Annotated in this window: 219 protein-coding genes, 1 tRNA gene, 2 pseudogenes and 2 riboswitches (1 of these 224 cut by a window edge); of the genes and pseudogenes, 150 read left to right on the plus strand and 72 right to left on the minus strand. The window is 68.3% G+C overall.

Annotation, left to right across the window (positions count from 1 at the left end; genetic code table 11):
- The 30 genes from B5Y19_RS14920 to B5Y19_RS15065 form a co-directional block, all read left to right on the plus strand.
- A partial coding sequence (locus tag B5Y19_RS14920; protein ID WP_244555596.1) for an EF-Tu C-terminal domain-related protein occupies positions 1-438 on the plus strand: 438 nt, incomplete at its 5' end.
- A 67-nt stretch (positions 439-505) separates the two neighbouring features.
- Positions 506-814 carry a 30S ribosomal protein S10 gene (rpsJ, locus tag B5Y19_RS14925; protein ID WP_043237115.1) on the plus strand — a complete coding sequence of 103 codons (309 nt, stop codon included), beginning with the start codon at positions 506-508 and terminating at the stop codon, positions 812-814.
- A 125-nt stretch (positions 815-939) separates the two neighbouring features.
- Positions 940-1668 (plus strand): 50S ribosomal protein L3, encoded by a 729-nt coding sequence (rplC, locus tag B5Y19_RS14930; RefSeq protein WP_055730178.1) that lies wholly within the window; start codon positions 940-942, stop codon positions 1666-1668.
- Complete coding sequence (gene rplD, locus B5Y19_RS14935; protein WP_055730179.1) at positions 1668-2288, plus strand: 50S ribosomal protein L4; 621 nt, start codon at positions 1668-1670, stop codon at positions 2286-2288. Before rplC ends, rplD begins: the two co-directional genes overlap by 1 nt.
- Positions 2285-2596, plus strand: a complete 312-nt coding sequence (locus tag B5Y19_RS14940) for a 50S ribosomal protein L23 (protein WP_055730180.1) — start codon at positions 2285-2287, stop codon at positions 2594-2596. The genes rplD and B5Y19_RS14940 overlap by 4 nt, the downstream gene beginning before the upstream one ends.
- Positions 2597-2612: 16 nt before the next feature.
- The gene (rplB, locus tag B5Y19_RS14945; protein ID WP_055730181.1) at positions 2613-3455 is read left to right on the plus strand and encodes a 50S ribosomal protein L2; all 843 of its coding nucleotides are present in this window, start codon (positions 2613-2615) and stop codon (positions 3453-3455) included.
- Positions 3456-3463: 8 nt separating this feature from the next.
- The gene (gene rpsS / locus B5Y19_RS14950) at positions 3464-3742 is read left to right on the plus strand and encodes a 30S ribosomal protein S19 (protein ID WP_055730182.1); all 279 of its coding nucleotides are present in this window, start codon (positions 3464-3466) and stop codon (positions 3740-3742) included.
- 3 nt (positions 3743-3745) lie between these two features.
- Positions 3746-4126 (plus strand): 50S ribosomal protein L22, encoded by a 381-nt coding sequence (gene rplV / locus B5Y19_RS14955; protein ID WP_055730183.1) that lies wholly within the window; start codon positions 3746-3748, stop codon positions 4124-4126.
- A 10-nt stretch (positions 4127-4136) separates the two neighbouring features.
- The gene (gene rpsC / locus B5Y19_RS14960; protein WP_055730184.1) at positions 4137-4862 is read left to right on the plus strand and encodes a 30S ribosomal protein S3; all 726 of its coding nucleotides are present in this window, start codon (positions 4137-4139) and stop codon (positions 4860-4862) included.
- Between the two features lie 18 nt (positions 4863-4880).
- Complete coding sequence (gene rplP, locus B5Y19_RS14965) at positions 4881-5294, plus strand: 50S ribosomal protein L16 (protein WP_047582034.1); 414 nt, start codon at positions 4881-4883, stop codon at positions 5292-5294.
- Between the two features lie 11 nt (positions 5295-5305).
- The gene (gene rpmC, locus B5Y19_RS14970) at positions 5306-5518 is read left to right on the plus strand and encodes a 50S ribosomal protein L29 (protein WP_055730185.1); all 213 of its coding nucleotides are present in this window, start codon (positions 5306-5308) and stop codon (positions 5516-5518) included.
- A gap of 10 nt (positions 5519-5528) precedes the next feature.
- Positions 5529-5771: a 30S ribosomal protein S17 gene (rpsQ, locus tag B5Y19_RS14975; RefSeq protein ID WP_055730186.1), complete on the plus strand. Its 243-nt coding sequence runs from the start codon at positions 5529-5531 to the stop codon at positions 5769-5771.
- A 305-nt stretch (positions 5772-6076) separates the two neighbouring features.
- Positions 6077-6445, plus strand: a complete 369-nt coding sequence (gene rplN / locus B5Y19_RS14980; protein WP_055730187.1) for a 50S ribosomal protein L14 — start codon at positions 6077-6079, stop codon at positions 6443-6445.
- Positions 6445-6762, plus strand: a complete 318-nt coding sequence (rplX, locus tag B5Y19_RS14985) for a 50S ribosomal protein L24 (protein WP_047582043.1) — start codon at positions 6445-6447, stop codon at positions 6760-6762. The genes rplN and rplX overlap by 1 nt, the downstream gene beginning before the upstream one ends.
- Complete coding sequence (rplE, locus tag B5Y19_RS14990) at positions 6755-7321, plus strand: 50S ribosomal protein L5 (RefSeq protein ID WP_055730188.1); 567 nt, start codon at positions 6755-6757, stop codon at positions 7319-7321. The genes rplX and rplE overlap by 8 nt, the downstream gene beginning before the upstream one ends.
- A gap of 36 nt (positions 7322-7357) precedes the next feature.
- Positions 7358-7663 carry a 30S ribosomal protein S14 gene (rpsN, locus tag B5Y19_RS14995; RefSeq protein WP_055730189.1) on the plus strand — a complete coding sequence of 102 codons (306 nt, stop codon included), beginning with the start codon at positions 7358-7360 and terminating at the stop codon, positions 7661-7663.
- Between the two features lie 14 nt (positions 7664-7677).
- Positions 7678-8076 carry a 30S ribosomal protein S8 gene (gene rpsH / locus B5Y19_RS15000; RefSeq protein ID WP_055730190.1) on the plus strand — a complete coding sequence of 133 codons (399 nt, stop codon included), beginning with the start codon at positions 7678-7680 and terminating at the stop codon, positions 8074-8076.
- Positions 8077-8111: 35 nt separating this feature from the next.
- A complete protein-coding gene (rplF, locus tag B5Y19_RS15005; RefSeq protein ID WP_055730191.1) occupies positions 8112-8645 on the plus strand; it encodes a 50S ribosomal protein L6 in 534 nt (177 codons plus the stop codon).
- Between the two features lie 11 nt (positions 8646-8656).
- Positions 8657-9019 carry a 50S ribosomal protein L18 gene (rplR, locus tag B5Y19_RS15010; RefSeq protein WP_055730192.1) on the plus strand — a complete coding sequence of 121 codons (363 nt, stop codon included), beginning with the start codon at positions 8657-8659 and terminating at the stop codon, positions 9017-9019.
- 145 nt (positions 9020-9164) lie between these two features.
- On the plus strand, positions 9165-9728 hold the full coding sequence (gene rpsE / locus B5Y19_RS15015) for a 30S ribosomal protein S5 (RefSeq protein WP_055730193.1): 564 nt from the start codon (positions 9165-9167) through the stop codon (positions 9726-9728).
- A gap of 10 nt (positions 9729-9738) precedes the next feature.
- Entirely contained in the window at positions 9739-9933 is a 195-nt protein-coding gene (rpmD, locus tag B5Y19_RS15020; RefSeq protein WP_055730207.1) for a 50S ribosomal protein L30, read from the plus strand.
- 13 nt (positions 9934-9946) lie between these two features.
- Positions 9947-10423, plus strand: coding sequence for a 50S ribosomal protein L15 (gene rplO, locus B5Y19_RS15025; RefSeq protein WP_055730194.1), 477 nt, complete (start codon positions 9947-9949; stop codon positions 10421-10423).
- Positions 10424-10578: 155 nt separating this feature from the next.
- A complete protein-coding gene (gene secY, locus B5Y19_RS15030; RefSeq protein ID WP_055730195.1) occupies positions 10579-11916 on the plus strand; it encodes a preprotein translocase subunit SecY in 1338 nt (445 codons plus the stop codon).
- 1 nt (position 11917) lies between these two features.
- Positions 11918-12511, plus strand: a complete 594-nt coding sequence (locus B5Y19_RS15035) for an adenylate kinase (RefSeq protein WP_055730196.1) — start codon at positions 11918-11920, stop codon at positions 12509-12511.
- A gap of 237 nt (positions 12512-12748) precedes the next feature.
- Positions 12749-13948 carry an ABC transporter substrate-binding protein gene (locus B5Y19_RS15040; RefSeq protein ID WP_055730197.1) on the plus strand — a complete coding sequence of 400 codons (1200 nt, stop codon included), beginning with the start codon at positions 12749-12751 and terminating at the stop codon, positions 13946-13948.
- 466 nt (positions 13949-14414) lie between these two features.
- The gene (rpsM, locus tag B5Y19_RS15045) at positions 14415-14783 is read left to right on the plus strand and encodes a 30S ribosomal protein S13 (protein ID WP_055730198.1); all 369 of its coding nucleotides are present in this window, start codon (positions 14415-14417) and stop codon (positions 14781-14783) included.
- A 118-nt stretch (positions 14784-14901) separates the two neighbouring features.
- Positions 14902-15291 carry a 30S ribosomal protein S11 gene (rpsK, locus tag B5Y19_RS15050; RefSeq protein WP_038365430.1) on the plus strand — a complete coding sequence of 130 codons (390 nt, stop codon included), beginning with the start codon at positions 14902-14904 and terminating at the stop codon, positions 15289-15291.
- A gap of 93 nt (positions 15292-15384) precedes the next feature.
- The gene (locus B5Y19_RS15055) at positions 15385-16401 is read left to right on the plus strand and encodes a DNA-directed RNA polymerase subunit alpha (protein ID WP_055730199.1); all 1017 of its coding nucleotides are present in this window, start codon (positions 15385-15387) and stop codon (positions 16399-16401) included.
- Between the two features lie 114 nt (positions 16402-16515).
- Positions 16516-16932: a 50S ribosomal protein L17 gene (rplQ, locus tag B5Y19_RS15060; protein WP_055730200.1), complete on the plus strand. Its 417-nt coding sequence runs from the start codon at positions 16516-16518 to the stop codon at positions 16930-16932.
- A 171-nt stretch (positions 16933-17103) separates the two neighbouring features.
- Positions 17104-18369 carry a Glu/Leu/Phe/Val family dehydrogenase gene (locus B5Y19_RS15065; protein WP_079591696.1) on the plus strand — a complete coding sequence of 422 codons (1266 nt, stop codon included), beginning with the start codon at positions 17104-17106 and terminating at the stop codon, positions 18367-18369.
- A 62-nt stretch (positions 18370-18431) separates the two neighbouring features.
- On the opposite strand, the gene B5Y19_RS15070 is transcribed toward B5Y19_RS15065, so the two are convergent.
- The gene (locus B5Y19_RS15070) at positions 18432-18851 is read right to left on the minus strand and encodes a BLUF domain-containing protein (RefSeq protein WP_055730201.1); all 420 of its coding nucleotides are present in this window, start codon (positions 18849-18851) and stop codon (positions 18432-18434) included.
- A gap of 144 nt (positions 18852-18995) precedes the next feature.
- Here B5Y19_RS15070 and B5Y19_RS15075 point away from each other — a divergent pair, with 144 nt between their 5' ends.
- From B5Y19_RS15075 to B5Y19_RS15085, 3 genes are all read left to right on the plus strand, one after another.
- The gene (locus B5Y19_RS15075) at positions 18996-20432 is read left to right on the plus strand and encodes a DegQ family serine endoprotease (protein WP_244555597.1); all 1437 of its coding nucleotides are present in this window, start codon (positions 18996-18998) and stop codon (positions 20430-20432) included.
- Positions 20429-21736 (plus strand): replication-associated recombination protein A, encoded by a 1308-nt coding sequence (locus tag B5Y19_RS15080; protein WP_055730203.1) that lies wholly within the window; start codon positions 20429-20431, stop codon positions 21734-21736. The genes B5Y19_RS15075 and B5Y19_RS15080 overlap by 4 nt, the downstream gene beginning before the upstream one ends.
- Before the next feature lie 197 nt (positions 21737-21933).
- Positions 21934-22113, plus strand: a complete 180-nt coding sequence (locus B5Y19_RS15085; protein WP_055730204.1) for a hypothetical protein — start codon at positions 21934-21936, stop codon at positions 22111-22113.
- Between the two features lie 14 nt (positions 22114-22127).
- Here B5Y19_RS15085 and B5Y19_RS15090 read toward each other — a convergent pair whose 3' ends face one another.
- Complete coding sequence (locus tag B5Y19_RS15090; RefSeq protein WP_055730205.1) at positions 22128-22475, minus strand: hypothetical protein; 348 nt, start codon at positions 22473-22475, stop codon at positions 22128-22130.
- 180 nt (positions 22476-22655) lie between these two features.
- On the opposite strand from B5Y19_RS15090, the gene crcB reads away from it, so the two are divergent.
- The 4 genes from crcB to B5Y19_RS15110 all read left to right on the plus strand — a co-directional run bounded on the left by crcB (position 22656) and on the right by B5Y19_RS15110 (position 25690).
- Positions 22656-23039, plus strand: coding sequence for a fluoride efflux transporter CrcB (gene crcB, locus B5Y19_RS15095; protein WP_055730206.1), 384 nt, complete (start codon positions 22656-22658; stop codon positions 23037-23039).
- On the plus strand, positions 23036-24313 hold the full coding sequence (locus B5Y19_RS15100; RefSeq protein WP_079591667.1) for an RluA family pseudouridine synthase: 1278 nt from the start codon (positions 23036-23038) through the stop codon (positions 24311-24313). Before crcB ends, B5Y19_RS15100 begins: the two co-directional genes overlap by 4 nt.
- A gap of 104 nt (positions 24314-24417) precedes the next feature.
- On the plus strand, positions 24418-24933 hold the full coding sequence (locus tag B5Y19_RS15105; protein ID WP_139384406.1) for a hypothetical protein: 516 nt from the start codon (positions 24418-24420) through the stop codon (positions 24931-24933).
- A 79-nt stretch (positions 24934-25012) separates the two neighbouring features.
- Positions 25013-25690 (plus strand): HAD-IA family hydrolase, encoded by a 678-nt coding sequence (locus tag B5Y19_RS15110; protein WP_055728478.1) that lies wholly within the window; start codon positions 25013-25015, stop codon positions 25688-25690.
- Between the two features lie 59 nt (positions 25691-25749).
- On the opposite strand, the gene B5Y19_RS15115 is transcribed toward B5Y19_RS15110, so the two are convergent.
- Positions 25750-26979, minus strand: a complete 1230-nt coding sequence (locus B5Y19_RS15115) for an MFS transporter (protein WP_055728477.1) — start codon at positions 26977-26979, stop codon at positions 25750-25752.
- A gap of 358 nt (positions 26980-27337) precedes the next feature.
- On the opposite strand from B5Y19_RS15115, the gene B5Y19_RS15120 reads away from it, so the two are divergent.
- The 6 genes and pseudogenes from B5Y19_RS15120 (at position 27338) to B5Y19_RS15140 (ending at position 32148) form a co-directional block, all read left to right on the plus strand.
- Complete coding sequence (locus B5Y19_RS15120) at positions 27338-27679, plus strand: hypothetical protein (protein WP_176168633.1); 342 nt, start codon at positions 27338-27340, stop codon at positions 27677-27679.
- A 220-nt stretch (positions 27680-27899) separates the two neighbouring features.
- Entirely contained in the window at positions 27900-29900 is a 2001-nt protein-coding gene (locus B5Y19_RS15125) for an acetyl-CoA carboxylase biotin carboxylase subunit (RefSeq protein ID WP_055728475.1), read from the plus strand.
- 132 nt (positions 29901-30032) lie between these two features.
- Positions 30033-30158: pseudogene (locus B5Y19_RS26730) on the plus strand (thioredoxin domain-containing protein); the annotation flags it as partial.
- Between the two features lie 80 nt (positions 30159-30238).
- Entirely contained in the window at positions 30239-30652 is a 414-nt protein-coding gene (locus B5Y19_RS15130) for a glutathione S-transferase C-terminal domain-containing protein (protein ID WP_244555599.1), read from the plus strand.
- A 47-nt stretch (positions 30653-30699) separates the two neighbouring features.
- The gene (locus B5Y19_RS15135) at positions 30700-31209 is read left to right on the plus strand and encodes a lysozyme inhibitor LprI family protein (RefSeq protein ID WP_139384408.1); all 510 of its coding nucleotides are present in this window, start codon (positions 30700-30702) and stop codon (positions 31207-31209) included.
- A 111-nt stretch (positions 31210-31320) separates the two neighbouring features.
- Positions 31321-32148 carry a YdcF family protein gene (locus tag B5Y19_RS15140; RefSeq protein WP_244555600.1) on the plus strand — a complete coding sequence of 276 codons (828 nt, stop codon included), beginning with the start codon at positions 31321-31323 and terminating at the stop codon, positions 32146-32148.
- On the opposite strand, the gene B5Y19_RS15145 is transcribed toward B5Y19_RS15140, so the two are convergent.
- Positions 32118-32438: a DUF3253 domain-containing protein gene (locus B5Y19_RS15145; protein WP_055728473.1), complete on the minus strand. Its 321-nt coding sequence runs from the start codon at positions 32436-32438 to the stop codon at positions 32118-32120. The genes B5Y19_RS15140 and B5Y19_RS15145 overlap by 31 nt on opposite strands.
- The gene (locus tag B5Y19_RS15150; protein ID WP_055728472.1) at positions 32435-33127 is read right to left on the minus strand and encodes a DUF599 domain-containing protein; all 693 of its coding nucleotides are present in this window, start codon (positions 33125-33127) and stop codon (positions 32435-32437) included. The genes B5Y19_RS15145 and B5Y19_RS15150 overlap by 4 nt, the downstream gene beginning before the upstream one ends.
- A gap of 131 nt (positions 33128-33258) precedes the next feature.
- On the opposite strand from B5Y19_RS15150, the gene B5Y19_RS15155 reads away from it, so the two are divergent.
- The 3 genes from B5Y19_RS15155 to B5Y19_RS15160 all read left to right on the plus strand — a co-directional run bounded on the left by B5Y19_RS15155 (position 33259) and on the right by B5Y19_RS15160 (position 36029).
- Complete coding sequence (locus B5Y19_RS15155) at positions 33259-33669, plus strand: rhodanese-like domain-containing protein (protein WP_055728471.1); 411 nt, start codon at positions 33259-33261, stop codon at positions 33667-33669.
- Between the two features lie 11 nt (positions 33670-33680).
- Positions 33681-33854, plus strand: a complete 174-nt coding sequence (locus tag B5Y19_RS26120) for a hypothetical protein (protein ID WP_156367056.1) — start codon at positions 33681-33683, stop codon at positions 33852-33854.
- A 381-nt stretch (positions 33855-34235) separates the two neighbouring features.
- Positions 34236-36029, plus strand: coding sequence for an ABC transporter ATP-binding protein (locus tag B5Y19_RS15160; protein WP_079591668.1), 1794 nt, complete (start codon positions 34236-34238; stop codon positions 36027-36029).
- Between the two features lie 123 nt (positions 36030-36152).
- Here the strand turns inward: B5Y19_RS15160 and B5Y19_RS15165 are convergent, their stop codons facing one another.
- Entirely contained in the window at positions 36153-36671 is a 519-nt protein-coding gene (locus B5Y19_RS15165; RefSeq protein WP_079591669.1) for a gamma-glutamylcyclotransferase family protein, read from the minus strand.
- 167 nt (positions 36672-36838) lie between these two features.
- Positions 36839-38011, minus strand: coding sequence for an isovaleryl-CoA dehydrogenase (locus B5Y19_RS15170; RefSeq protein WP_055728469.1), 1173 nt, complete (start codon positions 38009-38011; stop codon positions 36839-36841).
- 207 nt (positions 38012-38218) lie between these two features.
- Here B5Y19_RS15170 and B5Y19_RS15175 point away from each other — a divergent pair, with 207 nt between their 5' ends.
- Positions 38219-38485, plus strand: a complete 267-nt coding sequence (locus tag B5Y19_RS15175; RefSeq protein ID WP_055728468.1) for a metal-sensing transcriptional repressor — start codon at positions 38219-38221, stop codon at positions 38483-38485.
- A 19-nt stretch (positions 38486-38504) separates the two neighbouring features.
- Positions 38505-39497, plus strand: a complete 993-nt coding sequence (gene dmeF / locus B5Y19_RS15180; protein ID WP_079591670.1) for a CDF family Co(II)/Ni(II) efflux transporter DmeF — start codon at positions 38505-38507, stop codon at positions 39495-39497.
- 161 nt (positions 39498-39658) lie between these two features.
- Here the strand turns inward: dmeF and B5Y19_RS15185 are convergent, their stop codons facing one another.
- The 5 genes and pseudogenes from B5Y19_RS15185 to B5Y19_RS15205 form a co-directional block, all read right to left on the minus strand.
- Complete coding sequence (locus B5Y19_RS15185; protein WP_055728466.1) at positions 39659-40651, minus strand: CorA family divalent cation transporter; 993 nt, start codon at positions 40649-40651, stop codon at positions 39659-39661.
- 54 nt (positions 40652-40705) lie between these two features.
- Positions 40706-41671: a glycoside hydrolase family 25 protein gene (locus tag B5Y19_RS15190; RefSeq protein ID WP_079591671.1), complete on the minus strand. Its 966-nt coding sequence runs from the start codon at positions 41669-41671 to the stop codon at positions 40706-40708.
- A 362-nt stretch (positions 41672-42033) separates the two neighbouring features.
- Positions 42034-42807 (minus strand): annotated as a pseudogene (locus B5Y19_RS15195) (glycoside hydrolase family 25 protein); the annotation flags it as partial.
- Between the two features lie 218 nt (positions 42808-43025).
- Positions 43026-43110 (minus strand) — tRNA-Leu (locus B5Y19_RS15200).
- Between the two features lie 125 nt (positions 43111-43235).
- The gene (locus tag B5Y19_RS15205) at positions 43236-43505 is read right to left on the minus strand and encodes a FliM/FliN family flagellar motor switch protein (RefSeq protein ID WP_079591673.1); all 270 of its coding nucleotides are present in this window, start codon (positions 43503-43505) and stop codon (positions 43236-43238) included.
- Between the two features lie 136 nt (positions 43506-43641).
- Between B5Y19_RS15205 and lipB the strand changes: the two genes are divergently transcribed.
- From lipB to B5Y19_RS15225, 4 genes are all read left to right on the plus strand, one after another.
- Entirely contained in the window at positions 43642-44346 is a 705-nt protein-coding gene (lipB, locus tag B5Y19_RS15210) for a lipoyl(octanoyl) transferase LipB (RefSeq protein WP_055728465.1), read from the plus strand.
- Positions 44347-44413: 67 nt separating this feature from the next.
- Positions 44414-44614: a hypothetical protein gene (locus B5Y19_RS15215; protein ID WP_055728464.1), complete on the plus strand. Its 201-nt coding sequence runs from the start codon at positions 44414-44416 to the stop codon at positions 44612-44614.
- Positions 44615-44878: 264 nt separating this feature from the next.
- Positions 44879-46486 (plus strand): carboxyl transferase domain-containing protein, encoded by a 1608-nt coding sequence (locus B5Y19_RS15220; protein ID WP_055728483.1) that lies wholly within the window; start codon positions 44879-44881, stop codon positions 46484-46486.
- Entirely contained in the window at positions 46486-46986 is a 501-nt protein-coding gene (locus tag B5Y19_RS15225; RefSeq protein WP_244555601.1) for a hypothetical protein, read from the plus strand. The genes B5Y19_RS15220 and B5Y19_RS15225 overlap by 1 nt, the downstream gene beginning before the upstream one ends.
- A gap of 129 nt (positions 46987-47115) precedes the next feature.
- Here the strand turns inward: B5Y19_RS15225 and B5Y19_RS15230 are convergent, their stop codons facing one another.
- Complete coding sequence (locus B5Y19_RS15230; RefSeq protein WP_055728462.1) at positions 47116-48411, minus strand: MFS transporter; 1296 nt, start codon at positions 48409-48411, stop codon at positions 47116-47118.
- A gap of 116 nt (positions 48412-48527) precedes the next feature.
- Here B5Y19_RS15230 and B5Y19_RS15235 point away from each other — a divergent pair, with 116 nt between their 5' ends.
- Positions 48528-48977: a winged helix-turn-helix transcriptional regulator gene (locus tag B5Y19_RS15235; RefSeq protein WP_055728461.1), complete on the plus strand. Its 450-nt coding sequence runs from the start codon at positions 48528-48530 to the stop codon at positions 48975-48977.
- A gap of 10 nt (positions 48978-48987) precedes the next feature.
- Here B5Y19_RS15235 and B5Y19_RS15240 read toward each other — a convergent pair whose 3' ends face one another.
- Positions 48988-50073, minus strand: a complete 1086-nt coding sequence (locus B5Y19_RS15240) for a Kelch repeat-containing protein (RefSeq protein ID WP_079591675.1) — start codon at positions 50071-50073, stop codon at positions 48988-48990.
- Between the two features lie 153 nt (positions 50074-50226).
- On the opposite strand from B5Y19_RS15240, the gene B5Y19_RS15245 reads away from it, so the two are divergent.
- From B5Y19_RS15245 to B5Y19_RS15255, 3 genes are all read left to right on the plus strand, one after another.
- Positions 50227-50988 (plus strand): SDR family oxidoreductase, encoded by a 762-nt coding sequence (locus B5Y19_RS15245; protein ID WP_055728460.1) that lies wholly within the window; start codon positions 50227-50229, stop codon positions 50986-50988.
- A gap of 109 nt (positions 50989-51097) precedes the next feature.
- Positions 51098-51739 carry a cation efflux transmembrane domain-containing protein gene (locus tag B5Y19_RS15250; protein WP_055728459.1) on the plus strand — a complete coding sequence of 214 codons (642 nt, stop codon included), beginning with the start codon at positions 51098-51100 and terminating at the stop codon, positions 51737-51739.
- Between the two features lie 291 nt (positions 51740-52030).
- Positions 52031-54016, plus strand: a complete 1986-nt coding sequence (locus B5Y19_RS15255; RefSeq protein WP_079591697.1) for an acetyl-CoA carboxylase biotin carboxylase subunit — start codon at positions 52031-52033, stop codon at positions 54014-54016.
- 154 nt (positions 54017-54170) lie between these two features.
- On the opposite strand, the gene B5Y19_RS15260 is transcribed toward B5Y19_RS15255, so the two are convergent.
- Complete coding sequence (locus tag B5Y19_RS15260; RefSeq protein WP_055728457.1) at positions 54171-55016, minus strand: aminoglycoside phosphotransferase family protein; 846 nt, start codon at positions 55014-55016, stop codon at positions 54171-54173.
- The gene (locus B5Y19_RS15265; RefSeq protein WP_055728456.1) at positions 55013-55780 is read right to left on the minus strand and encodes an SDR family NAD(P)-dependent oxidoreductase; all 768 of its coding nucleotides are present in this window, start codon (positions 55778-55780) and stop codon (positions 55013-55015) included. Before B5Y19_RS15265 ends, B5Y19_RS15260 begins: the two co-directional genes overlap by 4 nt.
- A gap of 33 nt (positions 55781-55813) precedes the next feature.
- On the opposite strand from B5Y19_RS15265, the gene B5Y19_RS15270 reads away from it, so the two are divergent.
- Positions 55814-56170, plus strand: coding sequence for a VOC family protein (locus B5Y19_RS15270; protein ID WP_055728455.1), 357 nt, complete (start codon positions 55814-55816; stop codon positions 56168-56170).
- Between the two features lie 64 nt (positions 56171-56234).
- Complete coding sequence (locus tag B5Y19_RS15275) at positions 56235-56672, plus strand: DUF1489 family protein (protein WP_055728454.1); 438 nt, start codon at positions 56235-56237, stop codon at positions 56670-56672.
- Positions 56673-56784: 112 nt separating this feature from the next.
- On the opposite strand, the gene B5Y19_RS15280 is transcribed toward B5Y19_RS15275, so the two are convergent.
- Positions 56785-57873, minus strand: coding sequence for a linear amide C-N hydrolase (locus B5Y19_RS15280; protein ID WP_079591698.1), 1089 nt, complete (start codon positions 57871-57873; stop codon positions 56785-56787).
- A 145-nt stretch (positions 57874-58018) separates the two neighbouring features.
- Positions 58019-58867 carry a pantoate--beta-alanine ligase gene (gene panC / locus B5Y19_RS15285; RefSeq protein ID WP_280174385.1) on the minus strand — a complete coding sequence of 283 codons (849 nt, stop codon included), beginning with the start codon at positions 58865-58867 and terminating at the stop codon, positions 58019-58021.
- 93 nt (positions 58868-58960) lie between these two features.
- Between panC and B5Y19_RS15290 the strand changes: the two genes are divergently transcribed.
- Complete coding sequence (locus tag B5Y19_RS15290) at positions 58961-59701, plus strand: hypothetical protein (RefSeq protein WP_055728452.1); 741 nt, start codon at positions 58961-58963, stop codon at positions 59699-59701.
- A complete protein-coding gene (locus B5Y19_RS15295; protein ID WP_055728451.1) occupies positions 59698-60417 on the plus strand; it encodes a DnaJ domain-containing protein in 720 nt (239 codons plus the stop codon). Before B5Y19_RS15290 ends, B5Y19_RS15295 begins: the two co-directional genes overlap by 4 nt.
- Positions 60418-60472: 55 nt before the next feature.
- Here B5Y19_RS15295 and B5Y19_RS15300 read toward each other — a convergent pair whose 3' ends face one another.
- A complete protein-coding gene (locus B5Y19_RS15300; RefSeq protein ID WP_079591676.1) occupies positions 60473-62107 on the minus strand; it encodes an SPOR domain-containing protein in 1635 nt (544 codons plus the stop codon).
- A 295-nt stretch (positions 62108-62402) separates the two neighbouring features.
- Between B5Y19_RS15300 and B5Y19_RS15305 the strand changes: the two genes are divergently transcribed.
- The 4 genes from B5Y19_RS15305 to B5Y19_RS15320 all read left to right on the plus strand — a co-directional run bounded on the left by B5Y19_RS15305 (position 62403) and on the right by B5Y19_RS15320 (position 65947).
- Positions 62403-62750, plus strand: coding sequence for a phasin family protein (locus tag B5Y19_RS15305; protein WP_055728449.1), 348 nt, complete (start codon positions 62403-62405; stop codon positions 62748-62750).
- A 255-nt stretch (positions 62751-63005) separates the two neighbouring features.
- Positions 63006-63674, plus strand: coding sequence for a hypothetical protein (locus B5Y19_RS15310; RefSeq protein ID WP_139384409.1), 669 nt, complete (start codon positions 63006-63008; stop codon positions 63672-63674).
- 242 nt (positions 63675-63916) lie between these two features.
- Positions 63917-65446 (plus strand): D-arabinonate dehydratase, encoded by a 1530-nt coding sequence (locus B5Y19_RS15315; RefSeq protein WP_079591678.1) that lies wholly within the window; start codon positions 63917-63919, stop codon positions 65444-65446.
- A gap of 108 nt (positions 65447-65554) precedes the next feature.
- Positions 65555-65947: a hypothetical protein gene (locus B5Y19_RS15320; RefSeq protein ID WP_055728446.1), complete on the plus strand. Its 393-nt coding sequence runs from the start codon at positions 65555-65557 to the stop codon at positions 65945-65947.
- A gap of 145 nt (positions 65948-66092) precedes the next feature.
- On the opposite strand, the gene B5Y19_RS15325 is transcribed toward B5Y19_RS15320, so the two are convergent.
- Complete coding sequence (locus B5Y19_RS15325; protein WP_055728445.1) at positions 66093-67277, minus strand: aminotransferase; 1185 nt, start codon at positions 67275-67277, stop codon at positions 66093-66095.
- A 107-nt stretch (positions 67278-67384) separates the two neighbouring features.
- On the opposite strand from B5Y19_RS15325, the gene B5Y19_RS15330 reads away from it, so the two are divergent.
- A complete protein-coding gene (locus tag B5Y19_RS15330; protein ID WP_055728444.1) occupies positions 67385-68140 on the plus strand; it encodes an SIR2 family NAD-dependent protein deacylase in 756 nt (251 codons plus the stop codon).
- 6 nt (positions 68141-68146) lie between these two features.
- Here B5Y19_RS15330 and B5Y19_RS15335 read toward each other — a convergent pair whose 3' ends face one another.
- Positions 68147-68776, minus strand: a complete 630-nt coding sequence (locus B5Y19_RS15335; RefSeq protein ID WP_079591679.1) for a LysE family translocator — start codon at positions 68774-68776, stop codon at positions 68147-68149.
- Positions 68777-68974: 198 nt separating this feature from the next.
- On the opposite strand from B5Y19_RS15335, the gene B5Y19_RS15340 reads away from it, so the two are divergent.
- On the plus strand, positions 68975-69589 hold the full coding sequence (locus tag B5Y19_RS15340) for a cold-shock protein (protein ID WP_055728442.1): 615 nt from the start codon (positions 68975-68977) through the stop codon (positions 69587-69589).
- Positions 69590-69856: 267 nt separating this feature from the next.
- Entirely contained in the window at positions 69857-70843 is a 987-nt protein-coding gene (locus B5Y19_RS15345; protein ID WP_055728441.1) for an HD-GYP domain-containing protein, read from the plus strand.
- Positions 70844-70857: 14 nt separating this feature from the next.
- Here the strand turns inward: B5Y19_RS15345 and B5Y19_RS15350 are convergent, their stop codons facing one another.
- On the minus strand, positions 70858-71208 hold the full coding sequence (locus B5Y19_RS15350) for a HesB/IscA family protein (RefSeq protein ID WP_079591680.1): 351 nt from the start codon (positions 71206-71208) through the stop codon (positions 70858-70860).
- 87 nt (positions 71209-71295) lie between these two features.
- Between B5Y19_RS15350 and B5Y19_RS15355 the strand changes: the two genes are divergently transcribed.
- The 15 genes from B5Y19_RS15355 (at position 71296) to B5Y19_RS15425 (ending at position 87953) form a co-directional block, all read left to right on the plus strand.
- Positions 71296-72549, plus strand: a complete 1254-nt coding sequence (locus B5Y19_RS15355) for a deoxyguanosinetriphosphate triphosphohydrolase (protein ID WP_055728439.1) — start codon at positions 71296-71298, stop codon at positions 72547-72549.
- 188 nt (positions 72550-72737) lie between these two features.
- Positions 72738-74504, plus strand: coding sequence for an arginine--tRNA ligase (gene argS / locus B5Y19_RS15360; protein ID WP_055728480.1), 1767 nt, complete (start codon positions 72738-72740; stop codon positions 74502-74504).
- 98 nt (positions 74505-74602) lie between these two features.
- Positions 74603-76246, plus strand: a complete 1644-nt coding sequence (locus B5Y19_RS15365) for an SPOR domain-containing protein (protein WP_139384410.1) — start codon at positions 74603-74605, stop codon at positions 76244-76246.
- Between the two features lie 183 nt (positions 76247-76429).
- The gene (locus B5Y19_RS15370; protein ID WP_055726552.1) at positions 76430-77524 is read left to right on the plus strand and encodes a TRAP transporter substrate-binding protein; all 1095 of its coding nucleotides are present in this window, start codon (positions 76430-76432) and stop codon (positions 77522-77524) included.
- Positions 77525-77717: 193 nt separating this feature from the next.
- Positions 77718-78728 (plus strand): beta-N-acetylhexosaminidase, encoded by a 1011-nt coding sequence (nagZ, locus tag B5Y19_RS15375; protein WP_055726551.1) that lies wholly within the window; start codon positions 77718-77720, stop codon positions 78726-78728.
- 114 nt (positions 78729-78842) lie between these two features.
- On the plus strand, positions 78843-79673 hold the full coding sequence (locus B5Y19_RS15380; protein ID WP_079591699.1) for a segregation and condensation protein A: 831 nt from the start codon (positions 78843-78845) through the stop codon (positions 79671-79673).
- Positions 79670-80368 (plus strand): SMC-Scp complex subunit ScpB, encoded by a 699-nt coding sequence (gene scpB, locus B5Y19_RS15385; protein ID WP_055727698.1) that lies wholly within the window; start codon positions 79670-79672, stop codon positions 80366-80368. Before B5Y19_RS15380 ends, scpB begins: the two co-directional genes overlap by 4 nt.
- A 113-nt stretch (positions 80369-80481) precedes the next feature.
- Entirely contained in the window at positions 80482-81522 is a 1041-nt protein-coding gene (locus tag B5Y19_RS15390; RefSeq protein WP_079591682.1) for an ABC transporter ATP-binding protein, read from the plus strand.
- Between the two features lie 81 nt (positions 81523-81603).
- Positions 81604-81849: a twin-arginine translocase TatA/TatE family subunit gene (locus B5Y19_RS15395; protein ID WP_055727700.1), complete on the plus strand. Its 246-nt coding sequence runs from the start codon at positions 81604-81606 to the stop codon at positions 81847-81849.
- Between the two features lie 155 nt (positions 81850-82004).
- Positions 82005-82697: a Sec-independent protein translocase protein TatB gene (tatB, locus tag B5Y19_RS15400; protein WP_055727701.1), complete on the plus strand. Its 693-nt coding sequence runs from the start codon at positions 82005-82007 to the stop codon at positions 82695-82697.
- Positions 82694-83506 (plus strand): twin-arginine translocase subunit TatC, encoded by an 813-nt coding sequence (tatC, locus tag B5Y19_RS15405; protein WP_055727702.1) that lies wholly within the window; start codon positions 82694-82696, stop codon positions 83504-83506. The genes tatB and tatC overlap by 4 nt, the downstream gene beginning before the upstream one ends.
- 202 nt (positions 83507-83708) lie before the next feature.
- The gene (serS, locus tag B5Y19_RS15410; protein ID WP_055727703.1) at positions 83709-85010 is read left to right on the plus strand and encodes a serine--tRNA ligase; all 1302 of its coding nucleotides are present in this window, start codon (positions 83709-83711) and stop codon (positions 85008-85010) included.
- Between the two features lies 1 nt (position 85011).
- Positions 85012-85773, plus strand: a complete 762-nt coding sequence (surE, locus tag B5Y19_RS15415) for a 5'/3'-nucleotidase SurE (RefSeq protein ID WP_055727704.1) — start codon at positions 85012-85014, stop codon at positions 85771-85773.
- 19 nt (positions 85774-85792) lie between these two features.
- Complete coding sequence (locus tag B5Y19_RS15420; RefSeq protein ID WP_055727705.1) at positions 85793-86455, plus strand: protein-L-isoaspartate O-methyltransferase family protein; 663 nt, start codon at positions 85793-85795, stop codon at positions 86453-86455.
- 160 nt (positions 86456-86615) lie between these two features.
- Positions 86616-87953 (plus strand): peptidoglycan DD-metalloendopeptidase family protein, encoded by a 1338-nt coding sequence (locus B5Y19_RS15425; RefSeq protein WP_055727706.1) that lies wholly within the window; start codon positions 86616-86618, stop codon positions 87951-87953.
- 240 nt (positions 87954-88193) lie between these two features.
- Here the strand turns inward: B5Y19_RS15425 and B5Y19_RS15430 are convergent, their stop codons facing one another.
- Positions 88194-89078 (minus strand): ATP-binding protein, encoded by an 885-nt coding sequence (locus B5Y19_RS15430; RefSeq protein WP_055727707.1) that lies wholly within the window; start codon positions 89076-89078, stop codon positions 88194-88196.
- 248 nt (positions 89079-89326) lie between these two features.
- On the opposite strand from B5Y19_RS15430, the gene yajC reads away from it, so the two are divergent.
- The 5 genes from yajC to B5Y19_RS15455 all read left to right on the plus strand — a co-directional run bounded on the left by yajC (position 89327) and on the right by B5Y19_RS15455 (position 93850).
- Positions 89327-89680, plus strand: a complete 354-nt coding sequence (yajC, locus tag B5Y19_RS15435) for a preprotein translocase subunit YajC (protein ID WP_055727708.1) — start codon at positions 89327-89329, stop codon at positions 89678-89680.
- Positions 89681-89741: 61 nt separating this feature from the next.
- Positions 89742-91352: a protein translocase subunit SecD gene (gene secD / locus B5Y19_RS15440; RefSeq protein ID WP_055727709.1), complete on the plus strand. Its 1611-nt coding sequence runs from the start codon at positions 89742-89744 to the stop codon at positions 91350-91352.
- 33 nt (positions 91353-91385) lie between these two features.
- Positions 91386-92345: a protein translocase subunit SecF gene (gene secF, locus B5Y19_RS15445; RefSeq protein WP_055727821.1), complete on the plus strand. Its 960-nt coding sequence runs from the start codon at positions 91386-91388 to the stop codon at positions 92343-92345.
- A gap of 130 nt (positions 92346-92475) precedes the next feature.
- The gene (locus tag B5Y19_RS15450) at positions 92476-92853 is read left to right on the plus strand and encodes an Mth938-like domain-containing protein (RefSeq protein ID WP_055727710.1); all 378 of its coding nucleotides are present in this window, start codon (positions 92476-92478) and stop codon (positions 92851-92853) included.
- 109 nt (positions 92854-92962) lie between these two features.
- Complete coding sequence (locus B5Y19_RS15455) at positions 92963-93850, plus strand: phytoene/squalene synthase family protein (RefSeq protein WP_079591683.1); 888 nt, start codon at positions 92963-92965, stop codon at positions 93848-93850.
- An 18-nt stretch (positions 93851-93868) separates the two neighbouring features.
- Here the strand turns inward: B5Y19_RS15455 and B5Y19_RS15460 are convergent, their stop codons facing one another.
- The 3 genes from B5Y19_RS15460 to B5Y19_RS15470 all read right to left on the minus strand — a co-directional run bounded on the left by B5Y19_RS15460 (position 93869) and on the right by B5Y19_RS15470 (position 97162).
- Complete coding sequence (locus B5Y19_RS15460; protein ID WP_055727711.1) at positions 93869-95176, minus strand: MFS transporter; 1308 nt, start codon at positions 95174-95176, stop codon at positions 93869-93871.
- 124 nt (positions 95177-95300) lie between these two features.
- Positions 95301-96707 (minus strand): methylenetetrahydrofolate--tRNA-(uracil(54)-C(5))-methyltransferase (FADH(2)-oxidizing) TrmFO, encoded by a 1407-nt coding sequence (trmFO, locus tag B5Y19_RS15465; RefSeq protein WP_055727712.1) that lies wholly within the window; start codon positions 96705-96707, stop codon positions 95301-95303.
- A gap of 299 nt (positions 96708-97006) precedes the next feature.
- On the minus strand, positions 97007-97162 hold the full coding sequence (locus tag B5Y19_RS15470) for a DUF1127 domain-containing protein (RefSeq protein ID WP_079591684.1): 156 nt from the start codon (positions 97160-97162) through the stop codon (positions 97007-97009).
- A gap of 560 nt (positions 97163-97722) precedes the next feature.
- Between B5Y19_RS15470 and B5Y19_RS15475 the strand changes: the two genes are divergently transcribed.
- On the plus strand, positions 97723-98052 hold the full coding sequence (locus tag B5Y19_RS15475) for a hypothetical protein (protein WP_055727713.1): 330 nt from the start codon (positions 97723-97725) through the stop codon (positions 98050-98052).
- A gap of 44 nt (positions 98053-98096) precedes the next feature.
- Here the strand turns inward: B5Y19_RS15475 and B5Y19_RS15480 are convergent, their stop codons facing one another.
- Positions 98097-100472 carry a heavy metal translocating P-type ATPase gene (locus B5Y19_RS15480; RefSeq protein WP_079591685.1) on the minus strand — a complete coding sequence of 792 codons (2376 nt, stop codon included), beginning with the start codon at positions 100470-100472 and terminating at the stop codon, positions 98097-98099.
- A gap of 200 nt (positions 100473-100672) precedes the next feature.
- A complete protein-coding gene (locus B5Y19_RS15485; RefSeq protein WP_055727715.1) occupies positions 100673-102160 on the minus strand; it encodes a M81 family metallopeptidase in 1488 nt (495 codons plus the stop codon).
- A gap of 181 nt (positions 102161-102341) precedes the next feature.
- Here B5Y19_RS15485 and B5Y19_RS15490 point away from each other — a divergent pair, with 181 nt between their 5' ends.
- From B5Y19_RS15490 to B5Y19_RS15545, 12 genes are all read left to right on the plus strand, one after another.
- Entirely contained in the window at positions 102342-103802 is a 1461-nt protein-coding gene (locus B5Y19_RS15490) for a M81 family metallopeptidase (protein ID WP_055727716.1), read from the plus strand.
- Positions 103793-105094: an alanine racemase gene (locus B5Y19_RS15495; RefSeq protein ID WP_055727717.1), complete on the plus strand. Its 1302-nt coding sequence runs from the start codon at positions 103793-103795 to the stop codon at positions 105092-105094. Before B5Y19_RS15490 ends, B5Y19_RS15495 begins: the two co-directional genes overlap by 10 nt.
- A 109-nt stretch (positions 105095-105203) precedes the next feature.
- A complete protein-coding gene (locus B5Y19_RS15500) occupies positions 105204-106106 on the plus strand; it encodes a GNAT family N-acetyltransferase (protein ID WP_055727718.1) in 903 nt (300 codons plus the stop codon).
- 285 nt (positions 106107-106391) lie between these two features.
- Positions 106392-107984: an ABC transporter substrate-binding protein gene (locus tag B5Y19_RS15505; protein ID WP_055727719.1), complete on the plus strand. Its 1593-nt coding sequence runs from the start codon at positions 106392-106394 to the stop codon at positions 107982-107984.
- Positions 107985-108018: 34 nt separating this feature from the next.
- Positions 108019-108960, plus strand: coding sequence for an ABC transporter permease (locus B5Y19_RS15510; protein ID WP_055727720.1), 942 nt, complete (start codon positions 108019-108021; stop codon positions 108958-108960).
- Positions 108957-109835 (plus strand): ABC transporter permease, encoded by an 879-nt coding sequence (locus B5Y19_RS15515; protein ID WP_079591686.1) that lies wholly within the window; start codon positions 108957-108959, stop codon positions 109833-109835. Before B5Y19_RS15510 ends, B5Y19_RS15515 begins: the two co-directional genes overlap by 4 nt.
- Positions 109832-110644 carry an ABC transporter ATP-binding protein gene (locus tag B5Y19_RS15520; RefSeq protein WP_055727722.1) on the plus strand — a complete coding sequence of 271 codons (813 nt, stop codon included), beginning with the start codon at positions 109832-109834 and terminating at the stop codon, positions 110642-110644. The genes B5Y19_RS15515 and B5Y19_RS15520 overlap by 4 nt, the downstream gene beginning before the upstream one ends.
- A complete protein-coding gene (locus tag B5Y19_RS15525; protein WP_055727723.1) occupies positions 110641-111606 on the plus strand; it encodes an ABC transporter ATP-binding protein in 966 nt (321 codons plus the stop codon). The genes B5Y19_RS15520 and B5Y19_RS15525 overlap by 4 nt, the downstream gene beginning before the upstream one ends.
- Before the next feature lie 240 nt (positions 111607-111846).
- Positions 111847-113355 carry a M81 family metallopeptidase gene (locus B5Y19_RS15530; protein ID WP_055727724.1) on the plus strand — a complete coding sequence of 503 codons (1509 nt, stop codon included), beginning with the start codon at positions 111847-111849 and terminating at the stop codon, positions 113353-113355.
- Positions 113356-113419: 64 nt separating this feature from the next.
- The gene (locus B5Y19_RS15535; protein ID WP_244555603.1) at positions 113420-114931 is read left to right on the plus strand and encodes an ABC transporter substrate-binding protein; all 1512 of its coding nucleotides are present in this window, start codon (positions 113420-113422) and stop codon (positions 114929-114931) included.
- 79 nt (positions 114932-115010) lie between these two features.
- On the plus strand, positions 115011-115889 hold the full coding sequence (locus B5Y19_RS15540; protein ID WP_055727726.1) for an ABC transporter permease: 879 nt from the start codon (positions 115011-115013) through the stop codon (positions 115887-115889).
- A complete protein-coding gene (locus B5Y19_RS15545) occupies positions 115886-116833 on the plus strand; it encodes an ABC transporter permease (protein ID WP_055727727.1) in 948 nt (315 codons plus the stop codon). The genes B5Y19_RS15540 and B5Y19_RS15545 overlap by 4 nt, the downstream gene beginning before the upstream one ends.
- Before the next feature lie 8 nt (positions 116834-116841).
- Here the strand turns inward: B5Y19_RS15545 and B5Y19_RS15550 are convergent, their stop codons facing one another.
- Positions 116842-117633 (minus strand): IclR family transcriptional regulator, encoded by a 792-nt coding sequence (locus B5Y19_RS15550; protein ID WP_055727728.1) that lies wholly within the window; start codon positions 117631-117633, stop codon positions 116842-116844.
- A gap of 135 nt (positions 117634-117768) precedes the next feature.
- Between B5Y19_RS15550 and B5Y19_RS15555 the strand changes: the two genes are divergently transcribed.
- The 3 genes from B5Y19_RS15555 (at position 117769) to B5Y19_RS15565 (ending at position 121441) form a co-directional block, all read left to right on the plus strand.
- On the plus strand, positions 117769-119085 hold the full coding sequence (locus B5Y19_RS15555) for an aspartate aminotransferase family protein (RefSeq protein ID WP_244555604.1): 1317 nt from the start codon (positions 117769-117771) through the stop codon (positions 119083-119085).
- 368 nt (positions 119086-119453) lie between these two features.
- Positions 119454-120647, plus strand: a complete 1194-nt coding sequence (locus B5Y19_RS15560; protein WP_055727729.1) for a CaiB/BaiF CoA transferase family protein — start codon at positions 119454-119456, stop codon at positions 120645-120647.
- A complete protein-coding gene (locus tag B5Y19_RS15565; protein WP_055727730.1) occupies positions 120644-121441 on the plus strand; it encodes an enoyl-CoA hydratase/isomerase family protein in 798 nt (265 codons plus the stop codon). Before B5Y19_RS15560 ends, B5Y19_RS15565 begins: the two co-directional genes overlap by 4 nt.
- 212 nt (positions 121442-121653) lie before the next feature.
- On the opposite strand, the gene B5Y19_RS15570 is transcribed toward B5Y19_RS15565, so the two are convergent.
- Complete coding sequence (locus B5Y19_RS15570; RefSeq protein ID WP_055727731.1) at positions 121654-122979, minus strand: MFS transporter; 1326 nt, start codon at positions 122977-122979, stop codon at positions 121654-121656.
- Positions 122980-123162: 183 nt separating this feature from the next.
- Here B5Y19_RS15570 and cyoA point away from each other — a divergent pair, with 183 nt between their 5' ends.
- The 5 genes from cyoA to B5Y19_RS15595 are packed head-to-tail and all read left to right on the plus strand — an operon-like array spanning position 123163 to position 128051.
- Positions 123163-124245, plus strand: a complete 1083-nt coding sequence (cyoA, locus tag B5Y19_RS15575) for a ubiquinol oxidase subunit II (RefSeq protein WP_139384411.1) — start codon at positions 123163-123165, stop codon at positions 124243-124245.
- 31 nt (positions 124246-124276) lie between these two features.
- Positions 124277-126274 (plus strand): cytochrome o ubiquinol oxidase subunit I, encoded by a 1998-nt coding sequence (gene cyoB, locus B5Y19_RS15580; RefSeq protein WP_055727733.1) that lies wholly within the window; start codon positions 124277-124279, stop codon positions 126272-126274.
- A gap of 9 nt (positions 126275-126283) precedes the next feature.
- Positions 126284-126925 (plus strand): cytochrome o ubiquinol oxidase subunit III, encoded by a 642-nt coding sequence (cyoC, locus tag B5Y19_RS15585; protein WP_055727734.1) that lies wholly within the window; start codon positions 126284-126286, stop codon positions 126923-126925.
- On the plus strand, positions 126922-127293 hold the full coding sequence (gene cyoD / locus B5Y19_RS15590; protein WP_055727735.1) for a cytochrome o ubiquinol oxidase subunit IV: 372 nt from the start codon (positions 126922-126924) through the stop codon (positions 127291-127293). The genes cyoC and cyoD overlap by 4 nt, the downstream gene beginning before the upstream one ends.
- Before the next feature lie 11 nt (positions 127294-127304).
- Entirely contained in the window at positions 127305-128051 is a 747-nt protein-coding gene (locus tag B5Y19_RS15595) for an SURF1 family protein (protein ID WP_055727736.1), read from the plus strand.
- Between the two features lie 177 nt (positions 128052-128228).
- On the opposite strand, the gene B5Y19_RS15600 is transcribed toward B5Y19_RS15595, so the two are convergent.
- From B5Y19_RS15600 to B5Y19_RS15645, 10 genes are all read right to left on the minus strand, one after another.
- Positions 128229-129605, minus strand: a complete 1377-nt coding sequence (locus B5Y19_RS15600; RefSeq protein ID WP_055727737.1) for a M20/M25/M40 family metallo-hydrolase — start codon at positions 129603-129605, stop codon at positions 128229-128231.
- Positions 129606-129794: 189 nt separating this feature from the next.
- Complete coding sequence (locus B5Y19_RS15605; RefSeq protein WP_055727738.1) at positions 129795-130589, minus strand: ABC transporter ATP-binding protein; 795 nt, start codon at positions 130587-130589, stop codon at positions 129795-129797.
- Positions 130589-131599, minus strand: a complete 1011-nt coding sequence (locus B5Y19_RS15610; RefSeq protein ID WP_055727739.1) for a FecCD family ABC transporter permease — start codon at positions 131597-131599, stop codon at positions 130589-130591. The genes B5Y19_RS15605 and B5Y19_RS15610 overlap by 1 nt, the downstream gene beginning before the upstream one ends.
- Positions 131596-132453 (minus strand): ABC transporter substrate-binding protein, encoded by an 858-nt coding sequence (locus B5Y19_RS15615; protein WP_055727740.1) that lies wholly within the window; start codon positions 132451-132453, stop codon positions 131596-131598. Before B5Y19_RS15615 ends, B5Y19_RS15610 begins: the two co-directional genes overlap by 4 nt.
- The gene (locus B5Y19_RS15620) at positions 132450-134387 is read right to left on the minus strand and encodes a TonB-dependent receptor plug domain-containing protein (protein ID WP_244555606.1); all 1938 of its coding nucleotides are present in this window, start codon (positions 134385-134387) and stop codon (positions 132450-132452) included. Before B5Y19_RS15620 ends, B5Y19_RS15615 begins: the two co-directional genes overlap by 4 nt.
- Before the next feature lie 122 nt (positions 134388-134509).
- A riboswitch (cobalamin riboswitch) is annotated at positions 134510-134708 on the minus strand.
- Between the two features lie 66 nt (positions 134709-134774).
- The gene (locus B5Y19_RS15625) at positions 134775-135707 is read right to left on the minus strand and encodes a 3,5-dioxohexanoate:acetyl-CoA acetone transferase (RefSeq protein ID WP_055727741.1); all 933 of its coding nucleotides are present in this window, start codon (positions 135705-135707) and stop codon (positions 134775-134777) included.
- A gap of 35 nt (positions 135708-135742) precedes the next feature.
- A complete protein-coding gene (locus tag B5Y19_RS15630) occupies positions 135743-136684 on the minus strand; it encodes a 3-hydroxyacyl-CoA dehydrogenase (RefSeq protein ID WP_055727742.1) in 942 nt (313 codons plus the stop codon).
- 45 nt (positions 136685-136729) lie between these two features.
- Complete coding sequence (locus tag B5Y19_RS15635) at positions 136730-139255, minus strand: branched-chain amino acid ABC transporter ATP-binding protein/permease (protein ID WP_079591689.1); 2526 nt, start codon at positions 139253-139255, stop codon at positions 136730-136732.
- 7 nt (positions 139256-139262) lie between these two features.
- Positions 139263-140138, minus strand: a complete 876-nt coding sequence (locus B5Y19_RS15640; RefSeq protein ID WP_055727744.1) for a branched-chain amino acid ABC transporter permease — start codon at positions 140136-140138, stop codon at positions 139263-139265.
- Positions 140139-140320: 182 nt separating this feature from the next.
- A complete protein-coding gene (locus tag B5Y19_RS15645) occupies positions 140321-141577 on the minus strand; it encodes an ABC transporter substrate-binding protein (RefSeq protein WP_055727745.1) in 1257 nt (418 codons plus the stop codon).
- Positions 141578-141678: 101 nt separating this feature from the next.
- On the opposite strand from B5Y19_RS15645, the gene B5Y19_RS15650 reads away from it, so the two are divergent.
- Genes B5Y19_RS15650 through B5Y19_RS15660 form a run of 3 tightly spaced genes read left to right on the plus strand, consistent with a single transcriptional unit; the run spans position 141679 to position 144262 of the window.
- Positions 141679-142446 (plus strand): GntR family transcriptional regulator, encoded by a 768-nt coding sequence (locus B5Y19_RS15650; protein ID WP_079591690.1) that lies wholly within the window; start codon positions 141679-141681, stop codon positions 142444-142446.
- A gap of 24 nt (positions 142447-142470) precedes the next feature.
- Positions 142471-143247, plus strand: coding sequence for an SDR family oxidoreductase (locus B5Y19_RS15655; RefSeq protein WP_055727746.1), 777 nt, complete (start codon positions 142471-142473; stop codon positions 143245-143247).
- 55 nt (positions 143248-143302) lie between these two features.
- Entirely contained in the window at positions 143303-144262 is a 960-nt protein-coding gene (locus B5Y19_RS15660; RefSeq protein ID WP_055727747.1) for a carbohydrate kinase family protein, read from the plus strand.
- Positions 144263-144277: 15 nt separating this feature from the next.
- On the opposite strand, the gene B5Y19_RS15665 is transcribed toward B5Y19_RS15660, so the two are convergent.
- The 17 genes from B5Y19_RS15665 to B5Y19_RS15745 form a co-directional block, all read right to left on the minus strand.
- Positions 144278-145405 (minus strand): acetate/propionate family kinase, encoded by a 1128-nt coding sequence (locus B5Y19_RS15665; RefSeq protein WP_055727748.1) that lies wholly within the window; start codon positions 145403-145405, stop codon positions 144278-144280.
- Entirely contained in the window at positions 145402-146349 is a 948-nt protein-coding gene (locus B5Y19_RS15670; protein ID WP_055727749.1) for a bifunctional enoyl-CoA hydratase/phosphate acetyltransferase, read from the minus strand. The genes B5Y19_RS15665 and B5Y19_RS15670 overlap by 4 nt, the downstream gene beginning before the upstream one ends.
- 57 nt (positions 146350-146406) lie before the next feature.
- Entirely contained in the window at positions 146407-147528 is a 1122-nt protein-coding gene (locus B5Y19_RS15675) for an alpha/beta fold hydrolase (protein ID WP_079591701.1), read from the minus strand.
- Between the two features lie 83 nt (positions 147529-147611).
- Positions 147612-149504: a heavy metal translocating P-type ATPase gene (locus B5Y19_RS15680; RefSeq protein WP_055727750.1), complete on the minus strand. Its 1893-nt coding sequence runs from the start codon at positions 149502-149504 to the stop codon at positions 147612-147614.
- A gap of 36 nt (positions 149505-149540) precedes the next feature.
- Positions 149541-150674 (minus strand): ABC transporter permease, encoded by a 1134-nt coding sequence (locus B5Y19_RS15685; protein ID WP_055727751.1) that lies wholly within the window; start codon positions 150672-150674, stop codon positions 149541-149543.
- Position 150675: 1 nt separating this feature from the next.
- Positions 150676-153408: a ribosome-associated ATPase/putative transporter RbbA gene (gene rbbA / locus B5Y19_RS15690; RefSeq protein WP_055727752.1), complete on the minus strand. Its 2733-nt coding sequence runs from the start codon at positions 153406-153408 to the stop codon at positions 150676-150678.
- The gene (locus B5Y19_RS15695; protein ID WP_055727753.1) at positions 153405-154421 is read right to left on the minus strand and encodes an HlyD family secretion protein; all 1017 of its coding nucleotides are present in this window, start codon (positions 154419-154421) and stop codon (positions 153405-153407) included. The genes rbbA and B5Y19_RS15695 overlap by 4 nt, the downstream gene beginning before the upstream one ends.
- 159 nt (positions 154422-154580) lie before the next feature.
- The gene (locus B5Y19_RS26470) at positions 154581-155300 is read right to left on the minus strand and encodes an aspartate/glutamate racemase family protein (RefSeq protein WP_244555607.1); all 720 of its coding nucleotides are present in this window, start codon (positions 155298-155300) and stop codon (positions 154581-154583) included.
- Complete coding sequence (locus B5Y19_RS26475) at positions 155297-156439, minus strand: saccharopine dehydrogenase family protein (RefSeq protein ID WP_055727754.1); 1143 nt, start codon at positions 156437-156439, stop codon at positions 155297-155299. The genes B5Y19_RS26470 and B5Y19_RS26475 overlap by 4 nt, the downstream gene beginning before the upstream one ends.
- On the minus strand, positions 156432-157211 hold the full coding sequence (locus B5Y19_RS15710) for an amino acid ABC transporter ATP-binding protein (protein WP_055727755.1): 780 nt from the start codon (positions 157209-157211) through the stop codon (positions 156432-156434). The genes B5Y19_RS26475 and B5Y19_RS15710 overlap by 8 nt, the downstream gene beginning before the upstream one ends.
- A 13-nt stretch (positions 157212-157224) precedes the next feature.
- Positions 157225-157887, minus strand: coding sequence for an amino acid ABC transporter permease (locus tag B5Y19_RS15715; RefSeq protein ID WP_055727756.1), 663 nt, complete (start codon positions 157885-157887; stop codon positions 157225-157227).
- A 170-nt stretch (positions 157888-158057) separates the two neighbouring features.
- Positions 158058-158885, minus strand: a complete 828-nt coding sequence (locus tag B5Y19_RS15720; protein WP_055727757.1) for a transporter substrate-binding domain-containing protein — start codon at positions 158883-158885, stop codon at positions 158058-158060.
- Positions 158886-159008: 123 nt separating this feature from the next.
- A complete protein-coding gene (gene dapA, locus B5Y19_RS15725; protein WP_055727828.1) occupies positions 159009-159917 on the minus strand; it encodes a 4-hydroxy-tetrahydrodipicolinate synthase in 909 nt (302 codons plus the stop codon).
- 21 nt (positions 159918-159938) lie between these two features.
- Positions 159939-161342: an aldehyde dehydrogenase family protein gene (locus B5Y19_RS15730; RefSeq protein WP_244555608.1), complete on the minus strand. Its 1404-nt coding sequence runs from the start codon at positions 161340-161342 to the stop codon at positions 159939-159941.
- Between the two features lie 7 nt (positions 161343-161349).
- Positions 161350-162636 carry an FAD-dependent oxidoreductase gene (locus B5Y19_RS15735; protein WP_055727759.1) on the minus strand — a complete coding sequence of 429 codons (1287 nt, stop codon included), beginning with the start codon at positions 162634-162636 and terminating at the stop codon, positions 161350-161352.
- Positions 162629-162874, minus strand: a complete 246-nt coding sequence (locus B5Y19_RS15740) for a 2Fe-2S iron-sulfur cluster-binding protein (RefSeq protein ID WP_055727760.1) — start codon at positions 162872-162874, stop codon at positions 162629-162631. Before B5Y19_RS15740 ends, B5Y19_RS15735 begins: the two co-directional genes overlap by 8 nt.
- Complete coding sequence (locus B5Y19_RS15745) at positions 162871-164028, minus strand: NAD(P)/FAD-dependent oxidoreductase (RefSeq protein WP_055727761.1); 1158 nt, start codon at positions 164026-164028, stop codon at positions 162871-162873. The genes B5Y19_RS15740 and B5Y19_RS15745 overlap by 4 nt, the downstream gene beginning before the upstream one ends.
- A 159-nt stretch (positions 164029-164187) precedes the next feature.
- On the opposite strand from B5Y19_RS15745, the gene B5Y19_RS15750 reads away from it, so the two are divergent.
- The 6 genes from B5Y19_RS15750 to purU all read left to right on the plus strand — a co-directional run bounded on the left by B5Y19_RS15750 (position 164188) and on the right by purU (position 170266).
- Positions 164188-165102: a LysR family transcriptional regulator gene (locus B5Y19_RS15750; RefSeq protein ID WP_055727829.1), complete on the plus strand. Its 915-nt coding sequence runs from the start codon at positions 164188-164190 to the stop codon at positions 165100-165102.
- Positions 165103-165168: 66 nt separating this feature from the next.
- Positions 165169-165380, plus strand: a riboswitch (cobalamin riboswitch).
- A gap of 242 nt (positions 165381-165622) precedes the next feature.
- The gene (locus tag B5Y19_RS15755) at positions 165623-166630 is read left to right on the plus strand and encodes an ABC transporter substrate-binding protein (RefSeq protein WP_411914155.1); all 1008 of its coding nucleotides are present in this window, start codon (positions 165623-165625) and stop codon (positions 166628-166630) included.
- Complete coding sequence (locus B5Y19_RS15760; RefSeq protein WP_055727763.1) at positions 166627-167670, plus strand: FecCD family ABC transporter permease; 1044 nt, start codon at positions 166627-166629, stop codon at positions 167668-167670. Before B5Y19_RS15755 ends, B5Y19_RS15760 begins: the two co-directional genes overlap by 4 nt.
- The gene (locus tag B5Y19_RS15765) at positions 167667-168455 is read left to right on the plus strand and encodes an ABC transporter ATP-binding protein (protein ID WP_055727764.1); all 789 of its coding nucleotides are present in this window, start codon (positions 167667-167669) and stop codon (positions 168453-168455) included. The genes B5Y19_RS15760 and B5Y19_RS15765 overlap by 4 nt, the downstream gene beginning before the upstream one ends.
- Positions 168452-169108, plus strand: a complete 657-nt coding sequence (locus B5Y19_RS15770; protein WP_055727765.1) for a class I SAM-dependent methyltransferase — start codon at positions 168452-168454, stop codon at positions 169106-169108. The genes B5Y19_RS15765 and B5Y19_RS15770 overlap by 4 nt, the downstream gene beginning before the upstream one ends.
- Positions 169109-169393: 285 nt before the next feature.
- Positions 169394-170266 carry a formyltetrahydrofolate deformylase gene (gene purU / locus B5Y19_RS15775; protein WP_055727766.1) on the plus strand — a complete coding sequence of 291 codons (873 nt, stop codon included), beginning with the start codon at positions 169394-169396 and terminating at the stop codon, positions 170264-170266.
- A 52-nt stretch (positions 170267-170318) separates the two neighbouring features.
- On the opposite strand, the gene B5Y19_RS15780 is transcribed toward purU, so the two are convergent.
- Positions 170319-171374, minus strand: coding sequence for a sugar phosphate isomerase/epimerase family protein (locus B5Y19_RS15780; protein WP_055727767.1), 1056 nt, complete (start codon positions 171372-171374; stop codon positions 170319-170321).
- A 206-nt stretch (positions 171375-171580) separates the two neighbouring features.
- On the opposite strand from B5Y19_RS15780, the gene B5Y19_RS15785 reads away from it, so the two are divergent.
- The 5 genes from B5Y19_RS15785 (at position 171581) to B5Y19_RS15805 (ending at position 177514) form a co-directional block, all read left to right on the plus strand.
- Positions 171581-172777: an ROK family protein gene (locus B5Y19_RS15785; RefSeq protein ID WP_139384412.1), complete on the plus strand. Its 1197-nt coding sequence runs from the start codon at positions 171581-171583 to the stop codon at positions 172775-172777.
- Complete coding sequence (locus B5Y19_RS15790) at positions 172774-174291, plus strand: sugar ABC transporter ATP-binding protein (protein ID WP_055727769.1); 1518 nt, start codon at positions 172774-172776, stop codon at positions 174289-174291. The genes B5Y19_RS15785 and B5Y19_RS15790 overlap by 4 nt, the downstream gene beginning before the upstream one ends.
- Positions 174278-175294, plus strand: coding sequence for an ABC transporter permease (locus B5Y19_RS15795; protein WP_055727770.1), 1017 nt, complete (start codon positions 174278-174280; stop codon positions 175292-175294). The genes B5Y19_RS15790 and B5Y19_RS15795 overlap by 14 nt, the downstream gene beginning before the upstream one ends.
- A 27-nt stretch (positions 175295-175321) precedes the next feature.
- Positions 175322-176284, plus strand: a complete 963-nt coding sequence (locus B5Y19_RS15800) for a substrate-binding domain-containing protein (protein WP_055727771.1) — start codon at positions 175322-175324, stop codon at positions 176282-176284.
- A gap of 66 nt (positions 176285-176350) precedes the next feature.
- A complete protein-coding gene (locus B5Y19_RS15805; protein ID WP_055727830.1) occupies positions 176351-177514 on the plus strand; it encodes a Gfo/Idh/MocA family protein in 1164 nt (387 codons plus the stop codon).
- Between the two features lie 54 nt (positions 177515-177568).
- On the opposite strand, the gene chrA is transcribed toward B5Y19_RS15805, so the two are convergent.
- The 3 genes from chrA to B5Y19_RS15820 form a co-directional block, all read right to left on the minus strand.
- Positions 177569-178969, minus strand: coding sequence for a chromate efflux transporter (gene chrA, locus B5Y19_RS15810; RefSeq protein ID WP_055727772.1), 1401 nt, complete (start codon positions 178967-178969; stop codon positions 177569-177571).
- Between the two features lie 10 nt (positions 178970-178979).
- Positions 178980-179798 carry a chromate resistance protein ChrB domain-containing protein gene (locus B5Y19_RS15815; protein ID WP_055727773.1) on the minus strand — a complete coding sequence of 273 codons (819 nt, stop codon included), beginning with the start codon at positions 179796-179798 and terminating at the stop codon, positions 178980-178982.
- 148 nt (positions 179799-179946) lie between these two features.
- Entirely contained in the window at positions 179947-180837 is an 891-nt protein-coding gene (locus B5Y19_RS15820) for a MurR/RpiR family transcriptional regulator (protein ID WP_055727774.1), read from the minus strand.
- Positions 180838-181073: 236 nt separating this feature from the next.
- Here B5Y19_RS15820 and B5Y19_RS15825 point away from each other — a divergent pair, with 236 nt between their 5' ends.
- The 9 genes from B5Y19_RS15825 (at position 181074) to B5Y19_RS15865 (ending at position 191984) form a co-directional block, all read left to right on the plus strand.
- Positions 181074-182399: an aspartate aminotransferase family protein gene (locus B5Y19_RS15825; RefSeq protein ID WP_055727775.1), complete on the plus strand. Its 1326-nt coding sequence runs from the start codon at positions 181074-181076 to the stop codon at positions 182397-182399.
- Positions 182400-182407: 8 nt separating this feature from the next.
- Positions 182408-183877, plus strand: a complete 1470-nt coding sequence (locus tag B5Y19_RS15830) for a M81 family metallopeptidase (RefSeq protein ID WP_055727776.1) — start codon at positions 182408-182410, stop codon at positions 183875-183877.
- 32 nt (positions 183878-183909) lie between these two features.
- Positions 183910-185490, plus strand: coding sequence for an ABC transporter substrate-binding protein (locus B5Y19_RS15835; protein ID WP_055727777.1), 1581 nt, complete (start codon positions 183910-183912; stop codon positions 185488-185490).
- Between the two features lie 126 nt (positions 185491-185616).
- On the plus strand, positions 185617-186561 hold the full coding sequence (locus tag B5Y19_RS15840; protein ID WP_079591691.1) for an ABC transporter permease: 945 nt from the start codon (positions 185617-185619) through the stop codon (positions 186559-186561).
- The gene (locus B5Y19_RS15845) at positions 186558-187430 is read left to right on the plus strand and encodes an ABC transporter permease (protein WP_055727779.1); all 873 of its coding nucleotides are present in this window, start codon (positions 186558-186560) and stop codon (positions 187428-187430) included. Before B5Y19_RS15840 ends, B5Y19_RS15845 begins: the two co-directional genes overlap by 4 nt.
- Positions 187431-187435: 5 nt before the next feature.
- Entirely contained in the window at positions 187436-189103 is a 1668-nt protein-coding gene (locus B5Y19_RS15850) for an ABC transporter ATP-binding protein (RefSeq protein WP_055727831.1), read from the plus strand.
- A complete protein-coding gene (locus tag B5Y19_RS15855; RefSeq protein ID WP_055727780.1) occupies positions 189100-189963 on the plus strand; it encodes a carbon-nitrogen hydrolase family protein in 864 nt (287 codons plus the stop codon). Before B5Y19_RS15850 ends, B5Y19_RS15855 begins: the two co-directional genes overlap by 4 nt.
- A 17-nt stretch (positions 189964-189980) precedes the next feature.
- Positions 189981-190532, plus strand: coding sequence for a carboxymuconolactone decarboxylase family protein (locus B5Y19_RS15860; RefSeq protein ID WP_055727781.1), 552 nt, complete (start codon positions 189981-189983; stop codon positions 190530-190532).
- Between the two features lie 126 nt (positions 190533-190658).
- A complete protein-coding gene (locus tag B5Y19_RS15865) occupies positions 190659-191984 on the plus strand; it encodes a metal-dependent hydrolase family protein (protein WP_055727782.1) in 1326 nt (441 codons plus the stop codon).
- Here B5Y19_RS15865 and B5Y19_RS15870 read toward each other — a convergent pair.
- Complete coding sequence (locus B5Y19_RS15870) at positions 191981-192952, minus strand: DMT family transporter (protein ID WP_055727783.1); 972 nt, start codon at positions 192950-192952, stop codon at positions 191981-191983. The two genes, B5Y19_RS15865 and B5Y19_RS15870, sit on opposite strands and share 4 nt — an antisense overlap.
- A 241-nt stretch (positions 192953-193193) precedes the next feature.
- On the opposite strand from B5Y19_RS15870, the gene B5Y19_RS15875 reads away from it, so the two are divergent.
- From B5Y19_RS15875 to B5Y19_RS15930, 12 genes are all read left to right on the plus strand, one after another.
- On the plus strand, positions 193194-194117 hold the full coding sequence (locus B5Y19_RS15875) for a polyphosphate kinase 2 family protein (protein ID WP_055727784.1): 924 nt from the start codon (positions 193194-193196) through the stop codon (positions 194115-194117).
- On the plus strand, positions 194110-195072 hold the full coding sequence (locus B5Y19_RS15880; RefSeq protein WP_055727785.1) for a formylglycine-generating enzyme family protein: 963 nt from the start codon (positions 194110-194112) through the stop codon (positions 195070-195072). Before B5Y19_RS15875 ends, B5Y19_RS15880 begins: the two co-directional genes overlap by 8 nt.
- Complete coding sequence (locus tag B5Y19_RS15885; protein ID WP_055727786.1) at positions 195069-196070, plus strand: AAA family ATPase; 1002 nt, start codon at positions 195069-195071, stop codon at positions 196068-196070. The genes B5Y19_RS15880 and B5Y19_RS15885 overlap by 4 nt, the downstream gene beginning before the upstream one ends.
- Before the next feature lie 11 nt (positions 196071-196081).
- On the plus strand, positions 196082-197083 hold the full coding sequence (locus B5Y19_RS15890; protein WP_079591692.1) for a DUF58 domain-containing protein: 1002 nt from the start codon (positions 196082-196084) through the stop codon (positions 197081-197083).
- Complete coding sequence (locus tag B5Y19_RS15895) at positions 197080-197562, plus strand: DUF4381 domain-containing protein (RefSeq protein WP_055727787.1); 483 nt, start codon at positions 197080-197082, stop codon at positions 197560-197562. The genes B5Y19_RS15890 and B5Y19_RS15895 overlap by 4 nt, the downstream gene beginning before the upstream one ends.
- A gap of 2 nt (positions 197563-197564) precedes the next feature.
- Entirely contained in the window at positions 197565-198581 is a 1017-nt protein-coding gene (locus tag B5Y19_RS15900; protein WP_055727788.1) for a VWA domain-containing protein, read from the plus strand.
- Entirely contained in the window at positions 198578-199495 is a 918-nt protein-coding gene (locus tag B5Y19_RS15905; RefSeq protein ID WP_244555609.1) for a VWA domain-containing protein, read from the plus strand. Before B5Y19_RS15900 ends, B5Y19_RS15905 begins: the two co-directional genes overlap by 4 nt.
- Positions 199492-200133, plus strand: a complete 642-nt coding sequence (locus tag B5Y19_RS15910) for a tetratricopeptide repeat protein (RefSeq protein WP_055727790.1) — start codon at positions 199492-199494, stop codon at positions 200131-200133. Before B5Y19_RS15905 ends, B5Y19_RS15910 begins: the two co-directional genes overlap by 4 nt.
- Entirely contained in the window at positions 200130-201398 is a 1269-nt protein-coding gene (locus B5Y19_RS15915) for a BatD family protein (RefSeq protein WP_055727791.1), read from the plus strand. The genes B5Y19_RS15910 and B5Y19_RS15915 overlap by 4 nt, the downstream gene beginning before the upstream one ends.
- 135 nt (positions 201399-201533) lie before the next feature.
- Positions 201534-202538 (plus strand): HAD family hydrolase, encoded by a 1005-nt coding sequence (locus B5Y19_RS15920; protein WP_079591693.1) that lies wholly within the window; start codon positions 201534-201536, stop codon positions 202536-202538.
- Between the two features lie 382 nt (positions 202539-202920).
- Positions 202921-204570, plus strand: coding sequence for an arylsulfatase (locus B5Y19_RS15925; protein WP_079591694.1), 1650 nt, complete (start codon positions 202921-202923; stop codon positions 204568-204570).
- A 246-nt stretch (positions 204571-204816) separates the two neighbouring features.
- Complete coding sequence (locus B5Y19_RS15930) at positions 204817-206349, plus strand: MltF family protein (RefSeq protein WP_079591695.1); 1533 nt, start codon at positions 204817-204819, stop codon at positions 206347-206349.
- A 12-nt stretch (positions 206350-206361) separates the two neighbouring features.
- Here B5Y19_RS15930 and B5Y19_RS15935 read toward each other — a convergent pair whose 3' ends face one another.
- On the minus strand, positions 206362-206685 hold the full coding sequence (locus B5Y19_RS15935; protein ID WP_055727793.1) for a hypothetical protein: 324 nt from the start codon (positions 206683-206685) through the stop codon (positions 206362-206364).
- Between the two features lie 329 nt (positions 206686-207014).
- Between B5Y19_RS15935 and B5Y19_RS15945 the strand changes: the two genes are divergently transcribed.
- A complete protein-coding gene (locus B5Y19_RS15945; protein ID WP_055727834.1) occupies positions 207015-207758 on the plus strand; it encodes a GntR family transcriptional regulator in 744 nt (247 codons plus the stop codon).
- Here B5Y19_RS15945 and B5Y19_RS15950 read toward each other — a convergent pair.
- The 5 genes from B5Y19_RS15950 to B5Y19_RS15970 form a co-directional block, all read right to left on the minus strand.
- Entirely contained in the window at positions 207747-209267 is a 1521-nt protein-coding gene (locus tag B5Y19_RS15950) for a tripartite tricarboxylate transporter permease (RefSeq protein ID WP_055727795.1), read from the minus strand. The genes B5Y19_RS15945 and B5Y19_RS15950 overlap by 12 nt on opposite strands.
- 4 nt (positions 209268-209271) lie before the next feature.
- Positions 209272-209763 carry a tripartite tricarboxylate transporter TctB family protein gene (locus tag B5Y19_RS15955; RefSeq protein ID WP_055727796.1) on the minus strand — a complete coding sequence of 164 codons (492 nt, stop codon included), beginning with the start codon at positions 209761-209763 and terminating at the stop codon, positions 209272-209274.
- Between the two features lie 69 nt (positions 209764-209832).
- Positions 209833-210783: a Bug family tripartite tricarboxylate transporter substrate binding protein gene (locus B5Y19_RS15960; protein ID WP_055727797.1), complete on the minus strand. Its 951-nt coding sequence runs from the start codon at positions 210781-210783 to the stop codon at positions 209833-209835.
- A gap of 98 nt (positions 210784-210881) precedes the next feature.
- Entirely contained in the window at positions 210882-211817 is a 936-nt protein-coding gene (gene prpB / locus B5Y19_RS15965) for a methylisocitrate lyase (RefSeq protein WP_055727798.1), read from the minus strand.
- A gap of 6 nt (positions 211818-211823) precedes the next feature.
- Entirely contained in the window at positions 211824-213275 is a 1452-nt protein-coding gene (locus B5Y19_RS15970) for a bifunctional 2-methylcitrate dehydratase/aconitate hydratase (protein WP_055727799.1), read from the minus strand.
- A gap of 203 nt (positions 213276-213478) precedes the next feature.
- Between B5Y19_RS15970 and B5Y19_RS15975 the strand changes: the two genes are divergently transcribed.
- The 4 genes from B5Y19_RS15975 to B5Y19_RS15990 all read left to right on the plus strand — a co-directional run bounded on the left by B5Y19_RS15975 (position 213479) and on the right by B5Y19_RS15990 (position 217501).
- Positions 213479-214453: a Bug family tripartite tricarboxylate transporter substrate binding protein gene (locus B5Y19_RS15975; protein WP_055727800.1), complete on the plus strand. Its 975-nt coding sequence runs from the start codon at positions 213479-213481 to the stop codon at positions 214451-214453.
- A gap of 42 nt (positions 214454-214495) precedes the next feature.
- Positions 214496-214921: a tripartite tricarboxylate transporter TctB family protein gene (locus tag B5Y19_RS15980; protein ID WP_055727801.1), complete on the plus strand. Its 426-nt coding sequence runs from the start codon at positions 214496-214498 to the stop codon at positions 214919-214921.
- Positions 214922-216424, plus strand: coding sequence for a tripartite tricarboxylate transporter permease (locus B5Y19_RS15985; protein ID WP_055727802.1), 1503 nt, complete (start codon positions 214922-214924; stop codon positions 216422-216424).
- Between the two features lie 171 nt (positions 216425-216595).
- Positions 216596-217501 (plus strand): LysR family transcriptional regulator, encoded by a 906-nt coding sequence (locus B5Y19_RS15990; RefSeq protein ID WP_244555611.1) that lies wholly within the window; start codon positions 216596-216598, stop codon positions 217499-217501.
- A 43-nt stretch (positions 217502-217544) separates the two neighbouring features.
- Here the strand turns inward: B5Y19_RS15990 and B5Y19_RS15995 are convergent, their stop codons facing one another.
- The 3 genes from B5Y19_RS15995 to B5Y19_RS16005 form a co-directional block, all read right to left on the minus strand.
- The gene (locus tag B5Y19_RS15995; RefSeq protein ID WP_055727804.1) at positions 217545-217988 is read right to left on the minus strand and encodes a DoxX family protein; all 444 of its coding nucleotides are present in this window, start codon (positions 217986-217988) and stop codon (positions 217545-217547) included.
- Positions 217989-218119: 131 nt separating this feature from the next.
- The gene (locus tag B5Y19_RS16000; RefSeq protein WP_055727805.1) at positions 218120-218416 is read right to left on the minus strand and encodes a putative quinol monooxygenase; all 297 of its coding nucleotides are present in this window, start codon (positions 218414-218416) and stop codon (positions 218120-218122) included.
- A gap of 78 nt (positions 218417-218494) precedes the next feature.
- A complete protein-coding gene (locus B5Y19_RS16005) occupies positions 218495-219136 on the minus strand; it encodes a hydrolase (RefSeq protein ID WP_055727806.1) in 642 nt (213 codons plus the stop codon).
- A 230-nt stretch (positions 219137-219366) separates the two neighbouring features.
- Between B5Y19_RS16005 and B5Y19_RS16010 the strand changes: the two genes are divergently transcribed.
- Positions 219367-219762 (plus strand): OsmC family protein, encoded by a 396-nt coding sequence (locus B5Y19_RS16010; RefSeq protein WP_055727807.1) that lies wholly within the window; start codon positions 219367-219369, stop codon positions 219760-219762.
- A gap of 91 nt (positions 219763-219853) precedes the next feature.
- Here B5Y19_RS16010 and B5Y19_RS16015 read toward each other — a convergent pair whose 3' ends face one another.
- Complete coding sequence (locus tag B5Y19_RS16015) at positions 219854-221119, minus strand: ROK family protein (protein WP_055727808.1); 1266 nt, start codon at positions 221117-221119, stop codon at positions 219854-219856.
- A gap of 175 nt (positions 221120-221294) precedes the next feature.
- Here B5Y19_RS16015 and B5Y19_RS16020 point away from each other — a divergent pair, with 175 nt between their 5' ends.
- Positions 221295-222367 carry the 5' portion of a sugar ABC transporter substrate-binding protein gene (locus tag B5Y19_RS16020; RefSeq protein WP_055727809.1) on the plus strand. It continues 187 nt past the right edge of the window, so only the first 1073 of its 1260 coding nucleotides appear in the window; the start codon lies at positions 221295-221297; its stop codon lies beyond the right edge, outside the window.

Consider the following 222367-nt stretch of genomic DNA (forward strand, 5'->3'; position numbering starts at 1 on the left):
GACACCGTGAAGACGACGGTGACGGGCGTCGAGATGTTCCGCAAGCTGCTGGACCAGGGCCAGGCTGGCGACAACATCGGCGCGCTGCTGCGCGGCACGAAGCGCGAGGACGTCGAGCGCGGCCAGGTGCTGTGCAAGCCGGGCTCGGTGAAGCCGCACACGAAGTTCAAGGCCGAGGCCTACATCCTGACGAAGGAAGAGGGTGGCCGTCACACGCCGTTCTTCACCAACTACCGCCCGCAGTTCTACTTCCGCACGACGGATGTGACCGGCGTGGTGACCCTGCCCGAGGGCACGGAGATGGTGATGCCGGGCGACAACATCTCGATGGAGGTGACGCTGATCGCCCCGATCGCGATGGAAGAGAAGCTGCGCTTCGCCATCCGCGAAGGCGGCCGCACCGTCGGCGCCGGCGTCGTCGCCTCGATCATCGCGTAACGCGTTTTCGTGAGGGGCGAGGGCCCTTCGGGCCTTCGCCTTTTCACGTCACGGAGAGAACAAGACCATGAACGGTCAGAACATTCGGATCCGCCTCAAGGCGTTCGACCACCGCATCCTCGACGCTTCGACGCGCGAGATCGTGTCGACCGCGAAGCGGACGGGCGCCCAGGTCCGCGGACCGATTCCGCTGCCCACGCTCATCGAGAAGTTCACCGTCAACCGCTCGCCCCACATCGACAAGAAGTCGCGCGAGCAGTTCGAGATGCGGACCCACAAGCGGGTCCTCGATATTGTCGATCCGACTCCCCAGACGGTCGACGCCCTCATGAAGCTCGATCTCGCCGCCGGCGTCGACGTCGAAATCAAGCTCTAAGTCGAAGCTGGTCTGAACGGCGAATCGCTACCCAGTTCGTCTGACCATCTTCGGATCCGATTTGAACGGGTCCTCTGTTTCCGGCTTCCCCGGATGGACATGACCCCAAGAGAAGGTAGGCACCGATGCGTTCCGGTGTGATTGCACAGAAAGTCGGGATGACCCGCATCTTCACGGATGCCGGCGAGCACATCCCGGTCACCGTGCTGAAGCTCGACAACTGCCAGGTCGTCGCGCATCGCACGAAGGAGAAGAACGGCTATGTGGCCGTGCAGCTGGGCTCCGGCACGGCGAAGGTGAAGAACGTCTCGAAGGCGGAGCGCGGTCATTTCGCGGTCGCCAAGGTCGAGCCGAAGCGCAAGGTGGTGGAGTTCCGCGTCTCCGATGACGCGCTGATCCCCGTCGGCGCCGAGCTGACCGCGGACCACTTCGTCGTCGGCCAGTATGTCGACGTTTCCGGCACCACCACCGGCAAGGGCTTCGCCGGCGGCATGAAGCGCTGGAACTTCGGCGGCCTGCGCGCCACCCACGGTGTCTCGATCTCGCATCGCTCGATCGGTTCGACCGGCGGCCGTCAGGATCCGGGCAAGACCTTCAAGAACAAGAAGATGCCGGGCCATCTCGGCGCCGAGCGCGTCACCACGCAGAACCTGCGCGTCGTCCAGACGGATGTCGAGCGCGGCCTGATCCTCGTCGAGGGCGCCGTTCCGGGCGTCGCCGGCGGCTGGATCCATGTCCGTGACGCCGTCAAGCGCGCTCTGCCGAAGGATGCGCCGCTGCCGGGCAAGTTCAAGGTTTCCGGCGAGGCCAAGGCGGAAGAGGCTCCTGCGGCCCAGGCTGAGGAGAACGCGTGATGAAATTCGATATCACCACTCTCGAGGGCAAGTCGGCCGGTTCGGTCGAGCTGTCGGATGCGGTGTTCGGCCTCGAGCCGCGCGCTGACCTCCTCGCCCGCATGGTTCGCTATCAGCTCGCCAAGCGCCGCGCCGGGACGCACAAGTCCAAGGGCCGCTCGGAGATCGATCGCACCCGCAAGAAGATCTACAAGCAGAAGGGCACCGGCGGCGCTCGCCACGGTGCGGCTTCGGCTCCGCAGTTCCGCGGCGGCGGCAAGGCCTTCGGCCCGGTCCTGCGCGATCATGCCCATGATCTTCCCAAGAAGGTCCGCGCTCTGGCCCTGCGCCACGCGCTCTCGGCCAAGGCGAAGGACGCCGGCATCATCGTCATCGACGATGCCAAGCTCGCCGAGCCGAAGACCAAGGTGCTGCTCGGCCATTTCGGCAAGCTCGATCTGTCGAGCGCGCTGATCATCGGCGGCGCCGAGATCGACGCCAATTTCGGCCTGGCTGCTCGCTCGATCCCGAATGTCGACGTGCTGCCGGTCCAGGGCATCAACGTCTATGACATCCTGCGTCGCGACAAGCTCGTCCTGACGCGCGCGGCTGTCGATGCGCTGGAGGCGCGCTTCAAATGAGCCAGTCCGCCAAGAACCTGGACCCGCGCCACTACGATGTGATCGTGGCGCCGGTCATCACCGAGAAGGCGACGATGCTCTCGGAGCACAACAAGGTCGTCTTCAAGGTCGCCCGCACTGCGACTAAGCCGCAGATCAAGGCGGCGATCGAGAAGCTCTTCGACGTCAAGGTCAAGAGCGTCAACACGATCGTCACCGAAGGCAAGGTCAAGGTTTTCCGTGGCCGCCCCGGTCAGCGCTCGGACGTCAAGAAGGCCGTTGTGACCCTCGAAGAGGGCCACTCGATCGACGTGACCACGGGCCTCTGAGGGAAGGATCGCCATCATGGCTTTGAAACACTTCAAGCCGATCACGCCGAGCCTTCGCCAGCTCGTGATCGTCGACCGGAGCGAGCTCTACAAGGGCAAGCCGGTCAAGGCTCTGACCGAGGGCAAGAGCTCCTCGGGCGGCCGCAACAACATGGGCCGCATCACCGTCCGCTTCCGCGGCGGTGGCCACAAGCGCACGCTGCGTCTCGTCGACTTCAAGCGTCGCGGCAAGGCCGGCATCCCGGCGACCGTCGAGCGGATCGAGTACGATCCCAACCGCTCGGCCTTCATCGCCCTGATCACGTATCAGGACGGCGAGCAGTCCTACATCCTGGCGCCGCAGCGCCTGGCTGTCGGCGATACGGTCCTCGCGGGTGACTCGGTCGACGTGAAGCCCGGCAACGCGGCCCCGATGGGCTCGCTGCCGATCGGCACGATCGTCCACAATGTCGAGCTCAAGATCGGCAAGGGCGGCGCCCTGGCCCGTTCGGCCGGCAACTACGCCCAGATCGTCGGTCGCGACCAGGGCTACGTCATCGTTCGCCTGAACTCGGGCGAGCAGCGCCTGATCTCGGGCCAGTGCTACGCCACCGTCGGCGCCGTCTCGAACCCGGATCACATGAACCGGAACGACGGCAAGGCCGGTCGCTCCCGCTGGCTCGGCCGCCGTCCGCACAACCGCGGCGTCTCGATGAACCCGGTCGACCACCCGCATGGCGGTGGTGAAGGCCGGACCTCGGGCGGCCGTCACCCGGTTACGCCCTGGGGTCTGCCGACCAAGGGCAAGAAGACCCGCTCCAACAAGCGGACCGACACCTTCATCGTGTCGAGCCGTCACGCCCGCAAGAAGAAGAACTGAGGTCCGTCATGGCGCGTTCGCTTTGGAAAGGTCCGTTCGTCGACGGATACCTCCTGAAGAAGGCCGAGGTCGCCAGGACCTCGGGCCGCAATGAAGTCATCAAGATCTGGAGCCGCCGCTCCACGATCCTGCCGCAGTTCGTCGGTCTGACGTTCGGCGTCTACAACGGCCAGAAGCATGTGCCGGTGTCCGTGTCCGAGGAGATGGTGGGCCACAAGTTCGGCGAGTTCTCGCCGACGCGCACCTTCCACGGCCACGCTGCCGACAAGAAGGCGAAGAGGAAGTAAGCCATGGGTAAAGCATCCGCCCCCCGTGCGCTGCCTGAGAACGAAGCGGTTGCGGTCGCCCGCAACCTGCGCGTCTCGCCGCAGAAGCTGAACCTCGTCGCTCAGCTGATCCGCGGCAAGAAGGTCTCGACGGCGCTCGCCGATCTCGAGTTCTCGCGCAAGCGCATCGCGAACGACGTTCGCAAGTGCCTGCAGAGCGCGATCGCCAACGCCGAGAACAATCATGATCTCGACGTCGACGATCTCGTCGTCGCCCAGGCGTTCGTCGGCAAGGCGCTCGTCATGAAGCGCTTCCACGCCCGCGCCCGCGGCCGTGGCGCCCGTATCATGAAGCCGTTCTCGAACATCACGATCGTGGTGCGCGAGCAGGCTGCGCAGGCCTGAGGAGAGAACGATGGGTCAGAAAATCAATCCGATCGGCCTGCGCCTCGGCATCAACCGTACCTGGGACTCGCGTTGGTTCGCCAACAAGGGCGAGTACGGCAAGCTGCTGCATGAGGACATGGCCATCCGCGCCGCCCTGATGAAGCTGCTGAAGCAGGCCGCCGTCTCGAAGATCATCATCGAGCGTCCGCACAAGAAGTGCCGCGTCACCATCCACTCGGCTCGCCCGGGCGTGGTGATCGGCAAGAAGGGTGCCGACATCGAGAAGCTCCGCAAGGAGGTGATGAAGCTCACCAAGGCTGACGTCACGATCAACATCGTCGAGGTGCGCAAGCCCGAGATCGACGCGACGCTCGTCGCCGACTCGATCGCTCAGCAGCTCGAGCGCCGTGTCGCCTTCCGTCGCGCCATGAAGCGCGCCGTGCAGTCGGCCATGCGTCTCGGCGCCGAGGGCATCCGCATCAACTGCTCGGGCCGTCTCGGCGGCGCCGAGATCGCCCGCCTCGAATGGTACCGCGAGGGCCGCGTGCCGCTGCATACGCTGCGCGCCGATGTCGATTACGGTGTGGGCACCGCCTTCACGACCTACGGGACGTGCGGCATCAAGGTCTGGATCTTCAAGGGCGAGATCCTGGAACACGACCCGATGGCCCAGGACAAGCGCCTCTCCGACGAGGGCGGCCGCTCCGGCGGTCGTGATCGCGACCATCGCGATCGTCGCGAGCAGGCTGCGTAAGGCTGATCGAGAAGAGCCATGCTGCAACCAAAACGCACTAAGTTCCGCAAGCAGTTCAAGGGACGCATCTCCGGCGTCGCCAAGGGCGGCACGGACCTGAACTTCGGCCAGTTCGGCCTGAAGGCTCAGGAGCCCGAGCGTATCACGGCCCGGCAGATCGAGGCGGCCCGCCGCGCGATCACCCGCGCGATGAAGCGCGTCGGTCGCGTCTGGATCCGCGTGTTCCCGGACGTGCCGGTTTCCAAGAAGCCGACCGAAGTCCGCATGGGTAAGGGCAAGGGTTCGCCCGAGTTCTGGGCCGCCAAGGTCAAGCCCGGCCGGATCATGTTCGAGCTCGACGGCGTGTCGGAGGAGATCGCCCGCGAGGCGCTCCGTCTCGGCGCCGCCAAGCTGCCGATCAAGACCCGATTCATCCAGCGCATCGCCGAGTGAGGGAGGGCGACATGAAGATCACACAGCGTCTTTCCGATCTGAAGGCCATGAGCACGGACCAGCTCCAGGACGAGCTGCTCAAGCTGAAGAAGGAGCAGTTCAACCTGCGCTTCCAGCGGGCGACCGGCCAGCTCGAGAACACCGCGCGCGTCACCGAGGTGCGCAAGGACATCGCCCGCATCAGAACGCTGCAGCGGTCGAAGGCCGTTGCGGCCAGCGCGTGAGGAGAACACAATGCCGAAGCGCGTACTGCAGGGCGTCGTCGTCAGCGACAAGCAGAACAAAACTGTTGTCGTGAAGGTCGAGCGGCGTTATACGCACCCGCTCCTCAAGAAGACGGTTCGCCGTACCAAGAACTATCACGCCCATGACGAGGCGGGTGCGTTCAAGGTTGGCGATACGGTCTGGATCGAGGAGTCCAAGCCGATTTCCAAGCTGAAAAGCTGGGTTGTGCTCGACGACGCCCCCAAGGCGTGAGGCGAGACGGCTTCGCCCGGCCCCGAATCAGGGGCGGGCGGGGCACGGCCTCGGACCGAAAAGTGGACGCCACTCTTCGGATGATCCCGATGCCACCCAAAACGGATCGCCTGTCCTTGCGTCCAAAGGACGCAGGGCGAGCCGTAGGAAGCCGGACATGTTTCTCCGCAAAGGTGGGCTCCACTTTTGCGGATCATGTTTTGTTTTGAGGCCAGGGGGCGATCGACCCCCGTCAGTCGTAGTCCCTGCCAGCGCTGAGGCCGGCCGGGAAACCGCCTGATACACAGATTGGAAGGATCAAGGCCATGATCCAGGTGCAGACGAATCTCGACGTCGCCGACAATTCCGGCGCGCGTCGCGTGATGTGCATCAAGGTTCTCGGCGGGTCGAAGCGCAAGTACGCCGGTGTCGGCGACATCATCGTCGTTTCGATCAAGGAAGCCATTCCGCGCGGTCGCGTGAAGAAGGGCGACGTCATGAAGGCGGTCGTCGTTCGCACCGCCAAGGACGTCAAGCGCGCCGACGGTTCGGTGATCCGCTTCGACCGCAATGCGGCCGTGCTGATCAACAACCAGAAGGAGCCGGTCGGCACGCGTATCTTCGGACCGGTTCCGCGCGAGCTGCGCGCCAAGAACCACATGAAGATCATCTCGCTGGCGCCGGAGGTGCTGTGATGGCTGCGAAGATCAAGAAGGGCGACAAGGTCGTCGTGCTCGCCGGCCGCGACAAGGGCAAGGCGGGCGAGGTTCTCCAGGTTCTGCCGAAGGACGGCCGCGCCGTCGTGCGTGGCGTGAACCTGGTGAAGCGCCACACCAAGCAGTCCCCGCAGTCCGAGGGCGGCATCATCAGCAAGGAAGCGACGATCGACCTGTCGAACATCGCCATCGCCGATCCCAAGGACGGCAAGGCGACCCGCGTCGGTTTCAAGGTGCTCGATGACGGCCGCAAGGTTCGTTTCGCCAAGCGTTCGGGGGATCTGATCGATGGCTGAGGCTCAGCAGGCGGCTCTCTCGCCGCGCATGAAGAAGCATTACGAGGACGTCGTTCGTCCCGCGATGATCAAGGAATTCGGCTACAAGAACGTCATGGAAGTGCCGACGATCGAGAAGATCGTCATCAACATGGGCGTTGGCGAGGCGACTGCCGACCGCAAGAAGGTCGACAACGCCGCGGGGGATCTCGCCCTCATCGCTGGCCAGAAGCCGGTCATCACCAAGTCCCGCCTGGCCATCGCCGGCTTCAAGCTGCGCGAGAACATGCCGGTGGGCTGCAAGGTCACGCTGCGCAAGACGCGGATGTACGAGTTCGTCGACCGGCTCGTCACCATCGCGCTTCCGCGGGTGCGCGACTTCCGTGGTCTCAACCCGAAGTCGTTCGACGGGCGCGGCAATTTCGCGCTCGGGATCAAGGAGCACATCGTGTTCCCCGAGATCAACTACGACAAGGTCGACCAGGTCCTGGGCATGGACGTGATCGTCTGCACGACTGCGAAGTCGGACGACGAGGCACGCGCCCTGCTCAAGCACTTCAACTTCCCGTTCCGGCAGTGAACCTAAGCGTTCATACGCGGAAACCAGGAGAGATCGATGGCTAAGAAAAGCTCCGTCGAGAACAATGAGCGCCGCAGGAAGCTGGTGAAGAAATTCGCCGGCCGCCGTGCTCGCCTTCTCGCGATCGCCAATGACGACAACCAGCCGATGGACGAGCGTTTCCTCGCCCGCCTCAAGCTGGCCGAACTGCCGCGCAACTCGGCCAAGAACCGCATCCGCAACCGCTGCGAGGTGACGGGCCGTCCGCGTGCGTTCTATCGCAAGCTGAAGATGTCGCGTGTCGCGCTGCGTGAACTCGGCAACAAGGGGCTGGTTCCCGGCCTCGTGAAGTCGAGCTGGTAAGGAGGACAGGAACAATGGCAGTCATTGATCCGCTCGGCGATATGCTGACCCGCATCCGCAATGCGCAGATGCGTCGCAAGTCGCGTGTTTCCACCCCCGGCTCGAAGCTGCGCGCCCGCGTGCTCGACGTGCTGCAGTCCGAGGGCTACATCCGCGGCTACTCGCAGACCGAGTTCGGCAACGGCCGGACCGAGTTCGACATCGAGCTGAAGTATCACGAGGGCCAGCCGGTCATCCGGTCGATCTCGCGTGTTTCGAAGCCCGGCCGCCGCGTCTACTCGTCGGTCGAGACCATGCCGCGCGTGGCCGACGGCCTCGGCGTGACGATCGTCTCGACGCCGCGTGGCGTGATGGCCGATCATGTGGCCCGCGAGCAGAACGTGGGCGGCGAAGTGCTCTGCAAGGTCTTCTGACCTTTCAGGCGCCGCTCATATTCAGGAGAGATCCAATGTCTCGTATCGGAAAGAAGCCGGTTTCGGTTCCCGCGGGCGTCACCGCCACGGTTGCCGGCCAGCTCGTCAAGGTCAAGGGCTCGAAGGGCGAGCTCTCCTTCGAGGTGCCCGAGGACGTCTCGGTCGCCATGGAGGACGGCGCGATCGCGGTGCAGCCGCGTTCGCAGTCGAAGCGCGCCCGCGCGCTCTGGGGCACCTCGCGCGCCCGCATCAACAACCTCGTGATCGGCACCACCGCCGGCTTCGAGAAGCGCCTCGAGATCAACGGCGTCGGCTACAAGGCCGCCGTCGCTGGCAAGGTGCTGAAGCTGTCGCTCGGCTTTAGCCACGACATCGACTACGAAATCCCGGCCGGTGTCGCGATCACGACGCCGAAGCCGACGGAGATCGTCGTCGCCGGCATCGACAAGCAGGTCGTCGGCCAGACCGCCGCGGAGATCCGCGACTATCGTGGCCCCGAGCCTTACAAGGGCAAGGGCGTCAAGTACGCCGGCGAATTCATCTTCCGCAAGGAAGGCAAGAAGAAGTAAGGACGCCAGCCATGAGCAAGCAGAACGATGTGACTGCGCGCCGCAAGGCCCGCGTCCGCCGCGCGGTCAAGGCGGTTGCCAATGGTCGCCCGCGCCTGTCCGTGCACCGCACCGGCAAGCAGATCTACGCCCAGGTCATCGACGACGTGAAGGGGGTCACCCTCGCTTCCGCCTCGTCGCGCGACAAGGACGTTCGCGACCAGATCAAGTCCGGCGCGAATGTCGAGGCGGCCGGCCAGATCGGCAAGATCGTCGCCGAGCGCGCGGTCAAGGCCGGCGTGACGGAAGTGGTCTTCGACCGCGGCCCGTACATGTACCATGGCCGCGTCAAGGCGCTGGCCGATGCGGCCCGCGAGGGCGGCCTCAGCTTCTGAGGTTATCGGGTTTCGCCCGGCCGGCGTTCGCGCGCCAGCCGGGCGGTACTCGTTTACAAGCTTCCCCGCGCAATGAGGCACGGGGTTAGGCTCGAGCGAGCGGCGGGGCTTCGATCCTCGTCCGCGCAAGTAAGAGGACAGACACATGGCTAGAGAGCCGCGTGAGCGTCGGGATAGCGAAGAGCGCGATTCCGAATTCGTGGACAAGCTCGTCCACATCAACCGCGTCGCCAAGGTGGTGAAGGGTGGTCGTCGCTTCGGCTTCGCCGCACTCGTCGTCGTCGGCGACCAGAAGGGCCGCGTCGGCTTCGGCCACGGCAAGGCTCGTGAAGTTCCCGAGGCGATCCGCAAGGCGACGGAAGCTGCCAAGCGCGGCCTCGTCCGCATCCCGCTGCGCGAGGGCCGCACCCTCCATCACGACGTGCAGGGCCGCCACGGCGCCGGCAAGGTCGTTCTGCGCGCGGCTCCGGCCGGTACCGGCATCATCGCCGGCGGTCCGATGCGCGCCGTCTTCGAGGCGGTCGGCATGCAGGACGTCGTGTCGAAGTCGCTCGGCTCCTCGAACCCCTACAACCTCGTGCGCGCCACGTTCGACGCGCTGAAGAACGAGGACAGCCCGCGCTCGGTCGCGGCCCGTCGCTCGCTCAAGGTTTCGGCCCTGCAGACCCGTCGCCGCGATGCCGGCACGGATGCGGCCGCGGAAGCGTGAGGAGGGTTCGATGGCAAAGGCTGAGAAGACCCTCACCGTCGAGCAGATCGGCTCCCCGATCCGCCGCGACGCCACCCAGCGCCAGACCCTGATCGGTCTCGGCCTGAACAAGATCCGCCGCCGCTCGACCCTCCAGGACACCCCCGCGGTGCGTGGCATGGTCGAGAAGGTCAAGCACCTCGTGCGCGTCGTCGACGCGAAGTGAGGAGGGCGACACCATGAAACTCAACGAGATTCGTGACAACGAAGGCGCTCTCAAGCAGCGCATCCGCGTGGGCCGTGGCATCGGCTCGGGCAAGGGCAAGACCGGTGGCCGTGGCGTCAAGGGTCAGACCTCGCGCGCCGGCGTCGCCATCAAGGGCTTCGAAGGCGGCCAGATGCCGCTCTATCGCCGCCTGCCGAAGCGCGGCTTCAACAACCTGTTCGGCAAGGATCTGAACGAGGTGAACCTCGGTCGCATCCAGCAGGCCGTGGAAGCCGGCAAGCTCGACGCCAAGGGCGCCGTGACCGTCGAGGCGCTCGTCGCCGCCGGAGTCATCACCCGCCAGGCCAAGGACGGCGTGAAGATCCTCGGCGTCGGTGAGCTCAAGACCAAGCTCGCTTTCGAGGTTGCCGGTGCGTCCAAGTCGGCCGTCGCCGCGATCGAGAAGGCCGGCGGTTCGGTCAAGATTCTGGCTGCCGCTTCACAGGCGTGACCCTAGCGCCTACATGACCTTTGCGAACGGCGGCCGGGCCCTGCGCCTTGGCCGCCGTTCGACTGTTTGACGCAAGGCGCGAATCCGCAGACAGCACCATGTGTGCGTTTGGAAACGTGCTTCAACGACCAGTTTGAGACCCAAGGACCGGACGCATGGCATCGGCGGCTGAACAGCTTGCGGCAAACCTCAATTTCGGGGCCTTCGCCAAGGCGGACGAACTCAAGAAGCGTATCTGGTTCACGCTGGGCGCGCTCGTCATCTACCGGCTGGGCACCTACATCCCGCTGCCGGGCATGAACCCGGATGCGGTGGCCGACCTGTTCCGCCAGACCCAGTCCGGCATGCTCGGCATGTTCAACATGTTCTCGGGTGGTGCGGTTGGACGCCTCGCGATCTTCGCGCTGGCGATCATGCCCTACATCTCGGCCTCGATCATCGTGCAGCTGCTGTCGAGCGTGGTGCCGAGCTTCGAGGCCTTGAAGAAGGAAGGCGAGCAGGGCCGCAAGACCCTGAACCAGTACACCCGCTACCTGACCCTCGTGCTGGCCGTCTTCCAGGCCTATGCGATCGGCGTGGGCCTGCAGGGCTCGGGCAATCTCGTGCTCGAACCCGGGCCGTTCTTCCTGCTCTCGACCACGATCACGCTGACCGGCGGTACGATGTTCCTGCTCTGGCTGGGCGAGCAGATCACCAGCCGCGGCATCGGCAACGGCACCTCGATGATCATCTTCTCGGGCATCATCGCCGAGTTCCCGGCGCAGCTCGCCCAGACCTTCGAGCTCGGTCGTCAGGGTGCGATCTCGACCGGGCTGCTGCTCGGCGTGCTGGTGATGGCCGTCTGCGTCATCGCCTTCTGCGTGTTCATGGAGCGCGCCCAGCGCCGCCTGCTGATCAACTACCCGAAGCGCCAGGTCGGCAACCGCATGTATGAGGGCCAGACCTCGTTCCTGCCGCTGAAGCTCAACACCTCGGGCGTGATCCCGCCGATCTTCGCCTCCTCGCTGCTCCTGCTGCCGACGACGATCGCGAGCTTCTCCCAGGCTTCGGGCGGCACCGGCATCCTGTCGACGATCGCGACCTACCTGGCCCATGGCCGGCCGGCGTTCATGTTCCTCTACGCGGCGCTGATCATCTTCTTCTGCTTCTTCTACACCGCGATCGTGTTCAACCCGGTCGAGACGGCGGACAATCTCAAGAAGCATGGCGGCTTCATGCCAGGCATCCGCCCCGGCGAGCGCACCGCCGAGCATATCGACCGCATCCTCACCCGCATCACCGTGCTCGGCGCCGGCTATCTGACGATCGTCTGCCTTATCCCCGAGTTCATGATCACCTATGCTCAGATCCCGATCATCCTGCTGGGCGGCACCTCGCTGCTCATCGTGGTGACGACGACCATGGACACCGTGGCGCAGATCCACGGACACCTGCTGGCCCATCAATACGAAGGGCTGGTCAAGAAGGCCAAACTGCGAGGAGCGCGACGGTAAGATGCGACTGATCTTCTTGGGGCCGCCCGGGGCGGGGAAGGGCACTCAAGCCGCGCGCATCGTCGCGAAGCACGGCATTCCGCAGCTCTCGACCGGCGACATGCTGCGCGCAGCCGTCGCCGCCGGCACGCCGATCGGCCAGAAGGCCAAGGCCGTGATGGATGCGGGCGGGCTCGTCTCGGATGAGATCGTCATCGGCATCGTCGCCGACCGCATCGAGGAGCCGGACGCGAAGAAGGGCTTCATCCTGGACGGCTTCCCGCGGACGCTCGCGCAGGCCGAGGCCCTCGACCGGATGCTCGAGAGCAAGGGCCTGAAGCTCGACGCGGTGCTCGAGCTCAAGGTCGACCAGGACAAGCTCGTCGACCGCATCGTCCGCCGCGCCGAGGAGGCGAGGGCGGCCGGTCAGCCAGTCCGCAAGGATGACGACCCGGAGGTCTTCAAGACCCGGCTCGAGGCCTATAACCGCGATACGGCGGTGGTCGCGCCCTATTACGCCAAGCGCGGCCAGCTGACGGCGATCGACGGCATGCAGCCGATCGACGGCGTCTCGGACGCCATCGCCAGCGCGCTTTCGGTGGCCGCCCAGGGCTGACGCGCAAGCCGCGTAGCAGATTGTGAACCCGGGCAGGCCGCGTGGCCTGTCCGGGTTTTTCTATTCGGGCGGTGCGGTTTTGCGCGCCTGCCTTTGCCTTTTCTCGGGTCACCCGTGCGTTGACAGGCGCGGGTCCGCCGGATGTGCTGGGTCCAAGCCGCGAAAAGCGGTGTGGAGCACCCTTCGACCGGGAGGCGACGCGACCTTCCGGCCCGGTGCGGGACAGGGAGCAGGCGCATGACCAGATGGGGTGCAATGCTGTTCGCCAGCACGCTGGCGTTGATGCCGGCGGCGGCGCGGGCGCAGGATGCCGTCAAGATCGGCATCCTCAACGACCAGTCGGGCAACTATGCCGAATTCGGCGGCCTCGGCTCGGTCGAGGCGGCAAAGCTGGCGATCGAGGATTTCGGCGGCTCGGTGCTGGGCAAGCCGATCGAGATCGTGGCGGCCGACCACCAGAACAAGCCGGACATCGCCGCAGGCCTGGCGCGGCGCTGGTACGATGTCGACGGCGTCACCGCGATCGCCGACCTGACCAATTCGGCGGTCGCGCTGGCAGTCGCAGGCATCGCGAAGGAGAAGCAGAAGGTCGCGCTGTACAATGGCCCGGCGACGACGCGGCTCTTCAACGAGGACTGCACCGCGACCGGCTTCATGTGGACCTTCGACACGGCGACCTCGGCCAAGGGCACGGCGCTCTCGATCCTGCGCGAAGGCGGTGACAGCTGGTACATCATCGCCGCCGACTACGCTTTCGGCCATCAGCTCACCGCCGATATCGAGAGGATCGTCGCCGCCAATGGCGGCAAGACGCTCGGCACCGTGCGTGCGCCGCTCTCGACGCCGGACTTCTCCTCCTTCCTGCTGCAGGCGCAAGCCTCGAAGGCCAAGATCGTCGCCTTCGCCAATGCCGGCACGGACACGATCAACTCGATCAAGCAGGCGGGCGAATTCGGCCTGGTCGATGGCGGCCAGAAGCTCGCCGCCATGGTCGTCGTGCTGAGCGACGTCCACGGTCTCGGCCTCGACAAGGCCAAGGGCCTGATCACGACGACGGCCTATTACCATGACGCCGACAAGCCGAGCCGCGCCTTCGCAGACCGCTACATGGCGCGGACGAAGAAGATGCCCGGCATGATCCAGGCCAGCGTCTATTCCTCGGTGCTGCACTACCTCAAGGCGGTGAAGGCGGCCGGAACGGCGGCCGGCCCGGCGGTCGCGGCGAAGATGAAGGAGACGCCGGTCGACGACTTCTACGCGCCGGGCGCGAAGATCCGCGAGGACGGCCGGCTGATGAACGACATGCTGCTGGTCGAGGTGAAGGCACCGGCGGACTCGAAGGCGCCGTGGGACTACTTCAAGGTCGTCCGCAAGATTCCGGCGGCCGAGATCATCGCCCCGCTGTCGGAGAGCAAGTGCAGCCTGGTGAAGAAGTAGGGGGGGCTGCCGCCAGGCGACCCATCATTCTGGAGCCCGCGGGAACCCTCTCCCGCAGGGTGAGGGGTAGGCTGCCGGACGTATCAGCGGTAACCTGACCGCTGCGGCGGTGAGGGTGTGCCTTACTGGTTGAACGGCCTACGCCTCATCCCTATCCCTCTCCTGCAAGGAGAGGGGATTCCTCGTGCTCAGGCTTGAGACGCTGGAGCGAAAGACGCCGTCCTCCGCCACTTTGCCGGCCTTGGCATGCTTCTTGGTTGCAAGGGTTGACTCGCGACGGGCAACCCGTTAACGAGCCGGCATCCGGTTTCATGCGAGCGATGCCGTTGCCTTCGCGAGAAGGGACGACGTCGCGTTAGCGCGTGGGGCCGTTCAACGTCCTGCATGGGCCGGCCTCCACCGGACGCAGGGCATTTCCCACCGCCGGGGTGCCATCGGGCGCTTCGGCCGACATGGAGATGAGACCATGGCTCGTATCGCGGGCGTCAACATTCCCACCGGCAAGCGCGTCGTCATCGGCCTGCAGTACATCCACGGCATTGGCGCTGCCAAGGCCCAGGAGATCTGCGAGAAGGTCGGCATCGCCGCCGAGCGCCGCGTCAACCAGCTGACCGACGCTGAGGTCCTGCAGATCCGCGAGACGATCGATCGCGACTATCTCGTCGAGGGCGACCTGCGTCGCGAAGTCTCGATGAACATCAAGCGCCTGATGGACCTCGGCTGCTATCGCGGCCTGCGTCATCGCCGCTCGCTGCCGGTTCGCGGCCAGCGCACGCACACCAACGCCCGCACCCGCAAGGGCAAGGCGAAGCCGATCGCCGGCAAGAAGAAGTGAGTTTCGGCGGGCCGGTCATCCGGCCCGCTGTCTATGCGCCGGCTCGCCCCTGAAAGGCGGCCGGCATCCCCAGCGCCTGGAATGACGGGCGCGCCTGAAGGATGGAAGAAAGAGAATCATGGCCAAGGAAGCCACCCGCGTCCGCCGTCGCGAACGCAAGAACATCGTCTCCGGCGTCGCGCATGTGAACGCCTCGTTCAACAACACCATGATCACCATCACCGACGCGCAGGGCAACACGATCTCGTGGTCCTCGGCCGGCACGATGGGCTTCAAGGGCTCGCGCAAGTCGACCCCCTATGCCGCGCAGGTCGCCGCCGAGGATGCCGCCCGCAAGGCTGCCGAGCACGGCATGCGTACCCTCGAGGTCGAAGTGACGGGTCCGGGTTCGGGTCGCGAGTCGGCGCTGCGCGCGCTGCAGGCCGCGGGCTTCACCGTGACCTCGATCCGCGACGTCACGCCGATCCCGCACAATGGCTGCCGCCCGCGCAAGCGCCGTCGCGTCTGACGCCTGAGCCCAAGCCAAGAGGCGCCCGCAGGGGCGGGCGCCTGTCCGGGGCGGCGGTGGCCGCCAGATGAATTCAGCACCAGGAGTGCGGTCGTGATCAGCAAGAACTGGCAGGATCTTTCCAAGCCGAACAAGCTCGAAGTCAAGGTCGGCGACGACCCGAAGCGTCTGGCCACCGTGATCGCGCGTCCGCTCGAGCGCGGCTTCGGCATGACGCTCGGCAATGCGCTGCGCCGCGTGCTCCTGTCGTCGCTCCAGGGCGCGGCCGTCACCGCCGTCCAGATCGACGGCGTGCTGCACGAGTTCTCCTCGATCCCGGGCGTCCGCGAGGACGTGACCGACATCGTCCTCAACATCAAGGCCATCGCGGTCAAGATGCAGGGCGAGGGGCCGAAGCGCATGACGCTGCGCAAGTCGGGCCCGGGTGTCGTCACCGCCGGCGACATCAACACCATCGGCGACGTCTCGATCCTCAATCCCGAGCTCGTGCTCTGCACGCTCGACGACGGGGCCGAGATCCGCATGGAGTTCACGGTCAACACCGGCAAGGGCTATGTCCCGGCCGAGCAGAACCGCCCCGAGGACGCGCCGATCGGCCTGATCCCGGTCGACAGCCTGTACTCGCCGGTCAAGAAGGTCTCCTACCGCGTCGAGAACACCCGCGAGGGCCAGAACCTCGACAAGGACTCGCTGACGCTGGCGATCGAGACCAACGGCTCGGTCACCCCCGAGGACGCGCTGGCGCTCGCCGCCCGCATCCTGCAGGACCAGCTCGCGGTGTTCATCACCTTCGAGGAGCCGCGCAAGGAAGAGGCCGTCTCGACCGCGCCGCAGCTGCCCTTCAACCCGGCGCTGCTCAAGAAGGTCGACGAGCTCGAGCTTTCCGTCCGCTCGGCCAACTGCCTCAAGAACGACAACATCGTCTATATCGGCGACCTCATCCAGAAGTCGGAGGGCGAGATGCTGCGCACCCCGAACTTCGGCCGCAAGTCGCTGAACGAGATCAAGGAAGTGCTCGCCACCATGGGCCTGCACCTGGGCATGGACGTCCAGGGCTGGCCGCCGGAGAACATCGAAGAGCTCGCGAAGCGCTTCGAAGAGCACTACTGAGTTCCAACGGCGCGGGAGGCATCCCGCGCCAACCCCGCCCGGTTCATCCGAGCCGGAGCATAACGAACGGCCGTTCCGTGGCACGGCGGCCGTAAGCAACGAAGGAGCCAAACAATGCGTCACGGTTTCCGCGGTCGCCGCTTCAACCGCTCGGCCGAGCATCGCCAGGCGATGTTCGCCAACATGGCCCAGGCCCTGATCAAGCACGAGCAGATCACCACCACCCTGCCGAAGGCCAAGGACCTGCGTCCGGTCGTCGAGAAGCTGGTCACGCTCGGCAAGCGCGGCGACCTGCACGCCCGCCGTCAGGCGATCTCGCAGATCAAGGATGTCGAGCTCGTCGGCAAGCTCTTCGCGGTCCTCGGCCCGCGCTACAAGGAGCGCAATGGCGGCTATCTGCGCATCATGAAGGCGGGCTTCCGCTTCGGCGACAACGCCCCGATGGCGATCATCGAGTTCGTCGATCGCGACGTCGAGGCCAAGGGCAAGGATTCCGGCCCGGTCTTCACGGCGGAAGACGAAGCCGCCTGATCGGCGAACTTCATTGGATATTTGGAAAAGGCGGCCGCGAGGCCGCCTTTTTTGTTTCCGGCGGCGCTGCCCGTATTTCGCAGATGCGATACGCCCCTCGTCCGCTTGTGCATTGCGTCCGCGGAATTTAAGCGGGTGCCTGTATTTTAAGCTCTCAGGATGGAATGCATCATGTCGGACGATTCCCTTCTCGATCATGCGCTCGTGCGGCTCGACGTCGCCGCGAAGCATCTCACTGTCGATTCGGACGTTATCGAGAAGCTGAAATTCGCCCGCGAGACGACGAAAGTCCGCCTGATGATCCGCATGGATGACGGCTCGCGGAAATCCTTCCTCGCCTGGCGCTGCCGCTATGACGACACGCGGGGGCCGACCAAGGGCGGCATCCGCTTCCACCCGTCCTCGACCGCGGACGAGGTCGAGACGCTCGCCTTCTGGATGACCTTCAAATGCGCCGTGATGAACGTGCCCTATGGCGGCGGCAAGGGCGCGGTGCAGGTCGATCCGCGCCAGCTTTCGAAGGCCGAGCTCGAGCGGCTCTCCCGCGCCTATATCCAGGCCTTCGCGCGCACGATCGGTCCCGATCGCGACATCCCGGCGCCTGACGTCTACACCAATTCGATGATCATGGGCTGGATGGCCGACGAATACGCCCAGATCGTCGGCCAGGCCGTGCCGGCCGTGATCACCGGCAAGCCGATCGCGCTCGGCGGATCGCTCGGCCGCAACGACGCGACGGCGCGCGGCGGCTATTATCTGGTCCGTCACCTGCGCAACGACCTCGGCCTTGGCGAGAAGATGCGGGTGGCGATCCAGGGCTTCGGCAATGCCGGCCAGTTCATCGCCAAGCTGCTTGCGGCCGACGGGCACAGCATCGTCGCCGTCTCGGATTCGGCTGGCGCCGTCGCCTGCGCCGAGGGGCTGGACCTCGCCCGGCTCGTCGCGGCCAAGGAGGGCGGGAAGTCCATCACCGTCACGGCGGGCGAGGGCGGCCATCGCCTGATCGACGCGGAGGAACTCGTCGGCGTCGATTGCGAGCTCCTGGTGCCGGCGGCGCTGGAGAACATGATCCACGAAGGCAATGCCGGCAGCGTCAAGGCGCGGGTCGTGCTCGAGCTGGCGAACGGCCCGGTCACGCCCGAGGCGGATGCGCTGCTCGAGGCGCGCGGCGTCACGGTGCTGCCGGACATCCTGGCCAATGCCGGCGGCGTCACCGTCTCCTATTTCGAATGGGTGCAGAACCGCCAGGGCTTCTACTGGCTGCTGCCGGAGATCCATCAGCGCCTGCGCGAGATCATGGAGCGCGAAGGCCGCGCGATCTGGACGGTTGCCCAGGAGAAGGGCATCGCCATGCGCACCGCGGCCTATGTCCATGCACTGAGCCGCCTCGCCGAGGCGATCGAGGCGCACGGCACCCAGAACTTCTTCACGACCTGACCGGTCGGCGCCGAGACGGATGGAAAGGGCGGCCCGACGGCCGCCCTTTCCATTTGGACCGCTCAGGCAGGCTCCTGCGCGAGTTCGCGGGCGAGATCGACAAGGACATCCGCCGGCTGGTCCTGCAGATCCTGCTCCGGGGTGACGCCGTAAAGACCGAAGATGAAACTCGTCGTCTCGCTGCGCTCGGCGATGCCCATCGCCCAGCCGGAGAAGGAGCGGGCGGCGATAGGCTCCTCGGCCAGGACGCGCAGCGCCGCATGGCGCTGGTCCATCACGATCCGGCCATAGGTTGCCGTTACGTTGTCTGGCGGACCTTCGAGAACCTGCGCGAAGGCCGCATCCGTCGCCAACAGGAAACCGGTGATGCCGTTCTGCTCGTTGAGACGGCGGGCGCTCGCCAGGATGCGATCCAGCTCCGCGCGGCGATTGGCGTCGACGAGCCGGCTCTCGCTGGCGTACACAAGCCGAATCAGGCTCATCCTGCTCTTCCTGTCCGGCCGTCGAGGCCATATCTGGATCGGGAAATGCGCCTCGGGAACCGAAGCGCATCGGGAAGGTATAGCGGGTGTCGCGACCGGGCGGGAATATCCGCACGGCGCATTTGTTTCTGAACGAGGACAAGCATGATCCACCGCCCCGCAGCACATCGGAAGACCCTGGCCATGGCGGCCCTCGCCGGCGCCCTGATGGCCGGCGTGGCGCCGTGGCCGGCGCTCGGCCAGGCACGGCAGGTTCCCGAGACGCGCGAGCAGGTCACGCTTTCCTTCGCGCCGCTGGTGAAGCGGACGGCGGCAGCGGTCGTGAACGTCTATGGTGCGCGGGTCGAGAAGCGCCCGCAGAACCCCTTCCTGGACGATCCCTTCTTCCGGCGCTTCTTCGGCGATGGCGGCTTCGGCGTGCCGCGCGAGCGGGTGCAGCGCTCGCTCGGTTCCGGTGTGGTGGTCGATGCGGCAGCTGGCCTCGTGGTCACCAACAACCACGTGATCGAGAACATGAGCGAGGTGAAAGTCGCCTTCGCCGACAAGCGCGAGGTCGAGGCCACGATCCTGCTGCGCGATCCAAGGACCGATCTCGCCGTCCTCAAGCTCGCCGACGCGAAGAACCTGACCGCGATCGATCTCGCCGATACCGACGAGCTCCAGGTCGGCGACATCGTGCTCGCCATGGGCAACCCCTTCGGCGTCGGCCAGACGGTGACGCAGGGCATCGTTTCCGCTCTCGCCCGCACGCAGATCGGCGTCGGCGACGCCCAGTCCTTCATCCAGACCGACGCAGCCATCAATCCCGGCAATTCCGGCGGCGCGCTGATCGATATGAAGGGCCGCGTCGTCGGCATCAACACCGCGATCTATTCGCGCTCCGGCGGCAGCGTCGGCATCGGCTTCGCGATTCCCTCGGCGATGGTGCGCCTCGTCGTCGACAGCGCCAAGGCGGGGGCCAAGACGGTGCGCCGTCCCTGGTTCGGCGCGCGCCTGCAGAGCCTGACCGCCGATGTCGCAGACGGGCTCGGCCTCGACCGGCCGGCGGGCTCCGTCGTCGCCAGCGTCGTCGAGAAGGGCCCGGCGGAGCTGGCGGGGCTGCGCCGCTCCGATGTCATCCTGTCGGTCGACGGCGTCAATGTCGACGATCCCGAATCCTTCGGCTACCGCTTTGCCACCCGGCCGATCGGCGGCACGACGGCGCTCCTCGTCCTCCGCGGCGGCAAGCGGATCGAGCTGCCGGTCAGGCTCGTCGCAGCGCCCGAAACCCGCCCGCGCGACACGGTGAAGCTCACCAGCCGTTCTCCGCTGGCCGGCCTGACGGTGGCGAACATGTCCCCGGCGCTGGCCGAGGAGCTCTCGATCGATACCGGGAATGAGGGTGTTGTCGTCAGCGAAATCGAGGAGGGCAGCACCGCTGCCAATGTCGGCTTCCAGAAGGGCGACCTGATCATGGCGCTCAATGGCGAGCGGATGACCAATTCGCGCGAGGTCGAGGCGATCCTGAAGGACCGCCGGCGGGCCTGGGAGGTGACGATCTCCCGCAACGGCCAGACGATCACATCGGTCTTCCCCGGGTGAGCGATCTGTTTAGCGCTTCCGGGCTGGACAAGTCCGGCCCGCGGCCGCTTGCCGACAGGTTGCGGCCGACGACGCTGGCCGAGGTCGCCGGGCAGGAGCACCTGACCGGGCCGGACGGCGCGCTGACGCGGCTGGTCGCTTCCGGCACGCTGGGCAGCCTGATCTTCTGGGGACCGCCCGGCACCGGCAAGACGACGGTGGCGCGGCTGTTGGCGGGGCTGGTCGATCTCGGCTTCGAGCAGATCAGCGCGATCTTCTCCGGTGTCGCCGATTTGAAGAAGGTCTTCGAGGCGGCGCGCGGGCGCCGGCTCGGCGGGCGTGGCACGCTGCTCTTCGTCGACGAGATCCATCGCTTCAACCGGGCGCAGCTCGACGCCTTCCTCCCCGTCATGGAGGACGGCACGATCACGCTGATCGGTGCGACGACGGAGAACCCTTCCTTCGCCCTCAACGCGGCGCTGCTGTCGCGGGCGCGGGTGCTGACCTTCAGGTCGCTCGACGAGGGCTCGCTGCTGTTCCTGCTCGGCCGCGCCGAGGTGCTCGAAAGCCGGGAACTGCCGCTGACACCCGAGGCGCGGCTCGCGCTCGCACGCTTCGCCGATGGCGACGGGCGCGCGGTGCTGACGCTGGCCGAAGAGATCTGGCGCGCCGCCAAGCCCGGCGAGATCCTCGACGAGCACGGCCTCTCGGAGGTGATCCAGCGCCGGGCGCCGATCTACGACAAGGCGCAGGACGGCCACTACAACCTGATCTCGGCCCTGCACAAGACGATCCGCGGTTCCGATCCCGACGCGGCGCTCTACTATTTCGCGCGCATGCTCGATGCCGGCGAGGATCCGCGCTTCCTGGCGCGACGGCTGGTCCGGATGGCGGTGGAGGATATCGGGCTCGCCGATCCCCAGGCGCTTATCCATGCCCGGGCGGCAGCGGAGACCTATGAGCAGCTCGGCACGCCGGAGGGCGAGCTCGCACTGGCCAATTGCGTGATCTACCTGGCGACGGCGCCGAAATCGAACGCCGCCTATACCGCCTACAAGACGGCGGCGCGCGTGGCGAAGGAGCGCGGCTCGCTGATGCCGCCGAAGACCATCCTGAACGCGCCGACCCGGCTGATGCGCGAGGAGGGCTACGGCGCCGACTACGCCTATGACCACGACCAGCCCGATGCCTTCTCGGGACAGAACTACTGGCCGGACGCGCTCGGCCGGCAGCGCTTCTACGACCCGCCCGAACGCGGCTTCGAGCGCGAGATCAGGAAGCGGCTGGACTATTGGGAGAAGCTTCGGCGCGAGCGGGAAGGCTGAGCATGCGACGATCAGGTCGCTCAGCGATCTGTTCGGAAACCGTCTTTTGTCTCAGCGTCTTGTAGGTGTGTCTGATCAGATTGATTCAGTCTGATCAGCTGTTGCTCGGGGATGCGCCTTGCGTTTTCGTCCGCGGCGGCGGCACATGGCGGAGACCTCCGGCCGGCGGGCCGGACCCACTGCCGGACTCCTAGAGAATGCAACTGATCGCGCGCCTGCTTCTGATCGTTCCCTCCATCATCGCGGGATGGTTCGTATCGCCGAACGACGTCTCCTACTGGATCGTCGCCATGGTGATCGCGCTGGTCTTCATCGTGCTTACCATCGCCTTCGAGCTCTACGTCCATCCCCGGCTTCGGCAGCGTCGCAAGCCGTAGCGGCATTCCCGCCGTCAGCCTCGGCAATAGAACGGCAGGAAGGTGCTCGACATGCCACTATTCATGGCCATCAGCACCAGCCGGTTGGCGAGGTCGAGTTCTTCCTTGCTGCGGGCACAGACATCCGCCCGCGCCTGGCAGTTCGAGGCCAGGAAGGCGTCGTGGCTCGCCAGGAACTCGGTGCCGAGACCCTGCTTGCCCTGGCGGGTCAGCGCCTGCTCATAGGCCTTCCTATAGCGGTTGCATTTCTCTGTCGGCCAGTCCGGCGCGGGGCGTTGCTGGGCCAGGACGCTCGACCCGGCGAGGAGAATCACCGCCGCCGTCAGCAGGCCGGCGCTGCCGTTTCGCTTTCGACCCGTCATCCCGTCACGCTCCGTCGGCCCGTATAGCCCGGCTCCGGCCTGGCGATGGAGCGCCTAGCCGGTCAGCCTGCGGCGCAGGCCGGCCGGAACGGGCTCCTTCCGCCGCCGTCGGCGCAGTGATCCGGGCAATTGCGGCGGAATTCGTTTGTACGCTGCCGCAGCGCGCTCTATTCCACAGCGATGATCTCCACTGCACTCGTCTTTATCGGCGCGGGCATCGGCGGCGCACTGCGCCACGGCGTCAATCTCGCCTCGCTCCGCTGGCCCGGCCTGACCTTCCCCCTTGGCACCATGGCGATCAACATCGTCGGCTCCGGGGCGATGGGGCTGGTCGTCGGCTGGTTCGCATTCCGGGCCGGGGAGGGCGTGCCGCATGGCATGCGCCTCTTCCTCGCCACCGGCGTTCTCGGCGGATTCACCACATTTTCCGCCTTCTCGCTCGATGCCATGCTCCTGTGGGAGCGCGGCGAGACGATGCTGGCGGCTTCCTATGTCGTCGGATCGGTCGTGCTGTCGCTGGCGGCGCTGACCGGCGGAATGGCGCTGATGCGGGGGCTGTCATGAGGACGGGCGGCAAAGGGAACGGCGGCAAAGGCATGGGCGGCAAGGGCGCTGGCAGTCGGGGCCCGGGCGGCCGCGGAACGGGGGGCACCGGCGGCGCCAAGCGACCGGCTGCCGGCGCGCCTCGCGGCAAACGGCCGAGCCATGACGAGCGACGGCGGGCCGCGGCCCGTCCGGTTGCCGGGGAGGAGCGGGCGGTGCAGCGCCGCGCGCCGCGCCCGGAAGAGCCGGCACGGCCGACGCGGGCCCAGGTCAAGGCCGAGACCGCCGAGGTGCTCTCGACCGGCGTGCAGCAACTCGTGGTGACGCCCGACGAGAACGAGATGCGGATCGACCGCTTCCTCGAGGCGCGCTTCCCGCAGCTCTCCTTCAGCCATATCCAGCGCATCGTCCGGAAGGGCGAGCTGCGCGTCGACGGCAAGCGCGCCGACAGCAAGGACCGGCTCAGCGAAGGCCAGACCGTGCGCATCCCGCCGCTGAAGCTGGAGCAGCAGGCGGAGCGTCCGCGTTCGGCCAAGGCTGACGCAGACACGATCGGCTTCCTGCGCTCGATCACGCTCTACGAGGACGACGACGTCATGGTCCTCAACAAGCCGGCGGGCCTGGCCGTGCAGGGCGGCTCGGGCACCACGAAGCATGTCGACAAGATGCTGGAGGCGCTGACCGGCAAGGACGGGCAGAAGCCGCGCCTCGTCCACCGGCTCGACAAGGACACGGCCGGCTGCCTGGTGATCGCCAAGTCGCGCTTCGCGGCGGCGACCTTGGCCAAAACCTTCCGTTCGCGCGCGGCGCGCAAGGTCTACTGGGCGCTCGTCGCCGGCGTGCCGCGCGTGCGGCAGGGCCGGATCTCGACCTATCTCGCCCGCGAGGAGGCCTATGACGGCGACCAGCGCATGGCCGTGGCCCAGCATGGCGAGGACGGGGCGATGCACGCCGTGACCTACTACGCCGTGGTCGAGACCGCGGCGCAGAAGCTCGCCTGGCTGTCTCTCAAGCCGGTGACGGGGCGCACGCACCAGCTGCGCGCCCACACCACCCATATCGGCCACCCCATCGTCGGCGATCCGAAATATTTCAACATCCTGAACTGGGAGCTGCCCGGCGGCATCCAGAACAAGCTGCATCTGCTCGCCCGGCGGATCGTGCTGCCGCATCCGCGCGGGAAGGGCACGATCGACGTCAGCGCGCCGCTGCCGCCGCATATGCGCCAGAGCTGGAACCTGCTCGGCTTCGACGACGCGCCATACGACCCGATCGTCGAGGCGCCGGACGAGTGAGGCGGCGCTGGCCGGACTTTCCGGGATGACGAAACGTAAGAGAACAGTTGCGGAACAAATCGCATTCTGTTCTAATTATGTTCTCGTCATCGGAGGGGCTGACCATGCGTTCGGTGTTGATCGTTTCCGCCTTTCTTCTCGGCATGTCCGCATCTGCTCAGGCACAGGACGCCACGTCGGCCAAAGCCGTCGCGCCAGCGGGAGCCGGGCCTGCCGTCGTCGCGACCGCTGCGGAGGAGCCCATTCCACGGGCTGAACGGGCCAAGGCGCGGCAGGACTGCCTGTCGGAGAACCTCGCCTTGTCCGGCACGGATCTGCGCGCGGCCATGCGCGGCTGCATGCAGGCCAAGTTCCCAGGCGTGCGCCTCTATGCGCAGGACGGGCTGACGCGCGACGGCAAGCCTACCGCCGTGGCGGCGCGGGCCGCCTGCAAAAGCGAGGTCGACGGGCGCGACCTGCAGGGCTCGGAACGGATCGCGGCGCTGACCGCCTGCTTCAACGCCAAGCGGCCCGACCTGGCCCAGCGCGCCGAATGCCGCAAGGAGGCGCGAGCCAGGGGGCTGGACGGAGCGGATCTGCGCAAGGCGGTGGAGAGCTGCGCGCGCGAGGCCAGGGGCTGATCGGCCGATCGCCTGCGCGGGACGATGCCATGACGGCGGCGCAATGGATCGCGGCGGCGATCCGGGCTAAAGCGCCGTCATGGACCTCATCATCTTCGATCTCGACGGCACGCTGATCAATTCCGAGGCGATCATCCTCGGCGCGCAATACGAGGCTTTCCGCCGTTGCGGCCGCGAGCATCCGGGCCGCGAGGCCGGGCTCGGCATCGTCGGGCTGACGCTTGACATCGCGATGGCGCGGCTCGCCGGGCTCGACGAGCCCGACGACCTCTTGACCGAGACCTATCGCGAGGTCTTCGGGACGATGCGGCAGCGGGCGCTGTCCGACCCGTCGCTGGATGAGCCGCTGTTCCCGGGCGTCGCCGAGACGCTGGCCGCGCTGAAGCGCCATTCGGGGCTGAAGCTCGGCATCGCGACCGGCAAGTCGCGCAAGGGCGCCGAGTTCATCGTCGAGCGGCATGGCTGGCAGGATCTGTTCGACACGGTGCAGTCGGCCGACGACGCCCCGTCCAAGCCGCATCCCGGGATGATCATGCGGGCGATGGCAGAGACCGGCGCCTCGGCCGAGCGGACGGCGATGGTCGGCGACAGCTCCTTCGACATCGAGATGGCGGTAGCCGCCGGCGTGGTGCCCGTCGCCGTGTCCTGGGGCTTCCAGCCGGTGCCGAACCTCGTCGCACTGGGCGCTCGCCATGTGCTGGGCGAGTTCGCCGAGCTGCCGGGCGCGCTCGGGCTGGTCCAACCCGCCGCGGCGTGACGCCGGCCCTTTGGGGCGACGGCGCAGCCGTCTGACACAGCCATGATCCGGGCGGTGGCTCAGGCGGCTTCCGGCAGCTCGCGCAGGCGCGGGACCGTCGAAGCGGAAATCACCAGGAGCTGGACGAGGAAGCCGATGGCGGCGACGGCGAGGCAGGCCGGCGCGCCGAAGCGGGCCGCGACGAAGGCGCCGATCGCGGCACCGATCGGTCTCGCCCCGAAGGTCGCCGTCATGATCAGCGCCGAAACCCGCCCCAGCATTGCCTGTGGCGTTACCGCCTGGCGCAGCGTCATGGTGGTGATCGACCATAGGATCGGGCCGGCGCCGAACAGGAAGAAGCTGAGCCCGGCCAGCAGGACGGTGGGGAACCACAGGGTCAGGAGCATGACCAGGGCGGCGCAGAAGCCGCCGAGCGGCCCGATCACGATCATCGCGCCGAAGGGCAGGCGCCGGGACAAGGCCGGGGCGATCCAGGCGCCGGCGACCATGCCGGCCCCGTAGATGCCGAGCGTCAGCCCGACCTCGGTCGCGCTCAGGCCGAGATCCTGCACGGCATAGGCGACATAGATCGCCTGGAGGACGAACCAGGCGGTGTTGAAGAACACGGCGGTGACGAGGATCGGGCGCAGCAGTTCGTGGCGGGAGACGAAGCGCGCGCCCTCGCCGAGATCCTGCAGCAGGTTGCGGCCGGAGGGGCCGGCGATCGGCTCCTTCGGCAGGCCGGCGAGGAGCAGCACGGCCAGGATCGACAGCGCCGTCGCCAGGGCATAGGCAGTGGGTGCGCCGGTCCAGCCGACGAGCGCGCCGCCAAGCGCGGGGCCGCCGGCATAGGCGGCGCTGCGGGCGAGCTCGAGCCAGCGATTGGCCGCGCCGAGCTGCGCCCGCGGCACGATGCCGGGGATCAGCGCCGGGGCTGCGACGCTGTAGACGACGGTGCCGATCGCGCCGAGGAAGCCGAGGGCGGCGAGGAGCGGCAGGTTCAGCTGCCCGTAGGCGAGCAACAGCATGATCGCCACCAGCGACAACGCCCGCAGTATCTCGGCGCCGACCATCAGACCGCGCCGCGAGGCCCGGTCGACCGCAAGGCCGGCGGGAATCGACAGTAGCAGGAAGGGCAGCGTCTGCGCGGTCTGCAGCCAGCCGGTCTCCGCCGGGCCGGCCGCGAGCAGAAGCACGGCGGCCAGCGGCGCCGCGGCCAGGGCGATCTGCTCGGAGAACTGGGCCAGCAGGTTCGACCAGCCGATGCGCCGGAACGCAAAGGGGAGCGGGCTATGGGCGGGCGTCGACATGACGGTTCCTCGGAAGGGGCGCAGGTCGCGGATCAAGCGCCCGAGCGGGCCTGCGATCCACCCGTTTCCTGTGGCGGCTCCGTCGTCGACAGCGGCGGGTAATAACCTCGCAACCACGTCGACTCAGCCCCGTTTAACCTGAATATCCGTTCAGATTTGCGTGTTAACCACCTGATGCCTGGCCGGGGTGCATGGTGTTTTCACAACAGGGACGTATCGGCACAAAACAACGCCGAACAGGAGTTCAGACATGATGGATCATGAGCTTCGTGAATTCGTCGATCACGTAATGGATCGCCGTGTGATCAATGACGAAGACGTCAAGATGCTTCAGCGGAACATCTTGAACGATGTCGTCATGACGCGAGACACGATCGACATCCTCATCGCGCTCGATCGCGCCGTGCTGCAAAGCTGCCAGTCCTATGCCGATTATCTCGTGGCGCTGGTCGTCGACTTCGCCGTCTGGGAAAACCGGCCGACCGGCGTCATCGACCGCGACAAGGCGCATTGGCTGGTGACGACGCTCTCGGCTGGCGAGGGGCCGACCGCCACGGCGCGGCGCATCGCCTTCGAGATCGCCCGCGAGGCGGAGCATTGCGATGAGGCGCTGCTTGCTTTCGCCTTCGCCAAGGGGGCGGCGAAAGAGATTGCGCGGGGCGCTGCCGGTCGCATGCCACGGACCCTGCTCGCGAATTGACCTGCGCATCTGCGCACAATCGTCTGGCTTCCGGCTCACCGCGCGTCCGCTAAGGCGTGCGGTGAGCTAATTGCCTGTCAAAGCGCGAGATTATCCAGAGAGGCGGCTTGCGCTGCCTGGTCCGACGCAGCGGCCGACTTTCGCATCGGTGGACGGCAGTTGCGGCGTCCCATACACCCCGGCTATTGCAGTCTGGTCCGAAGCCGGGGGGATTCCGCGCATGTTCTCGAAGATCCTGATCGCGAACCGCGGCGAGATCGCCTGCCGTGTCATCAAGACCGCACGGCGCATGGGCATCAAGACGGTGGCCGTCTATTCGGATGCGGACCGTGACGCGCTGCATGTCGAGATGGCCGACCAGGCCGTGCATATCGGCGAGGCCCCGGCCGCCCAGTCCTATCTGCAAATCGACAAGATCATCGCCGCCTGCAAGCAGACCGGCGCCGAGGCCGTGCATCCGGGCTACGGCTTCCTGTCGGAGCGCGAGGCCTTCGCCCAGGCACTGAAGGATAACGGCATCGTCTTCATCGGTCCCAATCCGGGCGCGATCGCCGCGATGGGCGACAAGATCGAATCGAAGAAGGCGGCGGCGGCCGCCAAGGTTTCGACCGTGCCGGGCTTCCTCGGCATCATCGAAAGCCCCGAGCATGCGGTGACGATCGCCGACGAGATCGGCTATCCCGTGATGATCAAGGCCTCGGCCGGCGGCGGCGGCAAGGGCATGCGCATCGCCCATTCGGCCGGCGAGGTGGCGGAAGGCTTTGCCCGCGCGAAGTCGGAAGCCGCGTCCTCCTTCGGCGACGATCGCGTCTTCGTCGAGAAGTTCATCGTCGACCCCCGCCATATCGAGATCCAGGTGCTGGGCGACAAGCACGGCAACGTCATCTATCTCGGCGAGCGCGAATGCTCGATCCAGCGCCGCAACCAGAAGGTGCTGGAGGAGGCGCCGTCGCCGCTGCTCGACGAGGCGACGCGCCGCAAGATGGGCGAGCAGGCCGTCGCGCTGGCCAAGGCGGTGAACTACGACTCGGCCGGCACGGTCGAGTTCGTCGCCGGCCAGGACAAGTCCTTCTACTTCCTCGAGATGAACACCCGGCTCCAGGTCGAGCATCCGGTCACCGAGATGATCACCGGCATCGATCTCGTCGAGCAGATGATCCGGGTCGCCGCCGGCGAGAAGCTAGCGATCGCGCAGGCCGATGTGAAGCTCGACGGCTGGGCCGTCGAGAGCCGCGTCTATGCCGAGGACCCGACCCGCAATTTCCTGCCCTCGACGGGCCGGCTCGTGACCTATCGGCCTCCCAGCGAGGGCCCGGATGGCGAGGCGGTCGTCCGCAACGATACCGGCGTCTACGAGGGCGGCGAGATCTCGATCTATTACGACCCGATGATCGCGAAGCTCGTGACGCATGCGCCGACCCGCGAGGCGGCGATCAAGACGCAGGCGCGCGCGCTCGATGCCTTCGCCATCGACGGCATCCGCCACAACATCCCCTTCGTCGCGGCGGTGATGCAGCATCCGCGCTGGATCTCGGGCAACCTCTCCACCGGCTTCATCGCCGAGGAGTTCCCGGAGGGCTTCGCGCTGCCGGTGCCGCAGGGCGAAACCGCGCAGCGCATGGCCGCCATCGCCATCGCCTGCGACCACCGCATGAACCAGCGCAAGCGAAACGTCTCGGCGCAGATGGAAGGCTGGCGAAAGGTCTCCTTCGATCGGCTGCGCGTCGTCCGGCTCGGCGAGGAGCGCTTCGAGGGCGAGGTCTCGGAGCAGGGCGGGGCGGTGATCATCGCTTTTCCGGGCCGCAGCGTCAGCGTCGTCAGCGAGTGGGTGCCGGGCGAGCCGGTCTGGCACGGCACGCTCGACGGGGTGAAGGTCGCTGCGCAGGTCCGGCCGATCCTGAACGGCGTCGCGCTCGGACATGCCGGCGCCTACGCCGATGCCCATGTCTATACGCAGCGCGAGGCGGAGCTCGCGGCGCTGATGCCGGAGAAGGTCGCTGCCGATACCGGCAAGTTCCTGCTCTGCCCGATGCCGGGGCTGGTCAAATCGATCGCCGTCACGGTCGGCCAGGAGGTCAAGGCCGGCGAGCCGCTCGCCATGGTCGAGGCGATGAAGATGGAGAACGTGCTGCGCGCCGAGAAGGACGTCACCATCGCCAAGATCCTGGCGAAGGAGGGTGATTCCCTTGCGGTTGACGCCGTCATCATGGAATTCGCCTGAGCGGGTGACGCAGGCCATGGCTCTGCCGTCATGGTCGGGCTTGTCCCGACCATCCACGTCTTTCTCTCGCGTCATTCGTGTTCAAGACGTGGACGCTCGCCACAGGGGCGAGCGTGACGGTCTGGAGGTTTCATGCTGAAGATCTGGGGCCGGTTGAGCTCGATCAACGTCCAGAAGGTCGTCTGGGCGGCCGGCGAGGCCGGGCAGGTCTTCGAGCGCATCGATGTCGGCGGCCCGTTCGGCGGGCTCGACACGCCGGAATTCCGCGCGATGAACCCGAACGGGCAGATCCCGGTGCTGGAGGACGGCTCCTCCGCCTGTGGGAATCCAACAGCATCGTGCGCTACCTGGCGGCGCGCCACGGCGCCGCGACGCTTTGGGAAGAGGACCCCGCCCGGCGTGCGCTGGCCGAGCGCTGGATGGACTGGATGCTGTCGGAGCTGCAGCCGGCGATGGCGCCGGTGCTCTGGGGCGTGGTGCGCAAGGTGCCGGCCTATGCCGACCCGAAGGTAATCGGCGAGGGCGTGAAGCGGGCGGAGACGCTGATGGCGATCCTCGACGCACAGCTGGCGGATCGGCCCTTCCTCGCCGGCGAGCGTTTCGGCGTCGCCGACATCACGGTCGGTTGCGGCGCCCATCGCTGGCTCAACATGCCGGTGGAGCGGATCGAGCGGCCGGCGGTGCAGCGCTGGTACGCGGCGCTCTCCGCCAGGCCGGCGGCGCAGGCGGCTCTCCCGCTGCCGGTCACCTGAGAAAGCGCCGCGCTTGATCCGGGCGCTGCGGCTGGCATGATGCCGGAATGAACGCTCTTCGCGCGGTCCTGCTTCTGTCTTGTCTCAGCCCTGCCGCGCCGGCGGCGGCGCAGCAGGGCGCGTCGGCTCTGAGGGCGGATTTGGCAGCCCTGACGACTTGCCTACGCGAGAGCGGCAGGGCGCCGACCGCCTGCATCGGCACGGTGGCGGTGGCTTGCGTCCGCGCGGCCAGCAGCGATCCGCAGCGCGCGGAGGCGCCCTGCGCCAGGCGCGAGGAGGCAGTCTGGCGCGAGCGCCTGACGCTTGCGCTGCAGATCTCGGCGCGCCGGTTCGATGCCGGGCAGCGCAGCCGCCTCGCCGCACTGCAGCTCGCCTGGGAAGGTTATGTCGCGCAGAAATGCGCCTTCTATGCCGCGTCGCAGCGGGAGGCGGTGCAGGCCGGCCGGCAGGCGGGGTGCGAACTGCGCGAGGTCGCCGAACGCGCGATCGAGCTCGCCAGGGCGCTACCGCAAGGCGGGCAGCGGCGCCCCTCCTCGCCGCCGCAGATCATCCGCTGAGGTCTCCGATGCGGGAATGGTGACATCAGGCCGGCGCTGTCCGGCCGGGCGCCGCGGACCGCATCAAACTACTGGAGCTTGCCGCGGTGCTGCGGCTATACCGGCGGGCCGATGGCGGCCGCCGGCCTGCCGGCCTGCCGCGAGCCCCTGATGTTCTTCATCCTGTCCAAGATCGTCTGGTTCGTCTTCTCGCCGGTCAATTTCGTCATCCTCGTCGCAGGGCTCTCCGTGCTCCTGGCCTTTACGCGCTTCGCCAGGCCGGCCCGATGGATCGCTCTGTTCTCCCTCGCAGCGCTCGGGCTGATGGCCTTCAGCCCGCTGCCGCGCGCCGTGATCCGGCCGCTGGAGGATCGCTTCCCGCAGCAGGATGCGCGCAAGGGCCCGGTGACGGGTATCGTCGTCCTGGGAGGAGCGGTCGGCATCGCGCGCGGCGATATCGTCCTGAACTCCTCGGCGGTACGCATGACCAAGGCGGTGGAGCTGGCGCGGCTGCACCCGGAGGCGAAGATCGTCTTCACCGGCGGGGCCGCCAACCTGATCACCGAGGCGAAGGAAACCGAGGCGGACGGGGCGAAGCTGCTGTTCGAGGCGCTCGGCCTCGACCCCGCCCGGCTCATTCTGGAGGACCAGTCGCGCAATACGCGCGAGAACGCCGTCTTCAGCCGCCGCCTCGTCGATCCCAAGCCCGGCGAGCGCTGGCTTCTCGTGACCTCGGCCTGGCACATGCCGCGTTCGATCGGCGTGTTCCGCATGGCCGGCTTCGATGTGGAGGCCTTCCCGGTCGACTACTGGTCGAGCGGCGAAGTCGACGATTTCATCCGGCCCTACAGCAGGGCGCCGCGCGCGCTCGAGGTCGCCGATAACGGCTTCAAGGAATGGGTCGGCCTGCTGGCTTACAGGCTGGCGGGCTATACCGACGCGCTGTTCCCGGCGCCCTGATCATCGGGGGAGGCGTCGGACGGCAGCGAGAGCCGGTAGACGCCGCGGAAATCATCCGGGTCGACCGGGCGGCCCTTGCGGGTGATCACGAGCCTGCCTTCCTTCATCAGCTTCACCGCGGCGCGACGGACCGGCTGCATCAGCGGGCCCCAATCGTCGGGGTGGTCGCTGCCGAGGGCGCGGGCGACATCCATCGGCGAAACCGTGCGACCGGGCTCCCGCCGCGTCAGCAGGTCGAGGATCGCCTGCTCGATAGTCTCGGGCGCGTGGCCTTCGGATTCTTGGCTCATGGCTGGCTCGGATGGTTGAAGACGCGCGTCGCGTCCGAGGCGAACTGGCGCCGGTACATCGCGACCAGCACCGCGCCGGTGAAGGCGAGGAAGGTGATCGGGCCGAGGAACCAGCCGAGATAGGCGAGCGCGAAGAAGAAGGCGCGCTGGCCGCGGTTGAAATGCCGCCCGGCGGCAATGTTCATCTCGGTGGTCTCGTGCACCGCCCCGGCCATCGCCTTCTCGTCGTCGCCGTCGAAGGGGGGCAGGGCGCCGAGCAGGATGACGCAGTAGTTGAAGAGCCGGTAGCTCCAGGCGAATTTGAAGAAGGCGTAGCCGAAGATGCCGGCGAGCCCGATCACCTTCATCTCCCAGACCGCGCGCGACGTCGGCGGCACGAGGGGGAGGTCGGAGAAGATCGCGACGACGCGGTCGGTCGAGTTCAGCAGCGCGAGCGTACCGCCGATCGCGATCAGCGAGGTTGAGGCGAAGAAGGCGGTGCCGTTCTGCAGGCCGTTCATCACCTGGGTATCGACGATGCGGACCTCGCGGGTCGCAGCCTGGCGGATCCAGCGGGCCCGGCGCAGGTTCATCCGCATGTTGAGCGTCCGGGCGGCATAGGGGCCCATCTCGACCACATAGTGATAGCCGAGCCAGGACAGGGTGAAGAACGCCAGGGCGGTCAGATCGAGATTGCTGAAGCCGAACATGCCGCCGCTCTGCACTCCGCCGGCCCGAGAGGCAAGCAGCTTGTGCCGGCGCCGCGCGGACGGCAAGGTCGTGGCATTGACGCTTCCGCCGCGAGCCGCCACGGTGCGCCGGAATCGGGGAAGGACGAGCCATGCCGCAAACCATCAGCAAGGGCTACAAGGCGCTGGTCGCGGAGGCAGAGAGCCGGATCGAGACGCTGACGGTCGAGGCGGCGCAGGCGCTCCATGGCAGCGACGACGTCGTCTTCGTCGATCTGCGCGATCCGCGCGAGCTGGAGCGGGAAGGGCGCATGCCCGGCGCCTTCCATTGTCCGCGCGGCATGCTCGAATTCTGGATCGATCCGGAAAGCCCCTATGCCAAGCCGGTGTTCCAGGAGGACAAGCGCTTCGTCTTCTTCTGCGGCGGCGGCTGGCGCTCGGCGCTCGCTGCCCAGGCCGCACAGGAGATGGGGCTGAAGCCGGTCGCGCATGTGGCGGGCGGATTCGGTGCCTGGAAGAAGGCGGGGGCGCCGGTCGAGCCCCCCGCCGAGCGGAAGGGCTGAGACTCCCCACCTTGTCCCATATCGTCATCGTTCTACTGGTCGTGGCTTTCATTTTCCGCAAGCCGCTCGGCCGCATCCTGGCGCGGCAATTTCCCAACCGTGCCAAGCGCCAGCAGGTGCTGGGCACCATCATCGCGGCCTTCCTGCTGGTGATCGCCGCGAGGCTGGTCGCGTTGTTCTGGTGAAACACCCACGCCGGACCGTGGCGTAGATCCGGCATGGCGGCGCGCGATTCCGCCAACAATTCACAGGCCCGGCCCCGTCCTGATCCTGGCGAGGGCGGCCCGTGTGGCCAGCGCATGGCGGAACGGGTTGCGTCCTGCCCATAAATCAGGCATGTTTGGCGACCTGGCTCCAACTCAAGAAAGGGAGGGCTGAATGGAATTCAAATTCACCGTCGCCACTCCCATGCGACCACGCCGGCACTAGGTCGGTCTCGCACGAGGCCCGCCTGCCAGCGGTCTCCTGAGCCTTTTTCCAAACGCTTTCATTCATTGCCGGGGCCGGCGCGCGTCGTCGTCTCCGCCTGATTCGGAGTCGGTGCCTGCACGGTGCCGAATGACGCTATGTCTCTCGATATTCAAACCGGGCGGCGGGAGCCGTTCCGAGCCGTTCTCGGCTTCACTTTCCGTCACTGGACGCGCCAGCCCGGCCAGGTCGCCTGGGTCGCCGGCGTCACCATCGCCGCGACGCTCGCCGAGCTGTTCACGCCGGTCTATGCCGGCCGCCTCGTCGATGCGGTGGCGAGCGGCGTGGACAGCATGGATGCGGCACTGTGGGCGCTCGGGGCCATGATGGTGCTCGCTGCCATCATGGTGCTGGGGCGGCATTTCGCCTTCGTCGGCCTCACCGTCATGACGCTGCGGACGATGAGTGACGTCGCACTGGAGGCGTTCGCGCGCCTGCAGCGCTTCTCGACCGACTGGCACGCGAACAACTTCGCCGGCTCGACGGTGCGCAAGATCACGCGCGGCATGTGGGCGCTCGACCTGCTGACCGACACGATCCTGATCGCGCTGCTGCCTTCCCTCGTCATCCTGCTCGGCATGACGGCGGTTCTGGCCTGGCACTGGCCGGCGATGGGGCTCGTCGTGGCGCTGGGCGCGCTGGTCTATATCGGGCTGACGCTCGCGCTGTCGCTGCGCTTCGTCGCGCCGGCGGCACGGCTGGGCAATGCCTGGGATACCCGTCTCGGCGGCGCGCTGGCGGACTCCATCACCTGCAACCCGGTGGTGAAGGCCTATGGCGCCGAGACGCGCGAGGATCTGCGCCTCGCGACCGTGGTGTCGAAGTGGAGCCAGAGAACGGGCCGCGCCTGGTTGCGCGGCACCTGGTCGGGCACCGGCCAGAACCTCGTGCTGCTGGTGCTGCGCGCGGCGGTGATCGGCCTCGTGATCTGGCTGTGGGCGAACGGGCAAGCCTCGCCCGGCGACGTCGCCTTCGTGCTGACGGCCTATGCGGTGGTGCATGGCTATCTGCGCGATGTCGGCCAGCACGTCCACAACCTGCAGCGCTCGGTCAACGACATGGAGGAGCTCGTCTGGATGCACGATCTTCCCTATGGCGTGCCGGACCGGAAGGGCGCGGTGGCGATGGGCGTGACCGCGGGCGAGATCGCCTTCGAGAACGTGACCTTCCACTATGGAGGCCATCACGATCCGCTCTACCGCGATTTCTCGCTGACCATCCGTGGCGGCGAGAAGGTCGGCCTCGTCGGCCGCTCGGGCTCCGGCAAGACGACCTTCGTCAAGCTGGTGCAGCGGCTCTACGATGTCACTTCGGGCCGTATCGCGATCGACGGGCAGGACATCGCCGATGTCACGCAGGACAGCCTGCGCCGGCAGATCGCGATCGTGCAGCAGGAGCCGGTGCTGTTCCACCGGTCCCTGGCCGAGAACATCGCCTATGGCCGACCCGGCGCCTCGCAGGCGCAGATCGAGCAGGCGGCGCAACTCGCCAACGCGCATGACTTCATCATGCGCCTGCCCAAGGGCTACGCCACGCTCGTCGGCGAGCGCGGCATCAAGCTCTCGGGCGGCGAGCGCCAGCGTGTCGCGCTGGCCCGCGCCTTCCTGGCCGATGCGCCGATCCTGATCCTGGACGAGGCGACCTCGAGCCTCGATTCGGAATCGGAGGCGCTGATCCAGCAGGCGATCGAGCGCCTGATGGAAGGCCGCACGACGATCGTGATCGCGCATCGTCTCTCGACGATCAGGGCGATGGACCGCATCCTGGTCTTCGATCGCGGCCAGGTGGTCGAGGAGGGGCCGCACGAGGCCTTGCTGACCCGCGAGGACGGCGCCTATCGCGCGCTGTTCGAGAAGCAGGTCAGCGAGCTGGCCAAGGGGCTGGCGGCGTAAGCCGCCGCCAGCCGACCCGCCACGTCATGGTCGGGCTTGTCCCGACCATCCACGTCTTCGCGTTTCGAGTGGCGGGGTCAAGACGTGGATGCTCGCCACAAGGGCGAGCATGACGTCGCGGGTCTATTTCGGCGCCAGCGCCCTTGGCCGCACGCCCTTCACCGGGCCGGGCGGCAGCGGCTCGCTCACATCCTGATTCAGGCTCTTCAGATCGAGAGTCGGTTTGGTCAGAAATCGATTCAGGCCGCCGACGTAAGTCTCTGGCAGGCCGAAATGTTTCGCTCCCGCGATGACCGCTTCCATGTAGCCCGGCTTCGGCCTTCCCGGCTCGCCCGAGCGGCCGATATAGATCAGCGCGCGCTTGGCGCCGCCCGGCACGATCACCGGCTGGCTGATCTTCACATAGAGCCCGCTGGCGAGCTCCTCGAACTTGTCGAGGACGCGCATGTCGCTGAGCGAGCAGTCCCAGAGCACGCCATGGACCTCCTCGCGCGGGTCGCGGATCACCGAGGCGTAGCCGTCGCGGGTGACGATGAAGCGATGCCGCGGCAGGCGAGCCGGGCCGAGCGGGCGCGCCTTGGGGCAGCGCTCGGCCATGCCGGCCGGGTCCATGTTGAGGCCATAGGCGAAATAGAGGGGCATGGTTCCGGCCGCGCGCTTTCCGTCATGGTCGGGCTTGTCCCGACCATCCACGTCTTTGCCTTTCGAGGGCGATGGTCAAGACGTGGGTGCTCGCCACAGGGGCGAACATGACGTGGCCTCTCGTCATGAGATACCCGAGGCAGGCCTGGGCATGACGCCAGAAGGCGTCACTTCGTCTTGTTGAACAGCTCCCGCCCGATCAGCATCCGCCTGATCTCGCTGGTGCCGGCGCCGATCTCGTAGAGCTTGGCGTCGCGCAGCAATCGGCCCGTCGGATAATCGTTGATGTAGCCGTTGCCGCCGAGCAGCTGGATCGCGTCGAGCGCGACCTGCGTCGCCTTCTCGGCCGCGATCAGGATGGCGCCGGCGGCGTCCTCGCGGGTGGTCTCGCCGCGGTCGCAGGCCTTGGCGACGGCATAGACGTAGGCGCGGCAGGAATTCATCGCGACATACATGTCGGCGACCTTGCCCTGGACGAGTTGGAACTCGCCGATGCTCTGCCCGAACTGCTTGCGCTCGTGGACATAGGGCATGACTACGTCGAGCGCCGCCTGCATGATGCCTAGGGGGCCTGCCGCCAGCACCACGCGCTCGTAGTCGAGGCCGGACATCAGCACGTTGACGCCGCGCCCGACCTGGCCGAGCACGTTCTCCTCCGACACCTCGCAATCCTGGAAGACGAGCTCGCAGGTATCCGAGCCGCGCATGCCGAGCTTGTCGAGCTTCTGATGGGTCGAGAAGCCCTTCATGCCCTTCTCGATGAGGAAGGCGGTGATGCCGCGCGGGCCGGCCTCCGGATCTGTCTTGGCGTAGACGACCAGCGTCTCGGCGATCGGGCCGTTGGTGATCCACATCTTGTTGCCGTTGAGGACGTAGCGGTCGCCCTTCTTCTCGGCCCTGGTCTTCATCGAGACGACGTCGGAGCCCGAGCCCGGCTCGGACATGGCGAGCGCGCCGACATGCTCCCCGGAGATCAGCCCCGGCAGGTATTTGCGCTTCTGCGCCTCGCTGCCGTTGCGGCGGATCTGGTTGACGCAGAGATTGGAATGGGCGCCGTAGGACAGGCCGACCGAGGCCGAGGCGCGCGAGACCTCCTCGACCGCGATGCAGTGCTCGAGATAGCCGAGGCCGGTGCCGCCATACTCCTCCTCGACCGTGATGCCGTGCAGGCCGAGCGCGCCCATCTCCGGCCAGAGGTCGCGCGGGAACTGGTTGGTCTTGTCGACTTCCTCGGCGCGCGGGGCGATCTTCTCCTGCGCGAAGCCATGGACGGTGTCGCGGATCGCGTCGGCGGTCTCGCCGAGATCGAAATTGAACGGGCGCGGTGCGTTGGCGAGCATGGCTGAACCTCCCGGCTGATCGTTGGGAGCGCAGCTCCCTTTGTCGCCGTTATAGCCGCCTCCGGGGATCGGCGTCAGTGTGCAGCCGCGCCCGGCGCGGTTTGGTGTCGGTGCCGGGGCCGGACTTGCCGCCGATATCGCCGACATACCGGTCCGGCTGCGGAAGCGAGGTGTTGCCTATCCTATCCAGGAGGATAGGATAGGGCCATGAGTCACGCGATGGACCCCGACATCATCAACCGCCTGCGCCGCGCGCAGGGACATCTCGGCACCGTCGTCGGGATGGTCGAGGCGGGCAGGGCGGTTCCCGAGGTGGTGCAGCAGCTCCAGGCGGTCGAGAAGGCGCTGGAGAAGGTCAAGTCGCTGCTGATCTTCGACCACATCGAGCATCACCTGTTCGACCACGCCCAAGCCGCGACGCCCGAGGCGCGCAGGTCGATCGAGGAGCTCAAGGCCCTCACCAAATATCTCTGACCGTCGCGGAGCTCGTACGATGCCGCATTCGAGCCATTTCCCCGCCCAGCACGAGCATGTCTTCCTCGGCCGCGACCATGACCGCCACGAGCGGCGAACCTGGTTCGTCGTCGGCCTGACGGCGGTGACCATGGTCGTCGAGATCGTCGCCGGCACCGTCTTCGGCTCGATGGCGCTGGTCGCTGATGGCTGGCACATGTCGACCCATGCTGCGGCGCTCGGCATCGCGGCCTTCGCCTATCGCTTCGCAAGGCAGCATGCGCATGACCGCCGCTTCAGCTTCGGCACGGGCAAGCTTGGCGATCTCGCGGCCTTCGCCAGCGCCTTGCTGCTGATGTTCATCGCTCTGGCGGTCGCCTGGGAGTCGGCGCTGCGGCTCTACTCGCCGATCGCGATCGACTTCACCCAGGCGACCGTGGTCGCCGTGCTCGGCCTCCTGGTCAATCTGGCCAGCGCCTGGCTGCTGAGCGGCGGGCATGACCATCACCATGGCCACAGCCATGGCGGCAGCGGCGGCCATCACGGCCACCATCACCACGACCATGGCGGCCACCATCATCACGCGCATGGCGGGGGGCATGGCGCCGACACCAATCTGCGTGCGGCCTATATGCATGTCGTCGCGGATGCCTTCACGTCGATCCTCGCGATCGCGGCCCTGCTCGGCGGCCGCTTCTACGGCTGGGTCTGGCTCGACCCGGTCATCGGCATCGTCGGCGCCTGCGTCATCGCCCATTGGTCGATCGGGTTGCTGCGCGCTTCGGGCGCCGTGCTGCTCGACACCGTGCCAGACGAGGCGCTGGCCGAGCGCATCGGCGAGCGGCTCGCCGCCGAGGGGGTCGAGATCACGGACCTGCATCTCTGGCAGGTCGGTCCGGGGCATCGCAGCGCCATCGTTTCGGTGGTGACCGGCCAGCCGAGGCCGCCGGCGGACTACAAGGCGCTGCTCGCAGACCTGCCGACGCTCTCGCATGTCACGGTCGAGGTAAATGTGCGGCCGGCTGCCGCGTAAGCCTGACGGCGCGGGCCGCTCGCGAGCCCGCAAGAGCGCTGCGGCTGCGTGAGGGCAGCTACGCGGCGCTCGCAATCACCGTTCATGCCGATCGGGGCTCATCTGTTTCCTGGAGGCAAGTCTGCCTGTCCCGCAGATGCGGCAGAGCAGCCGGCGCCTGCTCAGTCGCCGATCACGCCGCGGCGGCGGAGCAGGACCAGCGTGAACAGAGCCGCGCCGATGCAGGAGAGGGCGACGAAGACTGCGCCGAAGTCCGCCTCCATCCAGGGCAGCCCCTTCACATTGATGCCGAACAGGCCGGTGATGAAGGTGGCGGGCAGGAAGAGCGCCGTCAGCAGCGAGAGCACATAGAGCTGGCGGTTGGTGCGGCTGGCCGAGCGGGCGGCGATCTCGTCCTGCAGCAGCCGCGCCCGGTCCTGCACCGACTGGACGTCGTGGTGCAGCCCGTCGATGCGCTGGAGCAGGCGCAACGCCGCAGCCCTCACCGCGTCCGGCGCGCTGCGGCCGGATTGCGTCTCGGCGAAACGGCGGAACAGGACATGCAGGCCGCTGAGCTGGCGGTGCAGCCGGACCGCCGTACGGCGGATCGCCCCGACGCGCTGCGGCCCGTCATGCAACCGGTCGAGCAGGATATGGTCCTCGACGCTGTCGGTCTCGTCGACGAGGCGCACGACCGCGTCGGTGATGTCGTCGATGATGTATTCGATGATCTGCTCGAACAGCCCGGCCGGGCTCTCGGCCGGCTCGCCGCGCTCGAGAGCCTCCGCCGTCATCCGGATCGCATGGAGGGCCTCGCGGCGGCCGGTCAGCAGGAAATCGCCGCCGATGATCCAGCGCAGCGCGCCGACATCCTCGGATTTGTCGGCGATGTCGCGGATCAGGTCGTGCGAGACGCCCCAGGCGAGACTGGCCGAATGATCGAGCCGCTGGTGCACCTCATGCGAGAGGAAGGCTTCCTGCGCCGCGTCCGGCAGGTCCTGCTCGACAATCCAGCTCTGGGCGCGGGTGTGGACGAGGTCGAGATGCAGCCAGACGAAACCCTCGGGCGGGGCGAGGTCAGGCAGCATGTCGCGGGGAACCCGGCTCGGCTGGCCTTCCGCATCGAAGCGATAGGCCCAGACGATGCCGGACCGGGATTGCACATCGTTCAGCATGCGCGGCTAAGGGCGCCGCGGATGTGACAACGACGTGACGGCTGCCGGACCCGCTCAGTTGCGCCGGACGGAGCCCGTGGTCGCCACGTCGCGGCTGTCGGCGGTGCGGGCCGGGATGCGGGCCGGCGGCACGAAGCGCAACTGCGTCCCGCCTGCCGCCTTCGGAGCGCGGGCGCCCGCTGGCGTCGGCAGGGGCTTGCGCGCGGCGACCTTGGGCTCGCCGCCATGCCATTTGCGCGAGCCGATGTCGAAGCGGCCCTGGCGCCAGGCGTCGAATTCGCGCTCGCTGCCGAAGAAGGCGTTGCGATCGACATCGCCGGTGATGCCCGGCACGCGGCCGGTCGTGGTGAACTGCCAGAACTCCCAACGATCCCGGGCATAGCGCTTGGCCAGCGGCGCGGCCGTGGAGCGGAGCCAGTAGGGGTGGTCGTTGAAGGCGCCTTCCAGCACATCCTCGTGGAAGTTGATGTCGGTGTAGATGATCGGCTTCTTGCCGGTGTGCTCGCGCAGGCCCTTCAGCATCGCCTCGATCTTCTCGAGCGCCTGCTCGCGCGAGATCCTGCGCGTGCATTGCGAGCCGTTCTGCCATTCGACGTCGAGCACCGGCGGCAGCGCGTCGGGATCCCGCGGAATGTGCTTCTTGAACCAGCGCACCTGCTCCTTGGCCGAGCGGCACCACCAGACGAAGTGATAGGCGCCGCGCGCGATGCCGTGGCGCTTGGCCTCGGCCCAGTTGCGCCGGAAACTCGGGTCGAGATGGTCGCCGCCTTCCGTCGCCTTGATGAAGGCGAAGCGCGTGCCGGCGCCCTTGACGCGCTCCCAGTCGATCTCGCCCTGCCAGCGCGAGACGTCGATGCCCTGGATCGTCTTGCGCCGGGCGTCGCGGACGCCGTGATGCGGGGCGCTGTCGCCCTTCTTCGGATAGAGAGCCAGCGCCGGCTCCACCAGCCAGGTCAGAAACGCCGCGAGGGCAAGGGCTCCGAGGCCGGTCCGTCCGCTGGTCAGCTTGCCCGCTGGCATGTGTTCCTCCCGCATCACCGGTCCAGATGGCGGGGGCATGGTTAAACGGCGGTTAGAATTGCCGCGAATTCTCGGGATGAACTTCAGCCTTGGTTAACCGGCGGGCGGAGCCTCGCTCAGTCGACGATTTCCGGCTCCGGTTCGCGGGCGGCCATTCGATTCGGCCGGAGGGAGGAGCCGACCGAGGGAACGCTGCCGGGGATGCGTGCGACGGGCACGTCGCCCGGCTCCTCGGGGGCGGGCAGCGGCTCGGGGGCCGTGGCGGGCGGGGTGAACGGAGCCTGTTCCGGCGCCGGCGCGGCGGCGGGAGCCGGGGCGGCCGCGGGCGTGGCCTCGCGCCTGTCCCAGCGGCGGGTGCCGATGTCGTACTCGCCGCGCACCCAGCCGGCGAACTGGCTTTCGGTGCCGAAGAAGGCGTTGCGGTCGACATCGCCGCGGATGCCGGGAATGCGCCCGGTGGTGGTGAACTGCCAGAACGACCAGGTCCGGTTGTTGTAGCGTGTTTCCGGCAGGGCCGCGGTCGAGCGGATCCAGTAGGGATAGTCGTTGAACTGTCCTTCCAGCACTTCGCGGTGGAAGGTGATGTCGGTGTAGATCACCGGCTTCTTGCCGGTGAGCTGCTCCAGTTCGCGCAGCATGAGCTGGATCTTCTCGCGGGCGAGCTCGCGGTCGATCTTCTGCGGGCAGGTGCGGGAATGGCCGTTCCACTCGACGTCGAGCACCGGCGGCAGGGCGTCGGGGTCGTTCGGGATCTGCTGCTTGAACCAGACCGCCTGCTCATGCGCCGGACGGCACCAGAAGACGAAGTGGTAAGCGCCGCGCGGGATGCCGGCGCGGCGCGCGCCTTCCCAGTTGCGCTGGAAGGTCGGGTCGACATGGTCTCCGCCTTCGGTCGCCTTCATGTAGACGAAGCGGGTGCCGGCCGCCTTGACCTTCGCCCAGTCGATCTCGCCCTGCCAGCGCGAGATGTCGATGCCGTGGATCGGGTATTTGTGAGCCGCCGCCACGCCCGGATGCGGGCGGGCATCGCCCTTCGACGGGTAGTTGTCGAGCGCCACGCAGCCGCCCAGCACCGCGAAAGCGGCGGCAGCCAGAACGGGCAGGAGGCGGGAGCAGGACATGCGGGAGGCGTTCATCTCGCGGAGAATTGCGGAGAATGCTTGACGGCCGGTTTACGTTACCAAAGTTCTGCCGCCTGTCAGCCCAATCTGGGGCGGCATTGCTTCTTCACTCTCCCGGCCCTGGCGATTCGCTGTTGTCGCAACGGCGCAGGCTTTTACGGCAAGTTCTTGAAGTAGGCCGGAAACAGGAAAGGCGACCCGAGGGTCGCCTTTCGCTGGACTTCGTCCGAATTTGGTGCGGTCGAGAGGACTCGAACCTCCACGGGTCTCCCCGCTACCACCTCAAGGTAGTGCGTCTACCAGTTCCGCCACGACCGCAGCTCGGTTCCGGTTGCGGGCGGTGCATCCGGTGAGCGGCGCCGATCTAGCAAATCGAATCCGAGGCCACAAGAGCATCCGAGCGGAAAAATTGGCGAAGCCGACTTTTCCCCAGAATGGCCGGGTCAGGCGGCCTCGGCGACGCTCTGCAATGTGTAGATCGTCGGGCGTTTCAGCATCTGGGTGATTTCGACGGAAATCTTGGCGCCGCTGACCACGACGATTCCCTTGGCGAAGGGGTGATTGTTCGCGAGAATCTGGACCTCGTCCGTCTCGCTGGTGTTCAGCTCGATGATGGCGCCGCGGCCGAGGCGCAGCAGCTTGTAGATCGGCATCTGGGTCTGGCCGAGCACGACCGTGAGTTCCACCGGGACGAGATCGAGATCGGCCTTCAAGTCCTGCCTCCGGAACCCTACTTCAGAATTGGACCAGCGAAACTTGCCTGCCGGCGGCTTTTCGGCGCAAGAGGCGTGTCGACGGTCGCGGCGGATGTCGCCGGCCCGGAAAGCTTGAATGGAACATGGTTAAGCCATGGTGAATTTGCGTGAGGCACTGGCGGTTTCCTTCCTGCCGGAGAGCGAGGGCGAGCCCGTCGAGTGGGTCGTGGCCGAAGGGCTGACCGGTTATGACGAGGCGGTCGCCGAGATGGAGGCGCGCGCGGCGCTGATCGCCGACGGCAAGGCGCGCGAGCGCGTCTGGCTGGTCGAGCATCCGCCGCTCTATACCGCCGGCACCTCGGCGCGCGACGAGGACCTGATCGCGCCGGAGCGTTTCCCGGTGTTCCGCTCGGGGCGGGGCGGGCAGTTCACCTATCACGGCCCCGGCCAGCGCGTGGCCTATGTCATGCTCGACCTGAAGCGCCGCCAGCCGGATCTGCGCCGCTTCGTCGCCGCGCTGGAGAGCTGGCTGATCGGCGCGCTCGGCGACTTCAACATCCGCGGCGAACGGCGCGAGGATCGCGTCGGCGTCTGGGTGCGCCGGCCGGAGAAGGGGCCGCAGACCGAGGACAAGATCGCCGCGATCGGCATCCGCGTGCGCCGCTGGGTCTCCTTCCACGGCATCTCGCTCAACGTCGAACCGGAGCTGTCGCATTTCGACGGCATCGTGCCCTGCGGCGTCAGCCAGCATGGCGTGACCTCGCTCGTGGATCTCGGATTGCCGGTGACGATGCCCGAGGTCGATTCGGTGCTGCGCGAGGCTTTCGAGCGGGTGTTCGGCCCCACCGTCGCGGCCTGATTTACCCTTCGTTAGCCATGACGAACCCATGCTTCGCCCGGGCCGGGGGCAGGCAAGGGGACGATATATGCGGGCTCTTCTTCTCGCGGGCTGCCTCACGACGCTGCTCGCGGCGTGCAACACCACCGATCAGCGCATTGCCGGAGCTGCCGCGGGCGCCGGCGCGGGCGCGCTCGTCGCAGGGCCGATCGGCGCCGTCGCCGGCGGCGCCATCGGGGCCGTGGCCGCGCCTTCCGTGACCGGCTCGATCAACAAGATGAGCGAGTGAGCCGACCGCCTGGATCGCGAGCCCTCATCCAGAGGAGCCGCGCCAGCGGCGCCTCGAAGGATGATCCAAAGGGTTCGGGAGCCTCCTATAGCATCCTTCGAGACGCCGTTCCGATCGGAACGGCTCCTCAGGATGAGGGCTCTTTCAAGTCGCCTGGGTCGGCGCGGAAATTCCCGGCTGCGTCCGGGCGTCCGCGCCGGTTGGCGTTTTCGCCGGCCCGCGCCATAACCTCGACCTGGAATTGTCGTCGTGGGAGCGCAGGCCGTGCCGGTCATCGAGAGCAAGGTCGATCTGAATTCGGCCGAAACGCGCGCCAATGCCGAGGCCTGGGTCGGCTTGCGGGACGAGCTGCAGCAGCGCCGCGCTACCGCCGCCCTTGGCGGCAATGCGAAATCCCGCGAGCGTCACACCTCCCGCGGCAAGCTCCTGCCCCGCGAGCGCGTGCTGCGCCTGACCGATCCGGGCTCGCCCTTCCTCGAGATCGGCTCGCTTGCCGCCTTCGGGATGTATGAGGGCGACGTCCATGCCGCCGGCATGATCGCCGGCATCGGGCGCGTCGCCGGCCGGGAATGCATGATCGTCTGCAACGACGCGACGATCAAAGGCGGCACCTACTATCCGATGACGGTGAAGAAGCATCTGCGTGCCCAGGAGATCGCGCGCGAGAACCGTCTGCCCTGCATCTATCTGGTCGATTCCGGTGGCGCGAACCTGCCGCACCAGACCGAGGTCTTCCCCGATCGCGAGCATTTCGGCCGCATCTTCTACAACCAGGCCACGCTCTCGGCCGAGGGCATCGCCCAGATCGCCGTTGTGATGGGCTCCTGCACCGCCGGCGGCGCCTATGTGCCGGCGATGTCGGACGAGACCATCATCGTCAGGAAGCAGGGCACGATCTTCCTGGGCGGCCCGCCTCTGGTGAAGGCCGCGACCGGCGAGGTCGTCTCGGCCGAGGATCTCGGCGGCGCCGACGTCCATGCCCGGCTCTCAGGCGTGGCCGACCATTATGCCGGCGACGACACCCACGCGCTCGCCATCGCCCGGCGCATCGCCGGCAATCTCAACAGCGTGAAGCGCCCGGATATCGACATCGCCGAGCCGGTCGAGCCTCTCTACGATCCGGCAGAGCTCGAAGCCGTCGTCCCGACCGACCTCAAGAAGCAGTACGACATCCGCGAGGTCATCGCGCGGCTGGTCGACGGCTCGGAGTTCGACGAGTTCAAGAAGCTCTACGGCACGACGCTGGTGACGGGTTTCGCCCGCATCCACGGCATTCCGGTGGGCATCATCGCCAATAACGGCATCCTGTTCTCGGAGAGCGCGCTGAAGGGCGCGCATTTCATCGAGCTGTGCTGCCAGCGTCGGATCCCGCTGCTGTTCCTGCAGAACATCACCGGCTTCATGGTCGGCCGCGACGTCGAGACGCGCGGTATCGCCAAGGACGGCGCCAAGCTCGTCACCGCGGTCGCCTCGGCGCGGGTGCCGAAGATCACGGTGCTGGTCGGCGGCTCGTTCGGCGCCGGCAATTACGGCATGTGCGGCCGGGCCTACAGCCCGCGCTTCCTGTTCACCTGGCCGAACTCGCGGATTTCGGTGATGGGCGGCGAGCAGGCGGCGAGCGTGCTTGCGACCGTGCGCCGCGACAATATCGAGGCCGAGGGCAAGAGCTGGCCCGCAGCTGAGGAAGAGGCCTTCAAGGCGCCGATCCGCAGCAGGTATGAGGAAGAGGGTTCGCCTTACTTTGCCACCGCGCGGCTCTGGGACGACGGCATCATCCTGCCCTCGGAGACGCGGCGCGTGCTGGCACTGGCCTTCTCCGCCACGCTCAATGCCGAGGTGCCCGAGACGAAGTTCGGCGTGTTCCGGATGTGATGGCAGGGGCGGTGGACGCATTCCCGCCGCCACATCATCACGAAATCACCTCATCGGTTCCAGCCTCTGAACCCATTCGGCCGGCCAAATGCGGCGTTCATCCGCAATCGATGGAAGGACAATCCATGCGTATGACCATGCTCGCCACGGCAGCCGGCGCTGCCCTGATGCTCTCCGGTGCCGCGCAGGCCCAGGCTCCGGCGCCTGAACGCAGCCCGGCCCGGCCGCCCGCAACGGCACCGAAGGCACCCGCCACACCGGCGATCAAGTCGGTCAATGTGGTCGAGGTGAACGAGCTTCCCGAAGCCACGCGGACACAGGTCAACGAGATCGTGTCCAAGCGCAGCAGCGATGAAAACCAGAAGCTTCAGGCGGCGATCGAGAATGCGCCGATGGTGAAGACGGCGGTGGAAGCGAAGGGATTCTCCTCCCGCGACGTGCTGATCGCCCAGATGGGCGAATCGGGCGAGCTCCTCGTCATCACCCGCAAGGCCGGCTAACCCCTCGAAGCTGCGCTGGGGCGCCGAGGTCGCCTCAGCGCAGCTCGATCCTCACCACCTCGTAGACCGCCCGCGCTCCGCGCCTGTCGCCCGGCGCGACGAGCCGCCAGCCGCCGCTGCTTCCGCTCGTCACGCCTTGAGCCGCATCGTGGCCGCGGCCGGCGTTGCCTTCAGCGTCGCGGTCCAGAAGAGCAGCGTGAGCAGGCTGATCGCGGCGCCCAGGGCGCAGACGCCTGTCCAGCCGGCACGGGCGTAGGCGACGGTGGAAATCGACGAGCCGGTGGCGCTGCCGATCGAGTAGAAGACCATATAGGCCGCCGTCAGCCGGTTCTGCGCCTCCGGCCGGACCCGGTAGATCATGGCCTGGTTGGTGACATGGACGGCCTGCAGGCCGAAATCGATGATCAGTACGCCGGCGATCAGCCACAGGATCGAGCGGTCGAGCAGGGCCATCACCGGCCAGGCCAGCAGCATCAGCCCGAGCGCGATGCCGGTCGTGCGCTGGCCGTGGCCGCGGTCGGTCCAGCGCCCCGCCCGGGTCGCGCCGAGGGCACCCGCTGCCCCGGCCAGGCCGAACAGGCCGATCTGCGTATGAGAGAGGGAGAAGGGCGGCGCGCTCAGCGGCAGGACGAGCGGCGCGAGCAGCGTCGTGATGTTCGCGAAGATCAGCATGGCGATGACGCCGCGGATGCGCAGAACCGGCTCTTCGACGACCAGGGTGACGAGCGAAGCGATCAGGCGCCCATAGGACAGGCTCGCAGGCCGCCGCTCCTGCCGTGGCAGCATCGCCCAAAGCAGCAGCGCGATCAGGAGCGTCAGGATCGCGGAGGCGAAATAGACCGTTCGCCAACCGGAGAGATCGGTGAGGGCGCCGGCGACCGTGCGCGCCAGCAATATGCCGATCACGATGCCGCCGGTGACGATGCCGACGACGTGGCCGCGCTCGGAAGGGCGCGCCAGGCTGGCCGCATAGGCGACGAGGGCCTGCGTCACCACTGCCAGAAGCCCGACCGCCGCCATCGCGCCGAGCAGCATCGCGGCCGATTGCGAGACGCCGACGACGGCGAGCGCCAGCACGGAGAGCATGGATTGCCCGACGATGAGCTTGCGGCGGTCCAGGAGGTCGCCGAGTGGCACGAGGAGAAGCAGGCCGAGCCCATAGCCGAGCTGCGTTGCGCCCACGATCAAGCCGGCGATGGTGCGGGACAGGCCGAGATCGTCGGCCATCACGTCGAGCAGCGGATGGGCAAAGTAGGCGTTCGCCACCGCAAGCCCGCTGGCGACGGCGAACAAGAGGGTGGTGCGGCCGTTCAGGGACGGCAGGGGTTCATGGAGAGGCGGCGGCGGGGCGAGGGCCGCTGGATTTCGAGGACGAGCATCCGCCTTCGCGGCGCCGGGTGGCGCCACGTCCTGATCCAGATTCATTGCAGACTCCGGGTGGAATGGTTTTATAATGAAACCGCGCTGAGCTGTAACGATATTGGTTTTATCATGCAACCAAAAACTCTGCCGCTGACGACAAGTGAGCCGAGGCGGCTCTGATGGTCGCGCGCAAGAGCCTGAGCGGGGATTATTGCCCCAGCGCCCGTTCACTCGACGTGATCGGGGACTGGTGGTCGCTGCTGATCGTCCGCGACGCCTTCGACGGGATGACCCGCTTCAGCGAGTTCCAGAAGAGCCTCGGGATCGCCAAGAACATCCTGACCGACCGGTTGAAGACGCTGGTCCAGAGCGGCATTCTCGAGGCCGTGCCCGTCGGCGAGGGGCGGGCGCGCATGGAGTACCGCCTGACGGAGGTGGGGAAGGATCTCTTCCCCGTGATGGTCGCGCTGCGGCAGTTCGGCGAGCGCCATCTCTTCGCGCCCGATGAGGAGCGTTCGCGCCTGGTCGAGCGCGAAACCGGCCTGGCGGTGCGGCTGGACGTCCGAACGGAGGATGGCCGGGAGATCGGCCCGGATCAGGCGGTCATCCTGAAGGTCCCGGAGGACTGAACGCCCCGGCTCAGCCCAGCGAGAATGCCTCGTGCACGGCGCTCTGCACGCCGCCGCCCATGATCGGGCCGCCGCCGGCGACATGGATCGCGTCGCCGACCAGCGCGGCGCCGAGCCCGTGGCGCGGCGTCAGCATCGGCGCGAACTGCTCCCAGTTGTCGGCGGCCGGGTCATAGGCCTCCATCTGGCCGAAGACGCGGTTGGTGCCTTCCCCGCCCATTACGAAGACCTTGCCGCGATAGAGCACGGCGCCATGGCCCGAGCGGGCGGTGGGCAGCGGCGTGCGCATCGCCCATTTGTCCGCCGCCGGATCGTAGGCATGGTGCAGGTTGGAGTTGGTGTGGAAGGAATCCACCCGTCCGCCGATGACATGGATCAGCGGACCGATGGCGAGCGTGCCGGTGTGGTCGCGGGCGGTGGGCATGGGGCGGCGCTCGGACCAGCGATCGGCCTTCGGGTCATAGACCAGGTGCCAGTCGACCGAGCGCTTCGTCTCGGTGGTCTCGCCGATGGCGCCGCCGATGACATGCAGCACGCCGCCGAGGCCGACGACGGCGGTCGAGCCGGCCGGGCGCGGCAGCGAGGCGATCTCGCTCCAGCGATCGGCCTTGGGATCGTAGACGAAGCAGCGCGGATGCGGCTTGCGATTCTGCTCAAGGAAGCCGCCGATGGCGTAGAGCTTGCCGTCGAGGAAGGCGACGCCGACATGGTTGGCGCCCTGGGGCAGAGGCGCTCCGTCATTCCATTGGTCGGCCTCGGCATCGTAGACGTGATGATAGGCCCGGTCGGTGCGCTGCTCGCCATAGCCGCCGACGACATACATCCTGTCCTCGAAGGCCGTCGCCCAGGCCATTTCGGAGCGGGGCAGCGGCAGCGGCGCCTTGGTGCTCCAGCGGCCGGGCACGGCGGCCTTGGGCGCCGGCGAATCGAAGACGTTCTGGGTGGCGGCGAGCTCCGGCTTCTCGATCCGGCCGGGCTGGTTCAGCCGCTCATATTGCGGGCCATGATGCTCGTGGCCGGGCTGCTGGCCGAAGGCGGGCCCGGCCAGAACGGCGGCGCCGGCCGCGATCAGGTGGCGGCGGTTCAGGCTGGTCATCGCGTCGTCCTCCCGACTACAACGATAAGGCAGGGATGGCGGGCGGCAAGCGCATGGAATGCCGGCTGCCCCATGGTTCCCCCGAGGGGGGCATGCAGCTATGGTCGAGCGCCATCTCAAACGATTTAGGCCGCAGGAAACACGAGGAAGCGCATGTCTGGGCATAACAAGGTCGCGATCATCACCGGTGCCGGCTCGGGCGTGGGGCGCGCCGTCGCCATCGCTTTCCTGAAGGACGGATACCGCACCGTTTTGGCCGGGCGCCGGGCGGATGCGCTGGAGGAGACGATCGCGCTCTCCGGCGTCGACAAGGGCCGCGCGCTCGCAGTCTCGACCGACGTCACCGACAAGGCCTCGGTCGAGAACCTGTTCGCGAAGACCAAGGCGGCCTTCGGCCGGGTCGACGTGCTGTTCAACAATGCCGGCGTCAACGCGCCGGGCGGCGTGCTGCTGGAGGACCTCTCGCTGGAGGACTGGCAGAAGGTGGTCGACACCAACCTGACCGGCCCGTTCCTCTGCACGCAGGCCGCCTTCAAGGCGATGAAGGATCAGGAGCCGCGCGGCGGCCGCATCATCAACAACGGCTCGATTTCGGCGCAGGTGCCGCGGCCGAACTCCGCCGCCTACACGGCGACCAAGCACGCCATCTCCGGCCTGACCAAGACCGCCTCGCTCGACGGGCGCAAATACGACATCGCCGTCGGCCAGGTCGATATCGGCAATGCCCTGACCGACATGGCGCGGAAGATGACGACCGGCGTGCCGCAGGCCGACGGCTCGATCAAGGTCGAGGCGGTGATGGATGTCGAGAACGTCGCCACCACCGTGCTGCACATGGCGGGCCTGCCGCTCGAGGCCAACATCCTGTTCGTCACGGTGATGGCGACCAAGGCCCCGCTCGTCGGGCGCGGCTGAGGGCAGGACGCTTCCGTCATGCCCGGGCTTGACCCGGGCATCTCGTCCAGATGGATGATGAGATTCTCGGGTCTGCGTTGCGCTGCGCCCGAGAATGACGGGAGGCCGCATGGCGGCGATCGAGAATGCTCCTGACGCTGCCGCAGCGCTCAAGACAGAGCCCGCCGTCGCCCGCGCCTATACGCTGACGATCTGGGGCATCGCGCTCGGCATCATGATCCAGGCGGTGGCGACCGTCGCCTGGGCGCTCGCCATCGGCAACACGCAACTGTTCAAGGACGGCGTCGACTGGGTCTACGATGTCGCGCTCTACGGCATCGCCGCGCTGGTCTTCGGCCGCGATGCGCGGGCCGAGCGATTGGCGGCCGTCGCGATCGGTGCCGTGATGGCGGTCGCCGGCTTCCACTCGCTCTATGACCTCTGGGACAAGATCGTCCGGCCGCGACCGATCGAGATCTGGACGCTGGGCTTCGCGGCGGCCAGCGCGATCGTCATCGCGCTCCTGGTGATCGCCGCGCTCTGGCGCTTCCGGCGCGAGGCCAATCCGGTGATCAAGGCGACCTGGCTGTCGAGCCGCAACGACGCGATCTCCACGACCGGCTTCGCGCTGGTCGGGCTCGCCGCGCGCGTCGCGCCGGTGCGCTGGCCGGAATATCTCTTCGACCTCTTCGTTGCCGGGCTCGCCTTCCAAGCGACCTGGGCGATCTGGCGCTCGTTGCGCGCCGGGCCGGAGCAGGTCGCGACAGGCTGACAGGCGAGATCGTCCGCTGGGCCGGCACGGCGCGCGGTTTCGGAACCAGCGCAAACCGGTTTGCGCAACAAGGCGCAGACAGGGCGAATGGGCGAGCTATAAAGGCGATGGTCTCGTGGGACGGCCCCGCTGGCGATGTCCCTTGAGCCCTCATCCTGAGGAGCCGCGTGAGCGTCTCGAAGGATGCTCCAGGAAGCTCCGGAACCTCTGGAGCATCCTTCGAGACGCAAGCTTCGCTTGCTCCTCAGGATGAGGGCTCGCGGGGACGACAGCCGGACGTTGGGGACCTCCATGACGATCGCCGCCAAGCTGCCCTCCATCCTGATCGCCAATCGCGGCGAGATCGCCTGCCGGGTCATCCGCACCGCGAAGCGGCTCGGCCTGCGCACCATCGCCGTCTATTCGGACGCCGATGCCGAGGCGCTGTTCGTGCAGATGGCGGACGAGGCCTATCGCATCGGCCCGGCGCCCGCTCGTGAGAGCTATCTCGACGCTGCCAAGATCCTCGCCGTGGCGAAGGAGGCTGGAGCCGCCTGCATCCATCCCGGCTACGGCTTCCTTTCCGAGAATGCCGAATTCGCCGATGCCTGCGCCGCGGCGGGCATCGTCTTCGTCGGGCCGCCGGCTTCCGCCATCCGCGCGATGGGCCTGAAGGACGCGGCCAAGGCACTCGTCGAGAAGGCGAGCGTGCCGGTGGTGCCGGGCTATCATGGCGCCGAGCAGGATGCCGACTTCCTCGCCACGGAAGCGGAGCGCATCGGCTATCCCGTGCTGATCAAGGCGGTCGCCGGCGGCGGCGGCAAGGGCATGAAGAAGGTCGACAAGGCGGCGGATTTCGGGGACGCCCTGACCAGCGCCCAGCGCGAGGCGCAGAACGCCTTCGGCGATGCCCGCGTGCTGGTCGAGAAATACGTGCTCTCGCCGCGCCATGTCGAAATCCAGATCTTCGGCGACAGCCACGGCAATGTCGTCCACCTCTACGAGCGCGATTGCTCGCTGCAACGGCGCCACCAGAAGGTGATCGAAGAGGCGCCGGCACCGGGCATGAGCGCGGATGTCCGCTCCGCCATGGGCAGGGCTGCGACGGAAGCCGCCAAGGCCGTCGGCTATGTCGGCGCCGGGACCGTCGAGTTCATCGCCGATGGCCGCGACGGCCTGCGCGCCGACCGCTTCTATTTCATGGAGATGAACACGCGCCTCCAGGTCGAGCATCCGGTGACGGAGGCGATCACCGGGCTCGACCTCGTCGAACTGCAGCTCAAGGTCGCGGCAGGCGAGCCGCTCGGCTTCACGCAGGAGGACGTCACGGCGACGGGCCATGCCGTCGAGGCTAGGCTTTACGCCGAGGACCCCGAAAAGGGCTTCCTGCCCTCGACCGGCAAGCTCTGGGCGCTGAGCTTTCCGCATGGCGAGGGTATCCGCATCGATACGGGCGTCGAGGCCGGCGATACGGTGACGCCGTTCTACGACCCGATGATCGCCAAGGTGATCGCCCATGGCGCCACGCGCGACGAGGCGCTCGACCGGCTCGGTGTGGCGCTGGGCGAGGCCATCGTCGCCGGCCCGCGCACCAATCTCGCCTTCCTGAAGAAGCTGACCGAGGCGGAAGGCTTCCGGAAGGGGCCGTTCGACACCGGCTTCATCGATCGCAACATCAGCGCGCTCGGGGCCGAGCCGCAGCCGCTCGACGCTGCCGCCGTCGCAGCCGCAGCCCTGCAGCTCGAGGAAGAGCGGCAGGAGGCCGGCATGATCGCGGCAGCGGGCCGGGCCGAAGGCGAGACGCGCTCGCCCTGGCTCGATCCCGATGCCTTCTCGTTGATGCCGCGCCAGCCGCTCGGCCTGCCGCTCCTGGTCGACGGCGAGCGCGTTGAGGCGCAGATCGAATGGCATGGCGATGATGCGCGCGTCAGCCTGCCGGGTCATGAGATCGGGGAGGGCGAGCACGAAGTTGCCCTTGCCGAGGGGGAAGGCGGCACCTGGTTCGCGCTGCATCGCGGCCGGCAGACGGCCGTGGCCCTGTTCGACCCCTTCACGGTGGATTTGGACGCCACCTCAGGCTCCGGTGGTGTGGTCAAGGCGCCGATGCACGGCAAGCTCGTGGCGGTCTTCGTGGCGCCGGGCGAGGCCGTGACCAAGGGCCAGCGCCTTGCCATCGTCGAGGCGATGAAGATGGAGCATGTGCTGACCGCTCCGCGCGACGGCACGGTCAGCGAGGTCGCAGGCGAGCCCGGCATGCAGGTCGCGGAAGGCGCGAAGGTCGTCGTGCTGGGGGAATAGTCGAATCGGCGGAATCGCTTGCGGGCGATTGTCGAGAGATTGATTCAAGCCGGTTTCGTCATGGTCGGGCTTGTCCCGACCATCCACGTCTTCGCTGGTCGAAGGCCGTGTTCAAGACGTGGATGCTCGCAACAAGGGCGAGCATGACGGCGCGCTATACGTCGAGAGCTGCTGCCGCCTTCCCCAGGATTGTCAGATTGATCTCCGCCAGCGGGTCGTCGTCTTCCAGAAACCAACTCGCCGACAACCCGCACCAGGCGATGATCCAGCGCAGAAGTCGCTGACGTTCCAGCCCGGATTTCGCCAGCACGATCTCCAGCCGGCGCTCGAAGGCGCCGGGCGCGACCGCGACCGCTGGTTCGGGGTCGGCGAGGTCGGGATCACAGAACAGGATCGTGTATTCGAAGGCACGGTCGCCCAGGACGCATTTCGGGTCGATGGCGAGCCAGCCGCGGCTCTCGAAATCGAGAACGTTGTCGTGATGCAGGTCGGCATGGAGTGGCAGGATGTCCTGCTGCGCGGGCAACAGCGTGTTTGCCTCCGTCGCGGCGCGGGCGAGCAAGCCACCATGCTTCGCCGCCGTCGGAAACAGGTCCTTGAACCAGGTTTCGAGCGGGATCAGCCCGTTGGGAGCCGGGCCACGCGGCTTCTCTAGCCCTGCAATAGCATCACAGAGGATAGCGGTCGCTTCGTCGTCGCCCTTGGCGCCGCTGCGGGCCATGGCCGAAAGCGAGACCGGGCCGGTGGCGCGCTCGATCAGCATCGCGCTGCCTTCGCCGGCCTGCGCGATCAGGCGGGCGGCGCCGTCGCCGCCCCACCAGGCGAGCAGGCGGTAGCCGAGGCGCTCATCCTCCGCTTCCGGCAGCTTCAGCATGGCAGGTGCGCCGCCTTGCAGGACGGGCAGCAGGCGGCTGGCATGGGTCCTGAACGGGGGGCCGTCCGGCACGAGGTGCCAGCGTGCCAGCCAGGGCTCGAACGGCCCGAGGGAGATCTGGCTCATCCGCGGCCGATCACCGGGAACTGCTCGGCCTCGTAGATCTGGCCAGAAACCGGGGCGCTGTCGTCCGATAGCCAGAAGGCGGTGTGGGCGGCGATCTCCTCCGGCTGCATGATGCGGCCGGTCGGGGCGTGGCGGAGCGGCACATGGTTCTGCCAGCCGGGCGGCTGGCCCTCGCGCTGCTGGGTCGCATCCTCGTTGGCGGTCCAGGTCCAGCCGACATTGAGCTGATTGGCGCGGATGCGCTCGGGGCCGAGCGTGTTGGCGAGGTTGCGCGTCATCGTCATCAGCGCACCCTTCGACATCGAATAAACCGTGAGGTTCGAGAGGCCGCAATAGGCGTTGATCGAGCCGACGGTGACGATGGCGCCGGGCGATTTCCAGGCGCGGAAGGCGCGGATCGCCGCTTCGGCGCAGAGCAGTGGCGCGCGGGTGTTGATCGCGAACATGTGGTCGAAGAAGGCGGCGGTGGTCTCGCCCAGGATGCCGCGCGGATAGATGCCGGCATTGTTGACGAGGCCGTCGATGCGGCCGAAGGCGGCGAGGGTGGCATCGACGATGGCCTGCGCCGTCTCGGGTTCGGCGAGGTCACCGGTCGCGCCGGCCGTCGCCGGGCCGAGGCGGGCGACGGCGGCGTCGACCTCGCCGCGGTCGCGCCCGTGGATCAGCACTTTGGCTCCCTCGGCGACCAGCCTTTCGGCCATCGCATAGCCGATGCCGGTGGAGGAGCCGGTGACGAGGATGGCCTTGCCTGCGAGTCCGCGCATGATGATCGTCCGTAATCCGCCTGGGAAGTGAGCATGACGGTGAAGCGTATCGTGGCGAACATGCTAACTGCCGAACCGGGGCTGGCAAAAGCCTTCTACGGCAGCATTCTCGACATGCACCCCGTCATGGATCATGGCTGGATCCAGACCTATGCGGCCGGCGGCGATCCGGCCGGGCCGCAGCTCAGCTTCGCCAGCGAGGGCGGCGCAGGCACGCCGGTGCCCGATCTCTCGATCGAGGTCGACGATCTCGACGCGGTATTGGACAGGGTTCGCGCCGCCGGGCTCGCCATCGAATACGGGCCGGCAGAGGAGCCCTGGGGCGTGCGGCGCTTCTTCCTGCGCGATCCGTTCGGGCGGCTGGTAAACATCCTGTCGCATGGCCACTGAGCCGGGTTGTGGAGAAGCGCGGCCATGGCTGGCCTGCGCGCCCGCCGAGGCCTATTTTGCCGCCATGTCCCTCCATCTGCTCAAGCTCTGCGTCGGCGCCGAATCGATCTCCGATCTGGAGGAATGGATCGCGCAACGCATAGCGCAGCGCCTCGCGCGCGGAGAGCCGATCGAGCAGCTCCACACCACCCGCATGGTGCCGAAGAAGGTCGGGGAGATCCTCGATGGCGGTTCGCTCTACTGGGTGATCAAGGGGCAGATCGCGGCACGCCAGCGGCTCACCGACATCCGCCCCTTCACCGATGCGGACGGGATCGGGCGCTGCCATCTCGTGATGGAGCCGGTGGTGGTCGCGGTCGAACCGCGCCCGTTCCGGCCGTTCCAGGGCTGGCGCTACCTGCAGGCGAAGGACGCGCCGCGTGACCTGTCCGAGCATGGCGGCGATCTGGGCGAGATGCCGGAGCAGCTGCGGCGGGAGCTGGCGGGACTCGGGCTGCTGTAAGCGGCGCGCTCCAGAGCAATTCCGTGTTTCCTCGAATGATGGAACTGCTTTAGGCCGTTGTTTTACCGCATTTTCTTCCGGTGAACCGGCGCCCGTTTCGCTCGAGAATGCTCTACCCCTTCAGGCCCAGGAAGGCGAAGGGCTTGGCGGGGACGAAGCTGCCGGTCGCATCGCCCGAATAGGTGTGGTCCTGATCCTTGCCGAGATCGAGCTTGCGCGCGCCGCCCGCAGGCGAGAAGTCGATCTTCTTGAGGTCGACCCAAAAGGTATTGGGCGTCAGGGCCGACTCGAAGAAGTAGAGCTTGCGGGCGTGGTCGAAGACGATGCGCCAGCGCGTCGAGGAGATGTTGGGCTGGTCGGGCGTCGTCAGCCCATAGGGCACCGAAACGTTGCGGATGACGCTGAAGACGCTGGCGACGGCGCGGTTCGGATCCGGATCCTTCGGGATGGCGTTCGCATAGAACGAGGCCCGCACGAAACGGTCGGAAGCGCGGTTGGTGCCGGGCAGCATGACGGTGCCGCCGATCTGCTTCCAATACTCGGCCAGCGCGAGCTGCTTGTCGAAGGTCGGCGAGTTGGTCATGACCTGATAGGCGCGGTCGTGATGGATGACCTGCCTGCCTCCGACATATTCGATGATGGCGCTGTCGCCGGTCGCGTCGGAGAGCGAGAGGTGGACGGTGGCGAGACGGTCCTCGCCCGGCATCATGTCTGTGACGAGGGTGAAGGGTTCCTCGCGCAAGGCGGCGACGGCCTCGCCCACCGTGGCGAAGTTGTCGAGCACATACTGGGCCCAGAGCGAGATGCTCAGCCCCGGTTTCGAGCCGGCCTCGAAGCGGGGATACTGGGATTCGACCAGCCAGAGCAGGTTGGCCGACAGCCCCGCATCGTTGACGCCGTCGCTGGTCGCGATGTCGTAGGCGGAGGCGATCACGCTGCCGTATTTCGCCGTCCAGCGCACGGTGTTGGCGCCGGTTTCGCCGGTGCGCTCGATGCCGCGCGGCAGGATCCAGAGATTGGTGGCGATGTCGCTCTTCCAATCCATCGAGCGCGCCGTGATCACGCTGCCGTTCGCGCCGAAATAGACGAACCGGGTGCAGGCCTGCGCGGCGGAGCTGGCCAGAAGGGTGCCGGCAAGGAGGATGGCCGCGCCCCGGTGCAAAAGCGACTTTCGGCCGCGCGTTCCAGATCCTGCTCGCATCATCCGCTGCTCTCTATCGGCTCGACGACGAAGGTCGCCGCCAGGGGTTGCTTTGCCGGCGGGCCGGTTGGCCGCGGCCAGCTTACGATGTCTGTCTGGTGCGGCAATCGCCCGTGTCGCGACGACCGTACCGAGGAGCGGCCGATCAGACCGCGATATTGTCGAGCAGGCGGGTGCCGCCGATGCGGGCGGCGATCAGCAGGCGCATCGGGCCGTCCGTCAGGGCGGTGACATGCGCGAGCGTCTCGGCGTGGCGGGCTTCGAGATAGTCGAGCTCGAAGCCCGCCGTGATGATCTCGTTCTGAGCCTGCGTGACCGCTTCGAGAAGCGGCTCCTCGTTGCGGATGCGGGCCGCCAGATCCTGCATGACCCGGTGGAGCGTCGGCGCCAGCGCCCGGTGCTCGGCCGAGAGGTAGCGGTTGCGCGAGGACATGGCGAGACCGTCGGCCTCGCGAATCGTCGCCAGCGGGACGATGCGGATGCCGAGGTCGAGATCGCCAGCCATGCGGGTCACGACCTTGAGCTGCTGGTAGTCCTTCTCGCCGAAGATGGCGCAATCGGCGCGCGACTGCGTGAAGAGCTTGCAGCAGATCGTCGCGACGCCCTCGAAATGGGTCGGCCGGAAGCGATCCTCCAGCCCGACGGCGGCCGGACCCAGCAGCAGCACGCGCGTGGCGAAGCCGGGCGGATACATCGCCTCGACCGGCGGGAAGAAGACGGCGTCGGCGCCGGCGGCGACGAGCTTGGCGCAATCGTCGTCGAAGGTGCGCGGGTATTTCTTGAAATCCTCATGCGGGGCGAATTGCGTCGGGTTGACGAAGATCGAGACGATGACGCGCTTCGCCTGGCGCCGTCCCTCCGTCACCAGCGCGATATGGCCCTCGTGCAGCGCGCCCATGGTCGGCACCAGCGCCACCTCCTCGCCGGCGGCATGCCAGCCGGCGACGGCTTCGCGCATCGCGGCGACCGTCTCGAAAACCGTGATCCCAGCCACTGTCCCGTCCTCCGTTTGGGCGACGGGTAGCAAATGCGGTCGCGATGGCCAATATCAGGACGAAGGGAACGATTCAGCCGGATCGATGGGTTGATGAGCGACAAGAACGATCGCGCTGTCGGCAAGGCCGCCGCGACCACGCCGGCAGGGCATTCACAGCCGGGCGAGATCGACCGCTTCCTGGGAGCGGCGAAACGCCTTGCGCCTTTCGCTTCCGGGCAGGCGGGCCGCCTCGTCTTTGCGCTCGACGCCACGATGAGCCGGCAGCCGAGCTGGGATCTCGCCTGCTCGCTGCAGGGCCGGATGTTCGAGGTGGCGGGGCAGAGCGGCGGCCTTGCGGTGCAACTCGTCTATTTCAGGGGGCTCGGCGAATGCCGCGCTTCGGGTTGGATCGGCGAGCCCGAGCGGCTGAAGGGGCTGATGAGCCGGATCGCCTGCGAGGGCGGCCAGACGCAGATCGCCCGTGTGCTGCGGCATGTCCGCGACGAGGCGAAGGCGGTGCCGCTGCGCGCCTTCGTCTTCGTCGGCGATGCGATGGAGGAGGACGTCGACGCGCTGGCGGCGCTGGCGGGCGAACTCGGCCTGCGCGGCATTCGGGGCTTCGTCTTCCAGGAAGGGTTCGATCCCGCGGCGAGTGCCGCCTTCGCGACGATCGCGCGGCTGACCGGCGGGGCGCATGCGCGCTTCGATGTCGGCGCGCCCGCCTCGCTGCTGGAACTCCTGCGCGGCGCTGCCGCCTACGCCGCCGGCGGGCGCGAGGCGATGCTGCGGCTCGCCGGGGCGAGCCCGGCGGTCAAGGGGCTGATCGCGGCGATGGATGGGGAGCGCAAGTGAGCCTGCTTTACGGCGTTGCCGTACTGATCCTGGTCTGGTGGCTGGCGAAGCTGTTCGCGGGCGCCAACCCCAAGGTGCTGGCGCGGCTGGCGAAGACGGTCGGCGGCGTCGCCTCGCTCGGCGTGGCGGGGCTGCTGATGCTGCGCGGCCGGATGGACATGGCGATCTTCCTCGGCGGCATCGGCGCCTGGCTCCTGGGCTGGAGCGCGACAGGGCCGGGCGGCATCCGCTTCCCCTGGGCCGATCGCGCCGGGCCGGCGGCGGGGGCGACCTCCCAGGTCGGGTCGGTGCTGCTGGAGATGGAGCTCGACCACGACAGCGGCGCCATGACCGGCCGGGTCAAGGCCGGCGCGCTGGCCGGGCGTGCCCTCGACAGCCTGGGCATGGCCGAACTTGCCGCGCTGATGCGCGAATGTCTGGCGCGGGATCCTGACGGAGCCCGGCTGCTAGAGGCATATCTCGACCGCCGGTCGCCCGGCTGGCGTGAAGACGCACAGCGTGACGGCGACGCGCGGAAGGGCGGCGCGCCGGGCGCGGGCGCGATGACGGAGCAGGAGGCCTACGAGATCCTGGGGCTTCAGCCGGGGGCGAGCGAGGACGCGGTCCGCGAAGCCCACCGGGCTCTGATGAAGCGCATCCATCCGGATGCCGGGGGCACCAGCGGCCTTGCCGCTCGCGTCAACCAGGCCAAGGACGTCCTGGTGAAGCAGCGATAGCGACGGGCTGGGGTAGGGCGTCTGCGACATGTCGTGAACTCCTTTCCCTGGCTGGTCAGCTGCGGGTGGCGAAGCAGGAGAAGCCGCCGCGCTTCAGCTGGGCGCAGGCGTTCTGCGCGTCCTTCGAGTCGTCGAAGCCGGCGAAGCGGGCGCGGAAGAGCGTGGAGCCGCCCTTCTCGACCTTCTCGGTGAAGGGCGAGGCGCTGGCGAGCGAGCCGGAAGCCTTGGCACGGGCGCGGGCGAGGATTTCCTTGGCCTTGCCCTCGTCATCGGTGGCGCCGAGCTGGATCACCCATTTCCCGGAGGCGACCACGGCCGCCTGATGGGACACGGCGCGGGCCGGCTCGGGCGCCTGCACCTTGGCCGGAACGACCTCGACCTTGCGCTGGACGCTCGCGGCGGGGGCTTCGGCGACCTTCACCGGCTCGGCGGCGGGCTCGGGCTCGGGCGCCTTGGCGATCGAGGAGGTGACGTCGACATTCGCCGGCGGGCGCAGCACCTTGGCGTCGGACGGCTGGGCGCCGATCGACCAGCGCATGGCCGAGGGGGTGGTGGTGGCGGCGACCGGCCGCATGCCGGAGAGCTGGAGCGGCTGGCCGCCGGCGGCGACCGGGCGCGGCGGCGCGATCGGAGTGGTGGTCGGCATCGGAGCATAGGCCCGGGCGGCGGCCGGCAGCGGCGCGTCGGCCATGGCTTCCGGGCGCGGCACCGGCATCGGCGCCGGCTCGGCCGCAGCGACGCGCGGGCGCTCTTCCGGACGCGGGCGCGGCTCGGGCTCGGGCGCTTCGGCGACCATGACCGAGGAACGGCCGCTGGTGGAGGCACGCGGCAGGCTGGCGAGCACCAGATCGGTCATGATCTTGTCGCGCGAGGCGCCGGAGCGGCCGCCGAGCACGACCGAGACGACATGCCGGCCTTCCGACTTGGCCGAGGTCATCAGGTTGAAGCCGGAGGCGCGGGTGTAGCCGGTCTTGATGCCATCGACGCCCTCGACCTTGCCGAGCAGGCGGTTATGGCCGCGGATGGTGCGGCTGCCGTACTGGAAGGCCCGCATCGAGAACAGCGGGTAGTATTTCGGGAAGCGTTCCTGGATGGCGCGGGCGAGGATGGTGAGGTCGCGCGCGGTCGTCAGGTTCGGCGGGGAATGCGGCAGGCCGTGCGGGTTGTAGAACCGCGTCGAGCCCATGCCGAGCGAACGCGCCTTGCGCGTCATCTGCTCGGCGAAGGCCTCCTCGGAGCCCGCGATGTTCTCGGCGACGACCACGGAGGAATCGTTGGCCGAGAGGGTGATCATGCTCTTGATGGCGTCCTCGACCGAGATGGTCGAGCCCGCCCGCAGGCCGAGCTTTGTCGGCGGCTGCGAGGCCGCGTAGGACGAGACCCTGAGCTCGGAATCCATCGAGAAGCGGCCGCGCTCCATCTGCTCGAACAGCATATAGAGCGTCATGACCTTGGTGAGGGAGGCCGGGATGCGCGCCGCATCCTCGTTGACCGCATGCAGCGTCCGGCCAGTCTTGGCGTCGACCACCATGGCGGCATAGGGCGGCGTGTAGCCACCGCCGGAATGGGCCCGGCGCTTGCGCGCCTCGGCCGGCGAAGATGCGATCGTGGCCGCGACCGCGGCGACGCCGATCAGCCCAATGACGACCCGCAGACGCGGCCGCCGCAACCCAACGCAACCCAGAACCATTTACCCGCCTCGAACTCGTACTGTCGGTTCTGTCCCACGGCCGGCTCCTCGTGGCGCGCAGGACACAGTGAGGGGAGGTTAGGTGGATGCGGTTACGGAGCCGTTAAAACTTGAACGGTTGCGACCGGAACGATCTGCGTTTGATGCAATGCAGCGTTCTCTTGACATTCATGTTGCGTTGCACAATATGTCGGCAGTCCCCGGTGGTGATCTCCTTCATACGACCTTTGGGGCGGCACGTCCGGCCACTTCGGCCCATTCACTTGATGACACCCGAGGTGTCAGGAGACGACCCATGATCCAGCAGTTCGAGACCATCCAGAAGGCTTCCAAAGAGAACGTCGATGCCGCGCTGAAGGCGTTCGGCGCCACCTCCAAGGGCGTGCAGTCGATCGCCGTCGAGGCGACGGACTATGCCAAGAAGTCCTTCGAGGCCAGCACCGCCACGCTCGAGAAGCTCGCCGGCGTGAAGACCTTCGACAAGGCCCTGGAGATCCAGGCCGACTATCTCAAGGCTTCGTTCGAGGGCGCCGTCGCCCAGCTCACCAAGATGGGCGAGCTCTACACCGCTCTCGCCAAGGATGCCTACAAGCCGTTCGAAGGCATCGTCTCGAAGGCCGTCCCGACCGCCCCGAAGGCGTGATGTCGGCAGGCTGCCGAGTGGCGGCCTGATCTTCGAAAGAGTTCAGTTGCGTTTGAAGCCCGGTCGCGAGATCGGGCTTTTTCTGTTGTGTGTTGCGCGCCGGCTTCCGGCTGACGCCTGCTGCGGCCGTGTGAGCGCGGGGCGGCGATTCCAGCCCCGGGCGGGGGCTGTGCTAAATTCGGTTCCGGCTGCCGGGATGGAGGAACGATCGGACGCGACGCCCCCAAAAACCGAACAGGACGGGAGAGCCGAACGATGCGCGCAAGATGGATCGAATGTGCCGCTGCTGCCGGATTGCTGGCACTCACCACGAGCCCCGGCGGAGCTCAGACTGCCGCCGAGATGACCTTCTTCGTCACCAGCGCCGGCTCCGGCAAGGGAGCCGATCTGGGAGGCCTGCAAGGCGCGGATGCGATCTGCCAACGCCTCGCCCAGGCGGTCGGCGCCGGTGGCAAGACGTGGCGGGCCTATCTGTCGACGCAGGCCACAGGCGGTGCGGCGGCGGTGAATGCGCGGGACCGCATCGGCGCCGGCCCGTGGCGCAACGCCAAGGGAGCGGTGATCGCCAGCAGCGTCGCCGACTTGCACGGTGCAGCCGCGAGCCTGACGAAGCAGACCGCGCTCAATGAAAAGGGCGAGCCGGTCAACGGCGCCGGCGACACCCCCAACCAGCATGACATGCTGACGGGCTCGCAGGCGGACGGGACGGCATTCGGACCGGGCGAGGATCGCACCTGCGGCAACTACACCAAGAGCGGTGCCGAGGGCGCGGTGATGCTCGGCCATCATGACCGCAGGGGGCTCGACGATTCCCCGCCCGCGAAATCCTGGAACATGTCGCATCTCTCGCGCGGCGGCTGCAGCCAGGAAGCGCTCAAGGGTACGGGCGGGGCCGGGCTGTTCTACTGCTTCGCCGCCAATTGAGGCGACCGGGCCTGGGATGGGAGCGGGCTCTCGGTCGATGGCGGCCGGGTCGGCTCCCGAACGGATGGGGGCATCGAGCCAAGGCGTCTCGCCGCCCCTCGGGAGTTGGTGGCTTGTGTGATCGGCGCCTGCCCCTACGCATGCCGCTCCTCACTTTTGAACCGATTGAAAACGCGGCCGGAACGGCGCATGTCTAGGGCGGACGCGCCGCCGCCGCGGCGCCGGAGGTTTCGGTTCCCGCCATGCTCGACAAGTCTGCGCCGCCCCGCACGCTCAAGCTCAATGCCGCCGACAACGTCGTCGTTGCGGTCGATCCCGTCGATGCCGGCGTGACGGCGGCCGGCGTCGAGGCGCTGAAGCGCATCCCGCGCGGGCACAAGATGGCGATCGCGCCGATCGCCAAGGACCAGCCGATCCGCAAGTTCGGGCAGATCATCGGCTTCGCCGCGGTCAACATCCCGCCGGGCGAATGGGTGCACGAGCACAATACCGGCTTCCACGCCTTCGATCGCGATTACGCCTTCAGTGCCGAGGCGAAGCCGGAATTCGTGCTGCCGGTCGAGCGGCAGGCGACCTTCGAAGGCTTCCGCCGGGCGAGCGGCAAGGCCGGCACGCGCAACTATGTCGGCATCCTGACCTCGGTGAACTGCTCGGCCTCGGCCGCGCGCTTCATGGCGGAGGAGGTGAAGCGCTCCGGCCTGCTCGACGACTATCCCAATGTCGACGGCGTCATCGCGCTGACCCACGGCACCGGCTGCGGCATCGACTACAACGGCGAGAGCTTCGAGGTGCTGAAGCGCACCACCTGGGGCTATGCCTGCAACCCGAACATGGCGGCGGTCCTCGTCGTCGGCCTCGGCTGCGAGGGCTTCCAGATCAGCCGCATGAAGGAAGCCTATGGCGTCACGGAGAGCGACGTCTTCCGCACGCTGACCATCCAGGAGACCGGCGGCACGAAGAAGGCGGTCGCCGCCGGCATCGATGCGCTGAAGACGATGCTGCCGATCGCCAACCGGGCGAAGCGCGAGACCGTGCCGGCTTCCGAACTGATGCTGGCCCTGCAATGCGGCGGCTCGGATGGCTATTCCGGCATCACCGCCAACCCGGCGCTGGGCGCGGCCGTCGATATCCTCGTCGAGCATGGCGGCACGGCGATCCTCTCCGAGACGCCCGAGATCTACGGCGCCGAACACCTGCTCACCCGCCGGGCTGCGACGCGCGAGGTCGGCGAGAAGCTCGTCGGCATCATCAAGTGGTGGGAGGACTACACCGAGCGCGCCCGGATGAGCATGAACAACAACCCCTCCCCGGGGAACAAGGCGGGCGGGCTCACCACCATCCTGGAGAAGTCGCTGGGCGCGGCAGCCAAGGGCGGCACCAAGACGCTCTCGGCGGTGTACCATTATGCCGAGCCGGTGACGGAGAAGGGCTTCGTCTACATGGACACGCCCGGCTACGACCCGGTCGCGGCGACGGGGCAGGTGGCGGGCGGCGCCAACATCCTCGCCTTCACCACCGGCCGCGGCTCGGCCTATGGCTGCAAGCCCACGCCCTCGATGAAGCTCGCGACCAACACGCCGATCTACGAGAAGATGATCGACGACATGGACATCAACTGCGGCGACGTGCTCGACGGCGTCTCGCTGGAGCAGAAGGGCCGCGAGATCTTCGAGGCGATGCTCAAGGTCGCCTCGGGCGAGAAGACCAAATCCGAGCAGCTCGGCTATGGCGACGCCGAATTCGTGCCCTGGCAGATCGGCGCGACGATGTAAAAAGGGCTTCGGCCGCTTTTGAACCCAATCGCGATCTGGCGCGACCTATGCACGGGGCCGGACCGCTGCGAAGCGGACCGGCCCTTCCATTGTCGGTTGGGGACTATCATGAAGACCGTATTTCTCGTCACGATCCCGCGCGTCCTGCTCGGGCTGCTTTTCCTCGTCAGCGCCATCGACGGTTTCTGGTGGCTGGCGACGGGCAACAACCTGATCCATCCGCCCACCAGCGAGCAGGGGCTCGCCTTCGAGGCTGCCTTGCAGGGCTCCGGTTTCGTCTGGCCGCTGATCAAGGCGGTGAACCTGATCGGCGGTGCCAGCCTGCTGTTCAACCTGGCGCCGGCCTTCGGCCTCGTGCTGATCGCCCCGATCCTGACGGTGATCGTGTTCTTCCACTTCGTGCTGAACGCGCAGGGCATCCCCGTCGCGATCATCGTCGCCGTGCTGGGGGCGATGCTGGCCTTCGCCTATCGCGATCGCTACGCGGCGCTGTTCCGGTAGAGTTTCGCTTCCAGGGGAGGCGCGGCCCGCTTTCGCGTCATGGTCGGGCTTGTCCCGACCATCCACGCCTTCGCCGGTCGAAGGCCGTGCTCAAGACGCGGATGCTCGCCACGAGGGCGAGCATGACCGTGAGGCTGGCAGCCCGTCAGAGCGAGAAGCCCTTCAGCCGCTCGCCGAGCAGGCCGATCCGGTCGGCGGCGACATTGGCTATGGCGATGCGCAGATGGTTTTCCTGCCCGGGGCCGAAATAGGGACCGGGCAGAGCGAGTACGCCGCGCTCCTCGACGAGGCGGCGGGCGACCTCGGCCGCAGGCACGCCCTCGAAGGGATGGGCGACATAGGCGAAATAGGCGCCGGCCGAAAGCACGCGCCAATCGTTCAACGGCGCCATCGTCTCGCGGAACAGCGTGGCGCGCGCGTTGATCTCGGCGCGGTTGCGTTCGCGCCAGTCGCGGATGCCCTCGATGCCCCAGGTCACGGCGGCCTGGCCGGCGCGCACCGGACTGATCTGGACGCAGTCGAGCACCTTGCCGATCTGCGCGATCGCAGGCTCGCCGGCCGTGATCGCGCCGAGCCGCCAGCCCGGCACGGCATAGGCCTTGGAGAAGCTGTACAGGCCGATCACGGAATCCTGCCAGCCGCTTGCGGCGAAGACCTCATGCGGTTTCGCAGTCGCTGCGGGCAGGAAGTCGCGATAGGTCTCGTCGAGCACCAGCCAGATGCCGCGCCGGGCGCAGAGCGCCGCGAAGGCGGCGATCGTCTGCGGCGGATAGACCGCGCCGGTCGGGTTGTTGGGGGTGACGAGGACGATGGCGCGTGTGCGGGCGTCGATCAGCGCCTCGGCCGCGGCCGCATCCGGCACGAAGCCCGCCTCCGGCGCACAGGGCAGCGGGCGGGCCTCGACGCCGAGCATCGTCAGCGTCATCTCGTGGTTGAAATACCAGGGCGTCGGCAGCAGCACATTGTCGCCGGCGCGGGCGAGCGCCATCATCGTCACGACATAGGCCTGGTTGCAGCCTGAGGTGATCGCGACCTCGCCGGCGGCGAAGGGCGCGCCGTAGCAGCGGGCGAGCTCCGCCGCGTAAGCCTCGCGCAGCGCTGCATCGCCGGTGATGCCGCCATAGCGCGTCGCCGCGGGATCGGCGGCGGCTTCGCCCAGCCGCTCGAGCAGGGCCTGGGGCGGCGGCGCGCCGGGCACGGCCTGCGACAGGTCGATCAGCGGGCCGGAACGGCCGTCATAGCGTCGTGCCCAGCCCTGCGCCTCCGGGATCGGCGGCGTGCCGGTGTCGACGAGGTCGGGATTGAGCGAGGCGGGGGCGATCGTCGGCATGGTCCGAATGCTTTGCGGTGCGCGCCCGCTTCCGTCAATTGCCTTGGAAGCGTCGCAGCCACACGCCATATCTGGAAAGCTTCCAGTGCAGCCGAGCGGAAAGGCCGATGCAGGACGAGACCGAAGACGCGATCGCCGAACTCCACGCCTTGCTCGACCGGGCCGACAGCATCGTCAGCTTCACGGGCGCCGGCATCTCGACGGAGTCGGGCGTGCCAGATTTCCGCTCGCCGGGCTCGCCCTGGATGATCAACAAGCCGATCCCGTTCGAGGCCTTCGTCCAGAGCCGCGAGGCGCGGATCGAGGCCTGGCGCCGCAAATTCGCGATGGACGACCATTATCGCGACGCGCGGCCCAATGTCGGCCACCGGGCGCTGGCCCGGCTGGTGGCGGAGGGGCGTTCGCCCGCGATCGTGACGCAGAACATCGACGGGCTGCACCAGGCCTCCGGCGTGCCCGGGGACAAGGTGATCGAGCTGCACGGCAACGGCACCTATGCGACCTGCCTGACCTGCGGCTGGCGCCATGAGCTCGCGGCGATCCGCCCGGCCTTCGAGGCGACGGGCGAGCCGCCGAGCTGCATGATCTGCGCCGGCCCGGTGAAGTCGGCGACGATCTCCTTCGGGCAGGCGATGCCGCAGGAGGCGATGATGCGGGCGCAGGCGCTGACGCTGGAATGCGACCTGTTCCTGGTGGTCGGCTCGTCCCTCGTCGTCTATCCGGCGGCGACGCTGCCGGTGATCGCCAAGCGGCAAGGCGCCAAGCTCGTGATCCTCAACCGGGAGCCGACGGAGCTCGATCCGATCGCCGATCTGGTGATCCGGGCCGAGAGCGGGGTGGTGCTGGGCTCCTTGCCGGGGTGACGGGCATCAATCGCGTGACGCGAGCGCCAGCCTGAGGGCCAGGCCGCCGAACACCGCGCCCATCAGTCTTTGCGGCAGGCGCGCCAGGGCCGGCCGGCGCGACAGGGCATGGCCGATGCGGCTTGCGGCGAGGATGACGATGCCGTTCGCCAGAAGGCCCATGGCATTCAGGATCGTCGCGAGAACGATGACCTGAAGCGCGATCGAGCCCAGTTCCGGTTTCAGGAACTGCGGCAGCAATGCGAGCATGAAGAGCGCCATCTTCGGGTTCAGCAGATTGGTCCAGAGCCCCTGCAGGAAGATGCGCCGCAGGGATATGGCCGGCACGCGGCCCGGCGCGAAGAGCGGCGCCTGCGAGCGCAGGGTCGTCCAGGCGAGGTAGGCGAGATAGGCCGCGCCCAGCCAGCGCAACACATCATACGCCGTCGGCACGAGAATGAAGAGCTGGGACAGGCCGAATGCCGCGGCGAAAGCCTGCAGATAGCTGCCGATCGCAATGCCGGCATAGGTGAGCAGGCCGGCCGCGCGCCCCTGGCTGAGGCTGCGCGAAGCGATCAGCAGCATATCGGGCCCGGGCGTGGCGGTGAGGACCGCCGCCGCAGCGGTGAAGAGCGCGAGCGTGGACAGGTCGAGCATGGTGATCCCGAGGAGACCGGCCGGGGCATGCTGCCACGGCGGGGGCGGCGCCGCCAGCTCCTCCGACGATCCGGCGGCCGGCCCAGTCGTCGGGTCGGCCGGATGATGTGGACGACTTTTTTGAGGCTGTATTCCGAATCCGCTGGGGTGGTATCGTGACAGCGCGAATCAAGCGTTGCGCGTGGGGGTGAGCGGCACATGTCCGACGAATTCGGTGAGAGCGGGCGGCCACCGATGGGTCCCATCCAGTCACTCAATCGTGTCGTGCGGCTCGATGGGCCGGTCGGCCATGCCTCCGAAGTGCCGGCCGAGGTCGTCGGCTACGTCAAATGGTTCGACGTCTCCAAGGGCTATGGCTTCGTCGTCCCGGAGAGCGGCGGGACGGATATCCTCCTGCACGTCACCATCCTGAAGCGCGATGGATTCAATACGATAGCCGAAGGCGCTCGCATCGTGCTCGAAGCGATCGACAAGGCGCGCGGACGCCAGGCGGTGCGCGTGCTCTCGATCGACACCTCCGCCGGCCGGCATCCTTCCGAGATGCCGATGGCGCGCACCAATGTCGCGGTGACGCCGACGAGCGGGCTGGAGCGCATGGTGGTGAAGTGGTTCAACCGCCTGCGCGGCTTCGGCTTCGTCTCGAAGGGCGAGGGCGCGCCTGATGTCTTCGTCCATATGGAGACGCTGCGCCGCTATGGGCTCGTCGAGCTCATCCCCGGCCAGACGGTGCTGGTGCGCTACGGGCCCGGCCCGAAGGGGCTGATGGCGGCCGAGGTGCGGCTCGAACAGGGTGGCCCCGCGGCCTCGCATTGAGCAACGGGTAAGCATGCCGGCGAAACCGGCAGGCGATCTGCCCATTTTCACGCCGCTTTCGTGATGGCCGGCTCGATCCGAGCGCCGGTTTTTACCTTTCATCAATGGCTGTGGCTATGATGAGGCCTTCCTTGGAGGCCTCATCCCATCCTTCTGCTCGTCAGCGATCGCGAAGACCGGCGCCAGGCGCTGCAACGCGCGCTCTCGATATGGGGGCCGTGCGAGGCGCAGGGTGGAACCGCGCCGACCGGCCGCGAGGCCGGGCGGTTGCTGGTCGTCGACCTCGACCTGTCCGGGCGGGGCGCGGTGGAGACGGCGCGCCACGCGCTCGCCCCACATCGCCGGGCCGGAACGCCTTCGTTATTCCTGCTGCGTGATTCCTCGGCGCACTGCCTGATGCAAGCCAATGCGCTCGGCGCCCGCGAGACCTTGCCGGCGGATGCTCCGCCGGCACTGCTGCTCGACACGGTCGGGGCGATGCTCGGCCTGATGGGAGAGGCCGGCGAAGGCGCAAGGATCGAGCGCCACTTCGTCGCCGCCTCGGCTGCGCTGGCCGATCTGCTCGACGCGGCCGGAAGCGGCGGCAGGCTGCCAATCACGGCGATCAACGACAGCATCGAGGCGCTCAACCGTGCGGCCGATGGCGGAGACCTCAATGCCTGGCTCGACATGGTCTGGCGGCATGACGATGCCACCTACCAGCATTGCCTGCTGGTCTCCGGGATTGCTGCGGCCTTCGCGCAGCGCCTCGGCTTTCGCGAGGCCGATCGCCGGCTGATCACCGGGGCCGCTGTGCTGCACGATGTCGGCAAGGCGCGCATCCCGCTCGACATCCTGCACAAGCCGGGCCGGCTAACGGCGGCCGAATGGGAGGTCGTGCAGCGGCATCCGCAGATCGGCCATGACATGCTGGTGGCGGAAGGGGGCTTCGACCCGATGGTTCTGGCCGTGGCGCTGTCGCACCACGAACATCTCGACGGTTCCGGCTATCCGCATGGCCTGCGGGGCGCGCAGATTCCCGACCCGGTGCGGATGATCACGATCTGCGACATCTACGCCGCCCTGATCGAGCGGCGCGCCTACAAGCAGCCGATGCCGCCGGAGGAGGCTTATGCCGTCCTCGTCGAGATGCAGGGCAAGCTCGACCGCGACCTGGTACGGGTCTTCGGCGACGTCGTCCTGGCAGGCTCGATCGCCCGGCTTGGCCGGTATCGCGCTTCAGCTCCGGGGCGAGGGGTCGGGAAGGTCGCCTGAAGGGGCGGGCTTGCCTAGACCGCGAAGGAGGTCCCGCAGCCGCAGGAGCTCGACGCGTTCGGGTTGGTGATGCGGAAGGACTGGCCGATCAGGTCGTCGACGAAATCGATGGTGCAGCCTTCGAGCAGGTCGAGCGAGGTTTCGTCGATCAGCACGGTCGCGCCGTCGCGTTCGATCACGAGATCGTCCTGCGTCTTCTCGCGGTCGACGTCGAAGACATATTGGAAGCCCGAGCAGCCGCCGCCGGCCACGCTGATGCGCAGCATCGAGCCGGGCGGCTCGTTCGCCATCACCGACAGAATCTGTTTCGCGGCATTCGCGGTGACCGCGATGCCGCGCGGATTGACCGCAAGATCGGTCGACATGTTTCAGATGCTCCTTGCACCTTGCTCGCCCGGAAAGGTAATGCCCCGGCAGCGCCTCCACAAGGACGAGGCCGCGACGGGGCTGCCATGCCGGATCCACAGAGCCCGCCTCAAGGCTTTTCTCCTCCGCACGGCATCGAGCCGGGCGAGCGCTGGCGCGCGCCCTATGCCTGCCGCTCCAGCACCAGCCGCGGGCGACTGATCGGAGAGCCGGCCTCGGCGACGCGCGGCGAATTCCAGCGCGACCGCGACCGCATCATCCATTCGACCGCCTTTCGCCGCCTGAAGCACAAGACGCAGGTCTTCGTCTCGCATGAGGGCGACCATTACCGCACGCGTCTGACCCACACGATCGAGGTGGCGCAGATCGCCCGTGCCCTGGCGCGCGCGCTCGGCCTCGACGAGGACCTGGCCGAGGCACTGGCCCTGGCCCATGATCTCGGCCACACGCCCTTCGGCCATACCGGCGAGGACGCGCTGGAAGAATGCATGGCCGGCTTCGGCGGCTTCGACCACAACGCCCAGACGCTGAGGATCGTGACGCGGCTGGAGCGGCGCTATGCCGATTTCGACGGGCTCAACCTGAGCTGGGAGACGCTCGAGGGGCTGGTCAAGCACAACGGCCCGCTTCTCGACCGTCAGGGCAGGCCGACGGCCCGCTACGCCAAGACGGGCATCCCGGTGGCGATCGTCGAATATCAGCATCGCCAGGATCTCTGGCTCGACAGCTACGCCTCGGCCGAGGCGCAGGCCGCGGCGCTGGCCGACGACATCGCCTACAATGCCCATGACATCGACGATGGCCTACGGGCCGGGCTGTTCGGCCATGCCGAGCTTCGGGCCGTGCCCTTCCTGGCCGGGCTGCTGGACGAGATCGAGCGGCTGCATCCGGGGCTGGAGCGGCCGCGCGCGACCAACGAGCTGGTGCGGCGGGTCATCACCCGCTTCGTCGAGGACGTGATCGCGGAATCGCAGCGGCGCCTGGCCGCTCTGGCGCCAGCCGATGCCGACGCGATCCGCCGCGCCGACCGGTCGGTGATCGCCTTCTCGCCGGCGATCGAGACGGCCGACCGCGACATCAAGGGCTTCCTCTATCCGAACATGTACCGCCATCCGCGCATCGCGCCGATCCGGGCCGATGCGGCGCAGGTGGTGCGCGAGCTGTTCGCCCGCTTCAGCGCCGATCCGGCTGCGATGCCGGAGGAATGGGCAGCGGGCTGCGACGGCCTCGACGAGCACCGGCGCGCGCGGCGAATCGCCGACTACATCGCCGGGATGACGGACTGGTACGCGCTCGACGAGCACCGGCGCCTGTTTGACGCCACTCCCTCGCTGCGATAGGGCCGGTCGCCCGTACAAATATGTTCGAGCCTGGATGAGCCCTCATCCTGAGGAGCGCTTCGTCGAAGCGCGTCTCGAAGGATGGCCCAGGAGGCTTCAGAATGACTGGAGCATCCTTCGAGACGCAAGCTTCGCTTGCTCCTCAGGATGAGGGCTCAGAGGCTTTCAACGGACAAGATGTGACCGCGATGAACCTGTTCGAGATCTATTCCGCCCGTCTCCATGCCGCGCTTTCGGCGCTCGCCGAGCGAGGCGCGCTCCCGGCGGGCCTCAATCTTGCGCGCGTCGTGGTCGAGCCGACCAAGGATCCGGCTCATGGCGACCTCGCCACCAATGCGGCGATGGTGCTGGCCAAGGACGCCGGCACCAATCCGCGCGCGCTGGCCACGCTGCTGGTCGAGGAGCTGTCGAAGGATCCGGAGATCACGAAGGCCGAGATCGCCGGGCCCGGCTTCATCAACCTGACGCTGCAGCCGGCGGTGTTCACCGCGGTCCTCAAGGCCGCGATCGAGGCGGGGCTGGATTACGGGCGCGGCACGCCGAAGCCCGAGCCCAAGGTCAATGTCGAATATGTCTCGGCCAATCCGACCGGGCCGATGCATGTTGGCCATGGCCGCGGCGCGGTGTTCGGCGATGCGCTGGCGAGCCTGCTCGCCTTCGCCGGGCACGATGTCACTCGCGAATACTACATCAACGATGCCGGCGCGCAGGTCGACGTGCTCGCCCGTTCCGCCTTCCTGCGCTATCGCGAGGCGCTGGGCGAGGATATCGGGGCGATCCCCGAAGGGCTCTATCCCGGCGACTACCTGATCTCGGTCGGCAAGACGCTCGCCGAGCAGTACGGGCCGGCGCTCCGCGACAAGGCCGAATGGGACTGGCTCCCGCTCGTCCGGCAGGCGGCGATCGACGGCATGATGGCGATGATCCGCGAGGATCTCGCCGCGCTCGGCGTCGTCCACGAGATCTTCTTTTCGGAACGTTCACTGCAAGGACGGGACGGCAACACCAATGCCGTGCACCAGACGATCGAGGATCTGCGGGCGCGCGACCTCGTCTATGAAGGGCGCCTCCCGCCGCCCAAGGGCCAGAAGGACGAGGACTGGGAGGATCGCGAGCAGACCCTGTTCCGGGCCACCAAGTTTGGCGACGACGTCGACCGGCCGCTGCTGAAGTCGGATGGCAGCTACACCTATTTCGCCAACGACATCGCCTATCATCGCTCCAAGTTCGTGCGCGGCTTCCCCGAGATGATCGACGTCTGGGGCGCCGACCATGGCGGCTACGTCAAGCGCATGCAGGCGGCGGTGAAGGCGGTGACGGGCGGGCAGGGCTCGCTCGACGTCAAGCTCTGCCAGCTGGTGCGCCTCCTGCGCAACGGCGAGCAGGTCAGGATGTCGAAGCGCTCCGGCGACTTCGTCACGCTGCGCGAGGTCATCGACGAGGTCGGCCGCGATGCGGTGCGCTTCATGATGATCTTCCGCAAGAACGACGCGACGCTCGACTTCGATCTCGCGAAGGTGGTCGAGCAGTCGAAGGACAACCCGGTCTTCTACGTCCAGTACGCCCATGCGCGCTGCCACTCGATCTTCCGGCAGGCGCGGGAGGTGTTCCCGGACCTCGACGTCAGGCCGGCGGCGCTGGCTGAGGCCGATCTCGCCATCTTGACCGACGAGGCGGAGGTCGGCATCGTCAAGACGATTGCGGCCTATCCGCGCATCATCGAAGGTGCAGCGGCAGCGCACGAGCCGCATCGCGTGGCCTTCTTCGTCCACGAACTGGCCAGCGCGTTCCACTCTTTGTGGAACAAGGGCAAAGACTCGCCGCAATTACGGTTCGTTAATCAAACTGATCGAAAGTCGACCTTGGCGAGATTGGCGTTTGTGCATGCGGTGCGCAGCGTCCTTGCTTCCGGTCTGGCTGTCGCCGGAGTTGCGGCGCCGGAAGAGATGCGCTGACGGTCGATTTTCCGCCGGCGCGCACAAGGTCAGGTTGACCGCGCGGGCCAACGGTCCTTCCATAGGAAGGCGTGGCTTGTGCTGGAATGGATCGTACCATGAGTGAGCCAGCTAGGAACCGTTTCGCGCTCGATCTCGAAGATCTCGAGCGCCAGCTCCGCGGGGCAGGGCAGGCGCCCCGCTCCGGCCAGCAGGCCGATCCGCTTGCGGAGCTGACCCGCATCGTCGGGCAGGACGACCCGCTTCGCGATATCTTCGCCGAGCCGCGGCCGCAGGCCGCGCGTCCGGCTGTGCGCCAGGAGCCGAATTTCGAGGTCGTGCCGCCCCGGCCCGCGCCGGCCGAGCCGGTCCCTTCGGCGCCTCCGGCGGAGCTGCGCGGCGCGCTCGACGAGTTCGAGGCCCTGCTGCGCCGCACCGAGCCGCGACGCCCGCAGGCGGAAGCGGCTCAGCCGCAGCACGCTCCCGAAGATCATGACCACGATCTGCCGGAGCCCTTGCCCTATGCCCGCCCGGCCCACAGCGCGGTCGCCGCGCGCGACCTCGACGAGGATCGGGATCAGCGCGCCGTAGAGCAGCCCCGCTATGCCGAGGCGCCCCGGGCCTATGCCCCGGCTCCGCAAGCTTACGCGCCAGCCCCGCAGGCCTATGCCGAAGAGCAGCAGGCCTATGACGAGGCGCCGCCGCCCGCCTATGCCTATCAGCAGGGGCAGGGTGGCACGCCGGCTCACGACTATGCCGAGGACGACCTGCCGGATCTCGAGCCGCGCCGCTCGCGCAAGGGGCTCTGGGCCGCGGCTGCCGTCATCGCCGTCGGCCTGATCGGCGTCGGGGCGAGCTTCGTCCTGCGCGGCGGGACGACGCCCAAGGACGGCCAGCCGCCGCTGATCACGGCCGATAGCGGCCCGGTGAAGGTCGAGCCGGCCAATCCGGGCGGAGCCGAGATCCCGAACCAGAACAAGCAGATCTACGAGCGCAGCGCCGAGGCGGCCCAGGGCCAGACCAAGCTGGTCAACAACGAGGAGCAGCCGGTCGACGTCCAGCAGGCCGCGCGGTCCATGCCGGCGCGGGTCGTGATGCCCGGGCCGAGCTCCACCAATGCCGACACCGCTCTCGCCGCCGCGCCGGCGGCGCCCGAGCGCAGCATCCTGCCGGCCGAGCCTGGCCTGACGCCGATGCCGCCGGTCCCCGGCCTCGGCGAGCCGCGCCGCGTCCGCACGGTCTCGATCCGTCCGGACGGCACTCCGGCGCAGAACCCTGTTGCGGTCGACACCAGCCAGATCGCCACCGGCTCGGCGCCGGCGCGCAACGGCGCCAGCCAGCCGGCGGCGCAGCGCCCAGCACAGGCGCAGGCGCCCGCACCGGCCGTCCCCAAGACGCAGGAGCGTGCGACCACCCCCGCCGCCGCCACGACGCCGGCCGCCCCGATGCGTCTCGCCAGCGCGGCTCCGCCGCCGCCCGCCGCTGCCCCGGCAACCGCCGCGGTTCGTGCCGGGACGGGCGATTTCGTGGTGCAGCTCGCCGCGCCCGGCAGCGAAGCGGAAGCACGCGCCACCTTCGCCGCGCTCCAGCGCAAATACGGCAATGTGCTCAGCGGCCAGTCGCCGATCATCCGCAAGACGGAGCTCGCCGGCGGCAAGACCGTCTATCGCCTGCGCGTCGGCCCCTATTCCCGCGAGGATGCGGCCTCGATGTGCTCGCAACTCCAGGCTGCCGGCGGCCAGTGCTTCATCGCCAAGAACTGAGCCTTCGGCCTCGGTGACGGACAAGAGCGGCGGCGCCCGGGAGGGCGCCGCCGCTCTGTTTTGAGGGGAGCCGGTGCACCGCCGGGGTGCGCTTGTCTCGCCGGCCCGGCCGTGCGACTAGCCTCGCAACGACATAAGGCCGCTTCGGACAGCGAAGCGAGCGCGTAGAGCCGGAGGTTGCGCATGGATCGCCGTCAATTCGTCAAGGTCGCCGGGGCAGGGGCTGCCGGCAGCGCGGCCATCGCCGCTCCCGCCGTCGCCCAGTCGCAGCCCAAGGTGACGTGGCGCCTGACCTCGAGCTATCCGAAGAGCCTCGACACGCTCTACGGCATCTCGACCCATGTCGCGAAGCGGGTCGCCGAGGCCACCGACAACAACTTCCAGATCCAGGTCTTCGCGCCGGGCGAGATCGTGCCCGCGCTGCAGGCGCTGGACGCCGTGCAGAACGGCACCGTCGAGTGCAGCCACACGCTGTCGAGCTTCTATATCGGCAAGGACCCGGCCTTCGCCTTCGAGACCTCGCTGCCCTTCGGCTTCAACGCCCGGCAGCAGAACGCCTGGCTCTATCAGGGCGGCGGTCTCGAGCTCTGCCGCAGCTTCATGAAGACCTACAACATCCACACCATCCCGTCGGGCAACACCGGCGCGCAGATGGGCGGCTGGTTCCGCAAGGAGATCAAGTCGCTGGAGGATCTGAAGGGGCTGAAGTTCCGGATCGCCGGCCTCGGCGGCCGCATCATGGCGCGCCTCGGCGTCGTGCCGCAGACCATCGGCGGCGCCGACATCTATCCGGCGCTGGAGCGCGGCACCCTCGACGCGGTCGAGTTCTCCGGCCCCTATGACGACGAGAAGCTCGGCTTCGTGAAAGTCGCCAAGTACTACTACTATCCCGGCTTCTGGGAGGGGAACGCCAATGTCAGCTTCCTCGCCAACCAGGACAAGTGGAACGAACTGCCGGCCTCCTACCGGGCGATCGTCGAGGCGGCCTGCGCCGAGGCGAACGCGCACTGCCTGGCGAAATACGACCACAACAACCCCGACGCGCTGATTCGCCTGGCCGGCACGGGCGCGGAGCTGCGGCCCTTCCCGCAGGAGGTGATGCAGGCGGCGTTCAAGGAGGCCTTCGCCATGTATGGCGAGCTCGCTGCGAGCAACCCCAACTTCAAGACCTTCTACGAGTCCTTCCTGCCCTACTGGAAGAAGGAACAGCTCTGGTTCCGCATCGCCGAGCTGCCCTTCGACGCATTCAACGCGCAGCATTACGCGCAGGTGAAGTGACGGGAGCGCCTCGCCGGCTTGTCATCCCGGGCGACCCTGAGTCGACCCGGGATCCATGCCGGAGCATTTCCGGCATGGGCTGAGGCATGGATTTCGGATCGGCGCCGCCGGGGCGGCTTGTTCGGGGGCGCTTCGGAGCATGGTGGCATCAGCAGCGCTTGACCGCGCCCGCGCCGCTTCCTAACCCGGTGTCATGACATCGCGCGCCTTCATCGCCGGTTGCCTCGGCACGAGCCTCACTGCGGACGAGCGGGCCTTCTTCCGCGATGCCCGGCCCTGGGGCTTCATCGTCTTCAAGCGCAATACCGAGTCGCCCGAGCAGGTCGCTGCGCTCACCGCGGAAATGCGGGAGACGGTGGGCTGGCACGCCCCGATCCTGATCGACCAGGAAGGCGGGCGCGTGCAGCGCATGGGGCCGCCACTCTGGCCGAAATACCCGGCGGCCAGGGCCTTCCTCGCCATCAACGACCCAGTGCGCCAGCGCGAGATCGTCCGCCTCTCGGCGCGCCTGATGGCGCATGATCTCAAGAGCGTCGGCGTCGATGTCGATTGCCTGCCGGTGCTCGATGTGCCGGTCGCCGGCAGCCACGACGTGATCGGCGAACGCGCCTATGCCCATGATCCGGACCAGGTGGCGCGGCTCGGCCGGGCGGCGGCGGAAGGGCTGATCGCCGGCGGCGTGCTGCCGGTCGTCAAGCACATGCCGGGGCATGGCCGGGCGCGGGCTGACAGCCATTACGACCTGCCCGTCGTCGAGGCCTCGCTCGACGAGCTCAGGGCGCATGATTTCCGGCCGTTCCGCCATCTCGCCGACATGCCGCTGGCGATGACGGCGCATGTCGTGTTCACCGCGCTTGACCGGAAGCACCCTGCCACCGTCTCGCGCAAGATCGTACGCGAGATCATGCGCAGGGAGATCGGCTTCGAGGGGCTGATCATGACGGACGACATCTCGATGAAGGCGCTCTCGGGCTCCTTCGAGGAGAAGGGGCGGGCCGCGATCCGCGCAGGTGTCGACGTGATCCTGCATTGCCATGGCATCATGGAGGAGATGATCGCGATCGCAGGCGTGGTGCCGGAGATGACCGGCGCCCGCGCCCGCCGCGCCGCCGCCGCGCTGGGGCGGATCCGGCACGAGCCGGAACCGGTCGATCTCAAGGCCGCCCGGGCGGAACTGGCTGCCGCACTTGCGCTGAGCGCCTGAACAGCCGAATCTGTCATCGGGGTTGATTGCAAATCCCCGCTGCCGCGATCCCGGATCCTCGCTTCGCCGCGTCCGGGACGGCCATGCGGGGATATGACGGGGACGACGGCCAGCATGACGGCCGAACTGCCATTCGAGGAAGACCGTGCACGGCGCGCGGGCGAGCCGTCGCTCGTCGTCGATGTCGACGGCTATGAGGGGCCGCTCGACCTGCTGCTCGATCTCGCGCGCCGCCAGAAGGTCGACCTGCACCGCATCTCGATCCTGGCGCTGGCCGAGCAGTATCTCGCCTTCGTCGAGGAGGCGCGGGCGCTGCGGCTCGAGCTCGCGGCCGATTATCTCGTGATGGCGGCCTGGCTGGCCTATCTGAAGTCCCGCCTGCTGCTGCCCGAGCCGCCGAAGGGTGAGGAGCCGAGTGCGGCCGACCTCGCCACGGCGCTGGCGCTGCGCCTGCGCCGGCTCGAGGCGATCCGCGCGGCGGCGCACAGGCTCGCGGCGCGCGAGCGGCTGGGGCAGGACGTGTTCGCGCGCGGCGCGCCCGAGGAGATCGCCGCCGGGGCGCGGCCGGTCTGGGAGGCGGAGCTCTACGACCTGCTCGCAGCCTATGCGCAGCAACGCCAGAAGCAGGTGAAGGGCCATATCTCGGTCGGCCACCGCGTGGTCTGGTCGCTGGTGGAGGCGCGCGAGGCGCTGCAGCGGCTGGTCGGCGCGGCGGGGGATTGGACGGAGCTCGACGGCTATCTGACGCAGTACATGGCCTCGCATGGCCTGCCGGCCCGGGAGATGCGGGCGACGGTGCGGGCCTCCGCCCTCTCGGCGATGCTCGAAATGGTGCGGGAAGGGGTGCTCGACCTGCGCCAGGAGGAGGCCTTCGCGCCGATCCATGTGCGCCGCCGTTCGGCGCGGCCGGCGGCTCTGCCCTTCAGCGGCAAGGATGCGTCATGAAGGCCGCTGCGACCGAACCCCTGGACGCCGGGGATGGTGGCGGGGCGGAAGCCTTCGCCCAGGCGCTGCGCATCTGCGAGGCGCTGCTCTTCGCCTCGGCGGTGCCGCTGTCTGCGGAAGCGCTGAGCCGGGCCATACCCGCCGGCATCGCAGTGGAGCCGGTGCTGGCGCGGCTCGTCGAGCTCTACGCCTCGCGCGGCGTCAATCTGCGGCAGGTCGCCGGCGGCTGGGCGTTCCGGACGGCGCCGGATCTCGGCTATCTGCTCGCGGCCGAGGCCGAGCCGCCGCGCCGCTTGTCGCGCGCCGCGCTCGAGGTGCTCTCGATCATCGCCTATCACCAGCCTGTGACCCGGGCCGAGATCGAGGAGATCCGCGGCGTCGCCACCGCCAAGGGCACGCTCGACATCCTGCTCGAGGCCGGATGGGTCCGCCTGCGCGGGCGGCGACGCTCGCCCGGTCGTCCGGTGACCTATGGCACGACGCCGGGCTTCCTCGACCATTTCGGGCTCGACCGCATCGACGACCTGCCCGGGCTGGAGGAATTGAAGGGCGCGGGCATCGTCGAAGGCCGCCTGACGCGCGACCTCACCGTGCCGGTGCCGGACGACGATCCTGGCCTGCGCGACGACGAGGACCCGCTCGGCGACCTGTTCAGCCCGCTTGACGACGGCGAGGGCGGGCCCCAACAGGGGTGAAGACGCTCGGCATCGGCCGGGCCCGATTGAACGGAGCTGTGTCGACCTTGGCTGAAACGAAAGCGGGATGGCTCGGCTGGGGCCGGCGTGGAACGGCCGGCGCGGCGATCCCGATGGCGCTCGGCTTCGAGGGCGTGACGCAGCGCTTCGGGGCCGTGACGGCGCTGTCGGATGTTTCGCTCACGGTGCGACCGGGCGAGATCGTCGCGCTGCTCGGTCAATCGGGCTGCGGCAAGACGACGCTGCTCAGGCTCGCCGCTGGCGTCGAACGGCCCAGCGCCGGGCGCGTCCTGCTGGAGGGGCGGGACGTGTCCGACCCGGCGCGTTTCGTCGAGCCGGAGCATCGCGGCGTCGGTTTCGTCTTCCAGGATTATGCGCTGTTCCCGCACCTGACGGTGGGGGAGAATGTCCGCTTCGGATTACGCGGCCAGGGTGCGGCAGCGGCGGAGGCCACCGCCTTGCGGGCGTTGGCCCGCGTCGGGCTCGCCGATTTCTACGGCGCCTATCCGCATATGCTCTCCGGGGGGGAGCAGCAGCGCGTGGCGCTGGCCCGCGCCATTGCGCCGCGCCCCGGCGTGCTGCTGATGGACGAACCCTTCTCGAATCTCGACCGGCGGCTGCGCGACGTGGTGCGCGACGAGACCGCGGCTCTGCTCGAAGAGACCGGCGCGACCTCGATCATCGTGACGCATGACCCGGAGGATGCGATGCGCATCGCCGACCGGATCGTGCTGATGAGGGCCGGGCGTATCATCCAGGTCGGCACCGGCGAGGAACTCTACCGGACACCCGCCAGCCTCTTTGCCGCCCGATTTTTCTGCGATTTTACCGAGGTCGAGGGCTGGGTCGCCGGGGGCGCCGTCGACACGCCGCTGGGCCGTTTCGCGGCGCCGGACATGCCGGAGGGAAGCGACGCGATCGTCTGCATCCGGCCCCATCGCGTCCGGATCGTGCCGAAGGGCTATTATCTGCCGGGGCGGCTGGTGGCACGGCGCTTTCTCGGCGAGTTCGATCACCTTCTGGTCGCGGTGGAAGGGTTCGACCGGGCCTTGTCTGTGCGGGCGTCGCTGTCGGACGAGATCGCGGTGGGGGACGAGGTCGGCGTCGAGATTCCGTCGGACGAAGTCCTTGTGTTTCCGGCCGCGGATCAATAGGTTCCGCCGCCGAACAATCGACCGGGCACGGATTTGGTCGGGGCTTATCCCCGGTCGAAGCAATTTCGGAGGAGTTTCGCCATGGGTGGCGTGAGCATTTGGCACTGGATCGTCGTCGGCGTCATCGTGATGCTGCTGTTCGGGCGCGGCAAGGTGTCCGAGCTGATGGGCGATGTCGCCAAGGGCATCAAATCGTTCAAGAAGGGTATGGCGGAGGACGATGAGCCGACGCCGAGCGCGACCAATGTCGATCCCAAGGTGATCGACCATACGCAGGCCAGCAACGCGGCCGCCCAGGCCCAGGCCAAGACCGAGCACAAGGCCTGATGCGGCTGCGCCGCAGCGGCGCAGCTCCCGGAGCCCGTCTGCAGCGGCGAAACGCCGCTGCGCCAGGGGCGGGCCCAGGTTTCTGATGTTGCGCGCGCATCCTCCGTCCGCCTGAAGCGGCCGAGCGGAGGGCGCGCCGAGAGGACGAGCCGTCGATGTTCGACATCGCCTGGAGCGAGATGGTGCTGATCGGCGCGGTTGCGCTCGTCGTGATCGGCCCCAAGGACCTGCCCAAAGCCCTGCGCACGGTCGGCCAGACGATCGGCAAGGTCCGTCGCATGGCGGCCGAGTTCCAGGGCCAGTTCAACGAGGCGATGCGCGAGGCCGAACTCGCCGATCTCAAGAAGCAGGTCGAAGATGTCGGCGGCTCGGTGTCGAGCTCGCTCAACACCGACTTCAACCCGATCGAGCAGCCCAAGGACTTTTCGGCTTCCGGCGCCGCCACCCCCGACGAGGCGGCGTTGAAGGAAGCGGAGGCGAAGCTCGCCGCGCTGCCGGTGCCGGAACTGCCGCCCGCCGACATTGCGGCCGAGACGCCGACACCCGAGGCGGAGCCGGTTCCCGCCGCCAAGCCGAAGCGCGCCCGCAAGGCGAAGGCGCAGGATGAGGCGGCGGCCGAAGCGGCTCCCGTGGCCGAAGCTGTGCCGGTCGCCGGACAGGGCGAGGCCGCTGAAACCCCGAAGCCGGCGCGCGCACGCCGCGGCAAGGCCGCGGCCGAGGTGCCGGCTGAGCCCGATGCTTCGCTTCCGGAGGCTGCCTCGACCGAGGAGAGCCAGGAGGCGCCCAAGCCCGCCCGCAAGCGCAAGCCGAAAGCCGCGACCGCCAAGGGCGAGGAGACTTCCGCATGAGCGTCGCCAATCCTCGCGAGGGCGAGGACGAGATCGAGGCCTCGCGCGCACCGCTGATCGAGCATCTGATCGAGCTGCGCTCGCGGCTGATCAAGTCGCTGATCGCCTTCCTGATCATGTTCTTCGTCTGCTTCGGCTTCTCGACGCAGATCTACAACCTGCTGGTGCTGCCCTATGTCTGGGCCGCCGGCAGCGCCGCCAATGCGCAGCTGATCTATACCGGCCCGCTCGAGCTGCTGTTCACGCACATCAAGGTCGCAGCCTTCGGTGCCGGCTTCTTCGCCTTCCCGGTGATCGCGACCCAGATCTACAAATTCGTGGCGCCCGGCCTCTACAAGAACGAGAAGGCCGCCTTCGCGCCCTATCTCGTGGCAACGCCGGTGTTCTTCACGCTCGGCGCGCTGCTGGTGTTCTTCTTCGCCATGCCGGTGCTGATGAAGTTCTCGCTCGGCATGCAGCAGGCCGCGACCGAGAATCAGGCGGGCATCGCGCTCCTGCCGAAGGTCAGCGAGTATCTCTCGCTGATCATGACGCTGATCTTCGCCTTCGGCATCGCCTTCCAGCTGCCGGTGATCCTGACGCTGCTCGGGCAGGCGGGAATCATCGATTCGAAGTTCCTGAAGGAAAAGCGCCGCTACGCCATCGTCTTCGTCTTCGTCGTCGCGGCGGTGCTGACCCCGCCGGACGTGATCTCGCAGCTGATGCTGGCGATCCCTATGATGCTGCTCTACGAGCTCTCGGTGTTCTCGGTGCGCCGCGTTGAGAAGAAGCACGAGGCCGCGAAGGCGGAAGAGGACGCGGCGGAGTAAGACTCTATCGTCATGCTCGCCCTTGTGGCGGGCATCCACGTTTTGAGCGCCGCATTGCACCGATGAAGGCGTGGATGGTCGGGACTGGCCCGAGCATGATGTGGTCGCGGCGTCGAATACCGATCTCGGAGGTTCCCTCCCGCGCCGTCCCGGTCTAGAGCATCCTGCGCTGCATTCCGCAGCGATGCATGGCCGGACGACGATGTACGACATCAGATGGATTCGCGAGAACGCCGCGGCGTTCGATGGAGGCTTGACGCGACGGGGGCTCGCGCCGCTGTCGCCCTCGCTGCTCGAACTCGACGATGTCCGCCGCTCCGCCATCGCCAAGGCGCAGGCCACGCAGGAACGCCGCAACGCGCTCTCCAAGGAGATCGGCAAGGCGATGGGCGCAAAGGACGTCGCGCTCGCCGAGAAGCTGAAGGCCGAGGTCGCGGCGCTCAAGGAAGAGCAGCCGGGGCTGGAAGCGCAGGAGAGGGCCGCCAAGGAGGCGCTCGACGAGAAGCTCGCCGCCATTCCGAACACGCCCTTCGAGGACGTGCCTGATGGTGTCGACGAGCATGACAACGTCCAGCTGCATGCCCATGGCGTGAAGCCGGAGGAGCGCGGGCTGCTCAAGGGCGTCAACGAGCCGAAGCAGCATTTCGAGCTCGGCGAAGCCCTCGGCCAGATGGATTTCGAGAAGGCGGCCAAGCTTTCGGGCGCGCGCTTCGTCGTGCTCCAGAACCAGATCGCGCGGCTGAGCCGGGCGATCGGGCAGTTCATGCTCGACACCCACACCGAGGAGCACGGCTATACGGAAGTGAATCCGCCGCTCCTGGTGCGTGACGACGCGATGTTCGGCACGGCGCAGCTGCCGAAATTCCGCGAGGACCAGTTCCGCGCCGGGGAGGAGCACTGGCTGATCCCGACCGCCGAAGTTCCGCTGACAAATCTGGCAAGGGAATCAATTCTTTCGGAGCAGGAGCTGCCGCTTCGATTCACCGCGCTGACGCCTTGCTTCCGCTCGGAGGCGGGCTCGGCCGGGCGCGATACGCGCGGCATGCTGCGCCAGCACCAGTTCGAGAAGGTCGAGCTCGTCTCGATCACGACGCCGGAGAAGTCGCGCGAGGAACATGAGCGCATGCTCGCCTGCGCCGAGGCGGTGCTGAAGAAGCTCGACCTGCATTATCGCGTGATGACCTTGTGCACTGGCGACATGGGCTTCGCCTCGCAGAAGACCTGGGACATCGAGGCCTGGCTGCCGGGGCAGAAGACCTATCGCGAGATCTCGTCCTGCTCGGTCTGCGGCGACTTCCAGGCGCGGCGGATGAACGCCCGCTACAAGACGAAGGACGGCAAGGGCCCGTTCTTCGTCCATACCCTCAACGGTTCGGGCACGGCGGTCGGCCGGGCGCTGATCGCGGTGATGGAGAACTACCAGAACGCCGACGGCTCGATCAGCGTGCCCGACGTGCTAGTGCCCTATATGCGCGGCGTGACCAAGATCGAGAAGGCGGCCTGAGATGCGTATCCTTGTCACCAATGATGACGGCATCCATGCCGAGGGCCTGGACGTGCTGGAGCGCATCGCGCGCCAGCTTTCCGACGATGTCTGGGTCGTGGCGCCCGAGACCGACCAGTCCGGCGTCGCGCATTCGCTGTCGCTGTCGAACCCGCTGCGCCTGCGCCAGATCAGCGAGAAGCGCTTCGCCGTCGCCGGCACGCCGACCGACTGCGTCATCATGGCGGTGCGCTCGATCCTCGCCGAGGCGAAGCCCGATCTCGTTCTCTCCGGCGTCAACCGCGGCTCGAACGTCGCCGAGGACGTGACCTATTCCGGCACCATCGCGGCGGCGATGGAGGGGACGCTGCTCGGCATCCCCTCCATCGCCGTCAGCCAGGCCTATACGCCGGGCGACCGCAACAACATCCGCTGGGACTGTGCCGAGAGCCATGCGCCGGGCATCATCCGCCGGCTGCTGGAGGAGGGGATTCCCGAGGGCGTGCTGTTCAACCTCAACTTCCCCAATGCCGGGCCGAGCGAGGTCGAGGGCGTCTCGGTCACGGTCCAGGGCCGGCGCGACCAGGAGCTGGTCCAGCTCGAGCCCCGCAAGGACGGGCGCGGCAATCCCTATTACTGGATCGCCTTCCAGCGCAGCCGCAGGGAGCCGGCGAACGGCACCGACCTGCGCGCCATGGCCGAGAACCGCATCTCGGTGACCCCGCTCGAACTCGACCTGACGCATGAGCCGACGCTGACGCGCTTCGCTCAGGTCTTCGCCTGAGAGGCCGCGGGGAGGGGGCATGAGCGAGGAGGTGCCGGCCAGCGAGGGCGAACGCACCGTCGCCTTCCTGCTGTCGCTGCGCGCGCGGGGCGTGCGCGACCTCGCGTTGCTGCGCGCCATGGAACGGGTGCCGCGCGACCGCTTCGCCCCGACCCGCTTCGCCGATCTCGCGCGCGAGGACGTCTCGGTGCCGCTGCCCTGCGGCCAGACGATGACGGCGCCCCATACCGTCGCCAACCTGCTCGGCGCGCTCGACATGCAGCCGGGTGCGCGCGTCCTCGAGGTGGGGACCGGCTCGGGCTATGTCTCGGCGCTGCTCGCGGCGCTGGGCGGCGAGGTGGTTTCGCTCGAGCGCTATCGCTCGCTGGCGCTGGCGGCGCATGAGCGCGTCAGCGGGAGCGGGTTCGGCAAGCTGATCGACCTGCGCCATGCCGACGGCTTCCAGCCCGATCGCACGCTCGGCCGGTTCGACCGCATCCTCGTCAACGGCGTCACCCATTCGGTGCCCGAGGCGCTGCTGATGCGGCTTTCCGAGGGCGGGCGCCTGGTCGGGGCGCTGCGCATCGAGGGCGCGGCGCGCCGCGTCGTGGTCACGCGCCATGAGGACGGGCAGTTCGACCACGCCACTGGGCCGATCCTGCGCCTGCCGCCGCTGACGCCGGGGCTTTCCCGGGCGCTCTGAGGCTCCGGCGAGGTGGGTACGGGCTCGCGAGCGCTGCGCCGGGCGCCGGCGACGACGAACGCAAAAAAGTGAAGAAGGCCGCGCGAGAGAAACACTTTCGTAACCTCAACACGACTTTAATGGCCTTCATCGAGTTGCGTCGTTCGCGAGTACTCTGTTCATGCGTAGCCAAGCCGAATCGATCAATCATCGCGCTCTCCGTCGCCTCTCGACGGTTTGCCTGCTTGCCGTCGGTGTCAGCGCCTGCTCCTCGGACACGATGCGCTTCACCGAGACACCCTTCGACAATCCGTTCCGGACGGCGCAGGCGCCTGCGCCCGTGCGTGATCCGGCGACCACCGGTTCGATCGGGCGCTCGGCGAGCGTGCCGCTGCAGCCGATCCAGTCTTCTCCCGTGAGTGCGCAGCCCCTGCCGCCGCCCCAATCGGCCGTCGCGCTGGGTTCGGCGCCGCCGCGGGCCGTGTCCGGCAGCGCCTCCGGCTGGAGCGCTCAGGGCGGCACCCCGGTCGTGATCGCGCAGGGCGAGAGCCTCGACATGATCTCGTCGCGCTACGGCGTGCCGCGCTCGGCGCTGATGACCGCGAACGGGCTGAGCAACGCCGATGTCGCACCGGGTACGCGCATCGTCATTCCCGTCTACAACGCCGGCGGCGCTGCCGCTTCGGCTCCGCAGGTCGCGCAGGCTCCGGCCGCGTCGCAGCGCTTCGTCGCCGGTCCGGCTCCGACAGCCCGCCAGCCTGCTCCGGTCGCCGATGCGAGGGCGCAGGCCAAGGCCGCTGCCGATGCGAAGGTCGCTGCCGCGGCCGAAGCCAAGGCGAAGGCTGCCGCCGATGCCCAGGCGATGCGCGAATCACGTGCTCGTTTTGCTGCCGAGGCCAAGGCCAAGGCCGATGCCCGCAAGACCGGCTCCGCCGTTCCCAGCGCGCGGCCCGTCGCCGAGGCGAAGCCTGCGCCGGTCCAGCCGGTGAAGACTGCCGCTCCGGCGCAGCAGCCGGCGAAGCCGGTCGTGGTGGCGAGCGCGCCGGCGACCGAGCCGAAGCCGGCCGCGATCCCGAAGGCCGAGCCCGCGCCCGAGCCGAAGACCACCGCCAGCCTGCCGAAGCAGGAGGAGGCGGCCGTCTCCTCGAGCGACAAGGCCGATTTCCGCTGGCCGGCCCGCGGCCGGGTGATCTCCGGCTACAGCAAGGGCGGCAATGAGGGCATCAACATCGCGGTTCCGGAAGGCACGCCGGTCAAGGCAGCCGAGGGTGGCACCGTCGCCTATGCCGGCAGCGAGCTGAAGGGCTACGGCAATCTCGTCCTGATCCGCCACCCCAACGGCTATGTCTCGGCCTACGCCCATAATGGCGAGCTCAAGGTCAAGCGCGGCGACAGCGTCAAGCGCGGCCAGGTGGTGGCGAATTCCGGCCAGAGCGGCAACGTCTCCTCGCCGCAGCTCCACTTCGAGCTGCGCAAGGGATCGACCCCGGTCGACCCGACGCCCTATCTCAACAACTGAGCTGCATCCGCAGCGCGGCAATTTCGGATTTCGATCGGTTTCGCGAGACCCTCCCGATCGAAGAAGAACGGGGCGGCCCAGGAAGGGCCGCCCCGTTTTCGTTCGTTCCGCAGTCTGGTCGTCGTCATTGCGAGGCGCGAGGCGACGAAGCAATCCAGGGGCGGCGGGGCTGAACGGCTTGGCCCGCTTCCCCCTGGATTGCTTCGCTTCGCTCGCAATGACGGGGCCGCCCGCGCGGCCTCACCCTTCCAGCTTCTTGCCCAGCCGGCCGGCGAGGTCCTGGATGTACTGCCAGGCGGTACGGCCGGAGCGGGAGCCGCGCGTCGTCGACCATTCCAGCGCGTCGCGGCGCAGCTCGTCCGGCGCGACCGCGAGCCCGAAATGGGCGGCATAGCCGTTGATCATCTCCAGATACTCGTCCTGGCTGCATTTGTGGAAGCCGAGCCAGAGGCCGAAGCGGTCCGAGAGCGAGACCTTCTCCTCGATGGCCTCGCCCGGATTGATCGAGGTCGAGCGCTCGTTGTCCATCATGTCGCGCGGCAGCAGATGCCGGCGATTCGACGTGGCGTAGAAGACGACGTTCTCGGGCCGGCCCTCGACGCCGCCATCGAGCACGGCCTTCAGCGACTTGTACGAGGTGTCGTCGCTGTCGAAGGACAGGTCGTCGCAGAAGACGATGGCGCGGTGCGGATCGTTGCGCAGCAGGCCCATCAGCGCCGGTAGGCTCTCGATGTCCTCGCGGTGGATCTCGATCAGCTTGAGCGGCAGCTCGCCCTTCGCGAGGCGCCGGTTGGTGTCGGCATGGACCGCCTTGACCAGCGAGGACTTGCCCATGCCGCGCGCGCCCCAGAGCAGGACGTTGTTGGCCGGAAGCCCCTTGGCGAAGCGCTCGGTGTTCTCTGCCAGCGTGTCGCGCACCCGATCGACGCCGCGCAGGAGCGAGAGGGCGACGCGGTTGACCTTCGGCACCGGAACGAGCTCGGAGCCAGCCGCCTGCCAGACGAAGGCGTCGGCGGCCTTGAGATCGGCGGGCTTGCGCCGGGGCGGGGCGATGCGCTCGAGCGCATCCGCAATGCGCAGCAGCGTCGCGAGGGTCTGGTCGGGAGCGGTTTCGGTGGTGGTCATGGCACTGGCGCCTTCATTTCGTCCTGTCGAACCGTACCGTACCGTCCGGTACGGTTCCGAAGGCTAGCTAAACCGCGTCGTGGATCGAGCGCAAGGGGCATTGCGCGAATGGCGGCAAGCCCATAGGTGAGGGATCGTGGCCGGGAGACCGGGTACGTCCGATTGATTTCACGGCGTTGCTGGCTATAGTCCGCGCGATTTTCCGGCCGGGCGATGCTTTTGCCGCGTCTTGCGGCCGGCGGCCTGCTATGCCGCCGTCAGAGAGGAGTTCTTCAGTGATCACCCCCGCATTCGCCCAGGCGACAGGAGCCGGTGGCGGCGCCGACATGCTGATCCAGCTCGTGCCGTTCTTGCTGATCTTCGTCATCATGTGGTTCCTGATCATCCGTCCGCAGCAGCGCCGGGCCAAGACCCATCAGGAGATGATCAAGAACGTGCGCCGCGGCGACACCATCGTTACCTCGGGCGGTCTGATCGCGAAGGTCTCGAAGGTCGTCGACGACGGCGAGCTGGAAGCCGAGATCGCCGACGGCGTGCGCGTGCGCATCGTGCGCGGCATGATCCAGGACGTCCGCTCCAAGAGCGAGCCGGTCAAGAACTAAGAACGCGGCGGCCCGGGCCCCGCGAGGGGCTCGAGGCACGGCAATAAGGCTGTTCACGCAGATGCTTCGTCTCCAGGCCCGCAAGGTCATTCTCGTCCTGCTCGTGCTGTTCATCGGCTGCGGGCTCGCCGTACCGAACCTGTTCTCGCCGGAGACGCGCAAGGCCATCGAAACCAACGCTCCGTCCTGGATTCCGCGGGCCTTCCTGCCGATCCATGCGGTGGTGCTCGGCCTCGACCTGCAGGGCGGCTCGCACGTCCTGCTCGAGATCGACCGGGCCGAGCTGGTGCGCAGCCAGGTGACCCAGCTGCGCGACGACGTCCGCCGCATCCTGCGCGAGGAGCGCGTCAGCATCCAGGGCGGCATCCAGACCACGACGCGCGGCGTCCAGATGCGCGTCGCGGATGCGGCCGAGCGCGCCCGCGTGCTGCCGAAGCTGCGCGAGCTCGCCCAGCCGATCGGCACGCTCGGCGCCTTCGGGCCCTCCGGCAACCAGTCGATCGCCATCACCGAGCAGCCCGACGGGCTGATCCAGCTCACCGTGACGGAAGCTGGCTCGAACGAGCGCATCCGCCGCGCCGTCGAGCAGGCGATGGAGGTTCTGCGCCGGCGCGTCGACGCTCTTGGAACGACTGAGCCGAACATCCAGCGCCAGGGCCTCGACCGCATCCTGGTGCAGGTGCCGGGCCTGCAGGACCCGCAGCGCCTGAAGCAGATCCTCGGCGATACCGCCAAGCTCGAATTCCGCCTCGTCGGCGACGCCAACAGCGCCGATGTCGACATGCTGCCCTCGCAGGATGCCGGCGGCCAGACCGTCCCGGTTCTGCGCCAGCCCTCGGTCGACGGCGCCGACCTGATCGACGCGCAGCCGGCCTTCGATTCGCGCACCGGCCAGCCGATCGTGAACTTCCGCTTCAACATCCGCGGCGCCCAGCGCTTCGGCCAGATCACCACCGAGAATCTCGGCCGCCCGCTGGCGATCGTGCTCGACAACAAGGTGATCTCCTCGCCGGTGATCCAGTCGCCGATCACGGGCGGCTCGGGCCAGATTTCCGGCAACTTCACGGTCGAGCAGGTCAACAACCTCTCGATCCTGCTGCGTGCCGGCGCGCTGCCCGCCAAGATGACCATCGTCGAGGAACGCACCGTCGGCCCCGGCCTCGGCGCCGATTCGATCCAGGCCGGCAAGATGGCGACCCTGATCGCGACCGTGCTGGTGGTGATCTACATGCTCGCGACCTACGGCATCTTCGGCCTCATCGCGAGCATCGCGCTCCTCGTCCATGTCGGCCTGATCTTCGGCCTGATGTCGTTCCTCGGCGCGACGATGACGCTGCCGGGCATCGCCGGCATCGTGCTGACCATCGGCACGGCGGTCGATTCGAACGTGCTGATCTACGAGCGCATGCGCGAGGAGGAGCATCAGGGCCGCAGCCTCGTCTCGGCGCTCGAAGCCGGCTTCCAGCGCGCCTTCGCGACGATCATCGATTCGAACGTCACCATGCTGATCGCGGCGGTGGCGCTGTTCTCGCTCGGCTCCGGCCCGGTGCGCGGCTTCGCGGTGGTCTTCATCCTCGGCATTCTCACCACCGTCATCACGGCGGTGACGCTGACCCGGATGCTGATCGCGGTCTGGTATCGCTGGGCCAAGCCCAAGCACCTTCCGTTCTGACGCTGCCAGCCCTTCAGGAGATTGGCCATGCGCATGCGCCTGCTTCGTATCGTCCCCGACAATACCCGCTTCAAATTCGTCTGGTTCCGCCGCTTCAGCTATCCGCTGTCGGCCGCCTACTCGATCCTGGTGATCACGCTCTTCCTGACGGTCGGCCTGAATTTCGGCATCGACTTCAAGGGTGGCACGCTGATCGAGATGCAGTCCAAGGCCGGTGCCGTCGACATCGCCCAGATCCGCCATACCGCCAACGGGCTCGGCTTCGGCGAGGCCGAGGTGCAGGAGTTCGGCACCGCCGGCGAGGTCTCGATGCGCTTCGGCATGCAGCCGGGTGGCGAGACGGCGCAGCAGGCGGTGGTGGTGAAGGCGCGCGATGCCTTCGCCTCGCAATATGAGTTCCGCCGCGTCGAGACGGTCGGTCCGCGCGTCTCGGGCGAACTGGTCCAGGCCGGCACGCTCGGCGTCGTGCTCGCGATCGTCGGCGTGCTGATCTATCTCTGGTTCCGCTTCGAGATGCCGCTGGCGATCGGCGCGATCCTCGGCACGCTGCACGACATCGTGCTGACCATCGGCTTCTTCCTGATCACGCAGCTCGAGTTCAACCTGACCTCGATCGCGGCGATCCTGACCATCGTCGGCTACTCGCTGAACGAGACGGTCGTGGTGTTCGACCGCACGCGCGAATTGCTGCGCCGCTACAAGACCATGCCGGTCGCCGAACTCCTCGACCTCTCGGTCAACTCGACCCTGTCGCGCACCGCGATGACGGCGACGACGACCTTCCTGTCGCTGCTGGCGCTGGTGCTGTTCGGCGGCACCGCGATCGAAGGCTTCGCGCTGGTCATGCTGTTCGGCGTCGTGGTCTGCACCTATTCGGCGATGTTCATCTCGACGCCGGTGCTGCTCTACATGGATGTCCGCTCGGCGGGCGCCCGCGAGGAGGCGCAGGAGGCGGCGCGGGCCAAGGCTTCGGCCGCCAAGGCCAAGGCCTGAGCAGCTCCGTCATTGCGAGCGGAGCGAAGCCATCCCGAGGGGCGGGGCCGAAGTGTTCCACCCAATCCCCTGGATTGCTTCGTCGCTTCGCTTCTCGCAATGACGGCGACGGGGGCCGGAGAGAGATAAGATGCCGCGCTTCGAGGGCTTCGTTCCCGGCCGCTTCCCGCTCGACGCGATCGGGGCCGGCGGCTTCCGCTTCGCGGATATGAGCCACAAGGGCTCGATCATCGCGACCCCGGCCGGTATCCGGATCTGGCCGGTGACGCGCTTTTCCGAGGTGACGATCGAGAGCCTGCAGCCGGTGCTGGACGAGGCCGGGAGCATCGACTTCCTGCTGATCGGGACCGGGGCGGACATCGCCTTCATTCCGCCCGCTCTGCGTGATCCTCTGAAGCAGGCCGGAATCGCTGTCGAGGGCATGGCGACGGGCGCGGCCGCCCGCACCTATAATGTCCTCGTCGGCGAAGACCGGCGCGTCGCCGCCGCGCTGATCGCGATCGAGTAGGGAGCCCGCCGGCAGTTCGGAAAGCGGGCCATGTGCCGCGTAGCGGCGCCGCCGCGCTTGCCTTACATTAGCCGGGCCGGGGCGAGTGATGACGGGCCGAGGCCGGACCATGGCGCAGACTGAAACCGACGACCGCAGGGAAATCGCGCCGGCGCGCCTGCCGGAAGCCTATACCCATTGCGCCGCGCTCGTGCGCGAGCAGGATCAGGACCGCTATATCGCCGGCCTCTATGCCCCCGAGGATCGCCGGGCGGCGCTCTATGCCCTCTACGCCTTCAGCCTCGAGATCGCGCGGGTACGGGCGCTGGTCAGCGAGCCGCTGCCGGGCGAGGTCCGGCTGCAATGGTGGCGCGACGTGCTCGAGGGCCAGGCGGCAGGCGAGACGCAGGCGCATCCGGTGGCCGCGGCCCTGCTCGACACAGTTCGGCGCTACCGCCTGCCGATCGCGCCGCTGACGGCGCTGATCGATGCGCGCATCTTCGACCTCTACGACGATCCGATGCCTTCGCTGCGCGACCTCGAAGGCTATGCCGGCGAGACCGTGAGCGCGGTGGTCCGGCTGGCGTGCATCATCCTGGCAGGCGGGCGCGATCCGGGTGGGGCGACGGCCTGCGGCCATGCCGGCGTCGCCTATGCGCTGACTGGGTTGATGCGCGCCTTTCCCTGGCATGCGGCCGAGGGGCAGGTCTATCTGCCGGCCGACATCCTCGCCCGCAACGGCGTCACCCGCGACGACATCGTGCGCGGGCGCGGCGGGCCGGGCGTTCTCTACACGCTGAAGGAGCTGCGGGAGATCGCCCGCAACCATCTCAAGAAGCTCGCGGGCCTGGGCGAGACGATTCCGCCGGCGCTGAAGCCGGCCTTCCTGCCCGTGGCGCTGGTCGAGCCCTATCTCAGGCGGATGGAGCAGCGGGGCTACGACCCCTACCGCACCATCATCACACTGCCGGCCTGGCGCCGGCAGTGGATCCTCTGGCGGGCGTCGCGGTCGCGCTGACCGGGCCGCGGTGGCCCCTCAGACGTGGACCGAGCGGTGCCTGATCACCAGGATCGCGATGATCGAGAGCACGCAGCAGCCGATGATATAGAGGGCGACATAGGTCGGCCGGCCATCCGCCGCGCCGACGAGCGCCTGCGCGATGAAGGGCGTCGGGCCGGCGACCAGCACGCCGTTCAGCTCACGCGACATCGCCAACCCCGAGAAGCGGTAGCGCGTCGGGAAGAGGTTGGTGAGGAACGCGCCCTGCGCGCCCGAGGTCGAGCCGAAGCCGAGCCCGTAGCCGAGCGCGATGCCGACCGTCGACCAGAGCAGGCTGCCGGTGTCGAACATCCAGAACAGCGGGAAGGCGAGGACCGCGATGACGACGGCGCCGAAGATGTAGACGGTCGCCGCCCCGATCCTGTCCGCCAGCGCGCCCATGAAACCGACGCCGACGATGCCGAAGAGCGAGCCGATGGTGACGGCGATCAGGCCGTCCGTCCGGCTCATGCCGACCGTGTTGGCCATGTAGCTCAGCGAGAAGGCGCTGAGGATATAGGCGTTGGCGTTGTGGGCGGTCACCGAGAGGAAGCCGAACAGGACCTCCTTCGGGCTGTTGCGGAAAAGCTCGCCGATCGGAACCTGCTGCTCGTGCTTGCGCTGCTCGGCACGCGCCATGGCCTCCACATATTCCGGCGTCTCGTCGAGATGCTTGCGGATGTAGAGCGCGACGAAGAACAGCACGCCGGAGAGAAGGAAGGGCACGCGCCAGGCCCAGCCCAGCAGCATCTGCTCGGGCAGGTAGGAGATCGTCAGGAAGGACAGCGTCGCCAGCATGATGCCGACCAGCGTGGCCGCGTTGGGCAGGCCGGTATAGAAGGCGCGCTTCTCGGGCGGCGCGTATTCCGCCACCAGCACGATCGCGCCCGCGAGTTCGGCGCCGGCGCCGAAGCCCTGGATCAGGCGCATCAGCACCAGCAGGACGGGCGCCATGATGCCGATCGTCTCATAGGTCGGCAGCAGGCCCATCAGCACGGTGGCGAGGCCCATCAGCGCGATGGTCAGGATCAGCGCCGGCTTGCGGCCGAACTTGTCGCCGATATGCGAGATCACGATGCCGCCGACGGGGCGGGCGAAATAGCCGACGGCGAAGGTCGCGAAGGCGGCGAGGACGCCGGTGGTCGGCGAGAGATTGGGGAAGAAGAGCTTGTTGATGATCAGGCCGGAGGCGGCGCCGTAGAGCGCGTAGTCATACCATTCGATCACCGTGCCGACCGTGGCGGCCGTCACTGCCTTGCGGATATTGGCCGGGCTCGCGCCGCCGGCCTTCGTCGTTGCTGCCATTGTCCCAAGGGCCTCCGGATTGTTGTCGGAGACCTGTTAGTCGACAATGACGGCTCTACCCATGCCTCACGAGCGTGACGCCCATGCGAATGACCTTCCGTCATCTGTTGGATGCATGGCTAGATCAGGCCGGCACGGCTTCCATCAAACCGGTCGCCCAGCGCTCCATCTCGACCTTGGCGCGTGCCGTCAGTGCCTGCTTGCGGGCGAGGCTCTTGGCCGGGCCCTTGAGGCGCTTGCCGTCGGGACCGTGGGTGACGGCCTGGTCGGGATGCGGGAACAGCCCGAAATTGATGTTCATCGGCTGGAAGGAGCGCGGCCCCTCGTCGATGGTGACGATGTGCCCGCCGGTGATGTGGTTGACCAGCGCGCCCAGCGCCGTGGCCGGCGGCGGCAGCGGCAGGTCGCGGCCGAGCCGCTCGGCGGCGGCCATGCGGCCGGCGAGCAGGCCGGTGGCGGCGCTCTCGACATAGCCCTCGCAGCCGGTGATCTGGCCGGCGAAGCGCAGGCGCTGGTCGGCTTTCAGCCGCAGGCGCGCGTCGAGCAGCTTCGGCGAGTTGAGATAGGTGTTGCGGTGGATGCCGCCGAGCCGGGCGAACTCGGCATTCTGCAGGCCGGGGATCAGCCGGAAGATGCGGGACTGCTCGCCATATTTCAGCTTGGTCTGGAAGCCGGTCATGTTGAACAGCGTGCCGAGCGCGTTGTCCTGCCGCAGCTGGACCACGGCATAGGCCTTCACGGTCGGGTTGTGCCTGTTGGTGAGGCCGACCGGCTTCATCGGACCCCAGCGCAGCGTCTCGCGGCCACGCTCGGCCATGACCTCGATCGGCAGGCAGCCGTCGAAATAGGGCGTGCCCTCCCATTCCTTGAACTCGGTCTTCTCGGCGGCGATCAGCGCGTCGATGAAGGCTTCGTACTGGTCGCGGTCGAGCGGGCAGTTGATGTAGTCGGCGCCGGTGCCGCCGGGGCCTGCCTTGTCGTAGCGCGACTGGAACCAGGCCGTGTCCATGTCGATCGAATCGAAATAGACGATGGGGGCGATGGCGTCGAAGAAGGCGAGCGAATCCTCGCCGGTGAGCGTTTGCAGGCCCTGAGCCAAGGCCGGCGAGGTCAGCGGGCCGGTCGCGATGATCACGTTGCTCCACGCGGCCGGGGGCAGGCCGGCGATCTCGCCGCGATCGATGGTGACGAGCGGGTGGGCCTCCAGCGCCGCGGTGACGCCTTGAGAGAAGCCGTCGCGGTCGACGGCAAGCGCGCCGCCGGCCGGCACCTGATGGGCGTCGCCCTGGGCCATGATCAGCGAGCCGAGGTGGCGCATCTCCCAATGGAGCTGGCCGACGGCGTTGCTCTGGGCATCGTCTGAACGGAAGGAGTTCGAGCAGACGAGCTCGGCCAGTCCTTCCGTCTTGTGCGCGTCGGTGCCGCGCACGGGGCGCATCTCGTGGATGACGACCGGGACGCCGGCCTGGGCGATCTGCCAGGCGGCTTCGGAGCCGGCGAGCCCGCCGCCGATGATATGTACGGGTTCCATGGCTGCGATGTGTCCGCAGCCGGCCTGCAGGTCAAGGGCCTGAGGCCGGATTGCTGTCATTGCGAAGATCAAAGCGACGAAGCAAGGGCGGCAGGGCCGGATGGTTCAGACCCGTCCCACTGGATTGCTTCGCTACGCTCGCAATGACGCGACGGGCAGGGCCCGGAAATGCAAAATGCCCGCCGTGAGGCGGGCATTCGCTCTTCGACCGAAGCTCGAGGGGAGGGGAAACACGAGCCTCAGGAGAAACTACTTGGAACACGCCGCGCCGGATGCGCGGCGGTTCTCATTCAGCGACTTCAGGCCGCAGCGTGCGAGCGGGCGATGAAGGCGATCTCCGAGCGCGACAGGCCGAGATCGTCCAGCTCGCGGTCGGTCAGGCGGGAGAGCTCGCGGACGGTCTCGCGATAGCGGAGATAGGCGCGAATTTTGGCGGCGATCATGGTGACAAACATGGTGGTCTTCCTTGCGATGTTCCGGAGCGGGTCGGGGCCCACAGCGATAAATTCGTTGTGCACTGCATATAAGACAGGCTGCCTGCTTCAAACAGAGGCTCCACATCAGCTCTGTCATGCATCAATCGCATGACCAGTTAAGTTTGCGGTCATTTTCGACGGGTTGACCCGCGTTCACCGTAACGCTTGTGGCAAAATTTAGGAAATTGCTCGCCTATTAATTGGGCAAATAAGCAATCTGTTCCTGATTTTGAATTATCAAAGGCTCCAAAATAGGCATGTTGCATCTGCGAATTAAGCCGACTCGCCAGTCGAGTAATATTGCATTGCAAAACAGCCTCGCCCGCGCACGAAAATTACCCGCGCGCCGAGCCTCTCCCTGGCGACTGCGGCATCTTGGCCCGGCGACGATTGCCGGGCAGGAATTGCCGGCCTTCCGGTTCCGGGAAACGGCTCTGTGGCAGACGGGCCGGTCAAGTCGTTGAATTCCCAGCCTGCCGCCTTCGCGCGCCCCGCGGCCTGCCTCTTGCCTGTCGAGCGGCGACAGACAGGAGCATGCGATGACGATCTCGTTCTCGACTTCGAGCTGGCCGAACCTTTCGCCGGCTGCAACGACACGGCCGGCGGCGGATGAGACGAAACAGGGCGGCGCGAGCTCCCCGCTTTCGTCCTCGGTCGAGACGGAGTTCCTGAAGTTCGCCCGCATGACGCCGGAGGAACGGGTCCAGAAGGCGATCCTGGACAAGCTCGGCATGACCGAAGAGGAATTCAACCGGCTCGACGCCAAGGTGAAGTCGGAGGTGATGGCCAAGGTCCGCGACGAGATTCTCCGGCAGATGGAGGAGAAGGCCGAGCTCCGCACCGGTGCGCTCGCGGACCTCACCGTCTGAAACCGCGGCCGGGGCAGAACCCTCCCGGCCGCAGGCGGCGAACTTCAGTTCGCCTTGCCGGCGTCGAAGCGCAGCAGCCGCAGCGCGTTGGCGGTGACGATCACGGTTGCACCGGTGTCGGCTAGGATCGCGACCCAGAGCCCCGTATAGCCCAGCACGCTGGAGACTAGGAACACTGCCTTCAGCCCAAGCGCGATGGTGATGTTGGTGTGGATGTTGGCCATCGCTGCCCGCGCCAGCCGGATCAGCGCGGCGACATCGCGGACGCGGCTCTTGAGGACGGCGCCATCGGCGGTCTCGAGTGCGACGTCGGTGCCCGAGCCCATGGCGATGCCGATCCCGGCCGCGGCAAGGGCGGGCGCGTCGTTGATGCCGTCGCCGACCATCATCACCGGGGTTTGCGCGGCGAAGGCCTTGATCGCCGCGACCTTGTCGTCCGGCATCAGCTCGGCCTTGTGCTCCATGCCGAGGGTGCCGGCGATGGCGGCGCCGGTGCGGGCATTGTCGCCGGTCAGCATGGCCGAGCGGATGCCCATCGCCTTGAGCTCGGCGATGGCGGCAGCCGCGTCCTCGCGCGGCTCGTCGCGCAGCGCGACCAGCCCGGCCAGGGCGCCGTCGACCACGATGGCGGCGACCGTCTTGCCTGCCGATTCCAGCTCTTCCGCAGCGGCTCGGGCGCGCCCGTCGAAGGGCGCCCGGCTTTCGGCATGGCGCGGGGCGCCGACGAAGACGGCGCGGCCATCGACCTTCCCGGTGACGCCCTGGCCGGCGAGCGCCGCGGCCTCGGCGGCCGGAGCGTAGGCGACGCCATCGGCACGGGCGCGCTCGAGCACCGCCTCCGCGAGGGGATGGGCGGAGCCGTGCTCGACCGCGGCGGCCAGCGCCAGGACCTCGGCCTCGCTGCCGGAGAAGGCGACGATGTCGGTGACGCGCGGCCGCCCCTGAGTCAGCGTGCCGGTCTTGTCGAAGGCAACGAGGCCGGTCTTTGCGGCGGTCTCGATGACGACGCCACCCTTCATCAGCAGGCCCTGGCGGGCGCCGGCAGAGAGCGCGGCGGCGATCGAGGCGGGAACCGAGATGACCAGCGCGCAGGGGCAGCCGATCAGGAGCAGAGCCAGCGCCCGGTAGATCCAGACCGACCATTCGGCGCCGAGCAGGAGCGGGGGCACCAGCGCGACAGCCAGGGCGAGCCCGACGATCGCCGGCATGTACCAGCGCGAGAAGCGGTCGATGAAGCGCTCGGTCGGTGCGCGCGCCTCCTGCGCCTCCTCGACCAGGCGGATGATGCGGGCGATGGTGTTGTCCTCTGCCGCCTTGTCGACGCGCACGCGCAAAGCCGCCTCGCGGTTGACCGAGCCGGCGAAGACCGGCTCGCCGACACCCTTGGTCTTCGGCACGGATTCGCCGGTGACCGGGCTCTCGTCGATGCCGGAGATGCCGTCGGTGATCTCGCCGTCGGCCGGGATGCGGTCGCCGGGGCGGACCAGCACGGTCTGGCCGATCTTCAGGCTCGCGGCGTCGACCTGGCGGGTCGCGCCGTTCTCCTCGACCAGGGCGGTCTTGGGCACGAGATCGCCCAGCGCGCGGATCGAGGCGCGGGCGCGGTCGGCCGCGACGCCTTCCAGCACCTCGCCGACGGCGAAGAGGAAGACGACCAGCGCCGCTTCCTCGGCTGCGCCGATGAAGAGCGCGCCGACGGCGGCGATCGTCATCAGCATCTCGATGGTGAAGGGAATGCCCGCGAGAGCGGCGGCGAAGGCGCGCTTCGCCACCGGCAGCACGCCGATGACGCAGGCCAGGATGAAGGCCCAATGGCCGATGCCAGGCCAGATCAGGCCGGCGACATAGGCCGCGCCGAGAAGCAGGCCGGTGCCGATGACGAGGCGGCCCTTGCCGGTCTGGTACCAATGCGCGCCATCGGGCGTCACCTCATGGACATGGCCCGGCAGGCCATGGCCGTGATCCTTGGCGGCTGCGGCCCCGGCAGCCTTCGGGCCGTGGCCGTGGCCGGCATGATCATGACCGGCGTGGTCGTGCTTGTGATCGTGGCTGTGGGCATGGCCCGAGCGGCAGGCTTCGCCGTGCTCATGCTTGCCGTGGTCATGCGCATGATCGTGGTCGTCGTGGCCGTGCCCGCCGCAGCAGCTCTCCTGCTTCGCCACCGGGGCGCTCGCATGCGAGGCAGCCAGCGCGGCGGTGGTGTAGCCGAGGCCGTTCACACGCTTCTCGATCGCCTCGGGCGTCGTCCGGCCCGCATCGAGCGAGAGCGTCAGCGTCTCCGACATGACCGAGAGCTTGACGTCGCTGACGCCAGGCAACCGCTCGACCGCGCCGCGGATCTTTGTCGCGCAGCTGGCACAGTCCATGCCGCCGACCTTCCAGGACAGGGTCTTGGTTGCGGCTTCGGGATGGGCGGCCATGACGTGTCTCCGTCTCACTTCTCTACGGGACACACTCTCTACAAGCTGTAGCCACTTCAGGTTCAAGAGGGAAAATGCACGCCAGGCACATAGCCGTCATGCTCGGGCTCGACCCGAGCATTTCAGGCTGGGGAGGCTCCTTGGGCCATCTCGGAAAGAGATTCTCGGGTCTGCGCTTCGCCCGAGAATGACGGTTTGCCTCAATCGAGCGGAAACACCGGCCGGCGCAGGCGCTTGTAGGGCAGGCCGGTGATCCGGCTGGTGCAAGGGCCGGGCGTCGTGACCGTGAAGCTGCCCTTGGCGATCTTGTCATAGGCGCGCCGGTGCGCCACTGCCGCCTTGACGCCGATCGCCTTCAGCGCTTCGGGCTGGATGCCCTGCGAGCGCAGCTGGCCGAGATCGAAGGGCGGCGTCTTGCGGCTGCTCAGCAGCACGGTGACGCCCTCGACCTGCACCACCACGCAGGGCCCCATGCTGAAATGCGAGCCCTGCGACGCCGCGAGATGGCTGTTGAGATCCTCCAGCGCGAATTCACCGTCGCTTGCGCTGATAAAGCGTGCCTCGGCCTCGACCGGCCCTTCGGCGATGGCGCTGCCCTTGCCGCCGATCGAGAGCTTGCGGACCTCGCCGGGCTTGGCGCCCGCCATTGCGGCGACCGCCGCAGGGTCGGCGATGGCGACCGCGCAGTTCTCGACGCCGTGGCGCAGGAAGGCGCGCAGCACCGAGGTGGCGTCGCCCGGCGCGCCGCCGCCGATATTGTCGGCCGGCTCGACCACGACATAGGGGCCGCCGGGCGAGCGCAGGATCTCGGCGACGGCCTCGTCGAGGTCCCATTCCGCCGGCAGGCCGAGCTCGCGCAGCTCGGTCGCCGTCGCGGTCAGGCGTTCCAGTGCCTCGCGGGCTGCGGCCTCCGGCCCGGTAAAGGCGACCGCGAAGGCGACGCCTGCCTCGGGCACATCGGAGAAGGAGTAGCCGCCGATGACGCTCGCGACCCAGATATCGGGGTTTTCCTGCTCCATCCGGCGGGCGAGGGCCTCGAGATCGCGCATCGGCCGGTCGGCCGTGCCGGTGCCGGTCGGCGGCCAGATCACGGGCGCGTTGCAGGAGAGCATGCGCGGGCGCCTGCCTTCGTCCAGCGCCCGTGCCAGCAGCCGGGCCGAGCGCACGGCGGATTCGCGAGCGTCCGTGTGCGGGTTCTCGCGATAGGCGACGAGGGCGTTGGCATGTTCGGCCATGGCGGCGGTGAAATTGGCGTGCAGGTCGAAGACGCCGAAGACCGGCAGCTCCTCGCAGCCGGGGACCGAGCGGATGTGGGCGAGCAGCGTGCCTTCCGGATCGGGGCAGGCGGTGGTGACCATCGCGCCATGCAAGGCGAGCCAGATGCCGTCGAGCTTGCCTGCAGCGAGGGCTGCCTTCAGCGCGGCATCGAACTCGGCCAGGAAATGCGCGAATGCGGCATGGTCGACGGTGCCCGAGGGCAGGGCGGTGTAGCAGACCGTGGGCACGGCCTCCCAGCCCTGCGCCTCCGCGACCTCGAGGAAGCCGTCGACGGTCGAGCCGTCGCCGCGGCGGCGCAGGAGCTCCCCGCCCCTGCGGATGGTGAAATCGGAGAGCCGCGTGGTCTCGTCGACGAAGCTGTGCGTCTCATGGAACAGTGATCCGAACAGGATGCGGCGGCGCTGGGACATGATCGGCGAGGCTCCCTTGCTCACGAGGCCCGCATCTCGGCTGCTGGATTGTTCCGGATCAAGCTACCATTGTTCCATGCGAAGAAACGCGAGTGCTTTGACAGGCCGCGCCAACTCCCCGTTTCATGTTGTCCTCGGCGCGCCGGAAGGCCGGCGCCGCCGCTGATCGGGATGAATCCGGATGCGCGTCTTCACTGCATCGCTGGCGACGGAAACCAACACCTTCGCGCCGCTCTTCGTCGATCGCAGCGCCTTCGAGAGCGCCTTCTACTGTCCGCCCGGAACGCATCCGCCGACGCCGACGCTGTGCTCGGGCCCGACGGTCGCAGCGCGCAGCCGGGCCGCCAGCGAGGGCTACGAGCTGATCGAGGGCACGGCGACCTGGGCCGAGCCGGCGGGGCTGGTTTCGCAGGAGGGCTATGAAAGCCTGCGCGACGAGATCCTCGGCCAGCTCCAGGCGGCGCTGCCGGTCGACATCGTCCTGCTCGGCCTGCACGGCGCGATGGTGGCGCGCGGCTATGACGATTGCGAGGGCGACCTGATTGCGCAGGTGAGGGCGCTCGCCGGGCCGGATTGCGTCATCGGCGTCGAGCTCGACATGCATTGCCATCTCACCGCGCAGATGGTCGAGGGCGCCGACATCATCGTCGCCTTCAAGGAGTTCCCGCATACGGACTTTCTGGCGCGGGCCGAGGACCTGCTGGAACTCTGCCTGAAGACCGCACGCAAGCAGGTGAAGCCGGCGAGCGCCGTCTTCGACTGCCGCGGGTTCGCCGCCTTCATGACCAGCCGCGAGCCCGGGCGCAGCTTCGTCGACCGCATCAAGGCGATGGAGGGGCGGGACGGCATCCTCTCGATATCGGTCGCCCATGGCTTCCAGGCGGCCGACGTCGCCGATCTCGGCACGAAGGTGCTGGTGATCGCCGATGGCGACAGGGACAGGGCGGCCGCGCTGGCGAAGGAGCTCGGGCTCGAAATCCTGGGCTGGGGGAACGGCGCCACGCCCAGGCACTACAAACCGGAGGAGGGCATTGCCGCGGCGCTCGAACTGGCCGAGCCCGGCAAGCCGGTGGTGCTCGCCGATCGCTGGGACAATCCGGGCGGCGGCGTCGCCGGCGATTCCTCGGTCATGGTCGAAGCGTTGCTGCGCCACCCCGACGTGCCGGCCGCGATCGGCGCGATGTGGGACCCGGTGGCGGTGAGCCTGTGCCGGGCGGCAGGCGTGGGGGCCGAGATTTCCCTGCGCTTCATCGGCAAGGCCGCGCCGTCCTCGGGCACGCCGATCGATGCGGTGGTGACGGTGACCGGCACGACCGACGACCTTCTGATCCCATTCGAGCAGAGCTGGGTCTCGCTCGGTCCGGCCGCGGCGATCCGGATCGGCAAGCTCGACATCGTGCTGGCCTCGACGCGGGCGCAGACCTTCAGCCCGCCGGTCTTCACCGATCTCGGTGTCGATCTGAGCGCGAAGACGGTGGTGGTGGTGAAATCCTCCAACCATTTCCACGCCGCCTTCGCGCCGATTGCGGCAAAAGTCCTTTACCTCGACAGCGGTGGACCATACCCGCCCGACGCGACCAAGATCCCTTATACCAAGGTGAAACGCCCCTTCTCTCCGCTGGACCCGAACCCATGGCTGTAGCTCCCGCCCCGCTTCCGCGCCTGTCGCTCCGCGAGATCGAGGAGCAGCGCCTCGACGTCCTGGCCAAGGGGATGCCATCGGGCGCCTCCGTCCGGCTCGGCGATGTCGCAAAGCAGGGCTGGAACGTGCTGACCGGCGACATGCCGATGCCGCTCGCGGTGATCCGCGAGAGCGTGCTCAAGGCCAACAGCGCCTGGATGAGCGCGTTCAGCGCCGCCAACGGCTTGCTGATCGCGCCGCATGGCAAGACCACGATGGCGCCGCAGCTCTTCGACCTGCAGATCGCCGACGGCGCCTGGGCGATCACCGTCGCGACGATGCAGCAGCTCGCCGTCGCCCGGCATTTCGGCGTGAAGCGCGTCATCCTCGCCAACCAGCCGGTCGGGCGGCAGGAGATCGCCGCCTGCTTCGAGGCGCTGCGGGAACCCGGTTTCGAGCTCTATTGCCTCGCCGACAGCGTCGCCGGCGTCGGCTTGCTGGCGGCGGCCGCGAAGGGGCATGCGGGCGCCAATCCGCTGCGCATCCTGGTCGAGATCGGCTTCATGGGCGGGCGCACCGGCGCGCGCAGCCGCGAGGAGGCGCTGGCCGTGGCGCGGGCGGTGGCGGCCGCACCGGGGCTGGAGCTCGCCGGGTTCGAATGCTTCGAAGGGCTGCACAGCGACACGGCCGGCGCCGACAGGCTGCTCGGCGAGGTGGTCGCGACTGCAGCCGCCGCCGAGGCCGAAGGCCTGCTCGGGCCGCAGCCGATGGTCCTGAGCGCCGGCGGGACCTCGCTGTTCGACCGGGTCGGCGAAGCCTTCAACGCCGCCGCCTTCAAGCGGCCGATCATCAAGGTGCTGCGCTCCGGCTGCTATCTGACCCATGATTCGACCGCTTATGCGGCCGCGTTCCTGCGGATCACGCTGGAGACCAGCCTGAAGCTGCCGCCGGGCGGGCTCGAGCCCGCCTTGGAGGTCTGGGCCTATGTCCAGTCGCGGCCGGAGCGCGGGCGCAGCCTGCTTACCGTCGGCAAGCGCGACATCAGCTATGATTCCGGCTTGCCGGTGCCGCTGCGCTGGTTCCGTCCGGGCGGCGCGATGGCCGGGCCGGAGCCGATGCCGGCGGGGCATACGGTGCTCGCGCTCAACGACCAGCATTGCCATCTCGGCACGCCGGAGGAGAGCCCGCTCCAGGTCGGCGACATGGTCGCCTTCGGCATCGGCCACCCCTGCACGACCTTCGACAAATGGGCGCTGCTGATGCTGGTCGACGACGCCTATCGCGTGACCGGCGCGGTCAGGACGTTCTTCTGATCGCGACTGGGCAGGGGAACCCGGGGCATTCGAGCCGACGCGCGTCGGAACTGGTAGGATTGGTTCCGCTGTTCGCACTCAGCCTTGGAACCTTGGCCGGAGGCAGCCGATGTCGCTCGTTTGCAGGCCAGCTCGCCCCGACGATCTGGCTGTGGCCGATGCTCTGGTGGTGGCCAGCATCAACGATCTCACGGTTCGCCACGGCTTCGGGCCGATGGCGACGGCAGGCGCCTCCAGCTTTCAACTGTTTTCGCTGAAGGACGACCCTGACGGCTTGTGGGTCGCGGAGGAGAACGGAGAACTCGTCGGCTTCGCCTGGAGCTGGGTTTGCGGCGATGTCTGGTTCCTCGCGCAGCTGTTCGTCGATCCGGCCCGGCAGGGCCAGGGCATCGGGAACGAGTTGCTGGAGCGAGCCATGGGGCACGCCCGGAAATCGGGGGCGGCTCACAAGGTCCTGATCACCTTCACCTTCAACTGTGTCTCGCAGGGGCTCTACATGCGACACGGGCTCTTTCCCAGGATGCCGATCTACTTCTTCAGCGCCGCATGCGAACGGGTGATGCCCGGGTTGCCGGAGCCGCCATTGCGCGCTGTTCCGATCGACGAAAGCCTCGCGACCATGGAGAAACTCGTCGCGATCGATTCTGGCGCCATAGGCGTCTCGCGGGAAAAGCATCACCGCTACCTGCGCGAGGACCCGGCGACCGAGGGGGTCCTGCTCTACGATGGCAGCGACTTGGTCGGTTACGGCTATACGAGCGCCAGCGGACATGTCGGTCCCCTCGCGGTCACGCGATCGGGTCGTCTGGGCGATGCCTTCGCGACCGCGTTGAAGCTGGTTGCCGATCGCGGGGCCGAGAAGGTTTCGGCGTTCCTGCCGGGCACCTGCGATGGTGCCCTGAGCCTTGCGGTCAAGCAGGGCATGCGGATCACCTTTCCGATGCTGTTGATGGCATCGCCCGGTTATGGCGACTGGACGCAGTATCTCCCGCGAAATCCGGGTTTCATGTGACGCCAGCCTGCTGGCGTCTCCTTTGGGGACTGCGTCGCCCCCAGCCGTTCGGTCCTTGCGCTGCGACTGGAAAGTCCTGCGGCGGCAAGCTGTTTCTTCTGGTGAAACCGCCGATCCTTGACGTGAATTTCGGTGCTTCCTAGCCTGACCTCAATGAGGGAAGGCCTGTCCTCCGCCCCGGCGGAGCGGACGGGCAAGAGCCGATAGCGGCGGCGGGCCGACAGGCGCAGTCGCTGGCAAGGATCGCCGGGCGACCGGCCTTGCGTCAAATGGGAGGAAAGCTTCGTGGCGACATCGTCATTCCCGACTGCCGGCGAGCATGAGGACACCGCGCGCGACCCGTCGCGGCGCAGCCTGCTGCAATTGCTGACGGCGGGCGGCGCGGCCCTGGCGGCGCCCGGCCTGTGGAGTTCGCTGGCCGCGGCACAGACGCCGGGCGGCACGCTGACGATCGGCGCCGATGCCGACCCGATCGGCCTCGATCCGGTCACCGTGAACGCCTTCTCCTCCTACGATTTCACCAGCCTGCTTTATAGCGGCCTGCTGCGCTGGAACGCGCAGATGAAAGTCGAGCCCGATCTGGCGACCGGCTATGATCAGCCGGATCCAAAGACTTACGTTTTCAAGCTCAGGCAGGGCGTCAAGTTCCATAACGGCAAGGATTTCGGCGCTGCTGACGTCAAGCACACCTTCGACCGGATCATGAACCCGGCGACGGGCAGCCGCTTGCGGGCGCTCTATTCGAGCGTCGAGTCGGTGACCGTGGTCGACCCGTTCACCGTCAAGTTCCAGCTCAACGCCACCGATGCCGCCTTCCTGAGCAACCTCGCGACCAACCCCAACGGAGCGATCGTTCCGGCCGGCGTCGAAGGCATCAACACGCAGCCGGTCGGCACCGGCCCCTTCGCCTTCGAGGCCTATCAGCCGAACCAGCAATTCTCGCTGACGCGCTTCGCCGACTATTACGAGAAGGGCGAGCCCCCTCTCGCGAAGGTGGTGTTCAAGTTCTACAAGGACCAGGCGACGCTGACCTCGGCGCTGCGGTCGCGCGCCATCGACATGACCTGGGTGAAGGATCCGAAGGTGGCGGCCGCGATCGCGCGCACCTCGCCCAACTTCGTCTCGGCGCCGGGCCAGACCTCGCGCACCTTCCCGATCTGGCTGAACATGAAGGCCAAGCCCCTCAACGACGTGAAGGTGCGGCGCGCGCTCAGCCTCGCCACCGACCGCAAGGCCTGTCTCGACACGGTGCTCGGCGGCTCCGGCAAGATCGGCGCGATGATCCCGGAAAGCCAGGTCGGCGGCTATGACGGCGCCGGCGAGATGCCCTACTACAAGCACGATCCGGCGGCGGCGAAGGCACTGCTCGCCGAGGCCGGCTATCCGAGCGGCATCGATCTCGGCGACTACATCGTCGTTGCGGCCAACCCGCTCGACGTCGCCTGCGCGCAGATCCTGCAGCAGCAATGGCAGGCGGCCGGCATCACGGTGAAGCTGGTGCCGATGGAGACCGCGCCGCTGCTCAACAAGTGGGCGACCGGCGACTGGCCGACGCTGCTCTCGGTCGCGCTGTCCTGGACGCCGGATTCCGACGCCATCTTCCAGTACGTGAAGTCCGATAGCGGCTTCGGCAAGGCGATGGGCTCGAACGATCCCGAGCTCGACAAGATGATCCTGGAGGCACGGGCGGAGCTGGATACGGCCAAGCGCGCGGCGAAGAACCTGGAGATCCAGAAGCGCATCGCCGACAACGCTTATGTCATCCAGATCTACCAGTACCCGCTGCGCTGGGAGATCTGGTGGAACTACGTCCAGGGCTATGTGCCGCTGGCCGCGAATATCCGTTCCTTCGTGCGCACGACATGGCTGAAGAAATAGGCTCCTTCCGGCGGCTTTCGGCGGAGCTCGACCGATGACACGCTTCGTCCTCGGGCGCCTCGCCTGGATGGCGGCGATTCTGCTCGGCGTCTCGCTCGTCGCCTTCATGCTGATGCGCGCGATTCCGGGCGACTTCGCCATCGCGGCGGCGGGCTCGCAGAGCGTCGGACCCGAGGTCCTGGCGGCGATCCGGCGCGACCTCGGCCTCGACCAGCCGCTGCTGGCGCAATATCTGAGCTGGCTCGGCCACGCGCTGATGGGCGATTTCGGCAGCTCCTTCGTCACCCGCCAGCCGGTTCTGGGCGAGCTGGCGAGCCGGCTCGCCGTCACCTTCCAGCTCACCTCGCTCGCCGCGATCATCGCCGCGGTGATGGGGGTGGCGACCGGCCTGGCGGCAGCGCGCCTGCGCGGCGCGACCGACTGGCTGGTCCGGCTCTGGAACGGGCTGATGCTGGCGGTGCCGAACTATGTCGTGGCGACGCTGATCGTGCTGCTCTTCGGGCTCTATTTCCCCGAGATCACCGTGCTCGGCTACACGCCCTTCCTTGAGAATCCGCTGGCCAATCTCGGCAGCCTGCTGCTGCCCGCCTTCGCGCTGGCGCTCGCGGTCTCGGTGACGGTCGCCGAGAACACGCGCGCCGCCGTGCTCGAGGTCGCCAACCAGGATTTCGTCATGGTCGCGCGCGCCAAGGGGCTGAAGCCCGGCACGATCCTGCGCGACTACCTGATGCGCAATGCGCTGACGCCGGTCATCACCGCTGCGGGCCTGAAGATCGCGGCGCTGCTCGGCGGCAGCATCCTGGTCGAGACCATCTTCGCCATTCCGGGGATGGGGCAGTACCTGTTCGACTCGATCAACAGCCGCGACTACCCGGTGATCCAGGCGATCGTCCTGGTCGCGGCGGGCATCGTCGTTCTGGTCAACACGGTGATCGACATCGCCTATGCGCGGATCGATGCGCGGGTGCAGATGTGAGCGAGAGCGTGCAGGAGAACCTCTCGGCCGCCGTGGCGGCGGCGCCCGGCCGGCGCAAGGCGGGGATCACGCAGGGCTGGCTGCTGCTCGGCCTCGGCCTGGCCATGCTGGCGGCCATGCTGGTGCTCACGATCTTCGCGCCGCTGGTCGCGCCCTACGACCCCTCCGCGACCTCGCCGGACTCGCTTGCGCCGGCGAGCGCTGCCCATTGGCTCGGCACGGATTCGATCGGGCGCGACGTGCTGAGCCGGCTGATCGTCGGCGGGCGTACGACGCTGCTGATCACGGTGACGGCGGTGCTGATCGCGCTGGTCGCCGGGCTGATCCTGGGGCTCGCGGCCGGCTATCTCGGCGGCTTCGTCGACGAGATCATCATGCGCGTGCTCGATGTCGTCTTCGCCTTTCCGGTGCTGCTGCTCGCGATCGCGGTGGTGGCTGCGCTGGGGCCGACCGTGCCGAACCTGATCCTCACCATCGCCATCGTCTACACGCCGGCGATGGCGCGCGTGGTGCGCGCGCCGGTGCTGAGCGTCAAGCAATGGGACCATGTCGAGGCGGCACGCAGCGTCGGTATGAGCGAGATGCGGCTCGTGCTGCGCCATATCCTGCCGATCGTCGTCTCGCCGATCCTGGTCGCGACCAGCCTCACCCTGTCGCAGACGATCTTCACGGTGACGGCGTTGTCCTTCCTGGGCTTGGGCCCGCCGCCGCCCGATCCGAACTGGGGCGGGATGCTGTCGGAGGCGCGCCAGTTCATGGAGCTCGCGCCGCTGACGGTGGTCGGCCCGGCCGCGGCGATCGTCTTCGCGACGCTGACCTTCATCATCATCGCCAATGGCTTGCGCGAGGTGCTCGACGTGGGGAGCGTGCGATGAACGGCCCCTTGCTCCGGGTGCGCGACCTGACCGCGACGGTCACGACGCGCCGCGAGGTCATCCAGGCGGTGCGCGGCATCTCCTTCGACATCAATGCCGACGAGGCGGTCGGCTTCGTCGGCGAATCCGGCTGCGGCAAGAGCGTCACCGCCAAGGCGCTGATGCGGATCGCGCCGGAGGGGGCGGCGGTCGGCCTCGGCGGCTCCGTCTCCTTCTGGGGGCAGGAGCTGCTCGGGCTCGGCGAGGACGAGATGCGCGACCTGCGCGGCCGGCGCATCGCCATGGTCTTCCAGGATCCGATGACCTCGCTCAACCCGGTGATGAGCATCGGGGCGCAGATGGCGGACATGCTGCACCGCCATCTCGGCCTGACCGGCCGGCCCGCGCGCGAGCGCAGCGTCGAGCTGCTCGATCTCGTCGGCATTCCCGATCCGGCGCGTCGCATCGACGATTTCCCGCATCAGTTCTCGGGCGGGCAGCGCCAGCGCGTGCTGATCGCGATCGCGATCTCCTGCGAGCCCGATTTGCTGATCGCCGACGAGCCGACGACGGCGCTCGACGTCACCGTGCAGGCGCAGATCCTGCGGCTTCTGCTGCGCCTCAGGGAGGAGCGCGGCATGGCACTGATGCTGATCACCCATGATTTCGGCGTCGTCGCCGGCATGGTCGATCGGGTCAACGTGATGTATCGCGGCGAGATCGTCGAAACCGGCCCGGTCGACGACGTCTTCGCGCGGCCGCAGCATACCTATACGCGGACGCTGCTCGATGCGGTGCCCCGGCTGCAAGGCGCGGGGGTGGTGCGATGACGACGACGCCCCTGCTGCAGGTCCGCGACCTCTCGGTGCTGTTTCCGTCGCGTCGCGGCCGGGCGCCGGTCAGGGCGGTCGAACGGCTTTCCTTCGACATCGCGCCGGGACAGACGCTCGGCCTCGTCGGCCAGTCGGGCTCGGGCAAGACCACGGCCGGGCGCGCCATCCTACAGCTCCAGCAGGCGCATGAAGGCTCGGTCAGGCTGCTCGGGCAGGAGCTCACGACGATGCGGGCCGGCGAGCTGCGCCGGATGCGGCGGCACATGCAGTTCGTGCTGCAGAATCCCTATTCCAGCCTGCATCCGCGCATGACGATCGGGCAGATCCTGAGCGAGCCGCTGCAGGTCCACCGCAGCGTGCCGGCGAACCGCATCCGGGAGCGCGTCGCGGAATTGCTGGAGCTGGTCAATCTCGATCCGGCGATGATGCGGCGCTATCCGCACGAATTCTCGGGCGGCCAGCGCCAGCGCGTCGTCATCGCCCGGGCGCTGGCGGTCAACCCCGATTTCGTCGTCTGCGACGAGCCGGTCTCGGCGCTCGACGTGCGCACCCAGGCGCAGATCGTCGCCCTGCTGCAATCGCTCCAGGAGAAGCTCGGGCTGTCCTATCTCTTCATCGCGCATGACCTCGCGATCGTCAGGGAGATGGCGCATCGCGTCGCGGTGATGTTCCGCGGCCGCATCGTCGAGATGGGCAGCGCGGCCCAGGTCTATGACAATCCGGCGCATCCCTACACGCAGCTCCTGCTCGACGCGGTGCCGGTGCCCGCCCCCGCCCTCCAGCGCGAGCGGCTGCGGCGGGCCCCCCCGGACCTGCGCTTCCTCGACGGCGACGGCGGTGCCTGCCTCCACGGCATCGACCATGCGCGAGACGGAACGCCCGAATGGTACGAGGTGGCATCCGGGCACGGTGTGTCCTGCCGCTACTGGCCGAAAGGAAGTGCGTCGGAGGTGGCCTGAGGATCGCGCGCTCCGTGCGCTCTTCAGGATGAGCGCTGGATTCCACGAACGGGCGGAGAAGGCGCGTTCCTTAGGGCGGAACATCCGATCCTTGACGTGAAATATTTGCGGCAACTACGCTTTTGACGGTTGCGCAGGCTGTTTTTCCGGCTTTGCCGGAAGCCGTCGAGGTCGGCGCGATGCTGACGGTTCGTTCCACCCGTTTCACGGGTATTCGACATCGCTTTCCGGGAGGTCGCTGTGCGTCTGGCTCTGATCCACATCGTTCAGGAGACGAACGACTTCAATCCGGTGCTGACGACGCTCTCCGATTTCGAGGCGTTCGGGCTCTATGAGGGGGAGGAGATCGCCCGCCATTTCGGCGAGATCGGCCAGATCGGCGGGCATTACGCCGCCGTGAAGGAATCAGGGCTCGCGGTCGAAACCGTGCCGATCATCCGCGCCTGGGCCGTGGCAGGTGGGCGCATCTCGCGCGAGGCCTTCGATTTCTTCCAGGCGAAGATCCGGGCAGGGCTGGAGACGGTCGGCCCGATCGACGGACTCGTCCTGCACCTGCACGGCGCCTGCGCGGCCGAGGGCATCGACGATGTCGAGGGCGAGCAGGCCGAGCTCTGCCGCAGGATCCTCGGCCCCGACGTGCCGATCCTGCTCGGGCTCGACCACCATGCCAATGTCACGCAGAAGATCATGGCCAACTGCACGGCCATCGTCGGCCACCGCACCCAGCCGCATGATGTGTTCGACACCGGCAAGGTCGGCACCGAGGTGCTGCTGCGCATCCTCACGGAGAAGTGCAAGCCGGTCATGGCCTGGCGGAAGATCCCGCTGCTTTCCCATCAGGAGCAGTTCCTGACCTCGAAGGGGCCGATGAAGATCTGGTTCGACCGGGCGCGGGCGCTGGAAGCAGACCGGCGCGTCCTGCAGGCTTCGAACTATCCGATGCAGCCCTGGCTCGACGTCGCGGAGGGCGGCTGGTCGACCATCGTCGTCACCGATGGCGACCAGGCCCTGGCCGAAAAGCTGGCGGACGAGCTCGCCGATCTCGCCTGGTCGATGCGCGACGATTTCCAGGTGCGCGAGGCCGTCTCCGTCGACGACGCCGTACGCAAGGCCGATGCGGCGGAGCGCGGGATGATCGTGCTCAGTGATACCGGCGACACCGTCTTCGGGGGCGCGGCCGGCGATAGCAACCTGCTGCTGGAATCGATGCTGCGGCTCGGCATCCGGAACAAGGCGCTGATCCCGCTGATCTCGCCGCAAGCCGTCGCGACGTTGACCGCGGCGGGCGAGGGCGCCGAGGTGACTCTGCCGCTCGGTGGCGACGCTGCAACCGCTTTCTTCAAGCCGCTCACGGTGACGGGGCGGGTGCGAAAGCTGGGCAACGGGGCGATCCCGCTCAAGTTCAACCATCAGACCGAAGTCGACATGGGCCGGGTCGCCGTCTTCGATGTCGGGCCGGTGACGCTGCTGATCTCGGAGCTCCGCGGCGTCGCGGGCAACGTGCCTGACGTTTACGAGGCCTTCGGCATCGATCTCGCCGACTACAAGATGGCCGTGCTCAAGACGGCCTCGAACTTCCAGTATTTCGACCGCATCGCCTCCGGGCTGGTGCGCGCCGATACGCGCGGGCCGGGGCAATCGGACGTGTTCACCCTGCCGTGGCAGCGGATTCCGCGCCCGGTCTATCCGTTGGAGACAATAAGCGACTGGCGGGCGCATTCGTCCCAGCCGGGAGCGGGAACGAGCTGAAGACCAACCTACCGACAAAAGAGAGGGGAAAGCGATGACAAAGCTGTCGCGACGTCAATTCTGCATGACCGGCCTCGCCCTCGCGGGCGCGGCGCCTCTGGCTGCGGCCCTGCCGGCCACCGCCCAACAGCTGAAGGGCGGGACGCTGCGCGTCGGCGTGCTCAGCGAGCTCGCCAATTTCGACCCGCAGCAGCTCTCGACCGTCAATTTCCACGTCATGAAGAACCTTTATGACAGCCTGATCGAGTACACGCCGGACGGAAAGCCACTGCCGAGCCTCGCCACCGAGTGGACGATCGCACCGGACAAGAAGTCGGTCAGCGTGAAGCTGCGCGACGGCGTCACCTTCCATAGCGGCACGCCGTTCAAGTCCGACGCCGTGCTGGCGACGCTGCAGAAGGGCTCTGACCCCAAGCGCGGCAAGCACGTCTTCTCGACCATGGCGATCGTGAAGGACTGGTCGGCGCCGGATGAGCGCACCGTCGTGATCAACTTCAAGGCACCCGCGCCGGAGCGGCAGATCCTCGATCTCCTGCAGTTCCTGATCCCGATCGATCCGAAGGGCATCGACACGGTCGAGACCGTGCCGGCCGGCACCGGGCCCTACACGCTGGTGAACCGGGCCGTTGGCCAGAGCCTGACGCTCAAGGCCAACCCGAAATATTGGCGCGAGAAGCAGCCGATCGTGCAGGACCTAGTCTTCACCGTGTTCAGCGAGGACGCCGCGGCGAGCGCGGCGCTGGAATCGGGCGCGATCGACATCGTCTACAATGGCGGCTCGCGCAGCGCGGTCCGGCTGAAGGGCGCCGGCTATCAGGTCTTCTCCGGGCCGGGCAAGCTCGTGCAGGTCTTCCGCATCAACTCGACGCGAGGCCCCTTCCGCAACAAGAGCTTCCGCCAGGCCTTCAACTACCTGGTCGACCGGGAGAGCATGCTGCGCGTCGGCTATGCCGGCATGGGCCAGGTCGTGGCGTTGCCCTGGGCGCCGGCGAGCCCAGCCTTCGATGCCGCCTACACCAAGACCTACGCCTATGATCTCGAGAAGGCGAAGAAGCTGCTTGCCGCTTCCGGCCTCTCGCCCGCCGAGATGAAGAACTGGAAGCTCCTGGTCTATGGCAGCGAAGAAGCCGCGGTCGCGCTCAGCCAGATCATGCAGGGCACGCTGGCGAAGGTCGGCATTCCGATCGAGCTCACCGTCCTGCAGGGCGCCGAATACGTCACCGCCCAGCTCGCCGGCGATTTCGACGCGACCTTCGGGGCGATCGGCAATGTCCAGAAGTTCCCCTCGCGCGTTTCGACCAACACGATCTACCGGACCGTGCAGAACCCGGTGCTGAAGGACCCGCATCCGCATCCGGCCTATGTCGAGGCGATCGCCAAGGTCGACGCCGCAGCCGGCGGCGACGCGGAGGTCAAGGCAGCCTATGACAACCTCAACCGCGTCCTGGTCGACGAGGCCTTCGCCGTCCCGACCAACTCCTATGATGTCGGCCTGATCGTCGCCTCCGAGAAGATCGGCGGCATCACGCTCGACATGGACAATCTCTTCGTCGCCCGCACGATCGGCTTCAAATGAGAGAGGGCGACGCCGTCGAAACCCGCCGGTGCGGCAAAGCCGCGCCGGCCCCTGACGGATCGGCTTTCGGCGCGGCGCGATGAGCGAGACGCTGGCCGCCTTCGGCACCCTGCTGCGTCGGCTGTTCGCCCGGCGCGGCGCGGCGCTGAGCCTGATCTTTCTCGGCCTGGTCGCCCTGACGGCGATCTTCGCCGGCCTGCTGCCGCTCGATCCGCTGGCACAGAGCGTCGCGGATTCGCTGAAGCCGCCCTCGGCCGAGAACTGGTTCGGCACCGACGAACTCGGTCGCGACATCCTCGCCCGCGTCGTCTATGGCGCGCGCACCTCGCTGGTCACGGCCTTCGGCGCGGTCTTCATCGCGGCGCTGATCGGGGTGCCGATCGGGCTGGTGGCCGGCTTCTACGGCGATTGGCGCGATTCCATCCTGATGCGCTGCATCGACGTGCTGCTTGCCCTGCCGAACATCCTCTTCGCCATGGCGCTGATCGCGGTTCTGGGCCGCAGCCAGGGGGCCGCGCTGATCGCCGTCGGCATCGCCGGCATTCCGGGCTTCGCCCGCATCGCCCGGGCGCAGGTCATGGCGCTGCGCCAGCTCGATTTCGTCATGGCGGTGCGCGGCTTCGGCGGCCGGCCGAGTTACATCATGTTCCGAACGATCCTGCCCAACGCATTGAGTCCGTTGGTCGTACAGGCGATCGTCCTGGCCTCGATCGCGATCCTGCTCGAGGCGGCGCTCGCCTTCCTCGGCGTCGGCGTGCCGCCGCCCACGCCGAGCTGGGGCGAGATGCTGCGTACCGGCAAGTCCTATCTCTACGAGGCGCCGAGCTATGCGGTGCTGCCCGGCCTCGTGCTGACGCTGACGATCCTTTCCTTCGACACGATCGGGCGGGCGCTGACGGCGCTGCTCGACCATGACGAGACCGATGCCTCGGGCGCGACGGTCGGAGGGCGGCGATGACCTCCTATGTCCTGCGCCGCCTCGCCCAGATGCTGCCGGTGCTGCTGATCGCCTCCTTCGCGATCTTCGCGATGATCTATGCCGTGCCCGGCGGGCCGGTGGCGATCATCGTCGGCGAGAACGCCTCGGCCGAGGAGATCGCCGAGGTGACCCGGAAGTTCGGCTTCGACCGGCCCATGATCGTGCAATATTTCGACTGGCTCAGCCGGGCGATCACGGGCGATTTCGGCCTGTCGCTGCACAGCCGCCAGCCGGTCCTGCATCTGATCGGCGAGCGGTTGCCGGCGACGCTGCAGCTCGCGCTCTGCGCCATCCTCGTCGCGCTCGCCATCGGCATTCCGGTGGCGGTGGCCAGCGCGATCAAGCCGCAATCCTGGTTCGATAGGCTGCTCAGCGGCTGGAGCGCGCTGGCGCTCGGCGTGCCGACCTTCTGGCTCGGCATCCTGCTGATCCTGCTCTTCGCCGTCGAATTGCGCCTGCTGCCCTCGGCCTCGCGCTATGTGCCGCTCTGGGAATCGCCTGTTGATGCGCTGCGCAGCCTGATCCTGCCGGCGATGACGCTCGGGGTCTATGTCTCGGGGGTGCTGGGGCGTTTCCTGCGGGCGTCGCTGATCGGCGAGGCGCGGGCCGACTATGTCCGCACCGCCCGCGCCAAGGGCGTGCCGGAAAACCGGGTCGTCGGGCTGCACATCATGCGCAACGCGCTTCTGCCCTTCGTCACCATCGTCGGGCTGATGATGGCGAACTTCATCGGCGGGGCGGTGGTGACCGAGGCGGTCTTCACCTATCCGGGGCTGGGGCGCCTGCTGATCCAGGCGATCACCACCCGCGACTACCCGCTGCTCCAGGGCTGCATCCTGGTGATCCTGGTCGCCTACATGCTGATCAATCTCACGGTCGACATGCTCTATGCCTGGATCGACCCGCGGATCGAATATCGATGAGCGAGGCTCTATCGAGGATCGGCGGTCGGGCGGGAGCCGAGATGGGTCGAGATGCCGGCCGCGACCTCGCGCAGCCGCGTGCCCACCTTCGCCGCGAGCGAATGCGGCATCCGCATCAAAGGCGCCGAGACGCTCAGCGCCGCGACCGGGTAGCCGTCCTCGTCGAGGATCGGCACGCCGACGCACATGGCGCCGTCCTCGTTCTCGCCCATCTCGGTCGCGTAGCCGGTGCGCGCGATCTGCCGGAGCTGGCGCTCGATCTCCTCGCGCTCGAGCAGCGTGCGCCCGGTGCGCTCGGTGAGGGGCAGGTCGAGCTGGCGCTGCCGCTCGGCATCGGGCAGGAAGGCGAGGATCGCCTTGCCGAGCGCGGTCGAATGCATCGGGTGGCTCTCGCCGATGCGCGCCTGCATCCTGAGCGAGCGATTGGCCTCGATCAGGTCGATATAGACGACGGTGCCGTTGCCCTTCACCGCCAGGTTCACGGTCTCGTTGAACTCGTGCATCAGGTCGATCATGGCCGGACGTGCCAGCTCGCGGACCTTGCTGACGCTGGCGTCGGCGCGGGCGATGGCGCGCAGCTGCGGCCCGAGATTGTAGCGGTCGGTCGCGCGGTTGTGGTCGAGAAAACCGGCAGCGGTCAGCGTCTGCAGATAGCGGAAGGTCGTCGTCTTCGGGATCCTGAGCTCCTTGCTGACGGCGGTGAGCGCGATCTCGTGGCCGTGGCGGGCGACCAGCTCCAGCACCTTCAGAGCCTTCATCACCGGCTGCACGACGTAAGGATTGTCGGGTTTCTTCGCCATGGCCGCTCCCTCCGCCGCGCTCGCTGAGAGATCGGATAGCCAGTCCGGATAAATTCCGCAAGGCGAAACCGGCGTTCCTTTACACGGTGAGGGCGGTCTGGTCTGGTCGAGGCCACAGCAGTGGAGGCAACGCAAGTGGCAGGTAACGGCACCCAGCAGGCGGGAGCGCTGCGCTTCGAGGAATCGGCCCGGCAGATCGCGCAGAACGCGCGCTACATCGCCGGCGGCGTGAACAGCAATTTCCGGCTCGGCATGCAGCCTGGGCCGCTGGTCTTCGAGCGCGGCGAGGGCGCCTATCTCATCGATGCCGATGGCAACCGGATCATCGACTATTACTGCGGCATGGGCGCGACCGTGCTCGGGCACACGCCTGCGCCGGTGATCGAGGCGGTGAAGCGCCAGGCCGAGAAGGGCATCCTCTTCGCCGGGCAGATGCCGGTCGAGGCGGAAGCGGCGCAGCTGATCTGCGAGCGCATTCCCTCGGCGGAGCGCCTGCGCTTCGGCTCCTCGGGCTCGGAGGTGGCGCAGGCCGCGATGCGGCTCGCGCGCGCCGCCACCGGCAAGCGCACCATCGTCAAGTTCGAGGGGCATTATCACGGCTGGTTCGACAACATCCTGTGGTCGACGGCGCCGGGCCTGAACGCGGCCGGGCCCGATGACGCGCCGACGCCGGTGATCGGCAGCCGGGGCCAGGACCCCGCGGCGGGCGAGGGGCTTTCGATCCTCGGCTGGAACGATCTCGCGGCGCTGGAGGCCCGGCTCGCCAAGGGCGATGTCGCCGCCGTGCTGATGGAGCCGGCGATGTGCAACCAGGGCGCCATCGCGCCGGCGCCGGGCTATCTGGAAGGCGCGCTCGCCGCCTGCCGCAAGCATGGCGCGATCCTGATCTTCGACGAGGTCATCACCGGCTTCCGGCTGGGGCGCGGCGGCGCGCAGGAGCGCTTCGGCGTCACGCCCGACCTCACCATCATGGCGAAGGCGATCGCCAACGGCTTCCCGGTCGCCGCCATCGCCGGCCGGGCCGACCTGCTCGATCTCTTCGCCGACGGCGTCCTGCATGGCGGCACCTTCAATGCCCAGCCGGTCTCGATGGCGGCGCTCGTCGCGACGCAGAAGGCGCTGACGCCCGAGCATTACGATCGCAGCTCCGCCCATGGCCAGCGCCTGCAGGACGGCATCCGCACCATCCTGGCGGAGGAGGGCATCAAGGCACAGGTCGCCGGCTTCCCGCTGATGTTCCACGTCGCCTTCGGGTTGGACGCACCGGCCCGCAACTACCGGGACGTGGCCCGCGCCGACAAGGCGGCCTACAGCCGCTTTGCCCATGCGCTGCTCAAGCGCGGCGTGCGCGTGCTGGAGCGCGGCGCCTGGTTCGTCTCCTCGGAGCATGACGCAGGCGTGGTCGACGCTACGCTCGAAGCTGTGCGCGGCGCGGTGCGCGAGATCAAATAGCAGTTCGCTTTCTGGGAACTCGCCGTATCCATCGGAACATGGCGTCATTCGGGGGCGGGCCGCAGGTCCGAACCCGGTACCCATGAACACGCCCTTCCGTCATGGTCGGGCCCGTCCCGATCGTCCACGCCTTCGCTGGTCGGAAGTCATGTTCAAGACGTGGATGCTCGCCACAAGGGCGAGCATGACGACTGGAGCGGCGACGTGTTCATGGGCTCCGGGCTCATTGCTGAGCAATGCCCCGGAGTGACGGCGTGGTTCCGTGTTTCCCCGTCATGCGCTCCGTTCCTGCATGCAGTATGCGGGGCGCCATTGACCATGCCGGGCGGGGCACCGGATAGTTCGGTCCGAGAGGGAGCGAACGACCGATGCCGCAGCCGAAACCGTCCACCGCCCTTGCCGGGCTCAGGGTGCTGGATCTGACGCGGGTGCGGGCCGGGCCGACCTGCGTGCGGGTCTTCGCCGATTTCGGGGCCGACGTGATCAAGGTGGAGAGCCCGCCCGGGCTCGATCCGAACGAGAACATGAGCGGGCCGCGCCTCGGCTACGACATGCAGAACCTGCATCGCAACAAGCGTTCGCTGGCGCTTAACCTGAAGACGCCCGAAGGCAAGGCGATCCTGATGAAGCTGATCGACGATGCGGATTTGCTCGTCGAGAACTTCCGGCCCGACGTCAAGGAGCGGCTCGGCCTCGATTTCGAGACGCTGCATGCGCGCAATCCGCGCCTGATCCTGGTCTCGATCTCGGGCTTCGGCCAGTCCGGCCCCTACCGGACGCGCGCCGGCTTCGACCAGATCGCGCAGGGGATGGGCGGGATGATGTCGGTGACCGGCCTGCCGGGGCAGGGGCCGGTCCGCGCCGGGATCGCGCTGGCGGATTCCTCGGCCGGGCTCTACGGCGCGGTCGGTGCGCTGGTCGCGCTGCAGGAGCGGGCGGTCTCGGGCAAGGGGCAATGGGTGCAGACCTCGCTGCTCGAAGCCCAGATCGCGATGATGGACTTCCAGGCGGCGCGCTATCTGGTCGAGGGCTCGGTGCCGCCGCAGGCGGGCAACGACCATCCCTATCAGACGCCGATGGGCGTCTATCGGACGCGCGACGGCGCGATCAATCTCGGCGTCGGCGGCGAGGAGCAGTGGCGCTCCTTCTGCCGGGCGATCGGGCGGCCCGAATGGGGCGCCGATCCACGCTACGACAGCACCGAGAAGCGCTTCGCCTGCCGGCCTGAGCTGCGGGAGATGATCGAGGAAATATTCGCCGGATCCGACAGCGACCACTGGCTGGAGGCGATGGAGCGCCACAGCGTCCCGGCCGGGCCGATCTACGGGGTCGACGAGATGTTCGAGGATCCGCAGGTCTGCCATCTCGGCATCGCCAAGCCGGTGGCCCATCCCGAGCTTGGCGACATCCGCCTCATCGGCCAGCCGGTCACGCTCTCGCGCACGCCGGCCGATGTCGCCACGCCGACGCCGGCGGCCGGGCAGCACAATGACGAGATCCTGGCCGAACTGGGCTATGACGAGGCGGCGCTCGCAAGGCTGCGGGCCGCGCGGGTGATCTGACGGAGACCGATGTGAACGACGAGATACTCTATACGGTCGAGGACGGGATCGGCACGATCACGCTCAACCGGCCGCAGGCGCGCAATGCGCTGACCTTCGCCATGTACGAGCGCATCGCCGAGATCTGCCGCGACCCGGCCGCCCATGGCGACCCGCGCGTCATCGTCATGACCGGAGCCGGCGACAAGGCCTTCGCGGCGGGCACCGACATCGCCCAGTTCCGCGCCTTCGAGAGCGCCGAGGATGCGCTCGCCTATGAGGAGCGGATCGAGAAGGTGATGGGCGCGATCGAGCGCTGCCCGGTGCCGACGCTGGCGGCGATCTCGGGCGCCGTTACCGGCGGCGGGGCCGGCATCGCGCTCGCCTGCGACCTCCGGATCGCCACGGTGACGGCGCGCTTCGGCTTTCCGATCGCGCGCACGCTCGGCAACTGCCTGTCGATGGAGAACTATGCAAGGCTCTACGCCATGCTCGGCCCGGCGCGGGTCAAGGACATCGTCTTCACCGCGCGGCTGGTCGAGGCGGAGGAGGGGCGGCAGATCGGCCTCTATGGCGAGCTGCTGCCGGACCATGCCGCGCTGATGCAGCGGGCGGGCGAGCTGGCGCGGACCATCGCCGGCCATGCGCCGCTCACCATGCGCGCGACCAAGGAGGCGATGCGCCGCCTGACCGCGGCGACGGCAGAAGGGCTCGACGGCCGCGATCTCGTGACGCTGTGCTACACCAGCGCCGATTTCCGCGAGGGCATGGAGGCCTTCCTCGGCAAGCGCACGCCCAACTGGACGGGGCGCTGACCGGAGCCGCTTCTCCCCTCGGGAGCGGGTCGAGGCCTGAGAACGGGGGGCGTCGCCGGGCTGCTTTCAACGAGCCCTCATCCTGAGGAGCCATTCCGGCGGAATGGCGTCTCGAAGGATGGTCCAGGAGGCCCCATCGCAGCTGAACCATCCTTCGAGACGGCCGCATCGCGGCCTCCTCAGGATGAGGGCTCGCGGTTGGGAACGGGCCTTCAGCCGTAGCGGCCCTCCAGCCGACGGTCGAGCGCCAGCGCCGCCAGCGTGCAGAGCGCGCCGGAGAGCAGGTAGACGCCGACCCAGGCCAGACCGAATTCGCTCGACACGGTCAGCGCCACCAGCGGGGCGAAGCCGGCGCCGATCAGCCAGGCGAGGTCGGAGGTCAGCGCCGCGCCGGTGTAGCGGTATTGCGTGCCGAAGCTCGATGCGACCGCGCCGGCGGTCTGGCCGTAGGAGAGGCCGAGCAGGCCGAAGCCGATGATGACATAGATCGTCTGGCCGGCCAGGCTGTCGCCGAAGAGCAGCGGGGCGACGATGCTCGACAGGCTGAACAGCGCGATCATCGCGCCGGCGAGCAGCAGGGTGTTGCGGCGGCCGATCTGGTCGGCGATCAGGCCGGAGGTGACGATCGCGCCGGCCCCGACCACGCCGCCGGCGCCCTGCACCAGCAGGAACTCGGAGACCGAGCGGTCGGTGAACAGGTTGATCCAGCTCACCGGGAAGATGGTGACGAGGTGGAAGAGCGCGAAGCTCGCCAGCGGCACGAAGGCGCCGAGGACGAGCGTGCGCCCATGCGCCTGGATGAGCTCGGAGACCGGCACCGGCATCAGCTCGCGGGTTTCCATGAGCTCGGCGAATTCGTGGGTCGCGACCATGCGCAGGCGGGCGAAGAGCGCCACGACGTTGATCGTCAGCGCGACGAAAAAGGGATAGCGCCAGCCCCAGCCGAGGAAATCCTCCTTCGACAGGGCGCCTTCGAAATAGGCGAAGAGGCCGGCCGCGAGGATGAAGCCGAACGGCGCGCCGAGCTGCGGCAGCATGGCGTACCAGCCGCGGCGATTGGGCGGGGCATTGAGCGCGAGCAGCGAGGACAGCCCGTCCCAGGCGCCGCCGAGCGCGACGCCCTGCAACAGGCGAAAGCCGGCGAGAATGACGCCGGACCAGAGGCCGATCGTCTCGAAACCGGGCAGGAAGGCGATGGCAGCGGTCGAGCCGCCGAGCAGGAAGAGCGCGACGGTGAGCTTCGTCGCCCGGCCGTAGCGGCGGTCGATGCCGAAGAACAGCACCGAGCCGAGGGGCCGCGTCAGGAAGGCGAGCGCGAAGATGCCGAAGGAATAGAGCGTTCCCGTCAGCCTGTCGGCGAAGGGAAAGACCAGCTCGGGGAAGACCAGCACGCAGCCGAGGCCGAAGACGAAGAAGTCGAAATACTCGGAAGTTCGCCCGATGATGACGCCGAGCGCGATATCGGCGGGCGTGACATGGTCGCGCCCGTGCTCGTCGGTCAGGTGTCCCGGTGAATGGTTCGCCGCGTCAGCGCTCATGACCGCGAATTCCTCGCTGGGGGCGCGCCGGAGCGACCGGGCTTGCCCGAGCCTCATACAAATGGATACGGTGGATAGAAGCCACCCGTCAAACCGTCGCAATGGGACAGATTGTCCGATGTGCGGTGCGAAAGAATGGGAATAGAGAACGGCGGGTCCCGGATCAGGGAGGTCTCGAGTCTCTTGCGGATCTTTCGAATTCTAACGGTCTTGCCGGTTTTTGCGCTGCTCGGCGGGTGCCAATGGGTGCTGCTGTCGCCGTCCGGCGATGTTGCGGTGCAGCAACGCAACCTGATGCTCGCCTCCACCGCGCTGATGCTGCTGGTCATCCTCCCGGTGATGGCGCTGACGATCTTCTTCGCCTGGCGCTACCGGGCCTCGGCCAGGGCCACCTACCATCCGGACTGGAACCATTCCCTGCCGCTGGAGGTGGTGATCTGGTCGGTGCCGCTGCTGATCATCATCATCATCGGCGCGATGACCTGGATGGGCACGCATCTGCTCGATCCCTACCGCCCGCTCAATCGCATCAGCGCCGGCAAGCCGACGGTCGAGGCGAAGGCCGGCGGGAACGGAGTCCGAAAAGAGCCGCTGGTGATCCAGGTCGTGGCGCTCGACTGGAAATGGCTGTTCCTCTACCCGGCGCAGGGCATCGCCTCGCTGAACGAGGTGGTCGCCCCGGTCGACCAGCCGATCGAGTTCCGCATCACCGCCTCCTCGGTGATGAACTCGCTCTTCATTCCGGCGCTCGCCGGCCAGATCTACGCCATGCCCGGCATGCAGACGAAGCTCAACGCGGTGATCAACCATCTCGGCGATTTCGAGGGCTTCTCGGCCAATTACAGCGGTGCCGGCTTCTCCGACATGCGCTTCCGCTTCCACGGCGTCGACGACACGGCCTTCGGCGACTGGGTGCAGAACGCGATCCGCACCGGAACCCCGCTCGGCCGCGAGGAGTATCTCGTGCTGGAGCGCCCCAGCGAGCGCGAGCCGGCGCGCCAGTTCCGCGACGTCCCCTCCGATCTTTTCGGGGCCATCCTCGACATGTGCGTCGACCCGGCCAAGATGTGCATGCGCGACATGATGGCGATGGACGCCAAGGGCGGTGGCGGCAAGGAGGGCATCCATATCGTGGCCGCGCTCGAATACGACAAGAGCGTGCGCCGGGGCGGGCAGCCGATGCCGCCGCGCCCCTTCGTGACGGCGATCTGCACGCCGACCGACGTCTACGGCACCGCGGGCGCCACCGCCCGCGTCGCCAACTGAAGCGCTTGCGCGCCTGGCGAGCGAGGGAACCATGACCTCCTATCCCGACTGGTGGAAGCTGCTGTTCGGACGCTTCACGCTCGAGGCGATCCCTTACCACGAGCCGATCCTGATCGGGACCTTCGCCGCGGTGGCGCTCGGCGGCCTGGCGCTCGTCGCGCTCGTCACACGCTACAGGCTCTGGGGCTATCTCTGGCACGAGTGGTTCACCAGCGTGGACCACAAGAAGATCGGGATCATGTACATGATCCTCGGCGTCATCATGCTGCTGCGCGGCTTCGCCGATGCGCTGATGATGCGCGGCCAGCAGGCGATCGCCTTCGGCAGCGACGGCTACCTGCCGCCGCATCACTACGACCAGATCTTCACGGCGCATGGCGTGATCATGATCTTCTTCGTGGCGATGCCCTTCGTTACCGGCCTGATGAACTATGTCGTGCCGCTGCAGATCGGCGCGCGCGACGTCGCCTTCCCCTTCCTCAACAATTTCAGCTTCTGGATGACGGTGGGCGGCGGCGTGCTGGTGATGGCCTCGCTCTTCGTCGGCGAATTCGCCAGGACGGGCTGGCTCGCCTATCCGCCGCTCTCGGGGGCCGCCTACTCGCCCGGGGTGGGCATGGACTACTACCTATGGGCCCTGCAGATCGCAGGCGTGGGCACGACCTTGTCCGGCGTCAACCTGATCGCGACGATCGTGAAGATGCGCGCGCCCGGCATGGACATCATGAAGATGCCGGTCTTCACCTGGACCTCGCTGTGCACCAACGTGCTGATCGTCGCGACCTTCCCGATCCTGGCGGCGACGCTCGCGCTTCTGACGCTCGACCGTTATGTCGGCACCAACTTCTTCACGAACGATCTCGGCGGCAACCCGATGATGTACGTGAACCTGATCTGGATCTGGGGCCATCCGGAGGTCTACATCCTGATCCTGCCGCTCTTCGGCGTCTATTCGGAGGTGGCCTCGACCTTCTGCGGCAAGCGCCTCTTCGGCTACACCTCGATGGTCTATGCCACGGTGGTCATCACCATCCTGTCCTACCTGGTCTGGCTGCACCATTTCTTCACGATGGGCTCGGGCGCCAGCGTGAACTCCTTCTTCGGCATCACGACGATGATCATCTCGATCCCGACGGGGGCGAAGATGTTCAACTGGCTGTTCACGATGTATCGCGGGCGCATCCGCTTCGAGCTGCCGATGATGTGGCTCCTCGCCTTCATGCTGACCTTCGTCATCGGCGGCATGACCGGCGTGATGCTCGCGGTGCCGCCGGCCGATTTCGTGCTGCACAACAGCCTGTTCCTGATCGCCCATTTCCACAACGTCATCATCGGCGGCGTGGTCTTCGGCGTCTTCGCCGGCATCGCCTACTGGTTCCCAAAGGCCTTCGGCTTCAAGCTCGACAAGTTCTGGGGCCTGCTCTCCTTCTGGTTCTGGGTGATCGGCTTCTACGTCGCCTTCATGCCGCTCTACGTGCTCGGGCTGATGGGCGTGACGCGGCGCTTGAGCCGCTTCGAGGATCCTTCGCTGCAGATCTGGTTCGTCATCGCGGCCATCGGCGCGGTGCTGATCCTGTTCGGCATCCTGTGCTTCCTGATCCAGATCGGCGTCAGCATCATGCGGCGGGACGAACTGCGCGACACGACCGGCGACCCCTGGAACGGGCGCACGCTGGAATGGTCGACCTCCTCGCCGCCGCCGGACTATAATTTCGCCTTCACCCCGATCGTGCACGATCTCGACGCTTGGGCCGACATGAAGAAGCGCGGCTACCGGCGCCCGCTCGGCGGCTTCCGGCCCATCCACATGCCGCGGAATACCGGCGCCGGCATCATCATCGCCGGGCTGGCGACGACCTGCGGCTTCGCGTTGATCTGGTACATCTGGTGGCTGGCGGCGCTGACCTTTGTCGGCGTGATCGCGACCGTGATCATCCACAGCTTCAACTACGACCGCGACTTCCACATCCCGACAGAGGCCGTTCTGCGCGAGGAGAATGCGCGCACCGAACTGCTCGGCCGGGCCTGAGGGGCGACGATGGCCAAGGCGACAGCGAAAGCGAAAGCGCAGGCGGCGAACGGCGTTCCGGCCTTCTACGTCACGGAAGACGAGCACGCCCATTCCGGCGGCTCGACCATGCTCGGCTTCTGGCTCTATCTGATGAGCGACTGCCTGGTCTTCGCGGTTCTGTTCGCGACCCATGGCGTGCTCGGGCGCAACTATGCGGCCGGCCCTTCCGGCGCCGATCTGTTCGACCTGAGGCTCGTGGCGATCAACACCGCCATGCTGCTCTTCTCCTCGATCACCTACGGCTTCGCCATGCTGGCGATGGACAAGGGGCGGCAGGCGGCGGTGCAGGGCTGGCTCGTGGTCACCGGGCTCTTCGGCCTCGCCTTCGTCGCGATCGAGCTCTACGAATTCGCGCATCTGATCCATGAGGGCGCGACGCCGATGCGCAGCGCCTTCCTGTCGTCCTTCTTCGCGCTGGTCGGCACGCATGGCCTGCATGTCAGCTTCGGCCTGGTCTGGATGGTCGTGCTGATGACGCAGGTCGCCAGGCGCGGGCTGATCGAGGCCAACCGGCGCCGGCTGATGTGCCTCAGCATGTTCTGGCACTTCCTCGACGTCGTCTGGATCGGCGTCTTCACCTTCGTCTATCTGATGGGCGTGCTGAAATGAGCGCTGGCAACCAGGCCGATCATCACGACGCGCACGGGGCCGACGGGGTGCCGCATGGCAGCCTGCGCGGCTATGTCGTCGGCTTCCTGCTCTCGGTCGTGCTGACCGCGATCCCGTTCTGGCTCGTCATGAACGACGTGCTCGGCAACGCGACGCTGACGGCGATCGTGATCATGATCTTCGCCGCCGTACAGATCGTCGTGCACATGATCTATTTCCTGCACATGAACAGCCGCTCCGAGGGCGGCTGGACGATGATGGCGCTGATCTTCACGATCATCATCGTGGCGATCGCGCTCGCCGGCTCGCTCTGGGTGATGTACCACCTCAACACCAACATGATGCCGACCGACATGCACAGGATGTGAGGCCGGCATCCGTGTCTTCGGAAGCGGCAGGAAGGGAGCGCGGTGGCGTTGCCCGTCCGGTTTTCGTCGTTGCTCTCGCCCTGTTCACGCTGGTGTTCGCCGGCCTCGGCGTCTGGCAGGTCCAGCGGCGGAGCTGGAAGCTCGATCTGATCGCCCGCGTCGAGGCGCGCATCCATGCACCGCCTGCGGCGGCGCCGGGGCCGGCGGAATGGCCTGCCCTCGATGCTGCCACCGCCGAATACCGCCGCGTCGTCCTTGAGGGCCGCTATCTCGATGTGTCCGAGACGTTGACCATGGCCGTGACCGAGCGCGGGCCCGGTTTCTGGGTCCTGGCGCCATTCCGCAGCGATGCCGGCTTCACCGTCTTCGTCAATCGCGGTTTCGTGCCGGAGGATCGGCGTGAGGCGGAGGAGCGGCGCAGGGTCGCCGGCGAGCCAGCGCGGGTGGTCGGCCTGCTGCGGCTGACGGAGCCGGGGGGCGGCTTCCTGCGCGCGAACGACCCGGTGGGCGGGCGCTGGTATTCGCGTGACGTCGCCGCGATCGCCGCGGCGTGCGAGTTGGGCGCGGTCGCGCCCTATTTTGTCGATGCCGATGCGGCAGCCGAGCCCGGGCCGCTGCCACAGGGCGGCATGACCCAGCTCAGCTTCCGCAACACGCATCTGGTCTATGCGCTGACCTGGTTCTGCCTCGCCCTGATGAGCGCCGGGGCAGGGATCTACCTGCTGCGGGGGAAGGCCGAGGAGGAGCCCGGGGCGTAAGGCTGGCTCAAGAACACTCCGTCATTCCGGGGCGATCCGAAGGATCGAGCCCGGAACCCAGAACCCACGCCGTCTCCGAATGAGCCGCGCGCGACCAATGCGCTTCAAGATTGGGCGCATCGGTTTTGGGTTCCGGGCCCATGCTTCGCCATGTCCCGGAATGACGGACGGGGCGGCTCAGCCCTCGCGCTTCAACTGCCCCAGCTCGTGCAGCAGGGCAGCGCCCGTCCGGATGCCGCTCTGGAAGCAGTCCAGCGTCATGTTCTCGTTCGGGGCGTGGTTGGCCTCGTCATGGTTGGCATAGGGCGTGACATAGGCCGGGATGCCGAGGATCTTGGTGAAGACGTAGTTCGGCAGGCTGCCGAAGCCGGCCGGGATCAGCAGCGGCTCCTCGCCATGGGCGGCGACGAAGGCGCGGCGCAGCGGCGCGGTGTAGCGCGAGGCGATCTGCGTCTTCGAGGGCTGCATGCCCGTCTCCTCGACGATGAACTCGACCTCCGGAGCGTGCTTTTCGACATGGGCCCGCACCTTGTCCAGGATGTCCTGCGGGTCCTGCGCCTCGACGAGACGGATATCGCATTTCACCAGCGCCTCGTTCGGCAGGACGGTCTTGGTGCCCGGGCCGCCATAGCCGCCGTGGAAGCCGTTGATCGTCAGCGTCGGCTGGAAGCAGAGGCGGTCGTAGAAGGGCCGGTCGGCCGGGGCGTCGAGGCGCTTGAGGCCCAGCCCCTGCTTGAAGCCCTCGAGATCGAGCGGCAGGCGCTCGATCGCCTCGATGTCCTCGGCGGTCGGCGGTTCGACGTCGTCGTGCAGGCCCGCGATGGTGATCTCGCCGGCCTCGTTCTTCATGGTGGCGAGCAGGTGGACCAGGGTCCAGATCGGGTTCGGCACGACGCCGCCGAAATTGCCGGAATGGACGTCGCGGCTGGCATGGCGGCAGCGCAGGTCGAAGGAGACGACGCCGCGGGAGCCGAACTTGATGGTCGGTGCGCCGCTGGCATGGCGCGGGCCGTCGGCGGTGACGGCGAGGTCGGCCTTCAGCAGTTCCTGGTTGGCGCGGACGAAGCCGGCGATGCGCGGGCTGCCGATCTCCTCCTCGCCTTCGAGCAGCAGGATGACGTTGCAGGGCAGCTCGCCATGGACCCTGAGATGGGATTCGATCGCGAGGATCTGGGCGAAGTGCTGGCCCTTGTTGTCGCCGACGCCGCGCGCATAGAGCCGGCCGTCGCGGATGGTGGGCTCGAAAGGCGGGGAGACCCATTTGTCGAGCGGATCCGGCGGCTGCACGTCGTAATGGCCGTAGAGCAGCACGGTCGGCTTGCCCGGCGCCTTCTCCCAACGTGCCACGACCATGGGATGCCCTGTGGTCGGCACGAGGCTGGTTTCCAGCCCGATCTCCGTCAGCATCTCGACCAGCAGCGCTCCGACCTCGGCGATGCCGATGTTCTCGGCGCTGATGCTCGGGTGCCTGAGATAGGCGATCAGCCGGTCGAGGAAGACGCTGCGGTTGGCTTCGATATGATCGAAGACCGGAGCCAGGTCGGGGGAAGCCATTTTGTTGGAGGCCTTTGCGAGGAAGCGTTGAGAATATGAATCAGGGTACGGCCCATCTGGCGGACCGGCGCCCCGGGCGCTGTGGCGACAGCCTAGGCGGTGATCCCACACCTCTCAACCGGCAGGGCTGGCCATTCGCGCCGCAGCGGCCATGCGGCGCGTTCAGATCGGGGCAAGCGGACAGCTCCGTCAGATCTCGTCGGGTTGTCCATGGCTTTGCGCCCGCCAGGGCAGGAGGAAGGGTTCGCCGTCATGGCGGCCGCGCAACGCCACGACATTGAAGACGCTGCGCAGGCGGGCATCGTCGAGGACGGCTTCCGGGGTTCCCTCGGCGACCAGACGGCCGTGATCGAGCAGGGCGAGCCGGTCGCAGAAGCGGGTGGCGAGTGTGAGATCGTGCAGCACCACGACGACGCCGGCGCCGCGGCGGGCGGTCCGGCGCAGCAGCTCCATCACCTCGAGCTGGTGCAGCGGGTCGAGGCCGGCGAGCGGCTCGTCGGCGAGGAGATAGGGCGCCTCGACCGCGAGCGCGCGGGCGAGCAGGACGCGCCGCCGCTCGCCGCCCGAGAGCGTGCCCATGGTGCGCTCGCCGAAGCCGGCGACATCGCAATGCGCCAGCGCCGCGGCAATCGCCGTGCTGTCGGCCTGCGTGGCGCCGCCGAAGGGCTGGCGATGCGGCAGGCGGCCGAGCCGGACCACCGCCTCGACCGAGAGCGGCCAGGAGGTGTCGCCGCCCTGCGCCAGGAAGGAGACGCGCCGGGCGAGCGCTTGCCGGCCAAGCGCACGGGCGCTTTCGCCGTCGTAGAGCACCTTGCCCTGCGCGGGGGTGAGCAGGCCGGCCATGGCGCGCAGCAGCGTCGTCTTGCCGGCGCCGTTGGGGCCGATAAGGCCGAGGAGCTCGCCCGGTCTCAGGGCGAGGTCGACGTCCTGCAGGATCGTCTTGCCGCCGAGGGCGACGGCGATGCCATGGGCTTCGATCGCCATCACGCTTCCCGCCGCATGCGATTGACCAGGCCGAACAGGAATGGCGCGCCGATCAGCGCCGTGACCACGCCGAGCTTCAGCTCCGGCCGGATCGGCGCGAGCCGGAGCGCCGTGTCGGCCAGGAGCACGAGGATGGCGCCGCCGAAGCCGCTCGCCAGCAGCAGCCGGCCGGGGCGGTTGCCGACCAAGGGGCGCAGCAGATGCGGCACGACGAGGCCGACGAAGCCGATCGCACCGGAAACCGCGACCGCGCTGCCGACGGCGAGCGCGGTGCCGCCGATCAGCCGCAGCCGCAGCCAGCCCAGGTCGAAGCCGAGGCTGGCGGCGGTGTCCTCGCCCAGCGTCAGCGCGTCGAGCGCCGGTGCCGTCGAGAGCAGCAGGCCCCAACCGAGGAGCATCAGCGGCAGGGCGAGCAGGACATGGTCGAGGCTGCGGTCGGCGAGCGAGCCCATCAGCCAGAACACGATCTCCAGCGCCGCATAGGGGTTAGGAGCGAGGTTGAGGGCTAGCGCAGTCGCGGCGCCGGCGAAGGCGTTGAGAGCGACGCCGGCGAGGATCAGCGTGGCGGTGCCGGCGCCGCGTCCCAGCAGGACGAAGAGCAGGAACGTGGCGAGGATCGCGCCGGCGATGCCGCCGAGCGGCAGGGCGAGCGACAGGCTGGCCGAGAGCCCGCTGTAGAAGGCGAGGACCGAGCCGAAGGCGGCGGCGCTGGATATGCCGACGACGCCGGGCTCTGCCAGCGGGTTGCGCAGCAGCCCCTGCATCGCGGCGCCGGACAGGCCGAGGCTGAAGCCGACCAGCGCGCCGAGCATGGCGCGCGGCAGGCGCAGCTCCGTCAGCACGAGCGCCGGCAGGCTCGGCCGCCCCGCCAGCCAGTCGTGGGTCGCCGCGCCGAGATCGAGCGGCGCGTAGCCGATTGCCGTCGAAAGCAAAAAGACGGCGAGCGTCGCGCCGGCGAGCAGCGCGATCAGGACCGGCAGCGAAGGCGGGTTGCTGGCGGGGGCTTTCATCGCTTTCCTTCGCCGGCCCGGGCCAGCAGTTCGATGGCGTCGAGTACGCTCGGCCCGGCGCAGGTCCACAATCGCGAAGGCAGGGCGACCAGCTGCAGGCGTTCGCCGAGCGCGCCGATCAGCGGGTGGCGCAGCACCTCATGGGCGAGCGAGGGGGGCCCGTCCGGCGTGTCGTTGAGGATCAGCATCTCGGCACCGCCGAGCGCTACAGTCTCCAGGGCGATCTGGCCGTAGCTGTCGATGCCGAGGCTGGCCGCGATATTGTCGAGGCCGGCAAGGGTCAGCACCTCGTCGACCAGCGAGCCGTGCCCGACGGTGAAGCCGTTGGGGCGCAGCACGATGGCGCGGCGGCGCTCGGCCGGGCGGGTCGCCGCCAGCGCGGCGAGCCTGGCGTCGATATCGGCGAGCAGGGCGGCGCCGCGCTCCTCCTCGCCCAGCAGTGCCGCCATCTCGACGATCTGCGCCCGCATCTCGGCGAGGTTGCGCGGCACGCCGAACTCCCGCACCGGCATGCCGACGCGCTTGAGCAGGGCGACCGTGGCGCGGGTGGTGTAGGCGCCGGCGATGACGAGGTCGGGCTTGGTGGCCAGCACCTCCTCGACGAGACCGTGATTGACCCCGACCGCGCGCGCCGCCTCGGCCATGTTGGCGTTGCGCGGATCGCGCGAGAGCCAGGTGACGGAGGCGATGCGCGCGGGCGGTGCGAGGCGCAGGACGAGCTCGTCGGTGCACAGGTTGAGGGAGACGATCCGGCCCGGCTTCGCCGCCGCGGCCGGGGCTTGGGCGATCGCAGCCGCGCAGCAGGCGAGCGCTGCGAGGGCGCGCAGAACGAGCCGGGCACGAAGCGTCGTCATCCGCCGAAGGCCACCTTGATGCCGCCGAAAGCACTGAACCCCGGAACGAGGAAACCGACCGGATTCTCCCAGCGCTTGTCGAAGAGGTTATCGACCCTACCGAAGACCGTCACCTTGTCGGTCGCCTTGTATTTGGCGGCGAGGTTGACCAGCGTCGCGCCCTTCGCCCGCATGCGCGCGACCGAGAAGTCGCGGTTGCCGTCGACCCAGGGGCCGACATAGAGCAGCGTCGCCGAGAGCGTGAGCCTGTCCGTGGGCGTCCAGGTCGCGGTGGCGCTCGCCTTGTGGCGCGGGCGGCGCAGCAGCTCCTGCCGCGCGATCTCGTCCTTGGCGAGGGTGAAGGTGTAGTCGGCGCGGACGCGGAACTGGGGCGAGACCTCCAGCGCCGCGAAGGCCTCGACGCCCTTGGTCTTCGCCTTGCCGATATTGGCGTAGGAATCGCGCGTGGCGTTGGTGACGATCAGGTTCTCGATGTCGTTCTGAAACCAGGTTGCGCCGAGTTGCAGGCGCCGGTCGAAGAGCGGCTGTTCGAAGCCGATGTCCCAGCCGCGGCTCTCCTCCGGCTTGAGGTTGGGATTGCCGTGGAAATTGTAACCCGGGCGATAGTCGATGAAGAGCTCGCTGAGCGTCGGCGCCTTGAAGCCGGTGCCGTAGCTCGCCTTCAGCTTGGTCTCGGTGCCGGGCACGATCACGGCCGGCGCGATGCGCCAGGTCGTGTGGCCGCCATAGCTGTCGTCATGGTCATGGCGGATGTTCGCTGCCAGGAAATAGCGGTCCTGCAGGTTGCCCTGATATTCGAGATAGGCAGCCTTGTTGCCGTTGGAGGCAATGAGGCTCTCGGTGTCGAGCCGCTCGCGCTCGTATTGCAGGCCCATCAGCAGGTTGTGGCCCTTGGCGATCTCGAGATTGCCGCGCCAGTCGAGCTTGGTGCGCTCGCCCAGGTTCTCGTTCGGCAGGCCGAGCAGGCCGGTCGCCCCATCGGCCGTCCGCGTCGCCCGGTCCTGATGCGTGTAGGAGACGCCGAAGGTGTTGACGAAGCGCCCACCGAGCGGATCCCAGATCACCTCGCCGCGGGTGAAGGCCTGGGCGTAGTTCTGCAGGGAGCGATAGGGCGACGGGCGGCTCGGGAAGCCCGTGTCGCCGGTATAGCGCAGTTGCCCGTCCTGGTACCGGCCGATCCAGTTGAGCGACAGCGTGTCGCCGAGCGCGACGCCGATGCGGCCGGAATAGCTGTAATTGTCGAAGGCGTTGGGATTGATGCGCCGGCCGGGCGGCACGAGGTTAGGCGGTGTCACTTCGATCGCGTCCGTACGGAAATGCGCGACGTTGAAGGCGTAGTTGAAGCGGTCGTCGCCGCCGCCGAAGCCGGCCGACTGGTTGAAGGTGCCGTGCGATCCGCCCTCGATGCGCGCCGTCGCCTTTGGCGGGCCGTCGCCGCGCTTGGTCGTGATCGAGATCACGCCGCCCAGCGCATTGGCGCCGTAGAGGCCGCTCTGCGGGCCGCGCAGCACCTCGATGCGCTCGATGTCGTCTGTCAGCATCGAGCCGAAGTCGAAGGAGCGGTTCGGCGTCGAGGGGTCATTGGCCTCGATGCCATCGATCAGCACCTTGACGTGGTTGGAATTGGTGCCGCGCATGAAGACCGAGGTCTGGCCGCCCGGGCCGCCGGTCTGGACGATGTTGAGGCCGGGTACAGCCGCGAGCGCCTGCGGCAGGGTGCGGCGCTGCTGCTGCTCGATATCCTTGGCGGTGACGACGGTGACGGAGCTTGCGACCTCGCGTGCCGGGGTCGGCGTGCCGGTGGCGCTGACGACGATCTCGTCGAGCGCGACGGGGGCGTCCTGCGCAAATGCGGGGGCCGAGCAGGCGAGGGCGGCGAAGGAGACGGAGGCGATCAGGCGGCCGCGTCCGGCGGCCGGGAGGAAGACGTTCACGATGGAGACCTCGGGCGTTGACGTCAGTGGCACGTCACCGCGAACGCGATCTCCCATCCGCCGTCCCAAGGACGGCCAACAGTCGAATCAGCGATCGGCTCACCCCGTCCGAACGTGTCCGCGTGTGACCACGGCTGACGGCAGGTCTCCTGGCTCGCGGGTCGGTGCCTTTCGCCGCCTTCCCAGGTCCGAGGCCCCAGTGGCGTATGGCGAAAGGCTCGCCGCTTACAGTTGCGGGGGCAGCCGCGGCATGGGGCGGAAGATCCGCCCGCACCGCGTTCCCTTTTGATCCCGTGAGGGAACCGTCGCGGCGAGGGTTACGGCGGAAAACCGGCGCCGTCAAACCTCATCGGCGGCTCAGCCCCGAAGCCTCCGGATCGCAGGGGCTCAGAAAGCGACCTTGTCCGCGCCCTTGAGCTGGAGCGTCTCGCGCGCTTCGGCCGGCGTCGCGATCTCGAGGCCGAGGCCCTCGACGATCTGGCGCGCCGCGCGGACCTGATCGGCGTTCGACTTCGCGAGCTGCCCCGGCCCGAGCCAGAGCGAGTCCTCGAGGCCGACGCGCAGATTGCCGCCCATCGAGACCGCCATGGCCGCGATGGCCAGCTGATGGCGCCCGGCGCCCAGCACCGACCAGTGATAGTCCTCGCCGAAAAGCCGGTCGGCGGTGCGCTTCATATGGGCGACGTCCTCCGGGTGCGGGCCGATGCCGCCGAGGATGCCGAAGACCGACTGGACGAAGAAGGGCGGCTTCACCAGCCCGCGATCGGCGAAGTGGGCGAGCGTGTAGAGATGGCCGATGTCGTAGCACTCGATCTCGAAGCGCGTGCCGTTCTCGGCGCAGGTCGTCAGGATGTTCTCGATGTCCTGGAAGGTGTTCTTGAAAATCCTATCCTTGGAGCCTTCGAGATAGGGCCGCTCCCAGTCGTGCTCGAACTCCTTGAAGCGGTTCAGCATCGGGTAGAGGCCGAAATTCATCGAGCCCATGTTGAGCGAGGCGACCTCCGGCTTGAAATGGGCGCAGGGCTGGAGGCGCTCCTCGACGCCCATCGTCGGCGCGCCGCCGGTGGTGATGTTGATGACGGCGTCGCAGCGCTGCTTGATCACCTTGAGGAAGGGTTCGAAGGCTTCTGGCGACTGGTCGGGCTGGCCGGTCTTCGGGTTGCGGGCGTGGACATGGACCAGCGCCGCGCCGGCCTCGGCCGCGCCGACGGCGGCGTCGATGATCTCGTCGGGCGTCACCGGCAGGTGAGGCGACATCGACGGGGTGTGGATCGCGCCCGTCACCGCGCAAGTGATCATGACTTTGCGGTTCTTCGCCATGGTTCGGCTCCTCCTGTCTCGCGCGGGTCTTCGTCTCAATCGGGCTTGCGCGCGGCGGCGCGCTTATGGGCACGCAGGGCAGCGAGCCTGCCGTCGCGCCAGTCGCTCAGGCGCTTGACGCGGTCGGGCGACTGCGCACCGCGCCATTCGCGCATCACCTCGGTCACGGTCGCGGCCTCGAACGGGTTTCCGTGCCCTTCCGACGACTTCACCATGCGGTCGAGCGAGGCCGCGTAGCGCGAACAGTAGTCGGGAATGCCGCCGGGCGCGTTGAGCTCGATCGTCTCGAAGGGGCCCATGAAGGCCCAGCGCAGGCCGAGCCCGTCGCGGATGGTCTTGTCGACATCCTCGGCGCTGGCGACGCCTTCGCCGACGAGTCGGAAGGCCTCGGCCAGCAGCACCGCCTGCAGCCGATTGAGGACGAAGCCGGCCTTCTCCTTGCGCAGGGTGATCGGCACCTGGCCGGCCTTCTCGTAGATCGCCTTGGCCCGCTCGACCACGGCCGGATCGGTCCAGGGCGCCGGCGCGATCTCGACGATAGGGACGAGATGCGGCGGGTTGACCGGGTGGCCGACGAGGCAGCGGGCGCGGCCCTTCAGCCCCTCGCTGAAGACGGAGGCCATGATGAAGGAGGTCGAGGACGACAGGATGGCGTCGGGAGCGGCGAGCGTGTCCATCTCGGCGAAGAGGGCGCGCTTGGCCTCGACCGTCTCCGGCCCGTTCTCCTGGACGAAGCCGGCACCCGCCAGCGCGTCGGCGAGGCTCGACGCCACGCGGATGCGGGCGAGCGCGCCTTTGGGGTCGTCGACGAGGCCGTGCTCCGCGAGCTCGCCGAGATTGGTGGCGATATGGGCCCGCGCCGCCTCGGCCGCGCCCGCCACGACATCATGCAGGGCGACGTCGAAGCCGTGGCTGGCGAAGACGGTCGCCCAGGCGCGGCCGATCAGGCCGGAACCGACGATGGCGATCTTGGTCATGGGAGAAGGTCCTTGGCGAAGCACGGCGGATAAGGTCGATCATGGTTACAGCCACAGCACCTGCCGCCGGAGCGCCAGGTCCTGGCTCAGCGCCCGCGACGGGCCGATATGGGTGACCTGGCCGCGCTCCAGCACCACGGTGCGGTCGGAGAGCGCCAAGGCGAGGTCGAGATGGTGGTCGACGATGACGATGGCGATCTCCCGGCGCAGCTTGTCGAAGGCCTCGAAGAGCTCCTCGACCACCGCGGGCGCCAGGCCCTCGAAGGGCTCGTCCAGCAACAGCACGCGGGTATCGCCGGAGAGCGCGCGGGCCACCGCCACCATCTGCTGCTCGCCGCCGGAGAGATAGTCGGCCGGCGAGTTCCAGCGTTCGCGGATGCGCGGGAAGAAGGAGAAGATCTTCTCGTCCTCCCAATGGGTGCCGTTGCCGGTGAGCCGCCGCAGCCTGCCGAGCTCCATGTTGTCCTTGACGCTCATGCCGGCGAAGAGGCCGCGCCCCTGCGGCACATAGGCGATGCCGGCGCGGGCGATCGCGGCCGGTGCCTGCCGCGCGATCTCCGCGCCGGCGAGGCGGATGCTGCCCTCGGCCGGCGGCGCGATGCCGGTGATGGTCTTGAGCAGGGTGGACTTGCCGGCGCCGTTGCGGCCGAGCAGCGCGACGATCTCGTTGTCGTGCACGTCGAAGGAGACGTCGCGCAGGATGTGACTCTTGCCGTAGAAGGTGTCGACATCCTTCAGGCCGAGCAGCACGCCTTCGCCCGCCGCGCTTTCGCGCGGCTTCGCCGCCAGCGCATGGGCGCCCGAGCCGATATAGATCTCCTGCACCTTGGCCGAGGAACGGGCATCCTCGACCGTGCCGTCGACCAGCACGCTGCCCTCGTTCATCACCGTGACATGGTCGGCGATGGCGAAGACGCGGTCGATGTCGTGCTCGACGAGCAGCACCGGCAGATCGGTCGAGATCGACTTGATGAGGTTGCCGACGCGCTCGCGCTCGGCCGCTGCCAAGCCGGCGAGCGGCTCGTCGAGCAGCAGCACGCGCGGGCTCGTCGCCAGCGCCAGCGACATGTCGAGCAGGCGCTGGCCGCCATAGCTGAGCGAGCCGGCCTCGGCGCGCTCGATGCCCGACAGCCCCATGGTGGAGATGACCTGGCCGGTTTCGTCGCTGACCTGTCCGAGGGCCGAGGCCGCGCGCCAGAAGCCGAAGCGCTCGGGCGCCCGCGCCTGCACCGCGAGGCGCACATTCTCGGCTACCGAGAGCGAGGGGAACAGGTTGGTGATCTGGAAGGCGCGGCCGATGCCGGCGCGGGTGATGGCATCGGGGCTCAGGCCGGCGACGTCGTGCTCGCGCAGGCGCACCGTGCCCCGGTCGGGCGTGAACATGCCGGAGATCAGGTTGAAGGCGGTGGTCTTGCCGGCACCGTTGGGGCCGATCAGCGCGTGCAGCTTCCGGTCGCGCAGGGCAAGATCGACATTCTCGACCGCCTTGATGCCGCCGAAGCTCTTGGCGAGGCCGTTCGCGGTTAGGATCGTGCCGTCGCCGGCATCCTGCGGCTTCATGAAGGCCGGTAGCTCGACCGCGCCGGCCTTGCGGGCCGACATCGCCGCGTCCTCGGCCGGCTGCTTGCGGAACGGCTTGAGCAGCCGCTGGCCGACGCCGACCAGCCCGTCCGGCGAGAAGACGATGAAGGCGACGAAGAGCAGGCCGAACCAGAACAGCCAGTTCTCGGTCGCGCTCGAGAGATAGTCGCGGAAGACGACGAAGAAGAGCGCGCCCAGCGCCGGCCCCAGGAAGGAGCGCATGCCACCGATCACCACCATCGCCAGCAATTCGCCGGAGAAGGCGACCGAGATCGGCTCGGCCGAGGTCATCCGGTTGTTGAACAGCAGCAGGGAGCCGGCGAGCCCCGTCAGCGCGGCCGAGACGGTGAAGGCGACGAGCTTGTAGCGGGTCGTGGCGTAGCCGAGGAAGCGGGCGCGCTGCTCGTTCTCGCGGATCGCGACGAGCACGGTGCCGACCGGCGAGCGCTGGAAGCGCCAGAGCGCGTAGACCACGCCGAAGCCGATCGTCGCGACCAGCATGTAGAAGGGCAGCGCCGCCTCGAAGTCGATGCCGAGGAAGAGCGGCCGGCGGATGCCGCCGAGCCCGTCCTCGCCGCCGGTCACCGAGGTCCAGCGGAAGGCGACGGAATAGGTCATGGCGGCGAGCGCCAGCGTCAGCAGCGAGAAATAGACGCCGCGGCGGCGCAGGATCAGGGCGCCGAAGGCCAGCGCGACCAGCGCGACGAGCGCGACGGCGAGCAGGATCGGCAGCGCGAACTGGCCGGGGAACCAGTTGCGCTGCATCAGCCCGGCGGCATAGGCGGCGATGCCGAACCAGGCGCCGTGGCCGAAGGAGACGAGCCCGGTCATGCCGACGAGGATGTTCAGCGCCATGCAGGCGATGGCGAAGACGACGATCTCGGTCGCGGAGGTGGTGCCGAGGCCGATCAGATGCATCAGCGAGGGCAGGGCGAGCAGCCCTGCCGCGGCGAGGAGGAGGGGAAGGTAGTCGCGGCTGGTCGGGCTCATCGCGTCCTCACTCGAAGCGCTGGATGCGCTCGCCGAACAGGCCGCGCGGACGGAAGAGCAGGACGAGCAGCATCATCAGATAGATCACCGCCGTCGACCATTGCGTGTAGCCGAGCCCGATGGTGATGCCCTTGACCAGGCCGACCATCAGCGCGGCGACGACCACGCCCCAGAAGGAGCCGAGGCCGCCGATCACGACGACGACGAAGGCCGGGGTGATGATCTCCTGTCCCATCGCCGGGTGGATCGAGTAGATCGGCGCGAGCAGCACGCCGGCGAGCCCGGCAAGCCCGATGCCGATGCCCGCCACCGCCATCATATAGGGCTGCAGCGAGATGCCGAGCGCGCCGACCATGTCGGGATTCTGCACGCCGGCCCGCACGACCCGGCCGAAGGCGGTCCGCTGCAGCAGGAACCAGAGGGCGAGGATGCAGATGGCAGCAATGCCAATCAGCAGAGCACGATAGCGGGAATAGATGAAGTCGCCGATGAAGATCTGTCCGCGCAGCGCCGGCGGAATCGAGAAGGAGAGCGGCGGTGCGCCGAAGATCATGCGCAGCGCCTGCTCGGCGACCATGGCGAGGCCGAAGGTCAGGAGCAGCGAGAGGATCGGGTCGCGCCGGTAGAAGTGCCGGAACAGCCCGCGCTCGATGACGATGCCGATCAGCGCGACCAGCACCGGCGAGGCGATGATCGCGCCGCCGAAGCCGACATGCGGCGCGAGCACGATCGTGAGATAGGCGCCGATCGCATAGAAGGCGCCATGCGCCAAGTTGACGATGCCGCCGAGCGAGAAGATCAGCGACAGGCCGAGCGCGATCAGGAGGTAGTAGACCCCGTCGAGCAGCCCGTTCAGCACCTGCTGGATGAAGAGGGTGAGCAAGGGAAGGCCTTTGCGGGATTGCGCGATGGGTTTCCCCAGCCCTCATCCTGAGGAGGTCGCGTTCGCGACCGCCTCGAAGGATGGTCCGGGAGGCTGTAGAGTTCCCCGGAGCATCCTTCGAGACGCGGGCTTCGCCCGCTCCTCGGGATGAGGGCTGAGGACGAGATCGGTGAGACGGTCGCTCAGCTCATCTTGCAGACGGCCTCGTCGCCCTGCGTGGCGATGACCTCCATGTCCTCGTTCGGGCCGGGCACCGGCGGCGAGGAGGAGAAGAGGTCCCACTGGTTCTTGACCTGCGCCGCCGGCAGGGCCGTGATCGTGTACATCTCACTGATCAGCTGGTGGTCCGAGGCGCGGAAATAGCCCTGACGCGGCTTCATCACGTCGAACTTCGCGCCCTTTTCCCAATGCTCGAGGATCTTGGCGGTGTCGGTCGACTTCAGCTCGTTCATCGACTGCGCCATGATCTTGACCGCGACATAGTCGCCCCAGGCCTGGTTCTCGGGCGGCTTGCTGTATTTCTTGGTGAAGGCGGCGACGAAGGCCTTGCTCGACGGCGTCTCAATCAGGTGGTGCCAGACGCAGGGCCAGATGCCGCCGAAATTGTCCTTGCCGGCCGCCCAGGCCAGCGCGGTGTCGAAGCCGAAGCCGGCAACCGGGAAGGTGAGCCCGAATTCCGAGTACTGCTTCAGGAAGTTGGTGATCTGGTTGCCGGCGAGGTTGGAGATCACGATATCGGGCTTGGCCGCCCTGATCTCCAGCAGCAGCGCCGAGAAGTCGGTCGCGTCGGTCGGCACCAGCTTGTCGGCGGCGAACTGGCCGCCATTGGCCTCCATGAAGCGCTTGGCGACCTTGAGCAGGTCGTGGCCGAAGGCGTAGTCGGCGGTCAGCGAGAACCACTTCTTGCCCTTGACCAGCCCCTGCTGCATCAGCGAGCGGCCGCAGCTCTTCACATACATCGAGTTCTGGTGCTCGACATGGAACATGTAGCGGTTGCAGCTCTCGCCGCGCAGCGCGTCGGAGTTGCCGCCGGTGTTGACGAAGAGCTTCTTGTTGCGCGCCGCCACCTGCGAGATCGTCAGGCAGGAGGCCGACGAGATCTCGCCGAGGATGCAGGCGACCTGATCGCGCTCGAACATGCGCTCGGCCTTGGTCGAGGCGGTCTGCGGGTTGACCGAATCCTCCTTCAGCGCCTCCAGCTTGCGGCCGTTGACGCCGCCGGCCGCATTGATCTCCTCGACCGCGAGATCGACCGCCATCACGCCATATTCGCCGAGCGGGCCGAGAAAGCCGGTGCGCGGCGTCAGATGGCCGAAGCGGATGGTGTCAGATGTCTGTGCGAGAATGACGGAGGGGCTTGCCACCAGCCCGCCCACCAGCGCAGCACCTGTCCCTGCCAGCGCCTGCCGGCGCGAAATGCCCTTGGTGATCCCAGTCATGCGTTCCTCCCAGAACGGTCGCGCCTCGGCGCTCTTTCAGTCTCGTCGCGGCCTCTTCGGACCGCTTGTCGTGATCTGTGATCACAGTTAGGTTGGCAGACATGATTGCCCGAGTCCAGCCCCCCGCCGCCGAGTCCGGCAGCGGCACAGCCAAGCCCGCGGGGAAGCGGGCGGGGGATTTCTCCGCCCTCGACGAGATCGGCTCGCTGCCGCACGAGACGCTGGGCGAGCGCGTCACCGGCGAGCTGCGCGAGTTGCTGATCTCCGGAAAGCTGGCCCCGGGCGAGAAGCTCTCGCTCAGGCGCGTGGCCGAGGCGCTCGGCGTCTCGATGATGCCGGTCCGGGAGGCGGTGAGCCGGCTCGCGGCCGACCAGGCGCTGGAGGTGCTGCCGGGCCGGGCCGTGCGCGTGCCGGTGCTGACGCTGGCGCAGTTTCGCGAGCTGACGCGGATCCGCCTCGTCGTCGAGGGCTATGCCGCCGAGGAGGCGGCGAAGGTGGCTACGGTGGCGCAGATCGACGCGGTGAAGCGGCATGAAGCGGCCTTCCGCGCCGCCGCCAGCGCCGATCCACCGGACAGCGCCGCCGCGGTGGCCGCGAACCGCCATCTGCATTTCGCGCTCTACGAGGCGGCGGGCATGCCGCTGCTGGTCGAGATGATCGGGCGCCTGTGGCTGAAGGTCGGGCCGATCCTCAATCTCGACATGCGTCATGAGCCGCGCCGGCTCGACGGCGGCAGCGCCGTGGTGGCGCATGAGGCTCTGATCGCGGCGCTGCGTGGGCGCGATCCCGCCGCGGCGCGCGTGGCGCTCGTCGAGGATATCCGGGCGGCCGCGGACCATATCGAACGTACGGCAAGGCTGGCGGAATGACCGCCGGCATGAGGAGGGGCTGACATGGACCTGATGATCGACGGTTTGCGGGTGCTGGTGACGGCAGGCGCCGGCGGTATCGGCCGCGCCATCGCGCGCGCCTTCGCGGCGGAGGGGGCGAAGGTGCATGTCTGCGACGTCGACGAGGCGGCGCTCGCGGCGCTGGCCGAGAGCGACCCGGCGATCACGCGCTCGATCTGCGACGTCTCCGACCGCAAGGCGGTGGCGCGGCTGTTCGAGGAGGCTCTCGCCGCGCTCGGCGGGCTCGATTGCCTCGTCAACAATGCCGGCATCGCCGGCCCGACCGGCCGCGTCGACGAGATCGCGCCGGAGGACTGGGATTCCTGCCTCGCGGTCGACCTGACCGGGCAGTTCAACTGTACGCGGCTGGCGGTGGCGCATCTCAAGCAGTCGGGCAACGCCTCGATCGTCAACCTGTCGAGCCAGGCCGGCAAGCACGGTTTCCCGCTGCGCTCGCCCTATGGCGCGGCGAAATGGGGCGTCATCGGCTTCACCAAGGCGCTCTCGGCCGAGCTCGGCGAATTCGGCATCCGGGCCAATGCGATCTGTCCCGGCCTCGTCGAGGGGCCGCGCATCCAGAGCGTGATCGCCAACAAGGCGCGCAGCTTCAATGTCTCGCATGAGGAGATGACCGCGCGCCTCTTCGCCGGCGTCTCGATCAAGCGTTTCGTCGATCCGGCCGACATCGCCCGCCAGATCGTCTTCCTGGCTTCGCCCTTCGGCAAGACGATCTCCGGCCAGGAGATTTCCGTCTGCGGCGATACGCGTATGCTGGCATAGGCGGCAGGTCCTTCCAGAGGGGCGGGATGCGCCGTCGGCTGCGAGGGACGCCATCATGATTCTGGTCTGCGGGGAGGCGCTGGTCGACCTGTTCGTCGGGGCGCCCGAGGGCGCCGAGATGCCGGCACGCGTGGTCGCGGGCGGCTCTCCGTTCAATGTCGCGATCGGCCTCGCCCGGCTCGGGGTCGCGGCCGGCTTCCTGGGCGGCGTCTCGAACGACCGCTTCGGCACGCTGCTCGCCGACATCCTGGCGAGCGAGGGCGTCGACGGCCGGTTCGTGGTCCGTACCGACCGGCTGACCACGATTTCCGCGGTTGCCACCGGCAAGGATGGCCATCCGAGCTACAGCTTCCATGGCGAGGGCGCGGCCGACCGCTCGCTCACTTTGGACGACCTGCCCGCCGCGCTGCCCGAGACGATCGGCGCGCTCACTTTCGGCTCCTACACCATGGCCGTCGAGCCGGTCGGCTCCGCCTATGCGGCATTGGCGGAGCGGGAGAAGGGCAGGCGAGTCATCAGCGTCGACCCCAATCTGCGGCCGACCGCGATCGGCGACATGGCCGGCTGGCATGGCGCGGCCGAGCGCTTCTACCGCGCCGCGACCCTGATCAAGGCCAGCGAGGAGGACGTGCAGATCGCCTGGGACGGGCACATCACCGTCGCGGAGGCGGCCGCCTACTGGCTCGATCTCGGCGCGCAGCTCGTGGTGGTGACCGCGGGCGAGCGGGGTGCCACCGCCTTCTCGGCGGCCGGGCGCGTCTCGGTGCCCGGAAGGCCGGTCGCGGTGCGCGACACGGTTGGGGCCGGCGACACCTTTCACGCGGCGCTGCTGGCCCGCCTGGCGCGGACCGGGCGGCTGAGCCCGGCTGCGATCGCGGGGCTCGATCTGCCGGCGCTCAAGGAACTGCTGACCTATGCGGTCGCGGCCGCGTCGATCACGGTCACGCGTTGCGGAGCGGACCTGCCCAGCGCCGCGGAGGTCGAGGCGCTGCTCTACGCGGCACCCGCCGGCTGAGCCGGCCGTCTTCGCTCAGGCCGAGGCGCGGCCGGCCTCGGCGAGGAGCGCCGAAGCCTGCATGGCCATGATGCGCTCCTCATTGGCCGCGATCACCTGGACCTCGAAGTCGCCGAGGAAGCGCAGGCGCTCGAGGATGGCCGCCCGGACCGGCGCGGCATGCTCGCCGATGCCTCCGGTGAAGACGAGGCCATCGATCCCACCCATGGCCGCCGCCATCGCGGCGGCGAACTGGGCGACCTTGAGCGCGAAATAGTCGAGGGCGAAACGCGCCTGCGGGTCGTCGCTCGCGAGCAGCGTCTCGACGTCGTTGCTCAGCCCGGACAGGCCGAGCAGGCCCGAGCGCTCATAAAGGGCGGCCGAGACCTCTTCGGAGCTCATGCCGAGCGCCTGCAGCATGTAGAGCATCGCGCCGGGGTCGAGCGCCCCGCAGCGCGTCCCCATCGGCAGGCCGTCGAGCGCGGTCATGCCCATGGTGGTGTCGACGCTGCGGCCGCCGCTGATGGCGCAGAGGCTGGCGCCGTTGCCGAGATGGGCCGCGACGACGCGTCCGGCATGGAGGACGGGGTGCCGCTCCGCCAGCACGCTCGCGACCCATTCATAGGACAGGCCGTGGAAGCCGTAGCGGCGAATGCCCTGGTCGCGCAGGCTCTTCTCGAGGGCGAAGTGATGCGTCAGCGGTCCGTGGCAGGCGTGGAAGGCGGTGTCGAAGCAGGCGATGTTGGGGATCGCGCCGAGGAGGCGCCGGGCGGCCGCGACGGCGGCGAGATTATGTGGCTGGTGGAGCGGCGCCAGCGGCGAGAGGCGCGTCAGTGCATCGAAGACGGCGGGGGTGATCACGGTCGGCGCGGCATAGCTTTCGCCACCATGCACGATGCGGTGCGCCACGGCGCGCATGCGCCAGCCGTCGTCGTGGCGGTCGACGAAGGCGAGAACGGCTCTGAGCGCCGTGTCGTGGTCGCAGGCGGGCTGCAGCGCGACGCGCTCGCGCGTGCCGTCCGCGAGGCTCGCATCCATGGTCGGGGCTTCCTCCCCGAGGCGCACGGCCTTGCCGCGCGCCAGCACGCTGAGGTCGTCGCTGCGGAAGACCTGGAACTTCAGGCTGGAGGAGCCGGCGTTGAGGACGAGGATGGTGTCGATCACTTGATCTGCCCCGTGCGGCGCGCCTCGGCCAGGAGCACGGCGAGGACGCAGGAAAGCAGGCGCGCGCGCAGATTGTCGGCGCGGCTCGTCAGGATGATCGGCACCCGCGCGCCGAGCACGATGCCGGCGGCGTCGGCGCCGCCGAGGAAGGTGAGCTGCTTGGCCAGCATGTTGCCGGCCTCGATCTCAGGCACGAGCAGGATGTCGGCATGGCCGGCGACGGCCGAGACGATGCCCTTCTCCTTGGCTGCCGCGGCGCTGATCGCGTTGTCGAAGGCGAGCGGCCCGTCGACATGGGCGCCGGTGATCTGGCCGCGATCGGCCATCTTCGAGAGCGCGGCGGCATCGAGCGTCGCGTCCATGCGCGGGTTGACGGTCTCGACCGCCGCCAGCACCGCGACCTTCGGCAGGTCGTCGCCGCCGCCGAGCGCGACATGCCAGAGATTGACGGCGTTCTGGACGATGTCGGCCTTGGTGGCGAGGTCGGGCGAGATGTTGACCGCCGCATCGGTGATGATGAAGGGCTTGGGGTAGCTCTCGATATGCATGACGAAGGCATGCGAGATGCGCCGCTCGGTCCGCAGGCCGGATTCGGCATGCACGACGGCGCCGAGAAGCTCGTCGGTGTGCAGCGAGCCCTTCATCAGCGCTCCGAGCTCGCCGGCGGCCGCCAGCGAGACGGCCTTGGCCGCCGCCTCATGGCTGTGCTCGGTGTCGATGACCGGCCAGGGCGAGATGTCGATGCCGGCCTCCAGCGCCGCGGCATGGATGCGCGCGGCCGGGCCGATCAGGACCGGCTCGATCAGCTGCTCGCTGACCGCATCGGCGATGGCCTCGATCACATTGGCCTTGACGGGATGCACCACCCCGGTGCGCACCGCCGGGAGGTCCTCGCAGCGGCCGAGGGCGAGCTGGAAATATTCGGAGGCGGACAGCGTCGTCATGGCGCGGGAGGCTCCGGGGCGCGGGGAGGTTTCGGATGCGGGGCGATGCGGGCGGGCCTAGCTCTGCCGGCCGATCCAGCGGGCGATTCCGGGCCAGGTCTCGCCAAGCGTCTTGCGGCCCATGAACAGGCCGATATGGCCGCCGGGCACCAGCTTCTGCTCGATCTTCTTCTTCGGCGTGCCGACGAGATCCTCCGCCGCGAAGACCTGCTCGCGCGTGGTGATGTCGTCCTCCGCGCCGGCCAGGAGATAGACCGGGCAGGTCACGTCCTTCAGGCTGAGGCGCCGGCCGAGGCCGACGAACTCGCCCTTGGCGAAGCGGTTCTCCTTGAAGATCTGCTCGATGGCCTGGAGGTAGTAGACACCGGGCAGGTCGAGCGGATTCTCGTACCAGGCCGCGAAGGTCTCGGTCCGGTCGAGATAGTTCTTGTCGGCGATGTTCTGGTAGAGCCGGACGAACTTGTCGACGTAGTGCTCGGACGGATGCATGTTCTTCCAGCCTGCGAGCATGAAGCGGCCCGGCATCAGCCCGCGGCCCGTGCGCACCATGGCGCGATAGCTCTTGAGCGGCATGGTCTTGGCCATCTGCTTGATCGGCCCGTCGCCGGCATCGGCGTCGATCGGCGCGCCGGCCAGGACGAGCGACTTCACCTTGTGCGGGAAGCGGGAAGCGAGCATCGCGCTCAGCCAGCCGCCCTGGCAGAGGCCGACGAGATGCACGACGCCGCCGAGATCGTCGATCGCGGCGTTGAGCTCGGCCAGATAGGTGTCGATGCTGAAATAGCGCATCTCCTGCGTCGCCGGCTTCCAGTCGGTGACGAGGACATGGTCGAGGCCGTTGGCGAGCAGCGTCTCGACGAGGCTCTGGCCCTTGTCGTAGTCGGCGATGGTGGCGCCGTGCCCGGCATAGGGCGCGTCGACCAGGACGGGGACGCCGCCGGCTTTCGCCCTGCCGAATTCGCGCAGCCGCATCGTCGCCAGGTCGAGACGCACCGTGTTGGGCGTCGCCCAGTCGGGCGGCGGGGGGCGGGTGATCTTCACCGCCTCGGTGAGGAAGTCGAGGTTGCGCTCGGTCAGGCGCAGGGCGGCGTCGACCGGCCAGAACCAGGGCAGGGTGAGCTCATCGGAGCCGCTCGCCGGCTGGTGGGTTGCCTTGGTCGCGTTGCGGCTGGTGGCCATGGTCGAAGCACCCGCTTTCTCGATCGGCAGCGAAAGGTAGACAGCCGATCCTGCCGAGGCAACCGCGACAGCCTTGCGACAGGTCAAACCTCGCCAGCGATGCGCGGCGTCGGGACGGTCGCTCTTGCGTGGCCAGGCTCCATCGGGCCGACCAGCGTACGCAAGGCGTTGACGATCACGGCGATGTCGATGCCCTGCTGCAGGAAGGCCCCGGCGACGGGCGGGATGTAGCCGAAGGCGGCGAAGATCATCGCAATGCCGGAGAGGCCGAGGCCGACGACGATGCTCTGCAGCGCGATCGCCCGCGTCCGCTGCGCGATTGAAACCGCTTCCGCGACGCGGTCGATCCGGTCGACGAGGATCACGACATCGGCGGCCTCGGAGGAGGCGGTCGCGCCGCGGGCGCCCATCGCCACGCCGACATTGGCGGCGGCCAGCGCCGGGGCGTCGTTGAGGCCGTCCCCGATCATCACGGTCGGCTGCCGGGCCTGCTCGGCGGCGACGGCGGCGACCTTTTCCGCCGGGCTGCAATCGGCCCGGACCTCGTCGATGGCGAGCTGGGCGGCGACCGCCTGCGCCGTCTCGGCGTCGTCCCCGGTCACCATCAGGATGCGACTGACGCCAGCCGCGTGCAGGCGTTGCAAGGTGGCGGCGGCGTCGGCGCGCACCGCGTCCGCCATGGCGAGGAACCCGACCGGCTTGCCCTCGACGGCGATGAAGACGGCGAGCGCCGCCGCCATGTCGCCGCTCGTCCCGGCCGATGCCGCCCAGGGGGGAAGGGGCCCGTCGCCCAGCACGAGGCGGCGCGAGCCGGCGCGGACATGCCGGCCGTCCACGACGCCTTCGAGGCCGGAGCCGCGATATTCCCGCACCGCGGTCGGCTGGGACAGGGGCAGGCGCTTCTGATGCGCCAGCGTGACCAGCGTCTCGGCGAGGACATGGTGCGAGGCCTGCTCGAGCGAGGCGACGAGGCGCAGGATCTCGCCCGGCTCGACCTCCGGCGCCGTGTCCAGCGCGATCAGCCGGGCGCCGCCCTCGGTCAGGGTGCCGGTCTTGTCGAAGATCGCGGTGCGGACCTGGCCGAGCGCCTCGATGGCGGAGCTGCCCTTCATCAGGATGCCGGAGCGGGCGGCGCGCGAGACGCCGCCGATGAAGGCGACCGGCGCGGCGAGGATCAGCGGGCAGGGCGTGGCGACGACGAGCACCGCGAGCGCGCGGATCGGATCACCCGAGAGCCACCAGGCCAAGCCGGCGACGATCAGCGTCGCCGGCAGGAGCAGCAGCGCGAAGCGATCGGCCATGCGGATGAAGGGCGCCTTCGCGGTCTGCGCCGCCTCCACCATCCGGACGATGCCGGCATAGGTGCTCTCATGCGCCGCCGCCGAGGCGCGGTAGCGGAAGGCCTCGCCGGCATTGACGGTGCCGCTGCGCAGCGCCTCGCCGCGCGCCCTCGTCTCCGGCAGGGGCTCGCCGGTGACGGCGGATTCGTCCAGCTTGGCACGGGCATCGAGCAGTTCGCCGTCGACCGGCAGCAATTCGCCGGCGCGGACCAACAGCTCGTCGCCGGGCGCGACGTCCTCGGCGGCGATATCGACCAGGCCGCCGGCCTCCTGGCGGTGGGCGATGCGCGGTGTCCGGTCGCGCAGCGAGCGCAGCTCGCGCTCGGCCCGGCCGCGCGCATAGTCCTCCAGCAGGTTGCCGCCGGAATACATCATGGCGACGACCGCGCCGGCGAGCGGTTCGCCCATGGCGATGGACGCGATCATCGCCACGAGCGCGATCGCATCGACGCCAAGTCGCCCGGCCAGCATGTCCCGCAGCATCGAGACCGCGAGCGCCACCGCGACCGGAATGGTGGCGGCCGTCCAGATCTGGTCCGGCGACCAGCCTCCTCCGAAGCGGTCGACGAAAAATCCGGCGACGGCGCCGGCCAGCGCGATGGCGAACAGGCTCAGATGGATGACCATGTCAGGCATCGGGGCCGCTCCGGTTTCGCCTCTTGCCGGTCTCGTTCATGCGAAGATCACCTTGCGGAAGCGGGCGAGCGCGAAGGCGAAATAGGCCGTCCCGATCGCGATGATCTTGGCGATCTCGGGCCAGACCACGTCGAACCCGGCGCCGCGATAGAGCACGCCCTGCGAGAAGGAGACGAAATGCGGCGTCGGGCTGAAGATCTGCATGATCCATTGCAGCCAGACCGGCATGCTCTCCATCGGCGTCGTCGCGCCCGAGAGCAGCTGGGTGACGACGAAGACCGGGATGGCGAGCAGGCCGAACTGCCCCATCGTTGTCGCCAGCGTGCCGAGCAGGATGCCGAGCGCCGCCACCGAGAAGGCGTAGATCGCGGTTCCGACGACGAAGAGCAGGAGCGAGCCGGTGATCGGGACGCCGAGCGCCCATTCGACGACGAGCACGAGCGAGGCCACAGCCGCGACCAGGATGACGAGTGCATTCGCCACCATCTTGGCGAGCATGATCTCGACGGGCGTGACCGGCATCACCAGCAGATGCTCGACCGTGCCCTGCTCGCGCTCGCGGATCAGCGCCGCGCCGGTGAGGATGATGGTCAGCAGGGTGACGTTGTTGAGCACCTGCATGACCGAGCTGAACCAGCCCGAGTCGAGATTGGGGTTGAAGCGGGCCCGCACCACCAGATTGATCGGCAACGAGGTGGCCGTCTCGCGCCCGGCCTGACGGTTCGCGATCTCCTGGGCGATGATCTGCTGGATGTAGACCGTGCCGTTTCCGGCCTGGGTCATCGCGGTGGCGTCGATGTTGAGCTGCAGCGCCGCCTGCCGCCCGGCTTGCAGGTCGGCCTGGAAGTTGGGCGGGATCTCGAGCACGAAGACGAGCCGCCCCGAATTCATCTCGTCGTCGATCTGGTTGGCGGCGATGCGCTTCGAGACCTTGAAGAGCGGCGGGCCGAAGGCACCGAGCAGGCTGCGCGAGAAATCCGACTGGTCCTCGTCGACGATGCCGATGGTGAGGTCGCGCGCCTCGAGCTTCACGCCGGTCGCCACCGTGTAGACGGCGATGCTGAAGGTGTAGACCACCAGCACCAGCATGATCGGGTCGGCCCGCAGGCTGCGCAGCTCCTTGACGACGAGGCGCAGGATGTTCTGGAGATGGATGACGAGCGCGGCCATCTCAGCTCTCCTGCTTGCGTAGCGCCAGCTGGGCGACGACGAGGAACAGCAGGAAGAAGAAGGCCAGCATCACCAGATTGGGCCAGAGCTCGGCCGGACCGAGCCCCTTGGTGAAGACGCCGACGCTGACCGGCTGGTACCAGGCCGGCGGGAAGCTCATGCCGATGATCCGGCCGCCGCCCGACAGCGACGCGACTGGGACCATCAGGCCGGAGAAGTTGACGGCCGGGATGATCGACAGGATTGCGGTCGCGAAGACGGCCGCCACCTGCGTGCGGGTGAAGCTCGAGATGAGCTGGCCGAAGCCGGTCGTGGCGGAGACGTAGAACAGCGTCGCGAGCACCAGCACCCAGGCGGAGCCCTTGATCGGCACCTGGAAGACGAACAGCGCGATCAGCACCAGCATCGCGAAGCTGATCATCGCGATGGCGATATAGGGCAGCTGCTTGCCGAACAGGAACTCGAAGCGGCTGATCGGCGTCGACCGGAAATTGGCGATCGAGCCGGTCTCCTTCTCGCGGACCACGCCGATCGCCGACATGATCGCCGGGATCAGGATCAGCATCAGCATGATCACGCTCGGCACCATCGCGTTGGCGCTCTTGAAGTCCTGGTTGTAGCGGAAGCGGGTCTCGATCGTGACGGCCGCCGGAGCATGGCTCGACGCGGCATTGCTGGCTGTGAAGCTCTGCGCGTACTGGGCCGCCAGGCCGGTGACGTAGCCGCGCGTCGTCTCGGCCCGGAACGGCATGGCGCCGTCGAGCCAGACCGAGAGCTCGGGTGCCCGCCCGCCCTGCAGGTCGCGGCCGAAGGAGGGCGGGATCTCGATCGCGAGCTGGAGCTCGCCGCTCCTGAGGCGCTCGTCCAGCTCGGCTGCCGAGCGGATGGGCGGGCGCTCCTCGAAATAGCGCGAGCTGGAGAATGCCTCGACCAGCTGGCGGCTCTCCATCGTGTTGTCCTGGTCGTAGGCCGCGAACTTCAGGTTCTCGACGTCGAAGGAGATGCCGAAGCCGAAGGCGAGCATCAGCAGCAGCGGCCCCAGGAAGGCGAAGCTCAGCCGGATCGGGTCGCGCAGCAGCTCCATGGTCTCGCGCCGCGTGCAGGCCCAGAGCCGCCGCGGATCGAAGCGCCGCGCGGGCGGCGCCGGCTGGCTCGCGGCGGCAGGCACCGTATCGGCCTCCACCGGGGTGTCCTCGATGCCTGACGCCTCCTTCAGATAGGCGATGAAGGATTCCTCCAGCGTATCGACGCCGCGCTTCTGCACGAGCTCCTGCGGCGTGCCGACGGCGAGCACCTTGCCGGCATGCATGAAGGAGATGCGGTCGCAGCGCTCCGCCTCGTTCATGAAATGGGTCGAGAGGAAGATGGTGACGCCGTCGTCGCGCGAGAGGTCGATCAGCGTGCGCCAGAAGGCGTCGCGCGCGATCGGGTCGACGCCGGAGGTCGGCTCGTCGAGGATCAGCATGGCCGGCCGGTGCAGGACGGCGACGGCGAGCTGCAGGCGCTGGCGGATGCCGAGCGGCAGGCCGTCGGGCCGGTCGTCGGCGACGTCCTCGAGGTCGAAACGGGTCAGGAGCTCGGCGATCCGGCCCGGGATCTCGGCCGGCGGCAGGTGGTAGAGCTGGGCATGCAGCAGCAGGTTCTGCCGGACCGTCAGCTCGCTGTAGAGCGAGAAGGCCTGCGACATGTAGCCGACGCGGCGGCGCGTCTCCATGTCGTCGGCGGCGAGCGGCTGGCCGAAGAGCTTGGCCGTGCCTTCGCTGGCCGGCAGCAGCCCGGTCAGCATCTTCATGGTCGTCGACTTGCCGCAGCCATTCGAGCCGAGGAAGCCGAAGATCTCGCCGCGCCCGATGCGGAAGCTGACATGGTCGACCGCGACGAAATCGCCGAAGCGCCGCGTCAGCCCCTCGGCCTCGATCGCGGGCGTGGCGTCGTCGCTGGCGGTGCGCGGGCGCAGCACGACCTCGCGATGCTGCGCGCGCTTGGCCTCCGGCAGCAGGGCGACGAAGGCGGCTTCCAGCGTGGCTTGCCCAGCCGTCTTCCGCAGCTCGTCGGGCGTGCCGGTGGCGATCGCCTTGCCGTCGTCCATCGCCACGAGCCAGTCGAAGCGCTCGGCCTCCTCCATATAGGCGGTAGCGACGATGACGCTCATGCCGGGCCGACGGGCGCGGATGGTGTCGATCAGGTCCCAGAACTGGCCGCGCGAGAGCGGATCGACGCCGGTCGTCGGTTCGTCGAGGACGAGCAGGTCGGGGTCGTGGATCAGCGCGCAGCAGAGCGAGAGCTTCTGCTTCATGCCGCCGGAGAGCTTGGCGGCAGGCCGGCCCTCGAAGGGGTCGAGCCCCGTCGCCCTGAGCAGCTCGTCGATGCGGCCGCGGCGCTCGGCGGCGTCCTGCCCGAAGAGCCGCGCGTGGAAGTCGATGTTCTCGAAGACCGAGAGGGTGGGGTAGAGGTTTCGCCCCAGCCCCTGCGGCATGTAGGCGATGCGCCCGCGCCTGGCCTCGCGCTCGGCCTTGACGCCGAGATCGCCGTCGAGCGCGTGGACGCGGCCTGCCTGGATCGCGCGGACGCCGGCGATGAGCGCGAGCAGGGTCGACTTGCCGACGCCGTCCGGCCCGATCACGCCGATCATGCGGCCGGCGGGGATATCGAGCGTCAGATCGTCGAGGGCGAGGACGCGGCCGTAACGATGCGTGACCGCCGCCAGCCGGGCAGCGAGCGCGGGCTGCGTCATGGCAGCTTCACGGCGAGGGATTCGGGCCACTTCGCCTTGGGCGAGGTGCGGACGAAGCCGAGACCGCGTACGCCGGTCTTGACCTGTCGATGGTACTTGGCGAGCAGGTCGCGATCGACCTGGAGCTTGGCGCGGAAGACGAGCTTCTCGCGCTCCTCGGCGGTCTCGACCGCCTTCGGCGTGAACTGCGCATCGGCGGCGACGAAGCTGACCGTCGCGGGAATGACGTATTGCGGCACGGGATCGAGGATGATGCGGGCCTCGTCGCCCAACGCCAGCAGCCCGGCCTGCGCGGCCGGCAGGTAGATCGTCATGTAGACGTCCGACAGGTCGAGGATGGTGATGACGCGCGTGCCGGCTGCGACGACCTCGCCGGTGCGGGCGAGCTGGTACTGGACGCGCCCGCTGCGCGGCGCCACCAGCACGAGATCGACCAGGATCGCCCTGATCTGCTCGGCATCGGCCTCGGAGGCGTGGATGGCGAACTGGGCCTGGTCACGCTGCGCCTGGGCGGCCCGCAGGGCGGCGTCGGTGGCGTCGGCCTTGGCCGAGCGCTGGTCGAAGACCTGCTTGCTGAGATAGCCCTTCTCGACCAGCTCCTTGCCGCGCTCGGCGTCGGTCCGGGCCAGGATCTGGTCGCTCTTGCGCTGGGCGATCAGGGCCTCCGCCTCGGCCAGCGCCTGGCGCGCGCGCAGGACCTGGGCCTCGGCGGCGCGCAGCTGCGCCTGGTATTCCGGGGAGGCGATGCGGGCGATCACCTGTCCGGCCGTGACCTCATCGCCTTCCTTGACCGTCACTTCGGAAAGGCGCCCGGCATATTTCGAGGAGACGTCGACCTGCGTCGCCTCGATGCGGCCATTGGTCTTGACGATGCCCTCCGGCATCGCGTCGCCGCGCAGCCGGTCGATCAGGGCCTTGAGCCGCGATTGCGCCTGGGCCGCGGGCGGGCTCAGCAGGGGAGCGGCCAGGGCTACGGCCAGAATTGCGGCGAGGACGGGTCGAAAAGGGCGCATCGAGCGTCTCCAACGGCGGCGACGGGCTTGGGGCGTTTGATTCCCCACCGTCATAGCACGCCGTGTCGGCTGCAAGATCGATGCAGCCGACACGGCGCTTCCTCCCACCATAAGGGCGGGCCGGGGCCGTTGAAAGACATAGCCGCGCCGCGGTGTGGCTCAGCGATAGCTCTGCGGTGACAGCCCGCGGGCGAACCATTCGATGAAACCGACGATGTCGAAGACCGGCCGCCCGGTCGCCGCGGCGATGGCGGCGGAATGCGGCGGCAGGTTCGTGCACTCGCACAGGATCGCCCCGACATTCGGGTGGCGCTCGACCAGGGTGCGAGCGGCCGCGACGACTTCACGCTCCAGCTCCGCCGGGTCGGAGATGCCGCCGCGATTGCCGTAGACGCGGCGGAACAGGCTGTCCGGCGGCAGGCCCTCGATCGGCGTCTCGGCCCTCACCCCGACCGCGGCGAGGTGGCGGGGGCTCAGCGCCTCGGCGGCGAAGGTCAGGATGCCGACCTGCTGGCCCGCCGGCAGCATCGCCTCGATCAGCGGCGCCTGCAGCAGGCTGCTCGTCGCGACCGGAACGGGCAGGGCGGCCGCCAGCTCCTTCTGGAGCAGGGCGAGGAAGCCGCAGCTCGTGGTGATGCCGCGCACGCCGCAGGCGACGAGATCGAGCGCCGCCGCGATGAAGGGCTCGAGGAACACTTCGGGGCTGCCATGGACGATGGCGGCGGGGTCGGCGCCGCGCACGACGCGGAACTGCACCGGGAACGGCCAGGTGCGGGCGTTGCCGACATCGCCCGGCAGGCGGCGGAAATGGGTGTCGAGCATCAGCACGCCGATGCCGAGCTCATGGACGGGCGCCGTCCCGGGGCCGGGCAGGGTCACGATATCGCCTCCGTGCTCGAGTGATGGGCCTGTGCGGCGCCGTCGAAAAACCAGGCGAGGAACCGGTTCTCGCGCAGGAGGGCGAGCGGGATGTCCTCCTGCGCGTGGATGCCGGCGCCTGCGATCCGCTCTTGCCGCAGCAGGTCGAGGACCGCGGCGACATGCGAGGCGGCGGTGCGCCGCATGGCGCCGATCGGGACGCCGCCCGTCAAGGCGGGCTCGACGACGCGCCGGAAATGCTTCTTGGCGTCGGCCCGCCCACGGGGCGTCGCGCTGATCGCGATGAGGAGCTGGTCGTCCGGCACGTCGGGCAGTGCGTTGAGGAACAGGTTGCGCAGCATATAGACGCGCTCGCGCAGCTTCATCTCGTCGAGCAGGAAGGCCATGCAGTCGGCATGGCCGGGATAGCGGATCGTGCGGGAGACCAGGCTGGAGACCTTTCCGGCGAGGCGCCGGCACAGCGTCGCCGGAATGTTGCCGGAGACGAAGACCTCGTAGTCCCGCTCGCGCAGGCAAAGCGGCTCGCGCCGCGACAGCGGATCGAGCAGGGCTTCCCGCCCGTCGATCAGGGCCAGAGAGGGGCGCGTATATTCGCGCAGCGTCGCGTCGACGTCCCATATCAGCCCGTAGCCGAGGCGGCCGACCGGCCGGGGCGGCAGGCTGCCGATGCGGACGTCGATATCGGCCGGGGCCGTGCTTTGCGCGGCGAGATCGAGCACCAGCGACGAGACCAGGCCCGGCGAGATGCCGCACTGCGCGACGAAGCTGCCCTGCGCCGCATCGGCCTCGCGGCGGACCGCTTCCAGCGCGGCGCCGTCGTCGCCGAGATCGAGGTAGTGCGTGCCGCTGCGCCGCGCCGCGGCCGCGACGAGGGGCGTCGCGGAGCTGGGCACCGCCGCCACCACAGCGTCGGCGCCGGCGAGGATCCTGTCGAGATGCGCGGCGTTGCTGGGGTCGACCTCGGCGAAGGGCAAGGCGAGGCCCTCGGCCCGCCGCCGGGCCGGCTCGGTCGGGTCGACGAGCAGGATTTCGAATTCGGGCGTCTCGCGCAGGAGCAGCCCGAGCGCGGTGCCGATCCGGCCGGCGCCGACGATCACCACCCGGAACGGCCGGGGCCGGCTGGCGCTGGCGTCAGCCATGGAAGCGGGCGAGGAACGTCTTGAGACGCTCGTTGTCGGGATTGCGGAGAATCCCGTCGGGGCTGCCCTGCTCGGCGATGCGCCCACCCTCCATGAAGACGACGCGGTCCGAGACATCGGCCGCGAAGGAGATCTCGTGGGTGACGATCACCATCGTCATGCCCTGCTCGGCGAGGCCGCGCACGACGCCCAGCACCTCGCCGACGAGCTCGGGATCGAGCGCGCTGGTGATCTCGTCGAGCAGCAGCGCGTCCGGCTGCATCGTCAGGGCGCGGGCGATGGCGACGCGCTGCTTCTGGCCGCCCGAGAGCTGGTCCGGCCGGGCGTCGCGCTTCTCGGCGAGGCCGACCTTGGCGATGTAGTCCATCGCGATGTCGACCGCCTCCTTCCGCGGCTTGCGCTGGACGGTGGTGGGGCCCTCGATGACGTTCTCCAGCACGCTCATATGCGGGAACAGGTTGAAGTGCTGGAACACCATGCCGACATGGCGGCGCAGCTCGCCCTGACCGAGGCGATCGCCCTTGCCGCGGAAGCTGGAGCCAACCTGCCGGCCGCGGAAGCGGATCTCGCCGGCGTCGGGCGCTTCCAGCATGTTCATGCAGCGGATGAAGGTCGACTTGCCCGAGCCCGACGGGCCGATGATCGAGACGACCTCGCCGCCGGCCAGGGCCAGATCGATGCCGTGCAGGACGGTGAGCGCGCCGAAGCGCTTGACGATGCCGCGGGCCTCGAGAACGGTTTCGGGCGCGGCGGGCGTGGAAACGGATGTCATGGCTGGTTCTCGCTCAATGGCCGCCGCGCGTCCGGCTCTCGACGATGTCGGCGAACTTCGTGATCGGGAACAGGATGGCGAAATAGAGCACCGCAAGGACGGTGTAGGATTCCAGCGGGCGATAGGTCTGCCCGTTGACGATGCTCGCCATGTAGGTGAGCTCGGCCACCGAGATCACCGAAATCAGCGAGGTGTTCTTGAACTGCGTGACCGACTGGTTGATGAAGGCCGGCATCATCCGGCGGATCGCCTGCGGCAGCACGATGCGCCGCATCACCTGCCAGCCCGACATGCCGATCGCCGCGCCCGCTTCCGACTGGCCGCGGTCGATCGAGACGATGCCACCCCGGAAGACCTCGGCATAGAAGGCCGCGGCATAGAGCGAGAGCGTGATCAGCGCCGCCGCCCAGTTGGCCAGGTCGAAGCCGAGCAGCAGCGGCAGGGCGTAGTAGATCCACAACAGCTGCACCAGCAGCGGCGTGCAGCGGAAGAGTTCCTGGAAGCCCTGCGCCAGCCAGTTCAGCGGCCCGATGCCGGACAGCCGCGCGAAGCACAGGAGCAGCCCGAGGACCAGCCCGATCGCGATCGAGCTTACCGTGTAGAGGATGGTGATCCACGCGCCCCAGAGAAACAGATCGGCCGATTGGGCGATCGGGGCGAAGCTCCATGTGTACATGTCCTGCCAGCCTTTCGTGAAAGCGGCCCGCGAACAGGATGCGAAGACGCGCGAGCGCCTTTCGCCCTTATCCTGCTCTCCGATATTGGGTGAGAGATGGCTTCAGGTTCCGGATGGATGGTCTTGTGATTCCATCCGAAACCGTCCGGCTCCGGCGGGCCGCCGCTGCTTCAGCCGCCGAAGCCGAAGCCTTCCGGCATGTCGTCGAGCGTGATGCCGAAGGGGGCCAGGCTCTTCACGATCCAGGTCTGGTTGTTGCCGATGCGGCGGTTGTACTCCGCCCAGGCCGAGATGAAGGCGCGCGACTTCTCGTCGGCCTTCCAGTTCATGGCGACCACGGAGGGCGTCGACAGGACCGGAGACGGCACCAGAACCTTGCCGATGCCGCTCGCCTTCTTGGTCATCACCAGCCCGTTCAGCATGGTGTTGACCAGGCCGTCGGCCTTGCCGCTGACCACCGCCACGATGGCCTCGTCGCGGGACTTGAAGCGCAGCATCTTGGCCTTGGGCAGGTATTGCTGGGCGATCAGGTCCTGCGAGGAGCCGAGATCGACCGCGAAGGTGTATTTCGGGTCGTCGAGCTCGGCCCAGCTCAGCTTCGAAAGCTCGGCCTTGGGCGAGACGATGACGAAGCTGTTGAAATAGGTCGGGGCCGAGAAGGCGACCGAGAGCGCCCGCTGCGGCGTGGCGGTGACGCCGAGCGCGAGGTCGGCCTTGCCGCTCTGCACGTCGAGGATCGAGTTCGGCCAGCTCGACTCGACGACCTCCAGCTTGACGCCGAGGGTGTTGGCGATGTCGCGGGCCATCTCGATGGCGAAGCCGCGCCACTCACCCGTCCGCGGGTCCTTGTTGAAATAGGGGTCCTCGTTGATGATCCCCGGAATGCGCAGGACGCCGCGCGCGCGGACGGCCTCGATGGTGTCCTCGGCCTGAACCGGGGATTGCAGGGCCAGCCATCCCAGGCCCGCAGCGCAGATGGCGCGAATAATCGATTTCATGAGCTTTCCACTCCGTTCCCTTGCCGATATGTTCGGTCTTGCTCTGGTCGTTCGGACGAGCAGAGCCTATGCGACGCACTTGCGCGGACAATGCGAGAGTAGGGCGTCCTCCTACCGGTTTTCTTATATGTTCGCCCGGGCCTCGAAGGATTGCAGGCTTGCTTCCAGCGCCTTGCGGTTCTCGGGACGCAGGGGCGCGAGCGGGGCGCGCAGCTCCGGCCCGATCAGGCCGGTCCGCGCCAGCGCGGTCTTCACCGGCACCGGATTGCTCTCGATGAAGAGATGGCCGACGAGGTCGAACAGCGCCTCGTGGATACGGCGGGCCTCGGCCGGCCGACCCTCGGCCCAGGCCCGGCAGAGGGCGGCGACCTCAGCCGGCAGGAGGTTCGAGGCGACGCTGGTGACCCCGTCGGCGCCGACCGCCAGGAAGGGCAGGGTTAGGCCGTCATCGCCGGAATGGATCACGAAATCGGCGCCCAGCGCCTGCCGCAGCTCGGTGATGCGCTCGGCCTTCCCGCCGGCCTCCTTGATGCCGACGATATGGGGATGGGCCTGCGCCAGCCGCGCGGCCGTTGCCGGCGCGATCTCGACGCCGGTGCGCCCCGGCACGCTGTAGAGCATGATCGGCAGGTCGACCGCCTCGGCGATGGCGGAGAAGTGGTCGAACAGCCCGTCCTGAGACGGCTTGTTGTAGTAGGGCGTCACCAGCAGGATGCCGTCGGCGCCGAGTGCCTGGGCCCGCTTCGCCTTGGCGATGGCGAGCCGCGTCGCGTTCGAGCCGGCCCCGGCCATGACGAAGGCGCGGCCGGAAGCGGCCTTCACGGTGACGCGGATGACCTCCTCGGCCTCCTCGTCGCTCAGCGTCGCCGCCTCGCCGGTGGTACCGACCGGGACCAGCCCGGCGACCCCGGCAGCGAGCTGCGCGGCGATCAGCTTCTCGAGCGCCGGCACGTCGACGGTACCGTCACGGAACGGGGTGACGAGGGCGGTGAAGACGCCGCAGAGGCGCCGGCGCAGTTCGGGATCGATCATGTCCATGTCTCCTTGCATCGCTCAGTCGATGACGACCTTGGTCTCGCTCATCTCGCGCAGGGTCATGTGGATGCCCTCGCGGCCGAGCCCGCTCGACTTGATGCCGCCGAACGGCACGTTCTCGGCCCGGAAGTCGGGCCCTTCATTGATCATCACGCCGCCGACGCGCAGCCGGCGCGAGACGCGCTTCACGAGCGCATGGTCGTTGGTGAAGAGCCCGGCCTGCAGCCCGTAGGCGCCGGCATTGACCTCGGCGATCACCGCATCGGGGTCGTCGAAGCGGCGCACCGCCAGCACCGGCCCGAAGGTCTCGGTGCGGACGAGCTCGGCCTGGGCCGGCACGGCATCGAGCAGGGTGGGTGTGAAGAGGGTGCCGTCGCGGCTGCCGCCTGCAACGATCCGGGCGCCGTCGGCGACGGCGAGCCTGACGCGCCGCTCGACCTCGGCTGCCGCCGGCTCGTCGATCACCGTGCCCATGACGGTCGCCTCATCGGCCGGGTCGCCGGTCCGCACCGCGGCGATGCGGGCCTCGATGCGCGCGATCATCGCCTCGCGGATGTCGTCGTGCAGGTAGAGCCGCTTGACGGCGGCGCAGCTCTGGCCGGCGATCTCGAAGCGATGGCCGGTCGCGACCTCGGCGGCGCGGTCGAGATCCGCATCCGGCATGACGATCAGCGGGTCGTTGCCGCCGAGCTCCATCAGGCAGCGGAGGAGGCCGGACGCGTTCTTCAGCGCAAGGCCGGCAGCGGGCCCGCCGGTGAAGCTGAGCAGGTCGATGTCGCCGCTCGCGATCATCGCCGCGACGTCGGCGCCGCCATGGACGATCCCGAACAGGCCGGGCGGAAAGCCGATCTCGGCGGCGAGCTCCGCCAGGCGCTGGGCCGCCAGCGGCGCCTTGGGCGAGGGCTTCGCGACGACTGCGTTGCCGGCCGCGATGGCCGGGCCGAGCTTGTGGCAGAGCAGGTTGAGCGGATAGTTGAACGGGGTGATCGCGCCGAGAACGCCGGCTGGCTCATGGGTGATCACCGCCTGCTTGTCCGGCGCGCCGGGGACGATCGCCGTCGGCAGGACCTCGCCGTGGAGCACGGTGACGGCGTCGCCGCTCAGCCGCAGCGTGTTGCCGGCACGGCGAACCTCGTTGCGCGCTTCCGCGATGGTCTTGCCGACCTCGGCGCAGATGATGCGCGCCATCGCCTCTGCCTCTTCTCCGAGGCGGGCGGCGAGGCGGTGGAGCAGATTCTTGCGCTGGGCCGGCGTGCTGAAGCGGAAGGAGGACCAGGCCTTGCGGGCCTGGCGCAGCGCTTCGGCGACCCCGATCTCGTCGGCCTGCCGGACGCGGCCGACCAGCGAGCCGTCGAAGGGGCTGCGGACCTCGACCATGGCGGCGGCTGGAGCCCGGGCGGGTCTGGCGAGGGTAATGGTCACGGTAGCGTCACTCCGTTTCATCGGTGGTCAGTCTGGCGAGGGCGGCGAGCGAGACCGGGCGCAGCGGCCAGCGTGGCGGGGCGGCCGCCGGCATTGGCCGGCCGCGCAGCGCCGCGATCATCGGGCCGCAGAAGCGGCCCTGGCAGGCGCCGAGGCCGAAGCGGCCCATCAGGCGGATCTCGCGGGCGGAGGCGTCCTCCGGCAGGGCCGCGAGCTCGGCGTAGCTGCGCCCCTCGCAGCGGCAGATCAGGGTTTCCGGCGGCGGCGGCGCGGCTTCGGCATGGAGCGCCTGGGCGAGAGCTGTCTGGACGGCGCGTGCCCGGCTCAGGCCACGCTCCTCGGCGGGTGTGGTGGTCTCCGCGCGCCCGAAGCGGGCAAGCAGCTGCATCGCGGCGCGGCGGCCGTCGAGAATGGCGGCGTCGGCACCGAGCGCCTCGCGGCCGTCTCCCGCCAGCAGGACCGGCACCGCGGCGTCGGGCGCCGGGAGCGGAATCCCGGTGCGGTTCGGCGCGATGCCGTCATGGACCAGCAAATGCCGGACCTGGACGACGTCCTCTGCCGAGCCTGTCCGGATGACGACTTTCAGTCGGTCGCCCTGCGGTTCGGCCCGCGTCACCTCGGCACCGGTCCGATAGGGTACCCGGCTGGCGGCGAGCCGAGCCAGATAGCCGAGGCCCTCGCCGACAAGCCCCCCGGACAAGCCGAGCTGAGCCAGTGCGCCGGGCGCGCGCCAGGGCCGGCCGCGTTCGAGCACGGCGACCGGCGGATTGCCGGCCTCGGCGAGCTGGGCTGCGACCGCCAGCAGCAGCGGCCCGCTGCCGGCGACGAGGATGGGCCCCTGCGGCGGGCGGCCGGTTTCCTTGAGCAGCACCTGCGCGCCGCCGGCCGTCATCACCCCCGGCCGTTCCCAGCCGGGGAAGGGGCGGATCGTCTCGACCGCGCCGACGGCGATGATGGCCGCGCGCGGCCGGCAGGCGAAGACGCGCTCCGCGGCGCGGTCGTCGAAGAGAAAGCGCCCCTGGCCATCGACGCCGAGGAAGATGGTCCGGGTCCGGATTTCGATCCGCCCTGCTGTGGTGCTGAGCCGTGCCGTCAGCGCCGCCCAGTTGCGCCGGTGCCGCGCCGGCAGGCGGATATGGTGGGCATGGCCCGGTGCCGGCTGGCGGTGGATGGCGCCGCCGAGAGCGTCGCGCTGCTCGACGAGCAGCACCGGCAGGCCGGCTTCCGCCAGGCTCGCGGCTGCGCTTGCTCCCGCAGGGCCACCGCCGACGACGAGGACGGGTCCGTCAGTCATGATCGGCTTGCTCCTCCGCGAGCGGGGAAAGCCGCAGGCCGTTGCGTGCCGGCGTCAGGCAGGCCTCGACGGCGGCGGCGCCCGTCATCGCGACGAGGCAGCCCTGGCAGGCGCCGATCCCGCAGAAGATGCGCCCACGGCCGAGATGGACGATGCCGGCGCCGAGCAGCGCGGCGGCGATGGTCTCACCGGGCCGGAAGGGGACGGGTTCGCCGTTCCAGTAGAAATGGGCGGTCATGGCCTGCCTCCGGCCGAGGCGAAGCGCTGCGGCGACAGTGCCGAGAGGTCGATCCCGGCGGGCACCCCGAGCAGGAGGCGCGCGGCGCAGGCTCCCATCAGCGGGCCGAGGCAGATGCCGTCGCCCTCGAAGCCGGTGGCGATGGCGACACCCGGGAGATGCGGATGCAGCCCGAGGATCGGCAGGCCGTCGCGCGAGGCGGTGCGCACCCCGGCGAAGCTGCGCAGCACGCGGCGCTCCGCGAGCGGCGGGTAAAGGTCGAGCGCGTCGCGCAGGATCGCTGCGATGGTCGGGGCGTCGGTGGCGTGGTCATCGCGATGGTCCTCGCGGCTGCCGCCGATGAGGAACTGCCCGGTCATCAGCGGGTCGATCACCAGGCCGATATGGGCGTTGTCACGCACGATGCCGCGCTTGGCCGCCAGATAGGAGGCCGCCATCAGATGGCCGTCGATCGCCGGGCGGCCGGCCGCGGCACGATCCGTCACGGCCATCTGGCCCTTGCGCGGAATCAGGATGTCGCCGAGGCCGAGAAGGGCGGAGGAGCCGATTCCCGCGGCGACGAGGACCGCATCGGCGGCGAGATGCTCCTGCCGGATCGCGACGCCGCTGGCGCGCCCGGCCTGCGTCACGATCTCGGAGACGGGGGCGTCGCGGCGGATGGCGACGCGGCTGCGCTGCAGCAGGCGCTCGGTGATCTCGTAGCCGAGCGCATGCCCGTCATCGGGAATTTCCAGCGCCGCGCAGACGCTTTCGCCGAGGCCGGGAATGCGGGCGAGCAGGGCCGCGCGGCCGATCTCCTCGACCCGCTCGCCGGCCACCGCGAGATCGGCGCCGTGCTGGGCGACGAGTTCGGCCTCGACCGGCGTGCGGGCGACGAGGAAGGTGGAGCGGCGGTGGAACAGGCCGCGAAACAGCCCGTCGGCCTCGCAGCGGACATAGAAGGCGCGGGCGTGGCGGGCGATGTCCATCATCGGGCCGGGCCGCTTGGAGGCGACCGAGACCGCGCCGTCGGAAGCGCCGGTCGCGCCGGCGGCGGGGCCGGTGGCATCGAGCAGCGTCACCCGCGCCCCGGACGCGGCCAGGAAATGGGCGGCGGCGGCGCCGACGATTCCGGTGCCGACCACGGCGACGTGAAGGGAGGGGGAAGGAGGCATGCGGCGGCGGTTCGTCCGGGTCGAGCGATGGCCCGAACCTCGTCGGCTTCACCTGCCGGGTCGATCCAAATGATCCGCCCGGACTTGCCTCAATGTTTGCAAGTGAGGGAAAGCAACGTGCTGTAGGAAGCGAGACCGACCCGCCGGATGGAAGGGACCATGCGCGAAGCCAATCTGACGCTCATCCAGACCTTCTTCATCGTCGCGCGCGACGGCTCCTATTCCGCTGCGGCCCGCAAGCTCGGCATGAGCTACCAGTCGGCCGCCAACCATGTGCGCCGGCTCGAGCAGATGCTGGGCGAGCGGCTGGTGATCTCGGAGCAGGGCGCCAAGACCGTGCTTCTGACGCCGCGCGGGCGCAGCCTCTACAAGCTGCTGCTGCCCGAGCTCGATACCGTGCTGACCCGGCTCGACCGCACGCTGCAGAAGGAGCGGCCGGTCCTGCGCATCGGCCTGCCGCAGGCGATCTTCTTCTACCTGATGCCGCCGATCCTGGCGCGGTTCCGGGCGCTCTACCCGCAGGTCGAGATCATCGCCTATGAGCGCGACACCGCGCTGCCGGAAATGATCAAGGACGGCAGCCTCGATCTGTGCATCACGGAACGCTATTTCGGCGATCCGAACGTGCCGCAGCACCTGGTCTGCACCTATCGGCCGGCGCTGGTGCTGCCGCGGGAATGGGGCGTGCCGCCGGCCGGGGGCATCCGGCAATGGGCGCAGGGCCGGCCCTTCGTCACCTATGAGCCGGGCCAGCTACTGCGCAACCTCGCCATCGACTATCTCAGGCCGGACGATGCCGAGATGGAGATCGCCATCTCGACCTCGGGCAGCTCGAGCGTGAAGCGCTGCGTCGAGGCCGGGCTCGGCTATGCCGTCATTCCCGCCTGGTGCCTCGATGGCTCCGAGACCACGATCGCGATGGTCGATATTCCCGAGCTGCCGGAGATCCCGATCTATTTCGGCGAGGCGAGCTTCCTCGCCCGAAACCCCTATGTCGTGACCCTCCGCCAGCTCTGCGTCGGGCTGACGGCCGCCATCGGGACCACGCCGCCGCCATCCGAGGACGGCCTCTGACCGCTTTGGGCCGGGAAGGGCCAAGCCTTCCCCAAGACAGCGCTTGACGGCGCTCCGGCGCACTCTAGTCTGCTCAGCGATCGAGGTCCCCGGGATCGCTTCCCGGGGCTAAGAGGGAATTCGGTGAGGCGCTCCCGCGCCGAGGCCGAAGCTGCCCCCGCAACTGTGAGCGGCGAGCCTTCCGTCCATCGTCCACTGGCGCCATCGGTGCCGGGAAGGCCGGGCGGGACAGGCGACGACCCGCAAGCCAGGAGACCTGCCCCGATCGTCGAGTACGTCTTTCGGGCGGGGTGCCCCGGACATGTGCGTCGGCGGCAACCCCGCAAGGGCTCGTCTCCCGGTCACATCCGCCAGCGGCGCCCCGCTCCTCATCTCGGGGAGCGATGAAACCATGTTCATGCCGAAAATTGCCGCCTTGCGCATTCGCGCGGGCTTGACGCAGGTCCGTGCCGGGGCCTATCGGAAATGTAATAATGTTGCATTTCTGAGGTCTTCCGTGATCCGCCCTGCCGCGCGCCTGCTGCGCCTTCCGCTCGCCGCGCTGATCGGCGCGGCCCTCGCCGGCGCCGCGCAGGCGCAGCCCACGCAATATCCGCTGACGCTGGAGAACTGCCGCGAGACCGTCACCTTCGCCGCGCCGCCCAAGCGCGTCGTCGCGATCGGCCAGACGCAGACCGAAATCCTCTATGCGCTCGGCCTGGGCGATCGGATCGTCGGCACGGCGGTGTGGTTCTCGCCCGTCGCCAAGCCCTATGAAGCGGTCAATGCCAAGGTGAAGCGCCTCGCCGACAATGACCCGAGCTTCGAGGCCGTGCTCGCGCAGGAGCCGGACCTCGTCACCGCGATGTTCGAATGGCATGTCGGGCCCAATGGCATCGTCGCCAAGCGCGACCAGTTCGCCAGGGTGAAGGTTCCGACCTATGTCTCGCCGACGGATTGCGTGGGCAAGGACAATTCCGGCCCGGGCGACGGCGTGCGCACGCAGATGTTCACGATGGAGCTGGTCTACCGCAACATCCGCGAGTTCGGGCAGATCTTCGACGTCGCCGATCGCGCCGAGGCGCTGGTTGCGGCGCTCCGGGCGCGCGAGGCGAAGGCGGTCGAGGCCGTTGCCAGGCTGAAGGCGCAGGATATTCCGGTCGTCGTCTGGTTCTCGAGCAAGGACGTCAAGGGCGACGGCTTCATGGCCGGCAAGAATGGCGTGCCGGCCTATATCCTGTCGAAGCTCGGTGCGCGCAACGTCATCACCACCAACGAGGAGTGGCCGCTCGTGGGCTGGGAGAGCATTGCCGCCGCCAACCCGGCCGTGATCGTCGCGGTGAAGATGGATCGCCGCCGCTTCCCGGCCGACGACATCGACAAGAAGCTCGCATTCCTGAAGACCGACCCCGTCGCCAGCAAGCTCGATGCGGTGAAGAACAACCGTGTCGTGATCATGGATGTCGGCGCGACGCGCGCGGGGCTCGACACGGTCGACGGCATCGAGACGCTCGCCCGGGCGATCTCCGGCTTCGGCCTCGCCCCTTGAGCCACGCCGCACACGGGCCGAACTGGCCGGCACGGATCGGCCTCGCGCTGCTGGCGTTCGTCGCGCTCGCCGTCTCCGTGACGCTCGCGGTGACGATCGGCGAAATGGCGATCCCGTTCGAGGTCGCGCTCAGGGCGCTCGGCAACGGGCTGTTCGATCTCGGCCTGCCGGTCAGCGCGATCCAGCAGGGCGTGATCTTCGACTACCGGCTGAGCCGGGCGCTGATGGCCGGCCTGTGCGGCGGGGCGTTGGCGCTCTCCGGCGCCATCCTGCAGGCGCTGCTGCGCAACCCGCTGGCCGAACCCTATATCCTGGGGATCTCGGCCGGCGCGTCGACCGGGGCGGTGGCGGTGCTGATCCTCGGCGTCGGCATCGGCGGCACGGCGCTCAGCCTGTCGGCGGGTGCCTTCGTCGGCTCCTGCGCGGCGCTCGCCGTCGTCGCGCTGCTCTCGGCGGGGGCCGGCGGCGCGAGCGACCGCGTCATCCTGGCGGGCGTCGCCGCGTCCCAGCTGTTCAACGCGGCGACGGCCACCATCGTCACCACGCTCGCCAGCGCCGAGCAGGCGCGAGGGGTGATGTTCTGGCTGCTCGGCAATTTCGGTGGGGTGCGCTGGCCCGACCTCTGGATGGCGACACCGGTCGCGCTGATCGGCTTCGCCATCTGCATGCTGCACGCCAAGGCGCTCGACGCCTTCGCCTTCGGCGCGGATGCTGCGGCCTCGCTCGGCGTCGCGGTGACGCGCGTGCGCGTCGTCCTGTTCGCGACGACGGCGGTGATGACGGCCGCGATGGTCAGCATCGTCGGCACGATCGGCTTCGTCGGCCTGGTCATTCCCCATGCGGCGCGCTTCCTCGTCGGCTCCGGCCATGCCCGGTTGCTGCCGGCCTGCCTGGTGACCGGCGCGGTCTTCATGATCCTCGCCGACATCCTCTCGCGGGTGCTGATTCCGCAGCAGATCCTGCCGATCGGCGTGGTCACGGCGCTGGTCGGCGCGCCTGCCTTCGCGCTGATCCTCTATCGCGCCCGGAACCCGGCATGACGCTCGCAGCCCATGAGGTGCGCTGGAGCGCGGCCGGTCGCCTGATCGTCGACGGCGTCAGCCTGGAGGCGGCGCCGGGGCGGATCCTCGGGCTGATCGGTCCGAACGGATCGGGCAAGTCGAGCCTGCTGCGCCTGCTTTGCCGGTTGCGCAACGTCGCGAGCGGCGTCGTCAAACTCGACGGGCGCGACATCGCCGGGGTGCCGCGGCGCGCGCTGGCGCAACGGCTCGCCTTCGTCGAGCAGCAGGCGACGACCGAGATGCAGCTCTCGGTTTGCGACGTCGTCCGGCTCGGCCGCACGCCGCATCGCGCGGCGCTGGCCTCCTGGAACGGTGCCGACGAGGCGGCGGTCTCCGCCGCGCTGGAGCGGGTCGGCCTGTCCGAGCGGCACGACCAGCCCTGGCACACGCTGTCGGGCGGCGAGCGCCAGCGCGTCCATATCGCGCGGGCGCTGGCGCAGGAGCCGAGCGAGCTGATCCTCGACGAACCGACCAACCATCTCGACATCCAGCACCAACTCTCGATCCTGGCGCTGATCCGCCGGCTCGGCGTCACCTGCATCGTCGCGCTGCACGACCTGAACCTCGCGGCGCTGTTCTGCGACGAGATCGCGCTGCTCCATGGCGGCCGGCTGCAGGCGGCGGGCACTCCCGAAGCGGTGCTGACGGAGGAGACAATCCGCGCGGTGTTCGGCGTCGCCGTGTCGATCCGGCCCGGCGCGTCCGGGCGTCCGCATATCGAATATCTCGTCGCGACGGACAGGCCCGCAGAGGAGGGAGCATGAGGCAAGACGACACCCAGGCCGCGGTCAGCGACTACTGGAGCCGGCGCGCGCCCGCCTTCGACGGCGTCGCCTCGCATGTCGCGCAGGCCGGGCTCTGGCGGCGGGTGTTGGAAGCGGCCTTCGAGGCGGATGGTCCCAAGGATGTCGTCGACCTCGGCACCGGCACGGGCGCCTGCGCGCTGGTCGCAGCCGGCCTCGGCCATCGCGTGCAGGCCTGCGACGGGGCGGCCGGCATGCTCGCCGTCGCCCGCCAGGCGGCGGAGACCAGCGGTCTCTCCATCGCGTTCGAGCATGCGCTGATCGAGGATTGCACGTTCGCCGACGCCTCGGCCGACATCGTCACGCTGCGCAATGTGCTGTGGACCTTGCCCGATCCCGCGGCCGCGCTCCGCAAGGCGCATAAGCTGCTGAGGCCGGGCGGCCTGATCCTCGTCTCGGACGGGCTGTGGTCGGTCGCGCCGCAATACCGCTCGACCTATGCGGAGGGGCTCGCCGCCGCTCTGCCCCGGCATGACGGGCTGAGCGAGGACGATGCCAGGGCGATGCTGGCCGAGGCCGGATTCGGCCCGGCGCGGGGCTGGCAGCAGCTGTTCGCCGGCTCGCCCTATCCGGGCGACGTCCCGATGTTCGTGCTGACGGCGCGGAAGCCCTGACGCGATTTGCCGCGGTCCGCGCGATCCGCCGCTTGACAAGCGGCGCCGATCGCGGCCTGCATCTGCGGCGGCCCGCCGACGGGCCGGGCGGTTTCTGTTCGAGGTCATGGTCGTGCCCAGCGTGGCGGTAATGTCCCGGTTCCGGTTCGCTGCAGACGCGGCGGTTTCCGGCCGCGCCTTTACGACCGGCCGAGGTTGACGGCAGCGCGTCGCGCGCCACCCCATCCCGCCATCCTCCCCGTACCTTCCAGCTTCGGGAGCCCGTGCGAGCGGGCCGCTGTCCCCATGTCCGATTCTTCTTCTTCTTCTCTGATTCTCGCTCTTTCCTGCCCCGACCGGCCGGGCATCGTCGCCGCCGTCTCGACGCTGCTCGCCGAGGCCGGCTGCAATATCCGCGACGCCCAGCAATTCGACGACATCGAGACCGGGCGCTTCTTCATGCGGGTCGTGTTCGACCGGCTGGAGGGCGCGCGCGGCGTCGCGGAGATCCGCGCGCTCGTCGACGAACTCGCGGCGCGCTTCGGGATGACCGTTTCGCTGCGCGATGCGGCGGCGCGCAAGCGCGTCATGCTGCTGGTCTCGAAATTCGACCATTGCCTCGCCGACCTGATCTATCGCTGGCGCATCGGCGAATTGCCGATGGACATCACCGGCATCGTCTCGAACCATGCCCGCGAGCACATCGCCTCGACCGATCTCGGCGACCTGCCGTTCCACCACATGCCGATCAACCGGCAGACGAAGATGGAGCAGGAGGCCGAGCTCTGGCGGCTGATCCAGGAGACGCAGACCGAGCTCGTCGTGCTCGCCCGCTACATGCAGATCCTCTCGGACGGCCTCTCGGCCAAGCTGACCGGGCGCTGCATCAACATCCACCACTCGTTCCTGCCCGGCTTCAAGGGCGCCAAGCCCTACCACCAGGCCCATGAGCGCGGCGTCAAGCTGATCGGGGCGACGGCGCATTACGTCACCTCCGATCTCGACGAGGGCCCGATCATCGAGCAGGACGTCGAGCGCATCTCCCATCGCGACACGCCCGACGACCTCGTCCGCAAGGGGCGCGACATCGAGCGGCGCGTGCTGGCGCGCGCCGTGCGCTGCCATCTCGAGGACCGCGTATTGCTGAACGGCAAGAAGACCGTCGTCTTCACGGATTGAGGCGCGCTTCAGCCGATGGGGAAGCCCGGCGCGGCGGGAAAAGCCGCGCCGGCTAGCCGAGGCCGAGCATCCGGCGCGCCAGGTCCGGCCCGCCGCCGCCGGCGAAATCGTCGAAGGCGGTTTCCGTCACGCGGATGATGTGGTCGGCGATGAAGCGGGCGCCCTCGCGCGCGCCGTCCTCGGGATGCTTCAGGGCGCATTCCCATTCCAGCACGGCCCAGCCGTCGAAACCGTATTGGGCGAGCTTCGAGAAGATCGCCTTGAAGTCGACCTGGCCGTCGCCGAGCGAGCGGAAGCGTCCGGCCCGGTCGAGCCATGAGGCGAAGCCGGAATAGACGCCCTGGCGGCCGTTCGGCCGGAACTCGGCGTCCTTCACATGGAAAGCGCTGATGCGCTCATGATAGATGTCGATGAAGGCGAGGTAATCGAGCTGCTGCAGCAGGAAATGCGAGGGGTCGTAATTGATCCGGCAGCGGCGGTGACCGCCGAGGCGGTCGAGGAAGAGTTCGAAAGTCGCGCCGTCGAAGACGTCCTCGCCGGGATGGATCTCGAAGCCGATATCGACGCCATGCTCCTCATAGACGTCGAGGATCGGCCGCCAGCGCTTCGCCAGTTCGCCAAAGGCCTCGTCGACCAGCCCAGCGGGGCGCTGCGGCCAGGGGTAGAGGAACGGCCAGGCGAGCGCGCCGGTGAAGCTGACCGAACCGTCGAGGCCGAGGCGGCGCGACGCCTTGGCCGCAAGCTTCATCTGCTCGACCGCCCAGGCCTGCCGCTCCGCCGGCTTGCCGCGCAGGCGGGCAGGCGCGAATACGTCGAAGGCGGCGTCATAGGCGGGATGGACCGCGACGAGCTGGCCCTGGATATGGGTCGAGAGCTCGGTGATCGCGACGCCGTTGGCGCGGGCGATGCCGGCGATCTCGTCGCAATAATCCTGTGAAGCCGCCGCCTTCTCGAGATCGAAGAAACGCGCATCCGAGGAGGGCAACTGCACGCCGCGATAGCCGAGGCCCGCGGCCCAGCGGGTAATCGCGTTCCAGTCGTCGAAAGGCGCGGTGTCGCCCGCGAACTGGGCGAGAAAGATGGCGGGGCCTTGCATCGTGGCCGGCATCGGCGGATTCTCCCGTTTCCGCCCAGCTTGGCGCGAGGCGCGCAGTTTCGTCCAGACCGCAGCCGGCCCGCCGCGGCGGGATCTTCGAGGAAGCTTTTGCCTGATTTTGGCCGAAGTTCGGTCTTGAGAGGCGCGGCCGGCTTTTCTAGCCTCACGGCAATCGGTCGCGAACAGGCCGAACGCATATTGGGAGGTCGGCCATCGCCTTGCCCTGGCACCGCTTGAGCCCGGATGAGCTCGCGCTGCTCGAAGCGACCTTCTGGTCGGGCGGCGTCGCGCGCCATGCGTTGGCCGACACGCTGCAGTTCTCGCGCAGCAAGACGAATGCGCTGACGGCGGGGCTCCTCGACCAGGGGTTGCTCGACGAGGCGGGTGCCCAGCATTCGACCGGCGGGCGACGTCCGGAGACGCTCAAGGTCCATGGCCGCATCGGCGTGCTTTTCGGCGTCGACATCGGCGCGACCAGCCTCGATGTGGCGCTGCTGCGGCCGGACCTCACCATCATCGCCCGCCATTCCCAGGAGGCCGACGTCCAGGCCGGCCCGGGGCCGATCATGGCCCGGCTGCGCAGCCTGCTGCCGGCCATGCTGGCGCAGAACGGCATCGCGCCGGATCGGGTGCTCGCGGTCGGCATCGGCGTGCCCGGCCCGGTCAATTTCGCCGTCGGCCAGCTCGTCAACCCGCCGCTGATGCCGGGCTGGGACAGCTATGCCATCCGCGACGACATGCGGGAGATCACCGACGCTCCGGTCTTCGTCGACAACGACGTGAACCTGATGGCGCTCGGCGTGCTCTGGCGCCAGCGCAAGCAGATCGACAATTTCCTGGTGATCAAGGTCGGCACCGGCATCGGCTGCGGCATCGTCTGCCATGGCGAGCTCTATCGCGGCGCCACCGGCTCGGCCGGCGATATCGGCCATATCTGCGCCGATCCGGAGGGGCCGCTCTGCCGCTGCGGCAATCGCGGCTGCGTCGAGGCCATGGCCGCGGCGCCGGCCATCGTGGCGATGGGCGTCGATGCGGCGCAGAGCGGGCGCAGCCCGGCGCTGGCGGCGAAGCTCGCCGAGAAGGGCAGGGTGGAGGCGAGCGATGTCGGCGCCGCCTGCCGCGCCGGCGATGCCGAGGCGGATGCGATCGTGCGCCGCTCCGGCCGGCTGATCGGCCAGGTGCTGGCGGCGCTCGTGAACTTCTACAACCCGTCCCACATCTTCATCGGCGGCGGCGTCTCGGCGATCGGCCCGATGTTCCTCGCCGCGATCCGCCAGAGCGTGAACCAGCGTTCGCTCGCCCTCTCGACCCGCCATCTCGAGATCACCGCCGCGCCGCTCGGCTCCGAGACGGGGCTGATCGGCGCAGGCGTGCTCGCCATGCGCGAGGCCCTGCGCAGCGGGAGCCCGGCATGAGCGGGACGCAGCAGCAGGCGGGGCTGTCCGTCGCCTTCGACGGCATCGTCAAGCGCTTCGGGCCGGTCCAGGTCCTGCACGGCGTCTCCTTCGCGCTCGAGCCCGGCCGCGTCTACGGGCTGCTCGGCGAGAACGGCGCCGGCAAGTCGACTCTGATGAAGATCCTCGCCGGCTACGAACAGCCGAGCGAGGGCCGGGTGCTGGTCGACGGCGAAGCCGTCGCCTTCTCCGGCTCCCGCGACGCGGAGGCGCGCGGGATCGTGCTGATCCACCAGGAATTCAACCTGGCGGAGGATCTCTCGATCGCCGGCAACATCTTCCTCGGGCATGAGCGCCGCAAGGGCTGGTTTCTCGACGAGCGCGCGATGCGCAGCGAGGCTGAGGCCGCGCTCGCCGCGGTCGGCCTCACGCGCGATCCGGACGAGCCAGTGCGCCGCCTGATCGTCGCCGAGAAGCAGCTGGTCGAGATCGCCAAGGCGCTGTCGCGCAAGGCGCGCTTCCTCATCATGGACGAGCCGACCGCGACGCTGACGCCGTCCGAGGTCTCGCGGCTGTTCGGCCTGATCGAGCGGATGAAGGCGCAGGGCGTCACCATCGTCTACATTTCGCACAAGCTCGACGAGGTGGAGCGCATCACCGACGAGGTCGTGGTGATGCGCGACGGCCGGCTGGTCGGCCGGGCGCCCACCGCCTCGCTCACCCGCCACGACATGGCGACGATGATGGTCGGGCGCGAGATCGCCGATCTCTTCCCCGACAAGGTGGAGCCGCAGGCGGCGGCCGCGCCCGCGCTGCAGGTCGAAGGCTTCACCGTGCCCGGCTGGGCGCAGGACGTTTCCTTCGCCGTGCGGCCGGGCGAGATCCTCGGCTTCGCGGGGCTGGTCGGCGCCGGCCGCACCGAGCTGTTCGAAGGCATCATGGGGCTGAGGCCGGGCAGCGGCACGATCCGGCTCGGCGGCAGGCCGGCCGCGCTGCGCTCGCCCCGTGACGCCGCCCGCAACGGCCTCACCTATCTGAGCGAGGACCGCAAGGGGAAGGGGCTGCACACCGCCTTTCCGTTGCGTCCTAACCTCACCCTGATGGCGCTGGAGCGCTATGCCCGGCCCTGGCTCGACCAGGGCGCAGAGCGCGAGGCGCTGAAGGGCGCCGTCGCCGAATTCGGCATCCGCACCGGCTCGCTGGAAGCGCGCGCCGCGTCGCTCTCCGGCGGCAACCAGCAGAAGCTGGCGCTGGCCAAGGTGCTGCATCCGGAGCCGCGGGTCGTGGTGCTCGACGAGCCGACGCGCGGCGTCGATGTCGGCGCCAAGCGCGAGATCTACTTCCTGATCCAGAAGCTGGCGGCGAAGGGGCTCGCCGTCGTCGTGATCTCCTCGGAACTGATCGAGCTGATCGGCCTCGCCCATCGCGTCGCGATCATGCGCGAGGGGCGGCTGGTCGCGACCGTCGGCGGAGACGAGATGACGGAGGAGACGATGATCGCCTACGCAACGGGAGCGCGCCATGTCGCAGCCTGAGACCCTGCAGGGCGCAGCCGCCGGCGGGCGGCGGGAGAACGGAACGCCTCTGGCGGAGCGCATCGCCAGCATCGGGCCGGTCATCGGCCTGATCCTGCTCTGCGGCCTCGGCGCGCTGCTCAACGGCGATTTCGCCACGCTCGACAACGGCCTCAACGTGCTCACCCGCACGGCCTTCATCGGCATCATCGCGGTCGGGATGTGCTTCGTCATCATCCTGGGCGGCATCGACCTCTCGGTCGGCTCGATGGCGGCGCTGATCGCCGGCTGCGTCATCATGTTCATCAACTGGGCGGCGGGCGCGCTCGGCTCGCCCCTGCTCGCGGTGGTGTGCGGCGCCGGGCTTGCCGTGCTGCTCGGCGCCGTCTTCGGGCTGATCCATGGCGTGCTGATCGCGAAGGGGCGGATCGAGCCGTTCATCGTCACGCTCGGCACGCTCGGCATCTTCCGGGCCTACCTGACCTATTTCGCGGATGGCGGGGCGCTGACGCTGGAGAACAACCTCGCCGACATCTATGCCCCGGTCTATTACGGCAGCCTCGCCGGCGTCCCGATCCCGGTCGTGGTCTTCCTGCTGGTCGCGATCGTCGGCGCGGTGATCCTGAACAAGACGGCCTTCGGCCGCCATGTCCAGGCCATCGGCTCCAACGAGACGGTCGCCCGCTACGCGGCGGTCGATGTCGAGCGGGTCAAGATCCTCACCTACATGCTGCTCGGCATCTGCGTCGGCATCGCCACGCTGCTCTACGTGCCGCGCCTCGGCTCGGCCTCGCCGACCACGGGCCTGCTCTGGGAGCTCGAGGCGATCGCCTCGGTCATCGTCGGCGGCGCCGCGCTGAAGGGCGGCCATGGCAGCATCACCGGCACGGTCATCGGCGCGATCCTGCTCTCGGTGATCAGCAACATCCTCAACCTGACGAGCCTGATCAGCGTCTATCTCAACGCCGCCGTGCAGGGCTTCGTCATCATCACCGTCGCGTTTTTGCAGAAAGGCCGCCGCTGAAGGTTGGCCATACAGGGAGAGAAAGCGATGTCCATGCAGACCAGACGCAGCCTCATGCTTGCCGCCGCAGCCGGCCTCGCCTTCGCGGCGAGCGGTGCCGCCGCCGAGCCCGTCAATCTCGGCGTCTCGATTCCGGCCGCGACGCACAGCTTCATGGGCGGCATCAACTACTGGGCCAACCAGGCCAAGAAGGATCTCGAAGCCAAGCACAAGGACCTCAAGATCACGATCCGCACCGCCGCCAACGCGACCGAGCAGGCCAACCAGCTCCAGGACCTGAGCACGGTCAACAAGATCAATGCGCTCGTCGTCTTCCCCTTCGAGTCGGCGGCGCTGACCCGGCCGGTCGCCAATGTGAAGGCCAAGGGCGCCTATGTGACGGTGGTCGACCGCGGCCTCACCGACACCTCCGCCCAGGATGCCTATGTCGCCGGCGACAACACCGCCTTCGGCAAGATCCCGGCCGAGTACATCGCCAAGACGCTGGGCGGGAAGGGCACCGTCGTGGCGCTGCGCGGCATCCCGACCACGCTCGACAACGAGCGCATGGATGCCTTCAACGGCGTGCTGAAAGGCCATCCCGACATCAAGCTGCTCGACGCCAAATACGCCAACTGGAACCGCGACGACGCCTACAAGGTGACGCAGGACTTCCTGACGCGCTTCAAGGATATCGACGCCTTCTGGGCGGCCGATGACGACATGGCCTTCGGCGCGATCCGGGCGATCGACCAGGCGGGGCGCAAGGACATCAAGATCATCTTCGGCGGCGCCGGCGCCAAGGACATGGTCAAGCTGATCATCGACAACAAGGATCCGCGCATCCAGGCGAATGTCAGCTATTCGCCGAAGTTCATCTACGACGCGATCAAGCTGACGGCGGAGGCGCGGCTCAAGGGCGAGAAGCTGCCGGCGACCACGATCATCCCCTCGGTGCTGATCGACAAGGGCAATGCCAAGGACTTCTACCATCCCGACTCGCCATTCTGAGGCCGAGGCGCCCTTGCGGCCGCTTCGCCCGCGGAGCGGCCGTCCTTCCCACGCATGGATGAGCCGATGATCGACGCGACGTTGCCCCGGATGCGCTATGCCATGGTCGGCGGCGGTCACGGCGCCTTCATCGGCGCCGTGCATCGCCACGCCATCGCCCTCGACGGGCTGGCCGAGCTGGCGGCCGGTGCCCTGTCCGCGACGCCGGAGAAGGCGCTCGCCTCCGGTCGGGCGCTCGGGCTCGCGGATGCCGGCAATCATGCGAGCTGGCAGGCATTGCTGGAGGCGGAGCTGAAGCGCCCAGCCGAGGAGCGCGTCGACGCCGTCGTCATTGTCACGCCGACCGACAGCCATTTCCCGATCGCGCACGCCTTCGCCGATGCCGGCTTCAACGTCGTCTGCGACAAGCCGCTGGTCCATACCGGCGCTCAGGCCGAGGCGCTGGTCGAAACGGTTTCGGCGCGCGGCACGGTCTTCGGCGTCACCTACAACTACACCGGCTATCCGATGGTGCGGCAGGCGCGCGAGATGGTGCGCTCCGGCGCGCTCGGCGCCATCCGCAAGGTCGTGGTCGAGTACAATCAGGGCTGGCTCGCCACCGCGCTGGAGGCGACCGGCAACAAGCAGGCCGGCTGGCGCACCGATCCTGCCCGCAGCGGCATTGCCGGGGCGCTCGGCGATATCGGCTCGCATGCCGAGAATCTCGTCTCGGCCGTGACCGGCCTTGCGATCGAGGAGCTGGTGGCCGATCTCGGTGCGCTGGTCCCGGGCCGTGCGCTCGACGACGACGCCAGCATCCTGCTGCGTTTCGCGGGTGGGGCACGGGGCGTGCTCGTCGCCTCGCAGATCAATGCCGGGCTGGAGAACGACCTGCGCCTGCGTGTCTCTGGCGAGGACGGCACGCTGGAATGGCGGCAGGAGGAGCCGAACCGGCTGGTCCATCACCGCCGCGACGGACCGATGCAGATCCTGACGCGCGCCTCGCCCTGGCTCGGCGAATCGGCGCGCCGGGCAGGGCGGATACCGCCCGGCCACCCGGAAGGCTTCATCGAGGCCTTCGCCAACGTCTATCGCGGCGTCTTCGCCGATATCCGCGCCCGCCGGAACGGCGTCGCCGCCGACCCGCTCGACGCCGACTACCCGACCGTGGCGGATGGCGCGCGCGGCGTCCGCTTCATCGAATGCGCCGTCGCGTCCTCGGCCGGGCACCGCTGGCTGCGCTTCCCGTAGCCAAAGGGCAGCTAGTGGCCCGACACGCCGCCGTGATGCCGGCGGCCCGCCGTCTCAACCTCCGGTGAGCCGGATGATCGCGACCCCGGCGAGGGCGGAGGCTGCGAGCGTCGGGACCATCCCCATCCGAAAGCGCAGCATCGCCAGCATGGCCGCTGCGGAGAGCAGCGCCGCCCGCCAGTCGAGCGAGGACAGGACCGGCAGGTCGGGCGTCAGGCCGAGGAACGCGATCGGGCGCACCTCCCGGAACACCACATGCAGGCCGAACCAGAGGGCGAGGTTCATGATGACGCCGACGACCGCGGCGGTGATCGCGGTCAGCGCCGCCGACAGCGCCTTGCTGCCGCGCAGGGCCTCGACATAGGGCGCGCCGAGGAAGATCCAGAAGAAGCACGGCGCGAAGGTGACCCAGAGCGTCAGCAACGCCCCCAGGGCGCCCGCGAGCAGCGGGTCGAGCCCGCCCGCAGCCCGGTAGGAGGCCAGGAAGCCGACGAATTGCAGCACCAGGATCAGCGGCCCGGGGGTGGTCTCGGCCAGGCCGAGCCCGTCGAGCATCTCGCCGGGCGCGAGCCAGCCGAAGGTCTCCACGGCCGCCTGCGCGACATAGGCCAGGACGGCATAGGCGCCGCCGAAGGTGACGATCGCCATCGCGCTGAAGAAGCCGCTGACCTGGGTCCAGACGCTGTGCGGCCCGGCCAGCAGCCAGAGCAGCGCGACCGGCCCGAGCCAGAGCGGCAGCCAGACCGCGCAGACCCTCAGCGCCTTCGCTGCCGAGGGCTCGGCATGGGCAAGCTCGCCACGCTCGAACATCAGGTCGATCGTGCCCTTGAACGCGGGCTGGCCCTGCTTTCCGGCGTGGCCGTTGCCCGAGAAGGTTGCGGGCGCGATGCGATGCCCGAGCCAGCCGACGATTCCCGCGGCCAGGATGATGATCGGGAACGGGATCTTCATCACGAAGATGCCGATGAAGGCGACGATTGCGATCATCACCATCGCCCGGTTCCTGAGCGCGCGCCGGCTGATCCTCAGGCCCGCCTCGACCACGACCGCGAGCACCGCGGCCTTCACGCCGAAGAACACGGCGTCGATCAGGGGGATGTGGCGATAGAGCACATAGAGAAGGCTCAGGCCCAGCATCACCAGCGCGCCGGGCACGACGAAGAGCAGGCCCGCGACGAGGCCGCCGAGGGTGCGGTGCATCAGCCAGCCGATATAGACGGCGAGCTGCTGCGCCTCGGGGCCGGGCAGCAGCATGCAGTAGTTCAGGGCGTGCAGGAAACGCTGCTCGCCGATCCAGCGGCGCTCCTCGACGAGCTCCTTGTGCATCAGGGCGATCTGCCCGGCCGGGCCGCCGAAGGAGAGGCAGCCGATCCGCGCCCAGACCCTGAAGGCCTCAGCGAAGCTCGGCACCCGCGATGCCGAGACCGCGGCGTCATGATCGGTCGTTGACGTCATCCCGGCCTCCCTACCCGTGCTTCGGGCCGGATGGCCAGTTATGGGTTTCGTCGGTCGCATCCCGGCACCAGCGATAGAAGGCGTCGTAGAGGAGCATTCCGGCCTCGAGCTGTTCGAGATCGTCCCGGAACATGCGCGAGAGCCCGAGCGAGGCGGCGAGGAAGCCGGCGGCCTGGGGGACGAGATCGAGGCGCGCGGTGTCCGCGGCCCTGACGATCGTCGCGAGCTGGTCGAGCGCCGGGGAGGCGAGCCCGAACTCCTCGATCATGGTGTCGAAGCTGCAGCGCTCGCCGCGATGGCTCCAGAACACGCCGTCGATGTCGAACGGCGTGGCGCCGAAGCGGTCGGCGACATCCGGAACCTCCGCGGCGGTGACGAACAGGAACACCGCGCCGGGATCGACGAAGCGCCGGATCAGCCAGGGACAGGCGATGCGGTCGATCTTCGGGCGTGCCCGCGTCACCCAGAGGGTGCGGCCGGCCGCGTCGCGCGGCGGGAGCTTGTCGGTCTTGACCAGGAGCCCGCCGCCGTCGCGCCAGGCTTCGAAGCCGCCTTCGAGATTTTCAGCGGGGATACCCTCATGCCGGAGCCAGGCCGCGACGCCTTCGCTGAGCTTCTGGCCGCGCTGGCAGACGACGATGACCTGCTGGCCGGCATAGTCCTTGGCCCAGTCGGCGACGGATTGGTGCGAGCGCAGCGCGGCGCCGGGCAGCAGGCGCGGATCGGCGGCCAGATCGTCCGGGATCCTGACGTCGATCAGCGTCGGCGCATCGGGCAGCCCGACGAGCCTGGTGAGTTGGGCGGTGGTGATTTGCGTGAACGAGGCCATGGCGGCGTCCATCCTGTTCTACGAGGACAATGGACGCGAACGTTGGGCTGGCGCCTCACGGGGTCGTCGCGATGGAACCCCTCTGATCCCTTTTTACTGCTCTGACGGCCTGCGCAGCAAGTCCCAATGCAAGCCCGAAGCCGAACTTTCAGAGCCGGCGGCGGGGGATGGCGCTGGCATAGGTGTTGAGCGAGAGCAGATGCCGGTCGGCGCGCTGCAGCGCTTCGAGCGCCGCGGTCCGGTCCTTGTTCGCCAGGAGGCCGCACAGCACCTCGGAGACCGCCAGTGCCGGCGTCAGCGTGTGGAAGAAGCTCTGGCTCTCGGTGGAGCAGAGGATGGCGTGGTCGGCGACGCCGACCAGCGGCGAGACCTCACTGTCCGTGATCGCGACGATGCCGAGGCCCTTCTCGCGCGCGAGCTGCGCGAGCTCGAGGCTGTGCCGCGAATAGGGATTGATCGAGATCGCGAGCAGCACGTCCTCGGCGTCGGCCCGGATCAGCCCGTCGCCCACCGTGTCGGCCGGCCCGTCGAGATGGATCGTCTTCTCGCCGAGCAGCGCCATCACATAGTGGAAATGCCAGGCGACGGAGTGGCAGGAGCGCAAGCCCAGCACATAGACCCGACGGGCCTGCGCCAGTCGGTCGGCCGCGGCCGCGAGGCGTTCCAGCGAGGCCGGTTCCGACAGCCGCGCGATCTGGGTGGCGAGGCCCTGCAGCATGCGGCGCGAGAGCTGCGCCGCCGCCATGTCCTGCTCGTTCTCGCTGTGCTGCATGGCGCGCGCCGCGAAGCCGTCGGCGCGGAAGCGCAGCGCCTCGGCATGATGGGCGCGGATGTCGTCGTAGCCCGGCAAGTCGAGGAACTTGGCGAGCCGCGTCATGGTCGAGGGCTGGACGCCGGCATTGCGCGAGAGCTCGCGCATCGAGACCAGCGCCACCTCCTGCGGATGCTCCAGGATATAGCGCGCCGCCTGCTGCAGTTGCGGCGACATGCCGTCGAAGCGGCTGATGATGTGATCGCGCAAGGGGTCGTTCTGCAACATTTGAATCGCGCCCTTCCTGTGTCCTGACCCGACGATTCCCGCGCCTTCGGCGGATTTCAAACGGATTCTGGCGCTGGCCTCAAGCCCGAACGCGTTTGCTCAAGTGTTTCGCTGAAACAATATTGGGCCCAATCGTTTCCAATATGTGTCACATAAAACAAATGTTGCAAAGGTGTCCTGGGTATGGGATGAGCTTTCCGCCGCGGCGGCACGTCCGCGCAATCCGGGAAGTCGAGATGACCAGGATCCTGCATCGCTCCATCGGTGGCCGACTTCCTGCAGCGGTGGCAGGGCAGGGCGTCTTCATCACCGACAAGGATGGCCGCAGCTATATCGACGGCTCGGGCGGCGCAGCCGTCTCCTGCCTCGGTCACGGCCATCCCGAGGTCATGGCCGCGATGCGCGCGCAGATGGACCGCATCGCCTACGCCCACACCTCCTTCTTCACCACCGATGTCGCCGAGGAACTGGCGGAGCGGCTCGTCGGCCTGGCGCCGGAGGGGCTCGACTACGTCTATCTCGTCTCAGGCGGCTCCGAGGCCGTCGAGGCCGCGATGAAGATGGCGCGGCAGTATTTCGTCGAGATCGGCCAGCCGCAGCGCCGGCATTTCATCGCGCGCCGGCAGAGCTATCACGGCAACACGCTGGGGGCGCTGGCCGCCGGCGGCAATGCCTGGCGGCGGGCGCAGTTCCAGCCGATCCTGCCTGAGACCCACCATGTCTCGCCCTGTTACGCCTATCGCGACCAGAAGGACGGCGAGACGCCCGAGGCCTATGCCGCCCGGCTCGCCGACGAGCTGGAAGCCAAGATCCTCGAGCTTGGCGCCGAGGAAGTCATCGCCTTCGTGGCCGAGCCGGTGGTCGGCGCGACGCTCGGCGCCGTCGGGCCGGTCGCGGACTACTTCGCCCGCATCCGCCGCATCTGCGACAAATACGGCGTGCTGCTGATCCTCGACGAGGTGATGTGCGGCATGGGCCGCACCGGCACGATGTTCGCCTGCGAGCAGGAGGGCATCTCGCCCGATCTCGTCACCATCGCCAAGGGCCTCGGCGGCGGCTACCAGCCGATCGGCGCGGTGCTGCTGTCCGAGAAGATCTACCGCGCCTTCGCCGAGGGCTCGGGGCTGTTCCAGCACGGCCACACCTATATCTGCCACCCGATGGCGGCGGCAGCGGCCAACAAGGTCGTCGAGCTGATCTCGCAGCCGCAGATGCTGGAGAATGTCCGGCTGATGGGCGAGCGCCTGCAGGCAGGGCTCGATGCCCGTCTCGGCCAGCATCCCCATGTCGGCGACATTCGTGGACGCGGCCTGTTCCGCGGCATCGAGATCGTCGCGGACAAGGAGACCAAGGCCCCGTTCGATCCGGCGCTGAAGATGCATGCCCGGATCAAGAAGGAAGCGATGGCGCGCGGCCTGATGAGCTACCCGATGGGCGGCACCATCGACGGGCGGCTCGGCGACCATGTGCTTCTGGCCCCGCCCTACATCATCACGCCCGAGGAGATCGACCAGATCGTCGAGCGGATCGGCGGCGCGATCGACGCCGCGGTCAAGGGCTGACGACCGTCATGGCGCCCCGCATCGCCTTCGCCGGCTTCAATCTCGAATCGGTCACGGCCGTTCCGCAGATCGTGGAACTGGCGGAATTCGAGCGCGTCTGCGTGCGCGGGGCTGCGCTGACGGAGCGCTTTCGCGGCACCAACACGGTGCCGGGCGGTTGCCTCAGGATCTGCGAGGCGGAAGGCGCGGAGTTCGTGCCGCTGTTCCACACGCTGCTCGGCGCGCTCGGCCCGGCCTCGCACGAGGCGGTCGATCACTACACGCGTGAGATCGTCGAAGGCCTCGCCGGCAACGGCCCGCTCGATGGCGTCGTCCTGTTCCTGCACGGCGCCTGCTGGGCGGCCGGGTATGAGGATGTCGAGCGGTCTGTCATCGATGCGGTGCGCGCCGCGGCGCCGTCGCTGCCGATCGCGGTCGCGCTCGATTATCACGGCAATATCGACCGCAGGACCCTACGCCGGGCGGACATTGCTGTCGCCTATCGCCATTCGCCTCATATCGACATGGGCGAGACCGGCGAGCGCGCCACTCGCGCCCTGCTCAGGCTGCTGCGCGAGGGACGGCGCCCCGGGCTGGCGGTGGCGCGTCCCGACGTCGTCATTCCCTCGATCATGTCGGCGACCGCGCTCGAGCCGCTGGCTTCGATCATCGCCGCGGCGCGCGCAGCCGAGGCGGCGGGTGATTGCGACATCTCGATCATGGCCGGCTTCTCCTATGCCGACAGCCCCAATACCGGCATGTCGGTGATCTGCCTCGACTGGGAGGGGCAGGAGGCCGCCGAAGCCAAGGCCGAAGCCTTCTCCGATCGGCTGCGAGAGGCGCGCCACGCCATCGCGAGCGCGATTCCGATCCAGGGCGTGGAAGAGGCGCTGGCCGATATCGAGGGCAAGCCGGCGAAGGGCCGCCCGATCGTGCTGCTCGAGCATGCCGACCGGATGAACGACTCGACCCATCTGCTGCGGGCGCTGCTCGGCCGCGATGTCGGCCGGGTCAACGTGCCCTTCCTGCTCGATCCCGAGACCGCCGCACAGGCGCATGACGCGGGCGAGGGGGCCGAGATCACGGTCCGGCTCGCCGGCAGGACGGCGCCGGAGACCGGCGGTCCGGTCGAGGCGGTGGCGCGCGTCCTTTGGTCCGGGCCGAAATCCTTCACCGTGTCGGGGCGCTACCAGCACGGTTCCTTCGTCGATCTCGGGCTGACGGCGCTCATTCAGGTCGGCGCGATCCGGATTTCGGTCGTTTCGCATTTCGCCTTCGCGGTCGATGGCGATCCGTTCTTCATCTTCGGCGAGAAGCCGGAGGATTACGACGTCATCCTGCTGCGCTCGAAGACGCATTTCCGCGATTTCTACGAGCCGATGGCCGACCGCATCCTGGTGGTCGACACGCCCGATCTCGGCCCGGCCGATGTGCGCCTGATCCCGTACCGGCAGCTCGACACGGCCCGTGCCTATCCGTGGAGCGACGCTCCGGTCTGACATCAACAACCAACCAGAAGCGAGGGGAAAACATGACGTTTCGGTTCAAGACATTCGGGGCTGCCGCGCTGCTGGCCGGCTCCCTTCACGCGATGCCGGCCTTTGCCGAGACGGCGCTCAACGTCGTCATGCAGGCGCCGCTCAGGACGCTGGACCCGATCCTGAGCACCGCCCAGATCGTGCGCACGCACGGCTTCATGGTGTTCGACACGCTGCTCGGCATGGACGCCAAGTACAACCCGCAGCCGCAGATGGCCGACTACGCCGTCTCGGACGACAAGCTGACCTACACCTTCACCCTGCGCGACGGGCTGAAATGGCATGACGGCACGCCGGTGAAGGCCGAGGACTGCGTCGCCTCGCTCAAGCGCTGGGGTGCCAATGACGGCGCCGGGCGCACCATGATGACCTATGTCGCGTCGATCGAGGCGACCTCCGACAAGGTGCTGGTCATCAAGCTGGCGAAGCCCTTCGGCCAGGTGCTCGAGCTCCTGGCGAAGCCCTCGCCGGTGCCGCCCTTCATGATGCCCAAGCGCCTGGCCGAGACGCCCGCCGGCCAGCAGGTGACCGAGATGATCGGCTCCGGCCCGTTCAAGTTCGTCGCCGCCCAGTATCGCCCCGGCGATCAGGCGGTCTACGTCAAGAACACCGATTACAAGCCGCGTTCCGAGCCGATGAGCTGGACCGCCGGCGGCAAGGTCGTGAATGTCGACAAGGTCGTCTGGAAGGCGATGCCGGACATGCAGACCTCGATCAACGCGCTGCAGTCCGGCGACGTCGACCTGATCGAGCAGGTGACGATCGACCTGCTGCCGCTGCTCAAGGCCAATGACGAGATCAAGACCGGCGCCACGACCACCCTCGGCAACCAGGTCACCGGCCGCTTCAACCATCGCCTGCCGCCCTTCGACAATCCGAAGATCCGTCAGGCGGCGATGTACGCGCTCGATCAGGAGCAGCTGATGCAGACTGCGATCGGCGACGGCCAGTATTACAAGCTCTGCGCCTCGGTCTATGGCTGTGGCGTGCCGCTCGCCTCCGACGCCGGCGCGGAATACCTCAAGGGCAGCGCCAAGGAACGCATGGCCAAGGCCAAGGAGCTGCTCAAGGCCTCGGGCTATGACGGCACGCCGGTGCTGATGATGCAGCCGACGGACCTGACCATCCTGTCCACCCAGCCGATCGTCGCGGCCGAGCGCCTGCGCGAAGCCGGCTTCAAGGTCGATGTCGCCACGATGGATTGGGCGACGCAGCAATCGCGCAAGAACGGGTGGCAGCCGGTGGCGCAGGGTGGCTGGAACATGCTGTTCACCTATTGGGGCGTCTCCGGCATCTGGAACCCGACCGTGCATGCGCTGCTCGACGGCTCGGGCTCGGACACCGCCTGGTCGGGCTGGCCGCGCAATGCCCGCGTCGAGGAGTTGCGCACCGCCTTCCTCACCGCGCCGACGCTCGACGAGCAGAAGAAGATCGCCCGGGAGATCCAGCAGATCGCCTTCGACGAGGGCTTCTACTTCAACGCCGGCGAGTTCGAGTCGGTTGCCGCCTGGCGCGCCAATCTGAAGAACGTCCAGCCTGGCCCGCTCACCCTGTTCTGGGGCGTGAGCAAGTAACCCGCCGATGACGGGCGGCGGCGCGCTTGCCGCCGCCCGGTCCAGGCCGCGTTCATTTCCGGCACCGGCTTTTCCGGGTGCCGCATTTCATCTTTCGGGCCGATGCCCCGGCGCACGGAGCACCACATGGCTTCCTATTTCCTGCGCAGATTGCTGATGGCGATCCCCGTCATGTTCTTCGTGGCGCTGTTCGTCTTCCTGCTGCTGCGCCTGACGCCGGGCGACCCGGCGCAGGCCATCGCCGGCGACCAGGCGACCGCGGCGCAGCTGGCCGCCATTCGCGAGAATCTCGGCCTCGACAAGCCGCTCGCCAGCCAGTTCGCCACCTGGCTCGGTGGCATGGCGGGCGGCGATTTCGGCCATTCGCTGATCTCGCAGCGCCCGGTGCTGGAGATGATCGGCCAGCGCATCGGCCCGACGCTGGCGCTTGCCGTGATGGCGATGATCTTCACGGTGGTGATCTCGCTGCCGCTCGGCGTGCTCGCCGCCTGGCGCCATGGCGGGATGGTCGACCGCTTCGTCATGGCGCTGTCGGTGGTCGGCTTCTCCGTTCCGATCTTCGTGATCGGCTATGTGCTGATCGCGGTCTTCGCCGTCGATCTGAAATGGTTCCCGGTGCAGGGCTACAAGCCGCTCGCCGACGGCTTCTGGCCCTTCCTCCACCGCATCCTGCTGCCGGGGCTGGCGCTCTCTTCCTTCTACATCGCGCTGGTCTCGCGCATGACGCGCGCCTCGATGCTCGAAGTGCTGCGCGAGGACTATGTCCGCACGGCGCGGGCCAAGGGGCTGGGCGAGCGCATCGTCCTGTTCCGCCACGCGCTGCGCAACGCCGCGATCCCGATCCTCACCGTCGTCGGCACCGGCTTCGCCATGATGGTCTCGGGCGTGGTCGTGACCGAGACGGTCTTCAACATCCCCGGCCTCGGCCGGCTGGTGGTCGACGGGGTGCTCTCCCGCGACTATCCGCTGATCCAGGCGATCATCCTGCTCACCGCCGGGACCTATGTGCTGATCAACCTGCTGATCGATCTCTCCTATGCCCTGACCGACCCGAGGATCCGCTATCAATGAGCGCCCCGTCGAACCCCGCGCAGGGCGCGCTTCCCAAGCGCCGCCTGCTGCAGAACCCGCCGCACTGGACGACGGTGCTCGCCGTCGCCGTCCTGCTCGCGGTGATCGTCATGGCGCTGTTCGCCCCGCAGATCGCCAATTTCGAGCCGACCAGGCTCAATGCCGCAATGCGGTTGAAGCCCGCTTCCGAGACCTACTGGCTAGGCACGGACTCCTTCGGTCGTGATCTCTATTCGCGCGTGGTCTATGGTGCGCGCGTCTCGCTGCTGGTCGGGGCCGGCGTCGCCGTCGGCGCCATCGCGATCGGGCTGCCGCTCGGCCTGCTCGCCGGCTGGTACCGCGGCATCGACGGCGTGCTGATGCGGATGATGGATGGCTTGATGGCGATCCCCGGCATTCTGCTCGCCATCGCCATCGTCGCGCTGGTCCGCGGCGGGCTCGTCACCGTCATCTTCGCGATCATGATCCCCGCCATCCCGCAGGTCGTACGGCTCGTGCGGGCCCGGGTCATCGCGGCGCGCGAGGAGACCTATGTCGACGCGGCGATGCTGCTCGGCACGCCCCCGGCCAAGCTGATCTGGAAGCATCTCCTGCCGACCACGATCGCGCCGCTGATCGTGCAGGGCACCTATATGTACGCTTCCGCCATCCTGACGGAGGCGGCGCTGTCCTTCCTCGGCGTCGGCATCGGCACGGAGATCCCGAGCTGGGGCAACATCATGGCCGAGGGCCGGCTCTATTTCGCGATCAACCACTGGCTGGTGTTCTGGCCGGCGATCGTGCTGTCGGCCTGCATCCTGTCGATCAACCTGCTCGGCGACGCGCTGCGCGACCGGCTCGATCCGAAGATGCAGGGGAGGAGCGCGTGATGCAGATGACGGCTCCCATCCAGCCTGTGCTCTCCATCCGCGACCTCAAGGTCGCGACGCGCGGGCGTGAGCCCTCCGAGATCCTGAAGGGCATCAGCTTCGACATCCAGCCGGGCGAGACGCTCTGCCTCGTCGGCGAATCCGGCTCGGGCAAGTCGGTGACCTCGCTGGTCGCGATGGATTTGCTGCCGCGCGACGAGTTGCGGGTGACGGGCGGTTCCGCGCTGCTCAACGGCGAGAACATCCTCACCGCGACGCCCGCCCGCACCAAGGCGCTGCGCGGCGCCGAGATGGCGATGATCTTCCAGGAGCCGATGACCGCGCTCAATCCGGTGCTGAGCATCGGGCTGCAGATGGACGAGGTCTATTGGGCGCATACGCAGATGCGGCCGAAGGAGCGCCGGGAGGCGGCGCTCGCCGCCTTCGAGGCGGTGCACCTGCCCGATCCGGCGCGGATCTACGACAGCTATCCGCACCAGCTCTCCGGCGGGCAGCGCCAGCGCGTGATGATCGCGATGGCGCTGGCACTGAAGCCGAAGCTGCTGATCGCCGACGAGCCCACGACGGCGCTCGACGTCACCACGCAGAAGCAGATCCTGAGCCTGATCCGCGAATTGCAGGAGAAGCAGAACACCGCCGTCCTGTTCATCACCCACGACATGGGCGTGGTCGTCGACATCGCCGACCGGGTCTGCGTGATGCGTCGCGGCGAGATCGTCGAGACCGGCCCGGTCGAGCAGGTGCTGAGCCGGCCGCGCGAAGACTACACGCGCGACCTGCTGCAGGCCGTGCCGTCGCTGGTGCCGCGGGCGCCGCGCGCTGCTGCCGGGGAGGCGGAGGCCGTCGTCGAGATCCGCAACCTCGAGAAGACCTTCAGCTTCGGCTCGCTGCTGGGGCGGCTGATGGGCCGCGACATCCGCACCGTGCGCGCCGTCAACGATGTCAGCTTCAAGCTGGCGCGCGGGCGCACGCTCGGCATCGTCGGCGAAAGCGGCTCGGGCAAGTCGACGGTGGCGCGCTGCCTGCTGAGGCTGGAGCATCCGACCGGCGGGGAGATCCGGGTCAACGGCCAGGATATCGCTCCGCTCCAGGGCCAGGCGGCGTTGGCGCCGGCGCGGCGGCGCGTGCAGATGGTGTTCCAGGACCCCAACCGCTCGCTCAATCCGCGCCTGCGCATCGGCGAGAGCCTGATCGAGGGGCCGCTCAATCTCGGCGAGGCGCGCGCCTCCGCACTGAAGCGCGCAAGCGAACTGCTCGAGGTCGTCGGCCTGCCGCGCACCAGTCTCGAACGCTTCCCGCATCAGTTCTCAGGCGGGCAGCGCCAGCGCATCGCGATCGCGCGCGCCCTGATGATGGAGCCCGAGGTCATCGTCGCGGACGAAGCCGTCTCTGCGCTCGACGTTTCAGTGCAGGCGCAGGTGCTGGCGCTGCTGGCCGAGATCCAGGAGCGGCGCAATCTCGCGGTGCTGTTCATCACCCATGATCTGCGCGTCGCCGCCCAGATCTGCGACGAGGTGATGGTGATGCAGCGCGGTCGCGTTGTCGAGGACGGGCCGGCCTCCGAGGTGCTGGCCAGGCCACGCCATGAGTATACACGTGCCTTGATCAACGCGGCGCCAGGGCGGGATTGGGATTTCGCCACCGGGCGCCGCATCGCCGGAGCCGACGCATGATTTCCGCCAGCCTCGTTCAACTCGACATCCAGCCCCTGGCGCCCGCCGAGAATTTCCGGCGCATCCACGATTTCGTCGCAGCGGAAGCCGCGCGAGGCGCGCAGCTCATCCTGTTCCCGGAATTGGCGAACACCGGCTATGTCGAGCCGCTGGTACCCGGTGGGCCGATGGTCAGCGACGTGCCGCATTTCGGCGCGGCGCTCTACGAGGCCTGCGCGGCGCCGGATGGCGAGGAGATCAAGGCGCTCGTCGCGCTCGCGGCCCGGCATCGTGTGCATCTGGTGATCGGGCTCGGCCTGCGCGATGCGCGCCGCGCCGGGGTGATGCGCAACGCCTCGCTGCTGATCGGCCCGGAAGGCGTTCTGGGCGATTACACCAAGGTCCATCAGTGGCAGAACGAGAAGTTGTTCTTCACCGGCGGCGACAGCATCGACACTTACCCGGTCCTCGGGACGCGGCTCGGCATGCAGATCTGCTACGATAGCCGCTTCCCCGAGATCACCCGCATCCTCGCCTTGCACGGCGCCAGCATCGTGACCTGCATCTGGGCTTCCTTCGGGGCCGAGGACGCACCGGTGGCGGACGAGGCGCTCTTCATCCACCGCGCCTATACGCGGGCCATCGAGAATGGCGTCTTCTTCCTGAGCTGCAACCGCAGCGGCAGCCTTGGCGGGCAGCGCTTCTTCGGCCGCTCCTGCGCGGTGGCGCCGGATGGCCGCGTGCTCGGCGCGCTCGACCATGACCGCGAGGATGTGCTGCGGGTCGAGATCGACCTCGCCGAGGTCGCACGCTATCGCAGCTTCACCGGCATCTGGACCGACCGCGCGCCTGCGCTCTACGCCAAGTACCTCAACTCCTGAGTTCCGCGAGACATCCGATGACGACCTCTCCCTGCCCGCCGATCAGCGACGCCGACTGGCCCCAGGCGATTGCCGGCTTGAAGGACGGCTTTGCCGGCGCGCTCAACGTCTACCGCACCATGGCGCATCACCCGGCGCTTGTGCAGGCCTGGGCGCCGCTGCGCCAGCACATCGTCAAGGACAGTGCGCTCGGGCCGGTGCGCTCGGAGGTCGTCATCCTGCGCGCAGCCCATCGCATGGGCTCGCCCTATGAATGGGCGCATCATGTCAGCCGGGCGCGGGTGCTGGGCATGAGCGATGCGCGGATCGCGGCGCTGCGCGGCATGCCGGAAGGCGAGGACGGGTTGATCGCACGCGCGGTCGATGCCCTCTTCGACGACAAGCGCCTTTCTCCCGCGCTGGAGGCCGAACTCGCAGCGGCGCTGGGGCGCGTGGCCGTCTTCGACCTGATCGCGACCGTCGGCTTCTACTCCGTCCTTGGCTACATCCTGATGACCTACGACACGCCGATCGACGCGGCCGTGGCCAAGGAAATGGCAGAGCGGCCGCTGGACGGCAGCCCGCGCTAAGGGAGCCGATATAGCTCCCGACCGGCAGCGCGGTTCGCCCGCTGCCGGAAATCGAAGGTTGAAACTCCATCCGATCTTCGTTTCGATGGCCCGGTTTCGCGGCTTTGCGATGCGAGGAGAATCCGGATGTCGTTTCCTCCCGGCCGGCGATGGCTCGCCGCAGTTCTGGCGCTGGCATTCTGCGGCCCCGCCTATGCCGAGGACGTTCTTTTCGAGAACGTCCGGATCTTCGACGGCAAGAGCGCGAGTCTTTCCGCGCCGTCGCATGTGCTGGTCAAGGGCAACGTCATCGAGCGTATCTCGACGACGCCGATCGAGGAGGCGGGCGCGCGGCGCATTTCCGGAAACGGGCGCACGCTGATGCCCGGGCTGATCGACAATCACTGGCATGCGATGCTGATCCGGGTGACGCCGGCACAGTCCTTCGGCGATGTCGGCTACAACAATCTCCAGGCCGGCGCCGAGGCGACGGATACGCTGCTGCGGGGCTTCACCACGGTGCGCGATGTCGGCGGGCCGGTGTTCGGCCTCAAGGCCGCGATCGACGAAGGCGTCGTCAAGGGCCCGCGCATCTATCCCTCCGGCGCCATCATCACCGTGACCAGCGGGCACGGCGATTTCCGGCAATTGACCGATCTGCCGCGCACGATCGGCGGCATGCTCACGCGCATGGAGCAGGTCGGCGGCGCCATGGTCGCGGACAGCCCCGACGAGGTGCGGGTGCGGGCGCGCGAGCAGCTGATGCAGGGCGCCTCCCAGATCAAGCTGACGGCGGGCGGCGGCGTCTCGTCCCCCTTCAGCCCGGTCGACGTCACGACCTTCACCGAGCCCGAGCTGCGCGCCGCCGTCGAGGCGGCGGAGAACTGGGGCACCTATGTCGCCGCGCACGCCTTCACGCCGGACGCCATCCAGAAGGCCATCGCGGCAGGCGTGAAGGTGATCGAGCACGGCATGCTGATGGATGAGGCCACCGCCAAGCTCATTGCGGAGAAGGGCGTCTGGCTGAGCTTGCAGCCTCTGCCCGAGGCCCTGAAGCTGGGCTTTCCGGTCGGGTCGGTCCAGCGGACCAAGGCGGAGCAGGTCTGGCCCGGCATCGCCCGGGCCTATGCGTTCGCGAAGAAATACAAGATCAAGACGGCGTGGGGCACCGACGTGCTGTTCTCCCAGGCGCTGGCGCAGCAGCAGGGGGCGATCCTGGCCTCGCTCGCACGCTGGTACACCCCCGCTGAGGCGCTGATCATGGCGACCTCGACCAATGCCGAGCTGCTGGAGCTGTCCGGCAAGCGCAATCCCTATCCCGGCAAGCTCGGCGTCGTGGAGCAGGGCGCGCTCGCGGATCTCTTGCTCGTCGACGGCAACCCGCTCGAGAACATCGAGCTGGTCGCCGACCCCGCCAAGAACTTCAAGATCATCATGAAGGACGGCGTGATCTACAAGAACGCGTTGAACTAGCTGTCTGCCGTGCCGGGGCCCCGGCTCTGCGTCTGTCGGCTGCCGGGCTCTGAATCGCGTGGCTCGCCCTTGCGCCGGTTCGTGACCGTCAGCGTCAGGCCGGCCAGCACGAGGGCGACGCCGGCAAGGAAGAGCGGGCCCAGGTCGTCGCCGAACATCAGCGCCGCCGCGGCGACGCCGATGATCGGCTGGAGATACTGGATGCTGGCCGCGATCCGGGCCGGGACGGTCCGCAGCAGGTGAAGCCAGAGGAACAGGCCCGCGACCGTCACCATCACGCCGAGATAGAGCGCCGAGGCGAGTCCGGTGGCGCTGAGCGTGAATGGCACATGCGAGGCCTCCCAGATCGCCCAGGGCAGCAGCGCGAGGAAGCCGAACAGCGTGCTCCACGCGGCGACGGCGGCGGTGCCGTGCCGATCCGAGAGCTCGACGCTCCAGACATAGTAAAAGGCGATCGTCAGCGCCGAGAGGAGCACCAGGGCGGCGCCACCCAGGCTGGTCTGCGATGCGGCGGAGGCCGCGTCCCCGCGCCCCCAGGCGACGAGCGCGATACCGACGAAGGCGGCCAGGATACCGAAGGCCTGGAGGCGCGAGACCGGCTGCCTGAGGCGCAGCGCCGCGAAGACGACGACGAAGGCCGGGATCGCCGCCGAGATCGTGGTCCCGACCGAGGCCGAGGTGCCGGCGACGCCGAAGGTCTGCGCGACCTGGCCGATGCCGATACCGAGGATGCCGAGCCCTGCGAGGCGAAGCAGCGCATGCCGCGGCAGCCGCTGCTTGCCGACGACGAAGACGAACATCAGCGGCACGGCGATCAGGAAGCGCAACGCGGTGAGCGTCAGCGGCGGCAGCGTCAGCAGGCCGAGCTTCGTGATCGGGATCGAAAGCCCCCACATCACCGCGAGCAGTAGCGCCGCTGCAAGGCTCCCGACGGATGGGCCGGGAGAGCTGTTAGCCGATTGGCCCATGTGCGGAATCTGGCCTGGCGCAGGGATGACCTGCAGGAGCCTTAGGTCAGCCGCGATCGCCGGACAAGGGGCGCGCCAAGGGCCGCCCTTCGGAGCGGCCGCTTCTCGCCGGTCGGGCTTTGCCCGGCCGACATAGCGGGTTTCTCCTGATGGACTCGGAGCGCCGGGTCGGTGGATCATTGGGGGAGTTCACGCGGCAGGACGATCTTCCGTCGAAAAGCCGGGTAGGGAGTCGTCGAGCATGGGGACGGCCGAGATCGTCGAGCGCTTCAGGGTGACCGATGGAGACGGCTTTCGCCTGAAGCATTTCGATCCGGCCGATACCTGCGGGCTCGACATCGACAAGGATTCGGCGAAGCAGCTGCTGCAGGGCGGCGTTCAGCGCCTGCGCGAGTTGCAGGAGCGGCTCTATGCGGGGAAACGCTGGTCGCTGCTGATCCTGCTGCAGGCGATGGATACCGCCGGCAAGGACAGCACGATCGAGCACGTGATGTCCGGCATCAATCCGCAGGGATGCAGGGTCGTGTCCTTCAAGGCGCCGAGCCAGCTCGAGCTCAGCCACAATTTCCTCTGGCGGGCCACCTGCGCTCTGCCGGGGCGCGGCGAGATCGGCATCTTCAACCGCTCCTACTACGAAGAAGTCCTCGTAGTCCGTGTCCATCCGGAGCTGCTCAAGAAGCAGGGGCTGGCGCCGCAGCTGATGGGGAAGGACATCTGGCAGGAGCGCTTCACGAGCATTCGCGCCTTCGAACGCCATCTGATCGGCAACGGCACCATCATCCTGAAGTTCTTCCTCAACCTGTCGAAGGCGGAGCAGCGCCGCCGCCTGCTGGAGCGGATCGATCGGCCCGAGAAGAACTGGAAGTTCGACGCCGCCGACCTTGCCGAGCGCCGCCATTGGGACGCCTATCAGGCTAGCTATCAGGATGCGATCGCGCATACGGCGAGCGAGGCGGCGCCCTGGCATATTGTTCCGGCGGACAACAAGTGGTTCAGTCGCTTGTTCGTCGCCGCGGCGATCGTGGACTGCCTCGAGAAGCGCAACCTCGAATTCCCCGAGGTCGACGAGGAAGCGCGCGAGGCCATGGCCCGAGCCCGGGACGAGCTGATGGCCGAGGGCGATGACGGCGAGAGCCGCCTGACGAAAGGCCGAGACGATGGCTGATGGCGCGATACTGGACCTCCCCGCCGCGACGGAGGCGATGGTCCGCATTCCCGGCGGCACGTTCCGCATGGGCTCGGACAAGCATTATCCCGAGGAGGCGCCGAGCCACCGTGCCAGCGTCGATCCGTTCTGGATCGACCCGACCCCGGTGACGAACAGGCAGTTCCGCGCCTTCGTCGAGGCGACCGGCCATGTCACCTTCGCCGAGATCGCTCCCGACCCGAAGGACTATCCCGGCGCCCTGCCGCATATGCTGCGGGCAGGCTCGCTGATGTTCGACCCGCCGTCGCACCCCGTCGATCTGCGTGACTGGTCGCAGTGGTGGGCCTTCAAGTTCGGAGCGACCTGGCGCAAGCCTTACGGCTCCGGCTCGTCGATCAAGGGGCTCGACGACCATCCCGTCGTCCATGTCGCCTATCGCGACGCCGAGGCCTATGCCGCCTGGGCCGGGAAAGCGTTGCCGACCGAGGCGGAATGGGAGTTCGCGGCCTGGGGCGGCCGGGAAGAGGCTGAATTCGCCTGGGGCGATGCGCTGATGCCGGACGGCCAACACATGGCGAATGTCTGGCAGGGGAATTTCCCGTTCGAGAACACCAAGGACGACGGCTGGGCCCGGACCTCGCCGGTCAGGAGCTTCCCGCCGAACGGCTACGGCCTCTACGACATGATCGGCAATGTCTGGGAGTGGACGGCCGATTTCTGGTCGGTCGCCCATCAGGCCGATGCGCCGAAGGCCTGCTGCGTGCCGCAGAATCCGCGCGGCGGGCCGGAGGCGGAGAGCTATGACCCCCGCCAGCCGACCATCCGGATTCCGCGCAAGGTGCTGAAGGGCGGCTCCCATCTCTGCGCGCCGAACTACTGCCGGCGCTACCGCCCGCCGGCGCGCCATGCCGAGCCGGTCGACACCTCCACCAGCCATGTCGGCTTTCGCTGCGTGATAAGGGAGCCGCGATGAGAGATCCTCTGCCGGCGGGCGACGCCACGACGGCACCCCGCGACGCCATCCGCGAGCTTCAGCAGCGGATGAACGCGGACATCATCGGGCAGGAGCGGGTGGTCGAGCGCATCGTCATCGCGCTGCTCGCCAACGGCAACGTGCTGCTCGAAGGCCTGCCCGGCCTCGCCAAGACGCGGGCGATCAAGAGCCTGTCGAAGAACCTGCAATCGGACTTCAGCCGCATCCAGTTCACGCCCGACCTGCTGCCCTCCGACGTGACGGGTGGCGAGATCCTGCGCGCCGACGGGCAGTTCGAATTCCGCAAGGGGCCGGTCTTCGGCAATCTCGTCCTCGCCGACGAGATCAACCGCGCCCCGCCGAAGGTGCAGTCGGCCCTGCTCGAGGCGATGGAGGAGCGCCATGTCACCGTGGCCGGCAAGCGCTACGACCTGCCGCCGCTCTTCATGGTCCTCGCCACGCAGAACCCGATCGAGCAGGAAGGCACCTATCCGCTGCCCGAAGCGCAGATGGACCGCTTCCTGATGCATGTCCGCATCGACTACCCGTCCGACGCGGACGAGGTGAAGGTGATGAGGCTCGTCCGCGCGGAAAGCGCAGCGACGACCGGCAGCCCCGCTGCCGCTCCGGCGCCGATCCCACAGAAGGTGATCTTCGATGCCCGCGTCGAGATCGACCGGGTGACGACGAAGGATGTCGTCGAGTCCTACATGGTCGGGCTGATCGCGGCGACGCGGCGGCCGGCCGAATATGGCGACCATCTCAAGAACTGGATCGCGGTCGGCGCCAGCCCGCGCGGTTCGCTGGCGCTCGACAAATGCTCGCGGACCTATGCCTGGCTGCAGGGCCGCGACTACGTCACGCCGGAGGATGTGCAGGCCGTCGCGCATGACTGCCTGCGGCACCGGGTTGCGCTCGGCTACGAGGCGGGCGCCGAGGGCGTCAATGCCGATGCCGTGCTGGACGAGGTGGTGAAGCAGGTCGCGGTCGCGGCATAGCGAGGCGCGCCATGGCGTTGATGCGGGAAAGAACGAGGACGGAAAGGCCGGCGCCGGCCGCTGGGGCCCGGGCTTTCGCCACGCTCGACGAGCTGCTGCGCCTCAAGCATCGTGCCCGCGGCTTCAGCTTCCTGCCGCGCCAGCCCGTGCACAGCCTGCTCGCGGGGCGCCATGCCTCGCGCCTGCGCGGCCGCGGCCTGAATTTCGAGGAACTGCGGCACTATTTCGAGGGCGACGACACGCGCACCATCGACTGGCTGGCGACGGCGCGGCTCGGCAGCCCGCATGTGCGGGTGTATTCCGAGGAGCGCGACCGCCCGGTCATCCTGCTCGTCGACCAGCGCAGCACGATGTTCTTCGGCAGCAGGCGGGCGATGAAATCGGTCGCGGCGGCCGATGCGGCGGCGCTCGCCGCTTGGCGCGTCACCTCGCTGGGGGACCGTGTCGGGGCGGTCGTCTTCAATGACGAGGAGGTCGTGACGGTGAAGCCCCGGGCGCGTGACCAGGGGGCGGTCCGGGTCCTCAGCGAGGTCGCCCGGCAGAATGCGGCGCTGGAGCATGCGGCCTCCTCCGACCGGGGGCCGGGCCGGCTCAACGAGGCCCTGAGCGCGGCCGCGCGCATGGTGGCGCATGACGGGCTGATCTGCGTCATCTCCGATCTGGACGGCGCTGACGACGAGACGCGGCGGCTGGTGACCCGGCTCTGCGCCCATAACGACGTGCTCGCGGTTTTCGTCCAGGATCCGCTGGAGCAAAACCTTCCCGATGTCGGACGGGCGACCTTCAGCTCGGGGCAGTCGCAGATCGAGGTCGATGCCTCGGGCGCGTCGCTGCGTCGGCGTTTTCTCGACGAGCGTGTGGCATGGCGGGCCGGGCTGGCGGAGCTCTCCCGCAGCCGCGCCATTCCGGTTCTGCCGATCTCTCCCGATCGCGACGTGGCCGAGCAGATGCGCGAGCTGATAGGCCGGCGGCAGGCGCAGAAGCTTGCGAGCGCCGGCGGGAGGTCGCCGTGAGCGCCGACCCGGGAGACCTCGCCAATCTGGCCGATCTGGCCCTGCCGCCGGTCATATCCTTCTGGCCGCCCGCGGCCGGTGTCTGGATCGTCGGCGCGGCGGCTGCGGCTGCGCTCGCCGTGGCCGGGTGGCGCGCCCTCCAGCGCTACCGCGCCGATGCCTATCTGCGCCGGGCCGCCGTGGAAATCGATGCGGCCGCCCGGGAGGGCGATGGTGCCGATGCCGTTTCGGCCGTGCTGAAGCGGGCAGCCATGGTCTGCTACGGCCGCGAGCGCGTCGCCTCCCTGACGGGTACGGCCTGGACGGCCTTCATCCGCGAAACCGCGCCTGCCGGCGCTTCGACGGATCGGCTGGCCGCCGGCTTCGACGGCTTGTTCCCGGAGGGTGCGAAAACATCCGCACAGGACGAAGCCGCATTGGCGGCCGACGCCAAGAGCTGGCTGCGCAGCCAGCGCGGCCGGGTCTCGGGAGGGCGTTGACGATGCTCTCCTTCGCCTATCCCTGGATCGGCCTGCTCGCTCCGCTGCCGCTCCTCGTCTGGTATGTCCTGCCCGCCCATGCGGAACGGCATGCCGGCCTGCGGGTGCCCTTCTTCGACAGGCTGGCCCGGCTGAGCGGGCAGCAGCCCTATTCCGGCGGCGTGGTGGCGCGGCGCCATCTCGGGCGATTGCTGCTGCTGGCGCTGGCCTGGCTGATGACGCTCGCCGCGCTCGCCCGGCCGCAATGGATCGAGCCGCCGCTGCATCGCGACGTGCCGACCCGCGACCTGCTCGTCCTGGTCGATCTCTCCGGCTCGATGGATACCAAGGACTTCGTCGACGCCTCCGGCAAAACCGTCGACCGGCTGACCGCGGTGAAGCAGGTGCTCGACGACTTCCTGTCGCGCCGGAAGGGTGACCGCGTCGGCGTGGTGGTGTTCGGCGACGCGCCCTTCGCGCTCGTGCCCTTCACCACCGATCTGGAGCTCTGCCGCGCCATGCTGCGCGACACCTATGTCGGCATGGCCGGGCCGCGCACCGCCTTCGGCGACGCCATCGGGCTCGGCATCGGCCTCTTCGCCAAGAGCACGGTGAAGGCGAAGACCATCATCGCGCTGACCGATGGCAACGACACGATGAGCAAGGTTCCGCCGGCGGAAGCCGCGCGCGTCGCCAAGGACAAGGGCATCGTCATCCATACCGTCGCCGTCGGCGATCCGCAGGCGGCGGGCGAGGACAAGCTCGACGAGGCGGCGCTGAAGGAGGTGGCGGACACGACCGGCGGCGGCTTCTTCCGCGCGCTCGACCGCGACCAGCTCGCCGATATCTATCGCCGTCTCGACGCGATCGAGACCCGCCATATCGACACGGTCAGCTTCCGCCCGCGCCGGGACATCTATTGGGTGCCGCTGGCCGCGATGCTGGTGCTGAGCATGGCGGCGCAGGCGCTGTTCCTGCTGCGCCGCCACCGGTATCGGCGGGCCGCCGAGCCCGCGGCAACGGCGGGGGCGGCGTCATGATGGACGCGCTCGCCGCCTTCCACTTCGAACGGCCGCTCTGGCTGCTGGCGCTGCTGCCGGCGGCGGCCCTCTGGCTGCTGGAGCGCCGCAGTTCGGACGCGTTGCAGCAATGGCGTCGCGTCATCGATCCGGCGTTGCTGCCCTATCTCCTCGTCGGGAGCGACCGGCACCAGCGTATCACCCCCTCGGACTGGCTGTTCCTCGCCTGGATCGTCGCGACGCTCGCCATCGCCGGCCCCGCCTGGCAGCGCGAGCCGTCGCCCTTCGCGGGAGCCAAGCCCGCCGTGGCGGTCGTGCTGAAGGTCACGCCATCGATGCTGACCGAGGACCTCGCGCCGACGCGGCTCGACCGTGCCCGGCAGAAGCTCGCCGACATCCTGGCGGCGCGCGAGGGCGCCTCGACGGCGCTCGTCGCCTATGCCGGCTCCGCCCATCTCGTGCTGCCGGCGACGCCGGACAGCGGCGTGGTGCTCGACCTCGCCAAGGCGCTGTCGCCACGGATCATGCCGAAGGAGGGTGAGGATCTCGCCGGAGCGCTGGCGCTCGCCAGGCGCGCGCTCGCCGGCAGCGCCGATGGCGGCTCTGTTCTGGTCATGGCGGACACGATCGCGCCAGAGGCGGTGGCCGATCTGGCGCAGAGCAGGGGGCCGGCGGTGACGCTGCTCGCCCTGGTGGCGCCGGGGACCGATACGAGCGGCGTGGCCGATGCGGCGCGCGCCATGGGAGCGACCACGATCCCGACGACGCCGGACCAGACGGATGTCGCTGCGATCGTGCGCCGGCTCGACAGCCGCGACGCCGCGGCAAGCGTCGCCGGCGAGGGCGAGCACTGGCGCGAGGCCGGCTATTGGCTGGTGCCGCTGCTGGCGCTGCTGACCCTGTTGTGGTTTCGCCGCGGATGGGTGCTGCCATGAGCGGCCGGCGTTCGCTTCTGTCCTCTCCCTATGCGGTCATCGCGCTGGCCGCGGTTCTCGCGCTCTCGGCCGCTGCCTATTGGCTCGGCTGGCGCGATCTCTGGCTGACGCCGGACCAGCATGGCCGCCTGCTGATGAGCGGGAACCGGCCGGCCGAGGCCGCGAAGGCTTTCCGCGATCCGTTGTGGCGCGGCGTCGCGCTGTTCCGGGCGGGGGAGTTCAAGGAAGCCGCCCAGGCTTTCGCCGCGCGCGACACGGCCGAGGGCGCCTTCGACCAGGGCAATGCGCTGGTGATGCTCGGCCAGTATGACGACGCCCTGAAACGCTATGACCGCGCGCTGGCGCTGCGCCCCGGCTGGGCGGCGGCCCTCAACAACCGCGAGATCGCGCGCATCCGCGGCGAGCGGAAGAAGACGCAGGGCGGCGAGACCGGCAACACCGACGACAAGCCCGACGAGATCGTCTTCGACAAGACGAAGAAGGGTGGCGAGGACACCACTGTCGAAGGCGAGAAGTCGATGTCGGACGAGCAGGTCCGGGCGCTCTGGCTCAAGCGCGTCCAGACGCAGCCGGCCGATTTCCTGCGGGCCAAATTCGCCTACCAGCTGCAGGCGCAGGCCGATGGAGCGGCGCCATGAAGCGGCTTCCGGCCCTGGTTCTGGCGCTCCTTCCCGGCCTTGCCTGGGGGCAGGAGCCTGCGGGTGGGCCCGTCATCCGCACGACGACCGATCCCGCGCAGGGCATCGTGATCGGCCAGCCGGTCAGGCTCGACGTCGAGGTCCTGTTCCCGGGCGAGATGGTCCGCCCGCCGCGGGTCAGCCTCTCCGAAGCGCCCGGCGCGCAGATCCTGCGCTTCGAGACGCAGGCGACGACGATGCGGGACCGGATCGGCGACCAGGATTATGTCGGCCAGAGTTTCGAGTTCGTCCTGTTTCCGCGTCGTGGCGGCGAGATCACCGTTCCCGCCGCCGATGTGACGCTGCTCGACCGCAATGGCGACCCCGCCGGCACGGCGAAGGGCCAACCGGTAAAGATCGCGGTGACGGTGCCGCCCGGCATCGATCCGTCCGGCCCGGTGCTGGCAGCGGACGGCGTCAGCGTCGAGCAGAGCTGGTCGCCCGATCCGCGGGCGGCGCAGCTCAAGCCGGGCGGCGCGATCGTGCGGCTGATCCGGAGGCAGGCGGACGGCGTGCCGGCGCTCGGCATGGCGGAGCTCGGTTTCACTGCGCCGGAGGGCGTGCGCGTCTATGTCGACCCGCCCGTAGTGGAGGATCGCAGCAATCGCGGCAACGTCGAGGGGCATCGCACCGACAAGGTCACCTATGTCTTCGAGAAGGCCGGGACCTATGATCTGCCGGCGCTGACCCAGCCCTGGTGGAGCCTTTCGGACAAGCAGGCGCGGACCGAGACCCTGCCGGGCGCCACCGTCACGATCGCCGCGGGAGCCGCCGGCCGCACGGGCCGTCAGACCGGATGGGTTCCGGGCCCGGTATGGCTGGTGGTCGGCCTTTCCCTCGTGGCGCTGCTTCTCATCCTAGTCCTGCTGCGCGCGCGGGTGGCGGCTCTCTGGCAGGAGGCGGTGCTGCGGCGGCGCAATTCAGAAGCCGCGGCGCGACGGGAGCTGCTGCGGGCGGCCGGTGCGGGCGACGCTTCGGCGACCTATCGGGCGCTGGCCCAATGGCTCGAGCGCCTCTCGGCCAGTGAACGGCGGCAGGCGCGCGCGGACCAAAGGTTGGGGCAGGCCATCGCCCAGCTGGAGCGAGGCCTCTTCGGCGACGGCGCATCCTGGGATCGCGCCGCCGGCGCCGGGCTCGCCGAGGCGGCAAGGCGTTTTCACCGGCAACGGCGGCCGTCGCCGCACGGGGCGGCAGATCCGCTGCCGCCTCTCAACCCCGTCGCCTGAGAGGCGCGCCTTTGGCCGATGGGAGGGGAGATGCCCGCTCTTGATGTCAAGGCAAGACAGGCCTCGCCCGGCCAGCGGGCCGATGTGCCGCGCGAATTTTGAGGAGGACGTATCGTGGACGTACCGACTTCGGGAATGACCCGCCGTAGCATCTTGTCCCTCACGCTGGCGGCAGGGTTTTCGCTTGCCGCAGCAGGGCAAGTGGTGGCGCAGACCGATCCGCTGCCCTCCTGGAACCAGGGGGCGGCCAAGACCGCCATCCTCGACTTCGTCGCGAAGGTGACGCGCGAGGGCGGCCCGGACTACGTCAAGCCGGCCGAACGGATCGCCACCTTCGACAATGACGGAACGCTCTGGGCCGAGCAGCCGGCCTATTTCCAGCTGCTCTTCGCGTTCGACGAGGTGAAGCGGCTGGCGCCGCAGCATCCGGAATGGAAGGGCAAGGAGCCGTATCGCTCGGTGCTGGCCGGCGACATGAAGGGGCTCGCCGCTTCCGGCGAGAAGGGGCTTCTGCAGCTCGTCGCCGCGACCCATGGCGGCATGACGACCGAGGCCTTCGAGAAATCGGTCGCCGACTGGCTCGCCACGGCCCGGCACCCGACGAAGAAGCGGCCCTATTCCGAACTGGTCTACCAGCCGCAGCTCGAGCTGCTGGCCTATCTAAGGGCCAATGGCTTCAAGACCTTCATCGTCTCGGGCGGCGGCGTCGAGTTCATGCGGGTCTTCGCCGAGAAGGTCTACGGCATTCCGCCCGAGCAGGTCGTCGGCTCTTCGGGCGTGGTGAAGTTCGCGATCGGGCCGGACGGAAAGCCGCAACTGCTGAAGCAGGCCAAGGTCGAGTTCATCGACGACGGCCCCGGCAAGCCGGTCGGCATCAACCGCTTCATCGGCCGCCGGCCGATCCTCGCCTTCGGCAATTCGGACGGCGACCTGCAGATGCTGCAATACACTGTCGGAGGAAGCGGCCCGCGGCTCGCGCTGATCGTCCATCATACCGATGCCGAGCGCGAATGGGCCTATGACCGCAAATCCTCGATCGGCAAGCTCGACAAGGCCCTCGACGAGGGGCGCGCCAAGGGCTGGACGATCGTCGACATGAAGACGGATTGGAAGGAGGTCTTTCCGCCGGCTCGGCCGTAGCCGGCGTCGACCGTGGTCCCGCTCACCCATTTCCCGGCGCGATGCGCCGGGGCCAGCATTGCCGCCATATCAGGGAAAGTCCGGTTCCGATCGAGGGCTCTCCCCGATTTCCTGCGGTAGCGACACAATTCATACTTGCCGATGGGAGATCGGCGGATCTCAGTTCACCGTAGTTGATCTGGAGGAATTTCGCTCGCGGGTCGCGAGTGCAGTGGAATGTCTTCGCAAAAGAGCGGATGCAGATACAGAAATCATCGAATGATGTTCGATTTCCAAAAGGCAGTTGATCAATAAGCGTTGCCGACTATCCCGGGTAACGACTGTTTCGCCCGGCCGTGGCGGCAGCTTCATTTCGATATCAGGCAAACGGAAGGACGGTTCCATGGAAACGAAGTCCACGCAGCCCGACGACAGCAAGGTTCTCAACCGGCGCAGTATCCTGCTGGGTGGCACCGTCCTGGCCGCGACATCGAGCTATCTGGCGAGCGCCCCGGTCCAGACGGCGCAGGCCCAGCAGCCTGCCCCGGTACCGGCCGGTGGCCGGAAGCCGAACATTCTCGTCATCTTCGGCGACGATATCGGCATCCCGCAAGTGAGCGCCTATACGATGGGGATGATGGGCTATCGCACGCCCAATATCGACCGCATCGCCGCCGAGGGCGCCATCTTCACCGACGCCTACGGCCAGCAGAGCTGCACGGCCGGCCGCGCCTCCTTCATCCTCGGGCAGGAACCCTTCCGCACCGGCCTGCTGACGATCGGCATGCCCGGCGACCCGCATGGCATCCAGGACTGGATGCCGACGATCGCCGATGCGCTGAAGACCGCTGGCTACGCCACCGGGCAGTTCGGCAAGAACCATCTCGGCGACCGCGACGAGCACCTGCCGACGCGGCATGGCTTCGACGAGTTCTTCGGCAACCTCTACCACCTGAACGCGGAAGAGGAGCCCGAGGGCTATTTCTACCCGAAGGACCCGAATTTCCGGCGCCAGTTCGGCCCGCGCGGCGTGATCAAAGCTTCGGCTGACGGCAAGATCGAGGATACCGGGCCGCTCAACACCAAGCGCATGCCAACCGTCGACGAGGAATTCCTGGCCGGCGCCAAGGATTTCATCGACCGGCAGGCCAAGGCGAACAAGCCGTTCTTCTGCTGGTTCAACTCGACGCGCATGCATGTCTTTACCCATCTCAAGCCGGAGTCGCTCGGCAAGACCGGGATGGGCATCCATGCCGACGGCATGGTCGAGCATGACGGGCATGTCGGGCAGTTGCTGAAGCAGCTCGACGATCTCGGCATCACCGAGAACACCATCGTGCTCTACACCACCGACAACGGCGCCGAGCTCGCGCTGTGGCCGGACGGTGCGATGACGATGTTCCGGGGCGAGAAGGGCACGACCTGGGAAGGCGGCATGCGCATCCCGATGATGGTGCGCTGGCCGGGCGTGGTGAAGCCGGCCACGCAGGTCAACGACATGATCACCCTGATGGATTGGTTCCCGACCTTCTGCGCTGCGGCGGGCGTCGGCGACATCAAGGAGAAGATGAAGACCGGCTTCCAGAGCGGCAGCAAGACCTTCAAGGTCCATCTCGACGGCTACAACTTCATGCCCTTCCTCAAGGGCGACGAGAAGAAGGGCCCGCGCGACGCGATGTTCTATTTCGACCAGGGCGGCAATCTCAACGCCGTGCGCTGGAATGACTGGAAGGTCAGCTTCGCCGTAGCCAGCGAAGGCAACATCGCAACGGCGACGCGCGAGGTGCCATCCTGGGCCAACATCACCAATCTGCGCATGGATCCTTATGAGCGCGGGACCAAGGAAGGCGGCGAGTCCATGAAGTTCTTCGCCCAGCAGATGTGGCTGCTGGTGCCGATCCAGGGGAAGGTGAAGGAGTTCTTCTCCGATTTCGCCGAGTATCCGTTCCAGGCCGGCAGCTCGCTCAATGCCTCCGGCATCAATTACGGGCTGCTGCAGCAGCAGGCCGCACTGAAGCGCCTGAACGAGCTGGAGCGCCTCGCGCCGAGATAGCCGGCATCGATCGAAACGGCCCCGCCGGCCAGGGCCAGCGAAAGACGCTGGTTCCGGCCGGTTACGCTGGGATATCATTGCCGCCGCTTCCGGGAACGGAGGCGGCGGCGAGCTTGAGTTGATGCGGGCGCCGGGCAGTGCCGCATGCGATCGTGAAGCCGATCTCCGGCTCCGGCGGATCGGCTTCGATCACGGCGGCGACAGGCTGGGGGCAATGCGGCGTCGATGTCGGGTCATTCCTTGAAGATGTCGGCCGTCAAGCGGCTTCGGCTGGCGCTGCTGGCGGTGGCGGTCTGCATGCCTGTGTCTGCGCAGGCTTCGGAGCAGGCCAGCCCGCGCAAAGTGCCCGAGGCGCTGGCGCTGCCGCTGGTGAAGCCAAGGCTCGGCGATTTCGAAGCGATGCGCGAGCGCCGCATCGTCCGCATTCTCGTGCCCTATAGCCGGACCCTGTTCTTCATCGATCGCGGCCGCCGGCAGGGTGTCGCCGCCGAGCTCGGATGGCGCTTCGAGGACTGGCTCAACAAGCGCTACCGCACCGGGAAATTCCGCATGCAGGTGGTCTTCGTGCCGACCCGGCGGGACCAGATCCTGCCGGCGCTCGAACGGGGCCTCGGCGATATCGCCGCCGCCAATCTGACGATCACGCCGGAGCGGGAAAGGCAGGTCGCATTCGCCCCGCCATGGTCGGACAAGGTCGCGGAGATCCTGGTGACCGGTCCCGCTGCCCCGGCCCTGGCGACGATCGAGGATCTGTCCGGGCGCGAGGTCCATGTCCGTGCCTCGAGCAGCTACGCCCTGCATCTCCAGGCGCTGAGCGCGGCCCTGACGGCGAAGGGGCGCGAGCCGATCAGGATCACGGCGCTCGACGAGCGGCTGGAGGACGAGGATGTCCTCGACATGGTCCAGGCCGGCCTGCTGCCTTTCGCCGTGGTCGACGATCACAAGGCCAAGGTCTGGTCCGCGATCCTCCCCAAGCTGACGCCGCGGCCCGATCTCGCCGTGGCGAGCCAGCAATCCGTCGGCTGGGCGTTCCGGAAAGGCAGCCCGCAGCTCGCCGCCGTGCTGTCGGAATTCGTCGCCGAGCATCGCCTGGGCACGGCGATCGGCAATGACATCGTCCGGCGCTACTTCAGCAGCGACAAGCTCCTGAAGAACGCCCATGCGGAGGAGGCCAGGCAGCGCTTCGACCTGCTGGAGGTCGCCTTTCGCCAGCACGGGCAGGATCAGGGCTTCGACTGGCTCATGCTGGCGGCGCAGGGCTTCCAGGAATCGCAGCTCGATCAGAGCCGCCGGAGCAGGCGCGGGGCGGTCGGGATCATGCAGCTCCTTCCGGCCACCGCCGCCGACAAGGCGGTCGGCGTCACCGGCATCGAGAGCGACGCGGCGAAGAACATCATGGCCGGTGCGATCTACCTGCGCTACCTGATCCGGACCTACATCAAGGATACGGACCTGCCGGATACCGAGCGCGTCCTGTTCGCCTTCGCGGCCTACAATGCCGGGCCCGGAAACCTGCGGAAATTCCGGGCGAAGGCCAAGCAGATGGGGCTCGATCCGGATCGCTGGTTCGACAATGTCGAGCATGCCGCGGCGGCGACGGTGGGACGCGAAACGGTCGACTACGTCGCGAACATCTACAAGTACTACATCGCCTACAGGATGCTGCGGGATCGGCAGGCGACGCGTTGCGAGGCACCCATGGCGGCCGCGCCGCAGGGTGGGGGCGGGGTCGCCGTCGCAGCGGCAACAGCCGCGACCGGATGCGAGCTCAAGCCGTAGCCGCCGGCCCGCCTATTCGGGGAGCCGGAGGGCTGCGAGGAAGGCGGCGACGGTCAGCGCATGCGTCGGCTGAACCTGGCAATGGCGAGCCACGGCGTCGAGGATTTCGTCGTCGGTATAGCGGGACAGCCCCGAAGGAGAATGGTGGCGAAGCGCGTCGACCATCCAGCGCCCGATCGTGGCGTGCATCTCCCGATCCGTCGCCTGGCGCTTCATCCAGAGGTCACAGGTGATGTAGTCCTGCAGAAACTCGCCTTTCTGCGGTGCGGCCCCGATGGCGCCCGAGGCGAACGCCGCAACGCAGATCCCGGCCAACGCCCATCGGCGCATCGCCATGCCCCCCATCCATGGTCCCCGCCGGGGACTGTACCGCTTCCCGTTTCCAGGTCCAGCAGCAAGCGGCGGCCGCGCCGATTGGGCTCCCGGCGGCGCAAGATGAGCGTCGCGGAGGCGGCCATGACGCACCTGTCGTTGACCGAATCCCGTATGATCCCCTACCGAATGCAGGAGATGTCGCGAATGGCCGTGTTCCGGAAGCAGGCGCCGGGTTCCTGCCGCGCGGCGGGCAGGCGGGCCATTCCCCGCGCTTCCGCAGCCAGCATCGGGCATCTCTTTACGTTTCCCGCCGATAGTGGCCGCTTGGCCAAGGGATGATGGCGATTCAGATGCCGGACGATCCAGAAACGACCGACCATGCGGATCCGGCGCCGGCTGGCCGGTCGGGTGTCGGCGGCAAGCTCTACGACGCGCTGACCAGCGCGATCGTCACCGGCGAGATCGCGCCGGGCGAGAAGCTGAGCGAGCCGGTCATCGCGCGCCGCTACGGCGTCAGCCGTGCGCCCGTGCGCGAGGCGATCCGCCGGCTGCAGGAACGCGGGCTGGTCAGCTACGTCACCAACCAGGGCGCGCGCGTCGCGCAGCCGAGCGCCGCCGAATTCCTGGCGCTGCTCGACGTGCGCGAGGCGACCGAAGGCATGGCGGCCCGGCTGGCGGCCGAGAGCATGAGCGAGGCGGAGATCGCGGCGCTCGAGGCCCTGGTCCAGGGGCATCGCGGCGAGATCGAGCGCAATCCGGCCGGCGCCTATCTGCAGGACGAGCCTGAGGCCGATTTCCACCGCCAGATCGCCAAGGGCAGCGGCAACCCCATCCTCGCCGAGCTGCTCTGCGAGCAGTTCTATCCGCGGCTGCGGTTGTGCCGGCGGCTGCATTCGACCGTGCCGGGCCGCGGCCGCGAAGCCTGGCAGGAACATCTGCGGATCACCGAGGCGATCAGCCATCGCGACGGCGAGCTCGCCGAGATCCTGATGCGCCGTCACATCCGCGCGGCCCGCACCGCCCTGCAGGCGGCGCTCGCGGTCGCCGACGGAGCGACGCCCGGAAAGCGTCGCGGCGGTTCGTCAGTTCGCTGAGACCGGCTCCGCGCTGCGCAGCTCGGCACGCCTGCGCCGGTATGCCAGCAGGGGCGGCAGGATCAGCACCAACGCCGCGATGCCGAGCAGCGAGGCCGAGATCGGCGTGCCGACCAGCACGCTCCAGTCGTCCTGGCTGACGGCGAGGGCGCGCCGCAGCTGGATCTCGGCCTGCGGCCCGAGGATGAGGCCGATCAGCACGGGCGCGATCGGGAAATCATAGACGCGGGCGATGTAGCCGATGAGGCCGAGGCCGCACATCAGCGCCAGGTCGACCCAGGAGGTCGAGAGCCCCCAGACCCCGACCAGCGCGAACACGACGATGCCGCCATAGATGTACTGGCGCGGGATCAGCAGCAGCCGCACCCAGATGCCGACCAGCGGCAGGTTGAGCACCAGCAGGATCAGGTTGCCGATATAGAGCGAGGCGATCAGGCCCCAGAGCAGATCGGGATTGGTGGCGAACAGCATCGGCCCCGGCTGCAGCCCGTAGTTCTGGAAGGCGGCGAGCAGGACCGCCGCGGTTGCGGTCGAGGGCAGGCCGAGCGTGAGCAGCGGCACCAGGATGCCGGCGGCGGCGGCGTTGTTGGCAGCCTCGGGGCCGGCGACGCCTTCGATCGCTCCCTGGCCGAACTCTTCCGGGTGCTTCGAGAGCCTGCGTTCGAGCGCATAGGAGAGGAAGGTCGGGATCTCGGTGCCGCCGGCCGGCAGCGCGCCGATCGGGAAGCCGATGACGCTGCCGCGCAGCCAGGGCTTCCAGGAGCGGACCCAATCCTGCCGCGTCATCCAGTGCCCGCCGGAGAGCGGGTTGATGGCCGCGGGCGCCGAGCTGTGCCGGCTCGCGACATAGAGCGTCTCGCCGATGGCGAAGAGCGAGACCAGGACGACGGTGAAGGAGATGCCGTCGAGCAGTTCCAGCATGCCGAAGACCATGCGGGTCTGGCCGGTCTGCGTGTCGATGCCGATCGTTCCGAGCGCGAGGCCGAAGAACAGCGAGGCGAAGCCGCGCAGCAGCGAGCGGCCCATCACCACCGCGACCGAGGTGAAGGACAGAACCATCAGGGCGAAATAGTCCTCGGGGCCGAAGACGAAGGCGAGCTCGGCGATCGCCGGCGCCAGGAAGGTGAGGGCGAGCGTGCCGACCGTGCCGGCGACGAAGGAGCCGATCGCGGCGGTGGCCAGCGCCGCGGCGCCGCGGCCGGTGCGGGCCATGCGGTTGCCTTCGAGAGCGGTCATCACCGAGCCGCTCTCGCCCGGCGTATTGAGCAGGATCGAGGTGGTCGAGCCGCCATAGAGCGCGCCGTAGAGGATGCCGGCGAACATGATGAAGGCCGAAGCCGGGTTGACCTGCGCCGTCACCGGCATCAGCAGCGCGATGGTCAGGGCCGGGCCGATGCCGGGCAGGACGCCGACGGCGGTGCCCAGCGCGCAGCCGACGAAGGCCCAGAACAGGTTGATCGGCTGGAGGGCGACGGCGAAGCCGCCGATGAGCTGATTCAGGATGTCCATCGGCTCACCCGATCAGCGGCAGGAAGCCGCCGAGGCTGATTCCCAGGCCGGAGAAGCCGAACCAGGCGGCGCTGCCCAGCACGAAGCCGATCGCCAGGTCGAGGATGGTGCGGCGCGAGCCGAAGCCATGGGTGACGAGGGCGAAGGCCAGCATCGCCGTCACGGGAAAGCCAAGCGACTGCATGGTCAGCAGCGGAACGGCGACCCCGGCCAGCGCGAACAGGAAGGCGCGGCGGGACGGGGGCGCCTCCGCCTCGTCGTCGACGGTGCCGAATTCGCCGCGCAAGGCCTGCAGCATGAGCAGCACGCCCAGGATGGTCAGGCCCAGCCCGACCGCCAACACGATCGCCGCCGGGCCGAGGCCGATATAGTTGGTGGTCGAGGCGATGCCGCGCGCGCCGTTGAGCCAGAGCGCGCCCATCACGGCGAGCGCGAGCCCCAGCCACCAGGGCCTGCGCCGCGGCTCCGGCCTTCTTGCCTGTTCTGCGCCCGACATGGCGGTCAGCTCCCGGTCCCGGTCATATGCGGCACGTGGCGCGCGGCCACGTGCCGGCGGCGGATGCCGCTATTTCAGGATGCCGACTTCCTTGAGCGCGCTCGTCCAGTTCGCGTTCTCTTCCTTCAGGAAGGCGTTGAAGGCGTCGCCGGGCAGATAGGCGTCCTCCCAGCCCTGGCTCTTCAGGGTCTCCTTCCAGGCCGGGGTTGCGTGCAGCTTGGCGAAGCGATCGAGCCAGGTCTTCTTGGCGGCGTCGCTCATGCCGGGCGCGCCGACGAAGCCGCGCCAGTTGCCGATCTCGACCGGGATGCCGGCTTCCTTCAGCGTCGGGGCGTTGATGCCGTCGACGCGGGTCGGGCCGGAGACCGCGATGATCCGAATGCGTCCCGATTCCGCGAATTGCCGGAACTCGGAGGCGCCCGAGATCGCCGCCTTGATCTTGCCGCCGCCGAGCGCCGCGAGGATCTCGCCGCCGGAGAAGGAGACGAAGTTGATCTTTGCCACCGGGGCGCCGGCATGCTTGGCGAGCAGCGCCAGCATCACGTGATCCGCGCCGCCGGCCGAGCCGCCGCCGACCGACAGCGCGCCGGGGTCGGCCTTGAGCGCGGCGACGAAGTCCTGCGGCGTCTTGATCGGCGAGTTCGCCGGCACGGCGATGGCGTTGTACTCGTTGGTCAGGCGCAGCAGCGGCGTGGTGTCGGCAAGCGAAACCGGCGTCTTGTTGGTGATGACGCCGCCGACCATGATGACGCCGGTCACCAGCAGGGCGTTGTCGTCGCCCTTCGCGGTGCGGACGAATTCGGCGAGGCCGATGGTGCCGGCGGCGCCGCCCTTGTTGGTGAAGGACGCCCCGTCCGTGAAGACCTTGGACTGGGCGAAGGCCGCCATGGTGTGGCGCCCGGCCCCGTCCCAGCCGCCGCCCGGATTGGCCGGGATCATCACCTTGGCGGGCTCGGCCGAAACCGCGCCCGCGCCCAGCGCCAGCGTCAGCACGCCGGCCATCGTCAACCGCTTCAACATCCTGTTTCCTCCCATTTTCAACGCCGCCTTTCCGGCTGGTCGTTTGCTGCCATCTCAGGGACAGGGGCGGCCGAATGGCGCGGACCGCCCCGCTTGCGTCATCTGCCGCGCTCGCGCTGGGGCATGCCCTCCGGAGCGACCGTCGCGACGATCGAGGCGTCGAGCGCCTCGTAATCCGCGAGGCCGATCGTCCTATAGAGCTCGATGCGGGTCTGCATCTGCTCGACCATGCCATGCGTGCCGCCGTCGCGGGCGAGCGCGGCGTAAAGCCTCTCCTGGGCCTTGTTGGCGACGCGCAGCGAGGAGACCGGCCAGATCACCATGCGGTAGCCCATCGCCTCGAATTCGGATGCGGTGAAGAAGGGGGTGCGGCCGAACTCGGTCATGTTGGCCAGCAGCGGCACGCCGGCCGGCATCCGGCGCGCGAATTCGCGGAACATCTCGGCCGAGGTCAGGGCCTCCGGGAAGATCGCGTCGGCGCCGGCCTCGAGATAGAGCTTCGCCCGTGCCACCGCGCCGTCGATGCCTTCGCTGGCTGCGGCGTCGGTACGGGCGATCACATAGAGATGCCGGCGGGCCTTGGCGGCTGCGGCGACCTTCGCGGCCATGTCATGCGCGTCGGCGAGCTTCTTGTCGTTGAGATGGCCGCATTTCTTCGGCAGGAGCTGGTCCTCGATATGGACGGCGCCGGCGCCGGCCTCCTCGAACACCCGCACCATGTGCATGACGTTGAGCGCCTCGCCATAGCCGGTGTCGCCGTCGACCAGCAGCGGCAGGCCCGAGGCGCGCGCCACCTGCCGGATGAAGAAGGCGACCTCGTCGACGGTGATGATGCCGAGATCGGGAATGCCCATCGAGGCGGTCATCGCCGCGCCCGAGAGATAGAGGCCTTCGAAGCCCGCGGCCTTCGCCTGCAGCGCGGCCATGCCGTTATGCGCGCCGGGGAGGCGGGCGATGCCGCCGCCTTCCACCAGCGCGCGGAAACGGCGGCCGGCCGGCTCGGAGGGCAGTTCGGAGGCGACGAGATAGGGCATGGGCACTCAGCTGCAATAGAGATCGACGTAGTCGTGGACCGGCATCGCTTCCAGCGCCGCCTGGTCGAGCGAGACCGAGAGGATCTGGCGCTGGCGCTTCTCGACGAAGCGGCGGGCGAGGTTGGTGCGGAACTTCGCCTCGAGCAGCGGGATGCCGTCGGCGCGGCGGCGCTTGTGGCCGATCGGATACTCGACGACGAGCTCGGGCAGCACCGTGCCGTCCTTCAGCGTCACCGTCATGCCGTTGGCGATCGAGCGCTTGTCGGGGTCATGGTAGTCGCGGGTGAAGGCGGGATCCTCGACGCATTCGATCGTCTCGCGCAGCGCATCGATGCGCGGATCGGCGGCGATGTCGTCCTCGTAGTCGGCGGCGGTGAGCCGGCCGAAGATCAGGGGCACCGCGACCATGTACTGGATGGTGTGGTCGCGATCGGCCGGATTGTGCAGCGGGCCGCGCTTGTCGATGATGCGGATGCAGGCCTCGTGCGTCCTGATCCTGATCGAGGCGATGTCGTCGCTGCTGCGGCACATGGCCTTGAGCTGGCCGTGCAGCGTCATCGCCGCCTCGACCGCCGTCTGGGAATGGAACTCGGCCGGGTAGGAGATCTTGAACAGCACATGCTCCATCACATAGGAGCCGTAGGGGCGCTGGAACTTGAAGCTCTGGCCGCGGAACGAGGCGTCGTAGAAGCCCCAGGTCTTGGCGGTGAGCGCCGAGGGATAGCCCATCTCGCCGGTGCGCGCGATCAGCGCGAGGCGGACCGCGCGGCTCGTGGCATCACCCGCCGCCCAGCTCTTGCGCGAGCCGGCATTGGGGGCGTGCCGATAGGTGCGCAGCGCCTGGCCGTCGACGAAGGCGAGCGACAGCGCGTTGACGATCTCGTCGCGATCGAGCCCGAGCATCCCGGCGACCACGGCGGTCGAGGCGACCTTGACCAGGATGACATGGTCGATGCCGACCTTGTTGAAGGCGTTCTCCAGCGCCAGGCAGCCCTGGATCTCGTGCGCCTTGATCATTGCGGTCAACACGTCGCGCATCGTCAGGGCAGGGCGCCCGGCGGCGACGGCGCTGCGCGAGAGCCAGTCGGCCACCGCGAGGATGCCGCCGAGATTGTCTGAAGGATGCCCCCATTCGGCGGCGAGCCAGCAATCGTTGAAGTCCAGCCAGCGGATCATCGTGCCGATGTTGAAGGCGGCCTGGATCGGATCGAGCTGGTAGGGCGTGCCGGGGACGCGCGCGCCGTTCGGCACGACCGTGCCGGGCACGACGGGGCCGAGCAGCTTGGTGCAGGCAGGGTATTCCAGCGCCTCCAGCCCGCAGCCGAGCGTGTCGATCAGGCAGTTGCGCGCCGTCTCATAGGCCAGCGCGCTGTCGACGCGATAGTTCAGCACATAGTCGGCGATATCGACCAGGACACCGTCGGGGGCCGGCCTTTCGTTGTTGTTGTCGCTCGCCATCGGCCGGTCGTCCCTCGCGTCGTGACGACCATGCGGAGTCGCCATTTATTGTCGACACAAATTACAAAACTAATAGAGTTTGACAAGCGGTCGGAGATCGTTAGCTTCAGATTGTCGACAATATATCGACGCGGCGCAGGCTTGCGCCCAATCGGCTCCGCAAAGGCGGGCGCCAACGAGAACAACAGGTGTGGAGGGACGCCATGAGGTTACCGATCGCCATTTGCGGCGCCATCATGCTTTCGGCCGTCGCCGCTCAGGCGCAGGATTTCCAGCCGCAGAATCCGGAATGCATCGCGCCCGCCGCGCCCGGCGGCGGATTCGACCTGACCTGCCGGCTGACCAGCCGCGTGCTGAACGAGACCGGGCTGGTCGGCCCGTCGATCCGCACCACCAACATGCCTGGCGGCATCGGCGCGGTCGCCTACAACAACATCCAGGCGCAGCGGGCGAGCGACCCCAACGTCATCGTCGCGGTCTCGACCGGCTCCTGGGTCAACCTCGCGCAGGGCAAGTTCGGCCGCTTCAGCGAGTCCGACGTGCGCTGGCTCGGTGCGATCGGCGCGGATTACGGCGTGCTCGCCGTGCGCAAGGACAGCCGCTTCAAGACGCTCGGCGAGGTCGTCGAGGCGCTGAAGAAGGACCCGACCTCGGTGAAGGTCGGAGCGGGCGGCACGGTCGGCAGCCAGGACTGGATGAAGCCGGCGCTCGTGCTGAAGGCTGCCGGCGTCGATCCGCGCAAGATGCGCTATCTCGCCTATGAGGGCGGCGGCGAGGCGATCGGCGCGCTGATCGGCGGCCATATCGACCTCTTCCCCGGCGATGCCTCCGAGGTGCGCGGCCAGCTCGAGGCCGGCGAGGTCCGTCTGCTCGCGACCTTCTCGGAGAAGCGCCTGCCCGGCGCGTTCGCGCAGGTGCCGACGGCCAAGGAGCAGGGCTACGACGTGCAGTGGCCGATCGTGCGCGGCTTCTATGTGCCGCCGAAGGCGTCGGACGCGTCCTACACCTACTGGACGGGCGTGCTCTCCAAGCTCAACGCCGATCCGCGCTGGCAGAAGGCCCGCACCGAGCAAGGGCTCTTCGAATTCGACATGGTCGGGCAGCCCTTCGACGCCTTCGCCAGGAAGCGCACGGCCGATTTCCGCGCGCTGGCGGCCGAGGTCGGCCTCGCCAAGTGACGTGACGCGCGCGGCCCGGCAGGGACAGCGGAGGGCATAACCATGGTCGATCGCCTGGTCGGGTTGATCAGCATCCTGCTCGGCGCCGGAGCGATCTGGCATGCGCAGACATTGCATGTGCCCTTTGCTGCGGACCCGGTCGGGCCGCGCGTCTTCCCGACGGTGATCGGCGCCGTCCTGATCCTGGCCGGCGGCATCCTCGCCGCCCGGCCGGGCAAGGTCGAGCTCGAATTCGGCACCTGGCAGCGCGCGCTCGCGGTGCTCGTCGCGAGCCTGATCTATCCGCTGCTGCTCCTGCCGCTCGGCTTCATCCTGGCGACCGCGCTGCTCTGTTTCGCCGGGTCGCTCGCCTTCCATGCCCGGCCGCTGCCAGCGGCCGTGTCCGCCGTGGCGACGGCCGTCGTGTTCTTCGTGCTCCTCGACAAGCTGCTCGACCTGCCGCTGCCGCGCGGACCGCTGGGTATCTAGATGGACGCTTTCGCCGCCCTCCTCACCGGGTTCCAGGTCGCGCTGACGCCGCTGAACCTCGCCGTCGCCTTCGCCGGCGTCGCGCTCGGCACCGCGATCGGCGCGCTGCCCGGCATCGGGCCGATCAACGCGGTGGCGCTGCTGCTGCCGCTGTGCTTCGCCCTGAAGCTGCCGCCGGAGACGGCGTTGATCCTGCTCGCCGGGCTCTATTACGGCAGCGGCTATGGCGGACGCATCTCCTCGATCCTGCTCAACATCCCCGGCGATCCCGGGCTGGTGATGACCACGCTCGACGGCTATCCGCTCGCCAAGTCCGGGCGCGGCGCCGCGGCACTGGCGATCAGCGGCATCGGCAGCTTCGTCGGCGGCACCAGCGCCGTCATCCTGATGACCTTCCTCGCCGTGCCGCTGGCGCGGCTGGCCCTGTCCTTCGGCCCGGCCGACTATGTCGCCCTGATGGTGCTGTCCTTCGCGCTGCTCGGCACGATGAGCGAGGACAAGGCGGTGAAGACCTGGATCGCGGTCGCGCTCGGCCTGCTGCTGGCGATGGTGGGGATCGACGGGGGCACCGGGGTCGAGCGCTTCACCTTCGGCTCGATGGAGCTGCTCGGCGGCATCGATTTCACCAGCCTGACCATCGGCCTGTTCGCGGTCGCCGAAATCCTGGTCCTCGCGGAGGGCATGGTGACCGGCGTGGTTTCGCGCACCGGCGGCGGCGCCGGGCTGAGCTTCAGGGAGATCCTGTTCTGCGTGCCGGCGATGCTACGCGCCACCGGGATCGGCTTCTTCCTCGGCGTCCTGCCGGGCACCGGCGCTTCCGTGGCGTCGGCGATGGCCTACACCGCCGAGAAGCGCGTCTCGGACAAGGGCAGCTTCGGCAAGGGCGACATGCGGGGCCTCGCGGCGCCGGAGACGGCCGACAACGCGGCGCAGACCGGCTCGATGGTGCCGATGCTGGCGCTCGGCATTCCCGGCTCCGGCACCACGGCGGTGATGCTCGGCGCCTTCATGATGTATTCGATCACGCCCGGCCCGCTGCTGTTCACCCAGCGGCCGGAAGTGGCCTGGGGCCTGATCGCCTCGATGTATATCGGCAATCTGATGCTGCTGGTGCTCAACCTGCCGCTGGTCGGGCTGTTCGCCCGGCTGCTGCTGGTGCCGGCCTGGATCCTGTATCCCGGCATCCTCGCCTTGTCCTATGCCGGGGTCTACGCAGTCTCGAATTCGGCTTTCGAGCTCACCATCACCACCGCGATCGGCATTCTGGCCTATGCGATGCGCAAGGCGGGCATTCCGCTGATCCCGCTGATGCTCGCCTTCGTTCTGGCCCGCCTGCTCGAGGACAATTTCCGCCGCGCTTTGTCCCTGTCGGATGGCGGCTACGAAATCCTGTTCTCCACGCCGACGAGCATCGTCCTGTGGCTGCTGGCCGTTCTCGCGATCGGCATCCCGGCCGTCCGGCAGGTCATGCAGCGGGGCCGTCCGGCCGTGCATGAAGCGTGATGGCGCAGCAGCCCTGCGAGCGGGGCTGACATTCCGAGGCCGCAGCCTCGCCAACGGCCAGGGATCCGCAGACCGGCCGCCTGGTCCTGCTGCCTTCATAGGCCGTCGATGCCACTTCGCCCGCCGCACTCGGTTCGCTATCATCGAACAATGACTTGGCGCTTCGAGGATATGCTGACCTTTCTGAAGGTGGTCGAGGCAGGCGGCGTGACGGCCGCCGCTGCCGAGCTCAAGCTGTCGAAATCCGTGGTCAGCAAGCGCGTGAGCGATCTGGAGGATGCGCTCGGGCTCTCCTTGCTGCGACGCTCGACACGCCATGTGACCCCTACGGAGCGGGGCCGCTCCCTCTATGAACAGATGCGCCCCGCCTTCGGCGCGATCGACCAGATCGTCGAGAACGTGACGGACCATGCCGGCCCGTTGAACGGGCACCTTCGCATCACTGCGCCGATGAGCTTCGCGACGATGCATCTTGGGCCGATCCTCGCGGATTTCGCCCGGCTGCACCCCGGCCTCGAATTCGCGATCAATCTCGACGATCGCATTCAGGATCTCGTTTCGAGCGACTATGATCTCGCGGTCCGGATCGGCCGTCTGCCCGATTCCTCCCTGATCGCGCGCAAGCTCTGCATCAGCCGCCGCGTGGTCTGCTGCAGCCCGGCCTATGCGCGGGAGAAGACCCTGCCGCAGTCGATCGAGGAGATCAGGGCCCATTCCTGCATCGACTATGCCAATACCCATGCCAACCGGCTTTGGCAGTTCGCCTCGCCCGGCTCCGACGCCGCGCCGCGCGGCGTGGCGACGCATAGCCGCCTCGTGACCAACAATGGCGAGGTGATGCGGGACCTGGCGATTGCCGGGCTGGGCCTCGCAATCCTGCCTCTGTTCATCGTGGCCGACGCGCTCCGCTCCGGGGCGCTCATCCATGTCCTGCCGGACGAGAGGCCTCTGCCCGACACGATCTACGCCGTGTATCCGTCGACCCGCCACGTCTCCCGCCGCGTTCGGGCGCTCGTCGACTATCTCGGCCAGCGCCTGGCCGATGGCGCGCCGTGGGAGCAGGGGCTCGTCCGCTGAACGGGGCGGATGCAGGCCGGCGCGACGGCAGGAAACCGCCGTTTCACATTTCGCGCCCGAGCCACCGATCGAGCGACAGGCGCCCGCCGCCATGGACGGCCATGAGCGCATAGGATCCCAGCCATACGACCGTGAGATGATAGCCGGTGCCGCGCGGGATCATCACCATGACCAGGATGACCATGAGCTGGACGAAGAGCATGAAGGCGAGGGGGCGGGTCAGCAGCCCTAGGGCGATGGCGATGCCCCCGACCAGCTCGAGCCCGCTGGTGAAATAGGCCAGCGGCACCGCCGGTTCGAGGCCGAGATTCCGGAAGAGCTCGATATCGCGCGCCATGCCGCCGCCGAACAGCTTCCTCCAGCCGAACTCGGCCATGACAAGGCCGGAGGTCAGGCGCAAGAACAGATAGGCGAGCGGTTCGAGCGCTGCGTAGAGCGGGCCCAGAAAAGGCAGCAGCAAACGTGGCTTGTCCGGATTCTCAGTCATGTCGGGCTCTGTTCGCTGTGCGGGTTGTTCCGCTCGGGCCAGGAACGGCCGAGGGTTGCACCCGAGGTCGGTGGCCGATGGCGTCCAAGCGTCGGCCTGAATCGTTCGGCGCGAATGGCGATCTCAGGCAGTCAGACGACGCGGTCGAGGAAGTAGGCAAACTCCATCTGCGCGACATTCCCCGCGCCATGGGCCTGGAAGTGCTGGATGTGCGGCCCTTCGTTGTGATGCTTGTCGCGCTGCTCGCGCGAAGCCCAGTGCTCGACGAAGACAAAGCGGCCGGGTTCGTTCTGATCCACGAAGAGATCGTAGCGCAGGCTGCCGTCCTCCTTCCGCGAAGGTTCGACCACGGCCGCCAGATCGCGGCGCAATGCGTCTTCCTTGCCGGGCTTGGCGCGCAAGGCGACGACCAGGACCAGTTCACTCATCGTCGAAATCCTCCGATTGGAATCGTCGGATGCGCCGCCGGGGAGCAAGACGCTGCCCCGACGCGCGGCTTCGCCCCGCTATTCGGTGCGATCGTAGGAGAACTGGATGCCGGCCGTGCCGCCGGTCTCGATGAACAGGTTCATGAAGGCCGGCACGGTGTCCTTGCGGGCCCAGTCGCGCTGCAATTCGCAGAACAGCTGCGGCACGCTGATCATCTTGCCGCCGGCCTGCTCGATCCGGCGCAGCGCGGCCTCGTGCGCGGCGACCGAGGTGCCTCCGACGGCGTCGGCGACGACATAGACCTCGTAGCCCTCGGCCAGCGCGTCGAGCGCCGGGAAGGTCAGGCAGGCCTCGGTCCAGAGCGCCGTCATGATCAGCTTCTTGCGCCCGGTCGCCTCGACCGCCTGGCGGAATTCGATATCTTCCCAGGAGTTGATCGTGGTCCGGTCGATGGTCGGGATGCCCTTCAGCGCCTTCTGCACCTGCGGGATCGGCGGCTTGTTCAGGCCGGTCTTCACGTTCACCGTCGAATGGATGATCGGCAGGTCGTAGGCGACGGCGGCCTTGGACGAGCCGACGATGTTGTTGATCAGGAGCTGCCGGTCCATCGAGGCGATCGAGTTCACCTGGACCGGCTGGTAGTCGATGATGATGAAGGCCGCGTTCTGCGGGGTGAGGAGATGATCCTTGCGCGGATCGCGAATGGCTTCGCTGGTCATGTTGTCATCCTCGCTGCTGGGGCGGCTCGCTGACCGGGTGCCGGGACGGCGATGACGTGTCCGGAAGGCACGTCGCCGGGCCCGGAAAGCCTAGCATCAGGTCACTGCCGCAGAAGCGCCTTCACGGCGAACACGGTGTTCTGCGGGGGCGAACGAGGATGGCGGCCGAAAGCCTCGCCAGCGCGAAGGCAAAGGCCCATAGTCCGGGCAGCCGTTGCGAGGAGCCTCAGATGTCGTCCGTCCATCTCGTTTGCCACAGCGGTCTCGCGCAGGAGATCCGTGCCCGAACGCATGGTCTGAAAGCCGACGAGCCGGTCAGCGCGGGCGGCACCGACAGCGGGCCCGCGCCCTACGAGATCCTGCTCTCGGCGCTGGCGGCCTGCACCTCGCTGACGCTGCGGATGTATGCCGACCGCAAGGGCTGGGATCTCGGTCGGATCGAGGTCGAGGCCCGCTTCCTCCGGGATGCGAACGGGGAGGAGGCGATCCGGCGCGAAGTCTTCTTCAGCAAGCCGCAGGCACAGGACGCCCAGGAGCGTCTCGCGGCCGTCTGGGAGAAGACCCCGGTGACCAAGACGCTGAAGCGCAGCCTGTCGATCACCACGACGTTCCGGCCGCAGGAATAGGTCCGCGCTATCGTCCCAGGCGGCCGAGCAACTGGTCGGCGGACGAGCGGTCGGGACCCCAGGCCATGATGCCGAGCGGCTCGCGCAAATCCTATGGCGCGGGATCAGGCGACGGCGCCGCGCCTTCCGCCGTCATGCTGTCCTGAACGACGGCCACGCGGTCGAGCTTCGCCGTCATGGTGTCGAGCAGAGGCAGCGCCGCCGCGCCCAGCGCCGCCGTCAGGCGCCCGGTCGCGCCGCGCTGCACGCGTGCGATCGTGCGGCCCCGCCGGTTGGCCACAGAGACCGGCAAGGGAGACATGGCGGAGATCAGCGCATCGATGACGCCGTCGGGCATGCCGCCGCCGAGAATGACCGTCTCGGGGTCGAACAGGTTCTCCAGCATCGCGACAATCGGTGCGAGCAGGCCCGCGGCTTCGGCGATCCAGCCGAGGAGGGCAGGGTGTCCCTGCTCGTGCAGGCGCGCGATCTCGTCCGGCCCCGTGTCGGCGATCCCGGCCGCACGCAGCGTCTCGGTCAACGCATGGACCGAGGCGTAGCGTTCGAGACAGCCTTGACCGCCACAGGCGCAGGCGAGGCCGCCACGCACCACCGGGATATGGCCGATCTCGCCGGCATTGCCGAAAGCGCCGCGATAGGGCTGGCCGGCGACGATGACGCCAAGCCCGAGACCCGTGCCGAAATAGATCTGGCAGAAATGCCTGAGATTGCGCCCCAGCCCATGCAGATGCTCGCCGACCGCCGCCGCCGTGGCGTCGTTCTCGATCGTCACGGGCGTGCCCAGCGCCTCGGTGAGAAGCTGCTCGGCATCCTGCCCAGCCCAGCCGGGCAAGGGCGACGAGCCGACGGAGTTCATGCCCTCGACCTCGAAGGGGCCAGGCATGACCACGCCGCAGCCGAGCAGCCGTTTCGGCAGGCCTGCCGCGCCGCGTGCCTGCGCCAATTCCGCCGCAGCCAGCCTCTGGACTCCCTTGATCGTCACATCGTCCAGCGATGCGCTGCGCTGCGCCCTGATCCTGCCCGCGAGGTCGACGAGCACCGTCGTGACGTGGTCGGTCGCGATCTCCATCCCGGCGGTCATGCCGCCATCGGGGTTGACGGCGAGCTCCACCGGCGGCTGACCGCGCGCCGTGCGCCGCCGCCCCTGTTCCACCAGGAAGCCTTCCTCCACCAGCTCCGCGACGATGTTCGATACCGCCTGGGCGGTCAGCCGCGTCAGCGCCGCGATATCGGAGCGCCCGAGCAGCCCGTGCTGGCGCACGGTCTCCAGGACGACGCGGCGATTGTGGCTGCGCGTCCGCTCCGGATTGGTGCCGACGGCGACGCTGCGCGAGGGAGGCGGGCGGTGATGAGGCATGGACGGCCGGTGTGATTGCGGGAAGTCAGCCTGCGTCGACAATTAATCCAACTCAAGTGAATTAATCGATTGACAGGCAGCCGACGGTGGGATGACGATCATTGTCGAACGTCCTCAATGCCGGGCTCGATGGCGACGGCAGGGGCAGGGCGTCGCCAGAACAGGGGAGAGGGTCATGCGCGGCTTTCGCGGAATGCTGTTGGGTCTGATGGTCTCGGTCGGCGCGGTCGCCGGCGCGAAGGCGCAGACCGTCGAGATCGAATACTGGCAGTATGTCTTCGACGCGCGCGTCAAGGCGATGAACGAGCTGATCAAGCGCTTCGAAGCCGCCAACCCGACCATCAAGGTCAAGCAGACGACCTTCCCCTATGCCGACTACCAGACCAAGATCGCCGCGGCGATGCCGGCCGGCCAGGGCCCGGATGTCGTGCAGCTCTTCTATGGCTGGCTCGACAATTTCGTCGGCGCCAAGTTCATCCAGCCGCTGCCGCGCGACGCCTTCCCGCCCGCGGCGATCGAGAAGGATTTCTATCCGATCGTCTCGGCGATGAAGCGCGACGGCGAGTATTATGCCCTGCCGACGGCGGTGCGCTCGCTTGCGCTGTTCTACAACAAGAAGCTCTTCCAGGAGGCCGGGCTCGACCCGAACACGCCGCCGAAGACCGTCGACGAACTGCTCGACATGGCCAAGAAGACGACCAAGCGCGACGGCGCCGGCAACATGCTCTCGGCCGGCATCACGCTCGACTTCCCCGGCCAGGACTACCATTGGTGGCGCGAGACGCTGCTGCGCCAGAACGGCGGCGCGCCCTATAGCGACGACAACAAGACCGTGACCTACAACAGCGAGGCCGGCGCCAAGTCGCTGAACTGGTATGCCGATCTCCAGCGCGTCCACAAGGTCGGCCAGGTCGGCTTCATGGACGAGGGCCAGGCCGCGTTCCGCGCCGGCCGCGCCGCGATGACCATCGACGGCTCCTTCCGCCTCGGCGCCTTCGGCGGCATCAAGGCTTTCGAATGGGGCGTCGCCGAGCTTCCCGCCTCGGCCGACGGCAAGAAGGCGAATTTCGCCAGCTACTGGGTCAACGCCATCACCACCAAGCCGACCGGCGAGAAGCTGGAAGCCGCCAAGAAGTTCCTCGCCTTCGTCACCACGCCCGAGGCGATGCAGCTCTGGCTCGAGACCGTCGGCGAGCTGCCGGCGCGCAAGGAAGCGGCCGAGACCGAGAAGAACCTGAACCACCCGGT

Source organism: Allobosea thiooxidans (assembly GCF_900168195.1).
In the GTDB taxonomy this organism is placed as follows: Bacteria; Pseudomonadota; Alphaproteobacteria; order Rhizobiales; family Beijerinckiaceae; genus Allobosea; species Allobosea thiooxidans.

Bases quoted from the DNA above. Each gene is read 5' to 3' on its own strand.
- B5Y19_RS15475 (WP_055727713.1), top strand. From the start codon at position 97,723: ATGACGATCTCGTTCTCGACTTCGAGCTGGCCGAACCTTTCGCCGGCT.
- B5Y19_RS15330 (WP_055728444.1), top strand. From the start codon at position 67,385: ATGCAGGACGAGACCGAAGACGCGATCGCCGAACTCCACGCCTTGCTC.
- B5Y19_RS15520 (WP_055727722.1), top strand. From the start codon at position 109,832: ATGAACGGCCCCTTGCTCCGGGTGCGCGACCTGACCGCGACGGTCACG.
- B5Y19_RS15250 (WP_055728459.1), top strand. From the start codon at position 51,098: ATGGCGGCGATCGAGAATGCTCCTGACGCTGCCGCAGCGCTCAAGACA.
- B5Y19_RS15425 (WP_055727706.1), top strand. From the start codon at position 86,616: ATGCGTAGCCAAGCCGAATCGATCAATCATCGCGCTCTCCGTCGCCTC.
- B5Y19_RS15790 (WP_055727769.1), top strand. From the start codon at position 172,774: ATGAGCGGGACGCAGCAGCAGGCGGGGCTGTCCGTCGCCTTCGACGGC.
- B5Y19_RS15720 (WP_055727757.1), bottom strand. From the start codon at position 158,885: ATGAAATCGATTATTCGCGCCATCTGCGCTGCGGGCCTGGGATGGCTG.
- rplN (WP_055730187.1), top strand. From the start codon at position 6,077: ATGATCCAGGTGCAGACGAATCTCGACGTCGCCGACAATTCCGGCGCG.
- chrA (WP_055727772.1), bottom strand. From the start codon at position 178,969: ATGACGTCAACGACCGATCATGACGCCGCGGTCTCGGCATCGCGGGTG.
- B5Y19_RS15970 (WP_055727799.1), bottom strand. From the start codon at position 213,275: ATGGCGAGCGACAACAACAACGAAAGGCCGGCCCCCGACGGTGTCCTG.
- rpsN (WP_055730189.1), top strand. From the start codon at position 7,358: ATGGCTAAGAAAAGCTCCGTCGAGAACAATGAGCGCCGCAGGAAGCTG.
- B5Y19_RS16005 (WP_055727806.1), bottom strand. From the start codon at position 219,136: ATGACCAGCGAAGCCATTCGCGATCCGCGCAAGGATCATCTCCTCACC.
- B5Y19_RS15675 (WP_079591701.1), bottom strand. From the start codon at position 147,528: ATGGCCACCAGCCGCAACGCGACCAAGGCAACCCACCAGCCGGCGAGC.
- tatB (WP_055727701.1), top strand. From the start codon at position 82,005: ATGTTCGACATCGCCTGGAGCGAGATGGTGCTGATCGGCGCGGTTGCG.
- B5Y19_RS15780 (WP_055727767.1), bottom strand. From the start codon at position 171,374: ATGCCGGCCACGATGCAAGGCCCCGCCATCTTTCTCGCCCAGTTCGCG.
- B5Y19_RS15805 (WP_055727830.1), top strand. From the start codon at position 176,351: ATGATCGACGCGACGTTGCCCCGGATGCGCTATGCCATGGTCGGCGGC.
- B5Y19_RS15185 (WP_055728466.1), bottom strand. From the start codon at position 40,651: ATGCTGAACGATGTGCAATCCCGGTCCGGCATCGTCTGGGCCTATCGC.
- B5Y19_RS15995 (WP_055727804.1), bottom strand. From the start codon at position 217,988: ATGACTGAGAATCCGGACAAGCCACGTTTGCTGCTGCCTTTTCTGGGC.
- B5Y19_RS15355 (WP_055728439.1), top strand. From the start codon at position 71,296: ATGCCGGATCCACAGAGCCCGCCTCAAGGCTTTTCTCCTCCGCACGGC.
- B5Y19_RS15645 (WP_055727745.1), bottom strand. From the start codon at position 141,577: ATGACTGGGATCACCAAGGGCATTTCGCGCCGGCAGGCGCTGGCAGGG.
- B5Y19_RS15925 (WP_079591694.1), top strand. From the start codon at position 202,921: ATGGAAACGAAGTCCACGCAGCCCGACGACAGCAAGGTTCTCAACCGG.
- B5Y19_RS15950 (WP_055727795.1), bottom strand. From the start codon at position 209,267: ATGGACATCCTGAATCAGCTCATCGGCGGCTTCGCCGTCGCCCTCCAG.
- B5Y19_RS15670 (WP_055727749.1), bottom strand. From the start codon at position 146,349: ATGACGACGCTGTCCGCCTCCGAATATTTCCAGCTCGCCCTCGGCCGC.
- B5Y19_RS15040 (WP_055730197.1), top strand. From the start codon at position 12,749: ATGACCAGATGGGGTGCAATGCTGTTCGCCAGCACGCTGGCGTTGATG.
- B5Y19_RS15120 (WP_176168633.1), top strand. From the start codon at position 27,338: ATGACGCGAGACACGATCGACATCCTCATCGCGCTCGATCGCGCCGTG.
- B5Y19_RS15545 (WP_055727727.1), top strand. From the start codon at position 115,886: ATGACCTCCTATGTCCTGCGCCGCCTCGCCCAGATGCTGCCGGTGCTG.
- B5Y19_RS15715 (WP_055727756.1), bottom strand. From the start codon at position 157,887: ATGTACACATGGAGCTTCGCCCCGATCGCCCAATCGGCCGATCTGTTT.
- B5Y19_RS15535 (WP_244555603.1), top strand. From the start codon at position 113,420: ATGACCGGCCTCGCCCTCGCGGGCGCGGCGCCTCTGGCTGCGGCCCTG.
- B5Y19_RS15885 (WP_055727786.1), top strand. From the start codon at position 195,069: ATGAGAGATCCTCTGCCGGCGGGCGACGCCACGACGGCACCCCGCGAC.
- dapA (WP_055727828.1), bottom strand. From the start codon at position 159,917: ATGATCGATCCCGAACTGCGCCGGCGCCTCTGCGGCGTCTTCACCGCC.
- B5Y19_RS15280 (WP_079591698.1), bottom strand. From the start codon at position 57,873: ATGCGAGCAGGATCTGGAACGCGCGGCCGAAAGTCGCTTTTGCACCGG.
- B5Y19_RS15260 (WP_055728457.1), bottom strand. From the start codon at position 55,016: ATGAGCCAGATCTCCCTCGGGCCGTTCGAGCCCTGGCTGGCACGCTGG.
- B5Y19_RS15340 (WP_055728442.1), top strand. From the start codon at position 68,975: ATGTCCGACGAATTCGGTGAGAGCGGGCGGCCACCGATGGGTCCCATC.
- rpsH (WP_055730190.1), top strand. From the start codon at position 7,678: ATGGCAGTCATTGATCCGCTCGGCGATATGCTGACCCGCATCCGCAAT.
- B5Y19_RS15450 (WP_055727710.1), top strand. From the start codon at position 92,476: ATGCCGCGCTTCGAGGGCTTCGTTCCCGGCCGCTTCCCGCTCGACGCG.
- B5Y19_RS15930 (WP_079591695.1), top strand. From the start codon at position 204,817: ATGTCGGCCGTCAAGCGGCTTCGGCTGGCGCTGCTGGCGGTGGCGGTC.
- B5Y19_RS15550 (WP_055727728.1), bottom strand. From the start codon at position 117,633: ATGGCGAAGAAACCCGACAATCCTTACGTCGTGCAGCCGGTGATGAAG.
- lipB (WP_055728465.1), top strand. From the start codon at position 43,642: ATGGTGAATTTGCGTGAGGCACTGGCGGTTTCCTTCCTGCCGGAGAGC.
- B5Y19_RS15100 (WP_079591667.1), top strand. From the start codon at position 23,036: ATGAGGACGGGCGGCAAAGGGAACGGCGGCAAAGGCATGGGCGGCAAG.
- B5Y19_RS15460 (WP_055727711.1), bottom strand. From the start codon at position 95,176: ATGGCAGCAACGACGAAGGCCGGCGGCGCGAGCCCGGCCAATATCCGC.
- B5Y19_RS15480 (WP_079591685.1), bottom strand. From the start codon at position 100,472: ATGGCCGCCCATCCCGAAGCCGCAACCAAGACCCTGTCCTGGAAGGTC.
- B5Y19_RS15245 (WP_055728460.1), top strand. From the start codon at position 50,227: ATGTCTGGGCATAACAAGGTCGCGATCATCACCGGTGCCGGCTCGGGC.
- surE (WP_055727704.1), top strand. From the start codon at position 85,012: ATGCGTATCCTTGTCACCAATGATGACGGCATCCATGCCGAGGGCCTG.
- crcB (WP_055730206.1), top strand. From the start codon at position 22,656: ATGATCTCCACTGCACTCGTCTTTATCGGCGCGGGCATCGGCGGCGCA.
- rplB (WP_055730181.1), top strand. From the start codon at position 2,613: ATGGCTTTGAAACACTTCAAGCCGATCACGCCGAGCCTTCGCCAGCTC.
- B5Y19_RS15110 (WP_055728478.1), top strand. From the start codon at position 25,013: ATGGACCTCATCATCTTCGATCTCGACGGCACGCTGATCAATTCCGAG.
- rplD (WP_055730179.1), top strand. From the start codon at position 1,668: ATGAAATTCGATATCACCACTCTCGAGGGCAAGTCGGCCGGTTCGGTC.
- rpmD (WP_055730207.1), top strand. From the start codon at position 9,739: ATGGCAAAGGCTGAGAAGACCCTCACCGTCGAGCAGATCGGCTCCCCG.
- B5Y19_RS15980 (WP_055727801.1), top strand. From the start codon at position 214,496: ATGGTCGATCGCCTGGTCGGGTTGATCAGCATCCTGCTCGGCGCCGGA.
- B5Y19_RS15840 (WP_079591691.1), top strand. From the start codon at position 185,617: ATGGCTTCCTATTTCCTGCGCAGATTGCTGATGGCGATCCCCGTCATG.
- B5Y19_RS15430 (WP_055727707.1), bottom strand. From the start codon at position 89,078: ATGACCACCACCGAAACCGCTCCCGACCAGACCCTCGCGACGCTGCTG.
- B5Y19_RS15945 (WP_055727834.1), top strand. From the start codon at position 207,015: ATGCCGGACGATCCAGAAACGACCGACCATGCGGATCCGGCGCCGGCT.
- rplQ (WP_055730200.1), top strand. From the start codon at position 16,516: ATGCGTCACGGTTTCCGCGGTCGCCGCTTCAACCGCTCGGCCGAGCAT.
- B5Y19_RS15745 (WP_055727761.1), bottom strand. From the start codon at position 164,028: ATGCCTCCTTCCCCCTCCCTTCACGTCGCCGTGGTCGGCACCGGAATC.
- B5Y19_RS15835 (WP_055727777.1), top strand. From the start codon at position 183,910: ATGACGTTTCGGTTCAAGACATTCGGGGCTGCCGCGCTGCTGGCCGGC.
- B5Y19_RS15825 (WP_055727775.1), top strand. From the start codon at position 181,074: ATGACCAGGATCCTGCATCGCTCCATCGGTGGCCGACTTCCTGCAGCG.
- serS (WP_055727703.1), top strand. From the start codon at position 83,709: ATGTACGACATCAGATGGATTCGCGAGAACGCCGCGGCGTTCGATGGA.
- B5Y19_RS15560 (WP_055727729.1), top strand. From the start codon at position 119,454: ATGCCGCAGCCGAAACCGTCCACCGCCCTTGCCGGGCTCAGGGTGCTG.
- B5Y19_RS15820 (WP_055727774.1), bottom strand. From the start codon at position 180,837: ATGTTGCAGAACGACCCCTTGCGCGATCACATCATCAGCCGCTTCGAC.
- rplP (WP_047582034.1), top strand. From the start codon at position 4,881: ATGCTGCAACCAAAACGCACTAAGTTCCGCAAGCAGTTCAAGGGACGC.
- B5Y19_RS15680 (WP_055727750.1), bottom strand. From the start codon at position 149,504: ATGCCTGACATGGTCATCCATCTGAGCCTGTTCGCCATCGCGCTGGCC.
- B5Y19_RS15870 (WP_055727783.1), bottom strand. From the start codon at position 192,952: ATGGGCCAATCGGCTAACAGCTCTCCCGGCCCATCCGTCGGGAGCCTT.
- B5Y19_RS15910 (WP_055727790.1), top strand. From the start codon at position 199,492: ATGAGCGGCCGGCGTTCGCTTCTGTCCTCTCCCTATGCGGTCATCGCG.
- B5Y19_RS15935 (WP_055727793.1), bottom strand. From the start codon at position 206,685: ATGGCGATGCGCCGATGGGCGTTGGCCGGGATCTGCGTTGCGGCGTTC.
- trmFO (WP_055727712.1), bottom strand. From the start codon at position 96,707: ATGGAACCCGTACATATCATCGGCGGCGGGCTCGCCGGCTCCGAAGCC.
- B5Y19_RS15990 (WP_244555611.1), top strand. From the start codon at position 216,596: ATGCTGACCTTTCTGAAGGTGGTCGAGGCAGGCGGCGTGACGGCCGCC.
- B5Y19_RS15135 (WP_139384408.1), top strand. From the start codon at position 30,700: ATGAACGCTCTTCGCGCGGTCCTGCTTCTGTCTTGTCTCAGCCCTGCC.
- B5Y19_RS15735 (WP_055727759.1), bottom strand. From the start codon at position 162,636: ATGACTGACGGACCCGTCCTCGTCGTCGGCGGTGGCCCTGCGGGAGCA.
- secD (WP_055727709.1), top strand. From the start codon at position 89,742: ATGCTTCGTCTCCAGGCCCGCAAGGTCATTCTCGTCCTGCTCGTGCTG.
- B5Y19_RS15495 (WP_055727717.1), top strand. From the start codon at position 103,793: ATGGCTGTAGCTCCCGCCCCGCTTCCGCGCCTGTCGCTCCGCGAGATC.
- rpsJ (WP_043237115.1), top strand. From the start codon at position 506: ATGAACGGTCAGAACATTCGGATCCGCCTCAAGGCGTTCGACCACCGC.
- B5Y19_RS15165 (WP_079591669.1), bottom strand. From the start codon at position 36,671: ATGCCCCTCTATTTCGCCTATGGCCTCAACATGGACCCGGCCGGCATG.
- B5Y19_RS15655 (WP_055727746.1), top strand. From the start codon at position 142,471: ATGGACCTGATGATCGACGGTTTGCGGGTGCTGGTGACGGCAGGCGCC.
- B5Y19_RS14940 (WP_055730180.1), top strand. From the start codon at position 2,285: ATGAGCCAGTCCGCCAAGAACCTGGACCCGCGCCACTACGATGTGATC.
- B5Y19_RS26475 (WP_055727754.1), bottom strand. From the start codon at position 156,439: ATGGCTGACGCCAGCGCCAGCCGGCCCCGGCCGTTCCGGGTGGTGATC.
- B5Y19_RS15395 (WP_055727700.1), top strand. From the start codon at position 81,604: ATGGGTGGCGTGAGCATTTGGCACTGGATCGTCGTCGGCGTCATCGTG.
- B5Y19_RS15510 (WP_055727720.1), top strand. From the start codon at position 108,019: ATGACACGCTTCGTCCTCGGGCGCCTCGCCTGGATGGCGGCGATTCTG.
- B5Y19_RS15710 (WP_055727755.1), bottom strand. From the start codon at position 157,211: ATGACATCCGTTTCCACGCCCGCCGCGCCCGAAACCGTTCTCGAGGCC.
- B5Y19_RS15830 (WP_055727776.1), top strand. From the start codon at position 182,408: ATGGCGCCCCGCATCGCCTTCGCCGGCTTCAATCTCGAATCGGTCACG.
- B5Y19_RS15500 (WP_055727718.1), top strand. From the start codon at position 105,204: ATGTCGCTCGTTTGCAGGCCAGCTCGCCCCGACGATCTGGCTGTGGCC.
- B5Y19_RS15065 (WP_079591696.1), top strand. From the start codon at position 17,104: ATGTCGGACGATTCCCTTCTCGATCATGCGCTCGTGCGGCTCGACGTC.
- B5Y19_RS15975 (WP_055727800.1), top strand. From the start codon at position 213,479: ATGAGGTTACCGATCGCCATTTGCGGCGCCATCATGCTTTCGGCCGTC.
- B5Y19_RS15860 (WP_055727781.1), top strand. From the start codon at position 189,981: ATGACGACCTCTCCCTGCCCGCCGATCAGCGACGCCGACTGGCCCCAG.
- B5Y19_RS15170 (WP_055728469.1), bottom strand. From the start codon at position 38,011: ATGCTCGCCAACGCACCGCGCCCGTTCAATTTCGATCTCGGCGAGACC.
- B5Y19_RS15075 (WP_244555597.1), top strand. From the start codon at position 18,996: ATGATCCACCGCCCCGCAGCACATCGGAAGACCCTGGCCATGGCGGCC.
- B5Y19_RS15765 (WP_055727764.1), top strand. From the start codon at position 167,667: ATGACGCTCGCAGCCCATGAGGTGCGCTGGAGCGCGGCCGGTCGCCTG.
- B5Y19_RS15070 (WP_055730201.1), bottom strand. From the start codon at position 18,851: ATGAGCCTGATTCGGCTTGTGTACGCCAGCGAGAGCCGGCTCGTCGAC.
- rplR (WP_055730192.1), top strand. From the start codon at position 8,657: ATGAGCAAGCAGAACGATGTGACTGCGCGCCGCAAGGCCCGCGTCCGC.
- B5Y19_RS15335 (WP_079591679.1), bottom strand. From the start codon at position 68,776: ATGCTCGACCTGTCCACGCTCGCGCTCTTCACCGCTGCGGCGGCGGTC.
- B5Y19_RS15155 (WP_055728471.1), top strand. From the start codon at position 33,259: ATGCCGCAAACCATCAGCAAGGGCTACAAGGCGCTGGTCGCGGAGGCA.
- B5Y19_RS15350 (WP_079591680.1), bottom strand. From the start codon at position 71,208: ATGTCGACCGATCTTGCGGTCAATCCGCGCGGCATCGCGGTCACCGCG.
- B5Y19_RS15570 (WP_055727731.1), bottom strand. From the start codon at position 122,979: ATGAGCGCTGACGCGGCGAACCATTCACCGGGACACCTGACCGACGAG.
- nagZ (WP_055726551.1), top strand. From the start codon at position 77,718: ATGACATCGCGCGCCTTCATCGCCGGTTGCCTCGGCACGAGCCTCACT.
- argS (WP_055728480.1), top strand. From the start codon at position 72,738: ATGAACCTGTTCGAGATCTATTCCGCCCGTCTCCATGCCGCGCTTTCG.
- B5Y19_RS15225 (WP_244555601.1), top strand. From the start codon at position 46,486: ATGGCAGGGGCGGTGGACGCATTCCCGCCGCCACATCATCACGAAATC.
- B5Y19_RS15470 (WP_079591684.1), bottom strand. From the start codon at position 97,162: ATGTTTGTCACCATGATCGCCGCCAAAATTCGCGCCTATCTCCGCTAT.
- B5Y19_RS15240 (WP_079591675.1), bottom strand. From the start codon at position 50,073: ATGACCAGCCTGAACCGCCGCCACCTGATCGCGGCCGGCGCCGCCGTT.
- B5Y19_RS15190 (WP_079591671.1), bottom strand. From the start codon at position 41,671: ATGCCAGCGGGCAAGCTGACCAGCGGACGGACCGGCCTCGGAGCCCTT.
- B5Y19_RS15365 (WP_139384410.1), top strand. From the start codon at position 74,603: ATGAGTGAGCCAGCTAGGAACCGTTTCGCGCTCGATCTCGAAGATCTC.
- B5Y19_RS15540 (WP_055727726.1), top strand. From the start codon at position 115,011: ATGAGCGAGACGCTGGCCGCCTTCGGCACCCTGCTGCGTCGGCTGTTC.
- scpB (WP_055727698.1), top strand. From the start codon at position 79,670: ATGAAGGCCGCTGCGACCGAACCCCTGGACGCCGGGGATGGTGGCGGG.
- B5Y19_RS15615 (WP_055727740.1), bottom strand. From the start codon at position 132,453: ATGACGACGCTTCGTGCCCGGCTCGTTCTGCGCGCCCTCGCAGCGCTC.
- B5Y19_RS15800 (WP_055727771.1), top strand. From the start codon at position 175,322: ATGTCCATGCAGACCAGACGCAGCCTCATGCTTGCCGCCGCAGCCGGC.
- B5Y19_RS15880 (WP_055727785.1), top strand. From the start codon at position 194,110: ATGGCTGATGGCGCGATACTGGACCTCCCCGCCGCGACGGAGGCGATG.
- B5Y19_RS15390 (WP_079591682.1), top strand. From the start codon at position 80,482: ATGGCGCTCGGCTTCGAGGGCGTGACGCAGCGCTTCGGGGCCGTGACG.
- purU (WP_055727766.1), top strand. From the start codon at position 169,394: ATGTCCGATTCTTCTTCTTCTTCTCTGATTCTCGCTCTTTCCTGCCCC.
- B5Y19_RS15740 (WP_055727760.1), bottom strand. From the start codon at position 162,874: ATGACCGCCCATTTCTACTGGAACGGCGAACCCGTCCCCTTCCGGCCC.
- B5Y19_RS15320 (WP_055728446.1), top strand. From the start codon at position 65,555: ATGAAGACCGTATTTCTCGTCACGATCCCGCGCGTCCTGCTCGGGCTG.
- B5Y19_RS15290 (WP_055728452.1), top strand. From the start codon at position 58,961: ATGAGCGACAAGAACGATCGCGCTGTCGGCAAGGCCGCCGCGACCACG.
- rpsK (WP_038365430.1), top strand. From the start codon at position 14,902: ATGGCCAAGGAAGCCACCCGCGTCCGCCGTCGCGAACGCAAGAACATC.
- B5Y19_RS16015 (WP_055727808.1), bottom strand. From the start codon at position 221,119: ATGCCTCATCACCGCCCGCCTCCCTCGCGCAGCGTCGCCGTCGGCACC.
- B5Y19_RS15890 (WP_079591692.1), top strand. From the start codon at position 196,082: ATGGCGTTGATGCGGGAAAGAACGAGGACGGAAAGGCCGGCGCCGGCC.
- B5Y19_RS15310 (WP_139384409.1), top strand. From the start codon at position 63,006: ATGCGCGCAAGATGGATCGAATGTGCCGCTGCTGCCGGATTGCTGGCA.
- rplF (WP_055730191.1), top strand. From the start codon at position 8,112: ATGTCTCGTATCGGAAAGAAGCCGGTTTCGGTTCCCGCGGGCGTCACC.
- B5Y19_RS15370 (WP_055726552.1), top strand. From the start codon at position 76,430: ATGGATCGCCGTCAATTCGTCAAGGTCGCCGGGGCAGGGGCTGCCGGC.
- B5Y19_RS15855 (WP_055727780.1), top strand. From the start codon at position 189,100: ATGATTTCCGCCAGCCTCGTTCAACTCGACATCCAGCCCCTGGCGCCC.
- tatC (WP_055727702.1), top strand. From the start codon at position 82,694: ATGAGCGTCGCCAATCCTCGCGAGGGCGAGGACGAGATCGAGGCCTCG.
- rplE (WP_055730188.1), top strand. From the start codon at position 6,755: ATGGCTGAGGCTCAGCAGGCGGCTCTCTCGCCGCGCATGAAGAAGCAT.
- B5Y19_RS15605 (WP_055727738.1), bottom strand. From the start codon at position 130,589: ATGGCGATCGAAGCCCATGGCATCGCCGTCGCCCTCGGCGGCAAGACG.
- B5Y19_RS15115 (WP_055728477.1), bottom strand. From the start codon at position 26,979: ATGTCGACGCCCGCCCATAGCCCGCTCCCCTTTGCGTTCCGGCGCATC.
- B5Y19_RS15305 (WP_055728449.1), top strand. From the start codon at position 62,403: ATGATCCAGCAGTTCGAGACCATCCAGAAGGCTTCCAAAGAGAACGTC.
- B5Y19_RS15660 (WP_055727747.1), top strand. From the start codon at position 143,303: ATGATTCTGGTCTGCGGGGAGGCGCTGGTCGACCTGTTCGTCGGGGCG.
- B5Y19_RS15525 (WP_055727723.1), top strand. From the start codon at position 110,641: ATGACGACGACGCCCCTGCTGCAGGTCCGCGACCTCTCGGTGCTGTTT.
- B5Y19_RS15125 (WP_055728475.1), top strand. From the start codon at position 27,900: ATGTTCTCGAAGATCCTGATCGCGAACCGCGGCGAGATCGCCTGCCGT.
- B5Y19_RS15850 (WP_055727831.1), top strand. From the start codon at position 187,436: ATGACGGCTCCCATCCAGCCTGTGCTCTCCATCCGCGACCTCAAGGTC.
- B5Y19_RS15960 (WP_055727797.1), bottom strand. From the start codon at position 210,783: ATGTTGAAGCGGTTGACGATGGCCGGCGTGCTGACGCTGGCGCTGGGC.
- B5Y19_RS15145 (WP_055728473.1), bottom strand. From the start codon at position 32,438: ATGAGCCAAGAATCCGAAGGCCACGCGCCCGAGACTATCGAGCAGGCG.
- rpsC (WP_055730184.1), top strand. From the start codon at position 4,137: ATGGGTCAGAAAATCAATCCGATCGGCCTGCGCCTCGGCATCAACCGT.
- B5Y19_RS15230 (WP_055728462.1), bottom strand. From the start codon at position 48,411: ATGAATCTGGATCAGGACGTGGCGCCACCCGGCGCCGCGAAGGCGGAT.
- B5Y19_RS15035 (WP_055730196.1), top strand. From the start codon at position 11,918: ATGCGACTGATCTTCTTGGGGCCGCCCGGGGCGGGGAAGGGCACTCAA.
- B5Y19_RS15315 (WP_079591678.1), top strand. From the start codon at position 63,917: ATGCTCGACAAGTCTGCGCCGCCCCGCACGCTCAAGCTCAATGCCGCC.
- B5Y19_RS15685 (WP_055727751.1), bottom strand. From the start codon at position 150,674: ATGGCCGCGCTCGTCATCCATCTCCAGAACATCCTGCGCCTCGTCGTC.
- B5Y19_RS15650 (WP_079591690.1), top strand. From the start codon at position 141,679: ATGATTGCCCGAGTCCAGCCCCCCGCCGCCGAGTCCGGCAGCGGCACA.
- rpsM (WP_055730198.1), top strand. From the start codon at position 14,415: ATGGCTCGTATCGCGGGCGTCAACATTCCCACCGGCAAGCGCGTCGTC.
- cyoC (WP_055727734.1), top strand. From the start codon at position 126,284: ATGGCCAAGGCGACAGCGAAAGCGAAAGCGCAGGCGGCGAACGGCGTT.
- B5Y19_RS15090 (WP_055730205.1), bottom strand. From the start codon at position 22,475: ATGACGGGTCGAAAGCGAAACGGCAGCGCCGGCCTGCTGACGGCGGCG.
- B5Y19_RS15750 (WP_055727829.1), top strand. From the start codon at position 164,188: ATGCGCGAAGCCAATCTGACGCTCATCCAGACCTTCTTCATCGTCGCG.
- B5Y19_RS15600 (WP_055727737.1), bottom strand. From the start codon at position 129,605: ATGGCTTCCCCCGACCTGGCTCCGGTCTTCGATCATATCGAAGCCAAC.
- rplO (WP_055730194.1), top strand. From the start codon at position 9,947: ATGAAACTCAACGAGATTCGTGACAACGAAGGCGCTCTCAAGCAGCGC.
- B5Y19_RS15630 (WP_055727742.1), bottom strand. From the start codon at position 136,684: ATGACCAAGATCGCCATCGTCGGTTCCGGCCTGATCGGCCGCGCCTGG.
- B5Y19_RS15610 (WP_055727739.1), bottom strand. From the start codon at position 131,599: ATGAAAGCCCCCGCCAGCAACCCGCCTTCGCTGCCGGTCCTGATCGCG.
- B5Y19_RS15905 (WP_244555609.1), top strand. From the start codon at position 198,578: ATGATGGACGCGCTCGCCGCCTTCCACTTCGAACGGCCGCTCTGGCTG.
- B5Y19_RS15235 (WP_055728461.1), top strand. From the start codon at position 48,528: ATGGTCGCGCGCAAGAGCCTGAGCGGGGATTATTGCCCCAGCGCCCGT.
- B5Y19_RS15920 (WP_079591693.1), top strand. From the start codon at position 201,534: ATGACCCGCCGTAGCATCTTGTCCCTCACGCTGGCGGCAGGGTTTTCG.
- B5Y19_RS15900 (WP_055727788.1), top strand. From the start codon at position 197,565: ATGCTCTCCTTCGCCTATCCCTGGATCGGCCTGCTCGCTCCGCTGCCG.
- B5Y19_RS15300 (WP_079591676.1), bottom strand. From the start codon at position 62,107: ATGGTTCTGGGTTGCGTTGGGTTGCGGCGGCCGCGTCTGCGGGTCGTC.
- B5Y19_RS15265 (WP_055728456.1), bottom strand. From the start codon at position 55,780: ATGCGCGGACTCGCAGGCAAGGCCATCCTCGTCACCGGCTCCTCCACC.
- B5Y19_RS15455 (WP_079591683.1), top strand. From the start codon at position 92,963: ATGGCGCAGACTGAAACCGACGACCGCAGGGAAATCGCGCCGGCGCGC.
- B5Y19_RS15215 (WP_055728464.1), top strand. From the start codon at position 44,414: ATGCGGGCTCTTCTTCTCGCGGGCTGCCTCACGACGCTGCTCGCGGCG.
- rbbA (WP_055727752.1), bottom strand. From the start codon at position 153,408: ATGACGCAGCCCGCGCTCGCTGCCCGGCTGGCGGCGGTCACGCATCGT.
- B5Y19_RS15270 (WP_055728455.1), top strand. From the start codon at position 55,814: ATGACGGTGAAGCGTATCGTGGCGAACATGCTAACTGCCGAACCGGGG.
- B5Y19_RS15085 (WP_055730204.1), top strand. From the start codon at position 21,934: ATGCAACTGATCGCGCGCCTGCTTCTGATCGTTCCCTCCATCATCGCG.
- yajC (WP_055727708.1), top strand. From the start codon at position 89,327: ATGCCGCCGTCAGAGAGGAGTTCTTCAGTGATCACCCCCGCATTCGCC.
- B5Y19_RS15420 (WP_055727705.1), top strand. From the start codon at position 85,793: ATGAGCGAGGAGGTGCCGGCCAGCGAGGGCGAACGCACCGTCGCCTTC.
- B5Y19_RS15635 (WP_079591689.1), bottom strand. From the start codon at position 139,255: ATGAGCCCGACCAGCCGCGACTACCTTCCCCTCCTCCTCGCCGCGGCA.
- B5Y19_RS15845 (WP_055727779.1), top strand. From the start codon at position 186,558: ATGAGCGCCCCGTCGAACCCCGCGCAGGGCGCGCTTCCCAAGCGCCGC.
- B5Y19_RS15955 (WP_055727796.1), bottom strand. From the start codon at position 209,763: ATGTCGGGCGCAGAACAGGCAAGAAGGCCGGAGCCGCGGCGCAGGCCC.
- cyoD (WP_055727735.1), top strand. From the start codon at position 126,922: ATGAGCGCTGGCAACCAGGCCGATCATCACGACGCGCACGGGGCCGAC.
- rpmC (WP_055730185.1), top strand. From the start codon at position 5,306: ATGAAGATCACACAGCGTCTTTCCGATCTGAAGGCCATGAGCACGGAC.
- cyoB (WP_055727733.1), top strand. From the start codon at position 124,277: ATGACCTCCTATCCCGACTGGTGGAAGCTGCTGTTCGGACGCTTCACG.
- B5Y19_RS15625 (WP_055727741.1), bottom strand. From the start codon at position 135,707: ATGGCGAAGAACCGCAAAGTCATGATCACTTGCGCGGTGACGGGCGCG.
- B5Y19_RS15105 (WP_139384406.1), top strand. From the start codon at position 24,418: ATGCGTTCGGTGTTGATCGTTTCCGCCTTTCTTCTCGGCATGTCCGCA.
- rplV (WP_055730183.1), top strand. From the start codon at position 3,746: ATGGGTAAAGCATCCGCCCCCCGTGCGCTGCCTGAGAACGAAGCGGTT.
- B5Y19_RS15275 (WP_055728454.1), top strand. From the start codon at position 56,235: ATGTCCCTCCATCTGCTCAAGCTCTGCGTCGGCGCCGAATCGATCTCC.
- B5Y19_RS16010 (WP_055727807.1), top strand. From the start codon at position 219,367: ATGTCGTCCGTCCATCTCGTTTGCCACAGCGGTCTCGCGCAGGAGATC.
- rplC (WP_055730178.1), top strand. From the start codon at position 940: ATGCGTTCCGGTGTGATTGCACAGAAAGTCGGGATGACCCGCATCTTC.
- prpB (WP_055727798.1), bottom strand. From the start codon at position 211,817: ATGCCCTATCTCGTCGCCTCCGAACTGCCCTCCGAGCCGGCCGGCCGC.
- dmeF (WP_079591670.1), top strand. From the start codon at position 38,505: ATGCCGCATTCGAGCCATTTCCCCGCCCAGCACGAGCATGTCTTCCTC.
- secF (WP_055727821.1), top strand. From the start codon at position 91,386: ATGCGCCTGCTTCGTATCGTCCCCGACAATACCCGCTTCAAATTCGTC.
- B5Y19_RS15865 (WP_055727782.1), top strand. From the start codon at position 190,659: ATGTCGTTTCCTCCCGGCCGGCGATGGCTCGCCGCAGTTCTGGCGCTG.
- rpsS (WP_055730182.1), top strand. From the start codon at position 3,464: ATGGCGCGTTCGCTTTGGAAAGGTCCGTTCGTCGACGGATACCTCCTG.
- B5Y19_RS15150 (WP_055728472.1), bottom strand. From the start codon at position 33,127: ATGTTCGGCTTCAGCAATCTCGATCTGACCGCCCTGGCGTTCTTCACC.
- B5Y19_RS15795 (WP_055727770.1), top strand. From the start codon at position 174,278: ATGTCGCAGCCTGAGACCCTGCAGGGCGCAGCCGCCGGCGGGCGGCGG.
- B5Y19_RS15140 (WP_244555600.1), top strand. From the start codon at position 31,321: ATGGCGGCCGCCGGCCTGCCGGCCTGCCGCGAGCCCCTGATGTTCTTC.
- B5Y19_RS15915 (WP_055727791.1), top strand. From the start codon at position 200,130: ATGAAGCGGCTTCCGGCCCTGGTTCTGGCGCTCCTTCCCGGCCTTGCC.
- B5Y19_RS15815 (WP_055727773.1), bottom strand. From the start codon at position 179,798: ATGGCCTCGTTCACGCAAATCACCACCGCCCAACTCACCAGGCTCGTC.
- B5Y19_RS15160 (WP_079591668.1), top strand. From the start codon at position 34,236: ATGTCTCTCGATATTCAAACCGGGCGGCGGGAGCCGTTCCGAGCCGTT.
- B5Y19_RS15490 (WP_055727716.1), top strand. From the start codon at position 102,342: ATGCGCGTCTTCACTGCATCGCTGGCGACGGAAACCAACACCTTCGCG.
- rpsE (WP_055730193.1), top strand. From the start codon at position 9,165: ATGGCTAGAGAGCCGCGTGAGCGTCGGGATAGCGAAGAGCGCGATTCC.
- B5Y19_RS15255 (WP_079591697.1), top strand. From the start codon at position 52,031: ATGACGATCGCCGCCAAGCTGCCCTCCATCCTGATCGCCAATCGCGGC.
- B5Y19_RS15380 (WP_079591699.1), top strand. From the start codon at position 78,843: ATGACGGCCGAACTGCCATTCGAGGAAGACCGTGCACGGCGCGCGGGC.
- B5Y19_RS15325 (WP_055728445.1), bottom strand. From the start codon at position 67,277: ATGCCGACGATCGCCCCCGCCTCGCTCAATCCCGACCTCGTCGACACC.
- B5Y19_RS16000 (WP_055727805.1), bottom strand. From the start codon at position 218,416: ATGAGTGAACTGGTCCTGGTCGTCGCCTTGCGCGCCAAGCCCGGCAAG.
- B5Y19_RS15175 (WP_055728468.1), top strand. From the start codon at position 38,219: ATGAGTCACGCGATGGACCCCGACATCATCAACCGCCTGCGCCGCGCG.
- B5Y19_RS15695 (WP_055727753.1), bottom strand. From the start codon at position 154,421: ATGCGCCCTTTTCGACCCGTCCTCGCCGCAATTCTGGCCGTAGCCCTG.
- rplX (WP_047582043.1), top strand. From the start codon at position 6,445: ATGGCTGCGAAGATCAAGAAGGGCGACAAGGTCGTCGTGCTCGCCGGC.
- B5Y19_RS15875 (WP_055727784.1), top strand. From the start codon at position 193,194: ATGGGGACGGCCGAGATCGTCGAGCGCTTCAGGGTGACCGATGGAGAC.
- B5Y19_RS15985 (WP_055727802.1), top strand. From the start codon at position 214,922: ATGGACGCTTTCGCCGCCCTCCTCACCGGGTTCCAGGTCGCGCTGACG.
- B5Y19_RS15485 (WP_055727715.1), bottom strand. From the start codon at position 102,160: ATGTCCCAGCGCCGCCGCATCCTGTTCGGATCACTGTTCCATGAGACG.
- B5Y19_RS15770 (WP_055727765.1), top strand. From the start codon at position 168,452: ATGAGGCAAGACGACACCCAGGCCGCGGTCAGCGACTACTGGAGCCGG.
- secY (WP_055730195.1), top strand. From the start codon at position 10,579: ATGGCATCGGCGGCTGAACAGCTTGCGGCAAACCTCAATTTCGGGGCC.
- rpsQ (WP_055730186.1), top strand. From the start codon at position 5,529: ATGCCGAAGCGCGTACTGCAGGGCGTCGTCGTCAGCGACAAGCAGAAC.